We start from the raw sequence: 226,159 nt of genomic DNA, 5'->3' as shown, positions 1-226,159 counted from the left end.
GCTTTCATACGAGCAGCGACACCGAAGTGGTCCTGCGCGGCTACCTCCAGTGGGGAGAAGAGGTAGTCGAGCGGCTGAACGGCATGTACGCCTTCGCGATCTGGGACACCCGCACGGAAGAGCTCTTGCTGGTGCGCGACCGAATGGGCGTCAAACCTCTCTTCTACTGCCAACTACCAGCTGGGGGGCTTCTGTTCGGGTCGGAACCCAAGGCGATCCTCGCGCATCCGCGGGCGCCGCGGGCCATCGACGCCGACGGGCTGCGCGAGATCCTCACCATTGCCCGGACGCCCGAGCACTCCCTCTACAAGGGGCTGCACGAGCTGCGCCCCGGACAGCTCCTGCGCTTCGGGCGCGAGGGGCTGCGCAAGCGGCGGTACTGGACCTTGCGGGCCCGTGACCACACCGACGACCTCGACACCACCATCACGACGGTGCGGGGACTGCTGGAAGACATCGTCGACCGGCAGTTGGTGGCCGACGTCCCGCTGTGCTCCCTGCTCTCGGGCGGCCTCGACTCCAGCGCCATCACCGCCCTGGGGCTGCGCCACGGCGGCCTGCGCTCCTTCGCCGTGGACTTCGCCGGCCTCGCCGACCACTTCGAGGACGACGGGATGCGCGGCTCACCCGACGGACCGTACGTCCACGACGTCGTACGGCATCTGCGCCCCACCCACACCGACATCGTGCTCGACGCCACCCGGCTCGCCGAGCCCGCGCTGCGCGCCGATGTGGTCCGGGCATGGGAATACCCGCAGTTCAGCGGGGACATGAACACCTCCCTGCACCTGCTGTTCCAAGCGATCCGGGAACACTCGACGGTGGCCCTGTCCGGCGAGTCGGCCGACGAGGTGTTCGGCGGGTACGCCTGGTTCCACCTGCCCGAGGCGGTGGCCGCGCCCACCTTCCCCTGGCTGGTGTTCATGATGCGCCGGCAGCGCCCCGACGATCTCTTCGACCCGGCGCTGCGCAAGGAACTCGACGTCGTCTCCTATGAACGCGACCGCTACCGCGAGGCGTTGGCCGAGGTGCCGCACCTCGACGCGGCGGATCCGACGGAGCGCAGGATGCGGGAGATCTCCTATCTGCACCTGACCCGCTTCGTGACGATGCTCCTCGACCGCAAGGACCGCTTGAGCATGGCGCACGGCCTCGAAGTGCGGGTTCCGTTCTGCGACCACCGTCTGGTGGAGTACGTCTTCAACACGCCCTGGTCGATGAAGACGTTCGACGGGCGGGAGAAGAGCCTGCTGCGCGCCGCCTTCCAGGACCTACTGCCGGCCTCGGTCCTCGAACGGCGCAAGAGCCCCTACCCGGCCACCCAGGACCCCGCCTACGGCCTCGCCCTGCGGGCCACCCTCGCCGGGCTGGTCGCCGACGGCACCGCTCCGGTGCTGCCGCTCCTCGACCAGCGGGCCGTCCGGAGCCTGCTCGACTCACCACCCCAGGCGACCACGTCCACCCTGACCCGCATCAGCCTGGAGATGGTTCTGGACCTGAACACCTGGCTCCAGTCCCAGGACCTGCGCATCACCCTGTGACACCGTCCTCCGCTCCCCATTGCCCACCTGCGCGACAGGAGTGAACCACCCATGCGAACCCACGAGTTGAAACCCGGCAGGACCTTCGGAGTCAACTTCGACCACGGCGAGCACTTCCTGCCGTCCCTGGCCCGCTTCTGCAGGGACAACGGGATCCAGCAGGGATACGTCCCCATGTTCCTCGCCGCATTCGCCGAGACCGAGATCGCGGGCACCTGCCAGCGGGTGGAAGACCCCGAAGCGCCCGTGCGCCTTCCGGTCCATCTGGAGAAGGTAGAGGCCATGGGTTGCGGCACCTTCTCCTACGACCCCGCCAAGGACGAGATCGTCCCCCACGTGCACGTCACCGTCGGCCTCAAACAGCACGCGGCACTCGCGTACTCAAGTCACCTGATATCGGCCACCGTTCAGTACCTCACCGAAATGCTCGTGATCGAGGTCCTCGCGCCGGCGATGCGCCGACCGGTCCACGCCGACCTGTGGGACGTCCCCCTGCTCACCTTCGAGGACTGAACACCATGGCACCCGAGGCATTTCCCTTCCTCGACGAGCCGCTGGGCGGGGTACCGCGCAGCTGTGCCCGGCGACGCACCCACGACCCGCTGGGCGACGCCGTGCTGCCCAGCGGTGACGTCGTCCGCGTCGCGGTGCGCTTCGCCGACGTCGAGGCCGTACTCACCGATCCCCGCTTCAGCCGCGACCTCAACCGGCCGGGTTCTCCTCGGCTCCAGCCCGACGCGGACATGTCCGAGGACCGCGACACCCTGATCAACCTGGACCCGCCGCGCCACACCAGGCTGCGCCGGATCCTGTCCCGCCCGTTCTCCGTACGCGGCAGCGAGACATGGCGCCCGCGCATCCGGGCGATCGCGCAGGCGCTCGTCGACGACATGGTGGCGGCCGGCCCACCGGCCGATCTGACGACCGCCCTGGCCCGTCAGCTGCCCATCCGGGTGATCGCTGAGATCCTCGGCGTCGCCGACTGCGACCTCGACCGGTTCCGTGACTGGTCCGAGACGGCCATGACCATCGGGCCCGACCGGGCGGCCGCACGGGCCCAGGGGCGCACCGACTTCTACGCCTACCTGACCGACCTGATAGAGCGCCACCGGCGCGAGCCCGGTACGGACCTGCTGGACGCCATGATCGCGGCACGCGACGGCGAGGACCGGCTCACCGAGGCGGAGCTCATCGACACCGCGCGGTCCCTGCTCCTCGCCGGCCACGAGACCACCATGACCACCCTGGGGCGCGGGGTGTTCAGCCTGCTGCGTCACCGCGACCAGTACGAGGACCTGGTGGCCGACCCCGAGTTGGTGGCGCCGGCCGTCGAGGAGATCCTGCGCCACGACTTCCCCGCCGACGTCGGCTTCCTGCGCGTCGCCCGGGAAGACGTCGACCTGCCTTCGGGGCGGGTGACCCAAGGGCAGGGCGTCATGCCGCTGATCTCCTCGGCGCACCGCGACGAGCGGCACTGCCCGGACCCGGACCGGTTCGACATCCACCGGCCGTCACCCGGCCACCTCGCCTTCGGCAAGGGACCGCACTACTGCATCGGCGCCCATCTGGCGCGCATTCAGCTGCACGAGGCCATCACGATCCTCGTACACGACGTTCCGGGGCTGGCCCTGGCCGTCCCCGCGGACGAAGTGCCGTGGCAGCCCGGCATGGTCACCCATGCCCCGGCCTGTCTGCCCATCACCTGGTGACCTTCCTGACGGGGGCTCCATGAACACGACAGCAGCACCCTTCCTTTACCGCTACGACGAACTGGCCCGCCTCAGCCGCGATCTGCCCGTCATCGAACGCACCGCCGCCTGGTGCGAGGAGTTCCTGTGCCGGCCGCATCCCGGCCTCGGACGCGGCGGCTCGGTCTGTCCCTACATGCCGCGCGCACTGGCGGCGAACCATGTCGCCTTCACCGTGGTCCGCACCCAGGGCCGCACCCGCGGTGACATCGACGAGGCCATCGCCGCCAACCGCACCGCCTTCCTCGCGATGGAACCGACGTCCGGGCCCGGCGCCCTGGACAAGGCGATCGTGGTGATCCTGCCCGACGTCGCCGAGGAGGACGCCGCCGACGTGGTGGACGAGACCCACCGCAGGCTCAAGGCGAGCTTCGTCGCCTCCGGCCTCATGATCGGCAAGTTCCATCCGCGCAGCGCCCAAGGCGGCCTGCACAACCCCGCGTTCAGGCCCCTGCGCAGCCCGGTGCCGCTCCTCGCCATCCGGCACATGGTCGACTCCGACCTGCCCTTCCTCAACCGCCCCGATGATCCCGTGTCCGACCGCATCGGATTCCTCCATGCCTACGAGCGCCGCTTCGAAGGCGCCGAGGGCTCGCCGTGGGCGGCCCGGGGCCAGGCCGCGCTCGGCGAGATAACGGAGGAGGGGCGATGACGGCCTCCACGCGGCGGGTCGCGATCGTGACGGGCGGCACCCGTGGCATCGGCGCGGCCCTCGCACAGCGCCTCGCCGACAGCGGCGTCGACCTCGTCGTCGGCTACGCCCAGGACTCCTCGTCCGCCGATGCGCTGGTGCGCCGGATCGAGAAGGCCACGGCGGTCCGTGCCGTCGCGGTACGCGGTGACATCGCCCGTGCGGAAACCGTCGACGCGCTGTTCGCAAGTGCCGAGAAGGAATTCGGCGGCGTCGACATCGTCATCGGCTGTGCCGGCGCCCACGCCCGCCGACGCGGCCCCCTGGCCGAAACCGACGAGGCGGACCTGCGACACGTGGTCGACGTCAACCTCCTGGGAACCTGCCGTCTCCTGCGGGCCGCGGCCCGGCACGTGCGGCCCGGCGGGCGCGTCCTGGCCTTCTCCAGCTCGTCGATCGCCCTGGGCGTGCCGGGACAGGCCGTCTACAACGCGAGCAAGGCCGCCGTAGAGGTGCTGGTCCGTCACCTCGCGCGGGAGCTGGCCGGGCGCGACGTCACGGTCAACGCCGTTGCTCCGGGCCCGACCGGCACCGAATTGTTCCTGCGCGGCAGAACCCCCGAGGACATCGAGGCTCTCGCCCGGCAGGTGCCGCTCGGCCGCATCGGCCGCCCCGAGGACATCGCCGATCTGGTGAGCTTCCTCGTCGGCCCAGCCGGCGGCTGGATCAACGGACAGGTCGTCCGGTCCAACGGCGGCATCGTCTGACCCGCCCGGCCACCGCATCCCGGCCACCCGTGCCCGCCTGACGACGCACGGACCGCACTCACCCCCGCACACGGAAAGGAGCGCCGTCATGCCCGAATCCGGGACGGCGCAAGCCCATACACCACGCACCGCTCACCCGGCACACGCCGACACGAAGGCTCCGCCGCCCGTGAGCCCCTTCTCCGCCGTCACGGCGATCGTCGCGGACGTGGACGTCTTCACCGAGTTCATCGAGGACGCCGTCGCCCAATACCGGCTCGGCCTGGCCTCCGTGGCCGCGGGCGGCTCACGTCTGCACCGCCCCAACAGCTTCGGCCTGCTGGGCGGCACGCTGGACGGCGACGCCCTCACCGTGCGCCGCGTCGCCTTCGCCGCCAACGTCCGCGCGGTCGACGACGTACCGCTGGAGGAGTTCCGGGACAACATCGTGCCCCGCTTCGGCAAGCAGTACGACGACGGCGAGCGCGGATTCTGGTGCGACTCGCGCCAGCTCCTCAAGGTGGTCCGCGAGTTCGAGGCGGCGGACCTGGAGATGCTCGGCTCGGTCCACATGCACCCGGACTGGCACCGCGTGGGCCCTCCGCACGAACGCAGGGAGCTGCTGAGCGAGAACCCCAGCCGCATGGACGAGTACCTCTTCCGCAGCGCCGGCTGGCCGCTGAACATCATCTGCTATCTGGAGAGCCGCGGCAGCGGTGTCACCCACACCTTCGCCGCCTGGCAGCCGCCGTCGGCCGACGGGGACCGGGCGGCGCGGACGCCCATCAGGTTCTTCGCCCGAGGCCACGAGGACGCCGCCTGATGGGAACGTATCCGGACACCATCGGCACGGTGGTGACACCCGACGACACACGCTACGAAACGGCGCGGCGCCAGTGGAACGAGCGCTTCGACTACCGGCCCAGGGCCGTCCTCCTGCCGGGTGACAGCCACGAGACGGCAGCAGCGCTCCGCTACGTCCGTGAACGCGGCATCCCGTTCCGGATCCGCTCCGGCGGCCACAACAGCGAGGGGTTCAGCGGCCTCGACGACGGCATCGTCATCGACGTGTCGCGCCTGGCGGCGCTGGCGGTCAACGGTGACCGCACCCGCGCCACACTCGGCCCGGGCGTCCTGCTCGGCGAGGCGTACGCGGCGCTGTGGGCGCTCGGCGGCACGATCCCCGCCGGCGTGTGCCCCGACATCCGCATCGGCGGACACGTCCTGGGCGGCGGCATCGGCATGCTGGTGCGCTCCCGCGGCCTGCTCATCGACCACCTGGTCGCACTCACCCTGGTCGACGCCCGCGGCGAGGAGCTGACGGTCGACGCGGACCACCATCCGGACCTGCTCTGGGCCTCACGCGGAGGCGGTGGCGGGAACTTCGGGATCGTCACCTCCTACACGTTCGCGATGCGCCCGATCGGCGACGTGACCCTGTTCGCACTGGAATGGGACGCGCGCGACGGCATCGCCGCACTCGACGCCTGGCAGCACTGGCTCCGCGAGGCGGACCCACGGGTGAACTCCCGCTTCAACCTCTTCCCCGTCTCCACCGACAGGGCCCTGGCCACCGGCCTGTTCGAAGGAGGCGAGCGCGAACTCACCGCCCTGCTCCGGCCGTTGACCACCGCCTGTCGGCCTCGTACGACCTCCGTACGCGCCCTTCCGTACGGGGACAGCATCGGCACCTGGACCGAACAAGTGCCTTCCGTGCGCGCCAAGTTCACTCCAGCGCTGGCCGAAGGCCCACTCGGCACCGAGGCACTGCGCACCCTGGGCCGCCGGCACGAGAAGGCGCCGCCCGGCGTCAAGACGGGTCTGTACGGCCTGGGCGGAGCGGTCCTGGCCGACGTGCCGCCCGATCACTCCGCATTCGCGCACCGGGCAGCCTTCCTGTGCGTGGAGTACCTCGGCCACTGGAGCGATCCGGGCACCGACGCCGAACACCTGGACTGGCTGTCCGGCACCCGCGCGGAGATGCTCCCGTTCATGACCGGCGGCGCCTACGTGAACAGCCCCGACCGCGATCTGGAGAACTGGCTGCACGCCTACTACGGCGACGGTCTGCCGCGCCTCATGGAGGTCAAGCGCCGCTACGACCCCCACGGCCTCTTCTCGTTCGAGCAGAGCATCCCCAGCACGCTCACCCGGGCCCAGACCCGTGCCGCCCGGCTCCCCGGCCCGGTCATCGCCGACCTGCACGCCCGCGGCCTGCTCACCGACTGACCTCCGCCTCCGCATCATCACAGACGAATCAGGACGGCATCCCATGAGCAACCGAACCGACAGCCACCTGGACACCCACGACGACGCCCGCATCAAGAAGGTCGTCATTCTCGGCGGCGGCACCGCCGGCTGGATGACCGCGGCCTACCTCGGCAAGGCGTTGCAGAACACCGTGAAGATCACGGTTCTGGAGGCGCCGGCCATCCCGCGCATCGGCGTCGGCGAAGCCACCATCCCCAACCTGCAGCGCGCCTTCTTCGACTACCTCGGCATCGCCGAAGAGGAGTGGATGCGCGAGTGCAACGCCAGTTACAAGATGGCCGTCAAGTTCATCAACTGGCGCACCCCGGGCGAGGGCAGCCCGAGCCCGCGTACGGTCGACGGGCACGCGGACACCTTCCACCACCCCTTCGGTCTGCTGCCGTCCGCCGATCACGTCCCGCTGTCCCACTACTGGGCCGCCAAGACGCTGCGCGGCGAGACCACGGAGCCCTACGACCACGCCTGTTTCGTCGACACGGCGATCATGGACGCCGGCAAGGCGCCCCGCTGGCTGGACTCGCGCCGCGCAACCAACTACGCCTGGCACTTCGACGCACAGCTCGTCGCCGACTTCCTGCGCAATTTCGCGGTCACCAAGCAGGCCGTCGAGCACGTCGAGGAAGAAATGACCGAAGCCCTCACCGACGAGCGCGGCTACATCACGGCACTGCGCACCAAGTCCGGGCGGCTGCTGGACGGCGACCTCTTCATCGACTGTTCGGGCTTCCGTGGCCTGCTCATCAACCAGGCCATGGGCGAGCCGTTCCTGGACATGAGCGACCACCTGCTGTGCGACAGCGCCGTGGCCACCGCACTGCCCCACGACGACGAGACACACGGCGTCGAGCCCTACACCTCCTCCATAGCCATGCCCGCCGGCTGGACCTGGAAGATCCCCATGCTCGGCCGGTTCGGCAGCGGCTACGTCTTCTCCAGCCACTTCGCCGACCGCGACCGGGCCACCGCCGACTTCGCCCGGCTGTGGGGGCTCGACCCCGAACAGACCCCGTTCAACCACATCCGCTTCCGCGTCGGCCGCAACCGCCGGGCCTGGGTGCGCAACTGCGTCAGCGTCGGCCTGGCGTCCTGCTTCGTCGAACCCCTGGAGTCCAGCGGCATCTACTTCGTCTACGCCGCCATCCACATGCTCGCCAAACACTTCCCCGACCGCACCTTCGACCCGGTGCTCAGCGACCGGTTCAACCGCGAGATCCAGGAAATGTTCGACGACACCCGGGACTTCCTCCAGGCCCACTACTACTTCTCACCGCGTACGGACACACGGTTCTGGCGGGCCAACAAGGAGCTGAAACTCGCTGACGGCATCAAGGACAAGGCAGAGACCTACCGGGCCGGACTGCCGGTGAACCTGCCCATCAGCGACGAGGGCACCTACTACGGGAACTTCGAGGCCGAGTTCCGCAACTTCTGGACCAACGGCAGCTACTACTGCATCTTCGCCGGACTCGGCATGCTCCCCCGCAATCCGCTGCCCTCCCTCGCCCACAAACCGGAATCCGTCGCCCGGGCCGAGCAGTTGTTCGCGGACATCAAACGGAAACAGCACGAGTGGGTGCGCTCCCTGCCCTCCACCCACCAGCTGCTGCGCCGGCTGCACGGCGCCTCATGAGCGGCGCGACCGCACCGCACCGGAAGGTCGCCACCGCTGCGCACGAGCGGCGCTATCGCGATCTGATGAGCTCCTTTCCCACCGGCGTCACAGTGGTGACCAGTCTGGACGCCGAGGGCACGCCGCGCGGCATGACCTGCTCCTCGCTCACCAGCGTCACCGTGGCCCCGCCCACGCTGCTGGTGAGCCTGCGCAGAGGCAGCGCCACGCTGGAGGCGGTGACCGCGCACGGCGGTTTCGCCGTCAACCTCCTGCACAGCGGGGGGCAGCGCACGGCCGAGCTGTTCGCGGGGCCCGAGCCCGATCGGTTCGCGCGGGTGTGCTGGCGCCGCTCGCCCTCCGGTCTGCCGCACCTCGCGGACGACGCGTTCGCCGTGGCCGACTGCCGCGTGACCGGACTGCTCGACGTCCACGACCACACCCTGGTGCTGGGCGAAGTCCGCACGATCGTCCGCAGTGGCGGCGCCCCGCTCCTGTACGGGCTGCGGCGCTTCATGAAATGGCCGCACCAGTGACCCCCGTCCGACACACCCCGTCCCGCTGAGCCGCCGAGGACGTTCATGCCCACGAACCAGGTACCCTCTGTCCCTCTCCGTACCACGGAGATCTCCCGGCTTCCCGCCTACCGCGCGGCGGATCCGCCGGCGAAGGACACCGACGGCCTGCTCGACCTGGCCAACAACGAACTGACTCTGCCTCCGCTCCCGGCGGTCGTCGAGTCGCTGCACCTCAGCGCGCGCAGCGTCCACCTGTATCCCGACCCCACAGCGCGCACACTGCGGCAAGCCGTCGCCCGGCACTTCGCCACCGACCCCGAAGAGGTCGCGGTCGGCCCCGGCAGCGGCGCCGTCCTGCACCAGTTGCTGCTCGCGCTGTGCGGCCCCGGCGACGAAGTCCTCTACCCGTGGCCCGGCTTCGACGCGTACCCCTTCCTCATCACGACGGCGGGCGCCCAGGGCACACCGGTCCCGCTGACACCCTCGGGCGAGCACGACCTGTCGGCCTTCGCGGCGAAGGTCAACACCCGCACCCGCATCGTCATCCTGTGCTCCCCGCACAACCCCACCGGCCGCCGCATCCCACGCACCGACCTGGCCGCCTTCCTCGGATCGCTGCCGCCCCACGTCGTAACCGTCCTCGACCAGGCGTACGTGGAGTTCGACGAGCACGAGGAGACGCACGACCTGGACCTGCTGCGCACTGCTCCCCGGCTCGTGCTCCTGCGCACCTTCTCCAAGGCGTACGGTCTCGCCGGGCTGCGTGCCGGATACGCCCTGGCCGCCCCCGACCTGGCCGGCCCGGCCGGCAAGACACTGCTCCCGTTCTCGGTCACCCGCACCGCCGAACACGCCGCGCAGGTCTCCCTGGAGCAGCACGGACAGCTCGCGGCCCGGCTCGACGCCGTACGGCGTGGGCGCTCACTGCTGTCGGCCGGCCTGCGCGCCGAGGGACTCGATCCGCTGCCGTCGTACGGGAACTTCCTGTGGCTCGCGCTCGGAGCCGCGACGGAACGCTTCGCCCAGGCCGCACTCGCGGCCGGTGTGCGGGTCAGGGCCTATCCGGGGGCCGGCGTACGCATCACGGTGGGCGGCGACGAAGCCCACCGGCGCGTGCTCGGCGCGGCCCGGCTCTTCTGTACGGCGGACAAGTGACCGGAAACGCCCAGGCGGACCTCTTCCTCGTCCTCGCGTTCGTCATCGCCGCCGCGAAGCTCCTCGGCGCCATGCTGAGCCGCCTGGGACAACCACCGGTGGTGGGCGAGATCGTCGCCGGGATCCTGGCCAGCCCCATGGTCCTGTCCCCGGCGGTGAGCGGCCGCGTGCTGCCGGCCGACACGCGCCCGGCCCTCACCGCCCTGGCCGACGTGGGCCTGGCAACGTTCATGTTCCTGGTGGGCCTCGAAACCAAGGACGCCCTCCCGCACGGCAGCAAGGGCCTTTCGTGCGGCATCGCGGCAGGTGGGCTCCTGCTGCCGCTCCTCGGTGGGATGGCGCTCGCCCTGCCCCTGGCATCCGCCCATGCTCCGGGCAGCCATCCGGCCTTCGTCCTGTTCGTCGGGGTGGCGATGTGCGTGACGGCGCTGCCCGTGCTGGCCCGCATCCTGGCCGACCACCACCTGGGCCACGAGCCCATGGGAGCCGTCGTCCTCGTCGCGGCCGCCGTCACGGACGTGGCGGCGTGGGTGTGCCTGGCCGCCGTCATTGCGTACGCCCACGCCGCCGTGCCGGTGCGGCTCGCCCTGCTTCCGGTGTACGCACTGGTCATGGTCGGCGCGGTCCGCCCCCTCCTCGCCGCGCTCATGCGCCGCGCCGCCCGTCGCGGGGCGGGCGGCGCGGACACGGCGTTCCTGATCCTTGCCGTCGGCCTCCTGGGATCGGCCGCCGCAACCGAATGGCTCGGCATCCACTTCATCTTCGGGGCGTTCGCGTTCGGGGCGATGGTGCCGCACTCCGTGCCGTCACTGCTGCGCACGGGCATCGCCACCCGGATGCGGCAGTCCGGCGGCCTGCTGTTGCCGCTGTACTTCTTCGTGGCGGGCAGCAAGGTCGCCATTGCGGGGTTCAGCGGCCAGACCGTCCTCACGCTCGGCCTCCTCATCACCGTGGCCACGGGCACCAAGACGCTGGGCGCCTACGCAGGCGCGCACCTGTCCGGCGCCGAACCGCGGCAGTCCCTGATCGCCGCGGTCCTCATGAACACCCGTGGTCTCACGGAGATCGTCATCCTGTCCACCGGTCTGGAACTGCACCTCATCGACCAGACCCTCTACTCCCTGATGGTCCTGATGACCCTGGTCACCACGGTGATGACGGTGCCGGTCCTGAAAGTACTGGCTCCGGCGGCTCAACCGCCGAAGAGGGGGCTGCGTCCGGAGCAGCGGTCGACTTCGCGGGGGACGCTGCGCGCGTAGTGGGCTGTGAGGGAGTCGCACGGCCCGGCGGCAAGTACCGGAGGCCGGACCGAAGCCGCAGCCTGATGCGGGAACTTGCCGTCGGCCTCTTCTCGTTGTAGGTGCCGGAGAAATTCACCTGGTTGGACGGTGCTGCCGTGCCTGTCCCCCGCCGATGGGTGAACGCTGAGGTGCCATAGGAGGCCCAGCGAAAGCGAGAACGGCATGACGGCAACGGTCCGAAGCGCACTGCGCCGCACGCTGCCCCTCCGCTTCGCGACGGCGGGATGCGCCGTCGCCGCCCTGTGCGCGACGACCACCACCGCCCCTGCCGTGCCGGGTGACGCCGGCGCGAGCGGCGAGAAACCGACCATCGTCCTGGTGCACGGTGCGTTCGCAGACGCCTCCAGCTGGAACGGAGTGATCGAACGACTCGAACGCCGCGGTTACACGGTCATGGCCCCGGCCAATCCGCTGCGCGGCCTGTACAGCGACTCCGCATACATCGCCTCGGTGCTGAAGTCGGTCAAAGGTCCTGTCGTCCTGGTCGGTCACTCCTACCGTCATCAGCACGGCCGCGGCGGGCAACCCGGAGGTGAAGTCCCTGGTCTACATATCCGCGCAGATGCCCGACGTCGGGGAGAGCGGCATGTCCCTGGCCGCCCGGTTCCCCACTGCCCTCGCCACCGCCACCACCTCCGTGCCCTATCGAACGACTCAGGCCAGTGGGACCGATCTGTACCTCAAGCGGGACAAGGTGTACCCGCTCTTCGCCGCCTGCCTGCCCAGGAGCCGGGCGAACCTGCTCGGGGTCACCCAGCGCCCGGCCGCGACGACGGCGTTCTCGCAGACCGCCAAGGTCGCGGCCTGGAAGAACATTCCGTCCTGGGCTCTCGTGAGCCGCCAGGACATGACCATCAACCCGGACCAGGAACGCTTCCAGGCCAGACGCGCCAAGTCCCACACCGTGGAGATCAACTCCTGCCATGTGTCACTCATCGCCCATCCCGACGCCGTCGCCGACTTGATCCTGCAGGGCGCGACCGCTGCCGGCTCGGCGCGGCCCGGCTCGCGGACACCGGTTCCGACGGGTACCCCGAGCGTGCCGCCGCCCTCGGCGGCATCGCGAGTACGTTCCTGGCTGTCTGCGCGGCAGCCGTCCTCCCCGGCCGATGCCTGGGGCACCGCGCGCTGAAGCACGGCAATGGTTCGCGGTCGGTGCTGCGCACCGCGTCGGGTTCTAACGACCTGGGGGACCTGAGGGTCGGGAGGGGCCTGCGGATGATCCGCGAAGAGTGGCCAGTCGGCGGTGGTACTCCTCGTCGTCGATCTCGCCGCGTGCGTACCGTTCGGCGAGGATCTGCTCGGCGCCGTTGCCCGGGTGTGTCGGCTGCCAGGCTCCGTGCTCCACCCCGCGCGGGGTGGGGCGGGCCAGAGCTCGGAAGAGCAGCACACCGACAGTGATGATCAGCGCCCAGAACAGCAGCGTGCCGAGGGACATCACGACCCAGCCCCAACCGTTCATGCCGTGGCCGTACCAGAACATCATCTGTACCTCACCTTCCCAGGTGCTCCCTGGACGAGGATCGCGTCAGCGGATCTCTCCCCGTCCATCGTCGCTCGCCGCCGGGCGCCGGGCTAACGGCCGCGGCGGAGCAGCGACAGATGCCGGCGCTCGTCCAGGCGGGTGTGGCGATCGCCCCTGCCCGCCTCTTCGAGCCGCCGAACGGGCCAGGCCATGCTGCTGACCGGACTCGTCGGCCCGCCCGCCTCCTTCCAACTCGCCGCGGAGAACTGACGGTTGCTCCGCGACCCCGAGCCCACCTACCGGCCGCCGTGCGACATCCTGCACGGCGGCCCCATGGCCACCGTCCTCGTCGCCCGCCTCGAACCGGCGCCCGACGGGGGCAGGCTGCTGCGCTGGTCCAGCGCCGGCCATCCGCCGCTCCTGGCCGTCACTCCCGACCACCAGGCCCGCGACCTGCCCGGAGAAACCGGCCTGCTCCTCGGCGTCGACCCCGGCCTCCCCCGCCCCGACCACGCATGCCCCCTGTCGCAGGGCACCAGCCCGCTGCTGCACGCCGACGGACTGGTCGAACGGCACGGCCGCCCGGATCGATGCCGGCATGCGCGGTGCCGCCGCGGCCGCCGCCGTCAACGCCGCCGCTCCGCCGACCCAGCTGTGCGAGGCCCTCCTCGACGAGCGCCAAGGCAGCTTCCAGGACGACGTCGCTTTCCTCGCCGCCCGCCTGACCCCATGAAGCCATGTCATCGGCCACCCGTTCGTCGCGCCCGGGTCGGCTGTGACCGTGCCGGCGGATGTCAGGCCGTGTCGGGGCCGACCAGCACGTTGTCGCCGGAGCGGCCGGCGAAGTAGTCCTCGACGTTGGCCGCGGTCGTCTGGGCGATCTGCCCGACGGCGTCCCTGGTGAAGTACGCCTGGTGCGAGGTGACCAGGACGTTGCTGAAGGTCATCAGCCTGGCAAGTCGTTCGTCGGTCATCACCTCCGGCGACTTGTCCAGGAAGAACACACCGGCCTCCTCCTCGTACACGTCGAGGCCGACACCGCTCAACCGCCCCGCGCGCGGCGTCTCCAGCAGGGCGTCGGTGTCCACGAGGCCGCCGCGGCTGGAGTTGACCAGGATCGCGTCGTCCTTGGTTCGAGGGTACTTGTCGCGCCACATGTGCAGGACGGCGGACAGGTATCCCCGCCACTCCTCGGCCCGCCGGGGCTCGTCGACCAGTGCGATGTCGCCGGGGCCGAGGCCGATCGCGGACGGCGGCTGCCAGGCGCGCACCACACGGAGCCGGGCCCGCCGCAGCCTGGCCGCCTCGAAGGCGAACTCGATCACTTCGTCGCAGGGGTCGGCGAGGCCGATGCCGAGCACCACGTCCAGGTATCCGGTCCGGGTGGACGGGCTGCCGTTGTCATCCGGTACGTGCTCGTCCCCGGCCTCCTCCCCCGCTCGTACGAGGACGACGGGACACGTGGCCTTCGCGACCACGCCCGGCGCGACCGAGCCGACCAGAAGCCCCGTGAAGCCGGTCAGGCCGCGGGAGCCCAGCACCAGCAGCTCGGCCTCCTCGGCGGATGTCTGCTCCTCGGGCTGGGTCAGTCGTGCGGGACGACGGCGACGGGGGCGGCGGCGTGGTGCAGGACGGCATGGGTGACGGGTCCGACGTGGGCACCCGCGGGGGCCCGGCGGATGCGCCGGCCGACGACCACCAGCGAGGCCTCGCGGGAGGCGTCGATCAGGAGGTTGGACGGGCTGCCGAAGCGCGACTCAGCGACGACCTCGACGTCCGGGAACTTCTGCCGCCAGGGGCCCAGCACTTCGGCCAGGGCGCTGGCGTCGCTGTCCGCCAGCAACTGCCGGACCCCGGGGTCGGGGGCCATGCCGTAGGCGTAGTACGGCGTCGGGTTCCAGCCGTGTACGACACGCAGCGGCGCGTTGCGGCGGACGGCGGCGTCGAGGGCGAACCCGATCACGGTCTCGTCGGGGCTGTCGAGGTCGAGCCCGAGGACGACCGGGCGGAAGGAGGCGGCGGCGGACGGGTCACCGTCCGCGTCCGACTCGTGCTCGTCCGCCGCCTGCTCGCCGGCCCGGACCAGGACGACGGGCCGCTCGGCGTGCGCCACGACCGCGAGTCCGACCGAGCCGACCAGGAAACCGGCGATCCCGCCCAGCCCACGCGAGCCGAGGACCAGCAGTTCGGCGTCCTTCGCCACGCCGACCAGGGCCTCGGCAGGCGAACCGCTGAGCTGCTCCGTGCTCACCTCGGCATCGGGGTGGCACAGCCGCAGGCCCTCGGCGGACTCCCGGGGAATCCGCTCGGTCCAGTGCTGATAGGTCTCGGCGCCCAGGAACGGGGCGTGCGCCGTCGGGGCCGGTGCCGGCTCCCAGACCTGGACGAGTTTCACGGGCAGTCCGCGCAGCTCCGCCTCGCGGGCGGCCCACTCCGCGGCGGCGCGGCTCTCGGGCGAGCCGTCGAGACCCACGGTGATGGTGCGGGGCATGATCTCCACCTCCTGAATCGGGGGACCCGATTCCAGCGTCGTATTCCGGATTGCGCGGACAGGGGCCACTGCCCCTCGTCCCTCACTCACTCTCGTCCGGTGCGCGGCGTCCCGCCGGATGCCGAAGGTCTCCTTCGGATGGGCTGAACGTCCCGGTCCGGCGGGCTGGTTGGCGGGAGCCGGACCTTGCGTCGCACGGCACGGCAAGGCTCCCAGGAGCCGAGCTCGGCCACCGCACCGTGCTCGGCCGGCCGTGAGGTCCGGGCGGATCAGTGTGCCCGAGCAGCCGGGCACGATCTCGTACGCGGCATCCAGGGCGCCGATCGCGGCCAGGCCGCCGACGCGCTCGACGACGCGGGCGGCGGCCTCGGCCTCGGGGCCCATCGAACCGGCGGGGAACCCGCGCCGGCGCAGCTCCTCGGGGGTGGCGTCGCACATCGGTCGTCGGCGCGGTGCGCCGTAGGCCTCGTAGACGTGCGGCACATCGGTGAGGATGAGCAGGAAGTCGGCCTTGAGGTGCTCGGCGAGGAGGGCCGCGGTGAGGTCCTTGCCGATGACGGCGTCGACGCCGGTCAGTGCGCCGGTGTCCCGGTCGGCGGTGACGGGCACGCCTCCCGCGCCGCCGACGATCACCAGTGCACCGCAGGTCAGCAGGTCGTGGATGGTGTCGGTCTCCACGATCCGCTCCGGCTCGGGCGAGGCGACCACCCGACGCCAGCCGGTGGTGTCCCGGGCGATGTGCCAGTGGCACCTGCGGGCGAGCGGACGCGGGCGCCGTGGTCGCGCAGCACCTGGGCGAAGGCGTCGTGCGCCGAGGGTGATGGCCACGAACGCGACGAGGGAGATCGGCCCGTAGGGCGCGAGGGCGGACGGCAGCGCGAAGACTCCGGTGCCGATGATGCTGCCGATGACGAGCGCGGAGGCGGCGGGGAGGCCGAGCGCCGCACGGGGCGCCGTACCCTTTCCGTCTCCTGTGGTTCTGGGCATGCCGGTGCTCCTTGTGCGGATCGCTTGTGGGGTGGGCCGAGCCGCCGACGATCCCTCTGCGCCCCGCAGATCCCGGTCAGCGGCCACACGGTCCGCACGCGGCCCCGATGGTCCCGGCGCCCGAACCCGCTCGGCCCACACCGGCGGCCCCGCGGTCCGGCCGGTGTCACAACGGGGCCTTCGGACCCTGCCCCGAGGGCCGGTCGGCCCACTTCCCGGCAGCCCGTCCCGGTTCCACTCTCGTAGGCAGCAACCGCGGCAGTCCCCTCCGGACGCGACGGCAACCAGGCTGCGGTGCCACGTCCTTGCGACTCCGAAGAGGTGGGGCGGCTCCTTCCCGCGGTCCCCACGAGTGGCAAGGACGTCCGCGCGGGTCTCGTGTCGGGGGAGGCACGACGCTCGCACGACGGCCGTCGCCCTCGTCGGCAAAGGGCGACGGCCGTTGTCGTCGGCGGCGTACGGGCGAGGGCGGTTGTCGTCGGCCGAACTCACCGGCTGGTCCCGGCTGTTCGCACCCCACGTGTGGCATCTGGGCGCCGAGGCGGCGACCCCGGCGGACCGTGGGCCGTGGGCCGTGGGCCGTGGGCCGTGGGCCGAGCGGACCGCGGCGGCGACGAGGTGCGCGCCGCTAGGCGTCCGCCACCGGCACCCGCCAGACGATCGTGGTGCCGCCGCCGGGCGGGCCGGTGAACGTCAGGTCCCCGCCCAGCTGTTCGGCCCGCTCGGCCATGTTGCGCAGGCCGCTGCGGCGGCCCTCGGGCGGGATTCCCACGCCGTTGTCGGAGACGGTGAGGCAGAGTTCGCGGCCGTCGGTCGTCAGGGCGACCTCGGCGCGGTCGGCATGCGCGTGCCGAGCGGTGTTGGTCAGTGCCTCCGAGAGGACGGCCACCACATGATCGGCGGCCTCCTTCGGCACATGGGTGTCCAGCAGGCCCTCCATGCGCAGGCTGGGCGCGAAGCCCAGGACCGGTGCCGCCTCGCCGGCCACGCGTACTGCCCGGGCCCGCAGGCCGGGACCGTCGGCGCCCTCCCGTGTCCGCAGCCCGAAGATCGTCGACCTGATGATCTTGATCGTCTCGTCCAGGTCGTCCACCGCGCGCAGCACCCGCTCCGAGGCCTCGGGGTGCTCGATGAACCGGCCCGCGCTCTGCAGGGTCATGCCGGTGGCGAACAGCCGCTGGATGGCCAGGTCGTGGAGGTCCCGGGCGATACGGTCGCGGTCCTCCAGCAGCCTGATCTGCTCGGCGTCCTGCCGGCGCTGCGCGAGCTCCATCGCGACGGCCGCCTGCGCGGCGAATCCCTGCAGCGGCTGGGTCTCCTTGTCGGTGAACTCTGTCCGGCCCGCCGCACGGACCAGCAGCACCACACCCCGCACACCCTCGCCGGTACCGATCGGGACGGCGACGGCCGGACCGAGTCCGGTGAAGCGTGGCGGGGCGGCCGAGTCTTTGTCGCCGCGGGACACATCGGGGCTGGTGACGGGCGCGGCGGTGGCGAAGGCACGGCCGATCAGGCTGTCGTCGACCGGCAGTACGAGGCCGCTGTGGCCTTCCGCCTCCTGTCCGATCGCGAGTTCCACCGTGAGAGCGCCGGTGCCCTCCATGGGCACCGCGACCACGGCGAGCACCGCGTCGGTGATCTCCAGGGCGCGTTCGGCGATCAGTCCGAGGGCCTCACCGCGGCCGCTGCCGGACATGAGGCCGTGGGTGATCTCCGCGCTCGCCTGCAGCCAGCGTTCCCGCAGCCGGGACTCCTCGTACAGGCGGGCGTTGTCGATGGCCACGCCCGCGGCGACGGCGAGGGTGGACAGGACCGACTCGTCCTCCTCGTCGAACTGTGCCCCGCCACGCTTCTCGGTCAGGTACAGGTTGCCGAACACCTGGTCGCGCACCCGGATCGGTACGCCGAGAAAACTGTTCATGGGCGGATGGCCCGGCGGGAAGCCGTACGAAGCGGAGTGCTCCGAGAGCTTGGCCAGCCGCAGCGGTTCGGGGTGCCGGATCAACTGACCGAGGATGCCGTGACCTTCCGGGTAGGGCCCGATCCGGGTGATCTGCTCCTCGCCGACGCCGACCGTGAGGAATTCCGACAGCCGTTTCCCGTCCGGTCCGATCACACCCAGGGCCGCGTACTCGGCCTCGACCAGAACGGCGGCCGCTTCCACGATGCTGCGCAGTGCCTGCTTGAGGTCCAGCTCCCGGCCGACCGAGAGGACGGCCTCCAGCAGGCTGTGCACCCGGTCCCGAGTGCCGCGGGCCGCGTCCAGGCGCGCCTGCAACTCTGCCAGCAGTTCGTCCAACCGCAACTGCGGCAGTCGCACCTGCGTGCCCTCGGTGCTTCCCACCAGCTGTCCTCCCAGCCCCTCGCTCGCCGTCGGCCCGTCGTTCCGGCCAGGGGCCACGGTAGCGGCCCACGCTGGGAGGCGGTACGAGGCCGGGACCACTGGCCGGCTCGAGGATGCGAGGTGGGACGGCCGGAAAGCGAAACAGGGACAGGCAGGCGGCGGTCCCGGGATTTCAGGAGCCTTCCTGCCGCTGCCGGTCCTGGACCTGGGTGGCGATGACGGCGGCCTGGATACGCCGCTCGACGCCGAGCTTGGCGAGCAGCCGGGAGATGTGGTTCTTGACCGTCTTCTCGGCGAGGTAGAGCCGCTGACCGATCTGGCGGTTGGTCAGCCCCTCCCCGATCAGGGCCAGGATCTCCCGCTCACGTTCCGTCAGACCCTGCAGTTCGTCGGGCTGCTGCTCCTGCTGCTCACCGCCGCGCAGCCGGGCCATCAGCTTGGTGGTGGCGCTCGGGTCGAGCAGAGACTGGCCACTGGCGACGGTGCGGACAGCCGATACCAGGTCGGAGCCCTGGATCTGCTTCAGGACGTAACCGGACGCGCCCGCCATGATCGAGTCGAGCAGCGCCTCCTCGTCGTCGAAGGAGGTCAGCATGAGGCAGGCCAGCTCGGGCATCCGGGAGCGCAGCTCGCGGCACACGGTCACGCCGTCGCCGTCGGGCAGGCGTACGTCGAGCACGGCCACCTGCGGGCGCAGCGCGGGGACGCGCACCAGGGCCTGCTCCACCGTGCCGGCCTCGCCGATCACAGTGATGTCGGGCTCGTCGTTCAGCAGGTCGCGCACGCCGCGCCGCACCACCTCGTGGTCGTCCAGCAGGAAGACCCGGATCGTGCTGTCCTGCTCGCCGTCCGCCATCGAAGACTCCTTGTTCCGCTTGTTCCGCTTGTTCCGCGTTCCGCGCCGATGTCCGCCGGTGGACAGGACCGACCCTGCCCACCGAGATATTTCTTGTTTCCGGACCCAAGGACCAGGGCCGGTCGGCCCTGATTTCACCTTGCCACGACGGACCCACTGGGCGTGGGACGCCCGGCGCCGCCGTCGTGCACCCGCGCGGGGCGGGTCGGCCCGTTTCCTGATACGTCCGGCCCTGCCTGCCGGGGCAGCCGACTGCGAGCCTGAAGAGGCGGCGGAGCAAGGAGGGCGAGACCCATGAAGACACACATCGTCGGCGAGATCATGAACAGCGATGTCGTTTGTGCGAGCCGGGAGACATCGTCGGAGGAGGTGCTGCGGCTGCTGAACCGGCACCGCATCCGTGCGCTTCCGGTCGTCGACCCCGACGACAAGGTGGTCGGCGTGGTCTCCGGTACCGACCTCGCGCATGGACGGCCGGCCCGGACACGAACAGGGCGGGGCCGTCGGTTTCCGTTGCCCGGTCCGAGGCGCTCGACGCGTGGTTCGGCGGCCACGGCCGCGGGAGAGCTCATGACGAGCCCCGCGGTCACGGTTCACCCGGAGCAACGTGTGTCGGACGCCGCACGGATGATGGAGCGTCATCGGGTCGACCGGCTGCCCGTGGTGGACGAGGAGGACCGCATCATCGGCATCGCCACCCGTCGTGACCTGCTGCGGGCCTTCCTCCGTACGGACGAGGAGGTTCGCCGGCAGGTGATCGAGGAGGCGCTGCCCGGCGCACTCGGCCTGGCATGCGCTGGGGTCACCGTCTCCGTCCGGGACGGCATGGTCGTACTGGACGGGTGCCTCCCCCGGCGCAGCGACATCCCGTCGGTGATCCGGTCGACCTGGCGGGTGGACGGGGTCGTCGGTGTGGTGAACCACCTGGAGTTCGCCGGCGACGACTGCCGGCCGTGGCCGCACGGTGAGTCTCCCTGAACCGGACACCGGTCGGCGGCTGAGCCGGGCGGCGGGTCGTGCCGCGGATCCTGCTCACGCGAAGTCCGCCCGGCGGGAAGCAGGGCCGAACGGCCCTGGTGTGCGGAGCCCCGGTGCCGTTCCAATGACCTGATCGATCTGTCCGTGGCCTCGGGCTCGCCGACGCCGCGGACAGGCAGCCGCCGCGACCAGGAGGACAGCGCACATGCCGTACCGGTACACCGCTCGTCTCGACGGCGGCGGGGCGCGTGGAAACCCCTCCGCGTCGGCCGGAGACACACCGCAGTGAGCAGCGAGTCCGTACGGAAGCCCGCCATGACCGTCGACAACGTCGGGACCGTTCCCGCCGGACCGCGTCGCAGCGTCGAGCTCGACAGCGACGAGGCGCTGCGGCTGCTGGGCAGCGTCTCCCTCGGCAGGATCGTCTTCACCCGTCAGGCGCTGCCCACCGTCCGCCCGGTCAACCACGTCCTGGACGACGGCGACATCGTCATCCGCACGCATGAAGGTGCGGCGCTGACCTCACGCGCCCGGCAGGCGGGCGCCCCGGGCGTCGTCGTCGCCTACGAGGCAGACACCATCGACCCGCACACCCATCTGGGTTGGAGCGTGGTCGTCACCGGCTATGCCCACCTCGTGACCGATCCCGAGGAGCTGGCCCGCTACCAGGGGCTGCTCCAGCCGTGGGTGATCCAGACCATGGACTACGCGGTGCGCATCCGCCCCGACCTGATCACCGGTGTCCGGCTCACCACGGCCGAAGAGCCCGGAACCGCCTGACCACGGTCGCCTGCCGTCGCTGCGGCGCCCTGCGGTCAGACGGAGAGGTGCGAGCCGTACATCGTGTGGCCGGCGAGGAGTTCCTGCCCGGTGACCAGTTCCGCGACCGCGTGAGCCCATTCCGAAGCCGCCGCGGTGCGCAGCACCACGGCGCCGTCGCGGTCAGGGCGGAAGTTGACCGGCAGGACGGCGGGCAACGCCACGCGCGTGTGGACGATCCGGCCGACAGGAGCCGTCACGGGCAGGCGCAGGCCCCCGTTCGGCCCCCGCCCCGCGGCCGGTCGGCCCAAGTGACGGTACGGCCCGTGCTGTCACCGTCTTGGAGTGACGACCAGGAGGACGAGGAGGGGCGGGGAAATGCACGACGACAAGCCGACCAGCAGGAAGCCCAAGCGCATGAGGCGGCCACTGTGGCGGTGGCGGAGCAATCCGGTCCGGCGACACGATGACGTCCTGGAGGCATGGCTCCTGCTCGCCATGTGGATGCTCATCGTGGTGGGCGGAACGGTGGCCGGCGCGATGACCGCCTGCGCCGCCGACCGTTCCTTCGCCCAGCAGCGGGCCGAGCGGACCCCTGTCCGCGCCGTGCTCCGCACCGATGTCCCGTACACGGCGGTGTCGGAGGCGGGCGGGGACCTGGTCTCGGCGAAGGTCCGCTGGACGGCCGCCGACGGCTCCACCCACAGCGGCAGGACACTGGTGACCACCAGCACCGGGCGGAGGGCCGGCTCCACGGTCGGGATCTGGATCGATCACCATGGGAGGCTGAGCGCCCAGCCTCCGACACCCGGCAAGGCAGCTGTCGAGGCGAGCCTCCTGGGAGCCGCGGCCGCCCTTGCCCTGAGCGGGCTGGTGTTCGGCCTCGGGAGCACCGGACGGTTGTGGCTCGACCGGCGCCGCATGGAGCAGTGGGACGCGGAGTGGACCCTGGTCGGCCCACGGTGGGGACACATGACGAACTGACCTCATGGGACGCGCTCCGGGACCGAGGGAGCGGACCTGGGACGAAGCTGACGGAGCCCGTCGGCGGCTCGCGTCCTCGTCACCGGTCCTCGGTCAGCCACTCCGCCAGGACAGCGGCCTGGCTGTGGTCCACGTCCTTGGTGGCGGTCAGCAGCATGAGCTTGTCGTGCGCCGCCAGGTCCCGCAGGTGTTCGGCCGCCTCGCGGTGCTCCGTGTCGCGCAGCTCCGACAGGTAGCGGCGGCGGAACTCGGTGAACCGGCTGGGCTCATGGGCGTACCACTTGCGCAGTTCGCTCGACGGGGCGACATCGCGGAGCCACTCGTGCAGATGCGCGTCCTCCTTGCGCATGCCCCGTGGCCAGACCCGGTCGACGAGCACGCGCTTCCCGTCCTTGGGCGGGGTGTCCTCGTAGACCCTGCGACAGGCGATCTGTTTGGCCATCGCGCTGCCCTTTCCGGATCGGCCGCCCGGCCCGGCCTCGAGCGGCTGGACTGCTTCGCCCCCTACTGCTTCGCCTCCTGCCGCGGAGCAGACATTCCCGACACGTCCATTTTATCGAGGACCGGTCAAGTTTATCGAGGACCGGTCAAGCCTCCTCGGCCGCCATCGCCTTGCTGGGACGTTTCCGGTCGGGGGGTTACCGGTGGACCATGGAGGGGGCGAGACACGGCGTGGGGCCGTATGCATCGCTCCGTCGGTGGTGAGATTGGCGATGAACGGTTCGATCAGGATTGGAAGTGTGCGGAGTGTGACGGTGCGCGCACACTGGAGCGTACCGCTGATCATGCTGCTGTTCGCGTACGGTCTGGCCGACCGGACGCTGCCCGCGTACGCGCCCGGTCTGGCGCCCCTTGCATACGCGACGGCCGGGGTGGCCGGCGCTCTCCTGCTGCTCGCCAGCCTGGTGGCGCATGAGACGGCGCACGCGCTCATGGCTCTGCGGGCCGGGGTGCCGGTGCGGGACATGACGCTGTGGGCATTGGGCGGGGTGACCCGGATGGACCGGCCGACCACGGCGCGGACGACGTTCGCGGTCGCCGTCAGCGGACCGCTCGCCAGCCTGCTGCTCGGCGGGGCCGCCGTCGGCGCCGCGGAAGGGGTCCACGCGACGCTCGGCTGGCGACTCCCCGTCGCCGTACTGGGCTGGCTCGGCGGTACCAACCTGCTGCTGGGCGTCTTCAATCTGCTGCCTGCCGCTCCACTCGACGGCGGCCGCGTGCTCCAGGCCGCGCTGTGGTGGCGCTCCGGCGACCGCGAGCGGGCCCAGCGCGCGGCCGGGCGCACCGGACAGATCATCGGCATGGCCCTGGCCGTGGTGGGGTGGCTCGCGTTCGCCAGGGGAATGACGGGCGGACTGTGGCTGATGGTCGTCGCGCTGTTCGTGGCGGGCGCCGCCGCGGCCGAACGCCGGTGGGCCCAGCTGGCCCTGGCCCTGCGCGGGGTGCGGGTCGCGGACGCGATGACCAGTCCGGTGGACACCGGCCCCGACTGGCTGACCGTGGACCGTTTCCTCGCCGACGTGGCCGCCCGGACACGGCATTCGGTGCTGCCGCTGCTGGACTTCGAGGGCCGGCCCAGCGGGGTCGTAGAGCTGCGCCGGCTGACCGTCGCTCCGTCCGGCGAGCAGCAGGCGCGTCCGGTGCGGGAGCTCGCGACACCCGTGTCCCAGTGCACGATCGCCGCACCGGACGAGCAGCTCACCGCGGTCCTCGCACGGCTCGGCACCGGCGGCGGGCTGCCCGTCCTGGTCATGGACAGCTCACGCCTCGACGGCATCATCACCGCACACGACATCCAACGGCTCTACCAGCAGAACACGACGGGCAAGAGCCACGGGACGGCGGCGCCCGGAGGAGGAGCGGGCCGCGAGGGGATCCCCACGTAGCCCGCAGGCACGCAGGCACGCAGGCACGCAGGCACGCAGGCACGCAGGCACGCAGGCACGCAGGCAGATGGTTGGCACACAGCCCACGATCCGACGCGCCAGCCCCGGATGGCTCAGCGCGCCGACACAGACGTACGGCACGCAGTGCCACCGCCTTCCCGCACTCCAGCACCACCAGGACCCAGGCCTTGGGGCCGAGTCCGGGATCCAGCCCGCACTTGCGCCCGCTCCCGTACGCCGGAGCGGAGGATGCGGGAGTGGCCGGTTCGGGGCACGGTGGGGGCGGGGCCGGATTCCGGCCGATTCCTCCCGAGCACCGAGCATCCGAAGGAACCTTGATGTCCGTAGCCACAGACTTGCTCGTTCCGGCGCTGCGCGAGGTCCGTGAGACCAAAGCGGCGCTCGCCGACCGCTTCAAGGCCCACCTCGCGGTCACGCCCCCCGGTGAACACCGGGATGTCCTGGAGCGCCGCCTCGGCGACGCCCGCGGCCACGTCTACCGCATCGACGAACGCCTGGGTACGTTGCAGCCGCGCGGGCTGATGCACAGCGTCCTCGGCGGCGCCTGGCAGCTCACCGGGCATGCGGCCCGGCTGCCCCTCGACATGGCGATGTCGGTTCCGGCCGCCGTGTTCCGCGGCCGGGGAACGGCCACCCAGCTGCGGCTGCTGAAGAACGCCGAGGACGAGTACGCGGTCACCGCGCTGGCCCTGGCCGTCTGCCGGGCCGCCGAACGCATCGCCCAGGAGTCCCGGGACGCCATCACCACCGAGCTGCTCAGCTCCATCCGCCATGACGACGAGGAGGCGCTGGAGGAGCTCGCCGAAGCTCTTGAGCAGCACGCGGAAGCCGCGGTGGCGGCCAGCGAGACCACGGACGGATCGGGTGTCGGCGGTGCGGCCCTGGCGGTGCGCGAGTGGAGCAGCTGGCTGCGGGAGACGGCTGAGCGCATGCCGGGTGCGGACCGGCTCCAGGGCGCCCCGCGGGGAGCCCTCATCAGCGAGGTCGAGCTGCCGATCCCCGACTACCGCAGGCTCAGCACCAGGATGATCATCGACCGGCTGCCGCACCTGACGCAGACGGACCTGGCCATGGTCGGCGCCTACGAGCGTTCCCACGCGGGCCGCCCGGCTGTCCTGAGCCGGATCGCCGCCCTGCTCGGGCCGGTGCCCTGGCCCGGTTACGACGGCATGACCGCGGAGGAGGTCGTCAAGCGGCTCAATGACGCCGAACCCAGGCACTGCCGGCGGGTTCTGGAGTACGAGCGGCGCCATCAGGGACGGTCCACCGTCCTCAAGGCCGCGGAGAAGGCCGCCGAGCGAGTACCCGCCTGACCCGCGGGGGCCCGCCGGACCAGGGCCGCTCGCGGCGGGGACACCCTGGACGGCCCCACGGTCGCGCCGCCGGGTTCACGCGGTCGGCCGCGGGGCTCGGTGGTGCTGCCGCCGGTAGGTCCACAACCGGTCGACAAGAGTGAAGCCGAAGGAGCCGAAGAGCCGGGCGGCGGCTTCGTTCTCCGGGCTACGGGGCGGGACGTCGTCGATGACGAGGGCGACCTCGCTGGCGCCCTGTTCGGCCAGCAGGGCCAGGGCCTGACCGAGAAGCCTGCGGCCAAGGCCCCGGCCACGGTGGGTGGAACGGGTCTCGATCCAGTACACGGTCGCGGTGCGGCCGGGTCCGGCACCGACCACCGCCTCCGCGACCGGCTCGGCCCCGTCACGGATGATCAGCCGGTGTCCCGGGGGGACTTCGCAGGGGAAGACGTCGGCGACCAGCTTGGCGGGCCACGGCTCCCCCGGTAGCGCGCAGTACAGGTAGGCACCCTGGCAACGGCCGGTGAATCCGGCCTCCACCAGAGCGTCATGGGTGGCGGCGCGGCGGACGCGGGGCAGGCCGCCCGGCCCCAGAGGACCCGGCGGGGCGCCCACGAACGCGTCGATCTTCGGGCAGTGGGCGAGTTCGGCGCACGCATGGCCGAGAAGGGTGCGCAGCACGGGCGGATCCTCGCGGCCGTACGCCCAGCAGATCACGCCCGTGCGGACATCCGTCCAGGACACGTACGCGACGACACCGCGGGGGCGCTCATCCGCGTCGGCCAGGACGCCGATGCCCGGCCGGGCCGACGTGGCCCAGCCGGCCAGGGCAGGCGGACCGCGCCGCGCGGCAGCCAGCTGTTCCGGCGTGCAGCGCTGCTGGCCCGGCAGCCGGTCCGCGTCGACCAGCTCTTGCACCCCTGGCTGGTCCTCGGGGCGATACGGACGCATGGTCGCGCCGTTGTCGGGGTTGGGTGAAGAGGCCATGGTGTCGGGTCCGCACAGGTGCTGACGTTCTTACCGCCTACGTTCGTTCCTACCCGCTACATCCCAGCGTCCTCCGATCCGTCGCCGATGTCACGGGCGGGCGGAGTCGATGTCCCGGACGATGCGGAGATCATGCGGCGGCCACGGCCTGGCCGGCGGCGGTCAGCAGTGAGCGCATCTGATCGATGACCGGCTGATGCAGGGGGAGGGTCAGATGTCCGACACCGGGCACGAGTACGTTGCGGGCCTTGAGGTGGGGATGGTCGATGCGGCCCCTGGCGGCCGGCACGACGGCCTCGTCCAGGTCGCTGTAGAAGGCCACGAACCGGGTACGGCATCGGGTGGCGGGGCCGGCGAGCTCTGTCAGCACGTCGCTGCCCGGCCGCAGCTGGCGCAGCAGCGGATGGGGCGGAGCCAGCAGGGCCGTCGCGGTCCCGGAGTGCGGGGTCGCCAGGGTGATGAGCAGGGGCACGCACCGGTCCCCGCCGAGGCGCTGCACGTAGTAGCGGGCGATCAACCCGCCCAGGCTGTATCCGATCAGGACCACGGGCCGGGCAGCACTGCGGGCATGGACCATCTCCACCTGGTCGCCGAGAACCCGGGCCGCCGTGCGGATGTCCGGGCTGAGCGCGTTGTAGCTGACCGTGACGAAGGGGCCTGCGCCGCAGCCGTCCAGGCCGCGTCGCAGAGAGGAGGTGACCCACTCCCGGTCGGCCAGGCCGTGGACCAGCAGTACCGGGATCGTCGCGTCGGCCGCCGATGGCCTGCTCCACTCCGCCGACGGCGCGGGCCGGGTATGACCGATCCATCCGGTCAGCTGGCCCACGCCCTCCACGGCGATGTCGACCGGCAGCCTGACCAGGCGTACCGCCGCCCGGCCGGCCTCGGCACCGAGACCGTGCACCGGCGAGAGCCCCGGCACCGACAGTTGCGTCCTGAAGGGAGTGCCCGTAGCGCTCACCTCCCGATGTACGCCCCCGTTGTGCTCCATCTATTCCCCATGTTCCCCCAAAACGTTGCACGCGCCTCTCTGATTCCCTTCCGCCACCCTGGCTCCACCGTCGATGCCGGTCCGGAGAGCGGGGCCGTGGCGGAGGAGGTCCGCCCGGCTCCGACTCGATCCTCCCGGCGCGGCTGTGCTGGTCGCGGACGGCTGAGGCACCGGATCGGGTCGGCATCGGGTCAGGTCGGCATCGGGTCGGGTCGGCATCGGGTCGGGTCGGCATCGGGTCGGGTCGGCATCGGGTCGGGTCGGCATCGGGTCGGGTCGGCATCGGGTCGGGTCGGCGTGCCACCTCGCCGGGCGCGGAGCTGGGCCGCGTGCGGTTCGACATCGTGCTCCGGTGCCAGTGAGGGCCTCGGTGTCGCAGGAGGTTCCCACCGGCCGCAGAAACAGGGGCCAACCACCGCCGCGTCGCCGACACCTTCGCAGCCGATGACGGCCACGGGTCGTCGGGAGTGACCGAGACGATCGTGATCCCCGATCCGGTACCGGGGGAGGCCTCACCCCCGCACGTGGAAGCCGCCCCGCCCGTCGAACCGCACCTCCCGGACCTCGTCGAATCCGTCCGCCGGCGATGGCTTGCGCAGCCGCTTCAGTGTGGCGAGAACGCCGACGTCCGGGACGCGCTCACGGCCCTCACGTGCGGCGTTGCGTCGCAGCGAGCCGGTCGCGTCCGGCGGGAACCAGTACGCCGTGACCGTCGCCCCGTGCAAGTGGGCCAGCTCCACCAGCGGGCCCCACTCCTGTGGCGACGGGTTGGTGTTGTCGACCGCCACCGGCCGCCCCGCCGCAAGGTGCTCCTCCACCAGTCGCAGCTGCCGCCGCTGCTTGTTCTTGGCGCCCCGCGGAAACAGGTCCTTGCTGACCAGCGCGTACTGGCCGGACAGGCACCGTGTGTAGAAGGTGGACTTTCCGGAAGCCTGCAGCCCGACCAGGACGGCCACGTCTACGTCGATCGCCATGACCGCCACGATGACATGTGAGAACCAGCGCCCGACAGCCCACCCGCAGTGTCGGGGATCTCGCCCGGGGTACGCGTCGTGGTCCGAGCGCACAGCCCGGATTCGTACGAGGGGAGCGAACCGTCATGCCCCGTCCTGCCGGTGATCGGCGCGCGCCCGGCAGACAGCCGGGGACACAGCCGCCGACAGGCCGGTCGCCGTTGCACCTGCCGCACCCGTCGCGGAAGGCGGTCCGGCGTCCGGGCTGGGGAATGGCGATGGGAGCGCTGTCCGTGTCGGCCTCGGCCGTCCTGCTCGGCCTGGCGCACACCGCGCCCGGAACGGCCTCGTTCTACCGGTGTGTCCTGGCACTGCCCGCCCTGGCGGTGCTGGCCGGTGCGGAGCATCGGCGTGAGGGTGCCCCGCCGCGTCGGCGGTACGGGCTCGCGTTCGCGGCGGGCGTGCTGTTCGCCGGGGACATGCTGCTGTGGACGCAGGCCATCGGAGAGGTGGGCGCCGGGCTGTCGACGGTCCTGGTGAACGTGCAGGTGGTTCTGGTGCCGTTGATCGCCTGGGCGGTCGACCGGGAGCCCGTGCCCGCTCGCTTCCTGAAGTGGCTGCCGCTGCTGCTCCTGGGCGTCGTGCTCACCGGCGGCGTGCTGGACCGGCGCGTGTCGGTCGGCACCGACCCGCGCTGGGGCACCGTGCACGCCGTACTGGCGGCCGTGTGCTACTCCGGGTTCCTGTACCTGCTGCGTCGCGGCGGCCACCGCGGGCAGGTGCGGCAGACGTACGCGGTGGTCATCGCCTCGGCCGCGGTGGTGTCGTTCCTCGCCGGACTGGCGTGGTACGGGTTCGACATCGCGCCCGGCCTGCGGGTGCTGGGCTGGCTGCTGGCGGTGGCGGTCTGCAGCCAGGTCGTGGGCTGGCTGCTGGTCGCGACCGCCTCGCCGAAACTGGCCAGTCACGTCGGCGCGGTCCTGCTTCTGCTCACACCGGTGGGCGCGGTGGCGCTGAGCGCCGTGGTCCTGGGCGAACGCCCCGCTCCGCTGCAACTCGCCGGGTGCGGACTGATCGTCATCAGCGCCTACTTCACCACCGCCCGCAGGCCCCCGGCGGCAAACGACCGGGGCGGGAGCGGGAGGGCGACACGGCGGCCGGGCGGCTACCGCTCGGAGGACGCCCACGCCGCCCCGCGCCACCCCGGGCGGCGTACGGACGCAGGGGGCTGAACACCGTATCCGTCCGCCGCTGGTTCCGACACCTCACATGGTCCGGGGCAGGGCGCACCATCCTGCAGTGCTGGGTGACGCGGTGCTGGTCGGACCGCACGCCCATGTCGACGGGGCACGTCCATGCGCACCGTCATGGCCCGCCAGGCCGACTTCCACGGAGCGCACCGGGACGACCCCTCTCCGGCTGACCGGTCCCGCCGCGGCCCCTGGTCCCGCGCGCCGAGTGACCAGGTATCTCGGCGATCGGGGCCCCGGAATGACCGCGTTCCCCAGGGGTACGCAGCCGGGGTGGCCGGTGCCGCTGTGAGTCTGTTGCGGCGTACGGTGCCCCGGGCCGGGAAGGGCGGCTCGCCGCGCACCGTACTGGTCGTGATGTGTGCGGGCTACTTTCTGGTACTGCTCGACGTGACCATCGTGAACGTCGCGCTGCCGCGGATCGGTTCCGGGCTCGGCGCCGACGTGAGCGGCCTGCAGTGGGTGGTCGACGGCTATGCGCTGGCGCTGGCGTCGCTGATGCTGACCGCCGGCACGCTGGGCGATCTGCACGGCCACAAACGGATCGTGCTGATCGGGCTGATCGTCTTCGGGGCGGGCTCGCTCGCCTGCGGTCTGGCCCCCGGCGTCGCGGTGCTGGTCGCCGCCCGCGTCGTGCAGGGAATCGGGGCCGCGCTGCTGCTGCCCGGCACGCTGGCGATCATCAGTGACGCCTTCCCCGAGGGGGCCGGGCAGGCGAAGGCGATCGGTGTGTGGGCGGGCATCGGCAGCCTCGCCCTGCCCGCGGGGCCGCTGCTGGGCGGGGCTCTGGTCGACGGCTTCGGCTGGCGTGCGATCTTCCTCCTCAACGTGCCGATCGTGCTCCTGGCCCTGGCCTGGGCCGGGGCGATCGTCCGGGAGAGCAGGGAGCCGCAGGCCAGGGGTCTGGACCTGCCCGGGTTGCTGCTGGGGAGCCTGCTGTTGCCGGCGACGACGTTCGCGTTCATCCAGGGCGGGCGCTCCGGCGGCGGGTCGGCGCCGGTCGTCGCGACCGCGGTGGTGTCCCTGGCGGCGCTCGTCGCGCTCGTCCCGGTCGAGCGGCGCCGCGGGGACGAGGCCATGCTGCCGCCGGCGCTGTTCCGGCGCGCGGGATTCAGCGTGGCGAACGCGGCGGCCGGGACGATGAACCTGTGCACCCTCGGCACGCTGTTCGTCCTGATGCTGTTCCTGCAGTCGCTCCAGCACCGCCCACCTCTCGAAGCGGGCCTGGCGATCGTCCCGCTGTTCGCGCCGCTGGCCGTGCTGGCACCGTTCGGCGGGCGGCTGACCGGCTGGATCGGGGCCCGCCTGCCGGCCGGTGCCGGGCTGCTCATCGCCGGGGCGGGGCTGGCGCTGCTGACCCGGGTGACGCCGTCGTCGGGCTACGGCGCCCTGCTGCCCGCGTTCCTGCTGTGGGGCATCGGACTGGGCCTGCTGACCCCCGCTGTCGTCGCCGCGGCCATCGCCTCCGTGCCCGGCGAACGCTCCGGACTCGCCTCGGCCATCAACAACACGGCGCGCCAGGCCGGCGGCGCCATCGGCATCGCGGTGGCCGGTGCCGTCGCCGGCCCGCCCGGCAGCGGCGCGCACTTCGTGCACGGCTTCCACACCGTCGTCCTGGGCTCGGCACTGCTCTATGTCGTCGCCGCCGTCCTCGCGTTCCGCCTGCTGCCCGGTCACCTGCCTCCCCGGGCGGGCCACGGCCGGCGGCCCGCTGACCGGCGGACGCGGCGGTCACGCCGTCGACGAACGGGCCGCGGAACGGACAAGTGAAGGAGCGCCATGCCTGACCCGGCCGGATACACCTAAGGCAGCGACGACGTGGCCCCTTTCCCCCGCCTCCCTCGCCGAACTCGACGAACCGCGCGGGGCCGTGGGCCTGGCCCGGGAGGACGAGCGCTACCTGCGCCTGGCGGCCGAGGTCCTCTCCCCCCAGGCCGAAGCGATGGTGGCCGCCTGGCGTGCGCTCATCGCGGCCCGTACGACCGGACCTGGCTGGACCACCAGCACGAGATCGGCCCGCGCCACACGCGCATGGCGACGAACCGCACCGACGGCGCGGACACCCCCGACCACATACCCCTGCGCCATCTGCCGGCCTTCACCGCCCCGGTCATCCTCCACGTCACCCTGTGGGCTCGCGCCTGCACGGGGCCCGATGACTGGTGACCCGCGACGATGGCCGACGGCGGCTCGCCGACTACGGCTCTTTGGTGAACGGCACCACGGTGAGGCCCCGATGGACACGTGATCGCCGAACTCGTCGAGGACAACGGTCATTTCTGGGACGGTGGCGTGGGCGCGGAAGGGACCGACCAGCCGTACGCGTGGCACGTCAACCACGGGCCCGAGGTCTTTGTCGTCCTCGACGGTGCTGTCGACATGTACTACCGCGTGGACGGCGTCGAACGCGTCGAGCGGCTGGTGCCCGGCCGCGTGTGCTGCGTCGAGCCCGGAGACGCCCACGTGGCTCACCCGAGGCCGCAGGCCCGCGTCCTTGTCGTCGAACGCAAGGACAGCCCCTGACCGAACTCAGCCATTCTGTCCGGCCGGTTCACGGACCCTCTGACAGCCGCCGCCGCAATATCCGGCGTCGGCGATCAGCGGCAGCGCACCTCCGGGTCAGGTGGCGTGGTGACTGAGTACCGCGTGGGGGTCGCCGCTGTCGGCAGTGGGGTGCGGGTCAGTGTGTACGGTGGCGGCGGTCAGCCGGGGCACCGCATGGATCAGGGCGTGTTCGGCTTCGACAGCGATGGCGTGGGCCCGGGCGACACTCAGCCGCGGGTCGACGACGATGTCGGTCTCGGCGCGCAGGGAGTGGCCGATCCAGCGCATCCGCACCGAGCCGACATGCTCGACGCCCTCGACGGTGCGCAGAACCCGCTCGGCGCGGTCGACCAGGGCGGGGTCGACGGAGTCCATCAGGCGCCGGTAGACCTCGCGGGCGGCATCCTTGAGCACCATGAGGATCGCGGCCGTGATCAGCAGCCCGACGGCCGGGTCGGCCCAGCGCAGGCCGAGAGCGGCGCCGCCGGCCCCGAGGAGGACGGCGAGGGAGGTGAAGCCGTCGGTACGGGCGTGCAGACCGTCGGCGACCAGCGCGGCGGAGCCGATCTTGCGGCCGGTGCGGATGCGGTAGCGGGCCACCCACTCGTTGCCGACGAAGCCGGCCAGCGCGGCGAGGGCGACGGCCCACAGGTGGCTGACGTCGCGGGGGTGCAGCAGGCGGTCGACGGCCTCGTAGGCGGCCAGCGCCGAAGAGGCCGTGATGGTCAGCACGATGGCGATGCCGGCCAGGTCCTCGGCGCGACCGTATCCGTACGTGTAGCGGCGATTGGCCACCCGCCGCCCGATGACGAACGCGATACCGAGAGGTACGGCGGTGAGCGCGTCGGCGGCGTTGTGGATGGTGTCGCCCAGCAGTGCGACCGACCCGGATACGGCCACGATCATCGCCTGGACCACGGTGGTCGCCCCGAGGATGCCGAGCGACAGCCACAGCGTGCGCATCCCCTCACGGGAGGTCTCCATCGCGGAGTCGACCTTGTCCATGGCCTCGTGGCTGTGCGGAGTGACCAGGTGAGCCAGTTGGTGCCGCACCTTCGGCCACCGCCCGCTTCCGTGCGGGTGTTCATGGCCATGACGATCATGGCCATGGCCACCGTGGTGGTGCCCGTGACCGTGGTGGCTGTCGGCGTGAGCGTGCCGGTGCCCGGGCGGCTCATTGGTGTGGGTCTGCTCGTTCACGGTGCACCTTTCGCGGACGGCGGGCTGGTCGGAGGTGGACGCCGGTACTGCTGCTCCCCCATTATGTGCACATGAACGCACGCATGCATCTATCAGGTGCGCACCCCTCGCAACAAGTGGACGATGGCGAACGCCTCGCCGCAGCCGTGGAGGTCCTCGGCCTGCTGGCCGACCGCACCCGCCTGGCTCTGCTGCGGCGGCTCGGCGAGGGGGAGGCCGACGTCACGACGCTGACCGGGGCGACCGACGCCACACGGACGTCGGTCAGCCAGCATCTGGCCCGGCTGCGCCTGGCCGGACTCGTGACCACCCGCAAGGAGGGGCGCCGGGTCGTGTACGCCCTGCGGCACGGACATCTGCGCCGCCTGGTCGACGAGGCACTGAACATCGCCGACCACCAGATCGGCCATCTCCCGCCTCACGACTGACGCTCCGCACCGCAGGGGGCGTCGCGTGGAATGTCAGGTGTGGACACAAGACGGGCCCCGTATCCTTCGGGCAGGCGAGCAGACTGCTGGGGGGGAGGCGGGTTCCGTGGCGGGTGACCGGACCACCACCGTGAACGTCGCCGGTCAGGCCGATGCCGGGCGCGGGCGCACGGACGCGGTGGCGCGCTCCTTCCGGCCGCTGCCACATCCGATACGGCGACCACCGCACCGCACCCTGGACCAGTGCCGCCGCACACCCGAAGCACCGGGCCGCGCTTCGTGAGCGCGGCAGCGGACGCCGCCCCGGCCGCCGAGCCCACCCGGCGGCTGTTGCTCGAGTACGTGCGGCCGCACCGCGGGATGCTGCTGCTGGGTGCCGTGCTGTCGCTGATCACCGGGGGCACCGGGCTCGCCCTTCCCCTGGTGACCCGCTCCCTCATCGGTGCCCTCGCGGACCACCGCTCCGTCACCGGGGCGCTGCTCGGTATGTCGGTGCTGGTGGTGACCAACGCGGCGCTCGGCGCGCTGGGTTCCTACGTACTGCGGCGCACCGCCGAGTCGGTGGTGCTCGGCGCGCGGCGCACCCTGTCGTCGTATCTGCTGCGGCTGCGCGTCAGCGCGGTGGACCGCACCGAGCCGGGCGACCTGATGGCCCGCGTCACCTCCGACACCACGCTGCTGCGCGAGGTCACCACCGAGTCGCTGGTGGGCCTCGGCACCGGCGGGCTCACCCTGGTCGCCACGCTGGTGATGATGGGTGTCGTCGACCCCGTGCTGCTCGGCGTGACCATCGGCGTGCTGGGCGGGGCGGGCACGGTGATCGGGGTGATCGTGCCCCGCATCAACCGCGCCAGCCGGCAGGCGCAGGACGCGGTCGGGGCGATGGGCGCCTCGCTGGAGCGCGTCCTCGGCGCGCTGCGCACCATCAAGGCGTCCGGTGCCGAGCACCGCGAGGAGCGGGCCGTCCACGACGCGGCGGAGCGGTCCTGGCGGGAGAGCGTGCGGGCGGCCAAGTGGTCGGCCGCGGCGGGCAACACGGCGGGGCTGGCCCTGCAGGTCGCCTTCATCACCGTACTCGCGGTGGGCGGCGCCCGGGTGGCCACCGGCGCCATCGGCGTCGGCACGCTGATCGCCTTCCTGCTGTACATCTTCTATCTGATGTCCCCGATCCAGGAGGTCGTCGGCGCCGTCACGCAGTACCAGGCGGGAGCGGCCGCACTGGCGCGGATCCAGGAGGCGCTGCGCCTGCCCGCCGAGCCTGCGGCCGAGCCCGCGCCGCTGCCCGAACCCGGTGCCCAGCCCGCCGCCGTCGTCTTCGACGACGTCCGCTTCCGCTACGCGGACGACCTGCCCTACGTCCACCACGGTGTGAGCTTCACGGTGCCCGCCCTCGGCATGACGGCCTTCGTGGGCCCGTCCGGCGCGGGCAAGACCACGCTCTTCTCGCTCATCGAGCGGTTCTACGACCCCTCGTCGGGCCGTGTCACCGTCGACGGCCGCGCCCTCGCCGACTGGCCCCTGCCCGAACTGCGGTCGGCCATCGGCTATGTCGAGCAGGACGCCCCGGTGCTGTCCGGTTCTTTGCGCGACAACCTGCTGCTCGGCAATCCGGGCGCGGACGAGGCGGAGCTGACCCGCGTGTTGAAGACCACCCGTCTCGACGGCCTCGTCGCCCGCCTCCCCAAGGGCCTGGACACGCTGGTAGGACACCGGGGCACCAAGCTGTCGGGCGGCGAACGCCAGCGTGTCGCCATCGCCCGTGCCCTGGTGCGCCGCCCCCGCCTGCTCCTCCTGGACGAGGCCACCAGCCAGTTGGACGCGGTCAACGAGGCCGCGCTGCGCGACACGGTCACCGAGGTCGCCCGCGCCACGACCGTGCTGGTGGTCGCGCACCGGCTGTCCACCGTCACGATGGCCGACCGGATCGTGGTCATGGACGCGGGCCGGGTCCGCGCCGTGGGCACCCACCGCGAACTCGTCGCCCACGACCCCCTCTACGCCGAGCTCGCCGCCACGCAGTTCCTCGCCTCCGGCTGAGGCAGAGGCGGGGATGCCGGATGCCCCTGCGGAGGCCGTGCCGTTTCAGGCTCCGGCGGCGGTCACCACGGCGTCCGTGGCGAAGCCGAGGAGCAGACCGAGGAGGACGCACCAGGTGGTGAGCGTCTTCAGATTGGCCTTGCGGGCTACGGCGAGCAGTTCGATGACGACGTAGAGGATGGAGCCGGCGGCCAGCCCCAGGAACGCGATGGAGAGGGTGTCGTTGACGAGGTGCTGGCCGACGAGGGTGCCCAGGAAGGTGGGCCCGCCGCCGATCAGGCCGAGCCAGAACAGGTTGGTCCAGGTGGGGCGTTCGCCCTCGGCGGCGAGCGGCGCGACGATGCCGAAGCCCTCGGTGGCGTTGTGCAGGCCGAAGCCGATGATGAGCAGCACGGCGAGGGAGAGTTCGCCCTTGGCGGCGGAGTTGCCGATGGCCAGGCCCTCGGCGAAGTTGTGCAGGCCGATGCCGGTCGCGATCATCAGGGCGAGGGAGGCCGCCTGGCTGCGGGTCTTCGGCGCCAGCTCCGTCGCCGCGGCGGCACCGGGACCGGCGGGACGCCCGGCGGCGGCTCGACGGCGGGCGGTCCAGGCGTCGTAGTACACCAAACCGGCGAGTCCGACCGTGAGTCCGGCGGCCAGGACGAGTCCGCCGGAGGCGACCGTCGCCCAGCGGTGTTCACTGAGCGCTTCGTCGACCGGTTCCCAGGCGTGGGTGAGCACGTCCCAGACGAGGAAGACGAGGATGCCGATGGCTACGGCGTTCAGCCCGGCCTTCAGGCGAGGCGTCGGGGTGCGCAGCCGGCCGAGCGGGAGGCCGAGGTAGATGGTGAGGCCCGCGATGGCGCCGAGCAGGGCGATGTTGCCGCTGGACATGGGGAGAACTCCGGGTCGTGCTCTGGTGGCGGCCTGTTGGGGGCGGGCTGCCTGGGGACGACCACAGCATAGGATTAGGTGAGCCTTACCTAATAGTTTCCTGTTGGCGCTTGGGTGAATCTTGACGGATCCGTTGTCGGTCGGTGTCCCTTTGCCGCCGGGCCGATGCGGGCGGCGGGTCTTCGTCCCCCCTCGTCCGACGCATCCCGTGAGCCGTCATTCGAGGCATCCCGTGAGCCGCTCGTAGGCGTGATGGGCGTCGCTGATCAGGTGCTCGGCCTCGGCGCGGGTGCCGCAGTCGATGACCTCGCCGACGGCCTGGCGCCGCAGGCGCGCCAGAACGGCGGCCCAGGCGTCGCCTTCGGCGTGCCACCGGGACAGGTCGTCCGTGTCGACGAGGTCGACGAAGGAAGGGTCCTCGGCCACGCACAGGAGCACGGGGGCGGCGGGCACGGCCTGTGCCCCGATGCGGTGCAGGACGCCCAGCGGCCAGGCGGGCACGGTGGTGCCGGCCAGGGCGGGTTCGGGCATCAGGACCAGGGCGTCCAGGGGCAACCCGTCCGCGTCGAGGGTGTCGGGGATTCGTCCGTGTCCGACCGGCCAGCCCGTTGAGGTCAGGCGGCCGGAGGCGCCGTCGTCGGACGTGCGGATCGTGGAGGAAGCGGTGGCGTCGATGTCGACGGTGATCCGGGGCATGGCCCTGACCTCCTCAGACGTGAGCACGGTCAGCGGGTAGAGGCCATCGGCACCGCGTCGGTGCGGTTGGCGGCGAGCCCCATCGCCGGATACGAGCAGTCTCCTGCCGGACGGCCGCCGCGGCAACCAGACGGGGCCCGGGCCCCCGAAGCCCTGCAGCCTGCCCGGCACCGGTGGCCGGCCCGGAACGGCTCGAGGAGCACACTGGAAGGGCACACCCCGTGAGGACGTGCCGATGATGGGGCTCACCGACGCAGACCTGCCGGAGGTCCAGAGGCACCCGGACCAGCTGCCGGTCTACGACCAATGGAGGACGACGTGGAGTTCTTGGTGACCGTGGAGATCCCCCAGGGTTCCCGCAACAAGTACGAGATGGACCACACGCTGCACCGCATCCGTCTGGACCGTCTGCTGTTCACCTCCACCAAGTACCCGGCGGACTACGGCTACATCGACGGCACCCTCGGCCGCGACGGCGACCCGCTCGACGCGCTCGTCCTGACCGGCGATCCCACCTTCCCCGGCTGCACCGTCGAGTGCCGGGCCGTCGGCATGTTCTGCATGACGGACGAACACGGCCCCGACGAGAAGGTGCTGTGCGTCCCCGCGCACGACCCGCGCTACGCGAACCTGCAGGACATCGGTGACATCTCCGAGTTCGACCGGCTGGAGATAACCCACTTCTTCGAGGTCTACAAGGACCTGGAACCCGGCAAGTCCGTCGAAGGCTCCCACTGGGAGGGCCGGGACGCGGCGTACGAGGAGATCGAGGCATCCCGGCAGCGCGCAGTCACGAGCGAACGGGCGTGAGCCGCCCCGGCCATGCACGACAGGGGTTGCCACGGCAACTCCCCCGCTTGTATCAGCGTCGGCTGCTCCTGGTGACCAGCAGCAACACCACCGCCAGGGCCTCGATGGCCACAACCACCGTGATCAGCAAGGGGATCGAGTAGCCGTACAGCCCGCCGGTCAGCGCGCCGCCGGCCAGACTCGCCGCACCGACCACGCCGGCGAACAGGCCGTACGCGGTCGCGCGTCGCCCGCCGGGCACCAGGTCCGCGACCGTGGCGCGCAGGGTGGACTCCTGGATGCCCATGGCCGCGCCCCAGACCAGCGACCCGACCACCGCGACGGCGAGCGTGCCGGTGAACGCCAGAGCCACCACGCCCGCCGTGAGGACGGGCAGGGCGATCAACACACGTGGGCCGTGCCGGTCGTACAGCCATCCGGTGGCCAGCGCGGCGAGCGCGTCCACGGCCATCGCCGCCGCGTACAGCACCGGCACCCACGCGGTGGACAGCAGATGGCGCTGGACCAGGTGGTAGGAGAGCACGCCGAAGGTCGCGAACCCGCTCGTGGTCGCCGCGGTGAACGCGGCGTAGGTCCAGAACGCCCTCGGCAGTCGTCCGTTCTGCCCGTCCGGTGTCGTGGGTGCTGCGCCCGTCACCTCGCGTTCGTAGGCTTCCGGGTCCGGCACCCGGGCCCGCAGCCGGAACAGCAGCAGCAGTACGGCAATGCCGGGCACGGCGAGCACACCGAGCGCGGGTCCGTAGTCGTTCCCGGTCAGCGCGAGCACGCCCGCCACCAGCAACGGGCCGACGAGGGCGCCGACCTGGTCCAACGCCTCATGGACGGCGAAGCCGCGGCCCCGCCCGGTGGCGGCGGTGGCGTGCGACAGCAGGGTGTCCTTCGCCGGTGAGCGCACCGCCTTGCCGACCCGCTCGGCGATCACCAGCGCGCACGCGGCCCACAGCACCCCGGTGACGCCGAGCAGCGGGACGGAGACGACCGTCAGGGCGTACCCGGCGATCGCCAGGCCCCAGAAGCGGCGAGTGCGGTCGGCCAGCGGGCCGGAGACCAGCCGCAGCCCCAGCGCCGCCGCCTCACCTGCGCCGGTGACCACGCCGACGACGAGGGCGGACGCGCCCAGCGAGGCGAGCAGCGGGCCGGTGATCGAACGGGCGCCCTCGTACACGAAATCGGCGAGCAGACTGATCGTGCCGAACCAGACCACGAACCGCCACGGCCCCATCCGCAGCGACGACCGGTCCGCCTCCCGCTCTCCCACAGCGCCTCCGCAACCGACACTCCGACGAACGCCGTCCCCGGGCCGGTCATCACGCCGACGCCGCGTACGTCGCCAACGTACTCAACGCGCCCAGGACTCCGGTACCGGAGAACTGCCGCACGAGCCGACGCGTCGCCCACACACCGGTGATCAGTCCCACGCACACGCGGATGACCGCGCGGCCGACGGCATCGATCCACCACATCGTCCACGGCAATCCACCCGCCGCGACCGACCGGCCGCCTGCGACGGCAACGGCCGTCTCCGCACCATCGACCCGACCACGTTCCGCGTCACCGGAACCGACCAGGTCGGCCAGGACACCGACGTCCTCGCCCACGACACTGCGGCCCGCCGCCTCTTCGTCGCCGCCGAATCCGGCTGGGTCACCGCCGCCGACGACCGCAACCGGCACCCGACCGTCACCGGCCGCGCGCGCCTGGCCGACGGCGCCCACGTCGTCGCCGTCGAGTCCACCACCCACCGCAGCTACTACCCCGCCCCCGGCTCCGACGGCCATCCGGCCCTGCTCGTCCACGGGCCGGCTGCGAGAATGCTCCGATGAGTGCCGAGACCGCCTACCACGGTGAGATGGGCGACCAGTTCGCCTCGCAGGCCACGGACAGCGCGTACAACGCGCATACGGATCGGCCGGCCATGCTGAGGCTTGCCGGTGATGTGACCGGACTTCGGGTCCTGGATCTCGGGTGCGGGGCCGGCCACTACGCCGCGGAACTCCTGGAACGGGGGGCTGCCCGGGTCGTCGGGGTCGACGGGAGCGAGAGCCTTCTGCACGCCGCGCGGGGGCGGCTCGGGGTCGACGCCGTCCTGCACCATCACGATCTGGAGGAGCCGCTGCCCTTTCTGGCGGACGAGTCGTTCGACCTGGTCGTCATGGCTCTCGTCTACCACCACATCGACGCGCGCGGACAACTGCTCGGCGAGATCCGGCGCGTCCTGCGGCCGGGTGGCACCCTGCTCGTGTCCACGACCCATCCGACCGGCGACTGGGGCTACTTCGGCGGCTCCTACTTCGCTCACGAACGCGTCGAGCTGCCCTTCGGCAACGGTTTCTCCCTCAGCTACTGGAGGATGACGCTGGAGCGGTTCCTCGGCGAGCTCTTGGGGGCCGGGCTAGTACTGGAGGCGCTGGAGGAGCCGCGGGCGCAGGAGGCGGCCCGGTCGGCCGATCCGCGTCGCTACGAGAAGACCCACCAACAGCCGCACTTCCTGGCCGTCAGGCTCCGTCGCCCATAAGGGGGCAGGCGGTTCCGAACCGGCTGGCCGGAGCAGGGGGGGAGGTGGGGCTGGGGCAACGGTCATGGCGAAGCCGCCCCGTCGAGGGTCGAAGCCGCCGGTGGCCGCCGCGGCCGTCAGCACCGGCCAGGACCTACGACGGATCGGGCGGCCGTGATCCGCGCTTGACCTTGCCCCCAGGGGCAGGGTTTACGCTGCCACGGGCCGCCGGGGGCGGGGGACGGCGGGCCCGACCATCAGCAACACGCCTGCCGAGCTGCCGATCCTGGAGTAAGTGTGTCCGACATGAACGCCGTAGCCCTGCGCGGCGCCACCCTCCACTACGACGACCTCGGGCCCTCGGCCGGGCTGCCGGTCCTGCTGATCCACGGGCACCCCTTCAACAGCACCCTGTGGGCACCCCAGGCCAAGGCACTGGCCGAAGCCGGGTACCGGGTCGTCACCCCAGATCTGCGTGGGTACGGCCGCAGCAGCGTCACCCCCGGCAAGGTCTTCCTCTCCGACTTCGCCGACGATCTCGCCGCGCTCCTCGACCACCTGGGCATCGGGCGGGCGGTGGTCGGCGGTGTGTCCATGGGCGGTCAGATCACCATGGAGTTCCGGCGCCGTCACCCGCAGCGGGTGCACGCCCTCGTGCTGTCCGACACCTCCGCCCCGGCCGAAACCGATGAGGGCAAGGCGTTCCGCAACCGGCTGGCCGACAGGCTCCTCGCCGAGGGGATGGACGGCTACGCAGGCGAGGTGATCGACAAGATGCTCGCCCCGTACAACGTCACCGCGATGCCGGATGTCGCGGAGCACGTCCTGGGCATGATGCGCGCAACCGACCCCCACGGCGCGGCGGCGGCACTGAGGGGACGCGCTGAACGACCGGACTACCGGGACACGTTGGCCGCCGTACGCGAGCCGGTCCTGATCGTCGTCGGCGCGGACGACGTCTACACGCCGGTCGCGGACGCCGAGACGATCCACCGTCTCGTCCCCCACGCAACCATGGTCGTCATCGAGAAGGCGGGGCATCTGCCCGGCGCCGAGCAGCCCGAGCGCTTCAACTCCGCCCTGCTTGACTTCCTGACCACACAGGTGGCCACCCAGGGGTGACGTGCGCACCGGGCCGACCTACTGCGCTCACGGGCCGAGTTCGAACGCGCCGGACGAGGGCTGCCTCCGCTCCCAGCCGGCCCGGTTCGGCCGGCGCTGCCGACCGGTCCGTCCCCGGGCACCGCGCAAGGGACTGACGCGCCGCCGACGGGCGGCAACGACACGTCCGCCCGAGCAGCGGCCCGACCACGGTCGACCAGCGACTGACCTCGGCCGATTGTGTCGGTGACGAGGAAACCGAGCGTGCCCCGAAAACAGTAGCCATGTACATAGTAGCCATGTACTGTATCCGCCATGAGCGAGGCTCCCGAAGGAGCCACACCCGGTTTCCTGGTGTGGCGGTTGTCCATGAAGTGGCGGGTCGCGGTGGACCGCGCCGTGGCCCCGCTGGGGCTGACCCACGCCCAGTACGCACTGGTCGCGTCGCTGTACGGCATGCACCGTTCCGGCCTGCGGCCCAGCCAGCGGCGCCTCGCCGATCACACCGGCCTGGAGGCGCTCTACGTCTCCAAGCTCGCCCGCGGCCTGGAGTCGGCCGGCCTGGTCGGGCGCACCCGGGATCCCGCCGACCCACGCGCCGTACAGCTCGAGCTCACCGAGCAGGGCCGTGAGGTCACCCGGAAGGCGATCGATGTCGTGCAGGGACTGCTGCGGCAGCTGCTGGCACCGCTCGGCGGTCTCGACGGTCCGCGCGCACGCGAGTTCACCCGGGAGCTGACGGTCCTGCTCGACACGCCCCTTGACCCGTTCGGCACCACCGATCACGAGACGGAGCAGTCATGACCACCACGGCACCCCTTGTCGGCCCTCGGACCATCGCCCTCGCCCACTACGCCGCGCGCGCCGTCCTGGAGCGCGTCCTGGCCCGCCACGGCACCACGTTCCAGCAGAACGTCACCCTGCGGCTCGCCGCCGTGGCGGATGCGCCGGTCGAGCGCGCCGCGCTGGTCGACGGCGTCACCGGCGCGTTGAAGGTCCGCGCGGCGGACGCTCACGGGACGATCGACGAGCTGATCGCCGCCGGGCTGCTCGTCGCGGCGGAGGGGTCCCGTCTCGACATCACCGACGCGGGCCGGGATCTGTACGCCAAGGCCTCGGCCGAGACGGCACCGGTGACAGCGCGGATCTACGCCGGCATCTCCGAGGAGGACCGCGCCGTGACCGGCCGCGTGCTGACCCTGATCAAGGAACGCGCCGACACGGAGCTGGCCGCCCTGGAGGCCCGACAGGGTTAGTGGAATATTGAACAAACGTGTTCCGTTGTGACCGTCGAAGGAGGTCACGAGTGGAGACGCAAGTGGAGACCACGTACTACGACCACGGCACACCGGCCGAGCGCTGGGAGCGTGCGCGGCAGTTCTTCGACGCCAAGGACTACGCAGGCGCGGCGCGGGTGCTGACCGGGCTGGTCGAGGAGGTGCCGGAGCAGACCGGACCCCGGCTGCTGCTGGCCCGCGCCTACTACCACTCGGCCCAACTGAGCCGCGCGGAAGCGCAGTTGCGGATCATCGTCGCGCATGACCCGGTGGAGCACTACGCCCGGCTGATGCTGGGCCGTACGCTCCAGCGGCAGGCCCGGCACGAGGAGGCGGAGCGGCATCTGCGGATCGCCTCGGCGCTCGCGGGCGACTTCCCGCGGGAGTGAGCCGCGGCCGTGGGCCGCAGTGGTGAGCCGCGGGGCGAGGGCCCGGTTCCCGTCGGGGGCCGGGCCCTCGGCATGTCTCAGGCGGACGGCCGTACCGTGCGTGTGACCACCCAGTGGTTCTTGCCCAGCCGCCGGGCACGGGTGAAGCCCCGGCTCTCGAACAGGGCGACCGCGAGGTGGTCCGAGGCGCTGCTGCACCCGGGCCGCGGCCACCCGCCCGTCCCCTCGCACAGCGCGCCCGGAAGCCGGCCCTCCCGCTCGCCCTGGACGCCGGAGTCGGCGCCGGCACGCCGGACCGGGCCACTTCGCGGGGCGTCCTGACCCGGTGTATCCGTGGGCGGCCAGGTGGCGTGGCATGCTGGCGCGATGGCCCCTCTCCATGATCACGCGCCGCTCGCCGAGCGGGTCGAGGAACTCCTCGCCGCCGGCGGCCCCTTGCCCATCGTCGCCGCCGGGCAGCCGGTGCTGCGGCGCGGGACCGCCCCGTACGACGGTCAGCTCGGGCCCGCCCTGCTGGCCCGTTTCGTCGAGGCCCTGCGCGCCACCATGCACGCCGCGCCCGGCGTGGGCCTCGCCGCGCCGCAGGTCGGCGTGCCGCTCAGGATCGCGGTCATCGAGGATCCGGCGCCGGTGCCCGAGGAGGTCGCGGTGGCCCGGGGCCGGGTGCCGCAGCCGTTCCGTGTCCTGGTCAACCCGGTCTACGAGACGCTGGGCACCGCTCGTGCCGCGTTCTTCGAGGGCTGCCTGAGCGTGCCGGGCTGGCAGGCGGTGGTGGCCCGGCACGCCGAGGTACGGCTGCGCGCCGAGGACGAGCACGGGCGCGCGCTGGACGAGGTGTTCACCGGGTGGCCCGCCCGGATCGTCCAGCACGAGACGGACCACCTGGACGGCACCCTCTACCTGGACCGCGCCGAGCCGCGCTCACTGTCCACGAACGAGGCGGTCGCCGCGCTGTGGAACCGGCCGACACCCGAGGCGGCGGCCGAGGCGCTCGGCTTTGAACTGCCGTAACTCCCCTTGATGGGCGGTCACTTGTCCCGGAAGGCCTCCAGCAGTCGCAGCCACACCTCGCTCAGCGTGGGGTACGACGGGACGGCGTGCCACAGGCGGCTGACCGGGACCCGGCCGGCGACGGCGACGGTCGCCGAGTGGATGAGCTCGCCGATGCCGGGGCCGACGAAGGTGACGCCGCGCAGGATCTCGTCCTCCAGGTCGACCACCATGCGGGCGCGGCCCTTGTAGCCGTCGCCGTACAGGCCCGCGCCCGCGACGGCGGAGAACTCGACGTCGACGGCGCGGACGCGGTGGCCGGCCTGTTCGGCCTCGGCCAGGGAGAGGCCGACAGCCGCGGCCTCGGGATCGGTGAACACCACCTGGGGTACGGCGTGGTGGTCGGCGGTGGCCGTGTGCGTGCCCCAGGACTCGTCCTGCACGGCGGCGCCGGCGGCGCGGGCGGCGATGGCGGCGCCGGCGATACGGGCCTGGTACTTGCCCTGGTGGGTGAGGAGGGCGCGGTGGTTGACGTCGCCGACGGCGTACAGCCAGTCGGTGCCGGTGACGCGGAGGGTGTCGTCGACGTCCAGCCAGGAGCCGGGTTCCAGGCCGACGGTGTCGAGGCCGATGTCGCCGGTGTGCGGGATCCGGCCGGTGGCGAAGAGGATCTCGTCGGCCTCGATCCGGTCGCCGGCGGCGGTGACGGCCACGACCGTGCCGTCCTTCCGGGTGACGGACTCCACCGAGGTGCCGGTGCGGACGTCGGCGCCCCCCTCGGTGAGCGCCTCGGCGACCAGTTCCCCGGCGAACGGCTCCATGCGGTTCAGCAGCCCCTTGCCGCGTACCAGCAGGGTGACCCGGGAGCCGAGGGCCTGCCAGGCGGTGGCCATCTCGGTGGCGACGACACCGCCGCCGACGACGATCAGCCGGGCCGGGGCGGCCTTGGCGCTGGTGGCCTCGCGGCTGGTCCACGGTTTCACCTCGGCGAGGCCGGGCAGGTCGGGCAGCTGGGCGCGGGTGCCGGTGGCGACTGCGACGGCGTGCCGGGCGGTGAGGGTGGTGACCGTGCCGTCGGGGGCCGTCACGGTGACCGTGCGGGGGCCGGCGAGCCGCCCGTGGCCGCGGTACAGGTCGGCGCCGATGCCGTCGAGCCAGCCGACCTGGCCGTCGTCCTTCCAGTGGGAGGTGTACTCGTCCCGGCGGGCGAGCACGGCCGGGGTGTCGAGCGGGCCCTGGACCGCCTGGGTGAGACCGGGCAGCCGGCGGGCGTCCGCCTGGGCGATGACCGGCCGGAGCAGGGCCTTGCTGGGCATGCACGCCCAGTACGAGCACTCGCCGCCGACCAGTTCGCTCTCCACGACCGCGGTGGTCAGACCGGCCGCGCGGGTGCGGTCGGCGACGTTCTCCCCCACGGGCCCGGCCCCGAGCACCACGACGTCGTACGCGATGGATTCCGATTCCGTCGTTTCCGTCATGGGGTCAGTCTGGTGGGTGGTGTGCGCGAGGGCCACATGGGTACGTGCGCGGAACACAGACGTGCACGTGTGGAATAGGCGGTCCGACGGCCGTGTTTCCGCCGTCGGCACACCCCACACCAGGAAGAGGGACTGACGCCATGAGCAGCACCGTGGAGCTGACCAAGGACAACTTCGACCAGACGGTCACCGACAACGACTTCGTTCTGATCGACTTCTGGGCTGCCTGGTGCGGGCCGTGCCGTCAGTTCGCACCCGTGTACGAGAAGGCCGCCGTGGACAACCCGGACCTCGTCTTCGGCAAGGTGGACACCGAGGCCCAGCCGGAGCTGGCGCAGGCCTTCGGCATCCAGTCGATCCCGACGCTGATGATCGTGCGGGACAAGGTCGCCGTCTTCGCCCAGCCAGGTGCCCTGCCCGAGGCCGCGCTGACGGACCTCATCGGGCAGGCCCGGAAGCTGGACATGGACGAGGTCCGCAAGAGCATCGCGGCCCAGGAGGCCCAGGGGGGCACCGCCCAGTAGCCCCTGGAGCGGGTACGGCCGCGGCCCTAGAAGGGGTACGGCGCCACGTCGCCCCGTACGGTCGTCCAGCGCAGCTCGGTGAAGGCGTCCAGGTTGGCCTCGCCGCCGAAGCGGGCGCCGGTGCCGGACGCGGCGACGCCGCCGAAGGGGGCCACCGCCTCGTCGTTCACGGTCTGGTCGTTGACGTGGACGATGCCGGTGGGGATCCGCTCGGCCAGGTCGAGGGCCCGCGCGGTGTCCCGGCCGACGATGCCGAGGGAAAGGCCGTACGGGCTGTCCGCGGCGAGCGCGGCCGCCTCGTCGGCGGTGCCGAAGGAGCGGACCGGCGCGACCGGGCCGAAGACCTCCTCGGCGTAGGCCGGGGTGTCGTCGCCCGCGTCGGCCAGCACGGTCGGCCGGTAGAAGAGCTGTTCGTGACTGCCGCCCGCGGCGAGTTTCGCGCCGCGGGCGGTGCTCGTGCGCACCAGGCCGTCGATCTTGGCGAGTTGTCCCGCGTCGATGACCGGGCCGAGGTGGACCTGCTCACGGTGGGGATCGCCGACGGTCAGCGAGTCGGCCTTGGCGGCGAGCCGTTCGACGTACTCGTCGTAGAGCGAGGCGTGCACGAGATGGCGGCCGGTCGTCATGCAGATCTGGCCCTGGTGGAAGAACGAGCCCCAGGCGGCCGTGGAGATCACGGCGTCGAGGTCGGCGTCCTCCAGCACGATCAGGGCCGAGTTCCCGCCGAGTTCGAGGTGGGCCCGCTTCAGATGGCGGCCGGCCGCCTCGCCGACGGCGCGGCCCGCCGCGGTGGATCCGGTGAAGGAGATGACGGGGACGAGCCGGTCCTCGACCAGCGCCCGGCCCGTCTCCGCTCCCCCGGGCAGCACCTGCAGCAGGTCCTCGGGCAGGCCCGCGGCCGTGAAGACGGCGGCGAGGGCGAGGCCGCCGCAGACGGCCGTGCGCGGATCCGGCTTGAGGACCACGGCGTTGCCGAGCGCCAGGGCCGGCGCGACGGAGCGGATGGACAGGATCAGCGGTGCGTTGAACGGGGAGATCACGCCCACCACGCCGACCGGGCCCCGGCGGGTGTACGACAGCCGGGGCGCCTCGCTGGGCAGCACCTGGCCGGTCGGCCGGGAGGCCAGGGCGGCGGCCTCGTAGCACTCCTGGGCGGCCACATGGAGCTCGAAGTCCGCCTTGCCCGGGACGGATCCGGACTCGCGCACGAGCCACTCGCGCAACTCGTCGGCGTGCTCGGTGAACAGGTCCCCCGCCCTGCGCAGCACCCGGGCCCGCTGGAAGTGCGGCGTGCGGGCCCAGGCGGCCTGGGCGGCGCGGGCGACCTGGGCCGCGCGGCCGACGTCCTCGGGGGCGGCGAGGGTGACGGTGCCGAGCGCCTCGCCGGTGGCGGGCTCGGTGACGGTGTGGGCGGGTCCGGCAAGGCTGCGGTCCTGCCAGGTCTTCGGGTCGAGCAGCGGCATACGGCTCTCCGATCGATCGCCGGGCGGTACGGAACTCCCGCCTCGACGCTATTTGGTTGAGCGCGAAACTACATCGCGGTGACACTCCTCCGGAACCCCGTCACCACCGGGAGGTGTACCCCGTAGGCGTCGCCCGCGCTCCGGCTGCCACCGGGGTCCGCCGTCAGGTGGACTCGCGCTGGATCACCGAGGCGCCCAGGACCGTGTGCACCTCCGGCACGCCGCCGGGGTCGCGGACCGCCCGGTCGACCAGCTCGGCGAGGTCGCGGCCCGAGGGCAGTTCGATGTGCACCGTGCTGAGGCGAGGCCGCAGCAGCCGCCCGAGCATCAGGTCGTCGGCACCGATCACGGCCACATCCCCGGGGATGCGCACACCCGTGTCCTGCAGGGCGCGCATCAGGAGCATCGCGTACTCGTCGTTGTAGGCGAACACCGCGTCCAGTTCCGACTCCCGTACACACGCGGCCAGTTGCTCGGCCGACTCCTCCGTGTACGCGAGCGACAGTTCGGTGACGGCGGCGTCCGTGCCGTGCACCGCCTGGCGCACACCGGCGAACCGGGGCCGGGAGTACGCCTCCAGGCCGGACTCCTCGGGCACCACCACACCGATCCGGCGCCGGCCCCGGGCGTACAGATGGGCGCCCGCGCACGCACCGACGGCGTCGTGGTCCATGAGCAGGGCGTGCGCGCCGTCGACGCGTCCGGGGCCGAGGGTGAGCACGGCCCGGGCACCGGAGCGCTTGAGCACCCCGACGCCCTGCGGCCCGAGTCCCGCCCCGGGCACCAGGACGGCGACCGGCCGCAACTCCGCCCAGGCGCGGGCGGCTTCGTCACCCTTGAGGCCGACGGTGCCGTACTGCACGACGGTGTAGTCGAGCCGGCCGAGTTCCCACTGCAGCTCGTTGAGGAACCTGCTGTAGAGCGGGCCCACCGGGATCGCCGGGGCGGGCATGAGGACCATACGGCTGTGTCCGGCGCGCAGGCTGCGGGCGGCGGCGTGCGGGACGTACCCCAGTTCGCGCGCGGCCTCGCGCACGCGGCGGCGCGTCGGTTCGCTGATCCGGACGGCGCTGGTGTTGTTGAGGACGTAGGACACGGTCGCGCGCGAGACGCCCGCCAGGCGGGCCACATCGGCACTCGTGGGCGTGTTCGGTATCTGCACCATGACAGACCGCATCTTGGCAGAGGGGCGGGGGCCGGGAAGAGGCGGGGCGATGTGGTTCACCGTTCGACGAATTCAGCGCGGCGGTCTCCCGGGATCTCTTGGGTGAACCGCAGGCCGTGGCGAACACGTTCGTAACGTACTTGTTCGCGACGAACATGTTCGTTATCGTGGTGGCATGAGCACTGGACCCCGCTCCCGTCGCGAGCGCCCCGCCAAGCCCGCCCTGACCCGGGAGGGCATCGTCGCCGCCGCCGTCGCGATCCTGCGTGCGGAAGGGCTGCGCAAGGTGACCATGCGGCGGCTGGCACAGGAGCTCGACACCGGTCCGGCCTCGCTGTACGTCTACGTCCGCAACACCGACGAACTGCACGCGGCCGTCCTGGACGAGCTGCTCGGCACGGTCGCCCCGGCCCCGGCCGAGGGCGACTGGCGGGAGCGACTGGAGAAGGTGCTCACCGCCTACACCGCGATGCTCCTGCAGCATCCGAGCCTGGCCCGCTCGGCACTGACCGCATGGCCGAGCGGCCCGAACTACCTGCGGCTCATCGAGACCGTGCTGGACCTGCTCCGGTCGGGCGGCGTACCGCGCGAACAGGCCGCGTGGGGCGTCGACCTCCTGTTGCAGCACGCCGCGGCGACCGCCGCCGAGCACGCCGGCGAGGACTCCCAGGGCGACCGGCAGGCGCTGACCCGCGCCCTGCGCGGGGCGCCCGCCGACATCCATCCGCACATCGCCGCGAGCGCCGACGCGCTGCTCTCCGGCACCCCCGAGGCCCGCCTGTCCTGGGCCTTCCAGACCCTGATCAACGGCATCGAGCACACCGCCGTACCCCACTGACCCGCCAGGAGGCCCCATGACCAGCCACCGCCCTCACCACCCGATCGCCGTCGTCGGCGCCGGCCTCGGCGGGCTCACGCTCGCCCGTGTGCTGCACGTGCACGGCATCGAGGCCACCCTCTTCGACCTGGACCCCGCGCCGACCGCCCGGACCCAGGGCGGCATGCTCGACATACACGACGACTCCGGCCAGGAGGCGCTGCGGGCGGCCGGACTGCACGAGGACTTCCTGAAACGGGTCCACACCGGCGGCCAGGCCATGCGTGTCCTGGACCGGCACGCCGCCGTCCGGCTCACCGAGGACGACGACGGCTCCCGCGGCCGGCCCGAGATCGACCGCGGCGACCTGCGCGAGCTGCTGCTCGGCTCACTGCCCGAGGGCACGGTCCGCTGGGACGCCAAGGTCACCGGCGCGCGCCCGCTGGGCAGCGGCCGGCACGAGGTCACGCTCGCGGACGGTACCGGGTTCACCACGGACCTGCTGATCGGCGCGGACGGCGCGTGGTCCCGGATCCGTCCGCTGCTCTCCCCCGCCCGGCCCTCGTACACGGGCGTGTCCTTCGTGGAGGCCGACCTGTCGGAGGCGGATCTGCGCCATCCGGCGAGCGCGGCGGTCGTCGGCGGCGGGATGCTCTTCGCGCTCGGCGCGGGCCGGGGTTTCCTCGCGCACCGCGAGACCGACGGCAGTCTGCATGTGTACACGGCCGTCGAGGCGCCGGAGGACTGGCTGGACGGCATCGACTTCGGCGACACCGAGGCGGCGAAGGCGGCGGTGTTGAAGGAGTTCGACGGCTGGGACGAGAGCCTGCGGGCCCTGGTCGCCGACGCGGACGGGCCGCTGGTGCCCCGGATGATCCACGCGCTGCCGGTCGGTCACCGCTGGGACCGGGTGCCCGGGGTGACCCTGCTCGGGGACGCGGCTCACCTCATGTCGCCGTTCGCGGGCGAGGGCGCGAATCTTGCACTCCTCGACGGCGCCGAACTGGGCCTCGCACTGGCCGCGCACCCCGACGACACCGAGGCCGCGCTCACCACTTACGAAGACCGGATGTTCCGGCGCGCGGAGGTGTCCGCGGCGCAGTCCGCCCAGAACACCACGCTCCTGTTCCGTGCCGACGCGCCACAGGGCCTGCTCGACATGTTCACACCCCGGAGCGCCTGACGGGCGCTGAGCGGGGTGGCAGGCCATGGGCGGTCACGGGGTGGGTGGGCGGAGCCGGGGCTCGGCGAGCGACGGCGCGGCGACCAAGGCCTGCGGTCGGTGGGGAGCCACGGGCATGGGGGGACACCGGGGGCATGGGTGGCCGGTGGCGCCAAGCAGACGACTGACGCCCAGTGGGCGCGATCGCGTGGCGGCCGAGCGGGGGCTCAGCGGACGGCCGGGTGCGGATCACCGGCCGGGGCCCGGCCCCGCCCCGCCCCGCCCCGCCCCGCCCCGGCAGATCGACTGCCCACGGATGGTCGGCCGCAGCGCGGCGAGTGCCCACGCGCCGGCCGAGCCGGTACTCGGCATGGCGGCCCGGCGTTGCTCGGGGCTCGAGGAGTGGCCGCGTGAGGCGCGCGGCCGGGGCTTGGCGATGGATCCGGGTGGGTTGTCGAGAAGGGCTCAGCCGGGGGTTGGGCGCGGGTCCGGCCGAGGGTCCGGTGCGGGTCCAGCCCGAGGCGCGGGTGCGGGCTCAGCCAGGCGCGCGGGTGCCGGTGACTCGGGCGACCAGGTCGATCCAGCCGGACTCCAGCCGCTCCATCGGCATGCCGCACTGCCTGGTCTGGTGGTGGATCAGGGCCGGGTCGAGCGAGTTGAGCAGGGTCTGGGACAGCAGCTCGCAGTCGGCTTCCGGCACGATCTGCCGCAGCAGCATCGCGATGTGCGTGCGCAGCGCGGTGACCGCCGGGTGGGAGAACCGGCGGGTTGGTTCCGTCTGGGCGGCCAGATGCAGGTCGAGCTGCTCGACCCGGCGGTACAGCACCGCCACGCCGAACGCCCGTAGTCGCTCCAGGGGCAGCGCTCCGGGCCCCAGCGGCGCAGGCCCGCCCAGGAAGTCGGCCTGCAGCTTCCGGTCGGAGTGGTCGAGCAGCGCCATCAGCAGCCCCGTGCGGTCGCCGAAGCGGCGGAAGACCGTCCCCTTGCCCACCTGGGCCGCCGCCGCGACGGCCTCCATGGTGACCCCGGCCACCCCGTGTTCCGCGATCAGCCGCGCGGCGGCCTCCAGCAGCCGGGCCCGGTTGCGCGCGGCGTCGGCACGCAGGCACGGTTCCTCCGGCCCCATGCCGACCTCGAGCAACTGAGGGACGTCGAGGGGTTCTTGAGAGGGCGGGAAGGGCGGCAGAGCGCTGGACATGAAGCAAGCGTAAAGCATGGGGAACAAAACTGGACCGCGGTCCGGTTAAGGTGCTAGAAAATAACCGGACCTCGGTCCGGATCGTAACGGCGATGTTTCAGCCTCTTGGAGTTCCCATGTCTGTTCGCATCCTCGCGCTCGTCGGCAGCCTTCGTGCCGGTTCGACCAACCGTCGGCTCGCCGAGGCCGCCGTCAAGCTCGCTCCGGAGGGCGCCGAGGTCGTGCTGTTCGAAGGCCTGGCCGACGTCCCCTTCTACAACGAGGACATCGACGTCGAGGGCAGCGTCCCGGCCGCCGCCGCCAAGCTGCGCGAGGCCGCGCAGGCCGCCGACGCCTTCCTGCTCTTCTCCCCCGAGTACAACGGCACCATTCCGGCCGTCCTGAAGAACGCCATCGACTGGCTGTCCCGCCCGTACGGCGCCGGCGCCTTCGGCGGCAAGCCGGTCGCCGTCATCGGCACGGCCTTCGGCCAGTACGGCGGCGTGTGGGCGCAGGACGAGGCCCGCAAGGCCGTGGGCATCGCCGGCGGCAAGGTCATCGAGGACATCAAGCTGTCCATCCCGGGCTCCCTGACCCGCTTCGCCGAGACCCACCCGGTCGACGACGCCGAGGTCGCCGCCCAGCTGACCGAGGTCGTCGCCCGTCTGCACGGCAACGTGGGCGAGGCCGCGGCCGCCTGAGTCGTAGCACCGGAGCCGTACACACGTACGTACGCGCACGCACCGTGCAGAGGGGCCGGACGGGATCCGGCCCCTTGGCGCGTTCGCTTGCCGCACGGCCCGGCCGGGGAACCGCCACGCACCCGGCTCAGTCCAGGCCGGCCGGCCGCCCCACCGCCGGGGCCGCGAAGCGCTCCATCCACGCGGAGGTCGTGCCGAGCCGCGGGCAGGGGATCACCGTGTCGATGCCCAGCTTGGCGTAGCCCTCCACGTCCCGCGGGAAGGCGTCGAGGTCGCCCGCGATGGCGTGCTCGCCGGTGTGGGCGACGGTCTTGCGGATGGGGTCGTAGTCCCGCCTCACGCTCTCGCAGCGCCCGCGCAGTACCTCCAGCTCGTGGCGCAGTTCCTCGGGCGAGGACGGGATGAGGTTGCAGGCGTCGGCGTACCGGGCCACCAGCCGCAGGGTCTTCTTCTCTCCCCCGCCGCCGACCATGATCTCCGGGTGCGGGGGGCTCACCGGCGCGGGTACGCACAAGGTCGCCGCCAGCCGGTGGTGCCGGCCCTCGAACGGGCCGTTGTCCTCCGGGTCCCGCATCCGCAGCCAGATCCGCAGCGTCTCCTCCAGCCGCGTGGCCCGGCCGCAGGACAGCACGTCGAGGGTGGTGACGATCTTGGAGGGGTGGGCGGCGAGGGGGCCGAGCGTGGTGCAGGCCTCCAGCATGGGGGGCCTCGGCGCCGCCGTTGAACTCCATCTGGAAGTAGTGGCCGACGGTGGGCTCACCCCGGCCGGACAGGAGCCGGACAGAGGCCGGAGGAAACCGGACAGAAGCGGTTTCCCAGATGTGCCATGCCATCCCCGTCAGCGCCCGACCAGGCGTTCCGCCAGTGCGCTGCGCCGGTACAGCACCCGGCGGCCGTCCCGGGTGCGGGTCACCAGACCGGTTGCGTCCAGTACCCGCAGGTGCTGGGAGACGGCGCTCGGGGTCACGCCCAGGCGGCGGGCGAGTTCCACCGTGGGCAGGGGTTCCGCGAGCAGCCGCAGCAGGGTGGTGCGGGGTGCGCCGAGCAGAGCGGTGAGCGCGGAGGCGTCGGGCGGGGGTTCGGGCTCCCACAGGGTGGCGGTGCCCCGGCCCGGGTAGGCGAGCATCGGCGGCGCGCCGGCGCTGATCGGGGGCGCCGGTTTGTGCGCGAACACCGAGGGGACCAGCCGCAGGCCCCGGCCGGCGCCGTCGACCGCGTGCCGGCCGATCATCTTGTCGATGGTCAGGACGCCGTCCCGCCAGCCGAGGTTCGGATGGAGACCGGTGAACAGCGACCGCGCGCCGCCGGTGGCCAGCAGTCCCGCGCGATGTGTGATGTCGGCCTCCAGTACGAGCCGGATCCGGGGCCAGTGGGGCTGCAGGGCCGTCTGCCAGTAGCGGTGCAGCAACGAGCAGACGGCGTCGAGGAGTTCGAGGACTGGATCGTCGCCGGGCGCGGTGGCCCGCCGCAGTGCGCCCGGGAGCGGGTGCGGGGCGTGCGCGGCGCGCAGGTCACGTCGTACGACCTCCGGGTGCGTGGCCCGTACGACGGTCAACTCCTCGTCCAGCGTGGGGGCGTAGCGGGCGGGCCGGGGCGTCAGGAAGTCGGGAAGGGCCAGTGCCGGACCGACCAGGGCCGACAGCAGGGGCAGATCGGCGGGGTCGAGGGCGGCGAGCACGGCGCGGCGCCAGCCGCGGTGCAGGGGGTGCAGGGCGGGGGCCCGCAGGACACGCAGGCTCTCCATCAGCTCGCCCAGCGGGGAGATCGCGAACCGGGTGTCGGCGAGGTCGTCGACCCCGAGCCGGAAGCTGATCATTTAGCCCCCGTCTACATCCTTCGCCAACCGCCCGCACAGGGCGTGGACTTCGGTACATGACGGATCACCACACCGGGCAGCGTACCCCGCGGCTCGTCGCGCTGCTGGCGGTGGCCTGCGGGGTCGCGGTCGGCAATGTCTACTTCCCACAGGCCGTCGCCCCGCTCGTGGCGGCGGGTCTCGGCGTCTCCCCCGGCACGGCGGCCGGGGTGGTGACGGCGACCCAGTTCGGATACGCGGCCGGCATCTTCCTGCTCGTCCCGCTCGGCGACCGGCTGCCGCCGCGCCCGCTACTGGTCACCCTCCTCACCCTGACCGGCCTCGGTCTGTGCGCCGCTGCCGCCGCGCCCGCGCTGCCGCCGCTGCTCGCGGCGAGCGTGCTGGTCGGCGCGAGCACGGTGATCGCTCCGCTGGCCGGCCCACTGGCGGCCGGACTGGTCTCGCCGGAGCGGCGGGGCGTGGTCGGCGGCACACTGCTGAGCGGGGCCCTCGCGGGCATGCTGCTGTCCCGCACGGCCGGCGGCGCCCTCGCCGACCGACTGGGCTGGCGGGCGCCGTACGTCCTGGCGGCCCTGCTCTCCCTCTCGGTGGCGCTGCTCCTGGCCCGCGCGCTCCCGACCACGGCGGCGCCGTCCCGGCAGCGCTACCCGCGGCTGCTGACCGAGCCCGTCCGCCTCCTGTTCGCCGAACCGGCCCTGCGCCGCTCCTCCCTCTACCAGGCGACGGTGTTCGCCGGCTTCTCCGCCGTGTGGACCGCGGTGGCGCTGCTGCTGACGGGCCCGGCGTACGGCCTCGGCGCGGACTCGGTCGGACTGCTCGCGCTGGTCAACGCGGTGACGATGCTCGTCACGCCGGTCGCGGGCCGGCTGGTGGACCGGCGTGGCGCCGACGCGGTGAACCTCGTCTGCTTCCTGCTGGTCCTCGCGTCCGCGGCGATCCTCGCCCTCGGCACCCTCGGCGGCACCCCCGGCCTGCTGTCCCTGGTGGCGGGCACGCTGCTGCTGGACGTCGGCATGCAGTCCGGCATGGTCGCCAACCAGGTGCGCGTCTACGCCCTCGCCGCGAACGTCCGCAGCCGCCTCAACACCGCCTACATGACCTGCGCCTACCTGGGCGGCAGCCTCGGTTCCTGGCTCGGCTCCCGGGCGTACGCGGGGTACGGCTGGTCCGGGGTGTGCGCTGTGGTCGCGCTGCTGACCGGACTGGGCCTGGTACGGCACCTGGGCGCTGGGCGAGGCATCGGGGCGAAACCCGTACGGCAGCCCCGTTGTGACGTTACCGTTCGGTAGACATCGGTCCCGGAGGCTCCCGGAGGTGCCCGCCCATGACGCACGACCGTTCCGCCGGCCTCATGGAGACCCGGCGTGCGCTGGCCGACGGGGAGGTGACCTCCCGCACGCTGGTCGAGCGGGCGCTGGCCCGGATCGAGGCCACGCAGGGGACGCTGAACGCCTTCCGCATCGTACGGGCCGAGGCCGCGCTCGCCGAAGCGGACGCCGCCGACCGGGAGTTGGCCACCGGGGGGCGGCGTCCGCTGCTCGGGGTGCCGTTGGCGGTGAAGGACGACATGGACGTGGCCGGGGAGCCGACCGCGTTCGGCTGCGCCGGCGAGTTCCCCCCGGTCGCCGAGGACGGGGAGGCCGTACGGCGGCTGCGCGCGGCCGGCGCCGTGATCGTCGGCAAGACCAACACGTGCGAGCTGGGGCAGTGGCCGTTCACCGAGGGACCGGCGTTCGGTGACACCCGCAATCCGTGGCACCCCGGGCACACGCCCGGGGGTTCGTCCGGGGGCTCGGCCGCCGCTGTCGCGGCCGGGCTCGTCCCCGCGGCGCTCGGCTCCGACGGCGCCGGCTCGGTGCGCATCCCGGCGGCGTGGACCGGTCTGATCGGCATCAAGCCCCAGCGCGGCCGTATCTCCACCTGGCCCCGCGGTGAGTCCTTCCAGGGCATCACGGTCAACGGCACCCTCGCCCGCACGGTCGCCGACGCGGCCCTGCTGCTGGACGCGGCGAGCGGCAACCACGACCGGGACCCGCACCGGCCGCCCTCGCTGACGGTGGCGGACGCGGTCGGCCGCGACCCGGGCCGGCTGCGCATCGCCCTGTCCCTGAAGCCGCCGTTCACGGCCGTTCCGGTCCGGCTGGACCCGGAGATCCACGCCCGGGTCGTCGAACTGGCCGAGAAATTGGCGCAGTTGGGGCACGACGTCGAGGAAGCCGACCCGCCGTACGGGCAGATAGGGCTGACCTTCGTACCACGCGCCACGGCCGGTATCGCCGAGCACGTCCGCGAGGCGCCCGACCCGGCGCTGCTCGACCCTCGCACCCGGGACGCGGCCCGGCTCGGCCGGCTGCTCGGCGGGGCCCCGCTCAGGGCGGCCCGCCGAGCGGAGGCGGTGCTGCACCGGCGGATAGGCCGGTTCCTCTCCTCGTACGACCTGATCCTCGCGCCGACGACAGCCGCTCCGCCGCCCCGGGTCGGCGCCCTGTACCGGCTGCGCGGGCTGGCCACGGACCGGGCGATGATCGCCGCCTGCCCGTACGCCTGGCCGTGGAACGTGCTGGGCTGGCCGGGCGTGAACGTGCCCGCCGGGTTCGTCGGTGACGGCCTGCCGGTGGGCGCGCAGCTGCTCGGCCCCGCCCACAGCGAACCCGTGCTGGTCTCCCTCGCCGCCCAGTTGGAGGCGGAGCTGCACTGGCACGACCGCTGGCCGCCGGAGCCCGCCCCGGCGACGCGGGCCGCCTGACGGCCGCTTCGCCCGCACCAGGGGTTCCGGACCACCCGACCCTCGCGACCGAGCGACCGAGCGACCGCCTGGACCTCCCCGCCACCCGCCCCTCCTGACCGGCCGACCACCAGCACGTCCCCAGCCGGCCACCCACCTCCGGCAAGGCGACCACCAGGTCCCGACCGCCCAGCCCCATCCGGCCAGGCGGTCACCTGGGTTCCGGCGGGCGCCCCGCCGCTTCCGGTCAGCCGGACGTCAGGAACTCCCAGCCCTGTGTCGCGAGCAGCCGGTCCATCGTGACCCGGGGCAGGGTCGGGTTCGCGGCGGCCGGGTGGGCGAGTTGGTCGTCGGCGAGGAGTTCCGCCAGCCGGGCCCGCGGGAGGTTCGGGTGCCGGGCGAATGCGGAGCGCACCTCCGGGTCGGGGTCTGAGGTGAGGCGTTCCACGGTGGCCGCCGGGATGTGCGGGTCCCGTGCGGCCAGGGCGCGGACCTGAGGGTCGGCGTGTTCGGCACACTCGGCCAGCCCGGCGCGCGGAAAGTCCGGCCTGGTGGTCAGGCGGGCGCGTTCGGGGCCGCTGTACTCCAGGAAGCTGCGCAGCAACAGTGCCGCAGGGGCGTCCGGGTGATTCTGGGCCAGGAGCACGCGGACGCCGAGGTCGTCGTCCTCCGCCAGGAGTGCCACCAGGTCCGGTGGCAGCGTGTGCTCCTGGGCGGCCCGCCTGCGGAGCACCGGGTGCCCGGACAGGGCGTCACAACGGACGGCTTCGGGGTCGCGGGGCGTCCCCTGGCAGTAGGCGCCGAAGGACCTGTCGTCCATGGGGACCATGTAGTCGATGCGGGCCCGCTCCTCCTCGCTGAAGGCCGGGTGGACGGACACGGCCAGCCGTACGCGCGGATCGGGGTCCGTGGCGAGCGTACGGCGTTCGTCCGGATCGAGGTCCGGGTGATGGGCGATGGTCCGGCGGACATCCGGATGCGGGTCGGCGACGAGCGCTTGACGTTCGGCGGGCGGGAGATCGGCGCGTCGGCGCGCGATCTCCTCCCGTACCTTCGGGTCCGGGTCGGCCGCGAGGAGGACGACCGCATCGGGCGGGAGCGTGGGGTTGAAGGCGATCATCGCCCTGTCGTCCGCACCGGCCGGTGCGGTCAGGACGCTGTCCACGACCGCGCGGCTGAGCGCCGAGTGCAGCAACAGGTGGGTACGGGCGTGACAGGGGCGGTCCGGCAGCACGCTCTCCACCCACGCCGGATCCATGTCGCGCGCGTACCTCTGCGCCGCCTCGCGGACACGTTCGTCCGGGTCCGCCAGCAGCGCGGCCCGCTCGGCGTCGGACAGCGCGGTCCAGCCGAAGACTCCCTGGAGACGTGCCTCGGCGACCGGGTGGGAGGGCAGCGAACGGACCAGCCCGGCGGACATCTGCCGGTACAGCGACCAGAGGTGCTCGGCCTCGTACGTCACGAGCATGCGGATCACGGTGGCGTCGGGGAGGGGTCTGGGCCGGTCCGGCTCGGTCGTGCGCGGCCCCTCTGCGAGGTGGGCACGGACGAACCAGTCCGGATCGTCCACCAGCCGTGCCCGCTGGGCCGGGTCGACATGGGGGTTGCGGGCGAAGAAGCCCCGGGTGCGCCGGTCGGGATGCTCGATCACGGCGTCCAGCACGGAAGCGGGCAGGTCACGGTCCCGGCACAGCACCATCCGTGCGGCGAGCGGAGCCTCGGCGAGCAGCCGGAGCAGGACGTCCGGTGGCGCCGACCGATTCAGGGCGAGCCCGGCGAGCCGGCGCGTGGCCAGGTCGGCGTCCTCCCAGATCTGGCCAGGTGTGGGCATGCCCTGTGTCTCTCCCCCGGTGGGTGAACCGCCCTTGCGGGCCCCGGCCGACGACCTTACGTGATCGCCGGCCCCGGCTGCCGCCCTAATGTGTGCGCCGCCCCCGACTGCCGCCCTTATGTGTGCGCCGCCCCCGACTGCCGCCCTTATGTGTGCGCCGGCCCCGGCTGCCGCCCTAATGTGTGCGCCGGCCCCGGCTGCCGCCCTTCGCGGGCCGTCACACCGTGAGCAGGCCGATTCCCAGGGCGATCAGCGCGATGACCTTCAGCAGCTCCAGGCCGACATACCAGAAGTGGCTGCGGGAGCGGGGCAGTTCCTCCCCGGCCAGGATCCGGTCGGACCGGCGGTTGAGGCAGGGCCGGACGGCGGCCAGCTGGGCGAGGAGCAGCACCGCGACGACCGCGGTCAGCGCCGTGATCCCGGCCGGGGCACCGCCGATGGCGATCGCGGCGACGACGACGACGGCCAGCACCGCCTCCACGGCGTTCAGCGCGCGGAAGACCAGCCGGCCTATGCCCAGGCCGACCGGGATGGTCACGCCCGGTGCGCGGAACTTCAGCGGGGCCTCCAGGAAGGAGATCGCCAGCACCATGCCGAGCCAGACGAAGGTGACCGCGCTCGCGGTGGCGGCGGACGTGACGTTCATGTGCGGGCCTTTCTCCGCCGGGGGCCGGCGGTGCAGTGCGTGCAGCGGGGGGTCGGCTAGGCGGCCCTGGTCTCGGCCAAGTGGGCCACACAGGAGTCGGGTTCGGCGAAGGGTTCGAGGCCGGTGGCCGTCAGCGGGGCGTTGAGCCGGGCCAACGCGCCCTGCATCAGACCGAGATGGAGCGGGCACACCAACGACCCGTGCTCCTCGGCGAGTTCCAGGAAGGGGCAGTGCCGCAGCCGGATCCGTCGAGGTGTCCCGCCGGCCCCGTCCGCTCCCTCCGCCCGCGGCGCGAAGCCCAACTCGCCCAGCAGGGCGAGGAGTGCGGCCACCGAGCGGACCGCCGTCGGCTCCTCGAACGGGGACGGCGGCTGCACCAGGTGTCCACCCCACGCCCGGCCCGTCTGCAGGGCCTCCTCGCGCGCCGTCGCCGGGTCGGCGGACGCCCACCGGCTGAGCAGGATGCGTGCGAGGAGGCGGTAGTCGCGCATGCCGCCGCGGTCCATGCCGGGACGCGCGGTGTAGACGGTGCGGGGCCGGCCCGGTCCCGGGGACGGCTCGGCCCGGCGCTCGACCAGGTCCTCGGCCACCAGGGTCTCCAGATGGAACCGCACCGTGTTCGGGTGGACGCCCATCCGCTCGGCCGTCTCGGCGACGCCTAGCGGCGAGGGTGCGGCGCGCAGTACGTCCAGCACCTCTTGACGGCGCGGACTCTTCCGTCCGGTCACCTGTGAAACCCCCTCTCCCACCTGCGATTATTTTTCACGAATCCTACATGTATTAATTGTAGGGTGAGCAGGCGGCCCGGCGGTGGGTACCTGTTCGCAGGAAAGACGGATGAGTCGAGGGGAACACCAGATGACGTCACGCCCCGTGACCGGCACCGGTGCGGCCGACCGCCCCGCGGACGAGGCACGCGTACTGTGCGACGCCCAGGCGCTGGCCGAGTCTCCGCCGCAGCCGGGCGGAGTGCTGTGGAAGCTGGCCGAGAGCGGGCGACAGCTCGACGCCAACGTGGTCCGGCTCGCCCCGGGCGACCGGATCACGGCGCACACCGAGCCGCAGCTGGACGTGATGCTGCTGGTCGTGTCCGGGGACGGCGTGCTCGGCACGGGCCCGGCGGACGAACCGCGGCCACTCGCCGAGGGCGCCCTGGCCTGGCTGCCGCACGGCGCACAGCGCAGCCTCACCGCCGGCGAGGCGGGCCTGACCTATGTGACCGTGCATCAACGCCGCCCGGGCATGCGGATCGGCACCCGCCCCGGCACCTGACGGACCTCACCGGCCCGCCTCCACGACCCCGGCAGCCTCCACCCGTCTCCGTGGCCCGGGTCGGCTTCCTCCACCCGTCCATGTGGCCCGGTCGTCGGTCAGCCTCCACCAATCCCCACGACCCGGGCCGACAATCCGCATCAAACTCCGCGCCTCGGCCACCACCGCTCAACCCGCCCCCCTCTGCGCGCCCGCCCCCACAACGCACGGACGGCAGGCGCCCCTTGCGCCCCGCGAGCCGCCCACTAGGGTGCCCTCGTGACCACGCTTACCGATGAGAACGTCCCCGGCCGCTACGGCCCCCACGCGACCACCGAGGCCGACCCGCGCCAGGTCGGCCGGGTGCGCACCGAGTACTCCCCCGCCCACGACGGCGACCCCGACCCCGGCGAGATCGTGTGGACCTGGGTGCCGTTCGAGGAGAACGACGGCCGGGGCAAGGACCGCCCGGTGCTGGTCGTCGCCCGGGAGGCGGCCGGCACCTTCCTCGCCGTACAGCTGTCGAGCAAGCGGCATGACGGCGACCGGGAGTGGGTCGCGATCGGCAGCGGGCCGTGGGACCGGTCGGGCCGGGACTCGTGGGTGGACGTGGACCGCGTGCTGCGGCTGCACGAGGAGGGCATGCGCCGAGAGGCGTGCGCGCTGGACCGGATGCGCTTCAACCTCGTCCGGCAGCGGCTGCACGAGCGCTACGGCTGGACCTGACCGGCGTACGGCACTCCGGTCCGGGATTCCGGGAACGCCCGGATGAACGCCTCCCGGACCACCGTTCCCGGCGTCCGGTCCAGCACCCCGAACACCACGTGCTCGAATGTGCGGGCGAACCGGCCACCGGGACCGAGCAGGGCCCGGAACGCGCCCGCGACCTGCGCCGGGTCGTTCTGGAACACCCCGCAGCCCCAGGCGCCGAGCACCAGCCGGCCGTAGCCGTGGGCGGCGGCCGTCTCCAGGACCCGCTCGGCCCGCACCGCGAGCGCGCCCGGCAGCTCGGCGGCGCGCTTCGGTTCCGTACGCCGCACGACGCCCGCGTTGGGGGCGGCCGCGGTCAGGAAGCCCGCGAGGTACGGCTCGGCCAGCAGGCGGCCGCGGTCGTCACGGAACACCGGGACGGCGGGGCTGTGGATCACCCGGTCCGTGTACAACGGGTCGCGGTGGGCGCGGTGGTGGTCGTAGAACTCCCGGGCCTCCAGCAGGCAGGTGTACAGCGCGGAGGCTCGGCACAGGGCCTCCTCCTGCGCCTGTGCGCCGTTGAGGTAGCCGCCGCCGGGATTGCGGGCGGAGGCGAAGTTCAGGACGGCGACCGGGGCGCCGGCCAGCCGGCGGGCGGCTTCCAGACTGCTCTCCCCGGTGACCTCGACAACGGTGTCCGCCGCGGACTCCGAGCCGGTCACCGCCTCACCGAAGGCGCCTGTTCCGCCCTGCTGCCGTGCGGAAACCGGTTCCGGGCCGAACATCCGCGTACCGGCCCGCGCGGCCTCGGTCCGCGGCGCGAGGGACACCTCGCGACCGTCCGGCGCGCGATACCGGCCCGCCGCCACGATCTGCTCCGTCTCCGCGGCGATCCCGCGCAGGCGCGCGCTCATGGCGCCACCCCCGTGGGCGCCGTGCCCGCCGCCTGCGCGGTCTCCCCCGTCGTGCTCATGCACGCATCCTGGGCGATGCTGGTGATGCGGTGCAACGGAGTTTCCCGCCCCCGGAACGACCCGCGAACGCCTACGGAAACGGAGATGACCGAATCAGAACGTCCCGAGGGGCACCCTTGTGCGAATCGGCTCGAGGGTCTTGGGTAGAACGCGCGCCTGCCCGGCCCCATGTCCGAACCGGGCCGGTGGCATGGTGGAATCTCAGGAGGATCCCGACATGTCCGATTCACAGAGCGACGGGGGCGACTGTACGGATCACCGTACCGCCGTCACCGAAGCCGAGGTGGAGGCCCTGGTCCGGGGCATCTGCTTCAAGACCGGGCCGCCCCGCGCGCTCGGTGTCGAGCTGGAGTGGCTCGTCCATGAGCTGCGGACGCCGCAGCTCCCCGTGTCACCCGAACGACTCGGAGCGGTGTACTCCGCACTGCGGGCCCTGCCCCTGCGGTCGCCGCTCACCGTGGAACCCGGCGGCCAGCTGGAGCTGAGTTCGCCGCCCGCCGCCTCCCTGATGGAGTGCATCGGCACCGTCTCCGCCGACCTGGAGACCGTCCGCGCCGTCCTCGCCGGGGAGGGGCTCGGTCTGGTCGGCATCGGCCACGATCCCTGGCACGCCCCCCGCCGACTCCTGCACGAGCCGCGCTACGACGCGATGGAGACCTGCATGGACCGCACCGGTCCGGCGGGCCGCCACATGATGTGCGCCTCTGCGTCGGTGCAGGTCTGCGTGGACGCCGGCCACGAGGAGCCGGGCCCGCTCGGCTACCGGCGCCGCTGGTGGCTGGCCCACCTGCTGGGGGCGGTCCTGGTGGCCGCGTTCGCCAACTCCCCGCTGATCGGCCGCGAGCCCACGGGCTGGCGGTCCACCCGGCAGCTGCTGTGGATGGAGATCGGCGCCGGGCGCGCGGGCGCTCCCCCGCTGGACGGCGAGCCGCGCGCCGCCTGGGCCCGGCACGTGCTCGACTCACCGGTGATGTGTGTGCGCCGGGACAGCGGGCCGTGGGAGGTGCCCGAGGGGCTCACCTTCCGGGAGTGGACCCGTTCCCGCTCGCCCCGGCCGCCCACCCGGGCGGACCTGGAGTACCACCTGACCACTCTGTTCCCGCCGGTCCGGCCGCGTGGCCACCTGGAGTTGCGGATGATCGACGCGCAGCCCGGCGACGACGGCTGGATCGTGCCGCTCGCGGTGACGGCGGCGCTGTTCGACGACCCGGCGGCCGCCGAGACGGCGTACCGGAGCGTCAAGCGCCTCGCGGAACGGGCCATGAACCTGCCCGCCCCGCACAACCCGTTGTGGACCGACGCGGCCCGAGTGGGCCTCGCCGACCCGGAGCTGCGCGAGGCCGCCGCCGCCTGTTTCGCGGCGGCCCTGGAGGCCCTGCCCCGGCTCGGCGCCACCGCCGAGGTGACCGGCGCGGTGGCCGCGTACCTGGACCGCTATGTCGCGCGCGGCCGGTGCCCGGCCGACGACCTGCTGGACCGGCCGGCGGGCAGGGATCTGCCCCCGTACCGGCCCGGCCGCACCAACCACGGGAGGAAGGACGTCCGCACATGACCGCGCCCGAGACCGACACCGCGACGACCGAGGTGGACACCGAGACGCTGCGCGCGCGGGTGCTGGCCTCCCTCACCGCAGCCCGGGACCGCACCACGCTGCTGACCAGCTGTGTCGAGGAGCCCGATCTCACCGCCCAGCACTCGCCGCTGATGTCCCCGCTGGTGTGGGACCTCGCGCACATCGGCAACCAGGAGGAGCTGTGGCTGCTCCGGGCGGTCGGCGGACGGGACGCCATGCGGCCCGAGATCGACAGCCTGTACGACGCCTTCGAGCATCCGCGGGCGGAGCGGCCCTCGCTGCCGCTGCTGCCGCCCGCCGAGGCCCGCCACTACGCGGCCGAGGTGCGCGGACGGGTCATGGACCTGCTGGCGGGCGCGGACTTCCACGGCACCCGGCTGACCGAGGCCGGGTTCGCCTTCGGGATGATCGCCCAGCACGAACAGCAGCACGACGAGACGATGCTGATCACCCACCAGCTCAGAAGGGGTCCGCAGGCCCTGACCGCCCCGGACCCGGAGCCCGTTCCCCTGTTCACGGGACCGGCCGAAGTCCTCGTTCCCGGCGGCCCGTTCACGATGGGCACCTCGGCCGAGCCGTGGGCCCTGGACAACGAACGCCCGGCGCACGCCCGGGAGGTGGCACCGTACTGGATCGACACCACTCCGGTGACGAACGCGGCGTACCAGGCGTTCATCGAGGACGGCGGCTACGACACCGAGCGCTGGTGGACCCCGGAGGGCTGGGCCCACATCAGGCAGCACGCGATCACCGCGCCGCTGTTCTGGCGCCGGGACGGCGACCGCTGGCTGCGGCGCCGTTTCGGGGTCACCGAGGCGGTCCCGCCCAACGAGCCCGTGCTGCACGTGTGCTGGTACGAGGCCGACGCCTACGCCCGCTGGGCCGGGCGTAGGCTGCCCACCGAGGCGGAGTGGGAGAAGGCCGCCCGGCACGACCCGGCCACCGGCCGCTCGATGCGCTATCCGTGGGGCGACGCGGACCCGGTACCGGAGCACGCCAACCTGGGCCAGCGGCACCTCAGGCCCGCGCCCGCGGGCAGCTACCCGGCCGGTGAGTCACCCCTCGGCGTACGTCAGTTGATCGGTGACGTGTGGGAGTGGACGGCGAGCGACTTCCTGCCCTACCCGGGCTTCCGGGCCTTCCCGTACAAGGAGTACTCGGAGGTGTTCTTCGGCTCCGACCACAAGGTGCTGCGCGGCGGTTCGTTCGCCGTGGACCCGGTGGCCTGCCGGGGCACGTTCCGCAACTGGGACTACCCGATCCGGCGGCAGATCTTCTCCGGGTTCCGCACCGCGCGCTCGGAGTCCGTCTGATGTGCCGTCACCTGGCCTATGTGGGGCCCGAGGAGCCGCTCGGCCGGCTTCTGATGGAGCCGGAGCACAGCCTGGTGCGCCAGTCGTGGGCGCCCCGGCGGCAGCGCTACGGAACGGTCAACGCCGATGGCTTCGGGGTCGGCTGGTACGCCCAGGACGACCCTCTCCCGGCACGTTACCGGCGGGCCGGGCCCATCTGGGCGGACCTGTCCTTCGCCGACCTGGCCCGGGTGGTGCGCTCCGGCTGCGTACTCGCCGCCGTACGGGACGCGACGCTCGCGGGCGCCGACGCCGAGGCCGCGGCGGCGCCCTTCGCCTGGGGCCGGTGGCTGTTCAGCCACAACGGCGCCCTCGCGGGCTGGCCCGACTCGGTCGCCCCGCTGGTCTCCGCGCTGCCCCCGGTCGAACTGCTGTCGCTGCAGGCCCGCACCGACTCGGCGTTCGTCTGGGCGCTGGTGCTGCACCGGCTGCGCTCGGGCGACGAGCCGGAACAGGCCCTCGGTGAAACGGTTCGTCAGCTGGCCGGGGCGGCCCCGGCCTCGCGGCTCAACCTGCTGCTGACGGACGGCGCGACGATCGCCGCCACCGCCTGGGGCGACACCCTCTGGTACCGCACGGAGCCCGGCCTGAGCACGGTCGTCGCCTCCGAGCCCTACGACGACGACCCGCTCTGGCAGGAGGTCCCCGACCGCACCGTGCTCACCGCGAGCCGCGCCGGCGTGCTGCTCGCACCACTGGAGGATCCCGCGTCCTCCCCCACTCTCGACTCCGTTCGAGCGGGGGGACCCCCATCATCGAAGGAGCCCTGTACGTGAGCCCCCTGCACGTCACCCGCACTCTCCCCGAGGACGCGACGGACGCCGCGCTGCGCGCCGACGTCCTCGACGGCCTCACCGTCCACCCCAAGTGGCTGCCGCCCAAGTGGTTCTACGACGCCCGCGGCAGCGAGCTGTTCGAGCAGATCACCGAACTGCCCGAGTACTACCCCACCCGCGCCGAGCGGGAGATCCTCGCCACCCGGTCCGGCGAGATCGCCGCGGCGAGCGGTGCCCGTACGCTGGTCGAACTCGGCTCGGGCTCCTCGGAGAAGACCCGCTTCCTCCTCGACGCGCTCTCGCCCGCCGCGTACGTCCCGGTCGACGTCAGCGAGAGCGCCCTCACCCAGGCCGGCAAGGCGCTGGTCGTGGAACGCCCGGACCTCGAGGTCCACGCGCTGATCGCCGACTTCACCGCCCCGCTGGCCCTGCCCACGACGCCCGGCCCCCGGCTGCTGGCCTTCCTCGGCGGCACGATCGGCAACCTGCTGCCCGCCGAACGCGCCCGCTTCCTGGCCTCCGTACGCGAACTGCTCGCCCCCGGCGACGGGCTGCTGCTCGGCACGGACCTGGTCAAGGACGAACGGGTGCTGGTCCGGGCGTACGACGACGCGGCCGGGGTGACGGCGGCGTTCAACAAGAACGTGCTGGCCGTGGTCGACCGCGAGCTGGGCGCCGACTTCGATCCGGACACCTTCGACCATGTGGCCCTCTGGGACCCCGAGCGCGAGTGGATCGAGATGCGGCTGCGCTCCCGTACCGCGCAGACCGTGAAGGTGCCCGCACTGGACCTGGCCGTGCACTTCGCGGCCGGCGAGGATCTGCGCACCGAGGTGTCCGCGAAGTTCCGCAGGGAGGGCGTGACCGGCGAACTGGCGGCCGCCGGGCTTGAGTTGACCCACTGGTGGACGGACGCGCAGGACCGCTTCGCGCTGTCGCTGAGCGTGGTGCGGTGAGCGTGGGGGCCGTCTGCCGGTGCGCCGCGCCTGCGGCCACGCGCAGGCGGCCCCCGCCGTGTGTGGTTCTGTGCCTGACCGACCATGGCGGCGGCCCGGACGATGCGGTCGAAAAGGGTGTCCGACAACGAAGTCCGGGTCAGAACCCGTCGACTTCCACGACAGCCGCCGCGAACCCCTGCGGGTCCTCCTGCGGAACGTTGTGACCTACGTCCAGGGTCCGGTGCGCGTACTTGCCTGCGAACTTCTTGCGATAGGCGGATCCGTTCCCCGGAAGGGTGAACGGATCGTGCGCTCCGTCGATGGTGATTGTCGGCACCTTGATGACCGGCGCCGCGGCCAGGCGCTTCTCCAGCCCGTCATACCGCGGCTGACCCTTCGCGAGCCCGAGGCGCCAGCGGTAGTTGTCGATCACGATACCGACGTAATCGGGGTTGCTGAATGCCGCTGCCGTCCGATCGAAGGTCGCATCGTCGAAGTTCCAGGTCGGAGAGTTGAACTTCCAGACAAGCCTGGCCAGATCGCGCCGGTACTCCTGGAGGCCGAGTACTCCTCTCTCGGTGGAGAAGTAGTACTGATACCACCACGCCCATTCGCTCTTCGGCGGCGTCGGCGTCTTGTTGGCTTCGACGTTCACAATGAGATAGCCGGTCACCGAGACCAGCGCTTTGCAGCGCTCCGGCCAGAGGGCCGCAATGATGTCGCCCGTCCGCGATCCCCAGTCGTACCCGGCGAGAATGGCCTTGTCGATCTTCAGGGCGTCCATCAGGGCGACGATGTCGACGGCGAACGCCGACTGTTGTGCGTTCCTGGGCGTTTTGCTCGACAGGAATCGCGTGGTGCCATGGCCGCGCAGATAGGGGACGATCACCCTGTACCCCTTGGTTGCGAGCAACGGCGCGACCACCTCGTAGCTGTGGATGTCGTAGGGCCAGCCATGCATGAGCAGGACCGCCTGCCCATGGGCCGGTCCGGCTTCGACGTACCCCACGTCGAGTTCCCCGGCGTGGATCTGCTTCACCGGGCCAAAGGGCGTCCGCTTCGCAGGATCGACCCCAGGATGAGCCATATGCTCCCGCGATTCCGACTGTGCTTGCGCACTGTCCCCCATGCCGAACTGGGCCGTCGCAGCGGTTGCGGCTGCGGCTGCGGCTCCAAGGATTTGACGACGGCTGTGCATGGGGCCGCGCATTTCCATCGGTGAATCTCCTTGTTCGAGGAGGGCGCGGGCAGGCCACGGACGGCGTGACGCCGAGGGAGGGGCCGGCAGTCGGATGTGTCTGATCTCCGTGGTCGAGGACCTTGATGGCTGGGCCCTCGCGCCGCTTCCCTCCTCTGCCATGGAACACTCGTATGGCTGACGGCGCAACGTGACGGGACATGCACGCATTGCTCCGTCTGGGCGATTACAGCGGTCGCCCGGCATGCATTCGACACAGCGCGTACACGGACGCCGGCCCAGCCACCAGGCTGATCAACTCCTCGGACCAGCGGTCCAGTTCACCGTCGGTGGCGTGGCCCCCGAGCCGCGCGTCGTGGCCCTGGATGCGGACGCGCCCCGGCTGACGGTCGACACCGCGCCCGTGCCCGGCTGCGAGGGCTCACACGTCCGGGGCGAGTTCCTCGGTGATCTTGGCGGAGGCCCGGCGGGCCTCCGTCGCCGGATCCGCCCCGGACAGCACCCGGGTCATGTACCCCTTGATCGGGTTGTCGGCCTCGACGTCGGCCCACTGAGGGGTGCTGGGGGTCGCCCGGCCGTGTGCCGCGCCCGCGGCCATGGCGGCGACCCCCTCCTCCCCCTCGGCCTTGCTCGCCAGCGTGGTCTTGTTGGGCACGTAGTTCATGGTGCGGGCGAGTTCGGTGTCCCACTTGGCGCCGACGAGCGCCCCGACGACGGCGGTCGCCGCGAACTGGTCCTTGGTGCCGGCCGGGACGACGAGGTCGGAACCGCCGGTGAAGACGGTGCCGGGCCGCGCGGCGGTCTTCCCGGGCACCGGGAAGAAGCCCAGCTTGTCCTTCAGGTCCGGGTTCTGCCGCACGATCGCGTGGGCGAGCCCCGGTACGGCGATGATCTGCGCCACCTTGCCGCCGGCGAACACCCCGGCCTGGGGCGGGTGTTCCTCGTCGGCACCGACCGGGCCGCGGCCCAGTGCCTGCAGCCGCCGGTAGAAGTCCATGCCGCGCAGCGCGGCCGGGGTGCCGAGGGCGCCCTCCCACCTGTAGTCCTTCTGCCGGGCGAGGTCTCCGCCCTCGTCCCAGACGAAGCCGGAGAGGGTGTACCAGTCCTGTCCGGCCAGGTAAATGCCCTGGTTGCCACCGGAGTTGAGCCTTTCGGTGTCGGCGAGCCACTCCTCGCGGGTCCTCGGCGGGCGGGTGATTCCGGCGGCCTCGAAGAGGTCCTTGCGGTAGATGACGACGCGGTTGGCCGCGTACCAGGGGATGCCGTACTGCGCGTTGGCGTCCTTGCCGGGCTCGGCGAGGGCGGGCAGCCACTGGTCCTGGCCCCAGTCGCGCATCGACTCCAGCGTGAGGTCGGCGAGCTTGCCGCCGTCGGCGTACAGCGGCACCTGCGTGTTGCCGACCTCGATGACGTCCGGTCCGTGGCCGGAGTCGTCCTTGAGCGCCGTGCGGACCGTGTCGACGATGCCGGTCCATTCCTGGATGCGGATGTCGAGGCGCAGGTCCTTGTGGGTGCGCTCGAAGTCCGCCGTGAAGCGCCGCAGGAAGTCCGCGGAGGCGCTGTCCTTCATCAGCCACACGGTGACCGTCTTGCGCTCGTGGCCGCCCGGGAGCATCCCGCAGGCGCTCACGAGGGAAGCGGTGACACACACCAGGGCGAGCAGATGACGTCTCACGAGGGGTCCTCTTCTGTCTGGCTGGGATGCGGACAGGCGTGGGGGCCCGACGTGGGGGGACGAGCGGTACCGCTCGCACGGGTGTGCTGGATTTTGGTATGGACCAATACGGAGGGTCAAGGGGGCACAAGGGCTGCCCGACCCGCGGTACGCCCGGGACACCGTGCGGTCGGGGCGGGGATGGGGCACGGTGGAGTACGGCGTGACACGAGAGGAGCACCCTCATGTCGAATCACACCTACCGGGTAACCGAGATCGTCGGCACGTCGCACGAGGGCATCGACCAGGCCATCCGCAACGGCATCGCCCGCGCCGACCAGACCCTGCGCAACCTCGACTGGTTCCAGGTCACCGAGGTCCGCGGCCAGATCGAGAACGGACGGATCGAGCACTACCAGGTGGGGCTGAAGGTGGGCTTCCGCATCGAGGACGCGGACTGACCACCTCCCGGCGTCAGGTGCGGCCCTCCCGCTCCTGAGCCTCCTCGAGCGCCGCGGACTTCGCGGCCCAGCGGGCGCGCACGACGGTGAACCCGGCGCGCTCGGCGTCGTCGCAGACCATCTCGTCGTCGTCCACGAGGACACGGACCTCACGGTCCTGGGCGAGCCGGCGCAGGATCTCCAGCTTGGTGAACCGGGCGGGCCTGCGGTCGGCGTTGCCCCGCATGTACACGCGCCCCTCGGGCAGCCCATGGGCCGCGAGCCAGTCCAGCGTGTCGCGCCGGCACCGCTCGGGGCGGCCGGTCAGATACAGCACCTCGCACTCGCGGGCACTGTCCACGGCGAGCGCGATGCCCGCTGCGAGGGGCGGATCCGCGGGCGCTGCGGCGAAGAAGGCGGCCCAGTTCTTCGGCCGTACCTCCAGAAAGTGCTGCCGGTGGGCGGTGTCGGCAAGGGTGTTGTCCAGGTCGAACACGGCGAGCGGGCGCCTGTCGCTGTCGGTCACGGGGACACCTTAGCCAGGCGCCGGCGGGCCAGGAATTCCCGGCTCGCCAGGGCGTTGAACCCTGCGTGAGCAGCACAGTGATCGCCCGGACCCGGTTCTCCGTCCTCGACCGTTCCCGCACCCGCGAGGGGCACCCGCCCGCCGCGGCGCTCCGGGACACCGTCGCGCTGGCGCGGGAGGCGGAGGCGCTCGGCTACCACCGTTTCTGGGTGTCCGAGCACCACGGTGTGCCCGGGGTCGCCGGATCCGCGCCGACCGTGCTGGCCGCCGCGGTCGCCTCGGCCACCGGCGCGATCCGGGTCGGCACCGGCGGGGTGATGCTGCCCAACCACCAACCCCTCGTCGTCGCCGAGCAGTTCGGCGTGCTGGAGTCCCTGTTCCCCGGCCGGATCGACATGGGGCTCGGGCGTTCCGTCGGCTTCACCGACGGTGTGCGCAAGGCCCTCGGCCGGGACCGGGAGGTCGCCGAGGACTTCGCGGCACAGCTCGGCGAGTTGCTGGGCTGGTTCGAGGGCGGCTCGCCGACCGGGGTGCGGGCGCGTCCCGCCGAAGGGCTGCGGGTGCCGCCGTTCGTGCTGGCCATGGGCGAGGGTGCGCGGATCGCGGCCCGCGCCGGACTGCCGATGGTGATCGGCGATCTGCGCGGCCGGGAGAAGATGCTGCGCGGCATCGAGCAGTACCGCTCCCTGTTCCGCCCCTCCCGTTGGGCGTCCGAGCCGTACGTCGTGATCTCCGGGACGGTCGCGGTCGCCGGGACCGAGGAGGAGGCGCGGCGGCTGTTGGTCCCCGAGGCCTGGTCGATGGCGTACTCGCGCACCCACGGCACCTTCCCGCCGCTCGCCCCGGCCGAGGAGGTCGAGGCCCGCCCGATGACCGCGAAGGAGCGCAGCTTCTACGAGGCCTCTCTCGCCGGGCACATCGCGGGCACCGGGGACCAGGTCGCGCAGGAGTTGGAGACGGTGCTGAAGGAGACGGGCGCCGACGAGGTCCTGGTCACCACCAGCACGTACGACCGTACGGCCCTGCTGGACTCCTGCCGGCGGCTCGCCGCGCTGTTCACACCGGGCCGCTGAGGCCGGGCCGCTCCAGGCCCCGGGGCCCCGGGGCCCCGAGATGCGAACCCGGCCGGGCGCGGTGACCCTGGGAGGGCAGACCGCGAGCGACGAGGAGGGCTGCCATGTCCTTCATGGACAAGATCAAGGGCATGCTCAAGGGCCATGAGGGCATGGCCGACAAGGGCATCGACAAGGGCGGCGACTACATCGACCAGCGCACCGGGAACAAGTACCAGTCGCAGGTGGACGCCGGTCAGGACAAGCTGAGGGACGAGTTCGGCACCCGGCCGAACCGGGACAACCCGCCGCAGTCGTAGCGCACGGGGGCGGATAGAGTGTCCCCCCATGCACAGCCCCCACGAGCCGTACGATCCTTACGTCCGCGTCCGGGGCGCCCGTGAGCACAACCTCAAGGGCGTGGACGTGGACATCCCGCGGGACGTGCTGGCCGTGTTCACCGGTGTCTCCGGCTCGGGGAAGTCGTCCCTGGCGTTCGGCACGATCTACGCCGAGGCACAGCGGCGGTACTTCGAGTCGGTCGCGCCGTATGCGCGCAGGCTGATCCACCAGGTCGGGGCGCCCAAGGTCGGCGAGATCACCGGGCTGCCGCCCGCGGTCTCGCTGCAGCAGCGCCGCGCGGCTCCCACCTCGCGCTCCTCGGTGGGCACGGTCACCAATCTGTCCAACTCCCTGCGCATGCTGTTCTCCCGGGCCGGGGAGTATCCGCCGGGCGCGGAGCGGCTCGATTCGGACGCGTTCTCGCCGAACACGGCGACCGGTGCCTGCCCGGCGTGCCACGGCCTCGGCCAAGTGCACGGCACCACCGAGGAGTTGCTGGTCCCGGATCCCTCGCTGTCCATTCGCGAGGGTGCCGTCGCGGCCTGGCCCGGTGCCTGGCAGGGCAAGAACCTGCGGGACATCCTCGACGCGCTCGGCCACGACGTGGACCGGCCCTGGCGCGAGCTGCCCGCGCAGGCGCGGGAGTGGATCCTGTTCACGGACGAGCAGCCGGTGGTCACCGTGCACCCCGTCCGGGACGCGGACCGCATCCAACGGCCTTACCAGGGCACGTACATGAGCGCCCGCCGCTATGTGCTAAAGACCTTCTCGGAGACCAAGTCGGCGTCGCTGCGGGCGAAGGCGGAACGGTTCCTGACCAGCGCGCCCTGCCCGGTGTGCGGGGGCAGCCGGCTACGGCCCGAGGCCCTCGCGGTCACCTTCGACGGCCGGACCATCGCCGAACTGGCCGCGCTGCCGCTGACCGACCTGGCCGCGACTCTGGACGGCCCCGCCGACCGCACCGAGACCGCGCGGGTCCTCACCGAGGACCTGACCTCCCGGATCGCGCCGGTGGTCGAACTGGGCCTCGGCTACCTCAGCCTCGACCGCTCCACCCCCACCCTGTCGGCGGGCGAGCTGCAACGGCTGCGGCTCGCCACACAGTTGCGCTCCGGGCTGTTCGGTGTGGTCTACGTCCTGGACGAGCCGTCCGCCGGACTGCACCCCGCGGACACCGAGGCCCTGCTGACCGTGCTGGACCGGCTGAAGACCGCGGGCAACTCGGTGTTCGTGGTGGAGCATCACCTGGAGGTGGTGCGCGGCGCCGACTGGCTGGTGGATGTGGGCCCCGGCGCGGGTGAACACGGCGGACGCGTGCTGTACAGCGGGCCGCCGGCCGAGCTGGCGTCGGTCGAGGAGTCGGCGACGGCCGCGTTCCTCTTCGACGAGTCACCCGGCCCGGCGCGTGAAGTCCGCTCCCCGCGCGGCTGGTTGAAGGTGGGACCGGTGACCCGGCACAACCTGCGCGCGGTGACGGCCGAGTTCCCGCTCGGCGCGTTCACCGCGGTCACCGGGGTGTCCGGTTCCGGGAAGTCCACGCTCATTGGCGAGTTGACGCAGGAGCTGGAGGGCGTGGACCGGCTGGTCCGGGTCGACCAGAAGCCGATCGGGCGCACCCCGCGCTCCAACCTGGCCACCTACACCGGCCTGTTCGACGTGGTACGCAAGGTGTTCGCCGACACCGAGGAGGCGCGGGCGCGCGGGTACGGCGTCGGCCGCTTCTCCTTCAACGTGGCCGGAGGGCGCTGCGAGACCTGTCAGGGCGAGGGGTTCGTCAGCGTCGAGCTGCTGTTCCTGCCGAGCACCTACGCGCCCTGCCCGGACTGCGGCGGCGCCCGCTACAACCCCGACACCCGCCAAGTGACCTACCGGGAGCGGGACATCGCCGAAGTGCTGGACCTGACGGTGGAGGCCGCGGCGGGGTTCTTCGCCGACATCCCGGCCGCCGCCCGCAGCCTCGGCACGCTGCTCGACGTCGGCCTCGGCTATCTGCGGCTCGGGCAGCCGGCGACCGAGCTGTCCGGCGGTGAGGCGCAGCGGATCAAGCTGGCGAGCGAGCTGCAGCGCGGCCGGCGGGGCCACACCGTCTACCTGCTGGACGAGCCCACCACCGGGCTGCACCCGGCCGATGTGGAGGTGCTGATGGACCGGCTGCACGGGCTGGTCGACGCCGGGCACACGGTCGTGGTGGTCGAGCACGACATGACGGTGGTCGCGGGCGCCGACTGGGTCATCGACCTGGGCCCCGGCGGCGGCGACCGGGGCGGCCGGATCGTGGCGTCGGGTCCGCCGGAGCGGGTGGCCACGGCGGCGGGCAGCGCCACGGCACCGTATCTGGCGCGGGTCGTGCCCTGAGCCGGGCCTGAACCGTCCGCTGCTCCAGTCGGGCCGGACACCCAGGACCGCCGCGAGGTCGCCGGGTGTGCCGGCGCCGTAGGCGACCACCATGGGACGGACCGATGCCCACGTCCGTCGCGTCTGCCCAGCCGGCCCAGGTCAGCCGGGCGCCGAGCCCCGGGAACGAGCGGAACGGGCTGTAGGCCCGCCAGCTGCCCCGCGCCTCGGCGAGGAGTCCGCCGTCGCGGCGCAGCTGTGCCCGGCGCGGCCCGGTGGGCCGGAGCTCGTAGGCCCGGTCCGCCACCAGGGCCTTACGGGTCTGTGCCCTGCGGCGTGGGTTCCAGCCACTGCGATCGGCCTTCTTACATGCGATCGGCCTTCTTGCAGGGGATCACCTGCTTGTCGATGCTCATGGCGCCGGCGTCGCGGTCGGGCAGGACGGTGACGGGCGGCAGCTGCGGAGCCCGCACGGCCACGATGACATCGGGCCACCTCCTGTAGCTGATCCGTATCGGCCCCAAGGGACCGTCCACGGTGCGGTGGTTCGACAGGCGCACTTTCCCGCGTCTGCTGAAGAAGGACACCGCGCAAGACTGGACCGGCGCGCCGACCGGTCGTCCCCCGGGCGCCGGTGCGGGGCCAGGGCCTGTCGTCGCGGGGCAGACGGGCACGTGACGACAGGCTCTAGGGCACCAGCACGGCGTGCGTCCAGTCCGGTTCGCCCACGCGGCCGGGCTGTGCGGCCCGGGCGAGGGACTTGCGGGTGGTGTGGCGGTCGGCCGGGATGACCGGGAGTACGTCCACCTCGGCGACCAGGCCCCGGGTGCGGGCCACCCGCCACAGGGACGCGAGCAGGGTGTCCTCGCCGACGAACGCCGCCGCCGTGCTCGGCCCGCCGCCCTCCTGCCGGTAGCGCAGGCCGACCGGCTGCACGGGTACGCCGGCGTCGAGCGCGGCCTGGAAGACGGCCCTGCGGAAACGGCCGTGGGCCCGCCCGCACCAGGTGCTGCCCTCGGGGAACGCGGCGACGGCCGCCCCCTCGCGCAGCGCCTCGGCGATCCGGGCGACCGTCTCGGGCAGGGCGCGGATCCGGTCCCGCTCGATGAACAGGGCGCCGCCGCGTGCCGCCAGCGGGCCCGCGACCGGCCACTGCCGGATCTCGGTCTTGGCGAGCATCCGGGCGGGGCGTACGGCGGTCAGCAGCGGGATGTCCAGCCACGAGACGTGGTTGGCCACCAGCAGCAGCCCGCCGGCCGGTGCGGTTCCGCCGGTGAAGCGGACCGTGACCCCCATGGCCCGCACGATCGACCGGCACCACCGCCTGACCCACTCGGCGGGGATCCTCCCGCCGAGCGGGGCCAGCGCGATTCCGGCCAGCACCAGGACCGCGGCCGCGGTCAGCCGCAGCACGGCCCGGGGTACGGCCGTGGCGGCCCGGGCCTGCTCCACACAGGCGCCGGGGGTGCAGGGCGCGCTGGGCAGCCAGACGCTCATCAGGCCGGCACGAGGGAGAGGAAGTGCCGCAGATAGCGCGGGTTGACCCGGCGCATCGACAGCAGCACGTACAGGTCGGCGACCCCGAAGTCCGGGTCGTGCGCGGGCTCGCCGCACACCCAGGCGCCCAGGCGCAGGTAGCCGCGCAGCAGGGCGGGCAGCTCGCTGTGCCCGGCCGGGGCCTCGGCGTTCGGGATCCACGGCAGCAGCGGCCGTACCCGGAACTCCTCGGGCGCCAGGTGCTTGGCGCGCACCCGCTCCCAGGTGGCCGTCGCGAGGGCGCCGCCGTCGGCGAGCGGCACCGAGCAGCAGCCCGCCAGCCACTCGTGCCCGCGGTCGACCATGTAGCGGGCTATCCCGGCCCAGATCAGGCCGATGACGGCGCCGTCGCGGTGGTCGGGGTGCACACAGGAGCGGCCGACCTCGACCAGGCCGGGCCGGATCGGGTCGAGCGCGGCCAGTTCGAACTCGCTCTCCGAGTAGAGCCGGCCGGCGACCGAGGCCCGCTCCGGCGGCAGCAGCCGGTAGGTGCCGACGACCTGCCCGGTGGCGGTGTCGCGCACGAGCAGGTGGTCGCAGTAGGCGTCGAAGGCGTCCACGTCCAGTCCGGGCTGCGGCGTGGCCAGCAGGGCCCCCATCTCACCGGCGAAGACGTCGTGCCGCAGCCGCTGGGCGGCCCGCACGTCGTCCTCGTCACGGGCGAGGGTGACGGTGTAGCGGGTCGGTGCCGCGGGCTGCGGGGGGCGGTCGAGGGTGGAAACGCCGGTCATGGCTCTCTCCTGGTCACGGGCCGGGTCGGCGACGGCGGCGAGCGAGTGCGTACGGCTCGTCGCTCCTGTTCTTCCGATGCCGGTTGGCCGGTGTGTGACAGCCGGCCGGAGAGCGGATGTGGGGATGCTGAACGCCGGGGGCGCGGTCGCTCGGCCTTCGTCACGGGACCGGCTGGAGCTCGGGCAGTTCGTCGTCGGCGCCGGGTGTGCGGGTGGGGTGGACGAGCGCGGGGCGGCCGGCCAGCAGTCCGCAGACGGTCTCGGGCAGCACAAGGGCCAGCAGGAGCAGCAGGGACGCCGTCCATCCGCCGGTGAGGCCGTGCAGGACGCCGATGGTCAGCGGTCCCGCCGCGGCTACGAGGTAGCCGCCGGTCTGGGCCATGCCGGACAGCCGGGCCGCGATCTGCGGGGTCGGTGAGCGCAGGCTCAGCAGGGTGAAGGCGAGCGGGAAGGCACTGCCGGTGGCGAGTCCGAGCACACAGATCCACAGCCATGCGGCGTGCGGTGCGAAGAGCATGCCGAGGAGGGCGACGACCTTCGACACGGCGATGGCGGTGACGAGCGGGCGCTGTGAGGTCAGCCGGGCGGCGACGACGGGGACGGCGAAGCCCAGCGGGACGCTGATGAGCTGCACGACGGAAACCATCAGCCCGGCCTCGGCGGGGGCGAACCCTTCGGCGTGCATGATCTCGGGGAGCCACGCCATGAGGGCGTAGAACATCAGGGACACCAGGCCGAGGAATCCGGCGACCGCCCAGGCGAGCGGCGAGCGCAGCAGTGAGCCCGTGTCGTCGGCCGGGGCCGTGCGGGGGGCGGGGTCGTGCCGGCCGCGTGCCGCGAGCGGGGTCCAGGCGAGTGCGGCCAGCAGGGACGGAAGCGCCCAGGCGGCCAGCGCGATGCGCCATCCGACGCAGTAGGTCAGGGGGATGGCGAGGCCCGCGGCGATGGCTCCGCTGGATGCCATGAGCATCATGGCGAGGCCGGTCAGGGAGCCGACCCGGCCGGCGAAGTGGCGTTTGATGACGACGGGCATGAGGACGTTGCCGAAGGCGATTCCGGCGCCGGTCAGGACGGTGCCGGTGAACAGCAGCACCGTCGAGGGCAGGGCGCGCAGCAGGATTCCCGTGGTGAGCAGGACGAGCGACGCGGTGATGGTGGTTTCGGCGCCGATGCGCCGGGCCGTCGGCGGGGCGAGCGAGGCGAAGACGCCGAGGCACAGCACGGGCAGCGTGGTCAGGATGCTGACCTCGGTTCCGGTGAGGTGGAAGGCGTGCTGGAGCCGGCTCAGGACGGGTGAGATGCCGGTGACGGCGGCTCGTAGGTTCAGTGCGAGGAGTACCAGGCCGCAGAGTGCCCAGAGTCTGGCCGCGCGGTGAATGACGGATGAGTTTTTCACTGTTCCCCCTGGACATGCCCGAAGGCTTCCCCCTGGGCGGAGACGGTGTCCGCGTGCGGGGGAAGCCTTCGGTGTGTGGCACCGGGCCGGTGGGTGCTCAGACGAGGGCCGGGGTGGCCGCCGACCTGTTGTGGAACGGGCAGACGAGCTGGTTGGTCTGCCCCTTGGTGAGCGAGGCGGCACCGGAGGCGGTGGCGCCGCTGCCGAGGAGGCGCAGGATCTCGGTGGAGAGGAGGTCCTGCCTGCCCTTGAGGGCGTCGGCGGTGGTCTGGTCGGCGGCGAAGACCATTTCGGCGGCGATGTTGTCCTGGACGATGCGCGCGAGGTTGTCCAGGGCGACGGCCACGGGGTCTGCGGGGGTCTGGGCGGTCATCAGGTCGATCAGATGCGAGCCGGCCATGTCCTGGTTCATGTAGTTCTTGATGATGATGCTGTTCTGGTTCAGCTCGTAGGTGGTCCACAGCGACAGCACCACCACGTACAGGCCGGACCAGGCGTCGTCGCCGACCTGCTTGCGCCAGCGCGTCAGAAGGTTGCCGACGCCCTGGATCTGCACCTTGGACGACCAGTACATGTTGGTGCGGATGCTCGGGTGGACCGCGCTCGAGAAGGTCTCGAAGGACTTCATGTCGAACTCGCGGGTACGGATCGCGTCCGCGATGTAGTCGTGTGCGTGGTCGAGGATGAACGCGCAGGAGTCGTGCAGGTCGGCGGGAAGGCCGGCCTCCTCCAGCGTCGCGCGGGCGGCGTCGAGGGTGTTGGCGAAGGCCTGGAGCGGCACGGTCCAGCTGGTGTCCTTCGGCCCGGTGAAGGCGACCATGGCGAGGTCGTGCGGATCGATGTACTTCGCCTGCGACGCCGGGACGTTCTTGGGGTCCAGGTAGGGCGCGCAGATCGAGTAGATGCCGAGCGGGGTGTGGGCGATGGACTTGGCCAGCTCGAAGACCTCGTCCACGGGCCGGATCCGCTCCAGCACGGTGCCGTTGTCGACGAGGTGGTAGGTGCCGCCCACCATGTCGTTGTTGACGATGATGACGGGACCCAGGTGCTTGGCCAGGTTGGCGCGCAGGGTGTCGTAGTTGCCGCGCATGCCCGTGTCGACGGCACGGATGTTGTCACGAGCGGCGGTCTTCCGGTCGGCGTCCGTGCCGGCGTGCGCGGTGCCGGCCGTGGTCAGGTTGGTGAGAGCGGCGGCGGCGCCGGCAGCGGTGGCGGCGCCGAGGACGGTTCTTCGGGTGGGCACTTTCGGTCATCCCCCTCTGGAATGGCGCGCGGCATCCCCATCCACGCGCGCTGTGTCCGGCGCTTGTCCCGCGGGCACGGGGGACAAGCGCCGTTCTCCGCAACGGAGTTCACATGGTCCGGCGTCAGCCGAGGGACGCGGCGGACGGTACGACGACGCCGTACAGGTCGGCGATCGTCGCCAGGGCGCTGTGGTGGAGCTGCTCCGCGGACACCTCGGCCACGTCCGTCCGCAGGGCACGGGTGGCGGTGGCGTCGGCCACCACCGTGGGCCGGTTGCCCCGCAGGAACGCCCCCTGGGCCGTGAACGCGATGCACATGTGCGTCATGAAGCCGGCCAGCACCACATCGGTGTTCCCGGCCCCGTCCACCAGCTCGCCCAGGCCGGTGCCGTGAAATGCGTTGGGCGCCTGCTTCGTGACGACCGGCTCACCGCCGACCGGCGCGACCTTCTTGTGGATCCGGCCCACCTCGGCGTCCAGGTCGTACGGGCTGTCCGGCCCGCCGTCGTGCTGGACGTGAATGACCTTGGCACCCGCCGCGCGGGCCTGCTCCAGCAGCTCGGCCGCCCGGTCCAGGGCGGGCTCCCAGCCCTCCAGCTCCATGACGCCCTGGGTGTACGTGTTCTGGATGTCGATCAGGATCAGCGTCGAGTTCGCGAGCGACGCCGGGGCCTGGTCGAGGGCGCTGAGGTCGCGCAGGGTCTTCGAAGGCACAACTATCCCTTCTTACAAAGGCACATCGGAAGTTTCTGGCCATCTGTGGTGGCCGAGTAGACGCTACGATCCGGCACAGTTGGCGGCAATGTCGTACTACTTGCAGAAAATGACGTGCTGCCCGGACGTCCGCGGGGGAACCGAATGAGCCTGATCCGAAGATTCATCGTCATCGTGCTGTTCGAGGGCGTCGACCTGCTCGACGTCACCGGGCCGCCCGAGGTCTTCGCGCTGCTGCGCCGTGAGTTGGACGGTGACACCGGCTACCACGTCGTCCTGGTGGCCGAGACCCTGGCACCCGTCACCACGGCGGCCGGCGTACGGGTCTTGCCCGACATGACCTTCGATGAGGCGGCCACTCGTCGCATCGACACCCTGATGGTTCCGGGCTCCGTCGAGGTCGACGACCGGCGTCAGGTGCACGCCCTGGTGGACCCTGCCGTGGTCGTCCGGGTGAAGGAACTCGCCGGCCGGTCGCGGCGTATCGCCTCCGTCTGTGTCGGTGCGCATCTCCTCGCCGCAGCCGGCCTGCTGGACGGCAAGCGGGCCACCACCCACTGGTCGACCGCGCAGCAGCTCGCCGCGGATCATCCGTCGGTCCAGGTCGACGCCGACCCGATCTTCATCCGGCAGGGCAACGTCTGGACCGGCGCCGGGCTGACGGCCTGCCTCGACCTGTCCCTCGCCCTGGTCGCCGAGGACTTCGGCGAGCCCGCGGCCATGCGCGTCGCCCGCCAGCTCGTGATGTACCTCAAACGCCCCAGCGGCCAGAGTCAGTTCAGCGTGCCCATCGAAGCCGGCTCCACCTCCCGCCGCATGGACGACCTGCGCCTGCACATCGCCCGGAACATCGCGGGATCGCTCTCCGTCACCGATCTCGCCGCCCACGCCAGCATCGGCGAACGACAGCTCAGCCGGCTGTTCCGCGACGAGCTCGGCACCACACCGGGTGCCTACGTCGAATCCGCCCGCCTGGAGGCGGCGCGCAACCGGCTGGAGACGACGGACGACACCCTTGACCGCGTGGCGGCACTCTGCGGCTTCAACACCATCGACACCCTGATACGCGCCTTCCGCCGCCGCCTGGACACCACCCCGACCGAGTACCGGAACCGGTTCCGCCGCCCGGAGACCGCCCGCTGAGCGAGAAGGGGGCCCGCCGGGGGAAAACCAGACGGGGCCGGGAGAGCACCGTCCCGACCCCGCCCGCCCGCCACTCGGCGAACGTCCGTTCCCCCGACGGGGCTACCTCTTGACCGCCTTCCGGGTGGCCCTCAGCCACTCCTTGTTCATGCTCGTGATCGACACCAGCGGGATGCCCTTCGGGCAGGCGGTGGCGCACTCCCCCGTCAGCGTGCACCCGCCGAAGCCCTCGGCGTCCATCTGCGCCACCATGTCCAGTACCCGGGTCTCCCGCTCGGGCGCGCCCTGGGGCAGCACGTTGAGGTGGTTGACCTTGGCGGAGGTGAACAGCATCGCCGCGCCGTTGGGACACGCGGCCACACACGCACCGCAGCCGATGCACTCCGCGTGCTCGAAGGCGAAGTCCGCGTCGGCCTTCGGCACCGGTGTGGCATGCGCCTCCGGCGCGGACCCGGTGGGCGCGGTGACGTAGCCGCCGGCCTGGATGATCCGGTCGAACGCGGACCGGTCCACCACCAGGTCCTTGATCACGGGGAAGGCGGCCGCCCGCCACGGCTCGATGTCGATCGTGTCGCCGTCCTCGAAGGACCGCATGTGCAGCTGGCAGGTGGTGGTGCGCTCCGGCCCGTGTGCGTCGCCGTTGATCACGAGGGAGCACGCGCCGCAGATGCCCTCGCGGCAGTCGTGGTCGAAGGCGACCGGCTCCTCACCGGCCAGGATGAGCTGTTCGTTGAGGACGTCCAGCATCTCCAGGAAGGACATGTCGGACGAGATGCCGTCCACCTCGTATGTGGACATGGCGCCTTCTGCGTCGGCGTTCTTCTGGCGCCAGACGCGCAGGGTGAGCTTCATGCGTAGCTCCGCTGGGTGGGGTGGACGTACTCGAAGACCAGGTCTTCCTTGTGCAGGACGGGCGCCGCACCGGTGCCGGTGAACTCCCAGGCCGCCGCGTAGCCGAACGCGTCGTCCCTGCGGGCGGCTTCGCCGTCCGGGGTCTGGGACTCCTCGCGGAAGTGGCCGCCGCAGGACTCGTCGCGGTGCAGCGCGTCGAGGCACATCAGCTCGGCGAGCTCCAGGTAGTCGACGATCCGGTTGGCCTTCTCCAGCGACTGGTTGAACTCCTCTCCGGTGCCGGGCACCTTGATGCGCCGCCAGAACTCCTCGCGGATCTGCGGGATCCGCTCCAGGGCCTTGCGCAGCCCGGCGTCGGTGCGGGCCATGCCGCAGAACTCCCACATGAGTTCGCCGACTTCGCGGTGGAAGGAGTCGGGGGTACGGTCGCCGTCGACGGACAGCAGCCGGTTCAGCCGCTCCTCCGTCTCGGCCAACACCTCCCGGACCACCGGGTGTTCGGCGGTGACAGCGTCTTCATCGGCCCGGTGGGGGTTGCGGGCCAGGTAGTCGTTGATAGTGGCCGGGAGCACGAAGTAGCCGTCGGCCAGGCCCTGCATCAGCGCGGAGGCGCCGAGCCGGTTGGCGCCGTGGTCGGAGAAGTTGGCCTCACCGATCGCGAACAGGCCCGGGACGGTGGTCTGCAGGTCGTAGTCGACCCACAGGCCGCCCATCGTGTAGTGCACGGCCGGGTAGATGCGCATCGGCACCTCGTACGGATCCTCGTCGGTGATCCGCTGGTACATGTCGAAGAGGTTGCCGTACTTGGCCTCGACCGCCGTGCGGCCCGTCCGCCGGATCGCGTCGGCGAAGTCCAGGTAGACGCCCTGGCCGCCGGGCCCCACTCCCCTGCCCTCGTCGCAGACGTTCTTCGCGGCGCGGGAGGCGATGTCTCGTGGGACCAGGTTGCCGAACGACGGGTAGATGCGCTCCAGGTAGTAGTCGCGCTCGTCCTCGGGGACCTGGTTCGGCGGGCGGGTGTCGCCCTTGGCCTTGGGCACCCAGATCCGGCCGTCGTTGCGCAGCGACTCGCTCATCAGGGTCAGCTTGGACTGGTGGTCGCCGGTGCGCGGGATGCACGTCGGGTGGATCTGCGTGAAACAGGGGTTGGCGAAGTACGCGCCGCGCCGGTGCGCCCGCCAGATCGCGGTCGCGTTGGAGTTCATGGCGTTGGTCGACAGGTAGAAGACGTTTCCGTAACCGCCGCTGGCCAGTACGACGGCGTCGGCGAAGTACGTGTCGATCCTGCCGGTGACCAGATCCCGGGCCACGATGCCGCGGGCCCGGCCGTCGATCACGATCAGATCCAGCATCTCGGTGCGCGGGTGCATCTCCACGTTGCCTGCGGCGATCTGCCGGCTCAGGGCCTGGTAGGCGCCCAGCAGCAGCTGCTGGCCCGTCTGCCCGCGGGCGTAGAAGGTGCGGGAGACCTGGACGCCGCCGAAGGAGCGGGTGTCGAGCAGGCCGCCGTACTCACGGGCGAAGGGCACGCCCTGGGCCACGCACTGGTCGATGATCTCCACCGAGATCTGCGCGAGCCGGTGGACGTTGGACTCGCGGGCCCGGAAGTCGCCGCCCTTGACGGTGTCGTAGAACAGCCGGTGGATCGAGTCGCCGTCGTTGCGGTAGTTCTTCGCCGCGTTGATGCCTCCTTGCGCGGCGATGGAGTGGGCGCGGCGCGGGGAGTCCTGGTAGCAGAACTGGACGACGTGGTAGCCCTGTTCGGCCAGGGTGGCGCCCGCCGAGCCGCCGGCGAGTCCGGTGCCGACGACGATGATGGTGTGCTTGCGCCGGTTGGCGGGGTTGACCAGCTTGGCCTCGAAGCGGCGCTTGTCCCAGCGCTCGTTGATCGGGCCGGACGGGGCCTTGGAGTCGGTGACCGCCTCGCCCGTCGCGTGGTTCACGTATTCGGTCATGTCAGCTCACCACTCCGGTCATGACGCCCACGGGTACGGCGATGAAGCCGGCCGTGAGCAGCAGCGCGAGGACGTTGGCGATGGTCTTCAGGGCGCGGTCGCGGGCGCGGCTGCCGACGCCGAGGGTCTGTGCCGCGCTCCAGAAGCCGTGCCGGATGTGCAGGCCGAGCGCGAGCATCGCGACGATGTAGATGACGTCGCCGTACCAGGTGGAGAAGGTGTCGACCACGTTCTGGTACGGGTGGCCCTCCTGGAAGCCGCCGGAGTGCACGGTGCCGGTGGTCAGGTCCAGGATGTGCCAGACGATGAACAGGCCGAGGATGATCCCGCCCCAGCGCATCGTGCGCGTGGCGTAGCTCGCCCGGGGCCTGCTGTGGACGTACTTGCTGGGCCGCGCCTTGATGTCGCGGCGGCTGAGCTGGTACGCGGAGGTGGCGTGGGCGACCACGGCGACGATCAGGACGATCCGGATGAGCCAGAGCGTCCACTCGTAGTGCATGAAGGGTTCGCCGATGGTGCGCAGCCAGTGGGCGTAGTGGTTGAACTCGCCCGCCCCGAAGTAGATCTTCAGGTTGCCGATCACGTGCGCGACCAGGTAGAGCAGCATGATCAGGCCGCTGACGGCCATCACGGTCTTCTTGCCGACGGTGGAGTCCCACATCGTGCGCGCCATGGACGGCCGTCGGTCCGTCCGCGTTGCCAGAGCCATGGCCAGAACGCTAGGGCCGATGGTCCTGATCAGTCCAAGACATGGTCCAGCTCGTTTCCATAGGCGGGAGCTATCCTTGCAGGATGCAGTTCCAGCAGCTCCAGTACTTCGTGGCCGTCGCCGAGACCCGGCACTTCACCCGCGCCGCCGAGCTGGTGCACGTCGCCCAGCCGTCGCTGTCGCAGCAGATCAAGGCACTGGAGCGGGAGCTGGGCGCGGATCTGTTCCTGCGCGCCCGGGGCAACATCACGCTCACCGACGCCGGTGAGGCGCTGCTTCCGCTGGCCCGGCGGATCCTGGCCGACGCCGACACGGCCCGGTACGAGGTGCAGGAGCTGGTGCAGCTGCGCCGGGGCCGGGTACGGCTGGGGGCGACCCCGAGTCTGTGCACGGGCCTGCTGCCGGACGTGCTGCGCGCCTTCCACGACCGCTACCCCGGCATCCAGCTGTTGATCGAGGAGGGCGGCTCGCACGACCTGGTGCGGGAGCTGGCGCGCGGCGCCCTCGATCTTGCGCTGGTCGTCCTGCCGCTGCCGACGCCCGCGCCCGCGCTGTCGACGGTGGAGCTGCTGCGGGAGGAGTTGGTGGTGGTGTCCTCGCCCGAGGCGCGGGCTCCCGGGCGGGGCGGGCGGCTCGTGCACATCGCCGATCTGGAGGGCGAGCGGATGGTGATGTTCCGGCACGGGTACGACCTGCGGGAGCTGACCGTGGCGGCGTGTCGCTCCGCCGGGTTCGAGCCGGAGTTCGCCGTCGAGGGCGGTGAGATGGATGCGGTGTTGGGGTTTGTCCGGGCGGGGCTGGGGATCGCCGTGGTGCCGCGGATGGTGGCCACGCGGTCCGGGCAGGGGCTCAGGGTGACTCCGCTGGCCCGGCCCGGGCTGCAGCGGACCATCGCGTTGGCGCACCGCAGTGACGTGGCGCCACCGAGGGCCGCGCGGGAGCTGCAGCGGATGCTTCTCGAGCGGTGACGGTTACAGCCCCGCGCCCTGTCGGGGCTGCGTCCCGCGCCCTGTGGGGGGCTGCGCCCCCCACACCCTCCGATATCAGCCCGTTGCGTCCACCAGGGCCAGGTCGTGCAGGCGGTCCGGTGGGCCCGGCCGGGCGTAGTACCAGCCCTGGGCCGTGTCGCAGCCCAGTATCCGCAACTGTTCGGCCTGGGCGCCGGTTTCCACGCCCTCGACCGTGACCGCCAGGTCGAGGCTGTGGGCGAGCGAGACGATCCCTTCGACGATCTTCAGGTCGACGGGGTCGGCGGGGAACTGCTGCATGCCCCGGGTGAAGGAGCGGTCCAGTTTGAGGATGCGCACCGGCAGGCGGCGCAGGTTGGCGAGGTTGGAGTAGCCGGTGCCGAAGTCGTCCAGGGCGATGTCGACGCCCATCTCGGCCAGCCGGTGCAGGGGCTTGAGCAGGTCGTCGTCGGCGCCGATGAGCGCGGACTCGGTCACCTCCAGGCACAGGGCGTCCGGGGCGACACCCGCGCGTTCCAGGATGTCCACGGTGTCCTGTACCAGACCCGGATGGCTGAGCTGGCACGGCGACAGGTTGACGTTGATGCGCAGGGGCCCGGCGGTGGTCTCCTCACCGTGGCGTTCTCGCCAGGCGCGGGCCTGGCGGATGGACTCCTCCAGGACCCAGCGGCCGAGCGGGACGATCAGGCCGGTGTGCTCGGCGAGCGGGATGAAGCGGTCGGGGCCGAGGACGCCGTGCTGCGGGTGCAGCCAGCGCACCAGGGCCTCGGCGCCGCGCACGCTGCCGTCGCCGAGGTGGACGAGCGGCTGGTACTCGATGAAGAACTCGCCGCGTTCCAGGGCCGTGGGCAGGGCCGTCGTCAGGCCGTGCCGGGTGATCGCGCGGGCGTCCGCCTCCGGGTCGGCGAGTTCGGAGCGGTTGCCGCCCGCGGACTTGGCCCGGTACATGGTGATGTCGGCGCTCCGCAGGACCTCCGCGGCCGTACGCTCGCCCGCCGGGCCCTCGACGATGCCCAGGCTGCCGCGCACCAGCAGGTCACGGCCGTCGATGCTGACCGGCGTGACGAGGGCGTTCATGATGCGCTCGGCGAGCTCGTCGACCTTGCGCTCGGTGCCCGGTCCGGTGGTCAGGGCCACGAACTCGTCGCCGCCGAGCCGGGCGACCATCTCCCCGGGCGCGGTCGCACAGGACTGCAGCCGGTCGGCGACCTCCACCAGCAGCCGGTCGCCGGCCGCGTGCCCGAGGCTGTCGTTGACGGTCTTGAAGCCGTCCAGGTCGAGGTAGCACAGGCCGAAGCGCTGGCCCTCGCCCGCGTTCAGCGCCTTCTCCAGGCGCTCGAAGAACAGCGAGCGGTTGGGCAGGCCGGTGAGCGCGTCGTGAGTGGCCTCGTAGCGCAACCGGAGGTTGAGCAGGCGGCGCTCGGTGGTGTCCTCCATGAGGGCGAGCTGGTACTGCGGGTTGCCGTCGGCGTCGCGCAGCAGGGAGACCGTCAGGTTGGTCCACAGCACCGTGCCGTCGGGGCGGTTGAATGCCTTTTCGAGGTGGTAGTGCTCGCGCTCGCCGCGGACGAGTTCGTCGTAGAGCTTCCAGGTCTGCGGCGCGTCCTCGGGGTGCACCCAGTCCTGGACGCGGCGACCGCGCAGGGCGTTGCCGGACTGCCCGAACATGCGCAGCAGCGCCTCGTTGACCTGCAGGACGTTGCCGTCGAGGTCGGCGATGCCGATCCCTATGGCGGCGCCCTCGAAGACCGCGCGGAAGCGGGCCTCGCTGGTGTGCAGCGCCTGCGCGACCACGCCCTGGGCCCTGAGCGCGGCCTGGGCGATGGACTCCTGCTCGGCGAGGGTGCGTTCGCGCAGCGCCCCGGCGTAGCCGGCGGCCATCGCGTGCTGCAGCCGCGAGGAGCGCAGGCGTGCGTCGTCCTGGGGGCCGTCCCCGGCGCAGTACAGCACCAGGTAGGCGTCCACGCAGTCCAGGGTCCGGGTGAGCGCCTCGGGATCGGTGCAGTGCGCGCCGACCAGGGCGGCGCCGACCGCCTTCGCACCGTTCGCGTCGAAGCCGTGCGCCCGCAGCAGCGCGCTCAACCGGCGTGCGAGCGGAAGGAGTTGTTCCTCGAACTCGGCGCGGGTCAGCGACGTGGAGGTCACCGGATAGACCGCCCGGCTCCAGATCGTCGTGAACCGGCGCAGTCTGTCCTCCGGCCCGTCCGGCTCGGCGCTCACGCCGTACGCCCCACGCCGGCGAATCCGGAGAAGGCGAACGGATCCTCGTCCTCCGGCGCCGACTCCGGCCGCCAGTGCGGCATCGGCACCAGTCCCGGTTCCACCATGTCGTACCCCTCGAAGAACCGCGCGATCTCGTCGCGCGAGCGCATGATGAGCGGATTGCGAATGTCCTTGTATACGTCCACCGCGCCCTCCGCCCGCTCGGCGGGCAGCGGGATTCCCTCGTACGAGGCATGGGTCAGGATCAGCAGGCTGCCGGGCGCGAGCGCGTCGCGCAGTTCGGCCACCGCACCGTAGGGGTCGTCCGCGTCTTCCACGAAGTGCAGTATGGCAACGAGAAGGAGGGCGACTGGGCGGTTCAGGTCGATCAGTCGCTCCACCTGGGGGCTGGAGAGGATCTCCTGGGGCTTGCGCAGGTCCGCGGCGACGACGTCCGCGGTGTCGTTCCCGGCCAGGACCGCCTGGCTGTGCGCGACGGCGACCGGGTCGTGGTCGACGTAGACCACGCGGGCGCCCGGTACGGCCGCCTGGGCCACCTCGTGGACGTTGCCGAAGGTCGGGATGCCGGAGCCTATGTCGAGGAACTGGGTGATGCCCTCCCCGGCCGCGAACCGCACGGCACGCCGCATGAACGCCCGGTTGGCCTGCATGATCTTCGGCAGGCCCGGCATGAACTCCATCGCCCTGCGGGCCGCTTCCCGGTCCACCTCGAAGTTGTGCGAGCCGCCCAGGTAGTAGTCGTAGATCCGCGAGACGCTCGGCACCGTGATGTCGATGCTCCGTGGGGCCCAGGCGGGGCGCTCCATGTATCTCTCCAAGGGTAGGCGACAGGGACAGGCGATCCGGTGTTCGAGCAGAGGCTACTGATCGCCCGGCGAAGGAGCGACCCGAACCGGAAATTGACCGTCCGTTCCCCGCCACTGCCTGCGGCAAGTGCCCGTATGGCACCGCTGTGTGACCGGATTCCCGTACACACAACGGTCCGCCCCCTCCGTGCGGTGCGGAGGGGGCGGACCTTCGGTGGCGCTCCGGGCCGGGCGGGGCGATCGACCCTGGGGAGGTGATCTAGTTGCCCGGCGCGCCGACCGGCTTGCCGTCGGGCGAGACGGCGTACCAGGTGCCGCCCACGCCCTGACCGTTGGTGTCGCCGGGGGCCTTGTCCCCGGAGAAGGTGTAGATCGGCCAGCAGTTGACCGTCATCTGCTGCACACCGTCGGGACGGGTGAAGCCCATCAGGCCCTTCTTCTTGACGCCCTGGGTGTCCCCGGGCTTGACGATGCCGACGGCCGGCCACTTCTGCAGGCAGGCCCCGGTGCAGTTGGAGACGGACTTCGGCCAGGCCTTGTCCTTGAGGAAGCGGTAGACCGTCATGCCGTTCTTGTCGACGACGACGTCGCCCAGCTTGGGGTCCTTGCGGACGGAGAGACCGGGCAGGGCGGCCAGGGAGGCCTTCTTGCCGTTCGGGGCCAGCGCGAACCACTTGCCGCCCACGCCCTGGCCGTTGACGTCTCCGGCGTTGACGTCCTTGGCGTAGCGGTAGGCGGGCCAGCCGCCGATGGTGAGCTGCTTGCTGCCGTCGGCGCGGGTGACCTCGCCGAGCAGCGCCTTGTCGATGCCGGCTCCGGCCGTGGCGTCGTCGGCGGGCACGGGCGGCCAGGTGGTGGCGCAGTCGCCGGCGCAGTTCGACTTGGGCGGGTTGGCGGTGTCCTTGTCGAACCGGTAGAGGGTGAGGCCGGAGCCATCGGTCAGTACGCTGCCCAGGTCGGGGTTGGTGGCCACGGTGAGCTTGCCCGCGGGGGCGGCCGGGGTCGGCGAGCTGGAACTCTGGTTGCCGTCGGCGCCGTAGCCGTTGCCCGATCCGGTACCGACCCCCGCACCGGTGGTCGGGCTGCCCGCGGGCGCGGTGGCCCCGACGTTCTGGGCCGCCGATGCCGGGGTGGTGCTGTTGTCCTGACCGCACGCCGTCGTCAGCGCCAGCACCGCGCCGGCTGTGGCCACCAGTGAGGCGGTCCGCCAGGAGGTCTTCATTTCCAACTCCCCATATTCGCCTGGATGTTGCAGCGCCCTGCCGCGCCGTCGCACGGTCATGGGTACGCACCGAGGGGGCCGGAGCGTTCAACGGGGAGCGGAAGTTCTTCGGGAAATTCTTTCCGCGTCCTGTGACCGGTGCCGCGCGCGCCGGGGCGCGGGGCGCGCACGGGCGTACGCATCGCACCGATCGCGCTCTTCTCCGCGTCAAACCATTGATCGCGCCATGTCCTCCCTTCGGAGCAATCCGGGGGCACTACGGCATACCAACGGTTTCCGCACCCCATGATCTTGGCGTGCATGGACCCGAAGTGACCCGATGCGCGCCCGCCGCACGGGTGTTGGCGCTGGTGACGCTGACCTGGACCCTGGTGGGCTGCCCGGTCGGCAGCGCGTCGGCCGACGCCTGCGCGTACGCCTCCACGGGCCCGGACGGCACGGTGGCGGTCGCCCACGCCGGCGGCCACTGGCCGATCCCGCTGCCCTGTGCGACGCCCGCCCCGCCCACGCCCACGCCGACTCCCAGCCCGACGCCGCCTGCGTCGCCGGAGCCGGCACCGCCGAAGCCGAAGCCGGCTCCGCGCCCGGTGCCGAAGCCGACGCCGAGACCGAAGCCGCCGGCCCGGCCCGCCCCGGATCCGCCGCGGCCGACACCCCCTCCCGCCCCCACACCGGCGCCGACGCCGCCACCCGACCCGAAGCCGAAGCCGAAGGCCACCCCGCTGCCCTCGGCGACGCCGGTGAGCTATCCGGCGTACCACCCGCACCCCACCGCGCACCTCGCGCCCGGCCACACCACGCCGGTCACCTATGTCCTGCTCATCACCGTTCCGGCGATCGTCGCCGTCGCGGCCCTGCGCCCGCGCTGACGCGCCGGCCCGCTCACCTTCTGGAGGTATCCGTTGCCGGATTGGCTTGTTCTCGTCCTCGCCATGCTGGCGGCCTGCGCCGTGGTGGTGGTCGTCACCGTCGTACGGCACAAGCGTGCCCCCGAGGACGAGGATCCCAACGAGACCCCGGACGTCATCGAGTACATGACGATGTGGATCGGCGTCGTGTACGCCATCGTCCTGGGCCTTGCCATCGCGGGCGTGTGGGAGGCCCGCAGCTCCGCGCAGGACCATGTGCAGTCCGAGGCCCAGGCGCTGCACGAGATCTCGGAGCGGGTGCGGGTCTATCCGCCGGACGTCCGCGACAAGGTCCGCGACGATGTCAACACCTATGTCGGCTATGTCGTGCACCACGAGTGGCGGGCCATGTCGCACGACGAGCGCGTCACCGACCGCGGCGCGCAGCTGCTGCAGAAGGTCCGCCAGGACGTCACCGACTACCAGCCGAAGAACGACTTCGAGGCGCAGGCCTACCAGCCCCTGCTGGACCAGATGACCGCCGCCGACCAGGCGCGCAACGCCCGCGCCGACTCCACCGGGGCCACCATGCCGTCGGTGGTGTGGTGGGGCCTGCTCACCGGTGCGCTGGTCACCGTCGGCATGGTGTTCGCGCTGCAGATCCGGCGCACCAGACGCGAACTGGTCCTGGCGGGGCTGTTCTCCGCGACCATCGCGTTCATGCTGTTCCTCATCTGGGACTTCGACGCCCCCTACAGCCGGGGCATCGCGGTGACCGCGGAACCGTTCATGAACATGTTCCCGGGGGTCACCGGCTAGCGCCCACCGTACGATCGCCGGCAGGCCTTCGCCCCGGATCCCCCGAGGGACCGGGGCGACTGCCGTGTCGGCGACCGCCGGGCGACCGGGGCGTCAGGTCCGCTTCTCGTGCCGGCGGCGCAGCCAGAACGCGCCGCCCCCGACGACCGCCAAGGTCACGAGTCCGGCGCCGATGGCCATGTCGGCCGGCGTGGCGCCGGTGGATCTGCTGCCGCCCACACCGCCCTGGACGCCGCCGAGCACGGTGAACGCGGCCGGGCGGACCAGGGTCCGGCCGTCGCAGTGGATGGTGACGTCGTACCGGCCGGGCGGGGCGTCGCGGTCGATCTCGGTGGTGCCGCGCGCGGTGTCGTCGTTGAAGTCGCTGAAGTCGGTGGTGGGGAAGGCGCGGGAGGACATGGTGCCGCCGTGGCAGCCGTCCACGCTGACGGCGAGCCGGCCGCCGGCCGGGAGCACGCCGGGCGTGGAGACGATGTTCCGGAGGCCGTCGCCACGGTCGGCGGAGTTGTCATCGCTGCCGCCGGAGTCGTCGCCCCGGCCGGTGTCGCCGGCTCGGCTGGTGTCGCCGGCCCGGCCGTCGTTCCCGTTGTCCTCGCCCGGACCGGAGTCCTCCATCCGGCCGGCCTCGCTGCCTTGCTCCCCGTTGTCGTCGAAGTCGCCGTGCCTGCCGAAGTTTCTGCGGTTGACGTTTTCGTGGTTGTTGACGTTTCCGTGGTTGTCGAGGTTTCGGTGACTGCTCAGGTTGCCGCCGTTGCCCGTGCCGTCCGCGACGGCCACGGGGGCGGCGAACCCGAGCACGGCGGCCGCGGCGCACGCGGCCACCAGGGCGCTTTGGTTTCGCATGGTGATCCTCCGCGGGAGGTGCCCAGGGCATGTCCCCGGTCGATCGGCGAGAAATCACCTCCCGGAAAGACCCTCGGGCGCGCGGAACACGCCCGCATGTCGAGAATGGTCCGTCCTGGTGAGCCAACAGGCCGCACGAAAAGCACATAATCGGATATTGCTGCAGGTCACGGAGCGTCAGAAATTTTCTGTGACCGGCAACTCGGATGGCGCACCTCAAAGGCCCTTCGGCCACCCGTTCGCCACTCGTCCCGTCGCCCTCCGCACGCGCGGGACTTAGCGTTTTCCCATGCCCGATGGCCGTGGCGAGGCCGCGTCGAGAGGGGATGGCGAATGTCTGCGTACGGGCTGTCCGAGCTCGCCGAAGAGGAGGAGCGGCGGAGGAGGCGCGCTCCGTGGGGCGTCATAGCGCTTGTTCTGCTGACCGGTCTGGCGCTCATCCGGAATGGTTCGGGTGAGTTCGACGTCGGTCCGCCGCAGCCCGCCTCGGCGGCGGCCCCGGACAGCCACGTCGGCGCCGGCACCTTCTCCACGGTTCCGATGCCGCTCGGGTTCTCGGCCGCCAACCGGGTCCGCATCCCCGCGATCCGGGTGAACGCGCCGGTCATGCCCGTCGGTCTGGACGCGGCCGGCTGGGTCGCCGCGCCGCCGCCGGAGGATCCCGACCTGGCGGGCTGGTTCACCGGTGCCGTCTCCCCCGGTGAGAAGGGGACCGCCGTCGTCGTCGGGCACGTCGACAACCAACGGGGCCCCGCCGTGTTCTACGGGCTCGGGGCCCTGAAGAAGGGAAACCGGATCGAGGTCCTGCGCAAGGACGGAAAGACCGCGGTGTTCGAGACCTATGGGGTCGAGGTCTTCTCCAAGAGCGCATTTCCGGGCGACCGCGTGTACGGCTCGAAGGGAACACCGGAACTGCGGGTCATCACCTGCGGCGGCGGTTTTTCCAGGAAGAACGGTTACGACGGGAACGTCGTCGTCTTCGCCCGTCTGGTCGCGGTGAACTGAAACCACCGCGGCCGGGCGGGCGAAGAACCGGGAAACGGTCATACGCGGCGGCGCGGCGGCACGGTCATGTGGTATCCGGAGTCGAGGAGATGGGGCAGCCATTCACGGATCGCGCGGACGGTCTGCGACCGGTCGCCCCCGGCGTCGTGGGAGAGCACCACGACGCCCGGCGCGGCGCCGCTCTCCACCCGGTCGACGATGGTGCCGGTGCCGGGCTCCGTCCAGTCGGTGGTGTCGACCGTCCAGGCCATCGGCTCCATGCCCATCTCGGCGCCCAGCTGGAACGCGGCCCGGTTCCAGGCGCCGTAGGGCGCGCGGAACCACTGCGGGCGCTCGCCGTAGGTGTTCTCGATGACGTCGCTTGTGCGCTTCATCTCGGAGCGGATCTGCTTGCGGTTGAGGGTCGTCAGCAGCGGATGCGTCCAGGTGTGGTTGCCGACGACATGGCCTTCGTCGGCCATCCGGGCCACCAGCTCCTTGTTGTCGACGACGCACTCGCCGCACACGAAGAACATGGCCCGTACGTCGTACTTGGCGAGGGTGTTGAGGATGTGCGGGGTGTAGTCCGGGTTGGGGCCGTCGTCGAAGGTCAGCATCATGCTCCGGCCGCGCCCGGAGATCTGGAGGATGGGCTCCTTGCGGACCTTCAGTTTGTGCGGCGCGGCACGCGGCGGTCCGTAGCCGGTGAGCGGCTGGAGCCGGAAGGCGGAGGACTTGGGCACCTGACGGGCCTGTGGTCCGGGAGCGGGGGCGGCGCTCCCGGCGCCGTCCTCGGCGCCAGTCGCGAGTACGGCCCCGGCGGCACCCGCCGCCCCCAGCGCGGCGGCACCGCCCAGGAGCATCCGGCGTCGTGTGAGCAACTGATCCTTCTGCATGACTCATCAGTCGCCCCACCGGACTTCGGCGCACCACAACGACACCGGTGCGGCGGCGGGAATACACCCGGACGGACCAGTGCCGGGGCCGGCGCGGAACCTGCCACGGGCTTCTGATAGTCATTCAGTCCGCGACAATGGTCCGACAACGGGTATGGGGGAGAGCCGTGTTGACGCATGGGGGAGCGAGCGGGCTGCGGCGCGGGGGGCCGGCGGTGGTGCTGCTGGCGGCCGCCCAGGTGCTGGTCGTCTTCGACACCACCGTCTTCACGGTGGGGCTCCCGTGGATCGCGGTCCGGTCGCAGATGTCCTTCCAGGGGCTGACCTGGCTGCTGAGCGTGTACAGCGTGTGTTTCGCCGCGCTGCCGGTGCTCGCGGGGGCGCTGGGTGAAGCGATCGGGCAGCGACGCGTACTGATGGGCGGCCTCGCCCTGTCGAGCCTCGCCGCCGTGGCGGCCGCCGTGACGGCGGACTCCGAGGTGCTGCTCGCCTCGCGGGCGGTGCAGGGCGTCGCGGCGGCGGTGATCACGGCCGGCGCGCTGGCGCTGATCGACTCCACGCATCCTGAGGGACCCGGCCGCGACCGGGCGCTGAGCGTGCACTTCGCCGTCGTCGCCTGTGCCGGACCGGCCATGTTGCTGCCCACCGCCATGCTGCTGGATGCCTCGATGCGGGGCGAAACGGTGTTCTGGGTGCAGGCCGCCGCCGGGGCCGTGCTGCTGGTGCTGACCCCGGTGGTGCTCACCGAGTCCGTGCCCCTGCCCGCCGCCGGGGCACGGGTGGGCCGTGCGGCGCTGGGCGTCGTCCCGCTGGGCTTCCTGGCATGGTTCGCCGACTGGCTGGGCGGCCACAGCGTGTCCGCGACGACGGTCGTCGTCATCGCGGTGGCGGGCGCGCTGGTGCCCTCCGCGCTGGGCCTGCTCGGCCGGGGCGAGCGGATGCCGGAGCTGTTGGCCCGGCTGGACCGGGAGCGAGCGGCGTTCGGCGGGTACACGGTGGTGGCGTTGCTGGCGTCCGGTCTCGCCGGTTGCCTGTACACCCTCACGCTCGCCCTGCAGGTGATCGGCGGGCTGTCCGTGATGCAGGTCGGCTGGGCCCTGCTGTCCACCGTCGCCGGGGTGCTGCTGGGCTGCCTGGTCCTGCCCCGGCTGGCCGCGCGCACCGGGCTCGGTGCGGCGGTGGCCGGGGCCTGCGGGGTCGCGGCCGTCGGCTTCGTCCTGCTGAGCCGGGAGGACACCTTCCGCTTCGCCGATGTGCTGCTGCCGCTGCTGCTGGTCGCCTTCGGCTGCGCGGTGCTCGCCCTGCCCGCCGGCTTCGCCCGCTCCGGGAGCGGTGCGCTGCCCCGGGGCCTGAACTCCTCCCGGCAGCTGGGCGCCGGCCTGGGCGTGTCACTGTTCGCCGGGATCGTCTCCGTCGCCATGCAGCGGCTACCGGCGTCCGCCCCCTACGGGGACTACTACAAGCACTACAAGGCGTTCATGGCAGGGGCGGTCCGGGACTGCTTCGAGCTGGGCGTGGCGCTGTGTTCGGCCGGCGCCGTGGTCGCGCTGCTGACCCTGCCCCGGCACCGCTTCCCGGCCCCCGCCGCGGACCCGACGCTCAGCGGCGGCGCACCAGCGGGAACGGCAGGGTCTCCCGGATCGTCAGGCCGGTGAGGAACATCACCAGCCGGTCGACGCCCAGGCCGAGGCCGCCGGTAGGGGGCATCGCGTACTCGAGGGCCTCCAGGAAGTCCTCGTCCAGCTCCATGGCCTCCGGGTCGCCGCCGGCGGCCAGCAGCGACTGCTCGGTGAGTCGCCGGCGCTGCTCGACGGGATCGGTCAACTCGGAGTAGGCGGTGCCGAGTTCGGTGCCGAAGGCGACGAGGTCCCAGCGCTCGGCGAGCCGTGGGTCGGTGCGGTGCTGCCGGGTCAGCGGAGAGACGTCGGTCGGGAAGTCCTTGTAGAAGGTGGGGAGTTGGGTGCGCTCCTCGACGAGCCGCTCGTACATCTCCAGGACGATGTCACCGGGCCCGTCGTCGGCGGTGTACGGCACTCCGGCCCGGTCGCACAGCCGGTGCAGCCGCAGCAGTTCGGTGCCGGGGCCGATCTCCTCCCCCAGCACCTCGGAGATCGCACCGTAGACGGTTCTGACCGGCCACTTCCCGGAGATGTCGTACTCCTGCCCGTCCTTGCGGGCCACCGGGGAGCCGAAGGCGGCGGTCGCCGCGCCCTGGATCAGCTCGCGGGTCAGGTCGAGCATGACGTCGTAGTCGGCGTACGCCTGGTAGGCCTCCAGCATGGTGAACTCGGGGTTGTGCTTGTAGGAGACGCCCTCGTTGCGGAAGGTGCGGCCCAGTTCGAAGACCCTCTCCAGGCCGCCGACGCACAGGCGCTTCAGGTACAGCTCGGGGGCGATGCGCAGATAGAGATCGAGGTCGTAGGCGTTGATGTGGGTGGTGAAGGGGCGGGCGTTGGCGCCGCCGTGGATCTGCTGCAGCATCGGGGTCTCGACCTCGACATAGCCGCGGTCCAGCAGGCCCTGGCGCAGCGCCTGTACGGCGGCGGAGCGGGACCGGATCACCGTGCGGGCGGCGGGGCTGGTCGCGAGGTCGAGATAGCGGCGGCGGACTTTCCCCTCGGGGTCGGTGAGGCCGCGGCGTTTGTCGGGCAGCGGGCGCAGGCACTTGCCGGTGAGCTGCCAGGAGGTGACGAAGACGGTGGGTTCGCCCCGGTCGCTGAGGCCGGTGCGTCCGGTGGCGGTGATGTGGTCGCCGATGTCCGTACCGGCGGTGAAGCGGTCGAGGGCGGCGCCGGAGCGGTCGCGGGTGAGGGCGATCTGGTGGTCGCCGGACCAGTCGCGCAGCACGGCGAAGACGACGCCGCCGAAGTCGCGGACCAGCATGAGCCGTCCGGCGACGGTGACGTCCTCCTCGGGGGGCACGTCGGCGAGGGCGTGGGTGGGGGCGGGGACGCCGACCGGGTAGGGATCGGTGCCGCCGGCGCGCAGCCGGTCGAGCTTGTGGTGCCGTACGCGGACCTGGTCGGGCAGCCCGGCGGCCGGTGCGGCGGTCCCGGGCTCGCCCCCTCCGTCGAGGCCGAGCGCCGTCAGGGACGGCAGCCCTGCCGTCGTCGCGGGCCGCTGCCCGGCCTTCGGGTGCCCCTTTCCCCAGAGTTTGCGCAACGACGGTACGGAGACGAAGCCTTCGGCGATGCCGGAGGCCAGGCCGATGCGGGCGAGGGCGGCGGTGTCGCCGTAGCAGATGAACCGCGGGTACCACTCCGGGTGGTACTTGGCGTTGGAGCGGTACAGGGCCTCCAGCTGCCACCAGCGGGAGAAGAACAGCAGCAGGCGCCGCCAGAGCCGGAGGACGGGCCCGGCGCCGATGCGGGCGCCCTCCTCGAAGACGGACCGGAAGACGGCGAAGTTCAGCGAGATCCTGCGGATGCCCAGCTTGAGGGCGGCGGCGCACAGTTCGGCGACCATGAACTCCATGACCCCGTTGGGTGCGGCGCGGTCACGGCGCATCAGGTCCAGGGAGATGCCGTCGCGGCCCCAGGGCACGAAGGAGAGCAGGGCGAGGAGCCGGCCGTCCTCGCCGAGGGCCTCCACGAGCAGGCAGTCGCCGTCGGCGGGGTCGCCGAGCCGGTCCAGGGCCATGGAGAAGCCGCGCTCGGTCTCGGTGTCGCGCCAGGCGTCGGCCTTGTCGACGACCTCCTCCATCTCCCTTTCGGTGAGGGTGGCGTGCCGGCGGATGCGGCAGGTGGCGCCGGTACGGCGGACGCGGTGCACGGCCTGCCGGGTCACCCGCATGTCCCGGCCGTCCAGGTCGAAGGAGGCCACGCACACGATCGCCTCGTCGCCGAGCTGGAGGGCGCCGAGTCCGGCTCGGGCGTACGCGCGGGCACCGTCCTCGGAGGCGCCCATCACGGCGGGCGCCCAGGCGTGACGGCGGGCCACGTCCAGCCAGGCGGCGATGGCGTGCGGCCAGGCCTCGGGATCGCCTACGGGATCGCCGCTGGCCAGGCAGACGCCGGCCTCGACACGGTAGGTGACGGCGGCCTTGGCGCTGGGCGAGAAGACGACGGCCTTGTCGCGGCGGGTGGCGAAGTAGCCGAGGGAGTCGCGATCGCCGTAGGCCGCGAGGAGGGCGCGGATACGGGCCTCCTCGTCGCCGTGCAGGGCGGCTTCCAGGCGCTGGGAACGGAACAGCGTGGCGGCGGCGTTCAGCAGGGCCAGGGCGCCGAGCAGGCCGAGCACGAAGGTGACGTGGCGGGGCGGGCGGCCGGAGAAGGAGCGGCTCGAGACCAGTCCGCCGCACACCCGGTCGGCCGCCCAGGCCAGGTGCTCGTTCGCCGGGAGCGTGCCCGGGAACAGCATGACGAGCCCCCAGCCCAGCAGAATCGCCACCACCAGACCACCCACCAGCACGGCGAGCGCCCGCCAGACGGCGCCGTGGCGGGAGGCGGCGTAGAACTCGCCGCGGGCCACCACGAGCAGGAGCAGCAGCAGGCCGCACAGCACCAGGGACGGCAGCGACTCGGCGTACAGACCGAGGCCCACACCGACCGCGTCGGTGAGGACGACCAGGCCGAGATAGACGACGACCAGCCACCAGGCGACCTTCTTGCGGGCGGCGGTGGCGCCGGCCAGCAGGAACAGGAAGACGGCGTAGGCCAGGTTGGCGCTGATGGGGAGGAGCAGCAGGTCGAGGGCGTGCGCGACCGGGCGGAGCAGGCGGCGCAGCGGTTCGATGAGCGCGAGCAGGGCGCACAGCAGGCCGAGCGCGGCGAAGAGCGTCGCAAAGGCCTCGGGCACCCAGCCGAGCCGCCCGCCGGCGGGCGGGCGTATCGGGGCCGTGGGGTCCCTCCGTGCGGCGGGCTCCGCGCTGGCGGTCATGGTTCCGACTGTAGGAAGGGCTCGCGCGGCTCGCCCGTCGAGGGGTCCCGGGGGCGGCCCCGGTGACCGGCGTCCCCGTGCGCTGGGACGCAGGGGATGCCGGGGGCGACTTTGGGTGACCGCCGTCCCGTGCGCCGGAACGGCCCGGGAGATCCGCATCCCACACGCCGGTGCGGTGGCGGGGGCCTGCCGTCAGCCCGGCATCCACCCGTCGAGCCGGTACCGCACGGCCGCCGGCCCCGCCCGCCGAGACCACGCCCGCGCCCTACCACCCGCCCCCCAGCACCGCCCACCACCACCCGACACCCGCCGGGCGCCCCACGGCTCCGCAGGAACAGCGGATTCCGATAGCCTCGCGATCGTGACGGAACAGCACTCGCACACGCCCTCGCACCAGTTCGAGCGAGGTACGGACGGGCCGAAGGTCATCCTGGTCGGGGTGGACGGCTCCGACTCCTCGCTGCGTGCCGCGGCGTACGCGGGCGGGCTCGCCCGGCGGCAGCACGCGCTGCTGGCCGTGGTGTACGTGCAGCCGGTGCTGGCCGCCGGGGCGGCGCTCGGGGCGCCGGTGGCGGAGACGACCGACGAGATCGCCGAGGACCTGGTCACCTACATCCGGGAGGCGGCCGAGCGGGTCAAGGGGATATTCGAGGTGCGCTGGGAGTTCCACACCTTCCGCGGCGACCCGTACAGCGGGCTGGTGAAGGCGGCCGACGAGCTCAAGGCGGACGCGGTGATCGTGGGCGCCTCGGAGCAGGCCGGTCACCGGATCATCGGCTCGGTGGCGATCCGGCTGGTCAAGGCAGGGCGCTGGCCGGTGACGGTCGTCCCGTAGGGTGCCACAGCAGCAGTGGGGGCGCGGGCAGCAGCATTCCGGCGAGGGTGGCCGACAGGCCCCACGGCGCGGTCGCGGCTGCGGTCACGGCTCCGGTGACGGCCTTGCCGGTGACCGACCAGGGCGGGAGGGTACGGGCCACCCGGTCGCCCGGGGTCCGCTTCCAGCCGCTCGGCGGAGCCGAGCAGTCCGCCGAGCCAGGGCGCGGTGGAGGCGAGGCCGTACTGCCGGGACTCGTCGCGCTGCCCGCCCGTCCCACCGCCCGGCCGCCGGCCCGGCCCGATCCGGCCCCGCGGCCCCCGCCTGGACGCCCGCCCGGGCCATGCGTGGCGTCTTCCCTGTGCGACGCCCCTGAGCCATCATGATCCGCCGTCAGCCGTTGCCGTCGGCGAAGAGGTGAGGCGCATGGCCAGGCTCCGCGCGGGTGAGGGAATTCTCCGGCGCAAACCCATCGAACACATCGAGGAGACCGAGGTCGGCGAGGGCACCCGGCTGGACCGCTCGCTCGGACTGTGGCAGCTCACCGCGATCGGGGTGGGCGGCATCATCGGCGCCGGCATCTTCACGCTCGCGGGCACGGTCGCCAACGGCACGGCGGGCCCGGCGGTGACGGTGTCGTTCCTGATCGCCGGTGTGGCGAGCGCCTGTGCGGCGCTGTCGTACGCCGAGTTCGCCGGACTGATCCCGAAGGCGGGATCGGCGTACACCTACGGCTATGCGGTGCTCGGCGAGTTCGCGGGCTGGTTCATCGGCTGGGACCTGCTGCTGGAGTACACCGCGATCGTGGCGGTGGTGGCGATCGGCATCTCGGGCTACTTCGGCTTCCTGGTCGAGGAGATGGGCGCGAAACTGCCGCAGTGGATGCTGGGGGCGCCGGGCACAGGGGCCGGGCACCGGGTGGACCTGTTCGCGGCGATTCTGTGCCTGCTGATCGCCTGGCTGCTGAACCTGGGGATGCGCAGCGCGGCCCGCTTCGAGACGTTCGTGGTGGTGCTGAAGGTCCTGGTGGTGCTGCTGGTGATCGCGGTGGGCGTGTTCCACATCGACTCGGCGAACTACCACCCGTTCTTCCCGTTCGGCATCGGCGGCGCCTTCACCGGTGCGGCGACCGTGTTCTTCGCGGTGTTCGGCTACGACGCCATGTCGACGGCCGCCGAGGAGTCCAAGGACGCCCAGCGGCACATGCCGAAGGCGATCATCTACTCGCTGGTGATCTCGATGGTGCTGTACGTGGCTGCCTGCCTGGTGCTGACGGGCATGCAGGACTACAAGCACATCGACCCGGAGAGCGGCTTCTCGAGCGCGTTCAAGGCGGTGGGTCTGAACGCGCTGGCTGACGTGATCGCGGTGGGTGCGATCATCGGCATCCTCACCGTGATGTTCACGTTCATGCTGGGCGTGACGCGGGTGTGGTTCTCGATGTCCCGGGACGGGCTGCTGCCCCGGTGGTTCGCCAAGACGCACCCGACGCGGCACGTGCCGACCCGGGTGACCTGGATCGTCGGTGCGGCGTCGGCGGTCATCGCCGGGTTCGTCCCGATCGGCGAGGCGGCCGAGCTGACCAACATCGGCATCCTGCTGGCGTTCGTGGTGGTGTGCACGGCGGTGATCGTGCTGCGCTACCGGCAGCCGGATCTGCCGCGCACCTTCCGTACGCCGTGGATGCCGGTCGTGCCGGCGCTGGGTGTCGTCTTCTCGGTCTGGCTGATCACGTTCCTGATGTGGCAGACGTGGGTGCGGTTCGCCGTGTGGTTCGTGATCGGCTGCGTGATCTACTTCGGCTACTCCTACAGGCGTTCGGTGCTGGCCGAGGTACGGCCCGCCGAGTGACCGGCCGGGTGGTCGTACCGGTGCGGGACGAACCCGGCCCCGGTGGCCTGCGGGCGGGCGGCCGCTCCGGGCGGGGCCGGGTGCCGGGACTGCTGTCGCTCGTGGTTCTGGCACGCGGCCGCGGCCGCGAGGACGGCGGTGAGGGCCAGTGCCACCTGTTGTCTGCGTCCGATCATCAGCTCACCCCAGGGATGTCGCATGACCGACAAAGCCGTTGACTCATATATGGGTATGAATCCGACTCATCGGATAAACGGCCCGAGGGCTGTCATTAGCCCGTCCGGTGCCGCACCGGACCGTCGACCCGACCGTTCGCCGACCGGATCGACCGTCCGCCGCAGAGCCGTGCGCGCACTCTGTCCCCCGGCCGCGCCCTGCGCTGCCATACGGCCATGACGGTCGGAACCTCACTGATCCACAAGGCGGCGGCACGGGCCCACGGGACGACGACCGCCGAGCACGAACTGGCCGCGCTCCAGCGCGAGCACGGCGGACCGCTCTTCGCCCTGCTGCTCAGGCTCTGCGACGGCGACCGGCAGCGCGCCGAGGACCTGCTCCAGGAGACCCTGGTGCGGGCCTGGCAGCATCCCGAGGCGCTGCACGCGCAGGACTTCGACTCCGTACGGCCCTGGCTGCTGACGGTCGCCCGGCGGCTCGCGATCGACGCCCGGCGGGCCCGGCAGGCCCGGCCCCGGGAGACCGGCGCCGAGATCCCGGAGAGCGCGCGGGTGACCGCCGATCACGCCGAACGGGCCGCCGCGATGCTCGATGTCCGGGAGGCTGTGAAGACACTCACGCCGGAACACCGTGACGTCCTCGTACTCGTGTACTTCCTCGGGGCCAGTGTGGCGGAAGCGGCGCAGACCCTGGGCGTTCCACCCGGTACCGTGAAGTCCCGCGCGTACTACGCGCTGCGCGCGCTGCGCCGGGTCCTTCCGGATTATGCGGCCGACCTGCACTGAAACCGGAGGCCGGGTCAAACCTCGGCAAAGCGCCTTGCTGTGGCCCCCCTTCGGGCAATGGGCTGTCCTCATCCGCGTTCCGGGCGGGCGGCCGGACCCAGGGGCCGGGCGACGCGCACGTACCGGAGGAAGGGCAGGAAGGGATGCTGCACAGAGGGCACGAGAGCACGGACGGCACCGACGGCGGTGAACTGGTCGTCCCCATGGCCTGGTTGTACGCCGAGTACATCGCCGACGAGCTGCTGCGCACCGGCGACCTGATGCCGCCGACGTCCTTCGAGTTCCGGGCCGGCCGGGACGCGCTGGCGCTGACCGTCTTCCTGTCCGACACCGACGGGGAGCTGTCCGGTATCCGGGTGATCTCCCAGCTGGAGAACTGGCTCTCCCTGACCGCCTACGACCAGCCGTGGCGGGACTGGGTGCGCGAGCGCATGGCCGAGCTGGCCGAAGGGGCCGACCGGTCCGGTACCCGCTCGCCCGACCTGGCCCTCGCCGCGGACGCCTGGCGCTGGCTGGAGGAGACCGAGCTGCTCGCCCCGGACCTGGACGCGGTGCCGGGCGGCGGAGGGCCGGCCGGCGAGGACGACGGGCCGAAGGTGTGGACCCCGGCCTGGCGGCTCGGGCTGCCCCTCGGGCACCTTGCGATCCACCTGTTCTGACCCCCGCTCCGGGGCTTTCCGAAGTTTTCCGGAATCGGACCAATCCGCGGGGCGCGCCGCTCCGAATCTCTGGTCCGGGATTCTGCGGTGGCTTGAGTGATTCGGCTGTCGGCTGCGTACGGGTGGGTGCACGGAGTAACCCCACCCGCACCCATCGGCACGAGGATTCGGCATGAGGTCCCTGGAAAGGCATCGCGACGTCGGCGCTTACGCGCTCGGCGTGCTGGACGAGGCGGAGGCCTTCCGCTTCGAGGACCACCTCATGGAGTGCCCTCAGTGCGCGGCACAGGTGACCGAATTCGGTCCCGCCACACGGCAGTTGATGCTGTACCGCCGGGCCACGCCGCGCTTTGTGCACCCCATGGCACAGCCCGGTCCCCCGCTGCTGGACCGGCTGCTCGGCGAGGTCGCGCAACGGCACCGGGCGCGCCGCCGGCGCTTTCTGTACGGACTGGCCGCCTCCGTGGTGCTGGCCGTGGCCGGTCCCGGGATCATGGCCTTCGCCGGCCATGAACCGCCGGCCGCGCACGTCACCGCGGCCACCGATCCGAGGACCGGGGTGTGGGCCGAGGTCACCGCCGACGACGGGGACACGGGCAGCCGGCTGATGCTGAAGGTGAAGGACGGCACCGGCCCGCACGCCTGCCGGCTCGTCGTCGTGGGCCGCGACGGCACCGAAGAGGTCGCCGGCACCTGGATGGAGCCCGGCCACGCCACCGGCACCTTCACCACGCTCGGCTCCTCCACGATGCACCCCGACGAGATCGCCCACTACGACGTGCGCACGACGGACGGGCAGCACCTGGTGTCCGTCGACGCGCCCTAGTCACGCCGGATCGCGGTCGCCGGGCCTCATTTCAGCAGCCGGGACAGTCTGCGGTCCGCCAGGGGCTTGCCGCCCGTCTGGCAGGTGGGGCAGTACTGCAGCGAGGAGTCGCTGAAGGAGACCTCACGAATGGTGTCGCCGCACACCGGGCAGGGCTCGCCGGTCCGGCCGTGGACGCGCAGGCCGCTCTTCTTCTCGGCCTTCAGCCGTCCGGCGGCCAGGCCGCGGGAGCGGTCGACCGCCTCGGTGAGCGTCGAGCGCAGCGCCTCGTAGAGCCGGTGGGTCTCCTCCGGGGTCAGGGAGGCGGCGAGCTTGAACGGGGACATCTTCGCGGCGTGCAGGATCTCGTCGCTGTAGGCGTTGCCGACGCCGGCGATCAGGGACTGGTCGCGCAGGGCGCCCTTCAGCCGGCGTCTCTCGTCCTTCAGCAGGGTGGCGAGGCGTTCCTCGTCGAAGTCGGCGGCGAGCGGATCGGGGCCGAGCCGGGCGATGCCCTCGACCTGCTGCGGATCGCGGACGACATACACCGCGAGGCGTTTCTGGGTGCCGGCCTCGGTGAGGTCGAAGCCCTCGCCGGTCTCCAGCGCCACGCGCAGCGCGAGCGGGCCCTTGCCCGGCTTGGGCGGGCCGTCCGGCAGCCGGTCCTTCCACTGCAGCCAGCCGGCGCGGGCCAGGTGGGTCACCAGGTGCAGCCCGCTGTCCGCCGCCAGGTCCAGGAACTTGCCGTGCCGGTGCACGGCCGTGACCTCGCCGCCCTCGAAGGCGGTGACGGGAGGGTCGTACGTCTTCAGGACGCTGACGGCGACCGGCAGCATCCGCACCACCCGGCGGCCGACCAGGTGCTCGGTGAGGAAGTCCTTCAGCGCTTCTACCTCGGGCAGTTCCGGCATGGGTCCAGAGTGCCATCCGGCACCGACAAGGCCGGGTGAGGCGCTTCAGTCGCCCCGGCGGAACTCGCACCACACCGCCTTGCCGCTGCCGCGCGCCTCCACACCCCACTCGTCGGCGAGCCCGTCCACCAGCAGCAGACCCCGGCCGGAGACGCCGTCCTCGCCCGCCTCGCGGCGGCGCGGCAGGGCGCTGGAGGAGTCCTCGACCTCGATGCGCAGTCTGCGGTGACCGCCGTCGAGGGCCCGCAGGGTCACGACCGTGGAGCCCTCGGTGTGCATCAGCGCGTTGGTCATCAGCTCGTCGGCGACCAGCTCGATCTCGTCGGCGCGGTCGCGGTAGCCCCAGGAGCGGACCGCGGCGCGGATCAGGTGCCGGGCCTGGCTGAGCGCCGCCGGGTCGCCGGGTGCCACGTGCTGCTGGAGCCGGCCGCCGGCGGGCGGGGCCTCCGGGGCGCGCCGGCGCAGCAGGAGCAGCGCCACGTCGTCGTCGCCGCCCCGCTCCTCGGCCAGCAGGATCAGCCGGTCGGCGAGCGCGCGCACGTCCTCGGGGCCGGCCGCGACGAGCTCCGAGAGACGTCGCATGCCGTCGTCGAGGTCGGCGCCGGGCTTTTCGACGAGCCCGTCGGTGCACAGCAGCAGGGTGTGGCCGGGGTCGAGTTCGAGGGTGGAGACGGGGTACTCCAGCCGGCCGAACTCGGCGGACAGCCCGAGCGGCAGCCCGCCCTCGACCGGCACCCGGCAGCAGCTGCCGTCGCCGTGCCGGATCAGCGGGTCGATGTGCCCGGCGCGGACCGCCTGCACGACTCCGGTGGACAGGTCGGCCTCGGCGTACAGGCAGGTGGCGAAGCGGTCGGTGTCGAGTTCGTGCAGGAAGACGGAGGCGCGGGCCATCACGGCGGCCGGGGTGTGTCCCTCCGCGGCGTAGGCGCGCAGCACGATCCGCAGCTGGCCCATGACGGCCGCCGCGTGGGTGTCGTGGCCCTGGACGTCGCCGATGACCGCGCCGACCCGGCCGCCGGGCAGCGGGATCAGGTCGTACCAGTCGCCGCCGATGTCCCGGCCGAGGGCGCCCAAGGCGGTGCCGGCGCGGTAGCGGACGGCGACGTCGGCGCCGCGGACGCTGGGGATGGTGCGGGGCAGCATGGCCTGCTGCAGGCCCTGGGCGAGGTCCTTCTCCTGCTCGTAGAGCATGGCGCGCTGCAGGCTCTGTGCGACGGTGCTGCCGAGCGCGACCAGGACGGCGCGCTCCTCGGTGGAGAAGCCGCGCCGGTCGCTGTAGAGCAGTCCCATCGCGCCGACCGGGCGGGCCTGGGCGATCAGCGGCAGATAGGCGGCCGAGGTGATGTGCAGGTCGGTGATGTGCGGCCAGAGGATCGGGTACCCCTCGGCGAACTCCTCCGGGGACTCGATGAACCGTGGCAGGAGCGTGCGGACGACCTCGCTCATCGGGTACGGCTCGTCGATCCGGGTGACCTGGGTGCCGGGGACGGAGGCGTCGATGGGTCCCTCCGCGACCAGCCGGATCCGTCCGGCCTCCACCAGCCCCATGACCAGGCTGGCCGCGCCGAGATGCCGGATGCCGCGGGTGTCCTTGAGGGCGTCGATGACGTCCTGGACGCTGCGGGCGTGGGCGAGGGCGGCGGAGACGGCCTGGACGACGTTGGTCTGCTGGCGGAACGCCTCGTCCTGGGCGGCCCGCAGGCTGCGCACCTCGCTCTCGGCGAGTTCCTCGGTGGCGTCGCGGACGATGCCGACGACCCGGCGCGGGCGGCCGGTGCCGTCCCGGCGGATGTAGCCCTGGGTGTGGGTCCAGCGGAGCCTGCCGTCACGGCAGCGGATGCGGAAGTAGCCCCCGTAGTTCTCGCTGCCGTCCTTGATGGCCTGGGCCACCATGGCGTCCATCCGGGCCACCTCGGGCTGCGGCACCCGGGCGTACAGGGACTCGGGGTGTCCGTCGTACTCCCCGGGCAGCAGGTCGAACACCTCGTAGGCCTGGGCGTCCATGTGGAACAGGCCCGTGTCCAGGTCCCAGTCGAAGCTGCCCATGCGGTTGAGCGCCAGGATCGGATCCGGGTGGGCGGGCCAGTCCTCCGGGAGTGACACGGCACTCGCTCCCCGAACTGCCATGGGCCCACCTTGCCAGGATTCATCCAAATCTTCGACCTGTTTCTGTTGCCTGCTCCCGGGCGTGGGCGGCCGGTGTCGGAGGGGCTCAGCCGCCGGGGAGGTCCGTCCGCCGCCGTCGGGCGAGCCGGGGGTGTCGGGCCCGCCGGGTGGTCCGATCCCGTCCGGCGAGCCCGAGGCGTCGGGCACGCCCGGTGGGCCGATCCCGTCCGGCGGGCCGGTCCCGTAGGGCGGGTCGAGGCTGCCGGGGGCTCGCGGAACGGGATCGCCCGAGGGCGAGGTCCACGGGCCGGCCGTACCGGGGGCCGGGCTGCTCTGTCCGGTGGGCGTGTCCGGTGCCGTCGGGGTGGCGGCCGTGGGCGGGCCGCCGGTCGTGCCCGGAGGGGTTCCCGGCCGGCTCTGCCGTGGACCGGGCGCGGTGGGGTACGGCGGTGCGGTGCCCGGGGAGACGGTGTCCGCCGGGTCGCGGCCGCCGTCGGGCGTCGCGGTGGCCCGGGCGGGCGGGGGTACGACCTGGTCGTGGCGTACGTCGGGACCGACGCGGCGTTTGATCCAGGTGTGGGTCTCGGCGCTGACGATCGTGATGCTGGTGACCGCCCGGGGTGCCGGGGTCACCGCGATCACCTGCCCCGGACGGTACCGAACCCAGGCGCTGCCACGCGCCCCGAAGCCGCCGCCGTGGGCCGGAGCAGGTGACCCCAGCGGGTTGCCGCAGGCGCAGCGCAGGCGGGGCACCCCTCGGTTGTCGATGAGGATCGGGCTGCCGGCCTGGAGGACGGCCTGGTAGCCGACGACGTTTCCATGGCGGTAGCCGCGGTCGGTGACCCGGGTGTCGGCACGCAGCACGACGGGGGTCAGGCCGCGCAGATAGCCGGGCAGGCCGCTCACGGAGACTCCGGCCGCGTGGGCGAAGGCGTCGGCCTTGGCCCGGTCCGCCGTCAGATACCGGATCTGCCGTTCGACGTCGCAGCCGGCGACGCGAGCGGTACCGCCGTAGAGGCCGGGGGTCTCGCCGGACAGGACGCGCATGGCGCCCAGGGGCACGACGACCAGCCCGGCGGGCAGTGCGGGCGGGGAGGACCCGGCGACGCGCGGTCCGGTGGCGGGGGAATTGGCGCTTCCCCCGCCGGACGTCGCCCGCGCGGCGACCGTGGACCCGGTGAACGGGTCGGGTCCCTGGACCGCGGCGGGCAGCAGATAGACCTCCTCGGCCATCCGGGCCTCCTTGACGCCGGGGCGGGCGCAGCCGGCGACGAGGAGCGCCATCGAGAGGGCGCAGGCCATGGCGATGGATCCGAGGGGTATCCGCACCGTACACTCCGCATCACTGTGGGTGATTTCTCCCTATTGTTTGCATCGCGCCCGTTTGGCTGGCAACTCGGGGGCAGGTCATGATGAAGACGACACGGCGGCTCAGCCGCGACGAAAGGCGCGCACGGCCGTGAACTGGTTCACCGCTGCCGACTACTGGCTGACCCGCCTGGTCTTCCAGCGGGCGCTGGCCGCCCTGTACCTGGTGGCGTTCCTGACCGCGGCGCTGCAGTTCCGGGCGTTGCTGGGCGAGCGCGGCATGCTGCCGATCCCCCGCTTCGTGGCGCGGATCCCTTTCAAACGGGCGCCGAGCCTGTTCCATCTGCACTACTCCGACCGCTTCTTCGGCGGCTGTGCCTGGGCCGGCTGCGCGGTGGCGGCGGCGCTGCTGGCCGGCGCGGACTCCCTGCTGCCGTTGTGGGCCGGGATCCTGCTGTGGCTGGTTCCGTGGGCGCTGTATCTGTCGATCGTGAACGTGGGCCAGACGTGGTACGCGTTCGGCTGGGAGTCGCTGCTGCTGGAGACGGGCTTCCTGGCCGCGTTCCTCGGCAACGACGAGGTGGCGCCGCCGCTCGTCGTGCTGTTCCTGCTGCGCTGGATCCTGTTCCGGGTGGAATTCGGCGCCGGGCTGATCAAGCTGCGGGGCGACGCGTGCTGGCGGAAGCTGACCTGCCTGTACTACCACCACGAGACCCAGCCCATGCCGGGCCCGCTGAGCTGGTTCTTCCACCATCTGCCGAAGCCGCTGCACCGGGTGGAGGTGGCCGCCAACCACGTGACGCAACTGGTCGTGCCGGTGCTGCTGTTCACACCGCAGCCGATCGCCTCGGCCGCCGCCGCGCTGATGATCGTCACCCAGCTGTGGCTGGTGCTGTCCGGCAACTTCTCCTGGCTGAACTGGATCACCATCGTGCTGGCCGTGTCCGCGCTGCGGCTCCCCGGTTCCGCGCCGTCCGTGCCGGCGGCGCCGCTGTGGTACGAGGTCCTGGTGCTCGCGGTCGGCGCGCTGCTGCTCTTCCTGAGCTACCGCCCGGTGGTCAACATGACCTCCCGCCGCCAGGTCATGAACCGCTCCTTCGACCCGCTGCACCTGGTGAACACCTACGGCGCGTTCGGCAGCGTCAGCCGGGTCCGCTACGAGGTGGTCGTCGAGGGCACGCTGGACGACGTACCGCGCGAGGACTCGGAGTGGCGGGAGTACGAGTTCCGCGGCAAGCCGGGTGACACCCGGTACTGGCCCCGCCAGTTCGCCCCCTACCATCTGCGCCTGGACTGGCTGATGTGGTTCGCGGCGCTGTCCCCCGCCTATGCCGGCGACTGGTTCGGCGGTCTGGTGGAGCGGCTGCTGGAGAACGACCGCGACACCCTGCGCCTGCTGCGCCGCTCCCCCTTTCCGCCGGACACCCCGCCCCGGTACGTCCGCGCCCGCCTGTTCCAGTACCGGTACACCACCTGGCGGGAGCTGCGGGACAGCGGGGCGTGCTGGGAGCGGACGTACGTCCGGGAGTACATGCCACCGGCGCGGCTGACGGCGGTGGCCGGGCGGTCGTGAGTGGCCGGGCCTCCGACACGCGGCTTCGACCCACGGGATCGGCCCGAGGGCTCGGCCTACGACTCCTTTCGGCTCTCCGGGGCAGCCGGGTATGACCGGGTCCGGTAGCGGCTGCGGAACTCGGCCAGCAACGCCTCGGTCGCCTCGGCCCCGGCGCTCACGGCGGCGTGCACGTCACGGAAGTAGTTTTCGTAACCGGCCGGAGTGAAGAGGCACAGTGCGCGTGCCGGGACCGGGCCGGCGTTGCGGAAACCGTGCGGGGTGCCACGGGTGGCTGCGAGCAGGTGCCCGGGGCCGGCCGTCACCTCGCCGTCGCCGGTGTGGAGCGTCAACTCGCCCTCGAGAACGTAGAAGTACTCGTCGTGTCCGTCGTGCACATGGGGCCTGGCACCGATGGTGCCGGGGGCGAGGCTGAACTCCTCGAAGGCGAGGCGTCCGCCCGTGTGCTCGCCGGTGAGCCGGAAGAAGTGCGCGACGCCGGCGGCGTCGATGCGTTCGCCGTCCTCGGGGGCGCGGAGCAGCGGAGCGACGGGAATGCGCGGCTGGTCATCGGTCATGCGCGGCTGGTCATCGGTCATGTCGGCAATTGTGGGACAGACGTTCCCGAGACGCCCGTCGCCCACGCCGTGCGTCACAGACCGTAGACGGCTGTGGCGGTGCCCTCGAAGAGGGCATGGCGGTCCGCATCGCCGAGGTCCGAGGTCAACTCGGCCATGGCGGTGCGCACGTCGCCGTAGGCGGCCGCCAGCGTGCACACCGGCCAGTCGGAGCCGAACATCAGGCGGTCGGGGCCGAAGACCTCCAGCGCCGTGTCCGAGAACGGCCGTAGGTCGGCCGTCGTCCAGGAGGCGGGGTCGGCCTCGGTGACCAGGCCGGAGAGTTTGGCGACGGTGTTGGGAAGGGCGGCGAGTGCGCACAGGGCGGACGCCCAGGGTTCGCGCTCTCCCGCGGCGATCGGAGGTTTGCCCAAGTGGTCGAGGACGAACGTCAGTTGTGGCAGGGCGTCGGCGACCTCGGCGCAGGCCGGGAGCTGGTGGGGCAGTACGACCAGGTCGTACACGAGCCCGGCCGTCGCCACGGCCGCGAGGCCACGCTGTACGTCCTTCCGCACCAGCCACTGCGGGTCAGGCTCGCCCTGGACCTGGTGGCGGATGCCCTTCAGGAAGGACCCGCCGGGCAGTTCGCGCAGCCGGGAGAGTTCGTCGGCGATGTCGGGGCGGGTGAGGTCGGCCCAGCCCACGACCCCGGCGACGAGATCGTGTCCGGCCGCGAGCGCGAGGAGCTCGGGCGTCTCCTCGGCGACGGTGACCGTCTGGACGAGGACCGTACGGTCCACTCCGGCCGCGCGGGCCTCCGGCTCCAGATCGGCGAGGGTGAAGTTCCGGCGCAGCGGCCGGAGTCCTGGCCCTTTGATCCAGTCCTGGTCGCGGATGGACAGGTCCCAGACATGGTGGTGGGCGTCGACGGTCACGGCAGCTCCCGGACGTGGGGGGCGCCGGCACATGGCAGCTCCCAGACGACGGGCAGCCCGGCGTCCGCACCGTCCCGGGAGTAGTCGTGCACGACGTCGAGCAGCTCGGCCATGCGGGCCTGCCAGGCCACGTTGACCGGCAGGTGCTCCAGTTCGGCGAGCAGACGGGTGTAGTCCGCGCACTCCAGCAGGTGGAACAGGTCGGTGCCGCTGCGCCAGATGGTCCAGGAGGTGGCACCGGCGGCACGGATGGCGTCGGTGAGCTCCTTCGGGACCTGGCGGTGGGCCGCCTCGTACGCGGCGATCCTGTCGGAGCGGACCTTGGTGTGCAGGGCGACCCTCATGACGGGCCCTCCTCTCGGGGCAGCAGGCCGGACTCCCGTAGCTCCTGCCAGAACTCCGCCGGGACGGCGGACGCGAACTGGTCGGCGCAGTCGTGGACTTCGGGCGCGGAACGGGGCCCGGGCAGGACACTGGCGACGGCCGGGTGGGCGGAGGCGAAGGCCAGCGCGGCGGCGCGCAGGGTGGTGCCGTGCCGCTCGGCGGCCGCCTTCATGCGCAGGACCCGGTCCAGCAACCGTGGTGGGACACGGCTGTAGTCGTACGTCGACTCGGGCGTCGGGTCCGCCAGCAGGCCCGAGTTGAAGACGCCGCCGAGGACCACCGACACTCCGTGCTCGGCGGCCGCGGGCAGCAGTTCGGCGCCGGCGCTCTGGTCGAGCAGGGTGTAGCGGCCCGCGCACAGGACCACGTCCACGTCGGTGTCGCGGACGAACCGGGTGAGCATCCCGGACTGGTTCATGCCCGCGCCGACCGCGCCGACGACGCCTTCGGCGCGCAGCTTCTCCAGGGCCGGGTAGGCCTCGCGGAAGGCCTGCTCGGCGTGGTCGTCGGGGTCGTGCAGATAGACGATGTCGACGCGGTCCAGGCCGAGGCGCTCCAGGCTCGCCTCCAGGGTGCGGCGGACGCCGTCGGCGCTGAAGTCCCACACCCTGCGGTGGGCGGCGGGTACGGCGAAGCCGTGTGCCAGGTCGTCGCCCGTGCCGTCGGCGGGTTCGAGACGGCGGCCGACCTTGGTGGAGACGGTGAACAGTGCGCGGTCGTGGGCGCGCAGGGCGGCGCCGAGCCGGCGTTCGGACAGGCCGAGCCCGTAGTGCGGGGCGGTGTCGAAGTACCGGATGCCGCGCTGCCAGGCGGCCTGTACGGCCCCCCGCGCCTGCTCGTCGTCCACCGGGCGGTACAGGTTGCCTAGCGTCGCGGCGCCGAAGCCGAGCGGGGTGACCTCGACGCGGCTGCGGCCGAGCCTCGTCACCGGCCCACCGGCCGCAGCCTGAGGCCCTGCATGCCGCCGTCGACGGCGAGGGCGGTGCCGGTGGTGGCGCCGGACAGCGGACTGGCCAAGTAGACGATGGCGCCGGCGACTTCGGCGGCGCAGACCAGTCGGCCGGCGGGCTGGCGGGCCTCCAGGGCGGCGCGTTCGGCGGCCGGATCCGGGGCCGCGTCCAGCAGCCGTCCGATCCACGGGGTGTCCGTCGTACCGGGGTTGACGCAGTTGACCCGGATGCCCTCACGGACGTGGTCGGCGGCCATGGCGAGGGTCAGGGAGTACACGGCGCCCTTGGTGGCGCTGTACAGGGCGCGCTCGGGCAGTCCGGCGGTGGCCGCGATGGAGCAGGTGTTGACGATCGCGGCGCGGTCCGAGCGGCGCAGGTGCGGGAGGGCGGCGCGGGTGGTGCGGACCATGCCGAGGACGTTGACGTCGAAGACGCGTTGCCACTCGGCGTCGTCGTTGTCCTCGACCGTGCCCTGGGCGCCGATCCCGGCGTTGTTGACCAGCACGTCCAGCCCGCCGAGGTCCTCGGTGGCCCGCTCGACGGCCGCGCGGACCGAGGCGTCGTCGGTGACGTCGGCGCGGTGGGCGAGGAGCGGTTTGTCGACGTCCGCCGGGTCCCGGTCGAGGACGGCGACCCGGGCGCCGCGGGCGGCGAGGAGGTCGGCGGTGGCCCGGCCGATGCCGGACGCGCCGCCGGTGACCAGGGCTCTCAGACCCTCGAAGTCGCTCATGCGGCCTCTCCCTTCTGGGTGTCGGGGTCGGCGGCCCAGTAGGTGCCGCCGGGAAAGGTGTACCGCGCGACGGACTCCGGGCGCAGGGCGGCGGAGAAGCCGGGCGCGGTGGGGGCGGTGTAGTGGCCGTCGCGGATGACGACCGGGGTGACGAAGTGCTCGTGGAGGTGGTCGACGTATTCGATGACCCGGTCCTCGGTGGTGCCGGAGACGGCCAGGTAGTCGAACATCGACAGGTGCTGGACGAGTTCGCACAGGCCGACCCCGCCCGCGTGCGGGCAGACCGGGACGCCGAACTTGGCGGCGAGCAGCAGAATGGCGAGGTTCTCGTTGACGCCGGCGACCCGGGCGGCGTCGATCTGGACGATGTCGAGGGCGCCCGCCTGGAGGAGCTGCTTGAACATGATCCGGTTGTGCACGTGTTCGCCGGTGGCGACCTTCACCGGGGCCACGGCGCGGCGGATGGCGGCGTGGCCGAGAACGTCGTCGGGGCTGGTGGGCTCCTCGATCCAGTAGGGGGCGAACTCCGCGAGGGCCTTGGTCCAGCGGATCGCCTCGTCCACGTTCCAGCGCTGGTTGGCGTCGACGGCGAGCCGGATGTCCGGTCCGACGACCGCGCGGGCGACGCGACAGCGCCGGATGTCGTCGTCGAGGTCGGCGCCGACCTTCAGCTTGATCTGCGTGAAGCCGTCGGCGACGGCCTGCGCGGCGAGCCGGCCGAGCTTGTCGTCGTCGTAGCCGAGCCAGCCCGGGGAGGTGGTGTAGGCGGGGTAGCCGCGCTCCAGCAGCCGTGCCCGGCGCTCCCCAGCGCCCTCTCTCCCCCGCCGCAGCAGGTCGAGGGCCTCGGCGGGGGTGAGCGCGTCCGCGATGTAGCGGAAGTCGATCTGCCCGACCAGCCACTCGGGTTCGGCGTCGGCGAGCAGCTGCCACAGCGGCTTGCCGGCCCGGCGGGCGGAGAGGTCCCAGACGGCGTTGACGACGGCCCCGACCGCCATGTGCATCACGCCCTTCTCGGGACCGAGCCAGCGCAGCTGGCTGTCTCCGATCAGGTCTCGGAAGAGCGAGCCCGGGTCGGCGCACAGCTCGGCCACGTCCCGGCCGAGCACATGGTCCCGCAGCGCGTCGATCGCGGCGACCTGGACGTCGTTGCCCCGCCCGATGGTGAAGACGAACCCGTGTCCCTCGTGCCCGTCGGAGGCGTCGGTGCGCAGCACGACGCAGGCCGCCGAGTAGTCGGGGTCCGGGTTCATCGCGTCGGAGCCGTCCAGCTCGCGCGAGGTGGGGAAACGGATGTCGTGGGTGTCGACCGCGGTGACGCGGGCGGGGGCCTGGGACACTGAAGTCCTTTCGTTCGTCGGGCACTTGGCGGCGGGTCAGTCCTGGGCGCGGCCCGTCGTCACGCGCGCGATCACGAGGGCGACGAGGATGATCCCGCCGTAGATGGCCTGGATCCAGAACGACGGCACCTGGGCGAGGGTGAGCAGGTTCTGTACTACGCCCAGCAGGAGGACACCGGTCAGCGCGCCGAACATGGTGCCCTTGCCGCCGTCCAGGCTGATGCCGCCGATCACCGCGGCCGCGAACACCGTGAAGATCATGTTCTGGCCCTGGTTGGCGCTGATCGCGCCGACGTAACCGGTCTGCAGCAGGCCACCGAGCGAGGCGAGGACGCCCGCGACGACGTACACCCCGAGCATCACCCGGTCCACGCGCACGCCGGCCGCGCGGGCGGCGTCCGCGTTGCCGCCGATCGCGTACAGGGCGCGGCCGGCGCGGTGGTACTTCAGCACGAACCCGGCGACGGCGAAGGCGACGGCGGCGAGCCACACCGACAGCGGCACGTTGAGGAAGGTGGTGGTGGCCAGGGAGTAGAAGCTGTCGGGCATGCCGAACAGGGTCTTGCCCTTGGTGGCGCCGACCAGCAGGCCGCGCAGCACGATGAGCATCGCGAGCGTGACGATGAACGCGTTGAGCCGGAACTTGACGACGAGGACACCGTTGAAGGCGCCGATGACCGCGCCGACCACCGGGATCGCGAGCAGGGCGAGCCCGGCCGGGAGTTCGGTGCCCCAGCCGGACTGGCTCGCGGGCAGCACCAGCAGGGCGCCCACGGCCGGTGCGATGCCGACCACCGACTCCAGGGACAGGTCGAACCTGCCGGTGATCAGCACGAGCGACTCGGCGAGCACGACCATCGCGAGCGCGGCGGAGGCACCGAGGATCGAGATCAGGTTCCGCTCGGTCAGGAACGAGTCGTTGACCGCCGCGCCGAGCACCATGAGCAGCAACAGCGCGGGAACCAGGGCGAGTTCACGGGCCCGGCGCAGCAGTACGGTCCTGGCCGACCGGGCGTCCGGGGTCTTCGGGGGTGCGAGCGGCGGGGCGGCCCGGGTGTCAGCCATGGTCAACTCCTTCGATGGAGGCGATCAGCTCGTGGTCGCGCCAGCCGGCCGGGTGCTCGGCGACGACACGGCCGTGGAAGAGGACGAGGACGCGGTCGCAGCGGCGCAGGTCGTCGAGTTCGTCGGAGACGACGAGGACCGCGGTGCCGTCCTCGCGGGCACTGTCCATGCGGGCGAGCAGCGACTCCTTGGACTTCACGTCGACGCCGGCGGTGGGGTTGATCAGGACCAGCAGGCGCGGGTCGGAGGCGAGGGCCCGGGCCATGACGACCTTCTGGGCGTTGCCGCCGGACAGGTCGGACACGGGCTGGTCGGGGCCCTCGGCGTGGATGTCGAGGCGTTCGATCAGCTCGGCGGCGAAGCGGCGCCGTGCGTCGGTTGCGACGAATCCGGCCCGGCCCAGCCGGTCCAGCACGCTCAGCGTGGCGTTGTCGCCGATGCTCATGCCGGACACCAGTCCCTGCTCGTGCCGGTCGCGCGGCACACAGCCGACCCCGGCCCGCAGGGCGGCCCGTACGTCCCCGAACGGCAGCTTCTCGCCGCCCAGTCGGGCGGTGCCGCCGGTCGGGGTGTGCAGCCCGGCGAAGGACTCGGCGAGCTCGGTCTTGCCGCTGCCGCTGGAGCCGGCGAGCCCGACGACCTCGCCACGGCGGACGGTGAGGTCGACGCCCTCGTACGCCGGTGAGGTGAGCCCTTGTGCCTCCAGCAGGACGGGGGCGCCGGTCTCGGTTCCCCCGCCGTGTACGGCCTGCTCGGCGACGGACTCCCCGGCCATGGCCTCGACCAGCGCCGCCTTCGGCAGGTCGGCGACGGGTGCGGTGGTGATCCAGCGGGCGTCGCGCAGCACGGTGACCGTCTGGCAGACCTCGTACACCTCCTGGAGATGGTGGGAGATGAACAGGAAGGTGACACCGGAGTCCTGCAGGGAGCGCATGCGGGTGAACAGCCGCTCGATCTCCCGGTTGTCGAGCTGGGCGGTGGGTTCGTCCAGCACGATGAACCGGGCGCCGAAGCTCAACGCCCTTGCGATCTCGACCATTTGCCGGTCCTCGACCCTGAGGTCGGCGGTGCGCGCCTCGGGATCGACGCGCACGTCCCAGGTGTCGAGGAGTTCGGCGGCCTGCCGGCGCAGCCGGCGCCAGCTGATGACGCCGCGGCCGGTCGGCTGCCGGTTGAGGAACAGGTTCTCGGCGACCGTCAGCTCCGGGACGACGGTGGGCTTCTGGTAGACGCAGGCGACCCTGCGGCGCCAGGCGTCCCGGTCGGCGAGCGAGGGCGCCGGCTCGCCGTCGAAGCGGACCGTGCCCGCGTCCGGGGCCTGCAGGCCGGTGAGGACGTTCACCAGGGTCGACTTGCCGGCGCCGTTGCGGCCGACCAGGGCGTGGGACTCGCCGGACAGGACGGTGAGCCGGCCGTCGACGAGGGCGACGGTGGGGCCGTACCGTTTGACGATGCCCTCGGCTGCTACAAGCGGTGTGCTCATTTGACCGTGTTGCCCCACAGCTTGGGGTCGTCGACGTTGGCCTTGGTGACCAGCGGCGCGGGCAGCTGGTCCTCCAGGATCCCGCTGGGCAGCCTGACGATCACGGAGCCGTGGTCGGTGGGCCCGGGCTTGAAGGTCTTCCCGGCCATCGCCGCCTTGATGTAGTACAGGCCGTACTTGGCGTAGGCGTCGGCGGGCTGGGAGACCGTGGCGTCTATCTGGCCCTTGCGGATGGCGTCGTACTCCTGCGGGATGCCGTCGTTGGAGACGATCGCGATGTGGCCCTTCTGCCCGGCCGGTTTCAGCATGCCCTTGGACTTCAGGGTCTGCAGAGTGGGCGCGAGGTACACACCGCCCGCCTGCAGGTAGATGCCCTTGATGTCCGGGTTGGCGCCCAGCAGCGTGTCCAGCTTGGCGGCGGCGGTGTCGGACTCCCACTTGGCGGGGATCTCCAGCACCTTGAGCTTCGGGTACTTCTTCTTCACGCAGGAGCGGAAGGCCTCGGAGCGGTCGCGGCCGTTGACCGAGGCCAGGTCGCCCATGACCTGTACGACCTTGCCGGTGCTGACGTGCTGTCCGAGGTAGTCGCAGGCCTTCTCGCCGTAGGCCACGTTGTCGGCGCGCACCACCATGGCGACCTTGCCCTTGTCGGGCGCGACGTCCACGGCGACCACGGGCACGCCCTTGCGCTCGGCCTGGTCGAGTCCGGCCTGGATGGCGGCGCTGTCCAGCGGCGCGACCACCAGCCCCTTGACGCCCTGGGTGAGTTCGTTGTCGATGTCGGTGATCTGCTGCGACGGGTCGCTGTTGGAGTTGACCGTCTTCAGCACCTGGACGCCCTCGGACCTGGCCATCTTGGGCACGTAGTCGTTGTACGACTGCCAGAACGGCGAGGTCAGCAGTGGCAGGATGACGCCGACCTCGCCGGTGCCGCCGCTGCCCGCGCTCGCGGTGTCCTTGGTGCTGCCGCAGGCGGCGAGCATGAGCGAGGCGCCGGCGGCCAGAGCCACCGCGCCGATGATCCGGGACCTGCTGCGCTTCCTGACAGTGCTGGCGGGCATCTCGCGGCTCCTCGTCGAGGGTGTTCGAGCAGACGACGCATACTTATCAGACCAATAAGCCGCGTCAACACCCTCGTGCAGGGAAAATTCGGCAAGGTAAGCAGTAGTGGTCGGACCACTCGGCTGGCTAGACTGCGGCACAACGGGGGGAAGGAGGAGTGGCGTGGACGAGGAGGCCCCACAGAAGGGCACGGTGACGCAGCGCGCCATCGAGGAGATCAAGGCGATGATCGCCGAGGGCCGGCTGGAGCCCGGCGAGCGGCTGCCCACCGAGCGGGATCTGGCGGCCCGGCTGGGCATCTCCCGCAGTTCGATGCGGGAGGCGATCCGCGCCCTGACCGTGATGGGCGTCCTGGAGGCCCGGCACGGCTCCGGGATCTACGTCACCGCGCTGGAGGCCGGCGACCTGCTGGAGACCTTCGGGGTGGTCGCGGACCTGTCCCGGGGGCCGCGCCTGGTGGAACTCCTCGAGGTCCGCCGGATCCTGGAGTCGACGGCGACCGCGCTGGCCGCCGCGCGCATCACCGAGGACCAACTGGCCGCCGTGGGGAAGCACTTGGCGGCGATGAACGCCACCGACGACCCCGAGGAGATCCTCGCCCACGACCTCGCCTTCCACCGCGAGATCGCCGCGGCCGCGGGCAACGAGACCATGGCCGCCATCCTGGAGGGCCTGTCCTCCCGCACCTTCCGCGCCCGCGTCTGGCGCGGCTACCAGGAGGAGGGCGCCTTCGCCCGCACCCGCCGCGAACACGCCGCCATCCATCGCGCTCTCACCGCCCGCGACCCGGAGGCGGCACGCGCGGCGGCAGCGGCCCATGTCGGCGAGGTGGAGGAGTGGCTGCGGGCACAGCTCGGGGGGCAGAGCGGGGAGTGAGCTGGGGCGCCCGGCCCCCCGGCAGGGCCCCTCGACCGCCTGGAGCACCTCGCCGGGGATCGGGCACCGGTCCGGCGTCCGCCCGACGGACGCGGGCGCCGGTGCCCGTCTCCGGCGCCCGTCAGCCCCGCCGCAGCCTGAGCGTCGTCAGTTCGAACGGCCGCAGCCGTACGGTGATCCGCTCGCCGTCGCGCTCCGGCGGCTCGGTGCCCCCGCCCGGTCGTTCCAGCAGGTCCGTCACCGTGACGTCCGCGACCTCGAAACCGGCCGTGAGGGTCGCCCGGGCCCGGCCGCCGTGGGCCTCGTGGAAGCGGACCACCACGTCTCCGCTGGCGTCGTCGGCGAGTTTGACCGCCGTGATCACGACGGCGTCGTTGTCCACCGTGACCAGCGGCGCGACCTCGTGGGCGCCGGTCAGGTGCCGTTCCGGCAGGTTGACCCGCCAGCCCTCGCGGACCGCGTCGGCGATCGAGGCGCCCGGGATCAGAGCGTGGCGGAAGCGGTGGACGCCCTGATCGGTCTCGGGGTCGGGGAAGCGCGGGGCGCGCAGGAGGGAGACGCGCACCGTGGTCGTCGTACCGCGGTCGCCGTCGGTGCGCACGGTGCGGGTCACGTCGTGGCCGTACGTCGAGTCGTTGACGACCGCCACGCCCCAGCCGGGTTCCTCCAGGTGGACGAAGCGGTGGTTGCACGCCTCGAACTTGGCGGCCTCCCAGGAGGTGTTGGTGTGCGTGGGGCGGAAGGCGTGCCCGAACTGGGTCTCGGACGCGTACCGTTCGGCGTGCAGGTCGAGCGGGAAGGCCAGCTTGAGGAACTTCTCCGTCTCGTGCCAGTCGACCTCGGTGTCGATGACCAGCCTCCGCTCGTCCGGCGGCAGTGTCAGCACCTGGGTGACCCGGGAGGCGCTGAAGCTCCGTACGATCCGCACCGACGCGCCGTCCTCGCCGGTCTCGACCGACTCGGCGTCCGTGAGGTCGGTGACGGTGTTGCGGTAGAAGGAGTCGACGTCCCAGGCGTCCCACATGTTCGGGAAGTCCGGGTGGAGTTGGAGCAGGTTGGCGGCCCGGCCGGGCGCGACGGTCTCGCGGTCGGCGTCGAGGTCGTACGCGGAGACGACGAGGCCGTGGGCGTCGATCTCGATGCGGAGCAGGCCGTTGTCCAGGACGTGACCGCCCGCGGTGCGGGGGGTCACATGCGTTCCCCGCGGCAGGCTCGGCGCCCCGGCACCTCCGGCGGGAACACCGTGCCGGCTGTGCGGTGCCGGGTTGAAGACCAGGTGCCGGGTCCCCTCCCCCGCCAGGGCCCGCTGCGCCGCACCGGTGATCGCCTCCAGCTCTCCGGCGATCCGCTCGTACGTCGCCCGTGCCTCCCGGTGCACCCAGGCGATGGACGAGCCGGGCAGGATGTCGTGGAACTGGTGCAGCAGGACCGTCTTCCAGATCCGGTCCAACTCCTCGTAGGGATAGGGAGATCCGGTGCGTACGGCCGCGGTGGCCGCCCAGAGCTCGGCCTCACGCAGCAGGTGTTCGCTGCGCCGGTTGCCCTGCTTGGTCTTCGCCTGGCTGGTGAGGGTGGCGCGGTGCAGTTCGAGGTACAGCTCGCCGACCCAGACGGGCGGCTCGGGGTACTCGGCCTCGGCTTTCTCGAAGAAGGCGCGGGGTGTCTCCCAGACCACGGTGGCCGAGCCCTCGAGGTCGCGCAGCCGGGCCGCCTTGGCGACCATCTCGCGGGTGGTGCCGCCGCCTCCGTCGCCCCAGCCGGTGGGCGCGAGGGAGTGGCGGGCGCGGCCCTTGTCCTTGAAGTTGCGTGCCGCGTGGGCGAGTTCGCTGCCCTTCATGGAGCAGTTGTAGGTGTCGACGGGCGGGAAGTGGGTGAAGATCCGGGTGCCGTCGATGCCCTCCCACTGGAAGGTGTGGTGCGGGAACTTGTTCGTCTGGGACCAGGAGATCTTCTGCGTGAGCAGCCACTTGGCACCGGCCGCCTTGATGATCTGCGGGAGCCCGGCGGCGAAGCCGAAGGTGTCGGGCAGCCAGGCCTCCTCGTTCTCGATGCCGAACTCGTCCAGGAAGAACCGCTTGCCGTGCACGAACTGACGGGCCATCGCCTCCGAGCCCGGCATGTTGGTGTCCGACTCCACCCACATCCCGCCGGCCGGCACGAACCGCCCCTCCGCCACGGCCTTCTTCACCCGCGCCCACACCTCGGGCCGGTGCTCCTTCACCCAGGCCCACTGCTGTGCCTGGGACATGGCGAAGACGAACTCCGGCTCGTCCTCGATCAGCGCGGTCATGTTGGAGGTCGTACGGGCCACCTTGCGCACCGTCTCGCGCAGCGGCCACAGCCAGGCCGAGTCGATGTGCGCGTGCCCGACGGCGCTGATCCGGTGCGCGGACGGTACGGCGGGGGCCGACAGCACACCGGTGAGCTCGGCGCGGGCCCGGCCGGCCGTGCCGGTCACGTCCTGGAGGTCGACGGCGTCCAGGGCCCGCTCGACGGCGCGCAGGATGTCGTGCCGGCGCGCGGAGTCCACGGGCAGCTCGGCCATCAGCTCGCCGAGCACCTCCAGGTCCATGACCAGCTGCCACACCGGCTCGTCGAAGACGGCGAGGTCCATGCGGGTGAGTGTGTACTGCGGCTCGTGGCCGGCGGTTTCCCTGTCGCCGAGCTGGGTGGGCAGGAAGGGGTGGTAGTCGAGGATGACCGGGTTGGAGGCGGCCTCGATGTGCAGGACCACCTCCTCGCCGCCCGCCACCGGGGTGCCGATGCGCACCCACTGGTTGCGGGGGTTGAGGCCCTTCACCGGGGTGCCGTCGGGCCGGTAGACCAGGCCCTCGCACTGGAAGCCGGGCATGTTCTCGTCGAAGCCCAGGTCGAGCAGGGCCTCGACGGTCCTCCCGGCCCACGCCTCGGGCACGGTCCCGGTCACCCGGAACCAGCTGGTGCCCCAGGGAGCACCCCACCGGGCGCCGACCTGGATGGGCTCCGGCTCGGCGGCGAGTCCCTCCTCGACCGGCACGGGCTCGCCGGGCGCGTGCCACACCGCGACCTGCAGCGGCACGGACTCGGGGTACACGGCGGGGCGGATGCGTTCGTCGAGGACGCGCCTGAGGCGGGCTTCCACCAGAGTGCGGTCGTCATGCATGCGGGGTGCTCCCTGCGGGTTCCGGGTGACTGCGGTCGTTACCAGGGGTGGGTGACGGTGACGGGGGTCGAGGTGGTGTAGAGCTCCCCCACGGCACGCAGTTCGAATCGTGCGGCGGTCTCTCCTTGCTCGGGCTGCAGCCCGGTGAGGGAGCAGGCGCGCTGGCAGGTGCCGCCGAGGAAGCGGCGGGTGCCGTCGGGCAGGAGGCGGTGCAGCTCGTAGTGGCGGACGGCGCCGGGGGCGGCGTTCCAGGCGAGCCGGAGGTCGCCGCCGGTCGCGGCGGTGACGCGGGCGCCCGTGGGGGCCTGGGGGGCGGTGACGGTGTCCCGGACGGCGAGGCCGCCGAGGCGCCAGCGCACCGGGCCCTCGGTGGCGGTGAGCCGGACACCGAGGGCGTGGACAGTGCCGGTGCCGGTGCCGGTGCCGGTGCCGGTGTCGGTGCCGGTGTCGGTGTCGGTGTCGGTCAGCCCGGTGAGCGGAAGTGCCACGGTGTACCAGCCGTTGACCGACTTCACGCGCCTGCCCGTGTTGATCGAGTTCACAGCCAGATAGGTGTACGGAGGTGTCGCCCCGGCCCCGCTCGGCTCGGCCGTCGCCACCGCCAGCTCGACGTTCACAGCGCCGGCGTCGGTCCGGGAGGTGAGCTCGACAACCGAGTTCACACCGATCGGCAGCCGGGTCGCGTACAGATCCACCACGACCGGTTGATCGAGCTCACCGTCCACCAACACGCTGCTGCCGCCCCGCCAGGCATCGGCGAAGTCGAAGGAGACCGCCGGCCGCTCCCCCGCCGTGCGCACCACCCATCGCCGCGCCGGCAGCCGGTCCTGGACCCCGAGATGGTTCCAGGCGGCGTCCGAGGTGACCGCCCCGTCCTCGTACCAGCGCAGCCCGTGCCCGGTGTTGAACACGCTCGCGAACGGCACCGAGGTCACGGTCGACCGGTCGGCGACCGACACCGCCGGCGCCCGCCACGGATCACTCGCGTCCGGCCGGGACGGGTCCAGCGAACGTCCCGTCCAGAACCGGTCGTCCGCGGCGTGGAAATCCTCCGGGGCGCGTTGGTCGGCGGGCAGGTGGTTGCGGGTCCACTCCGGCCGGTAGAAGCCGATCGAGGTGACGTGCGGCCTGCCGGACGGCACGATCGCGTCCCAGTCCACCGACGTACCGGACCCGTTCGACTCGACGTCGACACCTGCCCACAACTCGTATCGGCTGCGGCCCATTTGATCCGCCTTCGTCCCCGAGGAGGCGAGCGTGGCCGCGCTCCACCGGAAGTCCACGAACATGTCGTCGGCGGCCTGGAAGAAGGCCCGGTTCTGGCTGTTCAGTGCGCCCTGCCAGCTGACCGTGCCGTTCACCGTCATCGCGTCGTACCAGGTCACCCGCTGTCCGCGCGCCGCCCCGAGCGTCCGCAGCTCCTTGACGAACCCGAGCATGGCCTGGCCGAGTGCCGTGTTCCCACCGCCCGTCTCGGCGTTCACGAACCAGCCGTCGAAGCCGTGGGCCGCCGCGACCGCGACGAGTTGCCCGGCGAGGGGACAGTGCCCGGAGCCGTCCTTCTGCACGAGGTCCCGGGTCCACTGGAGCTGTCCGCCGTACGCCACCGGTGGCAGGAAGATGTTCCCGAGCACCGGGACGCCGTGCCGGTGGGCCGCGTCCACGATCGGCGCGTTCGGCGCAAGGATCAGGCCCTCCCCGGCCGAGCCGCCCCAGAAGACCAGTTCGTCCAGGTAGGCCCAGTGGGTGAGGGCGTAGTAGTCGGCGGTGGCCGAGCCCTGGGAGGGGTTGCCGGAGGTGGGCCCGAAGGAGACCAGGGCCTGGATGCGGGCCTGGCCGGTCCGGGCGGTGGTGTTCGCCGGGGTCGGGGTGAAGCGGGCGGCGAGCGGCACGGACGCGGCGTTGAAGGCGAGGTCGGGGTCGTCGGCCGCGCGCCAGCTCTTCAGACTGCGCCAGGTGATGCCGGGGCCCGGGCTGCCGGCGGGCAGCGAGTCCGGGTACCAGTAGGAGGCGTACGGCGGGGTCGCCGCGGCTTTGGGGCGGGCGGCCGCGAAGGCGGGCTGCGGGAAGAGGCCGGCGGCAGTGCCGGCGATCAGGACGGTGCGTCTGCTGGGGTTCACGAGCGGGTGCCTCCATGTGGGGCGGGGAGTACCTGATCGGGTGTGACGACCTCGGTGATGCCGCGTGCGGCGAGGTGTTCCTTGTCGTCCGCACGGGTGTCGAGGACGGTGGTGGGGCGGGCGCCGTCGGCGACGAGCCGGAAGAAGGCGTCGAAGACGACTCCGCCGGGGGCGCAGCGGGAGCGGCGGCCCGGGTCGTCGGGTACGACGAGGGCCGTGGTGCGCGGGGCGGGGGCCGCGTGCCGCCGGTGTGCCGCCTCGGCCAGCACGCGGGCGGTGTCCTTGGGCCGGCGCTCGTCGGTGAACAGGCCGAGTCCGTATTCGAGTTCGGGGAAGTCGGCGAGCTCGCGCGAGACGTCGTAGGAGCACCACCAGGTGATGCCCCACAGGTCGGGGCAGTCCAGGGCACGGGCGACGGTCGCCTCGGTGAAGGCGGCGGCGTGCTCGGCGGGCACGAGCGGCGCCGGCGCCCCGACCTCCTGGAGCCATACGGGCCGGTGCGGCTCCCCGGCCCAGGCCTTGCTCAGCTCCACCAGGTAGGCGGCGTGGTGCTCGGCCGGCACGGAGGTACGGCCGTGGCGCTGGGCGGTGCCGTTGAACACCCAGGAGTGCACGGCGGTGAGGTCGCCGAGCCGGGCGGAGTGGCCGGGGGTGAAGGGCTGGTCGTCCTGGTACCAGGCGGCGTCGTAGGAGGCGTGCAGATGGAGCCGGTCGGGGGCGCCGTCGGCACAGGCGGCCAGCATCCGCGACAGCCATCGCTCGGCCTCGTCCGCCGTGATGCGGTCGGGGTCGGGGTGGGGGCCGGCGGCGAACTGGTTGACCTCGTTGCCGACGGTCATGCCGAGGAAGTTCGGCCGGTCGGCGAGGGCGGCGGCGAGGGTGCGCAGATAGGCGGCCTGGCCCTCGACCACGTCCGGGTCGGTGAAGAGGTTGCGCCGGTGCCAGGTGCGGGTCCACGCGGGCAGGAAGTCGAAGCTGCTCAAGTGCCCCTGCAGGCCGTCGACGTTGACGTCCAGGCCGCGTTCGGCGGCCGCGTCGGCGAGGGCCACGAGCTGCTCGACGGCGCGCGGGCGGATCAGGGTCCGGTTGGGCTGGAAGTAGGGCCACAACGGGAAGACCCGGATGTGGTCGAGGCCGAGCGCGGCGATCGCGTCGAGGTCGGCGCGCACGGAGTCGAGGTCGAAGTCGAGCCAGTGGTGGAACCACCCGTTGGTCGGTGTGTAGTTGACGCCGAAGCGCACGGCAGGAGGCATGGAGTGTCCTAGTGACGTACGGGTGTTCAGCCCTTGACGGCGCCCTCGCCGACCCCGCGGAAGAAGTACCGCTGCAGGCAGGCGAACAGCGCGATGAGCGGGGCCACGGCGATCACGGTGCCGGCGGCGACGAGGCGTTCGTCGTTGGCGAAGGTGCCGTGCAGGTAGTTCAGGCCGATGGTCAGGGTGAACTTGGACGGGTCGCTGAGCACGATCAGGGGCCACAGGAAGTCGTCCCAGGCGCCCATGAAGGCGAAGATCGCGACGACGGCCAGCGTCCCCTTCACCGAGGGCAGGGCGACCCGCAGGAACCGCTGCCGGACGTCGGCGCCGTCGACATAGGCCGCCTCCTCGATCTCGTAGGGCAGGTTGCGGAAGGCGTTGCGCATCAGCAGCACGTTCATCGCGCCGATCGCGCCGGGCAGCACGACCCCGACGAGCGTGTTGTTCAGGCCGAGTTCGCGCATGGTGGTGAACTGTGCGATGACGATGCCCTCGACCGGCACGAGCATGGCCAGTACGAACACCAGCGTGGTCACGCGCCGGCCGCGGAAGCGCAGCCGGGCCAGGGCATACCCGGCGAGCGCCGAGCCGACGCAGTTGGTGACGACGTTGGCGGTGGCGACCTTCAGCGAGTTCAGGGCGTAGTCCCAGACGGGGATGGTGTCGGCGACCCGCGTGTAGTTGTGCAGGGTGGGACGGGCGGGCAGGAAGCTCGGCGGCGAGCTGTAGATGTCCTCGGTGGGGCCCTTGAGGGAGGTGGACAGCTGCCACAGGAACGGGCCCACCGTCAGCGCGAGGACGACGAGGAGCAGCAGATAGCGCCAGACCAGCTCGCCGACGCGGATACGGCGGCCGTGTTCGTCGGTGACGCGCGGCTCCTTGCGCACGGTGACCGGTGGCTCGGGCCGTACCGTCTCCAGGACGCTCATGACTCCTCCCTCCGGTCGGCGCGCAGCACCAGCAGCATGAGCGCGACGGTGACGACGAACACGACGACCGAGAGCGCGGAGGCGTAGCCGACGCGGCCGGTCAGGCCGGTGCCGGTGCGCTGGACGAGCATGACGAGGGTGGTGTCCTCGCCGGCCGGGCCGCCGCTCGGGCCGGCCATCAGGTAGACCTCGGAGAACACCTTGAAGGCGGCGACCGAGGAGAGGGCGGCGACCAGCACCATGGTCGAGCGGACGGCGGGCACGGTGACCGAGAGGAAGCGGCGCACCGGGCCCGCGCCGTCCACGGCGGCGGCCTCGTGCAGTTCGCGCGGTACGTTCGCCAGCGCCGCCAGATAGATGATCATGTAGTAGCCGAGGCCCTTCCACACCGTGACGGCCATGGCGCTCAGCAGGAGCAGCCACTGGTCGCTGAGGAACCCGACCCGGCCGATCCCGACCGTCTCCAACAGGGAGTTGACCAGGCCGCGTTCGTCCAGCAGCCACACCCAGATCAGCCCGACCACCACGATCGAGGCGACGACCGGGGTGTAGAAGGCGGAGCGGAAGAAGGTGATGCCGGGGATGTTCTTCTGCACCAGCAGCGCCAGCAGCAACGGCAGGATCACCAGGGCGGGTACGACCCCGAGGATGTACAGGGTGCTGTTGCGCAGGCCCGTCCAGAACATGTCGTCGTGGAGCAGCTCGCGGAAGTTGGCGAGGCCCACGAAGTGGCCCGGCAGCAGGGTGCGGCGGTCGGTGAAGGAGTTCACCAGGGTGGAGACGAACGGGTAGAGCACGAAGGCGCCGGTGACGAGCAGCCCGGGAGCGGCGAACAGCCACGGGCTGAGCGGGAGTTGGCGCCTGATGCGGACGGGCGTGGCCATGGGCGTCAGCCCTGCTGGAGGAGGCGGTCGGCGGCGTTGACAGCGTTGTCGAGAGCCTGCTCGGGGCTCTCCTTGCCCTGGAGCGCCTTGGCCACCTCGTTGCGCAGCGCGGTCTTCATCTGGTCGCTGAACAGCACGGGCGTGTAGTTGACCGCGCTCTTCAGGGACTTGGCGGCGGCGATGCGCACCCTGGTCTCGTCGGTGCCGTCCTCCTTGGTGAAGTAGGGGTCGTCCAGGGAGCCGGCGGTGCTCGGGAAGATGGCGACCTTCTTGGCGAAGGACATCTGGTTCTGCGCGTCGGTGACGAAGTGCGCGAAGGCGACGGCCGCCGGGGTGTGCCTGGTGCGGGAGTTGACCATGACGCCCATCACGTACATGTTGACGTGCCCGGTGCTGGTGATCTGGTCGGTGATGCCGATGTTCCTGTAGAGGGTCGGCGCGTTCTTCTTGAAGTTGTCGAGGTCGAGGGCGCTGCCGGGGTTCATGGCGACGGCGCCGGTGAGGAACTTCTTGCCGGAGGACTCCGGGGTCGCGGTCAGGGCCTGCGGGTCGAGGGCCTTGGCGTCGTACAGCTCCTTGTATTTGGTGAGGAGTGCGACTCCCCTGGCGTCGTTGAAGGCGAAGGCGGTGCCCTGTTTGTTCATCAGGGTGACGCCGTAACGGCCGAAGTCCTCGATGGTGGGCACGTTGGCGAGGGTGGCGACCTTGCCGCCGCTCTTCCTCGCCATCTGCAGGGCGTCGGCGAAGAGTTCGTCGTACGTCTTCGGCGGCTGGTCGGGATCGATCCCGGCCTTCCGGAAGAGGGCCTTGTTGTAGAACAGCGGGCCGGTGTTCAGGTACCAGGGGAAGGCGTACGTACCGCTCATGCCCGGCACCTGGTGGCCGGCCCAGGCCCCGTCCAGGTACTCGGACCTGTACTTGCCGGCCGCCTTGTCGAGGTCGAGCGCCAGGCCGGCCCTGGCGAGCGGGGCGACCAGGTCCGGGGAGACGTTGACGACGTCGGGCAGGGTGCCGCCGCCGGCGTCTGCGCTGAGCTTGTCGGGATAGCCCTCGGCGGGCTGGTCGATCCACTTCACGTGCGTGCCGGGGTACTTCTTCTCGAAGTCGGCTATGAGGCCGTCGAAGTACGACTTGAAGTTCGCGCGCAGATTCCAGGTCTGGAAGGTGATGTCGCCCTCGACCTTGCCGGAGGCGTCGGTCGAGCCGCCGCCGTCGCCGCCCGAGCCGCAGGCGCTCAGCGGCAGGACGAGGGCGACGGCAGCGGCGGCGAGGGCTCTGCGAGACATGGGCACGGGACACGGCTCCCTTGCGGTGTCGGGCGGTGGGGTGGCGCGAGAGACCTTGCCCGCGCCATTCGAGGAAAGTCAATGCATTCCGCCCAACTAATGAAATCAGCCGTTCATCAGTGCAGGTCAGGGACGTTTGGCCGAGAGCTTGCGGTCAATTGCTAATGCGCTTTAGGCTCTTGACACTCAAGCGCATTAGCGAGCATCGTCACGAAGGGGGGAACGTGCCGACCAAACGGTCACCCGCACGCCGGCCCACGATGAAGGACATCGCCCGGCGGGCCGGCGTCTCCGAGAGCGCCGTCTCCTTCGCGCTCAACGACCGCCCCGGCGTCTCGGAGGCCACCCGGGCGCGGGTCCGCCGGGTCGCCGAGCAGCTCGGCTGGCGCCCCAGCACGGCCGCCCGCGCGCTGTCCGGCGAGGGCGCGGCCACGGTCGGCTTCGTCCTGGCCCGCCCCGCGCACACCCTGGGCGTCGACTCCTTCTTCCTCCAGCTCGTCTCCGGCATCCAGGAGGTACTGGCCGAGCGGCACCTGGGCCTGCTCTTCCAGGTCGCGAAGGACGTGAGTGAGGAGTGCGCGGTGTACCGGCGCTGGTGGGCGGAGCACCGGGTGGACGGCGTGCTGGTGGCCGACCCCCGCGCCGACGACCCGCGCCCCGGCCTGCTGGACGAACTCGGCCTGCCCGCCGTGGTGATCGGCGGCGCACCCGACGTACGGCACCCCGGCCTGTCCACGGTCTGGGCGGACGACGCCGGGGCGATGGCCTCCGTGGTGGACGAGCTGACGGCGCTCGGCCATCGCCGGATCGTGCACATCGCGGGACTGCCCGAACTGGCCCACACCCAGCGCCGTATCGCCACGCTGCGCGCGGAGGCGGAGCGGCGCCGGCCCACCGAGGTCCGCTCGGTCACCACCGACTACTCCGACGTGCAGGGCGCCGCCGTCACCCGCCGCGTCCTCGGCGACTCACCCGTTCCGACGGCCCTCATCTACGACAACGACGTGATGGCCGTGGCCGGCCTGGCCGCCGCCGCCGAACTCGGCTTCCGGGTACCGCAGGACGTGTCGGTGGTCTCCTGGGAGGACTCGGCCCTGTGCCGCATGGTCACCCCCCGGCTGTCCGCCCTCTCCCGGGACAGCGTGGAGTTCGGCCGCACGGCGGCACGCGAGCTGCTGGCCCTGCTGGACGGTGACTCCGCCCGCTCGGTGGGGGTGCCGGTGCCACGGCTGACGGGGCGGGGAAGTACGGGGCCGGTGCCGGGCAACGTGCCGACGGAACAGGCTTCTTGAGCCACCGGCCCGTCACTGCGATGGGCCGTCCGGCTGACGCTGTCACGGGGAGGGGGGCGGGGACGGGCGGCTTGGACGAGGAACGGGGACGCGGGCGGCTGTGGGTCATGGACATCACGGATCCCGTCGCGGCCGACCGCATCCCCTTCACCCGCGCCCCGGCCGCCGACCCGGGCGTCCCGCCGGCGGTCAGGGCCAAGGCCGCCGCCCTGCTCACCGAAGACCTCGGCGAGGAGGGCCGGAACATCCTGCGCGACCTCTCCGGCTCGCACACCGCCGGCCCCGGGGCCCACCTCGCCGCCGCCTCCGCCGGGGACGGACTGGACGTGGACAACGAGGCGGTGGCCGCGTACCGCAGGGTCCTGGAGTCCGAATCGGCGAAGCCCCCGCACCGCGTCCGGGCGGCACAGGGACGCGCGGCGTACCGCCCGGTCCACGACCTGACCAGGGAAGTCCTGAGGGCGGTGCCGGCCGTCACCTCCGCCCCCGTCCCCGCCCGCGTCGAGGCCGCCCGGGCGCTGCTCGGGCCCGCCTGCTCAAGCCCGCCAGCTCACCTTGAACACCCACACGTACCGTCCCGCGTTCCGCGCGGCCTCCGGTACGTCGATGACCAGTGAACCGTTCGTGACGGTCCAGGTCAGAGGCCGGTCGTAGCCGAGCATGGTCACCTTGTCCCCCGCCCGCACCGGCACCGGCGCCTCGACGATCAGCCTCGCGCCCGGGCGGGCCAGCGAGTGGACGTAGAACGCCTCGTCCGGGCGGACCGTGAAGCGCAGGTCCTCCCCGAGCTGGGCCGTACGGGACCAGTACGTGGTGTCGTACACCGCCTCCCCGTTGACCTTGAGCCACTCCCCCGTCTCCCGCAGCCGGGTCTGCATGATCTCCGGAATGGTGCCGTCGGCGCGCGGGCCGATGTCGAGGAGGAAGTTGCCGTTCTTGGAGACGATGTCGACGAGGCTGTGCACGACCTCCTCGGCCGTCATGTAGGCGTCGTCCGGGGTGGCCCGGTTGTAGCCGTAGGAGCGGGGGTCGAGGCCCCGGCTCGCCTCCCACTTGGCGACGACCGTGTTGGCGTACGTCGTGTACTCGGGCGTCGTGAAGTCGTGGAAGGCGATGCCGGAGCGGTCGTTGACGGTCACGTCGACCGGCCGGGCGCGGTTCTTCGCGTGGTTGAAGTACTCGGCGAGGACGTTGGCGCTGTCGTTGTCGCCGCCGATGTCGCACCAGATGATCTCCGGGTCGTAGCCGTGGATCAGTTCGAGCATCTGCGGGGCCTGGTAGTCCCTCACATAGTCCTTGCCCGCGGTGTATCCGGTGTACGGGACCGGCTGCAGGGTGTACGGATTGCGCGGAGGGTGGCCCATCCAGGGGTGGTCGGGGTTGAACCACTCGGGCATCGAGAAGTACAGGCCGCGGTGGAGTTCGGGGGTGTGGCGGCGGCTCGCGTCGAAGAGTTCCCTCACCAGGTCCCGTTTCGGGCCCATCTTCGCCGCGTTGCGGTCGGAGACCTTGGTGTCCCACAGGGCGAAGCCCTCGTGGTGCTTGGAGGTCAGGACGTGGTACTGGGCTCCGGCGTCGCGGAACAGTTCCACCCAGGCGCGCGGGTCGAAACGCTCGGCGGTGAAGCGGGGGATGAAGTCGTCGTAGGCGAAGTCCTCGCCGTAGGTGGTGCGGTGGTAGGCGTACGTGGGGTTGGCCGGGTCCTGCATCTGGTCCCAGTACCACTCGGCGTACTGCACGCCGACCGGCGCCCACGCGGGCACCGAGTAGACGCCCCAGTGGATGAAGATGCCGAACTTGGCGCCCTGGAACCAGTACGGCGCCCGGTGGCCGGAGAGGGAGGCCCCGGTCGGCTGGTAGTCGGCGACCCCGAGCACCAACTCCGCCTGGTGCGAGGCGGCTTGGGCGCCACCGCCGCGGACGGTCACCGTGCCGCCCTGCCGGGTCCCGGGTGCGGTGCCCGTGCGGTTGCGGATGCCGACCCGGACGCGGGCCTGTTCACCGGGGTCGAGACGGCGGACGCGGGCGGGCTCGACGGTGCGGGCGCCGGCGACCTCGACGCGTACGGACACGTCGTCGCCGGGCAGGATCGGGACGGTGCCCGCGTTGACCACGGTGGCCTCGACGCTCTGGGCACCGGTCGCGTCCATGAGGGAGTTGGTGGAGTGCGCCTCACGCAGGGCCAACGCCCGCCCCTGGGCGACGGGTTGCAGGGAGAGCGCGAAGACGTGCAGGGAGGTCTTGTTCGCCGCGGCCGGGTTGGTGACGGGCAGGGTGACGGCGACCGCCTCGCGCCGCGGATCGGTCCACACCTCAGACGTCCCGATCCCGACACCGTGCTCGTCCTTGGTGCCGTCCGGCTCGTAGCGGTACGGCGCCGAGAGCGGGCCGCCGGCCGAGTACCAGTCGGCACCGCTCAGGCCGGCGGTGGTGGTGGAGCCGTCGGCGTAGTGGACGGTGGCCGTGCCGGTGGCGTTGCCGTAGCTGCCGGCGGTCAGGAAGACGGCCGACAGGTAGCGGCCCCGGGGCAGTTCGATGCGCTGGCCGAGTGCGACGACGTTGTTGTGGGCGCCTGCCGCCGCCCCGGGGAAGTCGAAGGGGACGCCGTCGACCTCGACGCGGCCCGCGGGCAGTTCCTCGCCCGGGAACGTGTAGCCGGAGCCGTCGAAGTCGCCGCCGCGCGCGGAGGCCGTGTCGATGCCGTCGTTGTCGAAGAAGGCGTCGAGCGGGACGGGTACCGGGTCGGGGACGGTGGCCCAGGGGCCCTGCTGCCCGGCGGCCCGAGCCGGTGTCGTGAGGGTGAGCGGCAGGGCGGCAGCGGCGGTCACACCGACTGCCGCGCCCAGGACCGTACGTCTGGGACACGTGCTCATGAGCGGCTCCCACAAACTCCGATTCATCGGACGTCTTGATGATTGTGTGGCGCCAACAAGCCTGTCAACGGGCCTGCACGATACGGAACTTGACCCATTGATCGGATGACAAGCGCGTCGCCGGGAACGAGCTCTCGACGTACCGCCCCCGACCAGGCACAGTTCTCCCTGCGCCGTGATTCGTACCAGCGAGTAGCCGACGACCGAGCGAGACCGAGCGAGGAGTGCCCGTGGGTGACTGGGCCGGGCGGAGTGCCGCCGAGATTGCCGCCGCCGTACGCGAGAAGCGGGTGACACCCCGGGAGGTGGCGGCCGGGCATCTCGCCCGGATCGAACGGCTCGACGGCCGGATCGGGGCGTTCCGGAAGGTGCGGGCCGCGGCGGCGCTCGCCGAGGCCGACGAGGTGGCCTCCCGCGCCGATCTGCCCGAACTGCCGCTCGCGGGCGTACCGGTGGCCGTGAAGGACAACCTGGCGGTGCGCGGCGAGTCCCACCGTGACGGCTCCGCCGCCACCCCCGACACCCCGGCCGCCGAGGATCATGTCACGGTGGCCCGGCTGCGGGCGGCCGGCGCGGTGGTCGTGGGCCTGACGAACGTGCCGGAGCTGTGCGTGTTCGGCACGACGGAGGGCGCGTTCGGCACCGCCCGCAATCCCTGGGACACCTCCCGCACGGCGGGCGGCTCCTCCGGCGGCAGCGCGGCCGCGGTGGCCGCGGGCCTGGTCCCGATCGCGCTCGGCAACGACGGAATGGGGTCGCTGCGCATCCCGGCCGCGAACTGCGGCCTGGTCACACTGAAGCCGGGGCACGGCGTGGTGCCGGCGGGGATCGGCAACGGCGACTGGTTCGGCATGGCGGAGAACGGCCCGCTGGCCACGACGGTCGAGGATCTGCGGCTGATGCTGGGCGTCCTGGCGGGCGCCGAGGTCCCGGGTGCGGCGGAGCCCCCGCGCCGGCGGATCGCCGCGGCCGTGCGCAGTCCGCTCGCCGGTGTGAGCGTGAGCAAGCCGTATACGACCGCGGCCCGCGAGGCCGCCGGGGTGCTCACGCGGGCCGGGCACCAGGTGCGGCGGGCCGAGCCGCCGTATCCCCTGTCGCTGGGCGTGACCGCGCTGCGGCACTGGACGGCCGGGACCGCGGTCGACGCCGAGGGCCTGGACCGGGCGCTGCTGGCCCGGCGGACCCGGGTGCACGCGGCGATCGGCCGGCGGTTCGTCGGCCCGGTGGGCACCGGGGACAGTCGTGAGCGCCTGCGCGCCCGGCTGACCCCCTTCTTCACCGAGTACGACGTCCTGCTCACCCCGGCCCTGGCCCGGCGCTCCCCCGAGGCCGGCCCGTGGCACGAGCGCGGCTGGCTGCGCAACGTCCTGGCCAACACCGCGTACTCCCCGTTCACCCCGCCCTGGAACCTGACCGGCTGGCCCGCGATGTCGGTTCCGTTCGGCACCCTTCCCTCGGGCGCCCCCTGTGCCGTGCAGCTCGTGGGCCGCCCGGGTTCGGAGGCCGTGCTGCTGGAGCTGGCGGAGGAACTGGAGACGCTGCGCCCGTGGCGGCGGACGGCGCCGGTGGCCGGTTCCTGAGTCCCGGCCGCGCCGGTTCGAGGCCTATGCGAGCGACCGGTACATGATGTGCAGGCCCACCCTGCCGTGCCGGGGATGGTCGTACGCCCCCGGGACCGTGCCGAGGACGGTGAAGCCCAGGGAGGTCCACAGGGCGACGGCGGGGTTCGTCTCGACCACGGCGTTGAAGACCATCGCGCGGTAGCCCTGGGCCCTGGCCTCGGCCAGGACGTGTTCGGCGAGGGCGCGGCCGATGCCCTCGCCCGTGCGGTCGGGGTCGACCATGAAGCCGGCGTTGGCGACGCGGGCGGCGGGACCGCCGTAGTTGGGGGTGAGGTAGGCCGAGCCGACCACGGCTCCGGTCGCGTCCTCGGCGACGTAGACCCGCTTGGCGGGGTTCATCCAGAGTGCGCGGGCGTCGTCCTCGGAGGTCTCGGGATCCCAGGCGTAGGTTTCGGCGGCGGCGACGATCCGGTGCCAGAAAGGCCAGATCCGCGGCCAGTCGTCAGCCACGGCTTCTCTGATCAGCATGGGCGTGAGTCTGTCAGGTCACGCCCATGTGTGCGGCGGTCGTGAGGGGTCCGGCCCGAGGGTCAGTCCACGCTGGGCAGGATGTGGGGTTCGGCGAGGTCGTCCTCGTAGCCCGCCAGGCGGATCGGGGCGGACCGGGCCCACACGTCGAGGCTGCCGAGCTCTCCAGGCCGCCGGCCCACGCGTTCCGTGCGTTCCTTGGGACGCTGATCGCGATTCGTCTTCTCCGGTGTCACCGCGCACTCCTTATGTGTCGGTTCACCCTCGGGGGGCCTGCCGGACAGCTTGCGCTCCGGCACTCGGCGCCCGCTCGGGTCTGGTTGGAAGGCCAGTTCGGACGCGGTGGCGCCGGTACGGACGTGTGGGTCTGGGTGGGACCCGGTACTGCTGTCCGTCCCCTCCAGATTACCCAAATGAGCGGGCTTGCGCTCGATCGGGAGTGCAAACAAGGTGTAACTATCAGAAGTCGTTTCGCCCCCCAATACCTCCTAATATGCGGCCATTTACCTTGCGGCGCATCACCCGGCCGTCGGGCGAATCACCCACTCGGGCTACTTGCGGCTCAGTTCAGGTGCCGTTGGCCGGGGCGCAAGGTCGCAATGATCTGCTGATGAGCGGGAACGGCTGTCTCGCGGAAGGACTGACGCATGGAGCTGCGCAGCGTCGAGGAGCTGATGGATCTGCTGTACGCCGGCCGGCACCAGCACGCGCTGAGAACCGCCGCGCTGCTGCGCCGCAGCCGCCCCGCCGACAAGGAGCTCCAGGTGGCGGGGCTGGTGCACGGCATCGGGCCGGTGCTGTGCCCGGGTGACGAGAGGGGCCGGGCGCTCGGCGCGGCCGAGGCGGTGCGCTCCCTGCTCGGGGATCGGGTGTTCCGGTTGGTCCGCGGGGACGCGGGCCCGGCCGACGACGATGTGCTGCGATTGCGCCAGGCCGACGAGGAGAGCCGTACGGCGGGGTTCGACGCGGGCGTCCTGGAGGACTGGCGCACGGTGCTGGAGCTGGTGGCGGCCCGCCACTCCCGGCTCGGCGCCGTGGACTGACACCCGAGGCGCTCGTCTCGCGGGTGACTGACCGCCCGTCGCGGAAGTGCCGGCGCGAAGTGCCCGAGAACAGGACGGCTACGCGTCGGCCCGACGGCCCCGCAGTCCCGCTGGGGTCGGCCGATGGATCACCACCAGGAAGAACACGTCACCTGCGCACCGTCACCACTTGCCCGGCGCGTAGTCCTTCAGGAAGACGCCGTACAGGTCCTCGCCCGCCTCGCCGCGCACGATCGGGTCGTAGACACGGGCGGCGCCGTCGACCAGGTCGAGGGGGGCGTGGAAACCGGCCTCGGCGAGGCGCAGCTTGTCGTAGTGCGGGCGCTCGTCGGTGATCCAGCCGGTGTCGACGGAGGTCATGAGGATGCCGTCCGCCTCGAACATCTCCTCGGCGCTGGTCCGCGTCACCATGTTCATGGCCGCCTTCGCGGCGTTGGTGTTCGGGTGTCCGGCGCCCTTGTAGCCGCGACTGAAGACGCCTTCCATCGCCGAGACGTTCACGACGTACGCACGCCCGCTGGCCGCCTTCTTCGCGGCGTCGGCCATGGCCGGGCGCAGGGCGCTGATCAGGATGAACGGCGACGTGTAGTTGCACAGCTGGGTCTCGAGCAGCTCGACCGGCGAGATCTGGTCGATGGTCTGCACCCAGGTGTTGGTGTCGACGACGTCCGGGACGAGGCCGCCGGCGTCGATGGCGGTGCCGTCGAGGTGCCGGGCGACACTGGCGTTGCCCGCGACCAGGGCGAGGTCGGCGACCTTCTGGGCGTCCAGGCCGCTGGTGCCGACGGGCAGCGCGGCGATGCCGTCGACGGCACCGGAGTTGAAGGCGCCGATGACGTGGTGGGCGGGGAGTTCGCCGGCGGGCAGCGGGGCGCTCTCGCCCTCGACCAGGGCCGCGTACGCGGAGGGCAGGCGGCGTACGGTCTGGGTCGCGTTGTTGATCAGGATGTCGAGCGGGCCCGCCTCGGCGACCTGCTCGGCGAGGGCCACGGCCTGGGCGGGGTCGCGCAGGTCGATGCCGACGACCTCCAGGCGATGGATCCAGTCCGCGGAGTCCTCCATGGCCTTGAAACGGCGGATGGCGTCCTTCGGGAACCGGGTGGTGATCGTCGTGTGCGCGCCGTCGCGCAGCAGCCGCAGGGCGATGTACATGCCGATCTTGGCGCGGCCGCCGGTGAGCAGGGCGCGCTTGCCGGTGAGGTCGGCGCGGGCGTCCCGCTTGGCGCGGTTCGTGCGGGCGCAGTCCGGACAGAGCTGGTGGTAGAAGTAGTCGACCTCGACGTAGCGGGCCTTGCAGGTGTAGCAGGAGCGGGGGCGCTGGAGTATGCCCGCGATCCTGCCGGCCTCGACCTTGGAGGAGGGCAGGATGCCCTCGGTCTCGTCGTCGATGCGCTCCGCGGAGCCGGTGGCGGTGGCCTCGGTGACGGCGCGGTCGTGTGCGGTCTTGGCGGCGCGGCGTTCCTGGCGGCGGCGCTGCTTGACCGTACGGTAGATGTGCGAGGTGGCCCGGCGGACCTTGATCGCGTCCGGGTGGTCGACCTCGATCTTGTCGAGTTCCTCCAGCACGCTGAGGCAGACGGCCAGCCGCTCCGGGTCGATACCGGGGCCGTAGACCCCTTCCTCCAGGGCCATGGAGGCCATGGAGCCGTCCTCTGTCACCGTCATCGCGCTGCCGTTTCCCTGATCACCCGCGCGGCGCTCCGACTCGCGCCCGCTTTCGAACGGGGAATTTTACGGAGCTCACCGGCCTACCGCCAAACCCGCACGGACCAGCAGCGAAACCCACCCGCTCGCCCTGCCCCTCCGCCGCACCGGCGCCGTCCCCCTCACCTACACCGCAACGCCCTCCCCGCCCCCGACCAGCCGCGGCCGCCGACGGCGCACCCGCACCGCGGGGGCCACCCGCACCCGGCGACGAGAGCCGCACGGGTGCGGACGGGAACCCCGTCCCGGCCGGAGGCCGTATCAGACGTCGCACGCCGCCAGCAGCGTCGACACCTCGGCCGACACCGCGTGAGCGAACCGGTCGAGGTCCGGCACGGCCTGCGCATCGGCGACCAGCCCGTAGTGGACACGGCCGCGATACGTGGAGATGGCCACCGCCAGCGACTGCCCCGGTGCGAGCGGCGCCAGCGGGTACACCTCGCTCAGTTCGTGCCCGCCCAGCCGCAGCCCCAGCCCCGGCAGCGGCACGCTGGTGACGAGGATGTCGAACCACAGCCGGGCCGCCTGCCCGACGAGCGGCCCGCCGAGCCGGTGGCCGAGGGCCGGGACGTGATCGGCGAGCAGCGCCACCGCACCCGCGCCCCGGTTCGGCCCCGCGTCCTTGTTGCGGAGCATCGCGGTGCGCACGGTCCCGAGCCGGCCGAGCGGATCCGACTCGTCCACCGGGAGCCGTATCAGATAGCCGGAGAGCCGGTTGCCCTGTGGGTGCGCGGTGCGCGGGCGCCGCCGGGAGACGGGGATGAGCGCGCGGGGCGCCACGCCCTTCGTGCAGTCGCCGCGTTCCTCCAGCCAGCGGCGCAGGGCCCCGGCGACGACGGCGATCAGCACGTCGTTGACGGTGCCGCCGGCGGTCTTGCGCACACGGTGCACGTCGTCGATGTCGAAGACGACCCCGGCGGTGCGACGGGTGCCGGTCGAGGCGGAGGTGAGCGCGGAGACGGGCCGCATGCCGAGGGTGGACCGGGCGAGGGAGGCGCCGATGTCCAGGGCCCGGCCCACGTCGGACAGCGCGCCCTTGACCAGCCCGGGGACGAGCCCCGGCAGCTTGCGCACGTCGGACAGCAGCCCGCGCGGCGGCTCGATGGCGCGCGGCGCCCGCTCGGGCAGGTCCACCGGGTCGAGGACGCCGGCGGCGAGCTTCAGCGCGCGCAGCCCGTCGGCGAGGGCGTGGTGGAACTTGAACAGCACGGCGAAGGACATCCCGTCCTCGCCGGGCAGCACATGCGCCTCCCACGGCGGCCGGCCCCGCTCCAGCGGGCGCTCCATGAGCCGGCCGGCGACGGCGTGGAAGTCGGGGGTCGGGGCGTGCAGCCGGACGTGGTTCAGCGGGTCGAAGTCCGGGTCGGGCTCACGGGTGGCGCTGCCGAAGGCGAGCGGCTGCCACACGTCGCGGATGCGCAGGCGAAGCCCGGGCACGGCGGCGGCGCGGGCGGCGAGCAGGTCGGCGGCATGGGCACCGGCGGTGGGCGAGTGCGCGCCGAAGATGCCGAGCGCGCCGAGGTGCATCGGATGCCGGTCGGACTCGATGTTCCAGAACGCCAGGTCCAGGGGAGCGAGCAGGTCGGAAGTCAAGGGCTTGCCTCACGCGTCGACGACGGGCGGATCTGAAGTCACTCGCAGTCAATCTCTGCCGCCCGATTACGGTCAAGTACGATCAGGCTACGCTCAGTTAACAGCAGATTAAGTCCCGCCTCCTCCGAAAGAGACGGGACGCAGGTGGAACGTGAGGTCACTTCAGCACGGGTTGCGCCGAGCCGGGTGACGTACCCCACTCAGACGGGCGCGGGCCGACCGTGAACGCGAGCGAGCGCAGGGAGCGCAGCGCACCCGTCGTCAGATAGGTCTGGCCGTGCGGTGTTCCGTCGGTGCGGACGGTCTGGATGTAGCGGTCGGTGGCGGAGGTGCCGGGCGCGGCGACGGTCAGCCGGCCGCCCGGCCAGTAGCGGCGGTCCAGGGCGAGGTCGACGCGGTCGAAGACCGGTGTGGACAGGCCCCAGGTGCCGTAGCCGGGCTGGATCGGGAACAGGCCGATGGACGACAGCACGTTCCAGGCGGACATGGTGCCCAGGTCGTCGTTGCCGGTGATGCCGGTGGGCCCGTCGGTGAAGAGGGTCAGGGCGGCGTGCACCACGTCGGTGGTCTTCCACGGCTGACCGGTGGCCAGGTAGGTGTACGGCGCGATGAGGTCGGGCTCGTTCATCGGGTTGTACTTGTCGGCGTTGTAGTACGCGTACGCGTCGCCGTGCACCCACACCTCGCGGGCCGTCTTCGCCGGGTCGGCGAGCAGCCGGTCGTAGGCGAAGAAGGCGTCCAGCCGGTCGTTGGCCGCGCGCTCGCCGCCGATGAGCCGCACCATGCCGGGCACGTCCTGCGGCACGAGCCACTGGTACTGCCAGGCGGTGCCCTCGTGGAAGCCGGTGCCGAGCGCCGGGTCGGCCGAGCCGGTGAAGGCGCCGGAGGTGTCGCGGGCCCGGAAGAAGCGGGTCGTGGGGTCGAAGATGTTCCGGTAGTTCTGCGCCCGTGCCGCGTAGCGGGCGGCGTCGGCGTCGTGGCCGAGGCCGCGCGCCATCTGGGCCAGCATGGCGTCGGCGAGGGCGTACTCCAGCGTGACGGAGGCACCGTGGTGGTAGTCGGAGTCGCCCATCTTGGCGTACGGCCGGTCCTTGTCGAACGGGGCGAAGCCGTGCGCGAGGTACTCGGCGTTGGCCTCCCGGCCGATGCCCGGATACACGACCGGAGGAACGCCGTCGGCGTTCTTCTTCAGCGCGCGGTAGACCCGCTCCTCGAAGCCCTTGAGCAGCCCCGTCTGGTAGGCCGTGGTCAGGAACGGGGTGACCGGGTCGCCGCTCATGATGTTCGTCTCGACCGGGCCGTAGCCCCACTTGGGCAGCCAGCCGCCGTCCTCGTCGACCGCGAGGACCGAGCGGGCCATGTCCCGCGCCTCGCGCGGGGCGAGGAGCGCGAGGAGCTGGGCCTGGGTGCGGTAGGTGTCCCACAGCGACCAGTTCTGGTAGTACGTGAAGCCCTGGGCCCGGTGGACACGGCGGTCCCAGCCGAAGTAGCGGCCGTCGGCGTCGCTGCCGGCGTTCGGCGCGAGGAAGGACCGGTACAGCGAGGAGTAGAAGGTCCGCCGCAGCGCACTCGTGCCGCCCTGGACGCGGACGGCGGCCAGCCGCCTCTCCCACGCCTCGCGGGCCCGCTCGCGCACCGCCTCGAAGGACCGTGCGCCCTCGGCGGCCAGGTTGCCGGCCGCGCCGCGCGCGTCGACGTACGACAGGGCGGTGGTCGCCTCGACCGTGCGGTCCTTGGTGGTGTCGAAGCGGACGTAGGCGCCGCCGGGTCCGCTGCGGGAGCCCGGGGTGAGCGTCCCGCCGTCCCAGGTGCCGTATGCGGTGAAGGGCCGGCTGAAGCGGGTGATCGTGTGGACCGTGTAGGGGCCGGTGTCCCGGCAGAAGCCGTGCCCGGTGATCTCGGTGCGCACGGTGTGGTCGTCGAGGATCTCGACGGAGCTGGAGACCCCCTTGTGCAGCGACTGGGCCGCGTTCAGCAGGACGTTGGCCTTGTCGGTGGCGGGGAAGGTGTAGCGCTGCACGCCGGTGCGCTCGGTCGCGGTCAGCTCGGCACGGATGCCCGAGGAGAGGCCGACCCGGTAGTAGCCGGGGCTCGCCGTTTCGTCCTGGTGCGAGAAGCCGGCCGCGTACCGGGTGTAGTCCGTCTGCGTGACCTCGCCGGTGGTGGGCAGCACGGGCAGGTCGCCGCCGATGCGGCAGCCGACGCCCGAGAGGTGGACCAGGGAGAAGCCGCGGATGCGGTTCTGTGTGTAGTCGTAGCCGGTGTTGTGCCCGGTGTCCGGGGAGAACTGCACCATGCCGAAGGGCACGGCCGCACCGGGGAAGGTGTTGCCCTCGTCCTGGCTCCCGATGAACGGGTTGACCAGGTCGGTGAGGTGGCCGTCGGTCCGCTGGGCGGCCCGTGCGGCGGGGGTGGCGATCAGCGTGGACGCTGCCATCACCCCGGCCAGGCACAGCCGCGTGCGCCGGGTCCCTCTCATGTCGCATGACCTCCGCAGGTTCGACATCGATGTCTGAATCCTGAAGGTCGAACGACTCAGATCCGGGCAAGGTACGGCGATCGGATCAAACGCGTCGCGCCCGGCACGGGCCGGATGATGACAGTCCGTCAGAGAGCCTGCGTGAACCCCTCGTGGCTGCGGGCGAAGCCCGGTGCGGCGTGGAAGCGGTGCGCGTCCGCACGGCTCTTGTCGCTGGTGAGCTGGACGAGTCGGCAGCCTCGCGCGCGTGGCCGTGCCACGGCCCGCTCCATCAGGCTCCGGCCGAGCCGCCGCCGCGCCGGTCCGCGCGGATGCGCACCACCTCGATCAGCGCCCGCTCGGCACCGCCCTTGCCGAGGCCCGGGACGTACGTCGCCTGCAGACAGCCCACGACCGTGCCGGTGCCGGCCTCGGCGGGGACCGGCACCTCGTTGCGCGGGTCCTGCTCGATCGCCGCGAAGGCGCGTTCGCAGGCCTCCGTCACCTCGATGGCCGCCGGGCCCACGACCCTCTCCTCGTCGGCCGGCAGCGCGAGAACGGCGGACAGGCCGGCTCGGGTCGCGGGCCGGAACACCAGCGCGGCCGCATCGGACACGGGGCCGCCCCTAACCCGCGCTGCCGGGCGGGTCCCAGGGGTGTGGTTCCGGGACGACGTCCTCGAGCTCGATCAGATCCTCGGCCGCGGCGTCCAGTTCCCGCCGGTCGTACTCCGTGAGGAAGGGGAACAGGGCTCCGCAGTCGCGGCAGGCGCGCCCGAGGGAGGCCACGAACTCCGGCCGGGGCTTGAACATTCCCGGTCGGCGGAACCTCAGCCGCAGCCGCTCGAACCGCCTCTCCCCCGAGAAGAGCTCGCCGACCGGGCTCAGCCGGTCGGAACCGCATATGGCGCATCGCATGCCGCGGACTCTATCCCTAGGGCACCCGCTGCCCCTTCCCGAGGGCGATCACCCCGCCCTTGGACACGGTGTACAGCTCGGTGTCCCGTTCCGGGTTGACGCCGATGGTCGCGCCGGGCGGGACCTCGACGTTCTTGTCCAGGACGGCACCGCGCACCACCGCGCCCCGGCCTATGCGCACGTTGTCGTGCAGCACCGAGCCCTGGACCACCGCGCCCGGGTCGACCCGTACGCCCGGGGAGAGCACCGACCGGGTGACCTGACCGCGGATCAGGCACCCCGCGCTGACGATGGACTCGCTCGCGATGCCACCCGCGCTGAAGCGGGCCGGCGAGAGCTGGCCCGAGTGGGTGTAGATGGGCCACTGGCGGTTGTACAGGTTGAACGCGGGCCGCTCGGCGATGAGGTCCATGTGCGCCTCGTAGTAGGCGTCCAGGGTGCCCACGTCCCGCCAGTAGCCCTGGTCACGGGTGGTCTCGCCGGGCACGTGGTTCTCGCCGAAGTCGTACAGCTGGGCCTCGCCGCGCAGGGTGAGCTGGGGCAGGATCGAACCGCCCATGTCGTGCACCGACTGCTCGTCCTCGGCGTCCCGGTGCAGCGCCTCGATCAGGGCCTTGGTGGTGAAGACGTAGTTGCCCATCGATGCGAAGACGGTCTCCGGGTCGTCCGCCAGGCCCGGCGGATCGGCGGGCTTCTCCAGGAAGCGCTGCACCGTACGGCCGTCCGAACCCGGCGTGATCACCCCGAAGGACGAGGACTCCACGCGCGGCACCCGGATGCCGGCCACCGTCACGCCGGCCCCGCCGTCGATGTGCTGCGCGAGCATCTGCCGCGGATCCATGCGGTAGACGTGGTCGGCGCCGAACACGGCCACGTACTCGGGCTGTTCGTCATGGATCAGGTTCAGCGACTGCAGGATCGCGTCGGCGCTGCCCAGGTACCAGCGCGGGCCGAGCCGCTGCTGGGCCGGGACCGGTGTGACGTAGTTGCCGAGCAGGCTGGACATCCGCCAGGTGGTGGTGATGTGCCTGTCCAGCGAGTGCGACTTGTACTGGGTCAGCACACAGATGCGCAGCACGTCGGCGTTGACGAGGTTGGACAGGACGAAGTCGACGAGGCGGTAGGTGCCGCCGAAGGTGACGGCTGGCTTGGCGCGGTCGGCGGTCAGCGGCATCAGCCGCTTTCCCTCACCGCCCGCCAGTACGATCCCGAGTACGGAAGGCCCTCCACGACGCATGGCCGCTCCCCTCACCCTGGTTGAACCATGGCTGCCCCGAGCGGACGGGACTAAGCCTGCTTGAGGATCTCCTCGTACAGCGCGGTCGTGCGCCGGGCCACCGCGTCCCAGCCGAACTCCCCCACCGCGCGCTCCCGTCCGGCCTCCCCCATCCGCGTGGCCGCCTCCGGGTCGCCGAGGACGGCGTCCAGGGCACCCGCGAGACGCGTCTCGAACTCCTCGTCCACGTCGACCAGCACACCGGTGCGGCCGTCGTCCACGACCTCCGGGATCCCCCCGACCCGGGAGGCCACGACCGGGGTGCCGCAGGCCATCGCCTCCAGGTTGACGATGCCGAGGGGTTCGTACACCGACGGGCAGACGAACACGGCCGCCCGGGTGAGGAGTTGGATCACCTCGGGGCGCGGCAGCATCTGCGGGATCCAGAACACGCCCGCGCGGATGCGGCACAGCTCCTCGAACAGCTCGCGGAACTCGCGGTCGATCTCGGGGGTGTCGGGGGCGCCCGCGCACAGCACGACCTGGACGCCCGGGTCGATGTCCCGTACCGCGCACAGCAGATGGGGCACGCCCTTCTGGCGGGTGATGCGGCCGACGAACAGGACGTACGGGCGGGCGGGGTCGATGCCGTGCCGGGTGAGGGCGTCGGTGCCGCGGTCGGGCCGGTAGAGGTGGGTGTCGATGCCGTTGTGCACGACGTGGACGCGGGCCGGGTCGAGCGCCGGGTAGCAGGCGAGGATGTCCTCGCGCATGGCGCCGGACACGGCGATCACCGCGTCGGCGGCCTCGACGGCGGTGCGTTCGGCCCAGCTCGACAGCGCGTATCCGCCGCCCAGTTGCTCGGCCTTCCAGGGCCGCAGCGGCTCCAGCGAGTGGGCGGTGAGCACGTGCGGGACGCCGTACAGGAGCTTGGCGAAGTGGCCGGCGAGATTCGCGTACCAGGTGTGGGAGTGGACGAGTTCGCGGCCTTCGAGGGCGGCGGCGATGGACAGGTCCACGGAGAAGGTGCGCAACGCGTCGTTGGAGCCGTCGAGCGCGGACCAGGAGCGGTGGCGTACGACGCCGACGCCGCGGCCCTCGCCCCAGCAGTGCACCTCCAGGTCCACCAGGGAGGCCAGCTCCCGGGCCAGGAACTCCACATGGACACCGGCGCCGCCGTACACGTCCGGGGGGTACTCCCGGGTCAGCAGTCCCACACGCACCTGACAACCCCCTTGTACCTGCGGCAGGTTCCCTTCATGGTCACCCAGAAGCGGCCCCTGGGGAAGAGCGCGGCGGCCGGGTGAAGCAACAGTCGCCGCAGACCCCGCCGCCGGGCACCCGGTAGTACAGGCAGCAGCTGCGGCGGCGGAAGGCGGTGCCGGCGCGGGTGCCGGTGGTGCGCAGGAGGGGGTGCGCGAACAGCGCGTCCGTCAGGGCGCGGACCCGTCCGGCCACGTCCGTACGGTCGTGCGCGCGGGCCCAGTGGTCCAGTTGCCGGGCCGCTCCGGCGAGCGCTGAGCCCGCGTTGCCCCACAGCAGTCCGGGAGCGCTGCCGTAGCCGGCGCTCAGGGCCTCCGCCAGGGGTTCCAGGTGTCCGTGCAGCACGGCGGCGGCCAGGCCGGCGGCGTCGCCGGGCCGCGGGCGCAGCTCGGACAGGTACAGGTCCTCGGGGGCGGGGGCGAGCGGATCCCAGCGCAGCAGGCGCGGGTCGAGGTCGGGCAGCCGGCCGTACAGGGCGGCGCAGCCGAGGGCCGCCGACCACAATCGGGCGGCCAGGCCCTGCTGGGCGATGGAGGCTGCCACGCGTGGCTCGCGGGTGCCGAGCCGGTCCGCGACCACCGCCACCCGCACCGCCAACGGATCCGACGTCACCCGTTCGTAGGTCTCGGCGAGGGTCGGCAGTTGCCCGGGATCCGGTCCGCCGGCGGGTCCGGCCGGGCCCGGGACCGTCCGCAGGACGAAGAAGCCGCCGAGCGGGCGGAGGGCGGCGAGAGCAGGGTCGAGGTCCACAACGAGTACTGCTACCAGGCGCGTTCCCCGGGCCCTGCACGGGGTGTCCGTCTCGCGTCACCCGCCGCGAGGATGATCGCGCGACGGGTGTACTCCATCGGCAGTAGGACGCATTGCGTGCTCAGGGACGACGACGGGAAGAGGGCGGCCGGGCAGAGTGTTGGCCATGGAAGCCGACCGTACGTCGCGCCGGGCTCAGGGCCCTCGCCGCCCGCAGAGGAGACGCCGATGAGCGCCCTCGCCTTGTCCGTGCTGCTCTCGTTCGTGTCCGCCCTCGCCTACGCGGCCGGCGCGATCGTGCAGGAGCAGGTGGCGCTCTCCTCCCCCGGCAGCGCGTACCTGCCGCTGCGGCGGCCCGGCTGGTGGGGATCCCTGGCGCTGAACGGTCTCGGCGGCGTGCTGCACGTGGTGGCGCTGGCCTACGGCCCGCTCAGCCTCGTACAGCCGCTCGGCGCGCTGACCATCGTGTTCGCCCTGCCCATGGCGGCGCTGTGCGTCGGCCGCGCGGCCGGGACGACCGCCTGGCGCGGCGCGGTCATGGCCACCGTGGGCCTCGCCGGGCTGCTGGCCCTGGTCGGCTCCTCCGACAGCCACTCCCTCGACGCGGCCCAGCGGGTGGCGGTGGCCCTGGTCACGGGCGGCGCGGTCGTGGCGCTGATGTGTGCGGGCAGGGCCGCGCACCGGCACCCGGCGGTGCGCAGCGTGCTGCTCGCCACCGCCTCCGGCATAGCGTTCGGCATGTCGTCGGTGTTCACCAAGACCGTCGCCGTCGACTGGACGCACGGCATCGACCTGGGCGACCTGCCGTCCCTCGCGGTGATCGCCCTGTTCGCCGTCGCCGGTGTCCTGGTGTCGCAGGCCTCCTACCGGGGCGGTGGCCTCGCCGCGCCGCTGGCCACGCTCACCGTCGTCAATCCGGTGCTGGCGGCCGCCGTCGGCATCCTGATGTTCGGCGAGACGTTCCGCTACGGCGGCGCGGGCACCGCGCTCGCCGTGAGCTGCGGGGTGGTCGCGGCCGGCGGCCTGATCATGCTGACGACCGAGCGGATCGAGCGGGCCGAGCCGCCCGCCCTGTTGGACGGCGGCCCGGAACCGGTCTCCGCCGCGGAAGCGCTCCCGGACCTGCCCCAGCAGCGACGGGCGGCGGCACAGGCCGAGCCGGGACGGCGCGTTCCCGGGGCCGACGGCGCGTCCGACGCGCCGGTGCCGCGGGAGATGCTCGTGCCGGGTCCGGGCGCCGGCCTGGTCCCAGGACCGCGCGGCGGCCTGGTTCCGGGCCCGGGCGGCTGCGGCGAAGCGCCGGACGCCCGCTCGCTCCCCGCGTCGTACCTCGCGCTGCCCGCGTGCGTCGGGGCACCGCTGCCGGTCCTCGACGCGCACGGCACGTGCCTCAGATCCTGACGCCGCCGGCCCGCAGATAGGCGAGCGGGTCGATGTCCGTACCGAAGCCGGGTCCGGTCCGCACCTCGAAGTGCAGGTGCGGGCCGGTGACGTTCCCGGTGGCTCCGGAGCGGCCGATGCGCTGGCCCGCGGCGACGTTCTGCCCGATCCGTGCCGAGATGGCCGACAGGTGGCCGTACTGGGTGTAGCGGCCGTCGGCGTGCCGGATCACCACCTGGTAGCCGTAGGCGCCGCCCCAGCCCGCGGCCACCACCTGCCCGGCCTCCGCGGCCTGCACGGAGGTGCCGGTCGGCACGAGGAAGTCGACGCCGGTGTGGTAGCCCTTCGACCAGTGCGAGCCGGCCACGCGGTAGCCGGTGCCGATGGGCGCGTCGACCGGGGGGACGAGCGTACGGCCGGTGCTCTTGGTGGTCTTGGTCCGGTGCGGTGCGGTCCGGTGCTCCGAAGGGTCCTTCTTCTCCGGGGACTTGGTGCCGGCGGCGGTACCGCGCAGGCTGAGCCGCTGGCCCGGCAGGATCAGATCGGGATCGGCGCCGACCGTCGTGCGGTTGCGGGCGTACAGCCCGCGCCAGCCGCCGCGGACGTGGTGCTCGTCGGCGATGCCGGAGAGGGTGTCGCCATGCACCACGGTGTACATCTCGGCCCGGCCCGCGCGGGACTGCGGGGTGGTGTGCGCCTGTACGTCCTTCAGTGCGGCGCTCTTCGCGGGGCGCACGGTGGTGCTGTCGGTGTGCACGCCTGGGTCCGCGTCCCCCCGGGTCAGCCCGGCCCGCACCGAGCAGACCGGCCAGGCGCCCGGCCCCTGCCCGTCGAGGACCTTCTCGGCGACGGCGATCTGCTGGTCCCCGGTCGCGAGGTCGGCGCGCGGGGCGTACCGGGTGCCGCCGTACGCCTCCCAGGTGGACTGGGTGAACTGCAGGCCGCCGTAGTAGCCGTTGCCCGTGTTGATGCTCCAGTTACCACTGGACTCGCAGGCGGCGACCTTGTTCCAGGTGGAGGCGTCGGCCGCGTCGGCCGTGCCGGCGGCGACCAGCGGGATCGCGAGGCCGGCGCCGCCCGCCGTGACCGTGAGTGAGGCGCGGTTGATCCTGTTCGGCTGGTACCGGCGATGCCGGCCGCGTACGGCCATGTCCGAATTCCCCTCGGCATGCGTCAGGAGGGGGCAAAAGTAAGCGCCGCGAACAGGCCATGACAAGACGGAAAACCGGCCTCCCGCACCGCCCAAGTGGCCGGGAACGGCCCCCGCTTGGCCCGGATCGCCGGAGACTGAGGCCGAGGGCGGCGTGCGTGCGTACAAAGGCATGGCGGGTCGGATGTGCGCTCGCCGTGGCGGCACGTAAGGATGGGCGAGGACCCGTACTGACGGAGCCGTAGTCACGAGGCAGCTAGGGAGCAGGCGGTATGAGCACTTCAGCGCAGATCGGTGTCACGGGCCTCGCGGTCATGGGCCGCAACCTCGCCCGGAACTTCGCCCGCAACGGCTACACGGTCGCCGTGCACAACCGTACGGCGACGCGGATGAAGGCGCTGGTGGAGGAGTTCGGGAACGAGGGTGACTTCATCGGGGCCGAGACCGCAGAGGAGTTCGTGGCGGCGCTGGAGCGCCCGCGCCGCCTGGTGATCATGGTGAAGGCGGGCGAGCCGACGGACGCGGTGATCCAGGAGTTCGCGCCGCTCCTGGAACCCGGCGACATGATCATCGACGGCGGCAACGCGCACTTCGCGGACACCCGGCGCCGGGAGCGGGAGCTGCGCGAGCGGGGCATCCACTTCGTCGGCACGGGCATCTCCGGCGGCGAGGAGGGCGCGCTGCACGGGCCGAGCATCATGCCGGGCGGCTCGACGGAATCGTACGCGTCGCTGGGCCCGATGCTGGAGAAGATCTCCGCGAAGGCGAAGGACGGCGCGCCCTGCGTCACGCACTGCGGTCCCGACGGCGCCGGACACTTCGTGAAGATGGTCCACAACGGCATCGAGTACGCCGACATGCAGCTGATCGGCGAGGCCTACCAGCTGCTGCGCGATGTCGCCGGGTACTCCCCCGCCGAGATCGCGGAGATCTTCCGTACGTGGAACACGGGCCGCCTCGACTCGTACCTGATCGAGATCACGGCCGAGGTCCTGTCCCACGTGGACGCGGCGACGGGCAAGCCGTTCGTGGACGTGGTGGTCGACCAGGCCGAGCAGAAGGGCACCGGCCGCTGGACCGTCCAGATCGCGCTGGACCTGGGCGTTCCGGTGTCCGGCATCGCCGAGGCCGTCTTCGCGCGCTCGCTGTCCGGTCACGCGAAGCTCCGCGAGGCCTCGCAGGGGCTGGCGGGCCCGAACGCCGTACCGCTGGGCAAGGAGGAGGCGGCCGCCTTCGCGGACCGGGTGGAGCAGGCGCTGTACGCGTCCAAGATCGTGTCGTACACGCAGGGCTTCCACGAGATCGCCGCGGGCAGCGAGGAGTACGGCTGGGACATCGACCTCGGCGCGGTGGCCTCGATCTGGCGGGGCGGCTGCATCATCCGGGCCGCGTTCCTGGACCGGATCCGCGCCGCGTACGACGCCCGCGCCGATCTGCCGAGCCTGCTGTCGGACGAGACCTTCGCGCGCGAGATCGCCGAGGCGCAGGACGACTGGCGCGAGGTGCTGATCGCCGCGACACAGCAGGGGGTGCCGACGCCCGGCTTCGCGGCGGCGCTGGCGTACTACGACGCGCTGCGGGCACGGCGCCTGCCGGCGGCTTTGACGCAGGGGCAGCGGGACTTCTTCGGGGCGCACACGTACCGGAGGATGGACCGGGAGGGTTCGTTCCACACCTTGTGGGGTGGGGATCGGTCGGAGGTGTCCGCCTGAGGCGTTCGCCTGGGGGCGGGGGGACCCTCGGCCGGCGTGTGCGGATGCGTCGCTGGTCGCGCCCACGCGGCGGAGCCGCATATCGACAGGGCCCCGCGCCCCTTCCGGGCGCATGCGTGCCCGGCGTTGTCAGGTGAGGGGTGGGCCCGGCTCGGGGTTCGGTACGGGTTCCGGGCCGGGCGGGATCGGAGACGGTGACGGCTCCGGCGGGCCGGGTGCCGGGGGTGCCGGGGGCGGAGTCGGGTCGGGGCCCGGTGGCGGTGGTGTGGGCTGGGGGCCCGGTGGGGGTGGGGTCGGCTGGGGGCCCGGCTCGGGCGGAGGCACGGGGCTCGGGTAGGGGTCCGGTGTGGTGGGACCCGGACCCGGTGTCTGTCCCGGGGAGACCGGGGAGGGATGCGGGTTCGTCATGGCGTCCTCCGGGCAGTCGCTGAACGTCGCCTCTGGACTACTCCCCCGCCTACCCGACCCCCGCGCGGCCACTCACCCGACAGGACGAGCCGCCGCCCGCCCAGAGCCACGGGCCGCCCTCGCACCCGGCGAGGGCGGCCGGCTCGCGGCTCAGGCCCGGACGGCCTGCGGGCTGCGCTCCTGGTCCGTGCCGGGCACCGGCTCGGAGGGGTCGGCGCCGAGGGAGACGATCCGGTTGCCGGCGTCGACATGCACGACGCGCGGCTTCAGCTCCCGTGCCTCGGCGTCGGTGACCTGGGCGTAGCTGATGATGATCACCAGGTCCCCGGGATGCACGAGATGGGCGGCCGCCCCGTTGATCCCGATCACCCCGGACCCGCGCTCGCCCTCGATGACGTACGTCTCCAGCCGGGCGCCGTTGGCGATGTCGACGATGTGCACCAGCTCACCCGGCAGCAGGTCGGCGGCGTCCAGCAGGTCGGCGTCGATGGTCACCGATCCCACGTAGTGCAGGTCGGCCTGGGTGACGGTGGCGCGGTGGATCTTGGATTTGAACATTGTACGAAGCACGGAGAAACTCCCGGTTTGTCTGCTCCCTGCCCGCTTGTTGCAGGTCAAGGGCGATGCTCGGAGGCTACAACGTTTCGCGTGTGCGGTCAGCTGTCGCCGGGTGTTCGAGGACTCACGCTGACCCGTTGCTGACTTTTCTGACGGCGCGCCAGTGGCATGAGAAGGTCGTCCGCCACAACGTTGGTGGCCTTCACCGGCCCCACCATTGCGCATCGACCAGGAAGCGCTCGACCACATTCGGCATGCCGGACTTCAACACTCGCGATCCGAGGCGGGCGATGGTGCGCGCGTCGACGGAGCCATCCACGCGCTCGCAAGAGAAGTCCAAAGCGCCGCTGCGGATCGTCCCCTTGTCGGCCGTCGTCCTTCACCGGGTACCGGCCTGCGCTGGTGGCGCTGCGGCGCGGAGGCCGACGTCTGCGTCCTCGGCATCGTGTCCGAGGACGGGGTGGGAATGATCGCTGTCGGTCGAGTCGGCCTCGCCGTTGGTCCGACGCCCGGGGCAAGTTCGACCCGCGCGTAACCAGGCCGTCGGCGCGCGACAAGGCGCTCGGTCCGCTGCCCGGTGCCTCAGGCGGGCGGGCCCGGCCCGAGGAACGTCTCGCTCATGGAGAGCCCGCCGCTGCGCCACCCTGCCCAGCGGTACGTCTCCTACTCGCCAAGGCCCCGCAGGCATGCGGGCACGCTCCATCGCAAACGCTACGACCGCGCAAGCAGACGGCTCTTGTCCTGCGACGTGACCAGCCGCTGGTCAGGTCCGCTCGGTGCCTGCGCGCTTGCGGGCACGATAGTTGCGCAGGTTGGCCGCGTTGCCACAGATGCGGACGTCATGCCAGACGCCACTGTTGTTGCGGGAGCGGTCGTAGAACGACGTCGCGCAACGTGGGTTCCGGCACGTCTTCAGGCGGCGCAGAGTGTCGGTGCACTGGGCCTGGTAGGCCTCGATGAGGGCGAGCGACGCGACCTGGCGCCACCCTGTGCCGCGCGGTTCGGCTTGGATGCGGCCGTGCTCGTCGAGCCGTAGAGCCGTGGGCAGCGTCATGAGCGAAGCCGCAGGGCCGGTCTCAGGTGACGACTCACTCGTCGGCGCCTGCACGAGCCGGTTCAGGTCATGGCGCAAGTCACGCAGCCCCTGTACGTCCTCGGCTGTCAGGTCGATGCCGGGTGCGGGCCGGTGGGTCGCGCCGCTCCAGCTCTCCAGCGCCTGGTCGAGCCACGCGCCGGCGTCCTCGACGGACTCCAGCAGGTCGGGCCGGCGCGGTCGGCCGGCGGACAGCGTGTTGAGCAGGTCCTGTACGAAGGCCAGCCCGCCTGGGGCGGGCTCCAGGTCGTACCGGACCGTCGCAGTCCAGGACATTCTCTGCTCTTTCCTCATGGTGTGGCCCACTACGCCGACATTTCCATAATCATTTCACTTATTACTTCTTAAGTCTAAAGCGACCGAGCCATTCGCGTCATCCCGCTCGGTCCAGGCGCATGTCATAGCCTGCTCTTCCGGGGCTGTGCCACCGCAAACCCGTCCGGTGAACAGAAGCGTCGCCTGGTCGGCTATCGCTTCGTCGGACTGATACAGCTCCGCTATGAGGTGGGTGAGAGATGACGGCGGAACCAGTCGGCTGCCGAGAACGGAGTGGCGGCGGCCCACGCCGCCGTACTCGCCGCCGTACTCCCTCTCCTCGAACGGGAGCCCGCGCCGCGGCCGGCGGCGGTCTGCGTGGGCGCGGCGGGGGCGGCCGCCGCGCCGGAGGCGGCCCGCGCCCTGGCCAGCCTGCTCCTCGCGGACCTGCCCACGGACGAGGTGGCCGTCACCAGCGACGCCGTCACCGCCCACGCGGGCGCCCTCGGCGGCCGCACCGGCGTGGTTCTCGCGATCGGCACCGGCTCCGTCGCCATCGGCATCGGGGACGACGGGTCGTACGCCCGGGTCGACGGATGGGGTCCCTGGCTCGGCGACGAGGGCAGCGGCGCCTGGATCGGCGCCGCCGGCCTGCGGGCCGCGCTGCGGGCCCACGACGGACGCGGCCCGGACACCGCGCTGCTCGCCGCTGCCGTCGAACGCTTCGGCGAGCCGGACCGGCTGCCTGTGGCCATCGGCCGCGACGGCAACCCCGCCCGCATCGCCGCGTCCTTCGCCCCGGACGTCGCGCACCTGGCCGCAGCGGGCGACACCGCCGCCTCGGCGCTCATCCGTGACGCCGCCGGCGCACTCGGCGAGGCCGTGCTCGCCGCCGCCCGCCGGATCGGCGGCGAAGCCCGCTCCGTCGCCATCACCGGCGGGCTCACCGGCCTGGGCGAACCGCTCCTCGGGCCGCTGCGCTCGGCACTGGCCGGCTTCCCGCGCCCCCTGCGTCTACGGTCCCCGCTCGGGCCACCGCTGGACGGTGCGCGCCTGCTGGCTGTGGACGCCCGCGCGCCGCACGAGCCACACGTCGTCCGCGTAAGGCGGGCGGCGCCCCTCCCCCCTGTCCCCACCCCGCCGGTACCCCCGCCGGCCGTTGCTTAGGAGTGACCGTGCGTCAACTCGACCTCGTGGTGATCGTCGTCTATTTGGTGGCGATCGCCGTGATCGGACTGCGCCTGGCCGGCCGGCAGAGCACCTCGAAGGACTACTTCGTCGGCGAAGGCAGCATGCCGTGGTGGACGGTCTCGTTCTCCGTGGTGGCCACCGAGACCAGCGTGCTCACCGTCATCAGCGTGCCCGGCGGCGCGTACAGCGGACAGGGCTTCGGGAACGTCGAACTGGCCCTCGGCTACGTCATCGGCCGCGTCGTCGTGGCCACCGTGCTGATCCCCCTGTACAAGCGCGGCGGCTTCGTCAGCGCCTACCAGTACCTGGGCAGCAGATTCGGGCTGAAGCTGCAGGGGCTCGCCTCGGTGACGTTCGTCTTCACCCGGCTCCTCGCGGAGGGCGTCCGGCTGTTCGCCTCCGCCATCCCGATCAAGCTGCTGCTCGACGAGTTCGGTGTGCACGCGAGCTACCGGCTGATCATCATCGTGCTCACGTTGATCACCGTCGTCTACACCTACCTCGGCGGCATCAAGGCCGTCATCTGGACGGACGCCATCCAGATGGGCCTGTACCTGGGCGGTGCGATCCTCGCCATCGCCGTGCTGTCCGGCCACGTCGGCGGCTCCGGTTTCTCGCAGGCGCTGCACAGTGGCCACTTCAAGCTGTTCGACACCAACTTCGACCCGGCGCACATCCTGACCAGCCCCTTCGCCATGCCGACCGCGATCATCGGCGGCGCCATCTTCGCCATGGCCAGCCACGGATCCGACCAGCTGATCGTCCAGCGCGTCCTGGCCACCCGCTCGCTGCGCGACGGCCAGAAGGCCATCATCGCCTCCGGCGTCTTCGTCACCCTCCAGTTCGCCGCCTTCTCCTTCGTCGGCGCCCTCCTGTGGTCGTACAACCAGGGCAAGGACTTCAAGGCGCTCGGCCTGGCCAGCTCTGACAACCTCTACCCGCAGTTCATCCTGCACGGGCTGCCCGTGGTGATCTCCGGTCTGCTCGTGGCGGGCATTCTCGGCGCCGCGATGGGCTCGCTGTCCTCGGCCCTGAACTCCATGTCGAACTCGACGGTCGCCGACATCATCCACAGCTTCTTCCGCAGCATGCCGTCCGAGGAGTCGCTGCTGAAGCTCGCGCGGGTGATGACGCTGGCGTGGGCGGTGCTGATGGCGGTCTTCGCCTGTGCCTTCAGCACCAGCACCGGCAACGTCTATCTGACGGGTCTGACGATCGCGGGCTACACCTACGGCGCTCTGCTCGGCGCGTTCCTGCTCGGGCGCCTCGTCCGGCGCGCCAACGAGATCGACTCCGTCGTGGCCTTCCTGGTGACGGTCGGCGTGATGACCTACATCGTGCGCAACGTCAAGATCGACGTCACGGTGGCCGGTGCCACCGTGCCGACCGCGATCGCCGCCCAGTGGCTCGTACCGCTCGGCGTGGTCATCACCCTGGTCGTCGGCGGCCTGATGAGCCTGTTCCACCGCGCCCCCGAGATCGCGGCGATCCCGGTGAACGACGGCGAGACGGGCCCCGGCACCGACCCCGTCGCCGCGGCCGTCGGCCTCGACTGACGGCGCACGCGCCATTCGGTGCGGGGTCGCCTCGGCGGCCCCGCACCCGTCCCGCCCGACACCCCCGGGAGAAGCCATGCCGCAGCGCCGTCCGACCCCGACCACGCGCCGGAAGAGGCACCGGGAGGCGCTGTGCGTGTCATCGGCCTGATGTCGGGCACCTCCTACGACGCCATCGAGGCGGCCGCCGCAGACCTCGCCCTGGACGGCGACACCCTGCTCCTGCGGCCCCTCGGACACCTCTCCGTGCCCTACCCGGACGACCTGAGGAACCTGATCAGCGCCACCCTGCCGCCGGCCGCGACGACCACGCAGGCCGTCTGCGCCCTGGACACCGGCGTCGGCCAGGCCTTCGCCGACGCCGCCGGACGCGCGCTGCGCGAGCTGTGCGACGGCACCGCCGACCTCGTGGTCTCGCACGGGCAGACCATGCACCACTGGGTCGAGCACGGCACGGTCCGCGGCACCCTCCAACTCGGCCAGCCCGCCTGGATCGCCGAGGCCACCGGGCTCCCGGTCGTCTCCGACCTGCGCAGCCGGGACGTGGCCGCCGGCGGGCAGGGCGCCCCGCTGGTCGGCATGACCGACACCCTGCTGCTGCGCGCCCTGCCCGGCACGCCCGCCGCGCTGAACCTCGGCGGCATCGCCAACGTCACCGTCCTCGCACCCGGCGCCGAACCGCTGGCCTTCGACACCGGCCCCGCCAACGCCCTGCTGGACGCGGCCGTACGGCACTTCACCGCCGGCGCCGCCACCTATGACGAGGGCGGACGCAGGGCCGCCGCCGGCCGGACCAGCCCGCACCTGCTGAGCGCCCTCCTGGACGACCCCTACTACCGCAGGCCGGCCCCGAAGAGCACCGGCAAGGAGCACTTCCACCTGCCCTACCTGCAGCGGGCGCTGCAGTCGGTGCCCACCCCGGACCCCGACGACGTCGTGGCCACCCTGACCCGGCTCACCGCCGTCACCGTCGCAGACGCCTGCCGCGCCCACGGGGTCACCGAGCTCGTCGTCTCCGGCGGCGGCACCCGCAACCCGGTGCTCATGCGCATGATCGCGGAGGAAATGCCCGGCGTGCGGCTGCGCCCCAGTGACGACCTGGGCCTGCCCTCCGACGCCAAGGAGGCCCTGGCCTTCGCCGTCCTCGGCTTCCTCACGATGCACGGACTGCCCGGCACCCTGCCCTCGGGCACCGGCGCCCGCCGGGCCACGCTGCTCGGCAGCATCACCCCCGGTTCGGCGCCGTTGCGCCTGCCCGAACCCGCCGTACAGCCGCCGCGCCTGCTGCGCGTCGCCCCTCTACCCACGGAATCGCCCAGCAGCGAGGACTCATGAGCCGCACCGCCCCCACACCCCCTGCCGCACCGGCCCTCCCGGAGCGGGCCGCCGGCCTGGCCGAGCTGCTGGCCGCGTGCGTCGGCGACCCGGCCCGGGTGACCACCGACATGCCCCGCAGGGTCGCCGCCGCGCACGACGCCTCGCCGTACCTCTTCACGCCGCACGCCGTCGTGCGCGCCGCCTCCGCTGCCGAGGTGGGCGCGCTGATGGCCGGGGCCCGTGCGGCCGGTGTGCCGCTGACGCTGCGCTCGGGCGGCACCAGCCTGGCGGGGCAGGCGGGCGGCGACGGCATCCTCGTGGACGTCCGCAGCCACTGGCGCAGCGCCGAGGTCCTCGACGACGGCCTGCGCGTTCGCCTGCAACCGGGGCTGACGGTGCGTCAGGCGAACACGCGGCTCGCCCGGTACGGACGCAGGCTCGGCCCCGACCCGGCCAGCGAGTCCGCGTGCACCATCGGCGGCCTGGTCGCCAACAACTCCAGCGGCATGAACTGCGGCACCCGGGACAACGCCTACCGGACCATGGAGTCCCTGCAGTTCGTGCTGCCCTCGGGCACCGTCGTCGACACCGCGACGCCCGACGCGGACCAGGCGCTGCGCGCCCGCGAGTCCGAACTGCACGCGGGATTGCTCCGGTTGCGCGACCGCGTGCGCCCCTCGGCGGGCTCGCGCGCCACCATCGAGCGGCTGTTCTCGATGAAGAACACCATGGGCTACGGCCTCAACTCGTTCCTGGACCACGACGATCCCGCCGACATCCTCGCCCATCTCATGATCGGCAGCGAGGGCACCCTCGGCTTCGTCGGGGAGGCCGCCTTCCGCACCGTACCCGTCCTGCCGCACACCGCCACCGCCCTGCTGGTGCTGCCCGGCCTCGCCGAGGCCACCGACGCGCTGCCCGCGCTGCTGGCCGTCGGCGCCCGCACCGCCGAACTCCTCGACGCGGCCTCGCTGCGCGTGCCGCAGCAGTCCCCGGACCCCGTGGACGAGCTGCGCGGTCTGCGCGTGGAGCAGCACGCGGCGCTGCTGGTGGAGTTCGCCGAGGACAGCGCCGAGGAGCTGGCGGCGAGGGTGGCCACGGCCCAGCCGGTCCTGGACCGCCTGCCCGCCGTCACCGGGACCGGGCTCGTCCGCGACCCGCACGTCAGGGCCCGCCTCTGGCACCTGCGCATGGGCCTGTACACGGCGGTCGCGGGAGCGCGCCGTCCCGGCACCACCGCGCTACTGGAGGACATCGCGGTGCCGATGGACCGGCTGACCCGCACCTGCGAGGGCCTGATCGGCCTCTTCGACCGGCACGGCTACCAGCACGCGGTGATCTTCGGCCACGCCCGCGACGGCAACCTGCACTTCATGCTCACCCAGGACTTCGACTCCGCCCCGGAGATCGAGCGCTACGCCCGGTTCACCGACGCCATGGTCGACCTCGTCCTGGACGCCGGCGGCACACTGAAGGCCGAGGACGGCACCGGCCGGGCGATGGCCCCCTTCGTCCGCCGTCAGTATGGCGACGAACTGCACGACGTCATGCGCGAGTTGAAGCGGCTGTGCGACCCGCACGGCGTGCTCAACCCGGGTGTGCTCCTGGAGGACGACCCGGCCGCGCACCTGCGCAGACTCAAGAGCGTTCCCGAGGTCGACCCCGCCGTCGACGCGTGCGTCGAGTGCGGTTACTGCGAACCCGTCCGCCCCACGGCGGACGCCACCACGACGCCCCGTCAGCGCATCGTCCTGCAGCGCGAGATCGCGCTCGCCACCGCCGCCGGCGACGACGAACGCCGCCGCGCCCTGGAAGCCGACTACGCCTACGCGGCCGTCGACAGCTGCGCGGCCGAGAGCCTCTGCGTCACCGCGTGCCCGGTCACCATCGACACCGGCGCGGTGATGAAGCGCCTGCGCGCCGAACGCCATGGCGCCACCGCTCAGCGCGCCGGCAGCGCGACGGCCCGGCACTGGGCGGCCACGGTCAAGGGTGCGCGTGCCGCACTCAACACGGCGCACGCCGCGCCCGCCCCGGCCGTACGCGCCGCCACCGGCGCCGTGCGCCGGCTCGGGGCGGGGGAACTGGTGCCCGCCTGGGCCGACGACATCCCGCGCGGCGGCCCGGCCCGGCCCACTCCCCGGCGGCCCGCCGCGGCGCGGGCGGTGTTCTTCGCCGCCTGCATCGGCAGCGTCTTCGCCGCGGAGGGCACCTCCGACGGGGCGGCGGCAGCCTTCCTGCGCCTGTGCGACCGGGCGGGCGTCCCCGTCGTCGTGCCCGAGGGTCTGACCGGCCTGTGCTGCGGCACCCCCTGGCAGTCCAAGGGCTAACACCGCCGGGCACCGCACCATGGCCGCCCGCACGCCGGCGGCGCTGTGGGATGCGAGCGACCACGGCCGGTTGCCCGTGGTCTGCGACGCGTCCTCCTGCACCCACGGCCTGGAGCAACTGCCCAGTGCCCTGCCGGAATCGGACCGCGTCCGCTTCGCCGCCCTGCGCTTCGTCGACAGCGTCGCCTTCACGGCCGAGCACCTGCTCCCCGCGCTGCCCGAGCCCCGCCGCCTGGGCAGCCTCGCCCTGCACCCCACCTGCTCCACCGTTCACCTGGGCATCGACGGCGCCCTGCGCACCGTGGCCGCGGCAGTGAGCGACGAGATCACCGTGCCCGACAACTGGGGCTGCTGTGCGTTCGCCGGCGACCGCGGCCTGCTGCACCCGGAGATCACCGCGAGCGCCACCGCCGCCCAGGCCGCCGGGATCACCGCGGGCACATACGACGCGTACGCCTCCTGCAACCGCACCTGCGAGATGGGCATGACCCGCGCCACCGGCCGCCCCTGCCGGCACGTGCTGGAACTCCTCGACGAGACGGCCGCCTGAGCCGATTCCGCCGGGCGTCCTTCGCACCCTCGGTGCCGCGAACGGTGCGTCCGCCGGACGGCGCGTGGTGAGGCGAGAGGGGCCCGGCGCATCTCGGCCTCTGGCCGCGCGCAGTGAAACAGCCCTGCTGCCGTCAGTCCGCACGACACGACGACGACATCACGGATTCAAGGCCGCCAAATGCCGTGCGACATCACCGTTCCAGTGGCGAGTTCCCGCCGGTTGGCAGAAGTCCGCCACCCGGCTCACCTTGTGCCGGCTTTTCCAGGTTGAAAGATTCCCCGCAGCTCAGGCGCTGTTTGGGGGCGGCGCCTTGTCGTTGCTTCCTCGAATTGCCTTGTACGAAGTGGAGTGCCCATGAAACGGCGGAGACGGGCGATCGCTCGCGGCCTCGCCACCATAGCCAGTGCGGCCGTAGTGCTCGCCGCACCCGTGCATTACGCCGTGGCCACCGGAGCGCAGACCACTGCGGCCGAGTCCCCTGCGGAAGGCATGCCTTCGGGGGGCGCACTGCCCAGCACACCCTCTTCCTCAGCGCTCGGTCCCTGGCGCTCGTTCCTGAAGCCCACGCCCGCGCAGCCGGTGAAGAACAGTCCGCACCAGGTCCTTGTGGTACTCGGCTCGGCCACCCACGTGACGGGCAAGTCGCTGGGAAAGCAGCGCAATCTGCAGGCCCGTACCGCGCTGACCTCCAACACCGCGGTCAACACCGCGCTCCACCGGGCCCACGCGGTCTCCATGCGGCCCCTGATGCCGGGGCTGACCGGCACCCAGGTGCGGCAGTTGCGCTCAGCCGCACGGACAAAGCTGGGCTCAGGGGCGATCGACCTGTCCGAGGTCCAGGTCGTCCAGCTCGCCGGCGGCGACCCCTCGGCGGCTGCCCGGGCGCTGGCCGCCGCACCCGGTGTCGTCTACGCCGAGCCCGACCAGACCGTCTCCCCCATGAACACCGGCGCCGTGCCGCTGCCCTCCTCGGTCAACGCCACGACGCGGAAGTCCGCTTCGTCGGTGAAGGGGCAGGACAGCGGTGCGACCGGCTCCGACGGTGTGCCCGGCAACGCGGCCCTCGGCGCCTCGCTGCAGAGCTTCCTCAATGCCGGCGGCGTGGACGCGACCGGCGCGTACAGCCTGTTGAAGCAGAAGTTCGACCAGCTGCCCGGCGCGGGTGAGAGGATCACCAACGTCTCGGTCGGCGATCTCACCGACGCGTCGACGCCGCACCTGGGCGCGGCGGGGCCGACGACCGTGGTCCAGAACGGCCAGCGGTACCTGGACATCCCCACGATGCCCTTGATCCCCACCTACACCGCGGACGCGACCGGCGCCCTCGACCCGACCGGCTCCACCCAGGGGGAGGACCCCGCGCTGGGTGAGGTGCTGCTGGACTTCTCCGTGATGGCGCCGCTTCCGCACGAACTGCAGCGCCCGGGCATGGAGGGCAGCGGGAACTCCGACCTGCTGGGCATCGCCCCGGGGGCCGACTACCGGCTCGTCGTCCCGCAGCAGCCGACGTTCAGCCAGATCGCGATGGCCCTGCTGGCCGCGGCCCGGCAGACCCCGCGTCCCGATGTGATCACCGCAAGCCTGGGCTATGGCACCGACGCCTACGGGCTTCCCAGCCGCTACCTGGAGGACGACCCCGTCCAGCAGGCCGTGATCGCCTCGATCGTGCAGCAGTACGGCATCACCATGGTGGTCTCGTCCAACGACGGGACCCGGCTGTACACCAACGCGGCCGTCGGACCCGACGGCGGCAGCACCGCCACCGACGTGACGCGCAAGGCCGCCGACGCCACCCGGATCGACGACGACCAGGGGTCGACCACACCCAGCAAGGTGCTGGACTCCGGCGCGATCGCCGCGGGCGGCACCACGACCGACGACACACTGTCCGTTCCGCCGCAGAACGGCTCAGCCGCGTCGGACAACGGGACTTGGGCGACCACACGGCTCAACGGCTCAGGGATCTTCTCCTCGGGCTTCGGCACCCGCGTGGACGTCTCGGCGCCCAGTGACGGCATCCCCGCCTTCGAGCACCAGGGTCGGACCGCGCAGTCGGTCAAGGAGGTTCTCAGCGGAGGCACGTCGGCGTCCGCGCCCGAGATCGCGGCGGCCGCAGCGGTCGTACTGCAGGCCTCCCGGCTGACCGGGCAGCACCCGTCGCCCGATGACGTCCGTTCCCTGCTGGAGCACACCGGCCGCGCCGTGCCCACTCCGCCGCAGATCGACCAGCCCCTGCACGTGGGTCCGCAGCTCGACGTCACGGCAGCTGTGCAGGCGGTCCTGGCCAAGGCGCACGGCGGCCACGCCGACACGGACACACCCCGGATCGTCCGGCTCTCGGTGGCGCATCGCCAGACCATCGGCGGGCTCGGCGGCTCGTACCTGGAGGCCACCGACCCCGGACGCATCGACCTGACCGGACCGAGCACCGGCGCCGCCGCCACCGGCGAGGGCCTGGTGGGACCGGTGACCATCGGCGCCGACGTGACCGGCCTGTCCGACCGGGAAGGCGTGAGCTACGCGCTGCGCATCGGGGATCACGCATTCACCTCCGATCTGCCGGCGATCCGGCTGACACCCAGCCAGATGCTGACCGCCGCCGGACTTCCCGTCGTCTCGACGACGGACCGGCAGATATCACTCACCTTCGAGGTGCGCCACGGCCACCAGGTGCTGGCCTCGGCCACCCACGACCTGGCCTTCGGCCCCACCGACGGCACATACGTCGAAGCACTCGCCCCGGTGGCCCGGCCCGTCGTCGAGACGGGGCACCCCGTGCAGGTGAGCTACGACCTCACCGGGGTGCGGAACGTCAACTCGCCCCAGCTCGTCGTGTCGGGAGTCGGCCACTGGAACCCCGGGCTGGCGCCCATCTTCTCCGCCTCCTACACCACCCCGCTGACGGGACTTCGCGGCACGGTCACCGTCCCGGCCGAGGCCTTCTCCGCCGGCGGCGGCATCTACGGGCTCGGGATCGTCCAGAACCCCACCGGCAGCTCCAAGCGCGGCCCCGTCTACGGCGAATTCGCCTCGATCCGGGTCGACGGCGGTGACCCCTCACAGCGCCCCGCGGCACCGACCCTGGCCGCGAAGGCAACGGCGGCCTTCGGGCACCTCCTGGAGATCGATCGAGCCGCACCGCGGTTCTCGGTGCACTACGACGTGTCGCACGTCGATGGCGCCACCGGCACGCTGCTGGAACTCTCCGCGCCCGGACCGAACATGTACAACTCGTACGACATGGTCAGCAACCAGAACGGCACCGCCCGCGACCACAACGGGGTGGACAGCCCGGCCACGCTCGACCGCCCGCTGAACGGCACGCGGGGCACAGTGGAACTGGACGCCCGCACGCTCAGGTTGCCCTCTTCGGTCGCTTATGACCTGCGGGTGTTCGCCGTCGACGAGCACGGCAGGACACTCGGGCAGGCTTCGCCGACGTCCCTGCTGGCGTACGACGACGGAGTGGCCCCCGACGGTACGAACCTGACCGACTTCGCCATCGTCCCCGGCGGCACCTCCGTCGCGTCGGTCGAAAGCCCCACCGGTGAAGGCTCGGTGTACGACTACGACGCCGCCACGGGAAGCTATGGGCGCAAGCTCACGGGCGACCCTGCGCGCGGCTCCCTCTACGAGGTGTTCGGCATCGACTCGGCACACCACACGCTGATCCTGCACAAGCGGACGAGCACCGGCGAGCAGTGGCTCGAGACCTATGACACGAGCACCGGCACCGCAGTGGGCAGCCCCGTCCGGGTCGACGACCAGTACGTCGTCACGGGCGGCCGGGTGGACGCCAAGCGCCACCGTGCGGCGGTGCTCGCCTACCGTTCGAGCGACCACGCGGGCTTCGTGCTCCCCGTGGACACGGCGACCGGCACTGGGGCGACACCGCTCCAGCTCGACCCCACCCCGGACGGCTGGTCCACGTACGGCCTGCTGGACGTGGACGAGTCGAGCGGCGTCTTCTCCGCGCAGAGGACCGGGAGCACCGTCAACTGCCTGGCCGGGACCGGGTCCGGGACCATGGCAGCGGTCGACCTGGACGACGGAACCGTGACCCACAGCCAGGGAGGACTCCCCTGTGCCGGAGACCTCGCCTCCGACCAGAAGGGCAATCTCTACGAAACGTGGTACCACTCGTACAGCGTCAACTTCCCCGGCACCGCGTATGTCGCGCAGTTGCCCGGCGGGGACCCGGTGAACCTCGGAACGGGTCAGGTGCCCCTCGCGCTCGCCGTCGACGGTGAGCATCAACTGGCACTGTGCGCCTTCCGGTACCCGGACCTGAAGCCGACAGGCGGCTACCAGCAGTACGGCTTCGGAGACAACAACGCCACCGGCCGGATCGCCGTCGTCGACCTGAAGACGGGCAGGACGGTGGGCACCGTGACCGGCGTCGAGTACCCGCTGTACGGTGCCTGGAACGGCCGGCTCGACAGCCATCACGAGCGCGTGATCCAGCTCGACCCGGCAACCCGGACAGGCTGGACGTATTCGGGCGACGGCCTACAGATCGAGCAGTTCACCTACTGACCCCGATTCGCTCGCTCAATCACGCGGGTCCGCGGGCACACAACGTCCGCGGACCCGCTGCGTACCGGATCATGACACTTTGCGCCGGCGGGCAGGCGACATGAAGGCGGGGAAATCATGGCCTTTGACGTGCTTGGACTGACAGCGGAAACGGAACTCGTCTACGCCGTGCTGGTCCAGATGCCCAACGCCACGGCCTCGGAACTCGCCGACGCCTGCGAACTGTCCGTTCCCGCCACCGCGCGGCAGCCGGCCGGTCTGGTCAAGGAGCGACTGGCGACGCAAGTGCATCGCTTGATGGACGCACACCGGGAGGCGTCCCGGATCAGCAGCCCGGACCTCGCGGTGGAGCTCCTCACCGAGCGCGCCGACGTCAGCGCCGCGGTGCAGCGCCTGGCCACCCAGGCGCAGCGTGAGATCCGGGCCTTCGACCGGCCGCCCTACGTCGACCGGCCGGGCAGCAACCTGGACGAGCAGATCAAGCGGCAGCGCCGCGGCGTCGCCCACCGGGTGATCTACGACCGGGCCGCCGTCGCCTGGCCGGGCCGCCTCGCTGACGACATCCTGCCCAGTCTCCAGGCCGGCGAACAGGCGCGCGTCCGTACCGAACTACCGCTCAAACTCGTGATCTGCGACAGCAGGGCCGCGATCATCCCCGTCAGTTCGGCGCCGGGCGGCCGGCTCGCGGCGTACCTGGTGAAAAGCTCGCCGATGCTGGTGGCCCTGGAGTCGCTGTTCGAGGCGGAGTGGGAGCGGGCGGTGCCACTGCCCCTGACGGTTTCCACAGCGGCCGTGGAGGCGGACGTCGAGAATGTCGCCGACGAACCCGACCAAGAGACCCGGTCGCTGGTGTCGCTGGTCGCTTCAGGGCTCACCGACGCCGCGATCGCCCGCGCCCAGGGCTGGAGCGAGCGCACAACCCAGCGTCGTATTCAGCGCCTGATGAGTCGACTTGGGGTGGACACCCGCTTTCAGGCTGGGCTGATCGCCGCCCGCCGCGGCTGGTTGTGAGGCGTGCCTCCGGCGAGGACCCTCGTGCACCGACCGATTGCGCTCGGTCCGCAGGATCGGTCGGCAGGACGATCCGGAGATTCCCCTCCCGACGTCCGTCTGGGCCCCTTGCTGGTGATCGCGCCGGCCCTCACCGCGTACCTGGCCGGGGCACTGGCTGTGGCCGCCCGGGTTCTTGTCGCCGTGTTCCACGGCTGACCGACCACGCCCGATCACCTCGCGCAGATCACCGCTCTGACCGTGCTGTCCGCTCTGGTCGTCTTCGTCTGCCATGTGCGCGAGCGGCGCAGCAGGGAGCTGAAGCGGGCACGGTCGGTGGCCGAGATGGCTCAACTCGTACTGCTGCGGCCACCACGCCGCCGGATCGGGCGGCTGCGGGTGACCCGGCTGTACCTGACGGCCGAGGACGAGACCCGCATCGGCGACGTCCGGGGCAAGGACTGGCCGCCGTCGGTGAGGCGGCCATGGGGCTGGGCGTATTCCGCGAGGGCGCGCACCGATACGAGACCCTGCCCGAAGTTGCCGCGGGCCTGGAGGTGAGCGTCTGCAGAAGTCTGGAGGACGTCGCAGACACGTACCCCCCTTGGGCATGTGCGAACTGCCCGCCCCCAGCCACCGCGCCGACCCTTTCACCTTCGAGGACGGCGACATGCTGCTGCTCCACACCGACGGTGTCATCGAAGCCCGCTCACCCAAGGGAGCCTTCTACCCCCTCACCGAGCGCGCCGCCTCCGCCACTTCCACCGCGACCTGCTGGATCACGTGGGCCACGAACCCGGAGACGACGCCGCTCTCCTGGCCCTCGAACGCTACGGCGCCCGCCACCGACCGCACACGTAAGCCCTCGAGCCATGCTCTCGTGATCGTCTTGCCGACGCTTTACAGGGCGACAAAGCTGTTTATGCGAGGAATCCGAACAACATCCGAACGGAGAAGGAGCCCGCAGACCGGCCAAGAGACGATCAAGGGAGAGGGAGTCATGACGACGCACAGAGCGGAGACGTCGGCGACTGCGACGGATGCCGCGCCGAGCGTATTCAGGCAGCCTGACGGTGTCGGGAAGCGGGTCGGGGAGGTCGCGGAGATCACCGTTCTCTGGGATGTCGAGCCCGGCGGCGCGGCGAGGTTCCGCCAGCATGCCGACAAGATCCAGCAAGACGCCTTCCACTATGAAAAGCTCGTCGGCACTGTTCACGACTTCCGTGTCACGTTCATCAACAACGACACCCAGGCCATAGGCGCAGTCACCTATGACGGGGACTTCAAGCCATACATCGCAGACATCTTCGCCAACGCCGCGCCATGGTTCGACGAGATGTTCGATGGTGTCCTCGAGGGCTATCCCGGGGCGACCAATCCTGGCATCGTCGATTGGCTGACGCCGAAGATCGTGGAGGCCGACATGTGGTACGCCTCCAATCCGACCATGACGGTCGAGGACACCGCCAAGGCGCAGAAGGTCACGGAGGCGTTCAACGCGTTGCTGGATGCAGCGGCCGACTAGCGGCACGGCTTCCGGCGGTCAGGGCCGCTTCGGCGGGTTGTCCGTCGGAAGGGTGTCCCCGTAATGGTTTTCCCGTCCCAGGTGCTGTGGCTGCAGCCAAGACACCTGGAACATCATCCAGGCGGCCCGGCAACGGCGCACGGCGCCGTACCGGGCCCCTTCAGCGAAGGCCGCACCGTCATGTCCGACCACCTCTCCGGCCCCCGCGCCGAGGTCGATCCAGCCATCGACCTCGCCGACCTTTACGCCTTTCCCAGCCCTTCCCGGACGGGTCGGCTCGTCCTCGTCATGGACGTCTTTCCCAATGCCCGCCCAGGGGCTCTGTTCTCCGACGCGGCCAGCTACCGGTTGCGTGTCCGTCCCGCGGCCATTGCGGCGGATCATTCGGGTCCGCTCTTCGAGCTCGGTGTCGATGAGTATGCGTTCACCTGCACGTTCTCGGGCCCGGTCGAGTCCGAGGCCGGCGGGGAGACGACGCAGTGGGGAACGTGCGTGCTCCCGGACGGGGAGGCGGTCGCGTTCCAGGTGAACGACGAGCGGGGCGGCGAGGGCCATGGCGTGCGCGTCTACGCCGGGCTGCGGCTGGATCCCTTCTTCATGGATGTCGGCAAGGAGGTGCAGACGCGGGCGGAGCGACGGCTCGCCTTCCTCCCGGAGGGCACCAACACACTGGAAGGCGTCGATGTCCTGACCATCGTCGTCGAGTTCGACGTTGCCGGGCTGCCCGGGCCGGCCCCGGGCACGATGTTCGCCGTTGCCGCGGAAACCGTCACGTCCGGCCCCTATCCCGTACGACTGGAGCGGCTCGGCCGCCCGGAGGTGAAGAACGTTCTGATGTCCGAGAACGGGGTCGACACCGCGAACACGATCGTGGATCTGCGCGATCTCTACAACGAGGAAGACCCGTTCCGGCCGGGGTCGCACTACATGGGTGCCTACCGCTCGCGGCTGAACGCCAACCTGGCCTTCTTCGACGGTCTGGACGGCAGGCTCGACTGGCAGACGGACCGGGACGGGACGCATCCGCTGACCGACCTGCTGCTCGCCGACTTCCTGGTCGTGGACGTGGCAAAGCCTTACGCCGAAGACAGCTACTTCGAGATCGAGCGAGCCCTGCTGGAGGGGCGGTCGCCCGCGACCTGCGGCGGCCGCACGCTCAACGACGATGTCATCGACACGCTGTACACGCTGATCGTCAACGGCTTCCACGGCCCGCGGGTCAGCGACGGCGTCGACCGGGCGACCGCACCGGCCTCCCGGGAGTTTCCGTATCTGGCACCTCCCAACCCCGACCCGCCTGTGCCCGTGTCCGTCCCGGGGGCCGCCGCAAGCCGATGAGGAGCAGTTCCGCAACGGCCGGCCGTGTGAGCGACGGGTCACGACTCGATCTTGCCGACGGTCCGGCAACGACGGCAGGACTGATCGCCATGGGCAACCTCGACGCGCGCATCGAGGGCCTCACAGGCCAGGCGAACCGCGGAAGCTTGACCGGTGACGGGTGGAGCGAGTTGGTGGAGCTGACCGCGCTGCGCGGACACGTACTGGGCCGTGTCGACGAGGCGGAGCACGCCGCGTCGCTGGCCGAGGCGTTCGCCGACCAGGTACCGAGCGATCCCCGGTCCCGCGTGGCCCGGGCCAGGCCGGCCGCCGTCTTCCATCGGTTCCAGGCGGCGCTGACCGATCTCGACGCGGCGGCTGCGCTGGGACTCGACCGACAAATCCTGGACGAGGAGCGGGCTGCCATCCATCAGGCGGTCGGGCGGTACGACGAGGCGCTCGCCGTGTATCGGCACGCGCTGCTGGGACGGCACGACTTCAGCGCCCTGGCCGCCCTGGCTCGCTGGCACGCCGAGCGGGGGGAGGTGGCCGAGGCCGAGAGGTGGTTTCCGGCGGCGCGACGTGGCTACCGCGGGGTCAGTCCTTTCCCGGTCGCGGTGCTCGAATTCCACTGCGCACAGACGTGGTTGTCCCAGGACGACTTCGCACGCGCGCGCATCTGGCTGGAGTGCGCCACCCGCCGACTGCCGGGTAACGTGCCGGCGCAGGGCCACCTCGCGGTTGTCGATGCCGCCGAGGGCAGGGGTGCCGCGGCGGTCAGGCACCTGCGCCGGCTGGCGCTCGGCAGTGACGATCCGCACTACGCGGCCCAACTCGCCCGCCTCCTGGCCATGCGGCAGGCGGGGGGCGAGGCAAAGTTCTGGCGCGCCCATGCCGCGGCTCGCTACGAGAGGCTGATAGCGCGCCACCCCGAAGCGTACGCCGATCACGCGGCGGAGTTCTGGCTGACAACCGGCGGCGATCCTCAGCGGGCCCTTGACCTTGCGCGGCAGAACCTCGCGCTTCGACCGACCCCGCGCGTCCGCACGCTCGTCGATCGCGCGAGATGCCGTGTCGGACAGCCTCGATAGAACCAGTCATTGGTACAAATCGGCCGACGCTGACCGAGGGGACGACATGACGACGATTGAAGGCCCACCTCTGCAACTGGACGAGATCCAGGGCATCGTGCTGCGCACCCGGCCGTCACCGTACGTCGGCACCTACATCCTGCTGCGGGTGGACGACCCCCGCGCCGGCCGTGAGCTGATGGGGCGCCTGGCCGGGCTGGTCGACTCCGCCGCCAACTGGTGGCAGCCGCCCCTGCCGGCGCTCCTCAACGTCGCGGTGACGTACCGGGGGCTCGAAGCCCTCCAGGTGCCGCAGGCCTCCCTGAACAGCTTCCCCGAGGAGTTCCGGCAGGGTATGGCGGCACGGGCGGAGTTCCTGGGCGACACCGGTGACAGCGCACCCGCGCGCTGGGAGCCGCCCTTCGGCACCGGCCAGGTGCACGTCGTGCTGTCCCTCGTCGCCGCCGACCAGGAGTCGCTGGCGGTCGTCCTCGAACGGGCGCGTCAGGCGCGCTCACAGCTTCCCGGCCTTCAAGTGGTGTACCGGCAAGACCTCTACCAACTGGCCTCCGGGCGCACCAGCTTCGGCTACAAGGACGGCATCAGCAACCCCGCGGTGGAAGGCAGCGGCGCGCAGAACCCGCCGGGTGGCGGACCCACCGTCAAGGCGGGCGAGTTCGTGCTGGGCCATCCCGACCAGACGGGAAACCTGGCGCCGATGCCGGAGCCGGACGTGCTGGGCCGCAACGGTACGTACGTCGTCTGGCGGAAGCTGCACACGCGCGTCGCCGCCTTCCGGCGGTATCTCCACGACAACGCCGGTGGCCCGCAAGAGGAGTCGCTGCTGGCCGCGAAGATCGTGGGCCGCTGGCCGAGCGGTGCCCCCCTGATCCTGGCGCCCGAGCACGACGACCCGGACCTGGGGGCGGACGAGCAGCGCAACAACGACTTCCTCTACGCGTCCGATCCGCACGGCGCGGTCTGCCCCCATGGTGCCCACGCCAGGCGTGCCAATCCACGTGACTCGGAGATCATCGGTGACGTGGACCTCCACCGCCTGATCCGGCGGAGCACCAGCTACGGGCCGCCGCTGCCGGCCGGCACCCTGGACGACGACGGCGCCGACCGAGGCATCGTGTTCATCGCCGTCAACGCACACCTCGACCGCCAGTTCGAGTTCGTGAAGTCGCAATGGTTCAACGACGGCAACTTCACCGGCCTTGGCGTGGAGAAGGACCTGCTCACCGGCGACAACGACGGTTCGGGCGTCTTCACGATCCCGCAGCACCCCGTGCGGCGTCGCCTGCACGGCGTCGAGCGCTTTGTCACCACGCGTGGCGGCGAGTACTTCTTCCTGCCGAGCCTCAGCGCCTTGCGCTGGCTGGCCGACCTCGGCTCCTGAGCCGGCGGTTGAAACGGTGCGAGGCCCGCAGCCGTCGGTCCTGCCCAGCACGCGCCGCGTACGGGCCCGATGTCAGGTGAACCGAGCGTTGCCGACATCGATGGAGACCATCGTCTGGTCCAGGATCGGGCGGTTGTCCGCAGCGCTTCGGCAGGCCCGGCGTTCGGTGGGCAGGCGGATCCCGTCTGCTTCCACCATGTCGTGGACGAATTGCGCTGCGGCGAAACCGCCTGCGAAGTCGACATGACGGTCATGCCGACGCAGAAGGTGGCCGGGGCCGAAGTAGCAGTCCTGCTGGGTGCTGTGGCTGGCGATGCCGGGCGGAAACCCAGGTCAGCGCCCTGGAAACCGTCCGCTGACCGACCTGGTGGTCAACCCGCCCGGTGACATCTCCCAGGAGTGCGTGGGCGTCGCGGTCGATCCCGTGCGCGGACACCTCTACTGGACGCAGAAGGGCCCCGCCAAGGGCGGCAGGGGCCGGATCTTCCGCGCCGGCCTGGACCTCCCGGCCGGGGAGGTCCCGGAGCGGAGCACGGACGTCGAACTGCTCTGGTCCGGCCTGCCCGAGCCGATCGACCTGCACCTCGAGGGCGACTGGCTCTACTGGGCCGACCGCCGGCCCACCGCCGGACGGCAACACGCTCAACCGGGCCGCGATCCCGGCAGCGGGGGTGCCGGGCGAGCCTCCGCGGATCCTGGCGCGTGGCTTCGCCGAGGCGATCGGGCTGGCCGTCGACCCCGCCGCCGGCGTCGCCTGCGTCGCCGGCCTGGGCGGACACATCCGTGCCGTGCCGTTGCCCGGCGGCCCGGCCGAAGAACCGGGGGAACATGTCATCGCGTCCCTCCACCATCCACTGACGGGGATCGCAGGTCTCAGCAGCCGCTGAACAGGGCGCGGCGATACCTCGTTCCGAGACCTTCTGCCGCGTTCACGCTGTGAGGCCCTCGATCGCGACGGGAAGGTGCCGGGGGCCGCGCAGCACGGCGTTGGCGCGGTACGGCGGCGGGTCCTCGAGCAGCCGGGAGAACTTGACCCGGCGGAAGAGTTCGGGCACGGCCAGATGCAGTTCTATGCGGGCGAGCGGGGCGCCGAAGCAGTAGTGGATGCCGGTGTAGAAACCCAGGTGCTCGTTGTCCTTGCGGTCGGGATCGAACCGGTCGGGGTCCTTGAAGCGTCTGGGGTCGCGGTTGGCCGCGGCCAGCATGAGCCAGACCGGCGAGCCCTCGGGGATCGTGGTGCCGGCGACGTCGATGTCGGCCAGGGCGGTGGTCCACGGGACGAATTGGACCGGGGGCTCGTACCGCAGCACCTCCTCGATGAGCGGGACGGCCAGCTCCGGCTCCTTCTGGAACCGGTCGAGGATGTCGGGGTGGCGCAGCAGGGTGAGGGTCGTGTTGGTGATCGCGTTGACGGTGGTCTCGTGGCCGGCGACCAGGAGCAGCACCGCGGTGGCCTCCAGGTCCGCCGGTGTCATGTCGGGTGCGAGCGCGCTGAGGATCCCGGGGCCGGGGTGGCGGCGTTTGGTCTGGATCAGGTCGGCCAGGTAGGCGCCCATGTCCTGGCGTGCCCGCTGTCCCTTGTCCCGGCCGTCCTCGCCGACTTGGGGATCGAGCGACGAGGCCAGCGCGTCGGCCCAGACGTGGAAGCGCGGTTCGTCCTCGCGTGGCACGCCGAGGACCTTGCAGATGGCGGTGACGGGAAGCGGGTAGGAGAAGTCCTCGACGATGTCGACCTGGTCCTTGCCTTCGAAGGCGTCGAGCAGCTCGGTGACGACCTTGGCCAGCTCTCCGCGCAGGCCGTCGAGGAATCTGGGGCTGTGCGGGGGGCCGAAGGGCCGGTTGATGGTGTCGCGCAGCCGGTCGTGCACGGGTGGGTCGGTGAAGATGAAGCTCGGCGGCAGACCCGTGTCGTTCGTCTCCGCGGTGCGGCCGTAGCCGGACGGACGGTTGCGGGTGTCGTTGCTCAGCCGCGGGTCGTTGGCCAGGTTCCGCACCTCGTAGTAGGTGCTGACCAGGTAGGAGCCGTCGTCCTCCCGCCTGACCGGTTGCTTGCGCAGCTCCGCGTAGAGCGGGTACGGATCGGCTCGATTGGCGTAGTCGGTGATCTGCGCGGCGATGGTGCCGGACGTCATGGTGACTCCTCGGGGCTCCGGGCGGTACAGGGCCGGTGATCAGGCATGCGCCGGAACGAACTGGACACGCCGTTCGCTCGGCGAGTGACCCGTCAGCGTGACCGTGGCCCCGTGGGTGGGCAGATGGGGGTCGGGGAAGGCCGGGTCGACCGGCTGCAGCGTCTCGGTCCGGCGGTCGACCGTGCGGTACTCCGGCGGGAACGGCGCGCCGGAGGCGATCTGCTGCTCGTAGAACCCCAGCCACTTGGCCCCGTCGAAGGACGCCGCGGCGATGACGCGGCCCCGGTACCCGTACACCGCTACGAACCGATCCTCGGCGAGCGTCCCCTGGGCGACGACCAGTTGGTCGCCCAGCGAGGGAACACCCACCGACTTGATGTTGACACCGAACTGGGAGGACCAGAACATCGGCAGCCACAGGTGCGGACGGCGATCCGGACCGGCACAGATCATGTTGTGGGCGGCGATCTCGGCCTGCTCGACCGCATTGCCCCAGTGCTCCAGCGCCAGGAACTGGTAGTCGAACAGCGGGTGGGGGCTGCGGGCGACGTCACCGGCGGCGTAGATGTCGTCGGTGACGATGCCGTTGACGTCGAACACCCGGCACCCGGCGTCGCACGCGACCCCCCGGGGCCCCGCGGCCACCCCCGAGCCGGCGAGCCATTCCGTGTTCCGCATGGCACCGAGCGAGACGACCGCCACCTCCACGTCGATCGCCGAACCGTCGGACAGATGGGCGCGCCTGAGCCGTCCCACGTCGTCGCCCTCGAGGGCGGTGACGCTGACGCCGCAGCGCAGGTCGACTCCGTGCCCCCGCTGCAGCCGGTCCGCGACCGCGCCGATCACTCCGCCGAGTGCACCCACCAGCGGTGCCGGGCCGCGTTCGGCGACCGTGACCTGGAGGCCCAGCTCCCGGCAGGCGGAGGCGACCTCGGAGCCGGTGAATCCGGCGCCGATCACCAGCACCCGGGACACGCCGCCGGTCAGCTTGCGGTGCAGGCGTGCGGAGTCGTCGCGGGTACGCAGCACGAACACCCCGTCCAGTTCGGCCTCTTCCGGGTGGATCCAGGGCCGTGCTCTGGTCCCGGTGGTGATCAGCAGGCGGTCGTAGGGGACGGTGTCGCCGCTCGTCAGCCGTACCTGCTTCGCGCCCCTGTCGAGGCTTTCGGCGGCGACGCCCAGCCGCCATTCGGCGTCGATGTCGCGCCGCCGCGGCAGCGCGGTGTCCTCGGGCCGTGCCCGCCCGAGCAGTGCCTGCTTGGACAGCGGCGGCCGGTCGTAGGGTTCGTACGGCTCGTCGCCGATCATCGTCAGCACTCCGGTGAAGCCCTGCTCGCGCAGGGTCTCCGCCGCCCGCAGACCGGCCAGCGAGGCACCGACGACGACGACGCGGCCCTGGCGCCGCAGGACCTCGACGTCCGTGTCAGCCGACATGGGGCTCCACACCCTTCGTCGGCTCGTCGGAGTAGTCGACGAGGATGGCCTGGACCGGGCAGGCGGCAGCGGCCTTCTCCACCCGGTCACGGTGCGCCTCGTCGAAGCGAGGGGAGAACAGCAGCGCTTCCTCGCCGTGGAGGGAGAAGACGTCCGGGGCGAGAAAGACGCACTGCGCGAATCCCTGGCACCGGTTGAGATCGACGACAAGCCTCATCTGGAACACGCTCCCTGCTCAGGGCCGCGGTCCTCCCCGGCGCGTCGGCGGCCTACGCCGCAAGCTCCGCAGCCCTTGCGCTCGGTCCACACGATCGGTCGGCATGCCTCTTCCTCAGGATCGGCCCCTTCACAACGGCCCGCAAACCGGCGCGGGGGCCCTGAGAAGCCGTCTGTCAAGCGAAGGGGACGGGTTGATTCTCGCTGTTCAGGCACGGTTTCACTCGGGGTGAGGGAGCAATGCGGCGTCTTGTACCCGCTTCGTGATCAAGGGCCGTGCAGTGGTGTCGGCGCTGGGAATGCTTCAGGAGCGGGAGACGGCTGCCCGGGTTCGCAGGGAGGGTCATCGAGCTGGACCGGCGGGCGTTCGGGCGCCGTCCATGGGCGCCGAGGCCGTCACGGGCGAGTCGCCTGCCTTCTCGTGTCGGTGCTGGAGCTGCCGCCCTGAACCGGAGCAAGCCGGACCGCCGCGCGGCACCGCGAGCTTGCGAAAAACCCCAGGTCTGTCCTTTGAGTGCTGCCACGCCTTGTACGTGAACTCGAGGCTGTACCCCTCAGGATCGAAGACGCCGGCCGCGTAGTACCCAGGAGCGTAGTAGGGGCGGTCCGCGGGTGCGCCATCGTCGGTCGCGCCCCCGCCATGGCCGCCGCATACACAGCGTCGACCGCCTCCTTCGATGGCGCGGTGAAGCCGATGCGCGCGGCACGTCCCTCACTGCGAGCGGTTTCCGGTCGTGCACGGGCACTGGTTGTTATCCTGCCGAGGGCAGCTTCGAACCACACGTGGTGCAACCGACCTCGAGGACGATCAAGCTGGACGACTGCTCACTCGGGCCGTTCATCATTCCTGATCGCTCGCCCACTGGCCGAGGCGTGCCACGCCTTGCAGCCGCCACCAGCCAGGCCCTCCGGCGAGTCCAAGGGCTCTCGCATTCGATTCGGCTTGCCTCGGAAATCGGCGCGGGAGCAAAAGGCCGCCCCTTTCTCTCACGTCTGTCATGCGGGGTGCTCTGCGTGTTTCATAGAGGTGTGGTCTCCGATGCACGACCATACGGACGTGGCACAGCACATTTTCCAGCCGGTGGGTGCCAAGGCGCGCTGATTGTGTGGGTCGACGTGCTCGACACCAGCAAAGCCAATGACGTCAAGAGCGACAGCCGACAGAAGGAACACCGAGACAGGAAGAAGGACAGGCATGTCCGGCAGTGAAAGCGAGAATCCCGCAATCCCTTCACCGACGCCCACGCCGACTCGGCGGCCCAGGACGAACCGGGACTGGTGGCCGAATCAGCTGGACCTTCAGGTTCTCCAGCAGCACTCGCCTCGATCCAACCCGATGGACGAGGACTTCGACTACGCGGAAGAGTTCGCGACCCTCGACGTCGATGCGCTGAAGCGTGACATCTTCGAGGTGATGACGACATCCCAGGACTGGTGGCCTGCCGACTACGGTCACTACGGGCCGCTCTTCATCCGGATGAGCTGGCATGCCGCCGGAACGTACCGCATCGCGGACGGCCGCGGCGGTGGCGGCAGGGGCGCACAGCGCTTCGCCCCCCTCAACAGCTGGCCGGACAACGCGAGCCTGGACAAGGCGCGCCGTCTGCTCTGGCCAGTCAAACAGAAGTACGGCCGGAAAATCTCCTGGGCGGATCTTCTGGTCTTCGCGGGAAACTGTGCCATGGAATCCATGGGGTTCAAGACGTTCGGGTTCGGTTTCGGGCGAGAAGACATCTGGGAACCCGAGGAGATCTTCTGGGGGCCCGAGGACACATGGCTCGGAGATGAGCGCTACAGCGGCGACAGGGAACTCACCGGTCCTTTCGCCGCCGTACAGATGGGACTGATCTACGTCAATCCGGAGGGGCCCAACGGAAACCCGGACCCGATGGCGGCCGCCGGGGACATTCGGGAGACGTTCGGGCGCATGGCGATGAATGACGAGGAGACGGTCGCGCTCATCATCGGCGGGCACACCTTCGGCAAGTGTCATGGCGCGGTCGAAGCCAGTTATATCGGCCCGGAACCGGAGGCCGCCTCCATCGAGCAGCAGGGCCTCGGCTGGCGGAACACATACGGCAGCGGCACGGGCCCCCACGCGCTCACCAGTGGTCTGGAGGGCGCATGGACCACCGAGCCGACCAAGTGGGACAACGGGTACCTGGACAATCTTTACGGGTACGAGTGGGAGCTGACGAGCAGCCCCGCCGGCGCCCACCAGTGGACTCCCTCGGATCCCGCGGCCAGGAACACCGTACGCGACGCCCATGATCCGTCGAAGCGGCACGCCCCCATGATGCTGACGACGGATCTCGCGCTGAAGGTGGACCCGGTCTACGGCCCGATCACGAAGAGGTTCCACGAGAACCCGGACGAGCTCGCGGTGGCGTTCGCCAAGGCGTGGTACAAACTGCTGCACCGCGACATGGGACCCCTCTCGCGTTACCTCGGCCCGTGGATTCCCGAGCCGCAGCTGTGGCAGGACCCCGTTCCCGACGTCGACCACGAACTGGTCGGGGACGAGGACGTCGCCGCCCTCAAGGGCAGGGTCCTCGCCTCGGGCCTTTCCATCTCCCAGCTGGTCACCACCGCCTGGGCGTCGGCGGCAAGCTTCCGCGGCACCGACAAGCGCGGCGGGGCGAACGGAGCACGAATCCGGCTCGCGCCGCAGAAGGACTGGGAGCTCAACGACCTCCCCGAGGTGACCGAGGTACTGCGCACGCTCGAGCGGATCCAGCAGGACTTCAACCTCTCCCAGGCCGGCGGCACGCGGGTCTCCCTCGCCGACCTCATCGTCCTCGCCGGGTGCGCGGCCGTCGAGCAGGCCGCGAGGGACGCCGGGTACGACGTCACGGTTCCGTTCGCACCAGGGCGTACGGACGCCTCGCAGGAGCAGACCGACGCGGCGTCATTCGCCGTGCTGGAGCCCAAGGCGGATGCCTTCCGCAACTACCTCCCGGCGGGCGAGAAGCTGTCGCCGGAGACCCTCATGCTGGACCGCGCCAACCTGCTGATGCTGACCACTCCCGAGATGACGGTGCTGATCGGCGGCATGCGGGCCTTGAACACCGGCTTCAAGGGATCCGGCCACGGTGTCTTCACCCACCGGCCGGGAATCTTGACCAACGACTTCTTCGTCAACCTGCTCGACATGGGCACGGAGTGGAAGGCGTCGGCTACGGACGAGAACGTGTTCGAGGGCCGGGATCGCGCCACCGGCGAGGTCAAGTGGACCGCCACCGCCGTCGACCTGATCTTCGGTGCGCACTCCCAGCTCCGAGCCGTCTCGGAGGTCTACGCGGCCCAGGATGCGGGAGAGAAGTTCGTACGTGACTTCGTGGCAGCGTGGAACAAGGTGATGAATCTCGACCGGTTCGACCTGGCCTGAGCCCGACGTCCCGGTCCGCCGTCATACCCACGATCCACCGCGTACCGTCGGGCCGGGACTCGTCCTCGGTGAGGGCATCGAGGAAGAGTGGCCGGCACACGAGCCCGCCGTGCGCGTCGGGGCACCGCACGGCGGCGTTCAACTCGTCGAGCACACCGACGCGTTCCCCTTGGGTGAGCGGGGTCCGGCGGCGAACAGTGCGGGGGATGCTCCGAAGAGACCGCGTGCCGACCGCCTTGAGCCGTTGCCGTCCGGCTGTCCACTCCGTTCTTCATTTTCGCTGTTCTTCATTTTCGCTCAAACCGCTGATGCCCCGGTCTGTTCAGCGGTGATCGCCAGGGGCGGGTTCGGGACTCTCGCCGAGGTCCACGAGGAGGCTCCGGATGCGGTCGGCCACCGCGGTGTGGCGTTCGACCTCGCGGGGCCAGCCGCGTTCGATGGCGTCCTGGGCGAGCTGCTGCTCTCGGGAGAGTCGGGTTCGCACGCGCACCGCGGCCGCCACGGTCATCCAGGCGACGCCGGCAGTACCGCCGTGTGAGCCGTCCGGGGACTCAGCCTGCCAGGGTGTGGACGAGCTCCGCCGTGGTGACGATGGCGTGGGCGTATGTGGGGCCGTTCAGCTCATGTGCGGCGTGCATCATGTCGGCGCTGAACGCTGCGGTCGCGTCGGTGACGAGGGTGACGTGGTGGCCGAGCTCCATCGCGAAGCGGCCCGTGGACTCGATGCAGGTGTTGGCGAGCAGGCCGATCAGGACGACGTGCGTAATGCCGTGCTGCTTGAGCTGGAAGTCCAGGTCGGTGTTGGCAAAGCCGCTCTGAGCCCAGTGCTCCTTGATCAGCAGGTCTCCCAGCCGCGGCTGGAAGTCCGGGTGGAACTCACCTCCCCAGCTACCGCGGGCGAAGGTCTGCCGACGCTGCACCTGACGCTGGCTGGGACTGGGATGGTCCCAGCCGACGTAGTCGCCCTCCTCCCAACGCCGGTGCGGGACGAACGCCACCGTCAGGCCGGCTGTGCGCGCGGCATCGATGACCGTGCGCAGGTTGTGCAGCAGACCCACGTCCTTGGCCACAGGCTCCACACGCGGCCACAGCTTGCCGCCCTCGGAGAGGAAGTCGTTGTAGGGGTCCACCAGCAGTACCGCTGTGCGACTGGGGTCGTAACGGTCCGTCATGATGGCCGCCTCCCAGGTGGATGGTGTGCGTGATCCACTATGCGTCCTCGTCCACATCACTGAGCTGCGGCTCGCCGACCACCAGATCACCGTCGAGTGGCCCGGTGCCCATGGGCGGGGCGAGCGGTTCCTGTGCCGCGGCGCGCGTGCTCGGCCCTCGCGAGCGACGTTCGCCGGAACCGTGGACACTCGAATCAGCATCCGTCCGCGCAGACCCAAGTGTGAAGCCGGGAGACAACCGGTCCACGTGCCTGACAGCCGCCTCCGGGAACGAGGCGCTACGTCGTGAGCGGCCCCTGGTGCCGACCCGAATGACCCGCCGGAGCCGCTCCCCCATCACCGGATGCGACACCCCTCGACAAACCCCGGCCGTCATCGACGGCGAATCCTCTTGAGCACACCACCAGGAGGCGCACCATGGGCAAGATCATTTTCCGTCCCCTCATCCTGGTCGGCGTGGCCGCAGCAGCGTTCAACGGCGTTCCGTCGGCATCGGCCGACACCGGCAGCGCACACGGTGCGTATCAGCACGCGGAGACCACCGAGCTGGTCGCCAGGCAGACCCAGTCCCGACTCGTCGACGTGGGCAGCAAAGGGCACAGCCTCGGCGATCAGCTCGTCATCGCCGAAGACCTGTACCAGAACGGCAAGAAGATCGGCGACCATGCTGTGGTGTGCAGCTACGTGCACATCCGCCCGGACGAGCTGCAGTGCCTGGGCACCTTCGCGCTGCCTCAGGGACAGATCACCGGACAGGCGCTTCTCCACCTGCCGTCCAACTCCGCTGTCGACGTTTCCCTCACCGGCGGCTCGGGTGCCTACAGCGGCGCAGGAGGGTACGTCCACACCGTGCCCGCCGGCACGACGGAGCGGGCCCTCACCTTCCATGTCACCCGTTGACCACCCGGCCAAGCCGCCACGTCGCTGACCACGGTGCACGGATTGTCGTACGGCGTACGGCGTGACGCAGGATCTGCCGGCATGGGAGGCCCCCAGGGCTGGGGACGCGTTCATCCACCCGAGCGCGAGGCGCCCGTCTTCACGGAGGATGCGGTCCCGTGGAGACCTCACCGACTTTCGACGTGGGCGAGCGTGTACGCGCCAGGAACGTGTCCGTGCCCGGGCACACTCGACTGCCGCGCTACGTCCGGGGACACAGTGGAGTCGTCGAGATCATCCAGCCTGCCCATGTGCTGCCGGACCCGGTGTGACTCCCTACCGGCAAGGGCCGCGCACACTCGAAGTGGTCACGCCTGATCCCGCAGAGACGTTGAACTCGGCCTCGGAGAAGACCTCCGTGCACATCGAGGTATTTCAGGTCCGAATCACACCTCGGCGCCGACTCGCCGTGTCGGATCACGCAAGGCGTTGACCTGCATGATCACGATGTGCAGCACGGTCGAGTGGCAGGGGGTGCCGCGGCGGGCCAGGATTGGCGGCAATTGGAGGTCGCCGTCGGCGTCACCGGGGCCGGGCTCAGAGCAAGGAAGGGTTACCGTCACAGTGATCGACACGGACGAGCTGGCCAAGCGGAACGCCGGGTTCGCCGACGGCGGATCATTCGCCGGCCTCAGGCTCATGCCCAGTGGCAGTCTGACGGTCATCGGATGCGTCGACCCTCGTGTCGACCCGTCCGACGTGCTCGGGCTCAAGCTCGGCGAGGCGGCGGTGATCCGCAACGTCGGAGGGCGGGTCACGCCCGCGACACTCCGGACGCTGGGGATGCTCTCGAAGGTCGTGCAGGCCCGCACGGGCGGCCCTGGCCCGGGCGACGTCCACTATGCGGTCCTGCACCACACCGACTGCGGGATCACGGACCTGGCCGCGTTCCCCGAACTGCTGGCCGATTACTTCGAGGTTCCGGCCGGGGACCTGGACGCCAAGGCGGTCACCGACCCGGTCGCCGCCGTCCGTGTCGACGTCGCAATCCTCAAGCAGAAGGTTCGGGCCGGAGCGTGCGTCTCAGGGCTCGTGTACGACGTGACCACCGGGCTCATCGACGTCGTCGTCCCGCCTGCTCGAGTGGAAGCATGACACCGCGCGGCGCCTGCGGCCGGGCCGCCCGGCGCGACCGCCGTGGGCCTGCGGCTTGTACCGGGATCCGTTTCCCTGGCCGGTCGTATCGGCGGGGAGGCGCTTTCTAGCATGTGCGACGATCACGGGCATTCGGCGGCCGAGGCGGCGTGGTCGGCGCCTCGCGTCGCGGAGGGACCGGCTGTCGACCCGGTGACGCTGCCCGAGGTCGACGAGGTCAGGGTCACGACGATGGTCGACAACACCTTCGACGCCCTGCTGGCCTCTGCCGAAGGCGTCACCCGGGCGTCCATGGACGCCGGGCGGACCGCCGCGCGGCAGTTCGCCGGCGGCGAGGCCGTCGCGGGGCTGCGTGCCGAGCACGGCTTCTCCGCCCTGGTCACCGTCCAAAGCGGGAACGCGAGCAGCACGCTGCTGTTCGATACCGGCGCGTCGCCGGACGGGCTGGCGGTGAACGCCGAGCGTCTTGGCATCGATGTCGGCACCCTGCAGGGCGTCGTGCTCAGCCACGGACACTTCGACCACGCGGGCGGCTTCGACGGCCTGGCCCGGCTGCGCGGCCGCTCCGGCCTGCCGCTGACCGTCCACCCCGCGGTCTGGACCCGCCGCCGCCTGGAACTACCCGCCGGCCAGGGTCTGGAGATGCCCACGCTGTCACGGGGTGCCCTGGAACGCGAAGGGTTCGAGGTGATCGAGCGGCGGCAGCCGTCGCTGCTGGCCGGCGGCATCCTGATCACCGGCGAGGTGGACCGCGTCACCGAGTTCGAGCACGGCATGCCGCAGGCACACCAAGCCTGGGACGGGAACGGCTGGCGACACGACCCCGTCGTCATCGACGACCAGGCACTCGTCATCAACGTGCGCGGCCGGGGACTTGTCATCATCACCGGGTGCGGCCACGCCGGAGTGGTCAACATCATCCGGCACGCCATGAGGCTGACCGGCGTCAGCACACTGCTGGCTCTCCTCGGCGGCTTCCACCTGAGCGGCCCCGCCTTCGAGCCGGTCATCGGCCCGACGGTGGCCGCCCTCACCGAACTCGCACCCGAGCTGATCGTCCCCGGTCACTGCACCGGCTGGCGCGCCCAGCACACCCTCGCCGCAGCCCTCCCGGACGCATGGGTGCAGACCAGCGTCGGAACCACCTGCACGCTCAGCGCCCCCCAGACGGGTGACGCCTGATCCCGGCTCAGCAGTCCCGGCTCAAACGGTGCAACAGGTACTGCGGCGTCGGCGGTACGCGAACGGCCTGCCGGGGTACCTCGGATGGTACCCGGGTGGGAGCCGGGCGGCTCCCGGGTTCGCGGAGTATCGGAATCATGGACGAGGCCGGCAGGCTCTCGTCCGGGTGAGACCGGGCTGACGAGTGAACGGTCGGGCTGGATGTGAAGAACCATCAGCGGTGCAGATCCGTGGACGCGCGTCGGTGGCCTGGGCCAGGCGTCGTTCGGCGAAGTCCAGCCGGGCGCCCGCGCACCACCGGGCGCCCCGCCTGGTGGCGGCGCCCCGCCCCGCGGCGGATTGGGTGACGGGGTCCCCTAGGGAGTACTCCCACCACTCCCACCAGGAGACCCCCCGCTGGGTTGCTGTCGGGGGGCGGGGCGGGGGGGGCCGGGGCTGGGGGTGTTGCGCCGATGACCAGCCGGGCGCCGCCCAACCGGGGGGCCCCCGGCATGGTGGCGTCGCCCAGCACCTCGTCGTATGCGGTGACGGCGTCCAGTCCGTAGTACTCCCACACCTCCGACCAGAAGCCCGCCAGATCGGTGGAGCTCCACCGCCACAGCTCGGCGTAGTCGGCGAAGCCGAGGCCGCGGGTCTCTTCCAGCCGTTCCATGAACACCGCGACGTCGGCGCCCTCCAGTTCGCGGCGCCCCGTGTCCACAGCAGTTCCGGGTCCTTAACTCATGGGTGTCCTCCGGTGGGCGTCACCCCGAGCGGTGCGCTGCAGGAGTCGGACTCCAGCATGCGGATCAGTTCTTCGGCCTGGGGCCATTCGCCGTATCCCGAGGCCGGGTTGAGGTGGCCGACTGCGCCCAGTTGCACAAGTCGGCTGCCCCAGCTGCGTGCCAGTGCGGCGACGCGTTCGGGTGCGCCCAGCGGGTCGTCGGCGCCGGCGGCGAGGATGCTGGGGAAGGGCAGCCGCGCGCGGGGCACGGGGGTCCAGCCGTGCCCCGCCAGTTCGGCAGGGGTGGGGTAGCCGTCCGGCAGCGGTGTATCGAGGTCCGCCGGCGTGGCGAGCAGCGCGCCGCGTACATCAGCGCGGTGGCGGGCGGCCCAGTGCACCGTGGTGATGGCTCCGGCGCTGTGGGCGACCGGCACCGGCCGGTCCAGGGGCGCCAAGGTCGCGGCCAGGCCGGCGACTTGGGCGTCCAGGCCGAGTCGTTTCCCGGCCAACGGTGGGACGGTACGGACGACTCGTCCGGCCTCGGCGAGACGTTTGGCCAGCACGGTCTGCCAGTGGTCCGCAAGATGGTCGCGCAGTCCGGGGACGATGACCACGGCGGGTTCCACGGTGGCGCTCATGAGGGGACCTCCGAGGGGTGCTTGGGTTCCGTCTTCGTGGTGAGGTCGGCCAGGCGGAGGAGGTCGCGTTCGTACCAGTGCCTGCCGACCAGGAAGGCCAGTGTGGCCACGACCGCGACGAGGGGCACGATGCGCAGGGCGCCCAGCAGGCCGAAGCGGTCCGCGAGCGCGCCCGTGATCGCGGGGCCGGGCGCCAGTCCGAGCAGGCTGTTGGCCAGGGTGAGGGTGGCGAACGCGGTGGCCGCGATGGAGGCGGGGGTCAGGTTCGCCACCATGGCCGCCGCGGGTCCGGCGGAGCCGGCCGACAGCAGGCAGCCGACGGCCAGAGTCAGCAATTGGGCAGGGCCGGTGGGCAGTTGGAAGGCGAGGGTCAGCAGGAGGAGCGCGCCGAAGCTGCAGCCTGCCGCGACGGCCCATTTGCGGATGGGGGCGGTGGAGCTGATGCGGTCGGAGGCCACGCCTCCGAAGATCATCCCCAAGCCGATGACCATGGCGAAGGCGCCGGCGCCTCCACCCGCCTTGGCCGGGGCCATGTGGTAGTAGCGGTTGAAGAAGCTGGGCAGCCAGGACAACAGCGCGCCGGCGATGAACAGTTGCAGTCCGCTGCCGACATAGGCGCTGATCACGGAGACGGACGAGAAGAGGCGGGGCAGGTGAGTGCGCAGCCGCCCGCGTGCTTCCCGGCCATCGCCGCCGCCGGAGGGCCGTCCGCGGGGGGCCAGTCTGCTCTCCTTGACCACGACCGCGTACACGGCGGCGAGTATCAGGCCGAAGATCCCCATCGCGGCGAACGCCCAGCGCCAGCCGGCCGCCTGGGCCACGGCGCCGCCGACGGCCACGCCCAGCACCGAGCCGAAGGCACCGCCGGCGATGAAAGCACCGGAGAGTGTGGCCCGCAGGGTGACCGGGAAGATGCTGAGGACCACGGCGATGCCCACACTGCCGTACGCCGCCTCGCCGATGCCGACGAAGAGCCGGCCGACGAACATCTCGCCGTAACTCGCCGATACGGCGCACCCCAGGGTGGCCAGGCTCCACAGCGTGGCGGCCAGCAGCAGACTCCGGACCCTTCCCCACCGGTCGGCCATGAGGGACATGGGGAAGGTGAGCACGCCGACCGCCAGGGCGACGATGCCACTGAGCGAGCCCAGGGCGGCGTCGGACAGCAGCCATGCAGCCTTCAGCATCGGGAAGACGGCGTTGAGGACCTGGCGGGACATGTAGTCGGACAGCAGCAGGCCGAAGCCGAGTGCGAAGACCGTCCAGGCATAGCCTTTGGACACGGGCCATTGCGACGCGGACGATGTCGGGGCCGTGGACCGCGCAGTGGTGTGAAACTCCATTGTCATCACCTCGACTGCTTGAAAGGGAAGGTCAGAACGGTCTGTCGCCGACGATTCCGGCGCGCTCCATCTTCCGGACGGCGGGCCAGTAGTCCTGGACGGCGTAGTGCTGGGTGGAGCGGTTGTCCCAGATGGCCACGCTGCCCGGGCTCCACCGCCAGCGCACCTGGTACTCGGGGATCGCTGCCTGGCTGATCAGATAGGTGAGCAGGTGGCTCGCGCCGGGCGCGTAGTCCTGGCCGAAACGCACGTTCTCGGGCGTGTGGTAGTTGACGAAGTGCGTCGCGAACGCGTTGACGAAAAGGATCTTCTCGCCCGTCTCGGGGTGGGTCCGCACGACGGGGTGTTCGGCGTCCGGGAACCGTTCCTTCAGCGCGTGGCGCTGTTCGTCGGGCATGACGGCACCGAAGGTGGCCTCGATGCTGTGCCGGGCGCGCAGCCCGTCGATCCGGGTCTTGATGTGCTCGGGGAGCCGGCGGTAAGCCTCGACCATGTTCACCCAGATCGTGTCGCCGCCGACCGGGGGCGATTCGACGCAGCGCAGTACGGCGCCCATCGACGGGTTCACTCGCCAGGTGCCGTCCGTGTGCAGGGCGTTCTCGTAGTGCTCCGGCGGGCTGTCCAGCTCCTTGTAGATCCGGACCAGTCCGGGGTGGTCCGGGTCGCTGCCGGCGACGGGGTGGTCCTCCAGTGCGCCGAAGCGCGAGGCGAACGCCACGTGGTCGGCACGCGAGATGTCCTGGTCCCGCAGGAAGAGGACCTTGTGCTCCAGCAGCAGGCTCTTGATCTCGGCGAAGAGGTCGTCGTCACGGGCCGCGTCGGCCAGGCTCACACCGCTGAGCTCGGCTCCGATGGTGCAGGTCAGCGGCTCGGCCGTGAGAGAGATGCGGCGTGCGCTCGCGCGCACCGGGGCCGGGGCCCGCCGCGAGGACGAGAGGGTGTCTGGCATGGGTGCTCACTCCCTGGGGTGGAACGAGGTGCGCCCTCTCACAGGACGAAGACGGAGGACCCGGTGGTCCGGCCGGCTTCCAGGTCGCGGTGCGCCTGCTCCGCGTCCTCGAGGGCGTGGCGCTGATTGATTTCGATCTTGATGCGCTCGGCGGCGACGTGCTCGAAGAGCTCGCCGGCCAGCGCGGCGCGCTCGGCGGGGTCGGCGATGTAGTCGGCCAGGGCAGGACGGGTGACGAACACCGAGCCCTGCAGGGCGAGTTGCATCGCGTCGATCGGCGGCACGGGGCCGGAGGCGGTGCCGAAGCACACGAGGAGCCCGCGGCGGGCCAGTGAGGCCAGAGAGCCCTCGAAGGTGTCCCTGCCCACGCTGTCGAAGGCGACCGGGACGCCCACGCAGCCGGTCAGCTCACGGACCCGGTCGGCCACGTCCTCGTGCCGGTAGCGGATGACGTGCTCGCATCCGTGTGCTCGGGCGATGTCGGCCTTCTCCTCGCTGGACGCCGTTCCGATCACACGGATGCCGAGCAGCGCGGCCCACTGGCTGACGATCAGGCCCACTCCGCCCGCCGCGGCGTGCAGCAGCACGGTGTCGCCGGGCTTCAGCGGATGGATCCTGCGCAGCAGACAGGCCGCGGTCAGGCCGCGCATGGTCATCGCGGCCGCCGTCTCGCAGCTGATCCCGGGGGGCAGCTTGATCAGGTGCGAGGCGGCCATGACCCGCTGCGTGCTGTAGGCACCGAGCGGACTTCCGGTGTACGTCACCCGGTCGCCCTCGGCGACATCGGTGACGCCTTCGCCGACCGCCTCCACCACACCGGCGCCCTCGACGCCGATGCCGTCGGGCAGCCGGACCGGGTAGAGCCCGCTGCGGAAGTAGGTGTCGGCGAAGTTGAGTCCGACGGCCTCGTGCCGGATACGCACCTCGCCGGCGCCGGGATCGCCGACGGCGACCTCCTCCCACTTCAGGACGTCGGGACCACCGGTTTCGTAGAAGCGGACGGCGTGTGCCACAGGTTGCTCCGAAGGATTCGCGCGGGTGGGTGGTGCCTGCGTGCGGGACCGGCCCTGCACGCCGGGCGTGGATCATGCCGTGGCGTCGCGCAGCATGAAGCCGCGCTGTCCCGGGCGGCGGTTGGGCACCATGCCGAGCCGGGCGAGGGTTTCGTCGGCGTCGGAGTAGTACTCGCCGATCTTGTAGATCCGCTTGGCGTCGGCACCGGTGGCGATCTCACGGCCGAACGCCTCGGAGATCTTCACCATCTGCTCGACCTGGGCCACGGAGGACATCCGCTCGCCCTTGGCGTGCCAGAGGTTGTCCTCGTTGCCGACGCGCACGTGCTGGCCGAGGGCGACGGCGACAGCGTTCATCGGGGCCACGGCGCGCATGGAGCTCTCGATGGTCAGGACGGCGCCGTCCGGCACGCGGCGGATGAACTCGATCAGGTCGGCGGGGTGCCGACCGGCGAAACCACCGCCGATGGTCACGTAGTTGAGGATCAGGGGGCCGGTGTGGACGCCCGCGCGGATCAGCCGCTCGACGGTCTCCAGCTGGGCCAGGTGGGCGAGCTGGAAGTGCGGCTGGATGCCGCCTGCGTGCAGGCGCTTGAGGTGCTCCACGTTTTCCTTTAAGAGCGTCACTCAGCCAGAACCCGGCGCAACCTGTCGGGCCTTACGCGCGGGCCGGCCGTTCGCCGGCGACCGCCCGGCGGGCCACCGTGACCAGTTCCGCCGCCGGGCCCACCAGGCGCCGCCCCGTCGGCCAGACCGCGCGCAGGTCCCGCGTGAGGTCGACGCCCTCCACGTCGACGCCGATCAGTCGGCCCTCGACGATGTCCCCGCGGACGGCCAGCTCGCTCAGTACGGACGGGCCGGTGCCGGCGATCACCGCGCCGCGGACGGCGGCCGTCGAGCCGAGCTCCACCAGGGGCCGGACGCGTTCACAGCCGGCCAGGTGCAGGGCGCGGTCCAGGGTCTGCCGCGTACCGGAGCCGCTCTCCCGCAGCACCAGCGGCGCACGGGAGAGCTCCAGCGCCGACAGCGGCTCCTGGCGCCGTGCCCACGGATGAGCGGGGTCGACCACGACGACGAGCCGGTCCTCGGCCACCTGCCGCGTGGACATCACGCGGGACAGGCGCGGCCCCTCGATGAACCCGATGTCGGCCTCGCCGGACTCGACCAGCTCGGGCACGTGCTCGCTGTTGGTCACCTGCAGCCCGATGTACAGCTCCGGCCGGCGAGCGCGCAGCTCGCTGATCCAGGCGGGCAGCAGGTACTCCGCGATGGTCAGGCTCGCCGCGACGCGCAGTTCGGCCTCCCTCCGGTCGCGCAGCCTGACAGCCCCGGCGAGCAGGTCGTCCAGCTCGTCCAGGACCCGCCGGGCATGTGTGGCGACGGTCTGCCCGGCAAACGTCAGCCGGGATCCGCGACGGGTCCGGTCGACCAGCACCAGTCCCAGCCCGCGTTCCAGTGTGGACAGTCGGCGGCTGGCGGACGGCTGGGAGATCCGCAGCCGCTCGGCCGCCCGGCCAAGGCTGCCCAGGTCGGCCACGAGGACGAGGAGCCGCAGCGACTCCAGGTCGGGTGTGCGCAAGGGGAGGGAAACGGTACGGGGATCCGGCACGGAGGACTCTGTCACAGCTCCAGCGTATGAGTCGTTCATACGCTGGAGCTATGACCTCTTGCTCGATCAGGGGCTACAGGGCCGGCAGGGCGCCGACCAAAGTGGTGATCATGAAGGACGCCGGCCTCTCCCCGTCAGGGAACACTCGCCTCGCCGCCTCTCGAAGGCCCGGCGCCGCCGTCGCCGCCCGGTTCCCCGGCTTCGCCGCCCGGCTGCCCGGGCTGGCCCTCGCCGTAGGTGTCGCCTTCGTCGCGACTGCGCTCGGCCGGCTCGTCCCCGTCGTCGGCGGACCGGTGTGCGCAATCGTGCTCGGGGTACTGGTGGCGGTCGCGGTACGACCGGGCGGACGGACGCGGCCCGGCATCGCCTTCGCCGGGCGCGGAGTCCTCCGGTCCGCGGTGGTGGTACTGGGCGCGCAGCTGTCCCTGGGGCAGGTGCTTCGGGTCGGTATCGGCTCGTTGCCGGTGATGATCGTGACCCTCACCGTCTGCCTGGCTGCGGCGTACGGAATCGGACGCCGCCTGGGTGTCGTCCGCGACCTGCGCACCCTGATCGGTGTGGGGACCGGCATCTGCGGCGCCTCCGCGATCGCCGCCGTCACCCCGGTCATCGGCGCGGCCGAGGCGGAGGTGGCCTACGCCGTCTCCACGATCTTCGTCTTCAACATTGCCGCGGTGCTGACCTTCCCTGCCTTCGGGCACCTGCTGGGCATGGGCCAGCACGCCTTCGGCCTGTTCGCCGGCACCGCGGTCAACGACATGTCGTCCGTGGTCGCCGCCGCCACCACCTACGGCGGCCCCGCGGCCGACTACGCGGTGGTGGTCAAGCTGGCCCGCACGCTGCTGATCATCCCGGTCTGCCTGGGCCTCGCCGCCCTCGCCCGCCGCCGAGCGCGGACCGCGGACGTGTCGGCCGACGCCGGCGCACCGGGCGGCCGGCCCGGCCCGGTGCAGGTCGGCCGGCTGGTGCCGTGGTTCCTCGCCGGCTTCCTCGTCCTGGCGGCGGTGAACACGGCCGGCCTCGTCCCGCCCGGCGCCCACGGCCCGCTCAGCACGCTCGCCGTTTTCCTGATCACCGTTGCCCTGTCCGCGATCGGCCTCTCCACCGAACCCTCCAGGCTGCGCCGGACCGGCCCCGCACCCCTGCTGCTCGGGGGCTGCCTGTGGCTGGTGGTGTCCGCCACCAGCTTGGCCGTCCAGTTCCTGGCCCGGTACCTGTGACCGTCACCCTCGCAAGGAAGCACGGCCCCGGCGGGGACGCAACGCTTCGACCGGCGGTACCAGCCGGCCGGCCGCAGGCTCAGACCCGGGAGCCTCACCCCGGGCCGCAGGACCTGAACGCTGACGGCATCGGCCGGGGCGGACGGACCGGCTACCGGGTTCCGACGCCGGAAGCCCTCGACGCCGAGGACGCCGATCCCACCGACGCGCCCGTGAGGGTGTGCTGAGTCGGAAGCCAGTACGCCCCGGGGGCAGGGTGCACATGGCAGGGCCGCATCATGTCGGCCGACCGTAACGGCGACCACATGCTCGCTGCGGCAGCCCTTGCCGACCACGGAGCCTGCTGCATCGGCCGAGGACCTGTCAGGTTGACCGGTCGTCAGGGGCCGGGACGGGCACCCGGAGTCCTGATCGAGGTGTGTGGGAACACCGTCACCGGCGCCGGTTGACCGACGCCTCTCGGGTCTGCGCGACACCGGCCGCTCAGCACGGTGTACTGCTTGATGTGCACCTTTGGAGGAGATCGCCCGGGCAGGGCTGCGGCACGACCCACTCTTGGACTCGGCTGGGCCACGCATGGCAGGCGGCGGGCAGGCGCTTCGAGGCAAGTGCGGCGGGACGTTTGTGGGGACGCCTCAGCGCGGCGGACTTCTTCGGCCATTCGTTCCAGCTGGCGTCGCTCGCCTTCCTCTGCTTCTTCCCGTTCCTGATCCTTGTCACCGCTGCGTTCGGCCAGGACGCAGCGAAGATCATGGCGGGATGGCTCGGGCTGAACGAGCAGGCGGCCCAGGCCGTGGCCGGTCTTTTCAAACCCAATCCTGGTTCGGTCACCCTCACGTTGACGAGCGCCCTGTTGTTGATCGCGGGGGCGGTCGCCGTGGCCGGCACCCTGCAAGGCTGGTACCAGTTCCTCTTCGGCGTGCCACCACGTTGGTGGCGGGATCTGGGGGCTCAGCTCACGTGGCTGGCGACGCTGGTCGTCTACAGCGCGTCCCGGGCCGGGATCGGCGCAGTACTCGGATCGCTGCTGAGCAGCCTGTCCGGTATCGTCCTGGCGCTGTTCTTCTGGTGGGGGACCATGCGACTGCTGCTCACCGGAGCGGTCACCTGGCGCTTCCTCCTGCCCGCGGCTGTGGCCACCGGTGTCGCCTGGACCGGCCTCGGGTGGTTCTCCTCCCGCTTCTTCTCCGAAACCATCGTGGCCAACAACCAGAAATACGGCCCTGTGGGCGTCGTCATGGTCATCCTCTCCTGGCTGGTGGCGGTAGGTGTGGTCATCCATCTCGGTGCCGTCGTCGGACACGAGTTCGCCAAGCACCGCGCCACGCGTTCACAGCGCTGACATCGAGCTTTCAAGTCGCCTCGGTGTGCTCCGCGCGGTGAGGAGAAGCAACCCCCAGCGGGGGCACGCTGGACGTGCCGCAACCGTACGGGCAGCCCATACTTGTGGTGACCCGGATGGACGGCAACCGTGGTACCCGCGTCAGGTCGAGCCGCCCGGCATCCTGGGACTCGTCATCGGCGCAGCGGCGGGGACGACCCTCACACCCGGACTCCACAGGCGGCAGCACCCTCATCCGACCACAGCGTCTCCTGCGCCCCGCGCAACACAGCGGACCCCGTCCACCGCCGGAGGGAGGTGGGTTCGGAATGTGCCGCTGGATCGTCTACTCGGGCACTCCTGTCCTGCTCAGCCAGGTCCTGTTCCAGCCGGAACACAACCTGATCGATCAGAGCCTGCACTCCCGCCTGGGCGTGGAGACCACCAACGGTGACGGCTTCGGGGTCGGCTGGTACAGCCAGGACCTGGATACGCCTGCGGTTCTGCGGGATGTCGGCCCGGCTTGGAACAACCGGAACCTTCAGGAGGTCGCCCACCACGTCCGCTCGGGTCTGTTCTTCGCCCATATCCGGGCCACGACCGGGACGGCCGTACAACAGACCAACTGCCACCCCTTTCGGAGGGACCGCTGGCTGTGGATGCACAACGGCATGATCAACGAGTTCCACCGGCTCAGACGTGACCTCGCGCTGGCCGTCGACCCCGGCCTCTACCCCGACATCGAAGGGTCCACGGACTCCGAGCTCATGTTCTTCCTCGCGCTGACGTTCGGCCTCGCGGACGATCCGCCGGGCGCCGTGGCGCGCATGGCCGGTCTGGTCGAGAGCACGGGGCACCGGCACGGCGTGGAACACCCCCTGCAGATGACGGTCGCCGTGGCCGACGGTGAGACTCTGTGGGCCTTCCGCTACTCCAGCGAGGGCGCGTCGCGGTCGTTGTACTTCAGCACCCTGGTGGATGCCCTGCGCTCACGGCACCCGGACACCTCGTTCCTGCGGGAAATCTCGGACGAGACCCGTCTCGTCGTCTCCGAGCCGCTGGGCGACCTCCCGGGAGCCTGGAACGAAGTTCCGGAGAGCAACTACGGCATCGTCCAGCCGGGCAGGGACGTGCTCCACGCCTTCACGCCCCGGCAGTGAACCGCATACGGCGCACGGCCTGAAGGTGGCCAAGACCGACGGACGAATGGTGCGCCGCGAGCGCGGCTCGTCCCGTGGGAGCCCCGCCAGCTTCTCCTCCGGTGGTGCGGCGGGCCGGCCGTGTGGAGATGCCCCTTCCAGCGCACCGGTCAGAGGGAGAAGACAGCCCATGGCAAGCGGTCACCTGCGCGCACACCGGGCGGCGTCCCCACTCCGGGTCGTTCTCGGACTGCGCGCGCTGTCCTCGTATCGGCGCGAGTGGCTGATGAAGGACGTGATCGCCGGAGTCGTCCTGACGACACTGCTCGTCCCGCAGGGTATGGCGTACGCGGAACTCGCGGGCCTGCCGCCGATCACCGGCCTCTACACCTCGATTCTGTGTCTGCTCGGCTATGCGGTGTTCGGCCCGTCGAGGATCCTGGTCCTGGGCCCCGACTCCTCGCTCGGCCCCATGATCGCGGCCGCCGAGCTGCGCTGCCGTGTCGGACGGGCCAGGGCCAGACGGAGCACTTGTCTCCAGTCGGCCGGGGGCCGGTTCGGCGGCGTTCCCGGACGGTGACGCGGGACACGCACCCGCAAGGCCCCGGGGGCCATCCGGCAGACCACCGGAGCGGGCAGTACGACGGAGTCGCCGTCGATGCCGGCCGGGACGGTGTCCGTGTCGGCCTCGACGACCACTTCGCAGGCCGTCAGCCGGATCACGCCCGGCGACCGCCGGCCGCCCAGGAGCCGGGTCGGCACCCGGGCCGCCCGGCCCGCGGTGTCGACGCGCACGCACAACACCCCCAGCCGTCCGGAGTCCAGGCCTTCCCGGAGTCCGGGATGCACCGAGTCGACGACGGCGGCCAGTAGGGGTTGTTGCTGACGAGCAGGGCCTGCAGTCCCTCGATCCGCGTGTCTCCGGCACGCATGCGCAGCCGTGGCGCCTGGGGGCCGGTGAGCAGGACGGGCAGCGCCTCCAGTGCCGTGCGCAGTTTGGCGTCCCGGTAGGGGGGTTCGCGCACCACAGCCGCGTACGTTCCGAAGGACGCGTTGTTGACGAACACCCGGTCGGCGGCGAATCCGAGGTCGACACGGAACTCGACGGCATCGGTGAACGCCTCCAGGGCGGCCGCCGGGTCGTCGCGGTCGAGACCGAGATCGAGCGCGAAGTGGTTGCGCGTTCCGGCCGGGATCACCATGAAGGGCACGTCATGCCGGGCCGCGACCTCGGCGACCAGAGCCTGGGTACCGTCCCCGCCGGCCACGGCCAGCAGATCGGCCCCCTCGGCCACCGCACGCCGGGCCAGCGTCGCCACGTCCTGGTGTCGCCCCGGATCCAGGACGACGACGCTCGCGCCCGCCACCCTCGCCTTCTCGACCAGGTGGAAGCGCTCCACCTTGCCACTGCCGGAACGCGGGTTCATCACGACCCAGGGATGCAGCGCCGCCGGCGAGGGCCTGGGTTCGCGGCGGTGTCCGCCGGCGTGCCTGATCGGGGTGATCGCGATCCGGGCGACTGCGAGTGCCAGGATCCACAGGCCCAAGGACAGGACGACCGGCCACAGCATGCCGTGCGTGGCGAACAGCACCAGCGTCGCGACGGGAACCAGCACGGCAACGAGGGCTCCCGCGGCCCGGACGACTCCGGAGTGGGCGAGGACCCACCACAGGCCGACGGCCGTAAGGGCCACACCCGCCACGGCGATGAGCAGCCAGAGCAGGCCTTTCAGTCCAGCGGTGACGACCAGCACGAGCACGCTGCCCACGAGGGCGAAGAGGGCCAGCCGCGCCCACGCCACGGGCGTTCCGCGGCCGGCTGCCGAGGCGGCAGCACGCGCGTCCCGGTGCCGTACCTGTCGCACGTCGAGCGCCTCCCCGTACTTTCACGCTGCGGGAGGGTGCCGCACAACGGGCGCGTCGCCTATCGGAAACCGGCCGAGGGGCGCTCGGTCCGCACGACGCACAGTGCCCAGATCACGAATCCGGAGATCGCGATCGCCACGATCGACCACAGCGGGTAGTACGGCATGGAGAGGAAGTTGGCGAGGATGAGGAATCCGGCGATGACCACGCCCCCGACCCGAGCCCACGTCGCCGCCTGGAACAGGCCCAGGCTGACCACGAAGGCGACCGCCCCGAGAACGACGTGGATCCAGCCCCAGCCGGTGAGGTCGTATTGGAAGACGTATCCGTGCGAGGTGATGAACACGTTGTCCTGGACGATGCCCATGATGCCGCGGAAGATGTCGAGCACTCCGCAGATCATCAGCATGACGGCGCCGAACAGCATCAGACCGCCGGCCCACTGCTGCTTCGCCGATTCCGGGCGGGCTGCATGTGTCGCACTCATGACCCAGCTCCTTGCGTGTGTCGTCGGACCAGCGCGATCCAACGGTGTCGAAAGGTCCGTGCCGCGGTCAGACACCACCACGGCCACCACTGAGGACCAGCTCCTTCGCGCGGACGAACTCCTCCTCCGTGATGTCGCCGTGTGCCCGCATCTGGGACAGCTTCGTCAGCTCGTCAGCGCTGCTGGGCCGGGCACCGCTCGCCGTCTCGCGGACGTAGGTGTCGAACTCCTTCTGCCGCGCCTGCGCGTACGCCGCCTCGCGTTGGCCCATGCCCTTCCCACGAGCGATGGCATAGACAAGAACGCCGAGGAACGGCAGCACGATGACGAAGGTGAGCCAGCCGGCCTTCCCCCAGCCGCCCAGGTCGTCATCGCGGAAGATGTCGAGGACGATCCTGAACAGCACGAAGAACCACAGGACCCACAGACCGATCCAGAAGACCGTCCAGAAGGCACTCAGCAGCGGGTAGTCGTACGCCAGGTACAGGTGCGAACTCATGGTCGTTTCTCCCATACGGTCCTCGGACATCGGATCCGCCACGTTTAGATTGCGCACGTCAAGAGCCCATGCCGCCTCACCCGGAACGGGTGAGGCGGCATGCAGCCGATGAGCGAACAGCAGACCTGCTGGATCGGCAGTCAGGGTTGGTGGTGCAGTGAATGCGTCGCGGTCGGGCCTGCGCCTGTTCCCCGCGGGAGGAGCGCTGCTGCGGCGAGGCCGCCGAGCCCCATGACGGCCAGTGCGATCATCGCCGCGGCGTAGGCGCCCCCGGTCAGCCCGGAGACCAGGATGGTGCCTGCTATGGCCGTACCGAAGGACGAGCCGAGGTTCGACACGCTGCGGTGGGGAAGGCGGAGAACACCAGGCCGCCCAGCGCCCCAGCACTCACGCGGCCGGTGCGATGGTGACCAGGGCCGATGCTGCGACGGTCACCGCGCTGCCCAGGACCCGGTCGAGCTTGGGAGCGAGAGCGGCGACCGCGGCGAGCCCCATGGCGAGGCGGACGGCGCACAGCAGGCGGCGGGGACGCAGATGCCGGCCACCCGGCCGGGCGGCATCAGCGCCGCCTCCCCGGCGGCGGCGAAACCGAGGCCGGCCAGGACCGGAACGTGCCGTGTGCCGGTCCAGCGCCACGGGTGTACGGCGAACACGGACGCCGGCAGGGGTTTGACGACCCGCTCCAGGGGCGGCATGTCACCCGTCCGCCCTGGGTGCCCAGCCGGGGGGCCCGAACAGGTACCCGACACGGTCGCGCCAGCGCCGCGCCGCGCGGACGTCGCGCCATGCGGCCGCGAACTCGTGGAAGGCCACCCGCACCGGGTTGTAGGTGTCGATGTTCTTCGTCAGGCCGTACACCACGCGTACGCCCTCCGGTTCGAACGTGCCGAAGAGCCGGTCCCAGACGATGAGGATGCCGCCGTAGTTGCGGTCCAGGTAGTTGTCGTTCGAGCCGTGGTGGACGCGGTGGTGGGAGGGCGTGTTGAAGAACCACTCCACCGGCCGCCACAGCTTGTTCACCCGCTCGGTGTGCAGGAAGAACTGGTAGACGAGGCTGAAGGCCTGCTGCAGCAGGATCATCCACGGCGGAATGCCGAGCAGCGCCAGCGGCAGCCAGAAGGGCAGGCCGGTCATCGGTGTCCAGCTCTGGCGCAGGGCGGTCGAGAGGTTGAAGCTGAGGCTGGAGTGGTGGACCACATGACTCGCCCACAGCACCCGTACCCGGTGGTGGGCGCGGTGGAAGGCGTAGTACGCCAGGTCGTCGCCGAAGAACAGCAGCACCCACGTCCACGCGGAGGACGGCGACAGGTGCCACGGGGCGACGGCGAAGAGAACCGCGTACCCCACGATCGTCACCGCCTTCCACGGCACCGCGACGACCTGGCTCCCGGCGCCCATGGACATGCTGGTGACGGTGTCCCGCAGCTCGTAGCCGCGCTCGTCGTCGTCCGGGAGGAAGCGGTAGGACAGCGCCTCGACGACGACCAGGAGCACGAACGCGGGTATCGCGTAGACCACGGCCGGGATCATGTCAGCGCACCGCCTTCCGCGGCCTGGCGGGCACACTGCGGGACAGCAGCTCGCGCGCCAGCCGTTCGGCGGCCTCGGCCTCGCGTGCCGCGATGTGCGCTGCCAGCCGCTTGTGTGCGTCGACGTCGAGGAGTTCCGCGGTCCGCAGGTCGTCCGGCACGTCGGCGACCGGGAGTGCGCCGCCCAGCAGGCTGTTGAAGGCCAGCAGGTAGGCGATGTTCCCGGAACCCTCCACAATCAGCCGCCACCAGGCGACGTCCGCATCGCCCAGCTCGGTCAGATCGGGCCCGGTGCGCGCGTACCGGCCCGCGGCCTCGACGATCTCCCCGGCGGTGTGCTCGGAGCACCGGATCGCGCACAGCCGGGCAGCGTCGGCGCCGATGCACGCCCGCATCTCCAAGGCGTCGCGGGCGAGGTCCGCCACCGAGGGCCCGGCGTCGGCCGCCGCGATACCCATGGCGAGGTCGAGGCCGGCGGTGTGCCGCCAGTCCAGGACGAGCGTGCGACCGCCGTGGCTGAGCTCGACCAGCCGTGCCTGTTGGAGCCGTTTGACGGCCTCACGGACGGCATGCCGGTTCACCCCGAACTCGGCTGCCAGATCCCGTTCGGCGGTGAGCGCGGCGCCTGCCGGCAGCTCCCCGCCGAGGATCCTGTCGCGCAGGAGTGCGAAGAGCTGGTCGGAGACTGCCTCACGCCGGATGAGTCCCTGATTCATGGCGATCAGGGTGAAGGCGAACGGCTTACTGGTCAACTGGTTGGACCAGTTTTTCCGCGGCGTTCGGCGCGCGCAGGTAGCCGCCGACGGACCGACCCGATGCTCGCGTACGGCGCAGCTACACCTGATCCACACTGCGCCCCAGGTGTGGCGCCCTGCCCGAGCGGAGGGCGGCGGACGAGGAGCGCCGCGTGCCGCTGCCGGGGGTGCGGTGCAGCCCGGGGCGGCCCGTGTCCGGGACGCCGGCAAGCGGTGCCGCCGTACGGGCTGGACGCCCGTTCAGGGTGAGGCGATGGCGTAGCGCGGCTTCGTCCCGGGAGGCGCGGTCAGCAGGTCGGCGATGCTTTCGAGCGGTAGGGGTTCTGCCACCAGGTCCTGCCAGGGGTACCGGTCGCGGGTCTCCTCCAGGAAGCTGAGCGCTGCGGTCAGGTGCCGTGGTTCGTAGTTGTGCACGCCGACGATCGACAGATGGCGGCGCACCACGGACTCCGGCTCGAGATCGACGGGGGCGCCGGGCAGGACGGCACCGGCAAGGACGGCGACACCCTGGACGTCAAGGGCGCGCAGTCCCTCGTGCAGTGCCGCGGACGAGCCGGAGAACTCGAGCAGCACGTCGAAGGGCTCTGTGCCGGGCACCGTCGGCTGGACGTCGGTGGCACCGAACCGCCGTGCCAGCTCGCGTCTGCCGGCAGCGGTATCGACCGCTGTCACCGAGGAGGCTCCGGCCGAGGCGGCGGCCGCGACCGCGGTGAGTCCGAGCATGCCGGCCCCCACAACCACCACTCGCCTGCCCGCCATGCGCGGCGCGCGGTCGATCACCGCCATGACCGTCGCCGTGGCGCATGCGGCCGGTGCGGCGAGGCCGTCCGTCAGGGCGTCGGCGACGACGGCGATCGGCATTCCGTGAGGGAGCAGCACGTGCTGGGCGTAGCCGCCGGACAGTCGCCAGTCGGAGTCCCAAGCCTCATGACCCGCCTTGCGTACGGTGCGGCACTTGGCCGTGACGCCGGTCAGGCAGCGGTCGCACGTGCCGCACGGCAGTGTCACCGACCAGATGACGCGCTGGCCGAGGCGGAGCTCCCGTCCGTCCACCGCGCGCGCCCCGCCCGCACCGAACGCGACGATCTCGCCGACGGTCTCGTGGCCGAGGACCGAGGGGCAGGGCTGCACGCGTCGTCCGCTCACCGTGTGGCGGTCGCTTCCGCATACAGTGGCGAAGCGAACCCGTACGAGGACGTCGCCCGGCCCGAGTGGTGGCACGGGCACCGATTCCAGGGCGATGTCGTCGCCGCCGCGCCAGACGGCTGCCAGGGTCCGGTCGAGCCGGTCCGTACTCCGCGCAGGCTGTCCTGTCCGGTTCGTCATGCGGCGCTCATCTCCGCGCCGCGCAGGCCGAACAGCAAGGGAAGCGTGGCCACGGACGGCAGGAGATGGGTGTGCCGGTGCCCGCCGAGCTCGATCGCGTCGCCGGCCCCGGACAGCACGCCGACGACGTACGCGGCACCGGAACGGGTACCGGCTTCGAGATCGCGCGGGGTGTCACCCGCGACCAGGACTCGCCGCACGTCGGTGACGCCCAGGCGCTGCATGGCGGTGAAGATCATGTACGGTGCCGGGCGTCCTGTCGGTACGTCGCTGCCGCAGACGACGGTGTCCACGACCGAATCGCCCTCCCAGCCCAGCGCGGAAAGCAGCGTGTCCACGATGTCACGGTCGAAGCCGGTGTTGAGTGCGACCTTGATGCCGGCGGCACGCAGGTCGGCAAGGGCCTCGGGCACTCCGGGCAGTGGCTGCGGCGGGCGGGCGGCGTACGCGGCGGTGAGCCGGGCCCGGAAGCCGGCGACGATCGGAGCCAGAACCTCGTCGCTGAGGGGAGTTCCGCCGCTGGGGGTCAGCAGCGCGCGGAGCGCCTCGTGCTTGGCGGAGCCGTGCCACCGGGCGATGTCGGCTGCCGAGGGCGTCCCTCCATGGGCGATCACCGTCTCCTCGAGGACGCGGTAGACCTGCAGGCCCTCGTCGATGGTGGTGCCGGCCATGTCGAGCACGACGAGTTCGGGCGGGGATGCGAACATGCGTGGACCTTCCGGTTTCAGGGTTTGGCGTCGTTCAGGGGTTCGGCGTTGTTCAGGGTTTGGCGTTGCGCATCAGGGCGGTGCGCACGTCAATGGTGTTTTCCAGGGAGAAACTGACCATCCCGGGCAGATACCGGTCGTCGTGGTATTCGACGACTTCACCGTCCGCGGTGCGCGCCGTCCGCTGCTGCCTGAGCAGCGGAGAGCCCTCGGTCACTTCGAGATGCTCGGAGTCGAGCGCGTCGGCGGCGACCGCGTCGATGATGTGCGAGGCGGTGGAGAAGCCCACTCCTCTGGACTGCAGGTACGCCCAGATCGACCCCGAGTCGCAGTCGAAGTCGAACAGGAGACGGCCGACGTGCTCGACGAACGTTGCGCGCTCCAGCATCGCGCGTTCACCGTCGAGGTAGCGCAGCCGCAGCACCTGCACGACGCGCGTTCCCTCCTGGATGCCCAGCTTTGACGCGGCGAGCGGGTCGGCCGGACGCAGCGCCAGCTCCAACGTCCGCTGCCCGGCCGTACGGCCCATAGCCTTGGCCCACGCCGAGTAGGACAACAGCGTGTCGAAGGGCTGGGGGACCGAGGTTGTACATACAACTGGGGGCTTACCGGAGCTGCCCGTAATGACTCCTTCGGCGCGGAGTGTAGCGAGTGCTTGACGTACCGGCCCGCGCGAGGACTTCCACTGCTCACAGAGCTGGGCTTCCGACGGCAGAGCCGCACCCAGGGTCAGTTCACCGACACGGATCTGCTCGCGGATGCTCTCGGCGATGGCTTCGTGCAATGCCATGGACATGAGCCTGACTATACAGGTATCGACGAGGCCCTTGTCACCCTCCCGGCCCATGCCCAGTTTCGGCGCTACCGGCCACCTTCGTCGCCCCAAATGCGCTGACGCCCCCACGGCGGTAAACGGGCAGCGAACTCTGAGAGAAGCGGCGCTCAGGCTGTTGACTGACGACAGGCACCCGCTGACGATACCTGTCATGACAGGTCGGGGTCGGTGTCCTGCCGGGGATCACCCTCGACCCGCCGGACAGTAACGCCGCCTTCGCGGCATGCCCTCACCTCCGGGCCGACTTCCAGGTTCCCGACCAGCCGGCGCCGACTCGCCCTTCGCCCTGTTCGTCCCTCGCCCTGTTCGTCCCTCGCCCTGTTCGTCCCTCGCCCTGTTCGTCCCTCGCCCTGTTCGTCCCTCGCCCTGTTTCACCCCAAGCCCTGTTCACCCCAAGCCCTCTTCGTCCCTCGCCCTGTTCGTCCCAAGCCCTCTTCGTCCTTCACCCAGTTCGACGAAAGCGCCCTTCGTGACCACCACCACTGTCAACAACCGCACGTACCGCGTCCCCGCGATGCCTGTCGTGGCGAACCTCGCCGCCATCCTGTGCACGACAGGTGAGTTCAGGCTCGGCGCCTCCGACATGCCCAGCCCGACGAACCCGGACAACATCTCGGCTTCCCGGACGGAGCACCGAAGGTGCACTGCGTCGGCGACGTTCTCCGCGACGCCGGCGTGCCCGTCGACTCGATCGTCCTTCCCGTCACCGACCCCTGCACGAAGCACCGTGGTGCACTCGGGTCATTCGCCTGGCTCTGCCTCCCCGAGCACCAACGGGCGACGGCTCACAGCACCCTCCGTCGGCTCGACGGCATCGAGGAAATCCGGGACCGTGCGGACGCCGTCACGATCTTCGAGCGCCCTGCGGACCGCATCGGTGACATCACCGTGACGTCGGCCGCCGACACCGCGCGCGACACCCACACCGACGAGCACGACCTCACCGGTCCGAGGGCGCAGTCCGCTCGCACGGCGGGCGACACGAGCAGCCGGTCCCGCTCATCACGAACCGGCCCGTAGCCGGCCCGCTCCCCGACCGCCGCCACGCCAACACCCGCCGAAACCGCGACCTTCACGGTCTCCTCCTCAGCAACGTCACCCTCTGGCAACGCGGTTGTGGCGTCCATCGCTCCCCCTCCCCCCGACCCAACCACTCACCTTCCCCTCGCCGATACGGCCCCGCCTGTCGGCAGAACCAGTTCGGAGGCCGACGGGTGACCGTCAATTCCTCGCGCGCGACAGTCGCGAAATCCCTGGACGACGCGAACCTCAGCGTCTTCCACCTCAAGGCGGCCGTGACCGCAGGGGCCGGATTCTTCACCGACTCCTACGACCTCAACGTCATCGGAACCGTGACCCTCCTGATCACACCGCAGTTCCATCTCGGCAGCGGCCAGGTCGCCATGCTGACGAGTTCGACCCTCCTGGCGGTCGCCGTGGGCGCCATGTCGTTCGGGCGCCTCGGCGACCTCCTCGGCCGCCGACGCGTCTACGGACTCGAAGCCATACTGATGATCATCGGTGCCCTCGTCTCGGCGCTCGCACCGAACTTCGCCGTGCTTCTCGTGGGCCGGCTCGTCCTGGGCATCGGTATCGGCGGAGACTACCCGGCCAGCGGCGTCATCATGACCGAATACGCCAACAGGCGAAACCGCGGAAAGCTCGTCGGATACACCTTCGTCTTCTACGTCTTCGGGCAGGTCTCGGCCTACCTCGTCAGCCTTCTCGTGCTGGCGGTCGGGGTCCCCGACGACATCGCCTGGCGCCTGATCCTCGGCTTCGGTGTCATCCCCTCCCTCCTGGTACTCCACCAGCGACGGCACATGCCGGAATCCCCGCGCTGGACGGCCCACCGCGGCGATCCCGCGCAAGCCGTCAAGGACCTCGAGTCCTTCGCGCGGCGGCCGGTCACGGCAGTCGCGACGGCGGAGCCGGTGGAGGAGACCCGCGTGGCGGGCGGAGCCCTGTCGAAGCGGAGGGTTCTGGTCACCCTGGCCGGCACCGCGGGCAGCTGGTTCTTCTACAACGTCGCGGTCTACGGCATCAACGTCAGCCAGCCACTGCTCATCAAGAACATCGTGCCCAACGCCACCACGGTGTCCAACATCGCCCTGAACGCCGTACTCGTCGTCTGCTTCAGCCTCGTCGGTGGCATCTTTGGTGTCGTCGCCCTCGACCGGATGAGGCGACGGACGCAGCAGGCCGTCGGTTTCGGGCTCTGCGCTCTTGCGATGGCGCTGATCACCGTCTTGCCCGGCCTCAGCGCGACCGTCGTCCCGTTCGCCGTCACCTTCGGCATGTCCCTGTTCGGGAGCATGTTCGGACCGAGCTACACGACCATGCTCCTCGGGGCGGAGTCCTACCCGACCCGGATACGCAGCACCTTCCACGGCCTTTCCTCCGGGATCGCAAAGGTCGGTGCCTTCGCCGGAGCGCTCGTCGTACCGCTCGTCCTGGCCGACGGAGGACTCCGGGTCGTGACGCTGATCGCCTCGTGCTGCTTCACGGCCGGGATCGCGACCACCTTCCTGGTCCGTGAGCCGAACGGGCTCGCCCTCGAGGACATCGGCGACAGCCTCGTCGCCGAGCCGATGACAACGCCCACTGCGGCACAGCTCTCGGCGGTCGGGGAAGCCCGAGCGTGACCCCGGCCGGGACCGCCCTGCGGCCGCCGCTCGAAGGACGAGGCGGTGATCCCCTCGTGAACTCCTTCGGCGCCCCTGTCACCGGCCTCGGGACCGGGGGCCGTCACCGCGCGCGAGTACGGCGGTGACATCGCAGACAAGAAGGTTGCGGAGCCCGGGCGGCGTCGGTCGACCGGGCTCCGTCCCGCCGTGCCAGATCGGGCCACCGCCCGTGCCGTGCTGCCGACCGGGTCGAGAGCCCTTGTGACGTCTGTCGGTCGACTCGGCGAATCCGTGGCGATCCGGACCGTCGTGAAGGCGACTTCCGACATGTGGCCAGTCAATCTGGCGTGCGGCCGGTAAGTCGCCTTCGGGACAGTCCTTGGCGCCTAGTCCCCCAGACGGTCTTCGGCCCGCAGCTCGAACCACATGGTCTTGCCGGTGCCTGTCCTGGTGCTGCCCCAGGCATCCGCGAGCAGGTCGAGGAGCTCGATGCCACGGCCGCCCTCCGCGTCCGCGTCGGCGACGCTGCGTGCGGGGCCGGCGGACTCGGTGTCCTCGACCTCGCACAGCAGGCGGGAGTGGCGCAGCCGCAGGTTGAGCCTGAGCGGGCCGCGTGTGTGCCGCAGGGCGTTGGTGACCAGCTCGCTGACCAGCAGCTCGGCGGTGTCGGCCAGGTCGCCCAGGTCCCATTCGCTCAGCTGCCCGGTCACCAGGTGCCGGGCCCGGCCCGCGGAGGTCAGCTCCCGCCGCAGGGGCCAGGAGGCGTCCCAGACGGTGGCGCGGCCGCGCGGCGCGTCCAGCGGGCGCAGTGGCGCGAGCATGCGGGACCACAGAGCCCACTGCCTGGCGAACCACGAGGGCACAGCGTTACGTGTGGACCGCCCTGCCCGGCGAAAGGCTGTGGGGCAGCCGACGGCCTGGACGGCCATGGGGATCAGTCCCTTCTGGGGCCGGCGGCCGGACGGTCCGCCGGGTGGCGTGCCCGGCATGTGCCAGGCCCTTACATGTAGCAGTCGCTACACCTCAAACATAGACGTAGCGGACGCTACAGTAAAGGGAGGACCAAAGGTAAATGAAAGGAATAAAGGACAGTCGGCAGTCCGCACCCTCGCGTACTTGGGAGCCCCCATGCCTCGCCCGCCCGATCCAGCCAAGCGCCGCGACCTTCTCGACCGGGTCCGCGAGTACGTGCTGCGCAACGGCCTCGCGGATCTCTCCCTGCGCCCCCTGGCCCGGGCCCTCGGAACCAGCGACCGCATGCTCCTGTACTACTTCGGCACCAAGGAACGGATGGTCGCCGAGGCGCTCGCCCTCTACGAGCGCCGTCCCCTGCTGCGCACGCGCGACCTGCTGGAGACCGTCGGCCCGCCCACGGACCCCGCAGGGCTGCGCCGCTTCCTGGAGGAGGTGTGGCGCCAGTTCGCCAACCCGGACGTACGCGCCTCGCTCCCGCTGTACGTCGAGATCATGAGTGCCAGTGTGCTTCACCCGGACCGCTACGGGCCCGTCATGCGCGACATCGTCACCGGATGGACGGGCCTGCTCGTCTCCGTCTTCCGTGACCTCGGCATGAGCCAGGACCGAGCCCGCACACAGGCCACCGTCCTGGCAGACGCCTCACTCGGTCTCCTGATCGCCCCTCTGGCGGACGGTCACTGGGACCGGGCCGACAAGGCCTTCCACGCCCTCCTCGACAGCCTGGAACCGGGATGGAGCCGATGAGCCCGCCTCGTCACTCGGGGGCGAAGGAGAAACTGCGCCACAGGCCGGTGGCACTGACGACCTGGTCCGCCGCTCCGATGTCCAGGTAGATGCTCTGCCCACCCTGCGACACGGTGCAGTCCGGTGTCGTATACAGGAGCAAGCTGCTCTGCGTCTGGTTGTTGACGTGGGTCACGCCCTCGGGGAAACGGTGACATCCGTGGATCGACGGGTTGGAGACCGTCTCCACGAGCCTGAGTCCGTTGCGCGCCACCACCTGACCGGACGCCTGGTCCTGGCAGGCGCTGAGCGCGAGGCCGGACAACATGATGCCGACGAGCGCGGCCAGCGAGCGTGAAGAAGGCATGAGGCCTCCCGGGATACGGGTGTTGCCGGGGACGTCGCCCTTCCTTCACTATTCGCCAGGTCCGATGGACCCGCACGGTGGGGACGTCCGTCGCGGTCCGTGGACGGTCCGTGCACCGCACTGAGCGGACGGCCGGGTCCGCGACCGGCGCACAGCGCGCGCATCCCGGTCGACGAGCCCGGGCAGGACCCGCGGCCTACGCTGAACGAGGGGGGTGCGTCCGGGTGAATCGCACACCGAAAGGGGCGCTCCTGATGGAGGACTACCCACTGATCGAGAACCACGGTCTCATCGGCGATCTGCAGACCGCGGCGCTGGTGACGACCGAAGGCGTGGTCGACTGGTTCTGCTCCCCGCGGTTCGACTCGCCGAGTGTCTTCGGGGCGCTGCTGGACAAGGAGAAGGGCGGGCACTGCACGGTCCGGCCGGCGCACCGGACCCATGCGACCAAGCAGTTGTACCTGCCCGACACGGCGATCCTGGTGACCCGGTTCATGACCGAGGCGGGCGCCGGTGAGGTGCTCGACTTCATGCCCGTGACCGGTACGACGACCACCTCCCGCCACCGGCTGGTCCGTCTGGTCCGCTGTGTGCGCGGCAGCATGACGTTCCAGGTGGAGATCGCCCCGCGGTTCGACTACGGGCGCAGGAAGCACGAGTTGCACATCACCCGGCACGGAGCGGTCTTCGCCGCGGAGGACGGCACGGAACTCACCGTACACCCCATCCGTGAACCGGGGGACGACCGGCTCGTGGACGTACTCACTGACCAGGGTGCCGACCTGCACCTCTCGCTGACGCTGCAGGCCGGTCAGCATCGCGGGCTGATGCTGGAGATGGGCGCCGAGGGGCCGCCCGCCGAGATCCGCCTGGACGCATACCAACGGCTCTTCGACGAGACCGTGGCGTTCTGGCGCTCCTGGCTGGCGCAGTCGCGCTACACCGGGCGCTGGCGGGAAGTGGTGGAGCGTTCCGCGATCACACTGAAGCTCATGACCTTCGCACCCAGCGGTGCCGTGGTGGCCGCCCCGACGGCGGCTCTCCCGGAGCAACTGGGCGGCGAACGCAACTGGGACTACCGCTTCACGTGGATCCGTGACGCCTCCTTCTCCGTGTACGCCCTGCTGGGGCTGGGCTTCACGGAGGAGGCCCGGGCGTTCATCGTCTGGCTGAGCGACCGGGTCAAGGAGCGGGCCGGCAGCGGCGGGACCACGGGCCCGCTCAACATCATGTACAAGGTCGACGGCTCGGCCGACCTGGACGAGCAGATCCTCGACCACTGGGAGGGCTATGCGGGCTCCGCGCCGGTGCGGATCGGCAACGGCGCCGCGACGCAGCTCCAACTGGACATCTACGGCGAGGCGCTGGACAGCATCTACTTCGCGCACCAACACGGTTTCCAGGTCGGGCACGGAGGATGGACCTCGATACGGGCGGACCTGGACTGGCTGGCCGACCACTGGGACCAGGCGGAGGAGGGCATCTGGGAGACCCGCGGCGGGCGCCAGGACTTCACCTACGGCCGGGTCATGTCATGGGTGGCGTTCGACCGCGCTCTGCGCCTCGCCGAGTCGAAGGGCTGGCCGTCGGCGGCCGGACGGTGGCGGACCGAGCGGGACGCCGTCTACGAACAGGTCATGGCCAAGGGGTGGAGCGAGGAACGGCAGGCCTACGTCCAGCACTACGGCAGTGACGTACTGGACTCCTCGCTGCTGCGCATGGCGACGGTCGGGTTCCTCACCCCTGGGGATCCGATGTGGGAATCGACGCTGGACGCCATGGAGCGCGAACTGGTCAGCGACAGCCTGGTCTACCGCTACAACCCCGAGGCCTCGCCCGACGGGCTGCACGGCTCGGAGGGCACCTTCTCCCTGTGCACGTTCATGTACGTCGACGCCCTCGCCCGCGCGGGGCGGACGAACAGGGCACGGCTGGTGTTCGAGAAGATGATGGGGTACGCCAACCATCTGGGCCTGTTCTCGGAGGAGATCGACCCGACAGGCCGTCAACTGGGCAACTTCCCACAGGCGTTCACGCATCTCGCCCTCATCGACGCGGCCCTCACCCTCGACAGGGCGCTCGACGAGCGGTAGCCCGGGCCCGGTTCACCCGGCCGACGACGCGGACCCGAGGAGCACGAGCGTGTCCTCCCGCCCGGCGGCGGCCGGCAGCGCATCGCTGACCGGTTCCGGCGGGCCGTCGCGCCGAGGTCAGCCCTGGTCACCGGCGCCGCCGCGGCGCAGGTCCGCGTCGGTGAGGCCCTCCAGCTCGCCATGGGTGTCCAGCCAGTACAGGAGGGCGACCGCGGGGATGACGAGCACGACGGCGACGAGCGTGACGAACGCCAGCCAGCGCAGTGTGGTGTGCGCGCCCGCGCCCTCGGCGACGGTCAGCGAGGTCGGGATGAGGTAGGGGCGCTGTGCCATGCCCCAGGCGAGGACGGCCGAGGCGACCACGCCGACCACCGAGACCCGGGACCAGGCACCGGAGGGACGTGTCAGCAGCCATGCGGTGGCGAGCGTGGCCAGCACCGCCACGACGACGAAGACGAGACCCACTCCGTGGGTGAGCCCGTGCCACACATGAGGCGCGTCCCCGTGGGTGACGAACAGCGTGATGACGGCGAGCACGGCGACGGCCGCGAGGGCGCACAGGGCTCGCCGGCGGAAGTACCGGTCCAGGTCCGGCGCGGCGAAGCGCCGGGCGTCCGCGGCGAGGAAGACCGCGCCGAGCGTCGCCATGGCGGCGATGGCGAGCAGACCGAACAGCAGCGACGTGGGGTTGGCCCACACATCCGTCGACGCCGTCGTGGTGGCGGTCACCCGGCCCGAGGCCACTCCCCCGACGGCCGCGCCGAGGAAGAACGGCGTCAGCAGCGAGGCCACGGCGAAGACGGCTCCGTACAGACGCCGGCCGGCCAGCCGCCGGACGGGCCTGCGCAGGGCGAAGCCGGCGCCGCGCAGCACGATGCCGACGGCGGCCAGCGCCAGGGGCAGCCACATCGTGGTGAACACCCGCTGGAAGAGGACGGGGAAGCCCGTCCACGTGATGACCAGTACGAAGATCAGCCAGACGTTGTTGACCTCCCAGACCGGCTCCATCGCGTGGTCGATCAGCCGGCGCGGGCGCTTGCCGCGCTCCGCCCCGCCCGCGGCCAGGTCCCAGAAGCCGGCTCCGTAGTCCGTGCCTCCGCCGCAGGCGTAGGCGGCGATCGCGAGCAGCAGGACGACGGCGATGACACCGGCGATCACAGCCGGCTCCCGGCGGAGCGCGGCCCGTACGGCGTTTCCGTCTCCGGCGTGTCCGGCTCCGGGGTCTCCTTCGGCGGCCGCGGTCCGCCCGTCTCGTCGGCGAGCCGCCAGCGGGCGCGCATCTTCAGCAGCACCACGAGGAACGAACCGAAGACGAAGACGTACACGAGCACGACCAGACCGAACATGGTCCACAGACTGGCGGAACGCGTGGCCGTCACCGCCTCGGCGACCCGCATGTTCTGGTACACGATCCAGGGCTGGCGGCCCACTTCGGTGGTGATCCAGCCGCACTCGACGGCGACGAGGGAGGCGAGGCCGGCCACGGCCGCGCCTCGGAAGAACCAGGGTGAGGCGGGCGGCCTGCGGCGCAGCAGCCACATCGCCGCGTACCAGAGCGCGAGCAGCACCAGCAGGGAACCGATCCCGACCATGGTGTCGAAGGCCCAGTGGGCGATGGTGGCCTCAGTGGCGTTCGGCCGGTCGTCGGCGGACACGGAGGTCAGCCCGGTCACCTTGGTGTACGCGTGGAACCCGGCGAGGACGGAGTCGAGTTGGGGGATCCGGATGCCGCCGGAGATGGTGCCGTCCGGATGCAGCCGGCCGTAGAGGTACTCCGGCTGGTGGGTGTCGGTCCTCCAGACGATCTCCATGGCGGCGAACTTCACCGGCTGCTTGTGGAAGACCTGCCGGGCGATGGAGTCGCCGAGCACGAACTGCACGGGCGTGAGGACCGCGGCGAGGGTGAAGGGGATCGTGAAGCCGAGCCGGTGGTAGCGGTCCCGGCGGCCGCGCAGCCATCCGACGGCGTAGACACCGGCCACGACGTAGCCCGCCGTCACGAACATCGCCACGACGAAGTGCCAGTACTGCGGGCCGAACATGGGGGTGAAGATCGCCTTCCAGATCTTCACGTCGACCGGGTTGCCGGCGGAGTCGAGGGTGAAGCCCCGCGGGGTGTTCATCCACGAGTTGGCGGCCAGGATGCCGAAGGCGCCGAGCAGGGCCGCGAAAGGCAGGGGCAGTCCGAGCAGGAAGTGGGTCCGGGAGGGGAGCCTCCGCCAGCCGTAGAGGTAGATCGCGATGAGGACGGCCTCCAGGAAGAACGCCCACGCCTCGACACCGAACCCGATGCCGAAGACATCGCCCCACCGGCCCATCATGCCGGGCCACAACAGCCCGAACTCGAAGGACAGCACGGTGCCGGTGACCACGCCGATCGCGAACTGGACCGCCATGACGGCCGACCACCGCCGGGCCAGCAGCAGGGCGGTGGCGTCGGCACGGCGCAGACCGTAGCCGTGCATGACGAGCGTGATCAGCGGCAGCGCCACGCCCAGGGGCACGAGGACGATGTGGGAGGCCAGGGTGAAGGCCATCATCGATCTGGCCGGCAGCGTTTGCGGAGGTACGTCCGCCGGCAGCAGGACCGTGTGCATGTGATGTCTCTCCCGGGGCCGGCACGGTGGGGTGGGTCAGCCGCCGGTGGCGAAGCCGGGGAAGAGGGTCATCCCGCCGTCGACGTACAGGGTGGTGCCGACGACGTAGTCCATGAGGTCGGAAGCGAGGGCGACGACGGCGTGGGCGATGTCCTGGGGGTCACCGATGCGCTTGTACGGGATCAGCCGCAGGAGATCCTGCTGCGCCTCGGGCGTCTCCCAGGCGTTGCGGTTGATGGGCGTCTTGATGGCTCCGGGGGCGACCGCGTTCACACGGATGCGCTTGGGGGCGAGTTCCTGGGCGAGCGTCGCCATCATCATCTGCACGCCGCCCTTGGACGAGGCGTAGTTGACGTGACCGGACCAGGGGATGATCTGGTGGACCGAGCTCATGCAGATGATCTTCCCGGCGGCGCAGGACACCTCGGGGACGATCCCACGGCGCAGGAACTCCTTGGTCGCCTCACGGGCGCAGAGGAACTGCCCGGTGAGGTTGACGTCCAGGACCTTCTGCCACTGGGCGAGGGTCATGTCCGTGACCGCCGCGTCCCGCTGCAGTCCCGCGTTGGCGACCAGGATGTCGATCGTGCCGAACTCCTGGACCATCCGGTCCGTCATGGCGACGACCTGGTCCTCCTGGGACACGTCCGCCTCGTAGGCGGCCGCCCGGACCCCGAAGCCGGTGATCTCCTCGACCACCTTCTCGGCGTCCTCGCGGCCGGCCACATAGTTCACCACGACATCGGCCCCCGCCCGGCCCAGGGCGACGGCCGTCGCCCTGCCGATTCCGGAGTTCGCGCCGGTCACCAGTGCCTTCTGCCCCTTCAGCAGGTGGGCGGGGATCGCGCCCTGGGGTGCCCCCTCGGTGGAACTCACGATGTCCTGCTCCTCCACTGCGCGCCCGTTCCCGCCGAGCCCGTCGCCCGGTGGTCCGGCCATCAGGCAAGCACGGGTGCGGAACGGCGGCATCCCGGAGCGGACCGCGTTGCGCTGCGCGGCTGAGCATCTTCGCCCGGTCGTCGGAGTCCGGGCGGCGAAGGTCAGCCCAGCCGTTCCTTCAGGTGGTCGCCCACGCGGAGGGCGTTGGCGATGGCCGTCAGGGACGGGTTGACCGCGCCGATGCTCGGGAAGAAGCTGGTGTCGACGACGTAGAGGTTGTCCAGGTCGTGGGCCTTGCAGTTGACGTCCAGGGCCGAGGACGCCGGGTCGGTGCCGAAGCGCACGGTGCCGGCCTGGTGCGCGGTCGCGCCGATCGGCATGCCCTTGTGCAGGTAGATGCTGCGGGACAGCAGCCGGTGCTCGTGCATGCCCAGATGGCCGAGCATGTGCTGCAGTTTGTGCCGCAGGCGCGTCAGGCCGGCGATGTTGTTGCCCTCGTCGAGCGTGAGCCGGATCCTGCCGTCGGCTTCCAGGGTCACCCGGTTGTCCGGCTGCGGCAGGTCCTCTCCGCACAGCCAGAAGTCGACGGCGTGATGGGCCAGGACCTCGAACGGCATGTCCGGCGCCACAGCTCCGGCCCAGCGCGGGGCCTCGCCGTGGATCTGCTCGGCGTCCGACTTGCCGAGCATCTGGATCCCGCCGAGCGGGTAGTCCCAGTCGTCCGCGCCCAGGTACCAGTCGTGCAGGGCGAGGGTCTTCTGGAACTGGGTGTCGTTGGGTTCCTTCGAAACGGCCATCAGCGCAAGGTTGTTGTGGCGCATGTAGTACCGGCCCACGACGTCCGAGCTGTTCGCCAGCCCACGCGGATGCCGGTCGTTGGCCGAAGCGAGCAGCAGGACGGCGGAGTTGACGGCCCCGCAGGCCACGACCACGACGTCCGCCGAGAACCGGGCCTCGTCCTCGTCGGGGAGCTGGGCGACGACGCCGGTGACGCTGCGCCCGGTGGCGTCCGTCTCCAGCCGCGTCACCCGCGCGTTGGTGATCATGTCCACGTTGGGGTGCTCCAGTGCCGGCTCGACACAGATCACCTGGGCGTCGGACTTGGCGCGCACCAGACACGGGAAACCGTCCACCCGGTTGCAGCGGATGCAGACGCTGGAGTGGGTGGCCCGGCCCAGCGCGTCCTGGGTCAGGTTGACCCCGATCGGCAGGTGGAAGGGGTGCAGCCCCTGCTTCTCCAGGTCGTGGCTCAACTGCTCGATGCGCGGCTCGTGTTCGACCGGCGGGTAGGCGTACTGCGCACTGCACGGCCCTTCCCAGGGATCCTCGCCGTGCCTGCCGTGCACCAGGTAGAGGTGCTCCGCCTGGGTGTAGTACGGCTCCAGGTCGTCGTAACCGAGGGGCCAGGCGGCAGAGATGCCGTCGTGGTGGCGCAGTTCCCCGAAGTCCTCGGGGCGCAGCCGGAACAGGGCCGCGCCGTAGAACTTGGTGTTTCCGCCGACGTAGTAGTTCACCTCGGGCGGGAACTCGTTGCCGTGACTGTCGAGCCAGAACTCCGGGGCCCGGTACTTGGCCTTGACGAACACGGCCGTGGAGTCCCAGTTGTCGCGTTCGCGCCGCAGGTAGTCGCCGCGTTCGAGGATGAGCACGCGTTTGCCCGACGGAGCGAGGCGGTGGGCCAGCGTGCCGCCGCCGGCTCCGGTGCCGATCACGATGACGTCGTACGAAGGCAGGGCGTCCACGGCAACCACCGTCCTTGCTCGTGCTCGCGTTGTCTGCGGGGCCGTTGCGGCTCCTACCTCTTCGAACGTACGCGTCGTGCGGGGGTACGGCACCTGGAGCGTGCCGCACACCGGCAGGTCACAGAACGGCGATCGGGTTCACCGGGGAGCCGGTCGCCGCCGGGAGCCGCAGCGGGGCGACCACACACAGGAAGTGCCAGCGCCCCTGCTCCTCGCACACCCCCGCCAGCTCCTCGAGGTCCAGGTAGTCCAGCAGGTGCAGCCCCATGGCGTTGACCGCCAGCACGTGCACGGGAAACGCGACCTCGGCGACCGCACTCGGTGCGGCGTCGCTGTTGCCGTCCGATCCCAGCACGGACACACGCCGCTCGGCCAGGAAGCCCATCGCCGTCGGATGCAGGCCCGCCCGGGCCCGCGTCACGTCCCATGGCCCGAGGTCCCGGCGCCGCAGGCGGTGTCCCACGCGTACGAACAGCAGGTCACCCGGACCGACCGTGGTCCGCTGGGCGGTCTCGGCCGCGACGAGGTCCCCGGCGGTCACCTGGGCGCCGGGTTCGAGCCACGGCACACCGCGCAGCCGCGGGACGTCCAGGAGGACGCCGCGGCCGACGATGCCGTCACGCACCAGATCGAGGGTGAGCGCTCCGGCCCCGTCGGGTGTCACGGTGCTCGACGGGACGCCGCCGTACAGTTCGCCGTCGAAGATCACGTGGCACAGCGCGTCGAGGTGGCTGTCGACATCACCGTGCACGTTCATGGCGAACCGGTCACGGGCGAAGGTGAGCCCGGGTCCGGCGGTCTCCCGGTGCGTGGGAGCCGTCATCCGATGGGAGGCGGGCTCCGGGCTGTCCGGACCGGGCTGCGTCTCGACGGGCGCGGCCAACGACACGGTACGCCCGCACCGGACCTCGGCGGCGGCCGCCACCACGAGCTCGGGCGTCAGGCGGTCCAGCGCGCCGCGCCGCTCCTCGCCACCGTCCAGGGCCGGGTCCCGCAACCGGCGATACAGCGCGCGGAACGCCGCTTCGGACAGGGACTGGGGTGCGGCGGGCGGCGCGGGCGGCGCGGGTACGGGCTGCTGGTGCGAGGTCATCGGGAACTCCTCCTCGTCCGCCTCGGCCCACAGCACGTGTTCCCGACGCGGGAGATGGATGTCGTCCGGCCGGCCGTGCACCGCCACCAGAGGGCGGCCGTCCGCCGGGCCGCTGTCGTCGTAGGCGATCCGCGGGACCGCCGTGTCCACGTGACCGGTCACGAGCGGCCGGGTAGCCCTCGCCCGGAGCCCGAAACGCCTCTTTGCGAGCCTGCGGGCCTGCGGGCCTGCGGGCGATGGGGAGCCGGCGCGCCGCGTACCGGCCCGGTTCGGCGCGCTCCGCTACCGGAAGGACTCTGTCGGGCGCCTGCTGGTTTGCCCGACGACGGGTCAGGCTACCCATGGCGCATGATTCCCTCCCGGGTCGAGGAGACCCTGCCGGAGCTGGCTCCCTTCGTCCACGCCGTACAGGGGCGTCGGCCCGACGACGGCACCTGGTGCGAGGCGTGGACGGTGCGCGACGTCCTGATCCACCAGACGGGCAACGCCGAGGAACTGGCCCGGGTGCTCCAGGCGTTCCTCGACGGATCGCCCGTGGAGACCAGGGGCTTCGACCGTGAGGAACCGTTCCGGCGCCTGTCCGACGCCGAGCTCTGGGCGACGTTCCTGAACCGCTGCGAACGGCTCACCGAGGTGGCCGCGGCCGCCGCACAGGACCTGTCCCCGGACACGGAGGTGATGTGGACGGGCCGGTCCGTGAAGTCCCCGTTCTTCGCGGAGCACATGCGTGAGGAGCTGATCCTGCATCGCTGGGACCTCACCGGCGACGACCGGACGGCCGTACAGGCGCTCAACGAGTCGTGGATGACGGAACACAGCGTGGTGTCCGTCGGCCGCCCGCTGCTGAAGAAGGGCCGCGCCGGGCTGGACCTGGGACCCGACGACCGGGTCGAAGGCCGCCTGCGCACGCCGGGCACCGACGACATCGTCGTGACCGCCGACGCCGACGGCAGCAGCATCCGGCTCGCCGCCCCCGAGGGCCCCGCCACGATCGAGAGCGACGCGGCCGTACGAGTCCTGCTGCTGTGGGGACGCCGCCCCGCCGATCCGAACCGCTGGCACAGCGACGCAGGCCCGGAGGCCCTGCGCAGGGTGCGGAGCCTGCTGGGCGGCTACTGACGCCGCCCCGCTCGCCCCGCCGCCCGTCGTGCGCGCCCGAGAAGGTGTGGGCTCAATTCGAGGGATGAAAACCTTTTCAGCCGCAGGGTAGGGTGGTCCTACACACGGCCGAAAGGATGCGCACTCAGGTGGTGACGATCCATGACGTGGCACGAGCCGCCGGGGTGTCCCCGGCGACGGTCTCGCGTGTCTTCAACGGCGGCAAGGTCACGCCGGAACGCGCCCTGTCCGTCCAGCAGGCCGCCGCTGCTCTCGGCTTCGCGCCCAACCGGGTGGCCCGGTCGCTGCGCAAGCAGCGCTCCAGCGTGATCGCCCTGATCATCCCGGACATCGAGAACCCCTTCTTCACCTCGCTCGCCCGCGGGGTCGAGGACGCCGCGCAGCGCACCAGCCTCTCGGTCGTCCTGTGCAACTCCGACGAGGACACCGACAAGGAACGCCGCTACCTCGAGGTCGCCCTTGGCGAGCAGATGGCCGGTGTGATCGTGGCCGCGGCCTCACAGGACGAGACGGACCTGGCGCCGCTGATCGCCCGGAGCGTGCCCGTGGTCGCCGTGGACCGCCGGCCGCACGCGGCCGAGGTGGACGCGGTGCAGGTGGACAACCAGCACGGCGGTGAGGTGGCCACCCGCCATCTGCTGCGGGCCGGTTACCGCCGGATCGCCTGCATCACCGGCCCCCGGGGCGCCTCCACCTCCGAGGAGCGCCTCGCCGGGTACCGCACGGCACTGTACTCCGCGGGCGACGCCGCCCCGGCCGGCGACGCCTATGTACGGCACGCGGACTTCCGGGTGGAGGGCGGCCGGGCCGCGATGCGTGAGCTGCTGGCGCTGCCCGAGCCGCCGGACGCCGTGTTCGTCGCCAACAACCTCATGACGATCGGCGTCCTGGACGCGCTGCGCGAGGTCGGGCGCACTCCCCCGGGCATCGGTGTGCTGTCCTTCGGCGACGTGCCGTGGGCGTCGCTGCTGCGGCCGTCCCTGACCACCGTGGAGCTGCCCTCGTACGAGCTGGGCCGTACCGCCGCCGATCTGCTGCTGCAGCGCATCGAGGGCAAACCGTCGCCGTTGCAGACCGTGGTGCTGCGCACCAAGCTGCAGGTGCGGGAGAGCACCGCCGGGCCGTGAGCCGGCCGGGCACGCCAAGGGCGCGGTACCGGTCGGGTGACCGGTACCGCGCCCTTTTCGTGGGCCCTGCGCCGCCGCACGCCCGGGCCCACGGCAGGTCCGGAGCTACTTCAGCCCGGACGTCTTGATCGACTCCACGATCTGCCGCTGGAAGACGAAGAACAGCACCAGCATCGGCAGTGCCGCGACGGTGGCCGCCGCGAGGATGTAGTTCCAGTTGGAGGTGTACTGGTTCTGGAACGAGGCGATGCCGAGCTGGACCACCGTCAGGGACTGGTCGTTGGTGGCGACCAGCGGCCAGACGAAGGCGTTCCAGTTGGCGAGGAAGAAGAAGATCGCCAGGGCCGAGAGGATGGGCCGGGACATCGGCAGGACGATGTTCCAGTACACCCGCCAGTGGCCACAGCCGTCGACGATCGCCGCCTCCTCCAGTTCCTTGGGCAGTCCCAGGTAGAACTGGCGCAGCAGGAAGATGCCGAAGGCGTTGAAGATGGCCGGGACGATCAGGCCGGCGTAGCTGTTGAGCAGGCCCAGTTCACGGGCGACCAGGAACAGCGGGATCAGGACCACCGGCGCCGTGACCAGCAGGGTCGCGAAGATCGCGCCGAAGAGCTTCTCGCGGCCCGGGAAGCGCAGCCGGGCGAGCGCGTAGGCGGCCATGGAGTGGAAGAACAGCGCCACGATGGTGATCACCGCGGAGATGAAGAAGCTGTTCCAGAGGTAGCGTCCGAAGGGGACCTCGGTGAAGACGTAGACGAAGTTGTCGAAGGTGAAGTCCTTCGGGATCAGGTTGCCGTCGGTGACGGTGGCCCGGGACTTGAAGGACGAGGTGACCATCCACAGCACCGGGAAGATGCTGATCAGGGACAGGACCACGGCCAGGGCCGTGAGTCCCGTGCGTGAAGAGCGAAGCCGACGCCGGCCCGCCCGGGTCGTCAGGGCGTCACTCGCCATCGTCGAACCTCCCGCCTCTCGTGAACTTGAAGATCACGGCGGAGATCACGACCATGATCAGCACCAGGAACGAACCCATGGCCGACGCGTAGCCGAACTCGCCGAATCCGAACGCCTGCTGGTAGATGTAGAAGATCGCCAGGGACGTGCCGTCGGCGGGGCCGCCGTTGGTCAGAACGAAGATCAGGTCGAGGCCTCCGGTGATGGCGGCGACCGTCGACATCAGCAGGACGAAGAAGCTGGTGGGGCGCAGCAGCGGCCAGGTGATGGTGCGGAAGGTGGTCCACGGGCCCGCGCCGTCCAGCTTGGCGGCCTCGTAGAACTCCTTGGGGATCTCCTGGAGCCCCGCCAGGAAGATGATCATGTAGTAACCCATCATCACCCAGACCATGACCGCGATGAGGCAGCCGAGGGCCAGGGAGGGGCTGCCGAGCCAGGACTCGCCGTCGAAACCGGCGGCCCGCATGGCCCGGTTGACCGCGCCCGTCTGCTCGTCGAGCAGGAACTTCCACAGCACGCCGACCACCACGAGGCTGATCACGTACGGCAGGAAGAGTGCGGTGCGGTAGACGCCGACGCCGGGCAGCTTCTGCTTGACCAGCAGGCCGAGGCCGAGGCTCACGCAGAACAGGACGGGGACGAGGATCACGACGTACTCACCGGTGATCTTCATCGAGTCCCAGAACAGCGGGTCGTGCATCATCCGCTGGTAGTTGCCGAGCCCGATCCACTTGTACGAGCCGAAGCCGCTGACCTGGAAGAAGCTCAGGGCGATGGAGAGCACCATCGGGACGGCGACGAAGATGAGGAGCCCGAGCACGTCGGGCGCGAGGAAGAGGCCCGCGGCCAGCCACTCGCGGTGCTTGCGGCTGAGTCTCGGTGTGCCCGCGGAGACGGGCGCCTGTGCCGGGGCCGCGGCCCGTCGGCGCTGTTGTGCGGCGACGCTGCTCATATCAGGCTCGCCCCCTTGTAGCTCTCGGTGTACGCGGCGATGGACTGGGCGGCTCTCTCCGCCTCACCGGCCACACCGCGGCCGGCGAGCATGGTGCCCTGGATGGCGTCGGAGATCGCCTTGTAGACGACCGGGGGGTAACGCGGCTCGGCGCGCCCGCCGGGGAAGATCTCGTCCTTGAACTTCTTCATGATCCCGGAGTCGTAGCCACCCTTGGCGGCGCCCCGCTCCAGGGCGCTGGCGCGGGGCGCCACGTCGGACTTGGCGCCGACGCACCAGTCGACCATCCGGTTGATCGAGTCGTCCTTCATGGAGCCGAGCGCCCAGACGCAGAACTCGGCCGCAGCCTCGGGGTTGCGGCCCTGGGCGTTGGCGCAGAAGGACCAGCCGCCGAGCGTGGTGACGTACTTGCCGCCCGGCGGGACGGGCAGTTTGAAGACGCCGTAGCGGTACTTGGGGGCGAACGCCTTGAAACTGGAGACGTTCCAGATGCCCTGCTGCCACATGGCGACGTTGCCGCCCTTGAAGCCGCCGATCACATCGTCGGCGGCGGGCACGGTGCGCGGGGCGATGCCGTGGCGCACGGCGTCCTGCCACAGCGCGAGGGCCTGCCGGGTGGCCGGGGAGTCGAAGACGACCTTGCCCTGGTGGTCCAGGACATCGCCGCCGCCCTGCCACATCCACGGGTACCAGGTGAAGTTCTGGTAGTAGCCGGGCTGGGTCTCGAAGACGAGGCCCGCCCTGGTCTTCGTACGCAGCTTGTCGCCGATGTCGAGCATCTGGTCCCAGGTGGTGGGGATGTCGGCCTCGGACAGGCCGGCCTTCTCCCACACGTCCTGGGCGTAGAACATGGCGAGCGGCTCGATCTCCATGGGGAGGGCGTAGACCTTGCCGCCGACCTTGCGGCTGTCGAGTGCGGAGCCGTAGTCGTCGATGGCGGCCTTGTCCATGTGCGGGGTGAGGTCCGCGAGGACACCGCCGTTGTAGTAGCGCAGGAAGTCGCCGGGCGAGAGCAGGAAGATGTCCGGGCCCTCGCCGGTGGCGAAGGCGGACGGCAGCTTGAAGCCGTTGAGGTAGGTGGGCTGGGGCAGATAGACGAGGTCGATCTGGGTCTTGTGGGTGCGGTTCCACGCGTTGACCATGTCCACGAACCACTTGGACTGGGCGTTGATCGCGGGGTCGGGCGAGCGCTGGGGGCCGTAGAAGTTCCAGAACTGGAGGTTGCCCCCCTTCGCCTGTGCCGTGCCGCAACCGGTGAGCAGGGCCGGGGAGGCGAGGGCCGCGCCGGCGCCCGCCGCCGCGGTGAGGAAACGCCGGCGTGACGTGGTGGCCGGGCGCCCGGCGTCGTTGCCGTGCTGGAGCATGCGTGCGCTCCTGTCGGAGTGGGATGGGGCCGGATGGAGGAAGAACAAAGGGGGTGGCGGAGAACGGGGGTGGCGGTCAGTCGACTTCGAGGGTCAGCAGGTCGGGCGTGGCCGGACGGGAGGCCGAGCTGGGGGCGTCCAGGTAGAAGAGCGAGGTGCTGGCGATGTCGTCGCTGGTGTGCCGGTAGCGGTGCGGCAGGCCGTTGCCCTGGCCGGGGCCGATGCCGAGGCTCTGCACGGTGACGCGCAGGTCCCGGGAGAAGCGGACGGGGTCGAGGACGTGCCAGCGGTACATCCCGAACCGCTGCTGGCTGCGGTAGAGCCCGTCGGGGCGCAGGATCTGGTTCAGGCCCAGGTAGGGCGTGGTGTAGGCGGTGTAGCCCTGGCCGGGGACGTCGAAGTTCCAGGCGCCGCCGAAGTAGTCCTCGGTGCCGGTGCCGCAGATCGTCGGGAACTCGTCGTCGCCGTCGAGGTGGAACTTGAACTCGCCCTCGCCCCACCAGCCGGGGCTGTTGACGCCCCAGGCGAGGTAGGTGCCGACATAGCTGCCGGCGCCGGTGACCCCGTCGAGCAGGGTGTGCACCTCGCCGTACGGCACCGGGTGGCTGCGCCGCCACTGCGCGTGGAAGTAGGAGGCGTCCTCGCCGACCTCGTCCAGTTCGTAGTCGACCTGGTAGTAGAGGGTGACCTTCTCGGCGGTCAGGTTCTCCAGGGTGATGCGGGCGCCTCGGCGGAACGGCATGGGCCAGTACGCGTTGAAACCGCCGTTGGGGTTGGCGGCGACGGGCACGGACGAGACCTGGCTGAATGTGTTCCAGCCGTTGCAGAAGAAGTCGCCGAGCGGGACCTCTACGGCCGGGCTCTCCTCCCCCTCCCAGTACATCCGCAGCAGCGTGCCCCGCCAGGCCGTGTGCGGGTCGGTGGTGCACCACAGGTGCCGGATGGTGCCCGGCCCCTCGATGTCGGCTAGCACCGCGGTCCCGCCTGCGGCGATGTCGATGCTCGGGGAGATCTTCCAGCCCGGCCCCAGCCTGTTCGCCGCGACCGCTCCGGTGCCCTCGGTGGCCCGGCCGCCGCCGGACTTGGCACCGGTGAAGTTCTCGGCGCTGATGGAACGGCTCACGGCACGGGTCCTGCGGGAGATGCCGTCGAGTCCAAAGGTCGTCATCGTGTTCTGTGCCTTCATGGGTGGGGTGCGGGGCGGGCCCGGAGCCGGGCCGCGCAACCCTGTGAAATCCATTTCAGCGAAAAGTAGGGCGGACATCAGAGGGTGTCAAGGGGTGAGATCGGAGCGCACGCCGACCACCTCGCGGTGCCTGAATTGCGCAAATTACTCAGTTTGTTACGGCTCTTCTCGGCCACAAAGCCCGACTCTGCGCGGCCTCTTGACGCTGAAATCGATTTCTGTCAGCGTGCACCTCATGCCTCGCAAGTCTCCCAACGCAGTCATCGGTGTGGACATCGGCACATCGAGCAGCAAGGGCGTCCTCGTCGGCCTCGACGGCACCCTGATCCGCTCGGCCGTGCGGGAGCACACCCCCTCAAGGCCGGGTCCGGGCCGCTTCGAGATGGATGCCTCCGTGTGGTGGCACGAGTTCGCCGGCATCGCCCGCGAGCTGACCGGCCCGGACGACTCCACCGTGCTCGCCGTCGGGGTCAGCGGCATGGGGCCCTGCGTCCTGCTCACCGACGAGCACGACACCCCGGTGCGCCCGGCGATCCTCTACGGCGTCGACACCCGCTCGGTCCGGCAGATCCGCCGTATCGAGGAACGGCTCGGCGCCGACGAGATCATCCGCCGGTGCGGCTCCGCGCTCACCACCCAGGCCGCCGGACCGAAGATGGCCTGGGTCGCCGAGGAGGAACCCGAGCGGTACGCCCGCGCCCGCCGCCTGTACATGCCCAGCTCCTGGCTGGTCCGCAAGCTCACCGGTACCTATGTGCTGGACCACCACTCGGCCAGCCAGTGCACCCCGCTGTACGACACGCTCGCGGGCCAGTGGTACGGCCCCTGGGCCGCCGAAGTGGCCCCCGGCATCGAGCTGCCGCCGCTGCGCTGGTCCGGCGAGGCGGCCGGCACCGTCACCGCCGAGGCCGCCGAGGCGACGGGCCTGCCGGCCGGGATCCCCGTCACCACCGGCACCATCGACGCCTGGGCCGAGGCCCTCAGCGTGGGTGCACAGCACACCGGTGACCTGATGCTCATGTATGGCACGACCATGTTCCTGATCCACACCGTGCCGAAGCCGCTCACCAGCCCGTCGCTGTGGGGCACGGTCGGCGCCCTGCCCGGCACCCGGAACCTCGCCGGCGGCATGGCCACCTCGGGCGCGGTCACCAACTGGCTGCGCGATCTGTTCGCCGCCGGCGACCACGCCGAACTGACCCGCCTGGCCGCCGAGTCGGGGACGGGCGCGGGCGGGCTGCTGATGCTCCCGTACTTCTCCGGCGAGCGCACTCCGATCATGGACCCGGACGCCCGCGGTGTGATCGCCGGACTCACCCTGTCCCACACCCGCGGCGACCTGTACCGGGCCGCGCTGGAGGCCACCGGATTCGGGGTACGCCACAACATCGAGGTCATCGAGGAGGCGGGCGGCGACATCCGCCGCGTGGTCGCTGTCGGCGGCGGCACCCAGGGCGCCCTGTGGACCCAGATCGTCTCGGACATCACCGAACGGCCGCAGGAGCTGCGCACCACCACGATCGGCGCGAGTTACGGCGGCGCGCTGCTCGCTGCTCAGCTCGTCGGGGACGCCGGTATCGACGACTGGAACCCGGTGCGGGAGACGGTGACGCCGCGCGCGGAGCATCGACGGCGGTACGACGAGCTGTACGGCCTCTATCGGCGGCTGTACCGGGAGACTTCGGCGACCGTGCATGCCCTTGCCCCACTGCAGGAGCGCTGAGCCCTTCCGAGTCCGGGCAAGGGGCTCCGCCCCCTGAACCCCGCCAGGGGGCCCCGCCCCCTGGCCCCGACCTATGCCCACCCACCACCCGACTCGGTCGGCCGGAACGGCGCCGGACCCCTGCCCGCCCCAGTCGGTCGGCCGGGGGGTGGCCCCCATACGCACACCCAACGGAGATCGCATGACCACGTACACCCTGCCCGTGCCCGGCCGGCCCGCCGCCGCCGAGCCGCACACCGTCTGCACCGTGGCGAGCGGTGACCTGCGCCCCGCCGCCAACGTCACCTGCTGGCCGACCCAGGAGAAGCTGGAGAAGGACCTCGCCGCGGCGCTGACCGACCTCGGATGGCAGGTCCGCCGCGGCCACCCCTTCGACACGGCCAAGGGGCACGGCTTCATCGACAGCCAGCGCGCCGGCATCGAGGTGTTCAAGACCCTGCCGAAGGACGCGCCGCTGATCGTCGTGGAAGGTGTCTGGCAGTACAGCCACCACGTCCTGGCCGGGCTGCGCGACCACCGGGGACCGATCCTCGTCGTCGCCAACTGGAGCGGTGAATTCCCGGGCCTGGTGGGCCTGTTGAACCTCGCGGGCAGCCTCACCAAGGCCGGACGCGCGTACTCCGTGCTGTGGAGCGCCGACTTCACCGACGACTGGGCCCGCGACGGGCTGCGCACCTGGCTGGAGACCGGCACCCTCACCCACGACACCGGCCACGTCCGGCCGTTGCCGGCCCTGCCCGAGGACCCCGAGACCGCACTCGGCGTGGCCCTGGCCCGGCAGCTGCGGGAGGAGAAGGCGATCATCGGCGTCTTCGACGAGGGCTGCATGGGCATGTACAACGCCATCATCGACGACGAGTTCCTCAACCCGCTCGGCATCTACAAGGAGCGGCTGTCGCAGAGCGCCCTCGTCGCCGAGATGAACAAGGTCTCCGACGAGGAGGCGCACGCGGTCCGCGCCTGGCTCGACCACGCCGGCATGACCTTCCACACCGGTACCGACGAGGCGACCGAGCTCACCGACGCCCAGCTGCTCAGCCAGTTCAAGATGTACATAGCCGCACTGCGCATCGCCGACGACTTCGGGCTCGACGCGGTCGGCATCCAGTACCAGCAGGGCCTGAAGGACACCGTCCCGGCCAGCGACCTCGCCGAGGGCCTGCTCAACAACGTCCAGCGCCCGCCGGTGTTCAGCCGTGACGGGGAGCGAGAGCTGTACGCGGGTGCGCCGCTGCCGCACTTCAACGAGGTGGACGAGGGTGTCGCCGTCGACTCCCTGGTGACCAACCGCATCTGGACGGCGATGGGGCTGGACCCGGCCACCACGCTGCACGACATCCGCTGGGGAGAGGAGTACGACGGCCGGTTCGTGTGGGTCTTCGAGATCTCCGGCTCGGTACCCGCCTCCCACAACGGCGGCTACCACAAGTCGTACAGCATGCGGCAGCCCCCGATGTACTTCCCGCTCGGCGGCGGCACGCTCAGCGGGGTCTCCCGGCCGGGCGAGATCGTCTGGTCGCGGGTGTTCCTGATGGACGGCCGGCTGCATGTCGACCTCGGCCGGGCCACCGTCCTCGAACTGCCGGAGGAGGAGACCCGGCGCCGCCTCGAGGCCACCACCCCGCAGTGGCCGATCATGCACGCGGTGCTGCACGGCGTCAGCCGCGACCAGTTCATGGCCCGCCACCGCGCCAACCACCTGAACGTGGCCTACGCCCCCGGCGCGGAGACGGCCGACAAGGCGCTGCGCGCCAAGGCCGCCCTCTTCGCCGAGTTGGGTGTCGAGGTGCACCTGTGCGGTGACGTGGCGCTGTAGCCGAACCCGCGGCCCCGCCGGTGCTGCACATGCGCGAGCGAACCGACAACCCTTCGAGGAGTGAGGAGTTCGGCATGGCCGGTGCACGACGTTCCACCCCCACCGACGGGGCCGGAGGCCCCAGTCGCCGCCAGGTGCTCGCCGCCGGTGCGGGCATGGCGGCGGCAGCCGCGTCCCTCGCGGGCGCGCCACCGGCGGCCGCCGCCACCGCCCGGGCCACCGCCATCACCGGCACCAAGGTCAGAAACCTCACCGGCCCCGCCGAGACGGGCCGGTTCGCCGCGCCCTGGACGGATCTCGGCATCCCCGTCAGCTGCCCCGACGGCACGATGCTGTTCGTCTGCGGCGACACCTTCGACGGTGCCGGGGTCGGCTCCTCGGGCTGGCGGGCCCCCGTCGGCCTGCGATCCCGACACCCCGACCTGGACGGTCTCGTCATCGACGACAGCGTGGGCGGTGCGCACGCGGTGGGCCTGGTCCCGGAGGGCCACCGGAACAACACGACCGCCATCCCGTCGGACGTGTTCACCGTCGGCGACACGATGTACATGCACCTGATGCGAGGTGTCCTGTACCGGACCGACCACTCGGACTTCTGGCGCTCCACGGACAACGGCGCGACCTGGGAGTACCTGTGCCTGTGGCCGGGCGACCAGTACGGCGGCCAGTTCCAGCAGAAGACGTACGCGGTCGCTGACGACGGCTACTGCTACGTCCTGTCGACCGTGTTCAACCGTGACGTCGACTCCGACCTCCTGCTGCACCGGGTGCGCCAGGACCGGCTGGGCGACCCGGCGGCCTACGAGCCGTGGGGCTACGCGAACGGCGCCTGGGCGTTGGGCAATTACCCGACCACGATCACCGCGCGCCGCCGCTGGGGCGAGATCTGCTTCCGCGCCATGGGCGGCAGGTACGCCCTGACCTGGCTGAACATGGATCCGCTCGGTATCCGCGCGCAGGTCTTCGCGCTGCCGACCAGCAACCTGTTCACCACGCCGGAGCAGACGATCATCGTCCCCACCACCCCCGGCAACGAGTCCGGCAACGCGGTGGCCAGCCCCTACGGCGGCTTCATCGTGCCCGGGTCGACGTTCAGCGACCTCAACATCAACGTCAGCCAGTGGTACGACGACCAGAACTACCGGGTGATGCAGTACCGGATCAGCGGACTGGCCGTCTGAGCCCGTCCCCGGATTGTGCGAGCGATGCGGATGCTGGTACTTCTGGATCACATGACCAGCCGAGTCCTTCTCGTCTCCCCCGCCACGAGCGCTTCGCTGCGGCAGGCCCGCTTCGACGACGGCGGCTCCATCGACGAGGGCGGCGCGGCGCGGGCCCGCTCGGCGGCCGGTGCGCTGCCGTCCGCGGTCCGTGTCCTCTCCTCCCCCGGCGTGCGCTGCCGGGAGACGGCCGCGGCGCTGGGCCTCGACGGTGTGCCGGTACCGGAGTTGGCGGGTCTCGACGTGGGTCGCTGGCGCGGGCGCACGCTGGAAGAGGTGGGGGGCGCCGAGCCGGAGGCGGTGGGCCGCTGGCTCACCGACCCGGAATGCGCACCCCATGGGGGTGAGTCCGTGCGGGACCTGTGCGGACGGGTCGCGCGCTGGCTTGCCGAGGCGCAGGAGTGGGAGGGCCGTACGGTCGCCGTGGTCGAGCCGGAGGTGGTGCGGGCGGCCGTCGTCGACGCACTCGGCATGCCCGCGGCACTCTTCTGGCGCCTCGACGTGCCGCCGCTGACCGTGACCGAACTCAGCGGCCGGGCCGGGCGCTGGAATCTGCGGCTGGGGCGTCCGCTTGCCGCGCCGGAGGCCGACTAGGCAGGGAGAGGGGGCAGAGGGCCCGAC

The 226,159-nt window shown here is 71.6% G+C and carries 204 protein-coding genes, 6 pseudogenes and 1 riboswitch (1 of these 211 cut by a window edge); of the genes and pseudogenes, 99 read left to right on the top strand and 111 right to left on the bottom strand.

All coding sequences use genetic code 11. From position 1 onward, the window contains the following. From asnB to ACWGJ5_RS00995, 12 genes are all read left to right on the top strand, one after another. A protein-coding gene (gene asnB / locus ACWGJ5_RS01050) for an asparagine synthase (glutamine-hydrolyzing) (protein WP_453307685.1) crosses the window boundary here: on the top strand, positions 1-1,541 show its 3' portion. 280 nt of this gene lie to the left of the window's left edge; 1,541 of the gene's 1,821 nt are visible here — the last part of the coding sequence; its start codon lies beyond the left edge, outside the window; it ends in the stop codon at positions 1,539-1,541. Between the two features lie 51 nt (positions 1,542-1,592). Beyond that, the gene (locus tag ACWGJ5_RS01045; protein WP_453307684.1) at positions 1,593-2,054 is read left to right on the top strand and encodes a PPC domain-containing DNA-binding protein; all 462 of its coding nucleotides are present in this window, start codon (positions 1,593-1,595) and stop codon (positions 2,052-2,054) included. Positions 2,055-2,059: 5 nt separating this feature from the next. Then, positions 2,060-3,250, top strand: coding sequence for a cytochrome P450 (locus tag ACWGJ5_RS01040; RefSeq protein ID WP_453307683.1), 1,191 nt, complete (start codon positions 2,060-2,062; stop codon positions 3,248-3,250). Positions 3,251-3,269: 19 nt separating this feature from the next. Next, positions 3,270-3,941 (top strand): DUF6875 domain-containing protein, encoded by a 672-nt coding sequence (locus ACWGJ5_RS01035; RefSeq protein ID WP_453307682.1) that lies wholly within the window; start codon positions 3,270-3,272, stop codon positions 3,939-3,941. After that, on the top strand, positions 3,938-4,687 hold the full coding sequence (locus tag ACWGJ5_RS01030) for an SDR family oxidoreductase (protein ID WP_453307681.1): 750 nt from the start codon (positions 3,938-3,940) through the stop codon (positions 4,685-4,687). The genes ACWGJ5_RS01035 and ACWGJ5_RS01030 overlap by 4 nt, the downstream gene beginning before the upstream one ends. Before the next feature lie 88 nt (positions 4,688-4,775). Continuing rightward, on the top strand, positions 4,776-5,489 hold the full coding sequence (locus tag ACWGJ5_RS01025; RefSeq protein WP_453307680.1) for a hypothetical protein: 714 nt from the start codon (positions 4,776-4,778) through the stop codon (positions 5,487-5,489). Continuing rightward, positions 5,489-6,895 (top strand): FAD-binding oxidoreductase, encoded by a 1,407-nt coding sequence (locus ACWGJ5_RS01020; RefSeq protein ID WP_453307679.1) that lies wholly within the window; start codon positions 5,489-5,491, stop codon positions 6,893-6,895. The genes ACWGJ5_RS01025 and ACWGJ5_RS01020 overlap by 1 nt, the downstream gene beginning before the upstream one ends. Before the next feature lie 43 nt (positions 6,896-6,938). Beyond that, a complete protein-coding gene (locus ACWGJ5_RS01015; protein ID WP_453307678.1) occupies positions 6,939-8,567 on the top strand; it encodes a tryptophan halogenase family protein in 1,629 nt (542 codons plus the stop codon). Continuing rightward, positions 8,564-9,082, top strand: a complete 519-nt coding sequence (locus ACWGJ5_RS01010; protein WP_453307677.1) for a flavin reductase family protein — start codon at positions 8,564-8,566, stop codon at positions 9,080-9,082. Before ACWGJ5_RS01015 ends, ACWGJ5_RS01010 begins: the two co-directional genes overlap by 4 nt. A gap of 45 nt (positions 9,083-9,127) precedes the next feature. After that, complete coding sequence (locus tag ACWGJ5_RS01005) at positions 9,128-10,219, top strand: aminotransferase class I/II-fold pyridoxal phosphate-dependent enzyme (protein WP_453307676.1); 1,092 nt, start codon at positions 9,128-9,130, stop codon at positions 10,217-10,219. Continuing rightward, positions 10,216-11,478 carry a cation:proton antiporter gene (locus tag ACWGJ5_RS01000; RefSeq protein ID WP_453307675.1) on the top strand — a complete coding sequence of 421 codons (1,263 nt, stop codon included), beginning with the start codon at positions 10,216-10,218 and terminating at the stop codon, positions 11,476-11,478. Before ACWGJ5_RS01005 ends, ACWGJ5_RS01000 begins: the two co-directional genes overlap by 4 nt. Positions 11,479-12,052: 574 nt before the next feature. Then, complete coding sequence (locus ACWGJ5_RS00995; protein ID WP_453307674.1) at positions 12,053-12,652, top strand: alpha/beta hydrolase; 600 nt, start codon at positions 12,053-12,055, stop codon at positions 12,650-12,652. Positions 12,653-12,697: 45 nt separating this feature from the next. Here ACWGJ5_RS00995 and ACWGJ5_RS00990 read toward each other — a convergent pair whose 3' ends face one another. Then, a complete protein-coding gene (locus ACWGJ5_RS00990; protein WP_453307673.1) occupies positions 12,698-13,006 on the bottom strand; it encodes an SHOCT domain-containing protein in 309 nt (102 codons plus the stop codon). Between the two features lie 312 nt (positions 13,007-13,318). Here ACWGJ5_RS00990 and ACWGJ5_RS00985 point away from each other — a divergent pair. Together ACWGJ5_RS00985 and ACWGJ5_RS00980 are read left to right on the top strand one after the other, a co-directional pair. Beyond that, positions 13,319-13,516 (top strand): annotated as a pseudogene (locus ACWGJ5_RS00985) (SpoIIE family protein phosphatase); the annotation flags it as partial. Between the two features lie 67 nt (positions 13,517-13,583). Continuing rightward, the gene (locus ACWGJ5_RS00980; protein WP_453308286.1) at positions 13,584-13,718 is read left to right on the top strand and encodes a hypothetical protein; all 135 of its coding nucleotides are present in this window, start codon (positions 13,584-13,586) and stop codon (positions 13,716-13,718) included. Positions 13,719-13,779: 61 nt separating this feature from the next. Here the strand turns inward: ACWGJ5_RS00980 and ACWGJ5_RS00975 are convergent, their stop codons facing one another. From ACWGJ5_RS00975 to ACWGJ5_RS00955, 5 genes and pseudogenes are all read right to left on the bottom strand, one after another. After that, on the bottom strand, positions 13,780-14,574 hold the full coding sequence (locus ACWGJ5_RS00975) for a universal stress protein (protein ID WP_453308246.1): 795 nt from the start codon (positions 14,572-14,574) through the stop codon (positions 13,780-13,782). After that, positions 14,571-15,476, bottom strand: coding sequence for a universal stress protein (locus ACWGJ5_RS00970; protein ID WP_453308245.1), 906 nt, complete (start codon positions 15,474-15,476; stop codon positions 14,571-14,573). Before ACWGJ5_RS00970 ends, ACWGJ5_RS00975 begins: the two co-directional genes overlap by 4 nt. A gap of 354 nt (positions 15,477-15,830) precedes the next feature. After that, positions 15,831-16,463 (bottom strand): annotated as a pseudogene (locus ACWGJ5_RS00965) (amino acid kinase family protein); the annotation flags it as partial. 628 nt (positions 16,464-17,091) lie between these two features. Beyond that, positions 17,092-18,807, bottom strand: coding sequence for a sensor histidine kinase (locus ACWGJ5_RS00960; RefSeq protein WP_453307672.1), 1,716 nt, complete (start codon positions 18,805-18,807; stop codon positions 17,092-17,094). A 172-nt stretch (positions 18,808-18,979) separates the two neighbouring features. Further along, positions 18,980-19,663 (bottom strand): response regulator, encoded by a 684-nt coding sequence (locus ACWGJ5_RS00955; protein WP_453307671.1) that lies wholly within the window; start codon positions 19,661-19,663, stop codon positions 18,980-18,982. Between the two features lie 294 nt (positions 19,664-19,957). Between ACWGJ5_RS00955 and ACWGJ5_RS00950 the strand changes: the two genes are divergently transcribed. Next, a complete protein-coding gene (locus ACWGJ5_RS00950) occupies positions 19,958-20,641 on the top strand; it encodes a CBS domain-containing protein (RefSeq protein ID WP_453307670.1) in 684 nt (227 codons plus the stop codon). A gap of 315 nt (positions 20,642-20,956) precedes the next feature. Beyond that, positions 20,957-21,421 (top strand): pyridoxamine 5'-phosphate oxidase family protein, encoded by a 465-nt coding sequence (locus ACWGJ5_RS00945; protein ID WP_453307669.1) that lies wholly within the window; start codon positions 20,957-20,959, stop codon positions 21,419-21,421. Between the two features lie 35 nt (positions 21,422-21,456). On the opposite strand, the gene ACWGJ5_RS00940 is transcribed toward ACWGJ5_RS00945, so the two are convergent. Beyond that, entirely contained in the window at positions 21,457-21,660 is a 204-nt protein-coding gene (locus ACWGJ5_RS00940; RefSeq protein WP_453307668.1) for a pyridoxamine 5'-phosphate oxidase family protein, read from the bottom strand. A gap of 118 nt (positions 21,661-21,778) precedes the next feature. Between ACWGJ5_RS00940 and ACWGJ5_RS00935 the strand changes: the two genes are divergently transcribed. Continuing rightward, complete coding sequence (locus tag ACWGJ5_RS00935; protein WP_453307667.1) at positions 21,779-22,384, top strand: Rv1733c family protein; 606 nt, start codon at positions 21,779-21,781, stop codon at positions 22,382-22,384. A 79-nt stretch (positions 22,385-22,463) separates the two neighbouring features. Here the strand turns inward: ACWGJ5_RS00935 and ACWGJ5_RS00930 are convergent, their stop codons facing one another. Further along, positions 22,464-22,826: a DUF488 domain-containing protein gene (locus ACWGJ5_RS00930; protein ID WP_453307666.1), complete on the bottom strand. Its 363-nt coding sequence runs from the start codon at positions 22,824-22,826 to the stop codon at positions 22,464-22,466. A gap of 271 nt (positions 22,827-23,097) precedes the next feature. Between ACWGJ5_RS00930 and ACWGJ5_RS00925 the strand changes: the two genes are divergently transcribed. Together ACWGJ5_RS00925 and ACWGJ5_RS00920 are read left to right on the top strand one after the other, a co-directional pair. Then, a complete protein-coding gene (locus tag ACWGJ5_RS00925) occupies positions 23,098-24,270 on the top strand; it encodes a site-2 protease family protein (protein ID WP_453307665.1) in 1,173 nt (390 codons plus the stop codon). Between the two features lie 338 nt (positions 24,271-24,608). Continuing rightward, on the top strand, positions 24,609-25,604 hold the full coding sequence (locus tag ACWGJ5_RS00920; RefSeq protein ID WP_453307664.1) for a hypothetical protein: 996 nt from the start codon (positions 24,609-24,611) through the stop codon (positions 25,602-25,604). A 75-nt stretch (positions 25,605-25,679) separates the two neighbouring features. On the opposite strand, the gene ACWGJ5_RS00915 is transcribed toward ACWGJ5_RS00920, so the two are convergent. The 3 genes from ACWGJ5_RS00915 to ACWGJ5_RS00905 form a co-directional block, all read right to left on the bottom strand. Beyond that, the gene (locus ACWGJ5_RS00915; RefSeq protein WP_453307663.1) at positions 25,680-26,570 is read right to left on the bottom strand and encodes a GNAT family N-acetyltransferase; all 891 of its coding nucleotides are present in this window, start codon (positions 26,568-26,570) and stop codon (positions 25,680-25,682) included. Positions 26,571-26,700: 130 nt separating this feature from the next. Next, positions 26,701-27,492, bottom strand: a complete 792-nt coding sequence (locus ACWGJ5_RS00910) for an esterase/lipase family protein (RefSeq protein WP_453307662.1) — start codon at positions 27,490-27,492, stop codon at positions 26,701-26,703. Positions 27,493-28,073: 581 nt separating this feature from the next. After that, positions 28,074-28,535, bottom strand: coding sequence for an AAA family ATPase (locus ACWGJ5_RS00905; RefSeq protein ID WP_453307661.1), 462 nt, complete (start codon positions 28,533-28,535; stop codon positions 28,074-28,076). Between the two features lie 257 nt (positions 28,536-28,792). On the opposite strand from ACWGJ5_RS00905, the gene ACWGJ5_RS00900 reads away from it, so the two are divergent. The 4 genes from ACWGJ5_RS00900 to ACWGJ5_RS00885 all read left to right on the top strand — a co-directional run bounded on the left by ACWGJ5_RS00900 (position 28,793) and on the right by ACWGJ5_RS00885 (position 32,287). Further along, positions 28,793-29,746, top strand: coding sequence for a DMT family transporter (locus tag ACWGJ5_RS00900; RefSeq protein WP_453307660.1), 954 nt, complete (start codon positions 28,793-28,795; stop codon positions 29,744-29,746). A 291-nt stretch (positions 29,747-30,037) separates the two neighbouring features. Beyond that, positions 30,038-31,534, top strand: a complete 1,497-nt coding sequence (locus tag ACWGJ5_RS00895) for an MFS transporter (RefSeq protein ID WP_453307659.1) — start codon at positions 30,038-30,040, stop codon at positions 31,532-31,534. Between the two features lie 261 nt (positions 31,535-31,795). After that, positions 31,796-31,930 (top strand): hypothetical protein, encoded by a 135-nt coding sequence (locus ACWGJ5_RS00890; protein WP_453307658.1) that lies wholly within the window; start codon positions 31,796-31,798, stop codon positions 31,928-31,930. Between the two features lie 78 nt (positions 31,931-32,008). Next, complete coding sequence (locus ACWGJ5_RS00885; protein WP_453307657.1) at positions 32,009-32,287, top strand: hypothetical protein; 279 nt, start codon at positions 32,009-32,011, stop codon at positions 32,285-32,287. A 96-nt stretch (positions 32,288-32,383) separates the two neighbouring features. Here ACWGJ5_RS00885 and ACWGJ5_RS00880 read toward each other — a convergent pair whose 3' ends face one another. Continuing rightward, positions 32,384-33,361, bottom strand: coding sequence for a cation diffusion facilitator family transporter (locus ACWGJ5_RS00880; RefSeq protein WP_453308244.1), 978 nt, complete (start codon positions 33,359-33,361; stop codon positions 32,384-32,386). Between the two features lie 218 nt (positions 33,362-33,579). On the opposite strand from ACWGJ5_RS00880, the gene ACWGJ5_RS00875 reads away from it, so the two are divergent. Together ACWGJ5_RS00875 and ACWGJ5_RS00870 are read left to right on the top strand one after the other, a co-directional pair. Beyond that, positions 33,580-33,936 carry an ArsR/SmtB family transcription factor gene (locus tag ACWGJ5_RS00875; protein ID WP_453307656.1) on the top strand — a complete coding sequence of 119 codons (357 nt, stop codon included), beginning with the start codon at positions 33,580-33,582 and terminating at the stop codon, positions 33,934-33,936. A 279-nt stretch (positions 33,937-34,215) separates the two neighbouring features. Then, positions 34,216-35,973: an ABC transporter ATP-binding protein gene (locus tag ACWGJ5_RS00870; RefSeq protein WP_453307655.1), complete on the top strand. Its 1,758-nt coding sequence runs from the start codon at positions 34,216-34,218 to the stop codon at positions 35,971-35,973. Positions 35,974-36,018: 45 nt separating this feature from the next. Here ACWGJ5_RS00870 and ACWGJ5_RS00865 read toward each other — a convergent pair whose 3' ends face one another. Then, positions 36,019-36,846 carry a ZIP family metal transporter gene (locus ACWGJ5_RS00865; protein WP_453307654.1) on the bottom strand — a complete coding sequence of 276 codons (828 nt, stop codon included), beginning with the start codon at positions 36,844-36,846 and terminating at the stop codon, positions 36,019-36,021. Positions 36,847-37,062: 216 nt separating this feature from the next. Then, entirely contained in the window at positions 37,063-37,542 is a 480-nt protein-coding gene (locus ACWGJ5_RS00860; protein ID WP_453307653.1) for an inorganic diphosphatase, read from the bottom strand. Positions 37,543-37,572: 30 nt separating this feature from the next. Next, a riboswitch (Fluoride riboswitch) is annotated at positions 37,573-37,638 on the bottom strand. Positions 37,639-37,860: 222 nt separating this feature from the next. On the opposite strand from ACWGJ5_RS00860, the gene ACWGJ5_RS00855 reads away from it, so the two are divergent. Beyond that, a complete protein-coding gene (locus ACWGJ5_RS00855) occupies positions 37,861-38,352 on the top strand; it encodes an inorganic diphosphatase (protein ID WP_453307652.1) in 492 nt (163 codons plus the stop codon). Positions 38,353-38,404: 52 nt separating this feature from the next. On the opposite strand, the gene ACWGJ5_RS00850 is transcribed toward ACWGJ5_RS00855, so the two are convergent. Continuing rightward, positions 38,405-39,610, bottom strand: coding sequence for an MFS transporter (locus ACWGJ5_RS00850; protein ID WP_453307651.1), 1,206 nt, complete (start codon positions 39,608-39,610; stop codon positions 38,405-38,407). Positions 39,611-39,659: 49 nt separating this feature from the next. Continuing rightward, positions 39,660-40,130: a hypothetical protein gene (locus ACWGJ5_RS00845; RefSeq protein WP_453307650.1), complete on the bottom strand. Its 471-nt coding sequence runs from the start codon at positions 40,128-40,130 to the stop codon at positions 39,660-39,662. A gap of 41 nt (positions 40,131-40,171) precedes the next feature. On the opposite strand from ACWGJ5_RS00845, the gene ACWGJ5_RS00840 reads away from it, so the two are divergent. From ACWGJ5_RS00840 to ACWGJ5_RS00815, 6 genes are all read left to right on the top strand, one after another. After that, positions 40,172-40,867: a class I SAM-dependent methyltransferase gene (locus ACWGJ5_RS00840; protein ID WP_453307649.1), complete on the top strand. Its 696-nt coding sequence runs from the start codon at positions 40,172-40,174 to the stop codon at positions 40,865-40,867. Between the two features lie 285 nt (positions 40,868-41,152). After that, positions 41,153-41,968, top strand: coding sequence for an alpha/beta fold hydrolase (locus tag ACWGJ5_RS00835; RefSeq protein WP_453307648.1), 816 nt, complete (start codon positions 41,153-41,155; stop codon positions 41,966-41,968). A 294-nt stretch (positions 41,969-42,262) separates the two neighbouring features. After that, on the top strand, positions 42,263-42,751 hold the full coding sequence (locus ACWGJ5_RS00830; protein ID WP_453307647.1) for a MarR family winged helix-turn-helix transcriptional regulator: 489 nt from the start codon (positions 42,263-42,265) through the stop codon (positions 42,749-42,751). Beyond that, positions 42,748-43,203 (top strand): MarR family transcriptional regulator, encoded by a 456-nt coding sequence (locus tag ACWGJ5_RS00825; protein ID WP_453307646.1) that lies wholly within the window; start codon positions 42,748-42,750, stop codon positions 43,201-43,203. The genes ACWGJ5_RS00830 and ACWGJ5_RS00825 overlap by 4 nt, the downstream gene beginning before the upstream one ends. Before the next feature lie 62 nt (positions 43,204-43,265). Continuing rightward, complete coding sequence (locus ACWGJ5_RS00820) at positions 43,266-43,613, top strand: tetratricopeptide repeat protein (RefSeq protein WP_453308243.1); 348 nt, start codon at positions 43,266-43,268, stop codon at positions 43,611-43,613. A gap of 366 nt (positions 43,614-43,979) precedes the next feature. Continuing rightward, on the top strand, positions 43,980-44,624 hold the full coding sequence (locus tag ACWGJ5_RS00815; RefSeq protein WP_453307645.1) for a peptide deformylase: 645 nt from the start codon (positions 43,980-43,982) through the stop codon (positions 44,622-44,624). A gap of 17 nt (positions 44,625-44,641) precedes the next feature. On the opposite strand, the gene ACWGJ5_RS00810 is transcribed toward ACWGJ5_RS00815, so the two are convergent. Beyond that, positions 44,642-46,081 carry a dihydrolipoyl dehydrogenase family protein gene (locus ACWGJ5_RS00810; RefSeq protein ID WP_453307644.1) on the bottom strand — a complete coding sequence of 480 codons (1,440 nt, stop codon included), beginning with the start codon at positions 46,079-46,081 and terminating at the stop codon, positions 44,642-44,644. 140 nt (positions 46,082-46,221) lie between these two features. On the opposite strand from ACWGJ5_RS00810, the gene trxA reads away from it, so the two are divergent. Further along, positions 46,222-46,605 (top strand): thioredoxin, encoded by a 384-nt coding sequence (trxA, locus tag ACWGJ5_RS00805; protein ID WP_228619675.1) that lies wholly within the window; start codon positions 46,222-46,224, stop codon positions 46,603-46,605. 26 nt (positions 46,606-46,631) lie between these two features. Here trxA and ACWGJ5_RS00800 read toward each other — a convergent pair whose 3' ends face one another. Together ACWGJ5_RS00800 and ACWGJ5_RS00795 are read right to left on the bottom strand one after the other, a co-directional pair. Continuing rightward, positions 46,632-48,068 (bottom strand): benzaldehyde dehydrogenase, encoded by a 1,437-nt coding sequence (locus ACWGJ5_RS00800; protein ID WP_453307643.1) that lies wholly within the window; start codon positions 48,066-48,068, stop codon positions 46,632-46,634. 163 nt (positions 48,069-48,231) lie between these two features. Further along, positions 48,232-49,233 (bottom strand): LacI family DNA-binding transcriptional regulator, encoded by a 1,002-nt coding sequence (locus ACWGJ5_RS00795; protein WP_453307642.1) that lies wholly within the window; start codon positions 49,231-49,233, stop codon positions 48,232-48,234. Positions 49,234-49,408: 175 nt separating this feature from the next. Between ACWGJ5_RS00795 and ACWGJ5_RS00790 the strand changes: the two genes are divergently transcribed. Together ACWGJ5_RS00790 and ACWGJ5_RS00785 are read left to right on the top strand one after the other, a co-directional pair. Continuing rightward, positions 49,409-50,071 carry a TetR/AcrR family transcriptional regulator gene (locus tag ACWGJ5_RS00790; protein WP_453307641.1) on the top strand — a complete coding sequence of 221 codons (663 nt, stop codon included), beginning with the start codon at positions 49,409-49,411 and terminating at the stop codon, positions 50,069-50,071. Positions 50,072-50,087: 16 nt separating this feature from the next. Further along, positions 50,088-51,233 (top strand): FAD-dependent oxidoreductase, encoded by a 1,146-nt coding sequence (locus ACWGJ5_RS00785; RefSeq protein ID WP_453307640.1) that lies wholly within the window; start codon positions 50,088-50,090, stop codon positions 51,231-51,233. Positions 51,234-51,747: 514 nt separating this feature from the next. Here the strand turns inward: ACWGJ5_RS00785 and ACWGJ5_RS00780 are convergent. Beyond that, on the bottom strand, positions 51,748-52,428 hold the full coding sequence (locus ACWGJ5_RS00780) for a TetR/AcrR family transcriptional regulator (RefSeq protein ID WP_453307639.1): 681 nt from the start codon (positions 52,426-52,428) through the stop codon (positions 51,748-51,750). A 98-nt stretch (positions 52,429-52,526) separates the two neighbouring features. On the opposite strand from ACWGJ5_RS00780, the gene ACWGJ5_RS00775 reads away from it, so the two are divergent. Next, a complete protein-coding gene (locus ACWGJ5_RS00775) occupies positions 52,527-53,090 on the top strand; it encodes an NAD(P)H-dependent oxidoreductase (protein WP_453307638.1) in 564 nt (187 codons plus the stop codon). A gap of 127 nt (positions 53,091-53,217) precedes the next feature. Here the strand turns inward: ACWGJ5_RS00775 and ACWGJ5_RS00770 are convergent. Beyond that, positions 53,218-53,923 (bottom strand): annotated as a pseudogene (locus ACWGJ5_RS00770) (LLM class flavin-dependent oxidoreductase). A gap of 5 nt (positions 53,924-53,928) precedes the next feature. Then, positions 53,929-54,906, bottom strand: a complete 978-nt coding sequence (locus tag ACWGJ5_RS00765) for a metalloregulator ArsR/SmtB family transcription factor (RefSeq protein WP_453307637.1) — start codon at positions 54,904-54,906, stop codon at positions 53,929-53,931. A gap of 56 nt (positions 54,907-54,962) precedes the next feature. Between ACWGJ5_RS00765 and ACWGJ5_RS00760 the strand changes: the two genes are divergently transcribed. Together ACWGJ5_RS00760 and ACWGJ5_RS00755 are read left to right on the top strand one after the other, a co-directional pair. Further along, complete coding sequence (locus tag ACWGJ5_RS00760; RefSeq protein ID WP_453307636.1) at positions 54,963-56,195, top strand: MFS transporter; 1,233 nt, start codon at positions 54,963-54,965, stop codon at positions 56,193-56,195. A 35-nt stretch (positions 56,196-56,230) separates the two neighbouring features. Then, on the top strand, positions 56,231-57,652 hold the full coding sequence (locus ACWGJ5_RS00755) for an amidase (protein WP_453307635.1): 1,422 nt from the start codon (positions 56,231-56,233) through the stop codon (positions 57,650-57,652). 226 nt (positions 57,653-57,878) lie between these two features. On the opposite strand, the gene ACWGJ5_RS00750 is transcribed toward ACWGJ5_RS00755, so the two are convergent. From ACWGJ5_RS00750 to ACWGJ5_RS00740, 3 genes are all read right to left on the bottom strand, one after another. Then, positions 57,879-59,462, bottom strand: a complete 1,584-nt coding sequence (locus ACWGJ5_RS00750) for a hypothetical protein (RefSeq protein WP_453307634.1) — start codon at positions 59,460-59,462, stop codon at positions 57,879-57,881. Between the two features lie 217 nt (positions 59,463-59,679). Then, positions 59,680-60,108 (bottom strand): hypothetical protein, encoded by a 429-nt coding sequence (locus ACWGJ5_RS00745; RefSeq protein WP_453307633.1) that lies wholly within the window; start codon positions 60,106-60,108, stop codon positions 59,680-59,682. A gap of 56 nt (positions 60,109-60,164) precedes the next feature. Then, the gene (locus ACWGJ5_RS00740) at positions 60,165-60,836 is read right to left on the bottom strand and encodes a helix-turn-helix transcriptional regulator (protein ID WP_453307632.1); all 672 of its coding nucleotides are present in this window, start codon (positions 60,834-60,836) and stop codon (positions 60,165-60,167) included. A 130-nt stretch (positions 60,837-60,966) separates the two neighbouring features. Here ACWGJ5_RS00740 and ACWGJ5_RS00735 point away from each other — a divergent pair, with 130 nt between their 5' ends. Further along, positions 60,967-61,380, top strand: coding sequence for a cupin domain-containing protein (locus tag ACWGJ5_RS00735; RefSeq protein WP_453307631.1), 414 nt, complete (start codon positions 60,967-60,969; stop codon positions 61,378-61,380). A gap of 258 nt (positions 61,381-61,638) precedes the next feature. Continuing rightward, positions 61,639-62,085 carry a type II toxin-antitoxin system PemK/MazF family toxin gene (locus ACWGJ5_RS00730; RefSeq protein WP_453307630.1) on the top strand — a complete coding sequence of 149 codons (447 nt, stop codon included), beginning with the start codon at positions 61,639-61,641 and terminating at the stop codon, positions 62,083-62,085. Here ACWGJ5_RS00730 and ACWGJ5_RS00725 read toward each other — a convergent pair. Next, positions 62,070-62,963, bottom strand: coding sequence for a TIGR02452 family protein (locus ACWGJ5_RS00725; protein ID WP_453307629.1), 894 nt, complete (start codon positions 62,961-62,963; stop codon positions 62,070-62,072). The two genes, ACWGJ5_RS00730 and ACWGJ5_RS00725, sit on opposite strands and share 16 nt — an antisense overlap. Before the next feature lie 277 nt (positions 62,964-63,240). Between ACWGJ5_RS00725 and egtA the strand changes: the two genes are divergently transcribed. The 4 genes from egtA to egtD are packed head-to-tail and all read left to right on the top strand — an operon-like array spanning position 63,241 to position 67,680. After that, positions 63,241-64,575: an ergothioneine biosynthesis glutamate--cysteine ligase EgtA gene (gene egtA, locus ACWGJ5_RS00720; RefSeq protein WP_453307628.1), complete on the top strand. Its 1,335-nt coding sequence runs from the start codon at positions 63,241-63,243 to the stop codon at positions 64,573-64,575. Continuing rightward, positions 64,572-65,909 carry an ergothioneine biosynthesis protein EgtB gene (gene egtB, locus ACWGJ5_RS00715; protein WP_453307627.1) on the top strand — a complete coding sequence of 446 codons (1,338 nt, stop codon included), beginning with the start codon at positions 64,572-64,574 and terminating at the stop codon, positions 65,907-65,909. Before egtA ends, egtB begins: the two co-directional genes overlap by 4 nt. After that, positions 65,909-66,724: an ergothioneine biosynthesis protein EgtC gene (gene egtC, locus ACWGJ5_RS00710; RefSeq protein WP_453307626.1), complete on the top strand. Its 816-nt coding sequence runs from the start codon at positions 65,909-65,911 to the stop codon at positions 66,722-66,724. Before egtB ends, egtC begins: the two co-directional genes overlap by 1 nt. Beyond that, positions 66,721-67,680, top strand: a complete 960-nt coding sequence (egtD, locus tag ACWGJ5_RS00705) for an L-histidine N(alpha)-methyltransferase (protein WP_453307625.1) — start codon at positions 66,721-66,723, stop codon at positions 67,678-67,680. The genes egtC and egtD overlap by 4 nt, the downstream gene beginning before the upstream one ends. A 139-nt stretch (positions 67,681-67,819) precedes the next feature. Here egtD and ACWGJ5_RS00700 read toward each other — a convergent pair whose 3' ends face one another. Beyond that, positions 67,820-68,878 (bottom strand): alpha/beta fold hydrolase, encoded by a 1,059-nt coding sequence (locus ACWGJ5_RS00700; RefSeq protein ID WP_453307624.1) that lies wholly within the window; start codon positions 68,876-68,878, stop codon positions 67,820-67,822. Positions 68,879-69,281: 403 nt separating this feature from the next. After that, a complete protein-coding gene (locus ACWGJ5_RS00695) occupies positions 69,282-70,535 on the bottom strand; it encodes an extracellular solute-binding protein (RefSeq protein WP_453307623.1) in 1,254 nt (417 codons plus the stop codon). Between the two features lie 224 nt (positions 70,536-70,759). On the opposite strand from ACWGJ5_RS00695, the gene ACWGJ5_RS00690 reads away from it, so the two are divergent. Beyond that, entirely contained in the window at positions 70,760-70,975 is a 216-nt protein-coding gene (locus ACWGJ5_RS00690; protein WP_228619641.1) for a dodecin, read from the top strand. Positions 70,976-70,988: 13 nt separating this feature from the next. Here ACWGJ5_RS00690 and ACWGJ5_RS00685 read toward each other — a convergent pair whose 3' ends face one another. Then, positions 70,989-71,480 carry a phosphatase domain-containing protein gene (locus ACWGJ5_RS00685; protein WP_453307622.1) on the bottom strand — a complete coding sequence of 164 codons (492 nt, stop codon included), beginning with the start codon at positions 71,478-71,480 and terminating at the stop codon, positions 70,989-70,991. A 65-nt stretch (positions 71,481-71,545) separates the two neighbouring features. Between ACWGJ5_RS00685 and ACWGJ5_RS00680 the strand changes: the two genes are divergently transcribed. From ACWGJ5_RS00680 to ACWGJ5_RS00670, 3 genes are all read left to right on the top strand, one after another. Then, a complete protein-coding gene (locus ACWGJ5_RS00680; protein WP_453307621.1) occupies positions 71,546-72,553 on the top strand; it encodes an LLM class flavin-dependent oxidoreductase in 1,008 nt (335 codons plus the stop codon). Between the two features lie 104 nt (positions 72,554-72,657). Further along, on the top strand, positions 72,658-72,852 hold the full coding sequence (locus tag ACWGJ5_RS00675) for an antitoxin (RefSeq protein ID WP_453307620.1): 195 nt from the start codon (positions 72,658-72,660) through the stop codon (positions 72,850-72,852). Between the two features lie 28 nt (positions 72,853-72,880). Further along, positions 72,881-75,229, top strand: a complete 2,349-nt coding sequence (locus ACWGJ5_RS00670) for an ATP-binding cassette domain-containing protein (RefSeq protein WP_453307619.1) — start codon at positions 72,881-72,883, stop codon at positions 75,227-75,229. A gap of 666 nt (positions 75,230-75,895) precedes the next feature. Here ACWGJ5_RS00670 and ACWGJ5_RS00665 read toward each other — a convergent pair. From ACWGJ5_RS00665 to ACWGJ5_RS00645, 5 genes are all read right to left on the bottom strand, one after another. Continuing rightward, positions 75,896-76,705, bottom strand: coding sequence for a lysophospholipid acyltransferase family protein (locus ACWGJ5_RS00665; protein WP_453307618.1), 810 nt, complete (start codon positions 76,703-76,705; stop codon positions 75,896-75,898). Further along, a complete protein-coding gene (locus tag ACWGJ5_RS00660; protein WP_453307617.1) occupies positions 76,705-77,475 on the bottom strand; it encodes a GNAT family N-acetyltransferase in 771 nt (256 codons plus the stop codon). Before ACWGJ5_RS00660 ends, ACWGJ5_RS00665 begins: the two co-directional genes overlap by 1 nt. A gap of 160 nt (positions 77,476-77,635) precedes the next feature. Beyond that, positions 77,636-78,871 (bottom strand): CynX/NimT family MFS transporter, encoded by a 1,236-nt coding sequence (locus tag ACWGJ5_RS00655; RefSeq protein WP_453307616.1) that lies wholly within the window; start codon positions 78,869-78,871, stop codon positions 77,636-77,638. A gap of 97 nt (positions 78,872-78,968) precedes the next feature. Further along, entirely contained in the window at positions 78,969-80,114 is a 1,146-nt protein-coding gene (locus tag ACWGJ5_RS00650) for a hypothetical protein (RefSeq protein WP_453307615.1), read from the bottom strand. Positions 80,115-80,238: 124 nt separating this feature from the next. Further along, positions 80,239-80,829: a cysteine hydrolase family protein gene (locus ACWGJ5_RS00645; RefSeq protein ID WP_453307614.1), complete on the bottom strand. Its 591-nt coding sequence runs from the start codon at positions 80,827-80,829 to the stop codon at positions 80,239-80,241. A 144-nt stretch (positions 80,830-80,973) separates the two neighbouring features. On the opposite strand from ACWGJ5_RS00645, the gene ACWGJ5_RS00640 reads away from it, so the two are divergent. Then, a complete protein-coding gene (locus tag ACWGJ5_RS00640; protein WP_453307613.1) occupies positions 80,974-81,972 on the top strand; it encodes a GlxA family transcriptional regulator in 999 nt (332 codons plus the stop codon). Between the two features lie 102 nt (positions 81,973-82,074). Here the strand turns inward: ACWGJ5_RS00640 and ACWGJ5_RS00635 are convergent, their stop codons facing one another. Genes ACWGJ5_RS00635 through ACWGJ5_RS00625 form a run of 3 tightly spaced genes read right to left on the bottom strand, consistent with a single transcriptional unit; the run spans position 82,075 to position 85,452 of the window. After that, entirely contained in the window at positions 82,075-82,824 is a 750-nt protein-coding gene (locus ACWGJ5_RS00635) for a succinate dehydrogenase/fumarate reductase iron-sulfur subunit (protein WP_453307612.1), read from the bottom strand. After that, positions 82,821-84,779 (bottom strand): fumarate reductase/succinate dehydrogenase flavoprotein subunit, encoded by a 1,959-nt coding sequence (locus ACWGJ5_RS00630; protein ID WP_453307611.1) that lies wholly within the window; start codon positions 84,777-84,779, stop codon positions 82,821-82,823. The genes ACWGJ5_RS00635 and ACWGJ5_RS00630 overlap by 4 nt, the downstream gene beginning before the upstream one ends. A gap of 1 nt (position 84,780) precedes the next feature. Then, on the bottom strand, positions 84,781-85,452 hold the full coding sequence (locus ACWGJ5_RS00625) for a succinate dehydrogenase (RefSeq protein ID WP_453308242.1): 672 nt from the start codon (positions 85,450-85,452) through the stop codon (positions 84,781-84,783). 119 nt (positions 85,453-85,571) lie between these two features. Here ACWGJ5_RS00625 and ACWGJ5_RS00620 point away from each other — a divergent pair, with 119 nt between their 5' ends. After that, on the top strand, positions 85,572-86,456 hold the full coding sequence (locus ACWGJ5_RS00620) for a LysR family transcriptional regulator (protein ID WP_453307610.1): 885 nt from the start codon (positions 85,572-85,574) through the stop codon (positions 86,454-86,456). 75 nt (positions 86,457-86,531) lie between these two features. On the opposite strand, the gene ACWGJ5_RS00615 is transcribed toward ACWGJ5_RS00620, so the two are convergent. The 3 genes from ACWGJ5_RS00615 to ACWGJ5_RS00605 all read right to left on the bottom strand — a co-directional run bounded on the left by ACWGJ5_RS00615 (position 86,532) and on the right by ACWGJ5_RS00605 (position 90,707). After that, positions 86,532-88,676, bottom strand: coding sequence for a putative bifunctional diguanylate cyclase/phosphodiesterase (locus ACWGJ5_RS00615; protein ID WP_453307609.1), 2,145 nt, complete (start codon positions 88,674-88,676; stop codon positions 86,532-86,534). Beyond that, positions 88,673-89,485: an SAM-dependent methyltransferase gene (locus ACWGJ5_RS00610; RefSeq protein WP_453307608.1), complete on the bottom strand. Its 813-nt coding sequence runs from the start codon at positions 89,483-89,485 to the stop codon at positions 88,673-88,675. The genes ACWGJ5_RS00615 and ACWGJ5_RS00610 overlap by 4 nt, the downstream gene beginning before the upstream one ends. 259 nt (positions 89,486-89,744) lie before the next feature. Further along, complete coding sequence (locus ACWGJ5_RS00605) at positions 89,745-90,707, bottom strand: SCO0930 family lipoprotein (RefSeq protein ID WP_453307607.1); 963 nt, start codon at positions 90,705-90,707, stop codon at positions 89,745-89,747. 296 nt (positions 90,708-91,003) lie between these two features. Here ACWGJ5_RS00605 and ACWGJ5_RS00600 point away from each other — a divergent pair, with 296 nt between their 5' ends. Next, complete coding sequence (locus tag ACWGJ5_RS00600) at positions 91,004-91,576, top strand: hypothetical protein (protein ID WP_453307606.1); 573 nt, start codon at positions 91,004-91,006, stop codon at positions 91,574-91,576. 33 nt (positions 91,577-91,609) lie between these two features. After that, the gene (locus tag ACWGJ5_RS00595) at positions 91,610-92,374 is read left to right on the top strand and encodes a bestrophin-like domain (RefSeq protein ID WP_453307605.1); all 765 of its coding nucleotides are present in this window, start codon (positions 91,610-91,612) and stop codon (positions 92,372-92,374) included. A gap of 93 nt (positions 92,375-92,467) precedes the next feature. Here the strand turns inward: ACWGJ5_RS00595 and ACWGJ5_RS00590 are convergent, their stop codons facing one another. After that, positions 92,468-93,217 (bottom strand): hypothetical protein, encoded by a 750-nt coding sequence (locus ACWGJ5_RS00590; RefSeq protein WP_453307604.1) that lies wholly within the window; start codon positions 93,215-93,217, stop codon positions 92,468-92,470. Positions 93,218-93,550: 333 nt separating this feature from the next. Between ACWGJ5_RS00590 and ACWGJ5_RS00585 the strand changes: the two genes are divergently transcribed. Continuing rightward, positions 93,551-94,222, top strand: a complete 672-nt coding sequence (locus ACWGJ5_RS00585; RefSeq protein ID WP_453307603.1) for a class F sortase — start codon at positions 93,551-93,553, stop codon at positions 94,220-94,222. A 38-nt stretch (positions 94,223-94,260) separates the two neighbouring features. On the opposite strand, the gene ACWGJ5_RS00580 is transcribed toward ACWGJ5_RS00585, so the two are convergent. Then, positions 94,261-95,097 (bottom strand): polysaccharide deacetylase family protein, encoded by an 837-nt coding sequence (locus ACWGJ5_RS00580; protein WP_453307602.1) that lies wholly within the window; start codon positions 95,095-95,097, stop codon positions 94,261-94,263. Between the two features lie 167 nt (positions 95,098-95,264). On the opposite strand from ACWGJ5_RS00580, the gene ACWGJ5_RS00575 reads away from it, so the two are divergent. Next, a complete protein-coding gene (locus tag ACWGJ5_RS00575; protein WP_453307601.1) occupies positions 95,265-96,752 on the top strand; it encodes an MFS transporter in 1,488 nt (495 codons plus the stop codon). On the opposite strand, the gene lysX is transcribed toward ACWGJ5_RS00575, so the two are convergent. After that, on the bottom strand, positions 96,697-99,975 hold the full coding sequence (lysX, locus tag ACWGJ5_RS00570; RefSeq protein WP_453307600.1) for a bifunctional lysylphosphatidylglycerol synthetase/lysine--tRNA ligase LysX: 3,279 nt from the start codon (positions 99,973-99,975) through the stop codon (positions 96,697-96,699). The genes ACWGJ5_RS00575 and lysX overlap by 56 nt on opposite strands. A gap of 361 nt (positions 99,976-100,336) precedes the next feature. Here lysX and ACWGJ5_RS00565 point away from each other — a divergent pair, with 361 nt between their 5' ends. Further along, on the top strand, positions 100,337-100,810 hold the full coding sequence (locus ACWGJ5_RS00565; RefSeq protein WP_228619601.1) for a universal stress protein: 474 nt from the start codon (positions 100,337-100,339) through the stop codon (positions 100,808-100,810). Positions 100,811-101,215: 405 nt separating this feature from the next. Beyond that, positions 101,216-102,640 carry an amino acid permease gene (locus ACWGJ5_RS00560; RefSeq protein WP_453307599.1) on the top strand — a complete coding sequence of 475 codons (1,425 nt, stop codon included), beginning with the start codon at positions 101,216-101,218 and terminating at the stop codon, positions 102,638-102,640. On the opposite strand, the gene ACWGJ5_RS00555 is transcribed toward ACWGJ5_RS00560, so the two are convergent. Continuing rightward, a complete protein-coding gene (locus ACWGJ5_RS00555) occupies positions 102,598-102,816 on the bottom strand; it encodes a hypothetical protein (protein WP_453307598.1) in 219 nt (72 codons plus the stop codon). The genes ACWGJ5_RS00560 and ACWGJ5_RS00555 overlap by 43 nt on opposite strands. Before the next feature lie 216 nt (positions 102,817-103,032). Here ACWGJ5_RS00555 and ACWGJ5_RS00550 point away from each other — a divergent pair, with 216 nt between their 5' ends. The 3 genes from ACWGJ5_RS00550 to ACWGJ5_RS00540 all read left to right on the top strand — a co-directional run bounded on the left by ACWGJ5_RS00550 (position 103,033) and on the right by ACWGJ5_RS00540 (position 105,087). Continuing rightward, positions 103,033-103,602 (top strand): sigma-70 family RNA polymerase sigma factor, encoded by a 570-nt coding sequence (locus ACWGJ5_RS00550; RefSeq protein WP_453307597.1) that lies wholly within the window; start codon positions 103,033-103,035, stop codon positions 103,600-103,602. Positions 103,603-103,745: 143 nt separating this feature from the next. Continuing rightward, positions 103,746-104,261: a hypothetical protein gene (locus ACWGJ5_RS00545; protein ID WP_453307596.1), complete on the top strand. Its 516-nt coding sequence runs from the start codon at positions 103,746-103,748 to the stop codon at positions 104,259-104,261. 172 nt (positions 104,262-104,433) lie between these two features. Then, positions 104,434-105,087 carry a zf-HC2 domain-containing protein gene (locus ACWGJ5_RS00540; protein WP_453307595.1) on the top strand — a complete coding sequence of 218 codons (654 nt, stop codon included), beginning with the start codon at positions 104,434-104,436 and terminating at the stop codon, positions 105,085-105,087. A gap of 26 nt (positions 105,088-105,113) precedes the next feature. Here ACWGJ5_RS00540 and ACWGJ5_RS00535 read toward each other — a convergent pair whose 3' ends face one another. The 3 genes and pseudogenes from ACWGJ5_RS00535 to ACWGJ5_RS00525 form a co-directional block, all read right to left on the bottom strand. Beyond that, positions 105,114-105,977: an Fpg/Nei family DNA glycosylase gene (locus tag ACWGJ5_RS00535; RefSeq protein ID WP_453307594.1), complete on the bottom strand. Its 864-nt coding sequence runs from the start codon at positions 105,975-105,977 to the stop codon at positions 105,114-105,116. 45 nt (positions 105,978-106,022) lie between these two features. After that, on the bottom strand, positions 106,023-108,104 hold the full coding sequence (locus tag ACWGJ5_RS00530; protein WP_453308241.1) for a SpoIIE family protein phosphatase: 2,082 nt from the start codon (positions 108,102-108,104) through the stop codon (positions 106,023-106,025). A 543-nt stretch (positions 108,105-108,647) separates the two neighbouring features. Continuing rightward, positions 108,648-109,130, bottom strand: a pseudogene (locus ACWGJ5_RS00525) (DUF6777 domain-containing protein); the annotation flags it as partial. Positions 109,131-109,542: 412 nt separating this feature from the next. Here ACWGJ5_RS00525 and ACWGJ5_RS00520 point away from each other — a divergent pair. Beyond that, complete coding sequence (locus ACWGJ5_RS00520) at positions 109,543-110,964, top strand: lipase maturation factor family protein (protein WP_453307593.1); 1,422 nt, start codon at positions 109,543-109,545, stop codon at positions 110,962-110,964. Positions 110,965-111,020: 56 nt separating this feature from the next. Here ACWGJ5_RS00520 and ACWGJ5_RS00515 read toward each other — a convergent pair whose 3' ends face one another. The 9 genes from ACWGJ5_RS00515 to ACWGJ5_RS00475 are packed head-to-tail and all read right to left on the bottom strand — an operon-like array spanning position 111,021 to position 119,445. Beyond that, positions 111,021-111,542, bottom strand: a complete 522-nt coding sequence (locus ACWGJ5_RS00515) for a cupin domain-containing protein (RefSeq protein ID WP_453307592.1) — start codon at positions 111,540-111,542, stop codon at positions 111,021-111,023. A 53-nt stretch (positions 111,543-111,595) separates the two neighbouring features. Beyond that, the gene (locus ACWGJ5_RS00510; protein WP_453307591.1) at positions 111,596-112,435 is read right to left on the bottom strand and encodes an amidohydrolase family protein; all 840 of its coding nucleotides are present in this window, start codon (positions 112,433-112,435) and stop codon (positions 111,596-111,598) included. Continuing rightward, positions 112,432-112,779: an L-rhamnose mutarotase gene (locus ACWGJ5_RS00505; RefSeq protein WP_453307590.1), complete on the bottom strand. Its 348-nt coding sequence runs from the start codon at positions 112,777-112,779 to the stop codon at positions 112,432-112,434. Before ACWGJ5_RS00505 ends, ACWGJ5_RS00510 begins: the two co-directional genes overlap by 4 nt. After that, positions 112,776-113,747, bottom strand: coding sequence for an aldo/keto reductase (locus tag ACWGJ5_RS00500; RefSeq protein ID WP_453307589.1), 972 nt, complete (start codon positions 113,745-113,747; stop codon positions 112,776-112,778). Before ACWGJ5_RS00500 ends, ACWGJ5_RS00505 begins: the two co-directional genes overlap by 4 nt. Continuing rightward, entirely contained in the window at positions 113,744-114,499 is a 756-nt protein-coding gene (locus ACWGJ5_RS00495; protein WP_453307588.1) for an SDR family NAD(P)-dependent oxidoreductase, read from the bottom strand. The genes ACWGJ5_RS00500 and ACWGJ5_RS00495 overlap by 4 nt, the downstream gene beginning before the upstream one ends. Further along, entirely contained in the window at positions 114,496-115,836 is a 1,341-nt protein-coding gene (locus ACWGJ5_RS00490; protein ID WP_453307587.1) for an L-fuconate dehydratase, read from the bottom strand. Before ACWGJ5_RS00490 ends, ACWGJ5_RS00495 begins: the two co-directional genes overlap by 4 nt. 36 nt (positions 115,837-115,872) lie before the next feature. After that, entirely contained in the window at positions 115,873-116,901 is a 1,029-nt protein-coding gene (locus tag ACWGJ5_RS00485) for an ABC transporter permease (protein ID WP_453307586.1), read from the bottom strand. Then, entirely contained in the window at positions 116,894-118,384 is a 1,491-nt protein-coding gene (locus tag ACWGJ5_RS00480; protein WP_453307585.1) for a sugar ABC transporter ATP-binding protein, read from the bottom strand. The genes ACWGJ5_RS00485 and ACWGJ5_RS00480 overlap by 8 nt, the downstream gene beginning before the upstream one ends. Further along, positions 118,381-119,445 (bottom strand): sugar ABC transporter substrate-binding protein, encoded by a 1,065-nt coding sequence (locus ACWGJ5_RS00475; protein WP_453307584.1) that lies wholly within the window; start codon positions 119,443-119,445, stop codon positions 118,381-118,383. The genes ACWGJ5_RS00480 and ACWGJ5_RS00475 overlap by 4 nt, the downstream gene beginning before the upstream one ends. A 163-nt stretch (positions 119,446-119,608) precedes the next feature. On the opposite strand from ACWGJ5_RS00475, the gene ACWGJ5_RS00470 reads away from it, so the two are divergent. Beyond that, entirely contained in the window at positions 119,609-120,322 is a 714-nt protein-coding gene (locus tag ACWGJ5_RS00470) for a FadR/GntR family transcriptional regulator (protein WP_453307583.1), read from the top strand. A 121-nt stretch (positions 120,323-120,443) separates the two neighbouring features. On the opposite strand, the gene ACWGJ5_RS00465 is transcribed toward ACWGJ5_RS00470, so the two are convergent. Genes ACWGJ5_RS00465 through ACWGJ5_RS00440 form a run of 6 tightly spaced genes read right to left on the bottom strand, consistent with a single transcriptional unit; the run spans position 120,444 to position 129,945 of the window. Beyond that, the gene (locus ACWGJ5_RS00465; RefSeq protein ID WP_453307582.1) at positions 120,444-123,464 is read right to left on the bottom strand and encodes an alpha-mannosidase; all 3,021 of its coding nucleotides are present in this window, start codon (positions 123,462-123,464) and stop codon (positions 120,444-120,446) included. A gap of 38 nt (positions 123,465-123,502) precedes the next feature. Next, a complete protein-coding gene (locus tag ACWGJ5_RS00460) occupies positions 123,503-125,584 on the bottom strand; it encodes an endo-beta-N-acetylglucosaminidase (RefSeq protein WP_453307581.1) in 2,082 nt (693 codons plus the stop codon). Next, complete coding sequence (locus ACWGJ5_RS00455) at positions 125,581-126,837, bottom strand: glycoside hydrolase 5 family protein (RefSeq protein ID WP_453307580.1); 1,257 nt, start codon at positions 126,835-126,837, stop codon at positions 125,581-125,583. The genes ACWGJ5_RS00460 and ACWGJ5_RS00455 overlap by 4 nt, the downstream gene beginning before the upstream one ends. Positions 126,838-126,863: 26 nt before the next feature. Then, on the bottom strand, positions 126,864-127,769 hold the full coding sequence (locus ACWGJ5_RS00450; RefSeq protein ID WP_453307579.1) for a carbohydrate ABC transporter permease: 906 nt from the start codon (positions 127,767-127,769) through the stop codon (positions 126,864-126,866). Beyond that, positions 127,766-128,653: a carbohydrate ABC transporter permease gene (locus ACWGJ5_RS00445; protein ID WP_453307578.1), complete on the bottom strand. Its 888-nt coding sequence runs from the start codon at positions 128,651-128,653 to the stop codon at positions 127,766-127,768. Before ACWGJ5_RS00445 ends, ACWGJ5_RS00450 begins: the two co-directional genes overlap by 4 nt. 5 nt (positions 128,654-128,658) lie before the next feature. Then, positions 128,659-129,945, bottom strand: a complete 1,287-nt coding sequence (locus ACWGJ5_RS00440; protein ID WP_453307577.1) for an ABC transporter substrate-binding protein — start codon at positions 129,943-129,945, stop codon at positions 128,659-128,661. 218 nt (positions 129,946-130,163) lie between these two features. On the opposite strand from ACWGJ5_RS00440, the gene ACWGJ5_RS00435 reads away from it, so the two are divergent. Beyond that, positions 130,164-131,231, top strand: coding sequence for a LacI family DNA-binding transcriptional regulator (locus ACWGJ5_RS00435; protein WP_453307576.1), 1,068 nt, complete (start codon positions 130,164-130,166; stop codon positions 131,229-131,231). Between the two features lie 71 nt (positions 131,232-131,302). Then, positions 131,303-131,848 (top strand): hypothetical protein, encoded by a 546-nt coding sequence (locus tag ACWGJ5_RS00430; protein ID WP_453307575.1) that lies wholly within the window; start codon positions 131,303-131,305, stop codon positions 131,846-131,848. Here ACWGJ5_RS00430 and ACWGJ5_RS00425 read toward each other — a convergent pair. After that, a complete protein-coding gene (locus ACWGJ5_RS00425) occupies positions 131,768-134,104 on the bottom strand; it encodes an alpha-L-fucosidase (protein ID WP_453307574.1) in 2,337 nt (778 codons plus the stop codon). The two genes, ACWGJ5_RS00430 and ACWGJ5_RS00425, sit on opposite strands and share 81 nt — an antisense overlap. Before the next feature lie 230 nt (positions 134,105-134,334). On the opposite strand from ACWGJ5_RS00425, the gene ACWGJ5_RS00420 reads away from it, so the two are divergent. Continuing rightward, positions 134,335-135,684: an amidase gene (locus ACWGJ5_RS00420; RefSeq protein ID WP_453307573.1), complete on the top strand. Its 1,350-nt coding sequence runs from the start codon at positions 134,335-134,337 to the stop codon at positions 135,682-135,684. 24 nt (positions 135,685-135,708) lie between these two features. Here ACWGJ5_RS00420 and ACWGJ5_RS00415 read toward each other — a convergent pair whose 3' ends face one another. Together ACWGJ5_RS00415 and ACWGJ5_RS00410 are read right to left on the bottom strand one after the other, a co-directional pair. Further along, the gene (locus tag ACWGJ5_RS00415) at positions 135,709-136,194 is read right to left on the bottom strand and encodes an N-acetyltransferase family protein (RefSeq protein WP_453307572.1); all 486 of its coding nucleotides are present in this window, start codon (positions 136,192-136,194) and stop codon (positions 135,709-135,711) included. Positions 136,195-136,256: 62 nt separating this feature from the next. Continuing rightward, positions 136,257-136,430: a hypothetical protein gene (locus ACWGJ5_RS00410; protein ID WP_184966741.1), complete on the bottom strand. Its 174-nt coding sequence runs from the start codon at positions 136,428-136,430 to the stop codon at positions 136,257-136,259. Positions 136,431-136,841: 411 nt separating this feature from the next. Here ACWGJ5_RS00410 and ACWGJ5_RS00405 point away from each other — a divergent pair, with 411 nt between their 5' ends. Further along, positions 136,842-137,237, top strand: a complete 396-nt coding sequence (locus ACWGJ5_RS00405; protein WP_453307571.1) for a hypothetical protein — start codon at positions 136,842-136,844, stop codon at positions 137,235-137,237. Positions 137,238-137,399: 162 nt separating this feature from the next. Here ACWGJ5_RS00405 and ACWGJ5_RS00400 read toward each other — a convergent pair whose 3' ends face one another. The 9 genes from ACWGJ5_RS00400 to ACWGJ5_RS00360 all read right to left on the bottom strand — a co-directional run bounded on the left by ACWGJ5_RS00400 (position 137,400) and on the right by ACWGJ5_RS00360 (position 147,138). Next, on the bottom strand, positions 137,400-138,902 hold the full coding sequence (locus ACWGJ5_RS00400; protein ID WP_453307570.1) for an SDR family NAD(P)-dependent oxidoreductase: 1,503 nt from the start codon (positions 138,900-138,902) through the stop codon (positions 137,400-137,402). Between the two features lie 300 nt (positions 138,903-139,202). Next, positions 139,203-140,534, bottom strand: a complete 1,332-nt coding sequence (locus ACWGJ5_RS00395) for a wax ester/triacylglycerol synthase family O-acyltransferase (protein ID WP_453307569.1) — start codon at positions 140,532-140,534, stop codon at positions 139,203-139,205. 157 nt (positions 140,535-140,691) lie between these two features. Beyond that, complete coding sequence (locus tag ACWGJ5_RS00390; protein WP_453307568.1) at positions 140,692-143,013, bottom strand: GH92 family glycosyl hydrolase; 2,322 nt, start codon at positions 143,011-143,013, stop codon at positions 140,692-140,694. A gap of 128 nt (positions 143,014-143,141) precedes the next feature. Continuing rightward, positions 143,142-143,273 carry a hypothetical protein gene (locus ACWGJ5_RS00385; RefSeq protein ID WP_453307567.1) on the bottom strand — a complete coding sequence of 44 codons (132 nt, stop codon included), beginning with the start codon at positions 143,271-143,273 and terminating at the stop codon, positions 143,142-143,144. 11 nt (positions 143,274-143,284) lie between these two features. Beyond that, entirely contained in the window at positions 143,285-143,608 is a 324-nt protein-coding gene (locus ACWGJ5_RS00380; RefSeq protein ID WP_453307566.1) for a hypothetical protein, read from the bottom strand. 10 nt (positions 143,609-143,618) lie between these two features. Next, a complete protein-coding gene (locus tag ACWGJ5_RS00375; protein WP_453307565.1) occupies positions 143,619-143,909 on the bottom strand; it encodes a hypothetical protein in 291 nt (96 codons plus the stop codon). A gap of 16 nt (positions 143,910-143,925) precedes the next feature. Further along, positions 143,926-145,146 carry a glucose-1-phosphate adenylyltransferase gene (gene glgC / locus ACWGJ5_RS00370; RefSeq protein ID WP_453307564.1) on the bottom strand — a complete coding sequence of 407 codons (1,221 nt, stop codon included), beginning with the start codon at positions 145,144-145,146 and terminating at the stop codon, positions 143,926-143,928. Positions 145,147-145,196: 50 nt separating this feature from the next. Beyond that, positions 145,197-146,348 (bottom strand): glycogen synthase, encoded by a 1,152-nt coding sequence (glgA, locus tag ACWGJ5_RS00365; RefSeq protein ID WP_453307563.1) that lies wholly within the window; start codon positions 146,346-146,348, stop codon positions 145,197-145,199. A gap of 40 nt (positions 146,349-146,388) precedes the next feature. Continuing rightward, positions 146,389-147,138 carry a (2Fe-2S)-binding protein gene (locus tag ACWGJ5_RS00360; protein WP_453307562.1) on the bottom strand — a complete coding sequence of 250 codons (750 nt, stop codon included), beginning with the start codon at positions 147,136-147,138 and terminating at the stop codon, positions 146,389-146,391. Between the two features lie 228 nt (positions 147,139-147,366). Between ACWGJ5_RS00360 and ACWGJ5_RS00355 the strand changes: the two genes are divergently transcribed. Next, entirely contained in the window at positions 147,367-148,539 is a 1,173-nt protein-coding gene (locus ACWGJ5_RS00355) for a DMT family transporter (protein ID WP_453307561.1), read from the top strand. On the opposite strand, the gene ACWGJ5_RS00350 is transcribed toward ACWGJ5_RS00355, so the two are convergent. Further along, complete coding sequence (locus tag ACWGJ5_RS00350; RefSeq protein WP_453307560.1) at positions 148,529-149,668, bottom strand: transglycosylase family protein; 1,140 nt, start codon at positions 149,666-149,668, stop codon at positions 148,529-148,531. The two genes, ACWGJ5_RS00355 and ACWGJ5_RS00350, sit on opposite strands and share 11 nt — an antisense overlap. Before the next feature lie 272 nt (positions 149,669-149,940). On the opposite strand from ACWGJ5_RS00350, the gene gndA reads away from it, so the two are divergent. Next, positions 149,941-151,380: an NADP-dependent phosphogluconate dehydrogenase gene (gene gndA / locus ACWGJ5_RS00345; RefSeq protein WP_453307559.1), complete on the top strand. Its 1,440-nt coding sequence runs from the start codon at positions 149,941-149,943 to the stop codon at positions 151,378-151,380. 558 nt (positions 151,381-151,938) lie between these two features. Here the strand turns inward: gndA and panD are convergent. Both panD and ACWGJ5_RS00335 read right to left on the bottom strand, forming a co-directional pair. Then, positions 151,939-152,358 carry an aspartate 1-decarboxylase gene (gene panD / locus ACWGJ5_RS00340; RefSeq protein WP_228619529.1) on the bottom strand — a complete coding sequence of 140 codons (420 nt, stop codon included), beginning with the start codon at positions 152,356-152,358 and terminating at the stop codon, positions 151,939-151,941. A 751-nt stretch (positions 152,359-153,109) separates the two neighbouring features. After that, positions 153,110-153,715: a CGNR zinc finger domain-containing protein gene (locus tag ACWGJ5_RS00335; protein WP_453307558.1), complete on the bottom strand. Its 606-nt coding sequence runs from the start codon at positions 153,713-153,715 to the stop codon at positions 153,110-153,112. 273 nt (positions 153,716-153,988) lie between these two features. On the opposite strand from ACWGJ5_RS00335, the gene ACWGJ5_RS00330 reads away from it, so the two are divergent. The 12 genes from ACWGJ5_RS00330 (at position 153,989) to ACWGJ5_RS00275 (ending at position 171,481) form a co-directional block, all read left to right on the top strand. Next, positions 153,989-154,861 carry an N-acetylglucosamine kinase gene (locus ACWGJ5_RS00330; protein WP_453307557.1) on the top strand — a complete coding sequence of 291 codons (873 nt, stop codon included), beginning with the start codon at positions 153,989-153,991 and terminating at the stop codon, positions 154,859-154,861. An 8-nt stretch (positions 154,862-154,869) separates the two neighbouring features. Then, positions 154,870-156,441, top strand: coding sequence for a sodium:solute symporter (locus tag ACWGJ5_RS00325; protein ID WP_453307556.1), 1,572 nt, complete (start codon positions 154,870-154,872; stop codon positions 156,439-156,441). Positions 156,442-156,573: 132 nt separating this feature from the next. Beyond that, the gene (locus ACWGJ5_RS00320; RefSeq protein WP_453307555.1) at positions 156,574-157,776 is read left to right on the top strand and encodes an anhydro-N-acetylmuramic acid kinase; all 1,203 of its coding nucleotides are present in this window, start codon (positions 156,574-156,576) and stop codon (positions 157,774-157,776) included. Next, the gene (locus ACWGJ5_RS00315) at positions 157,773-160,088 is read left to right on the top strand and encodes an FAD-binding and (Fe-S)-binding domain-containing protein (protein ID WP_453307554.1); all 2,316 of its coding nucleotides are present in this window, start codon (positions 157,773-157,775) and stop codon (positions 160,086-160,088) included. Before ACWGJ5_RS00320 ends, ACWGJ5_RS00315 begins: the two co-directional genes overlap by 4 nt. 19 nt (positions 160,089-160,107) lie before the next feature. Continuing rightward, the gene (locus ACWGJ5_RS00310; RefSeq protein WP_453307553.1) at positions 160,108-160,638 is read left to right on the top strand and encodes a hypothetical protein; all 531 of its coding nucleotides are present in this window, start codon (positions 160,108-160,110) and stop codon (positions 160,636-160,638) included. 357 nt (positions 160,639-160,995) lie between these two features. Further along, positions 160,996-165,177: a S8 family serine peptidase gene (locus tag ACWGJ5_RS00305; RefSeq protein WP_453307552.1), complete on the top strand. Its 4,182-nt coding sequence runs from the start codon at positions 160,996-160,998 to the stop codon at positions 165,175-165,177. Positions 165,178-165,294: 117 nt separating this feature from the next. After that, positions 165,295-166,188, top strand: coding sequence for a helix-turn-helix domain-containing protein (locus ACWGJ5_RS00300; RefSeq protein WP_453307551.1), 894 nt, complete (start codon positions 165,295-165,297; stop codon positions 166,186-166,188). Positions 166,189-166,428: 240 nt separating this feature from the next. Next, positions 166,429-166,728 (top strand): hypothetical protein, encoded by a 300-nt coding sequence (locus ACWGJ5_RS00295; RefSeq protein ID WP_453307550.1) that lies wholly within the window; start codon positions 166,429-166,431, stop codon positions 166,726-166,728. Between the two features lie 49 nt (positions 166,729-166,777). Further along, positions 166,778-167,692 carry a SpoIIE family protein phosphatase gene (locus tag ACWGJ5_RS00290; protein WP_453307549.1) on the top strand — a complete coding sequence of 305 codons (915 nt, stop codon included), beginning with the start codon at positions 166,778-166,780 and terminating at the stop codon, positions 167,690-167,692. Positions 167,693-167,755: 63 nt separating this feature from the next. Then, positions 167,756-169,030: a DUF4331 family protein gene (locus tag ACWGJ5_RS00285; RefSeq protein ID WP_453307548.1), complete on the top strand. Its 1,275-nt coding sequence runs from the start codon at positions 167,756-167,758 to the stop codon at positions 169,028-169,030. Positions 169,031-169,119: 89 nt separating this feature from the next. After that, positions 169,120-170,100, top strand: coding sequence for a tetratricopeptide repeat protein (locus ACWGJ5_RS00280; RefSeq protein WP_453307547.1), 981 nt, complete (start codon positions 169,120-169,122; stop codon positions 170,098-170,100). Between the two features lie 46 nt (positions 170,101-170,146). After that, positions 170,147-171,481, top strand: a complete 1,335-nt coding sequence (locus ACWGJ5_RS00275) for a Dyp-type peroxidase (protein ID WP_453307546.1) — start codon at positions 170,147-170,149, stop codon at positions 171,479-171,481. A 72-nt stretch (positions 171,482-171,553) separates the two neighbouring features. Here the strand turns inward: ACWGJ5_RS00275 and ACWGJ5_RS00270 are convergent, their stop codons facing one another. Then, positions 171,554-171,679, bottom strand: coding sequence for a hypothetical protein (locus tag ACWGJ5_RS00270; protein WP_453307545.1), 126 nt, complete (start codon positions 171,677-171,679; stop codon positions 171,554-171,556). A 473-nt stretch (positions 171,680-172,152) separates the two neighbouring features. Here ACWGJ5_RS00270 and ACWGJ5_RS00265 point away from each other — a divergent pair, with 473 nt between their 5' ends. Then, positions 172,153-172,368 carry a hypothetical protein gene (locus tag ACWGJ5_RS00265; protein ID WP_453307544.1) on the top strand — a complete coding sequence of 72 codons (216 nt, stop codon included), beginning with the start codon at positions 172,153-172,155 and terminating at the stop codon, positions 172,366-172,368. A 42-nt stretch (positions 172,369-172,410) separates the two neighbouring features. On the opposite strand, the gene ACWGJ5_RS00260 is transcribed toward ACWGJ5_RS00265, so the two are convergent. The 3 genes from ACWGJ5_RS00260 to ACWGJ5_RS00250 are packed head-to-tail and all read right to left on the bottom strand — an operon-like array spanning position 172,411 to position 175,264. Continuing rightward, positions 172,411-173,613 (bottom strand): cytochrome P450, encoded by a 1,203-nt coding sequence (locus tag ACWGJ5_RS00260; protein WP_453307543.1) that lies wholly within the window; start codon positions 173,611-173,613, stop codon positions 172,411-172,413. Between the two features lie 39 nt (positions 173,614-173,652). Further along, positions 173,653-175,047 carry an NAD(P)/FAD-dependent oxidoreductase gene (locus ACWGJ5_RS00255; RefSeq protein ID WP_453307542.1) on the bottom strand — a complete coding sequence of 465 codons (1,395 nt, stop codon included), beginning with the start codon at positions 175,045-175,047 and terminating at the stop codon, positions 173,653-173,655. Further along, the gene (locus ACWGJ5_RS00250) at positions 175,037-175,264 is read right to left on the bottom strand and encodes a ferredoxin (protein WP_453307541.1); all 228 of its coding nucleotides are present in this window, start codon (positions 175,262-175,264) and stop codon (positions 175,037-175,039) included. The genes ACWGJ5_RS00255 and ACWGJ5_RS00250 overlap by 11 nt, the downstream gene beginning before the upstream one ends. Positions 175,265-176,458: 1,194 nt before the next feature. Between ACWGJ5_RS00250 and katG the strand changes: the two genes are divergently transcribed. Then, positions 176,459-178,651 (top strand): catalase/peroxidase HPI, encoded by a 2,193-nt coding sequence (katG, locus tag ACWGJ5_RS00245; RefSeq protein ID WP_453307540.1) that lies wholly within the window; start codon positions 176,459-176,461, stop codon positions 178,649-178,651. Positions 178,652-178,973: 322 nt separating this feature from the next. Here katG and ACWGJ5_RS00240 read toward each other — a convergent pair whose 3' ends face one another. Together ACWGJ5_RS00240 and ACWGJ5_RS00235 are read right to left on the bottom strand one after the other, a co-directional pair. Further along, positions 178,974-179,159: a hypothetical protein gene (locus tag ACWGJ5_RS00240; protein WP_453307539.1), complete on the bottom strand. Its 186-nt coding sequence runs from the start codon at positions 179,157-179,159 to the stop codon at positions 178,974-178,976. A 43-nt stretch (positions 179,160-179,202) separates the two neighbouring features. Next, positions 179,203-179,823 (bottom strand): isochorismatase family cysteine hydrolase, encoded by a 621-nt coding sequence (locus tag ACWGJ5_RS00235; protein WP_453307538.1) that lies wholly within the window; start codon positions 179,821-179,823, stop codon positions 179,203-179,205. 417 nt (positions 179,824-180,240) lie between these two features. Between ACWGJ5_RS00235 and ACWGJ5_RS00230 the strand changes: the two genes are divergently transcribed. Continuing rightward, positions 180,241-180,723 carry an allene oxide cyclase barrel-like domain-containing protein gene (locus ACWGJ5_RS00230; protein WP_453307537.1) on the top strand — a complete coding sequence of 161 codons (483 nt, stop codon included), beginning with the start codon at positions 180,241-180,243 and terminating at the stop codon, positions 180,721-180,723. A 158-nt stretch (positions 180,724-180,881) separates the two neighbouring features. Further along, entirely contained in the window at positions 180,882-181,034 is a 153-nt protein-coding gene (locus tag ACWGJ5_RS00225; protein ID WP_453307536.1) for an SH3-like domain-containing protein, read from the top strand. Between the two features lie 114 nt (positions 181,035-181,148). Here the strand turns inward: ACWGJ5_RS00225 and ACWGJ5_RS00220 are convergent, their stop codons facing one another. Further along, positions 181,149-181,403, bottom strand: coding sequence for a hypothetical protein (locus ACWGJ5_RS00220; RefSeq protein ID WP_453307535.1), 255 nt, complete (start codon positions 181,401-181,403; stop codon positions 181,149-181,151). Between ACWGJ5_RS00220 and ACWGJ5_RS00215 the strand changes: the two genes are divergently transcribed. After that, the gene (locus tag ACWGJ5_RS00215; RefSeq protein ID WP_453307534.1) at positions 181,402-181,857 is read left to right on the top strand and encodes a carbonic anhydrase; all 456 of its coding nucleotides are present in this window, start codon (positions 181,402-181,404) and stop codon (positions 181,855-181,857) included. The genes ACWGJ5_RS00220 and ACWGJ5_RS00215 overlap by 2 nt on opposite strands. 111 nt (positions 181,858-181,968) lie before the next feature. Beyond that, positions 181,969-183,039 (top strand): MBL fold metallo-hydrolase, encoded by a 1,071-nt coding sequence (locus ACWGJ5_RS00210; RefSeq protein WP_453307533.1) that lies wholly within the window; start codon positions 181,969-181,971, stop codon positions 183,037-183,039. 214 nt (positions 183,040-183,253) lie between these two features. Here the strand turns inward: ACWGJ5_RS00210 and ACWGJ5_RS00205 are convergent, their stop codons facing one another. The 7 genes from ACWGJ5_RS00205 to ACWGJ5_RS00175 all read right to left on the bottom strand — a co-directional run bounded on the left by ACWGJ5_RS00205 (position 183,254) and on the right by ACWGJ5_RS00175 (position 189,333). Next, on the bottom strand, positions 183,254-183,739 hold the full coding sequence (locus tag ACWGJ5_RS00205) for an acetyl-coenzyme A synthetase N-terminal domain-containing protein (RefSeq protein WP_453307532.1): 486 nt from the start codon (positions 183,737-183,739) through the stop codon (positions 183,254-183,256). A gap of 20 nt (positions 183,740-183,759) precedes the next feature. Next, positions 183,760-184,380, bottom strand: coding sequence for an RBBP9/YdeN family alpha/beta hydrolase (locus ACWGJ5_RS00200; protein WP_453307531.1), 621 nt, complete (start codon positions 184,378-184,380; stop codon positions 183,760-183,762). Then, on the bottom strand, positions 184,377-185,663 hold the full coding sequence (locus tag ACWGJ5_RS00195) for an MFS transporter (protein WP_453307530.1): 1,287 nt from the start codon (positions 185,661-185,663) through the stop codon (positions 184,377-184,379). Before ACWGJ5_RS00195 ends, ACWGJ5_RS00200 begins: the two co-directional genes overlap by 4 nt. 91 nt (positions 185,664-185,754) lie before the next feature. Beyond that, on the bottom strand, positions 185,755-186,672 hold the full coding sequence (locus tag ACWGJ5_RS00190) for a TauD/TfdA dioxygenase family protein (protein ID WP_453307529.1): 918 nt from the start codon (positions 186,670-186,672) through the stop codon (positions 185,755-185,757). A gap of 38 nt (positions 186,673-186,710) precedes the next feature. Further along, positions 186,711-187,685 carry a quinone oxidoreductase family protein gene (locus ACWGJ5_RS00185; RefSeq protein WP_453307528.1) on the bottom strand — a complete coding sequence of 325 codons (975 nt, stop codon included), beginning with the start codon at positions 187,683-187,685 and terminating at the stop codon, positions 186,711-186,713. Positions 187,686-187,757: 72 nt separating this feature from the next. Further along, positions 187,758-188,291, bottom strand: coding sequence for a 3-keto-5-aminohexanoate cleavage protein (locus ACWGJ5_RS00180; RefSeq protein ID WP_453307527.1), 534 nt, complete (start codon positions 188,289-188,291; stop codon positions 187,758-187,760). Positions 188,292-188,343: 52 nt separating this feature from the next. Continuing rightward, entirely contained in the window at positions 188,344-189,333 is a 990-nt protein-coding gene (locus ACWGJ5_RS00175) for a LysR family transcriptional regulator (protein WP_453307526.1), read from the bottom strand. Between the two features lie 71 nt (positions 189,334-189,404). Here ACWGJ5_RS00175 and ACWGJ5_RS00170 point away from each other — a divergent pair, with 71 nt between their 5' ends. The 4 genes and pseudogenes from ACWGJ5_RS00170 to ACWGJ5_RS00155 all read left to right on the top strand — a co-directional run. Beyond that, positions 189,405-190,514 (top strand): YeiH family protein, encoded by a 1,110-nt coding sequence (locus ACWGJ5_RS00170; protein ID WP_453307525.1) that lies wholly within the window; start codon positions 189,405-189,407, stop codon positions 190,512-190,514. Between the two features lie 445 nt (positions 190,515-190,959). Then, complete coding sequence (locus ACWGJ5_RS00165) at positions 190,960-191,856, top strand: ribonuclease BN (protein WP_453307524.1); 897 nt, start codon at positions 190,960-190,962, stop codon at positions 191,854-191,856. Between the two features lie 308 nt (positions 191,857-192,164). Continuing rightward, positions 192,165-192,995, top strand: coding sequence for a class II glutamine amidotransferase (locus tag ACWGJ5_RS00160; protein WP_453307523.1), 831 nt, complete (start codon positions 192,165-192,167; stop codon positions 192,993-192,995). A gap of 169 nt (positions 192,996-193,164) precedes the next feature. Then, positions 193,165-193,518 (top strand): annotated as a pseudogene (locus tag ACWGJ5_RS00155) (SulP family inorganic anion transporter); the annotation flags it as partial. On the opposite strand, the pseudogene ACWGJ5_RS00150 reads toward ACWGJ5_RS00155, so the two are convergent. The 9 genes and pseudogenes from ACWGJ5_RS00150 to ACWGJ5_RS00110 all read right to left on the bottom strand — a co-directional run. Next, positions 193,479-194,776: pseudogene (locus tag ACWGJ5_RS00150) on the bottom strand (diacylglycerol/lipid kinase family protein); the annotation flags it as partial. The pseudogenes ACWGJ5_RS00155 and ACWGJ5_RS00150 overlap by 40 nt on opposite strands. Positions 194,777-194,898: 122 nt before the next feature. Continuing rightward, positions 194,899-195,327: a DUF7144 family membrane protein gene (locus tag ACWGJ5_RS00145; RefSeq protein ID WP_453307522.1), complete on the bottom strand. Its 429-nt coding sequence runs from the start codon at positions 195,325-195,327 to the stop codon at positions 194,899-194,901. Between the two features lie 67 nt (positions 195,328-195,394). Beyond that, a complete protein-coding gene (locus ACWGJ5_RS00140; RefSeq protein WP_453307521.1) occupies positions 195,395-195,826 on the bottom strand; it encodes an SHOCT domain-containing protein in 432 nt (143 codons plus the stop codon). A 140-nt stretch (positions 195,827-195,966) separates the two neighbouring features. Continuing rightward, positions 195,967-196,164, bottom strand: coding sequence for a hypothetical protein (locus ACWGJ5_RS00135; protein WP_453307520.1), 198 nt, complete (start codon positions 196,162-196,164; stop codon positions 195,967-195,969). Between the two features lie 358 nt (positions 196,165-196,522). Beyond that, a complete protein-coding gene (locus tag ACWGJ5_RS00130) occupies positions 196,523-197,356 on the bottom strand; it encodes a sterol desaturase family protein (RefSeq protein WP_453307519.1) in 834 nt (277 codons plus the stop codon). A gap of 1 nt (position 197,357) precedes the next feature. Beyond that, positions 197,358-198,071 (bottom strand): FadR/GntR family transcriptional regulator, encoded by a 714-nt coding sequence (locus ACWGJ5_RS00125; RefSeq protein ID WP_453307518.1) that lies wholly within the window; start codon positions 198,069-198,071, stop codon positions 197,358-197,360. A 279-nt stretch (positions 198,072-198,350) separates the two neighbouring features. Next, positions 198,351-199,436 carry a zinc-binding dehydrogenase gene (locus tag ACWGJ5_RS00120; RefSeq protein WP_453307517.1) on the bottom strand — a complete coding sequence of 362 codons (1,086 nt, stop codon included), beginning with the start codon at positions 199,434-199,436 and terminating at the stop codon, positions 198,351-198,353. Further along, positions 199,433-200,143: a phosphonatase-like hydrolase gene (locus ACWGJ5_RS00115; RefSeq protein ID WP_453307516.1), complete on the bottom strand. Its 711-nt coding sequence runs from the start codon at positions 200,141-200,143 to the stop codon at positions 199,433-199,435. Before ACWGJ5_RS00115 ends, ACWGJ5_RS00120 begins: the two co-directional genes overlap by 4 nt. Before the next feature lie 52 nt (positions 200,144-200,195). Further along, positions 200,196-200,933 carry a GntR family transcriptional regulator gene (locus ACWGJ5_RS00110; RefSeq protein ID WP_453307515.1) on the bottom strand — a complete coding sequence of 246 codons (738 nt, stop codon included), beginning with the start codon at positions 200,931-200,933 and terminating at the stop codon, positions 200,196-200,198. Between the two features lie 684 nt (positions 200,934-201,617). On the opposite strand from ACWGJ5_RS00110, the gene ACWGJ5_RS00105 reads away from it, so the two are divergent. Both ACWGJ5_RS00105 and ACWGJ5_RS00100 read left to right on the top strand, forming a co-directional pair. After that, positions 201,618-201,998 (top strand): hypothetical protein, encoded by a 381-nt coding sequence (locus ACWGJ5_RS00105; RefSeq protein ID WP_453307514.1) that lies wholly within the window; start codon positions 201,618-201,620, stop codon positions 201,996-201,998. Positions 201,999-202,192: 194 nt separating this feature from the next. Next, positions 202,193-203,623: an MFS transporter gene (locus tag ACWGJ5_RS00100; RefSeq protein WP_453307513.1), complete on the top strand. Its 1,431-nt coding sequence runs from the start codon at positions 202,193-202,195 to the stop codon at positions 203,621-203,623. A 368-nt stretch (positions 203,624-203,991) separates the two neighbouring features. On the opposite strand, the gene ACWGJ5_RS00095 is transcribed toward ACWGJ5_RS00100, so the two are convergent. Next, a complete protein-coding gene (locus ACWGJ5_RS00095) occupies positions 203,992-204,534 on the bottom strand; it encodes an ATP-binding protein (protein WP_453308240.1) in 543 nt (180 codons plus the stop codon). 199 nt (positions 204,535-204,733) lie between these two features. Between ACWGJ5_RS00095 and ACWGJ5_RS00090 the strand changes: the two genes are divergently transcribed. Then, complete coding sequence (locus ACWGJ5_RS00090) at positions 204,734-205,327, top strand: TetR/AcrR family transcriptional regulator (protein ID WP_453307512.1); 594 nt, start codon at positions 204,734-204,736, stop codon at positions 205,325-205,327. A 10-nt stretch (positions 205,328-205,337) separates the two neighbouring features. Here ACWGJ5_RS00090 and ACWGJ5_RS00085 read toward each other — a convergent pair whose 3' ends face one another. Beyond that, positions 205,338-205,673 carry a hypothetical protein gene (locus tag ACWGJ5_RS00085; protein WP_453307511.1) on the bottom strand — a complete coding sequence of 112 codons (336 nt, stop codon included), beginning with the start codon at positions 205,671-205,673 and terminating at the stop codon, positions 205,338-205,340. Positions 205,674-205,927: 254 nt separating this feature from the next. On the opposite strand from ACWGJ5_RS00085, the gene ACWGJ5_RS00080 reads away from it, so the two are divergent. Beyond that, a complete protein-coding gene (locus tag ACWGJ5_RS00080) occupies positions 205,928-207,766 on the top strand; it encodes a glycoside hydrolase family 15 protein (protein ID WP_453307510.1) in 1,839 nt (612 codons plus the stop codon). 117 nt (positions 207,767-207,883) lie between these two features. Here ACWGJ5_RS00080 and ACWGJ5_RS00075 read toward each other — a convergent pair whose 3' ends face one another. From ACWGJ5_RS00075 to ACWGJ5_RS00055, 5 genes are all read right to left on the bottom strand, one after another. Continuing rightward, entirely contained in the window at positions 207,884-208,924 is a 1,041-nt protein-coding gene (locus ACWGJ5_RS00075; RefSeq protein WP_453307509.1) for a cytochrome d ubiquinol oxidase subunit II, read from the bottom strand. Then, positions 208,921-210,363 carry a cytochrome ubiquinol oxidase subunit I gene (locus ACWGJ5_RS00070; protein ID WP_453307508.1) on the bottom strand — a complete coding sequence of 481 codons (1,443 nt, stop codon included), beginning with the start codon at positions 210,361-210,363 and terminating at the stop codon, positions 208,921-208,923. Before ACWGJ5_RS00070 ends, ACWGJ5_RS00075 begins: the two co-directional genes overlap by 4 nt. A gap of 36 nt (positions 210,364-210,399) precedes the next feature. After that, complete coding sequence (locus ACWGJ5_RS00065) at positions 210,400-211,239, bottom strand: SDR family oxidoreductase (RefSeq protein WP_453307507.1); 840 nt, start codon at positions 211,237-211,239, stop codon at positions 210,400-210,402. Between the two features lie 164 nt (positions 211,240-211,403). Continuing rightward, entirely contained in the window at positions 211,404-212,993 is a 1,590-nt protein-coding gene (locus ACWGJ5_RS00060) for a GMC oxidoreductase (protein ID WP_453307506.1), read from the bottom strand. Positions 212,994-213,102: 109 nt separating this feature from the next. Then, a complete protein-coding gene (locus ACWGJ5_RS00055; protein ID WP_453308239.1) occupies positions 213,103-214,077 on the bottom strand; it encodes a cyclase family protein in 975 nt (324 codons plus the stop codon). A gap of 348 nt (positions 214,078-214,425) precedes the next feature. On the opposite strand from ACWGJ5_RS00055, the gene ACWGJ5_RS00050 reads away from it, so the two are divergent. Beyond that, positions 214,426-215,196, top strand: coding sequence for a maleylpyruvate isomerase N-terminal domain-containing protein (locus ACWGJ5_RS00050; RefSeq protein ID WP_453307505.1), 771 nt, complete (start codon positions 214,426-214,428; stop codon positions 215,194-215,196). A 116-nt stretch (positions 215,197-215,312) separates the two neighbouring features. Beyond that, entirely contained in the window at positions 215,313-216,323 is a 1,011-nt protein-coding gene (locus ACWGJ5_RS00045; RefSeq protein ID WP_453307504.1) for a LacI family DNA-binding transcriptional regulator, read from the top strand. Between the two features lie 105 nt (positions 216,324-216,428). On the opposite strand, the gene ACWGJ5_RS00040 is transcribed toward ACWGJ5_RS00045, so the two are convergent. The 4 genes from ACWGJ5_RS00040 to ACWGJ5_RS00025 all read right to left on the bottom strand — a co-directional run bounded on the left by ACWGJ5_RS00040 (position 216,429) and on the right by ACWGJ5_RS00025 (position 220,761). Beyond that, positions 216,429-217,277 (bottom strand): carbohydrate ABC transporter permease, encoded by an 849-nt coding sequence (locus tag ACWGJ5_RS00040; RefSeq protein ID WP_453307503.1) that lies wholly within the window; start codon positions 217,275-217,277, stop codon positions 216,429-216,431. Beyond that, positions 217,267-218,229, bottom strand: coding sequence for a carbohydrate ABC transporter permease (locus tag ACWGJ5_RS00035; protein WP_453307502.1), 963 nt, complete (start codon positions 218,227-218,229; stop codon positions 217,267-217,269). The genes ACWGJ5_RS00040 and ACWGJ5_RS00035 overlap by 11 nt, the downstream gene beginning before the upstream one ends. Continuing rightward, on the bottom strand, positions 218,226-219,593 hold the full coding sequence (locus tag ACWGJ5_RS00030; RefSeq protein ID WP_453307501.1) for an ABC transporter substrate-binding protein: 1,368 nt from the start codon (positions 219,591-219,593) through the stop codon (positions 218,226-218,228). Before ACWGJ5_RS00030 ends, ACWGJ5_RS00035 begins: the two co-directional genes overlap by 4 nt. Positions 219,594-219,669: 76 nt before the next feature. After that, positions 219,670-220,761 (bottom strand): glycoside hydrolase family 172 protein, encoded by a 1,092-nt coding sequence (locus ACWGJ5_RS00025; protein ID WP_453307500.1) that lies wholly within the window; start codon positions 220,759-220,761, stop codon positions 219,670-219,672. A 253-nt stretch (positions 220,762-221,014) separates the two neighbouring features. Between ACWGJ5_RS00025 and ACWGJ5_RS00020 the strand changes: the two genes are divergently transcribed. The 4 genes from ACWGJ5_RS00020 to ACWGJ5_RS00005 all read left to right on the top strand — a co-directional run bounded on the left by ACWGJ5_RS00020 (position 221,015) and on the right by ACWGJ5_RS00005 (position 226,132). Beyond that, positions 221,015-222,502, top strand: coding sequence for an FGGY-family carbohydrate kinase (locus ACWGJ5_RS00020; RefSeq protein ID WP_453307499.1), 1,488 nt, complete (start codon positions 221,015-221,017; stop codon positions 222,500-222,502). 181 nt (positions 222,503-222,683) lie between these two features. Next, positions 222,684-224,318, top strand: a complete 1,635-nt coding sequence (locus ACWGJ5_RS00015; RefSeq protein WP_453307498.1) for a fucose isomerase — start codon at positions 222,684-222,686, stop codon at positions 224,316-224,318. Between the two features lie 74 nt (positions 224,319-224,392). After that, positions 224,393-225,499, top strand: coding sequence for a DUF4185 domain-containing protein (locus ACWGJ5_RS00010; protein WP_453307497.1), 1,107 nt, complete (start codon positions 224,393-224,395; stop codon positions 225,497-225,499). A 51-nt stretch (positions 225,500-225,550) separates the two neighbouring features. Then, positions 225,551-226,132, top strand: a complete 582-nt coding sequence (locus ACWGJ5_RS00005) for a histidine phosphatase family protein (RefSeq protein WP_453307496.1) — start codon at positions 225,551-225,553, stop codon at positions 226,130-226,132. Positions 226,133-226,159 lie beyond the last annotated feature (27 nt).

The sequence above is a fragment of the Streptomyces sp. NPDC054783 genome (assembly GCF_053611725.1).
Note: the sequence above shows the minus strand (reverse complement) of the source record. Positions and strands in the feature narration are given on the sequence as shown.

Excerpts from the sequence above, each read along its gene's own strand:
- ACWGJ5_RS00640 (WP_453307613.1), top strand. The coding sequence starts at position 80,974 with ATGAGCCTGATCCGAAGATTCATCGTCATCGTGCTGTTCGAGGGCGTC.
- ACWGJ5_RS00110 (WP_453307515.1), bottom strand. The coding sequence starts at position 200,933 with ATGGCATTGCACGAAGCCATCGCCGAGAGCATCCGCGAGCAGATCCGT.
- ACWGJ5_RS00400 (WP_453307570.1), bottom strand. The coding sequence starts at position 138,902 with ATGACGGTGACAGAGGACGGCTCCATGGCCTCCATGGCCCTGGAGGAA.
- ACWGJ5_RS01010 (WP_453307677.1), top strand. The coding sequence starts at position 8,564 with ATGAGCGGCGCGACCGCACCGCACCGGAAGGTCGCCACCGCTGCGCAC.
- ACWGJ5_RS00540 (WP_453307595.1), top strand. The coding sequence starts at position 104,434 with ATGAGGTCCCTGGAAAGGCATCGCGACGTCGGCGCTTACGCGCTCGGC.
- ACWGJ5_RS00040 (WP_453307503.1), bottom strand. The coding sequence starts at position 217,277 with ATGGCGAGTGACGCCCTGACGACCCGGGCGGGCCGGCGTCGGCTTCGC.
- ACWGJ5_RS00735 (WP_453307631.1), top strand. The coding sequence starts at position 60,967 with ATGACGTCACGCCCCGTGACCGGCACCGGTGCGGCCGACCGCCCCGCG.
- ACWGJ5_RS00765 (WP_453307637.1), bottom strand. The coding sequence starts at position 54,906 with ATGATCAGCTTCCGGCTCGGGGTCGACGACCTCGCCGACACCCGGTTC.
- ACWGJ5_RS00080 (WP_453307510.1), top strand. The coding sequence starts at position 205,928 with ATGGAGGACTACCCACTGATCGAGAACCACGGTCTCATCGGCGATCTG.
- ACWGJ5_RS00530 (WP_453308241.1), bottom strand. The coding sequence starts at position 108,104 with ATGGCAGTTCGGGGAGCGAGTGCCGTGTCACTCCCGGAGGACTGGCCC.
- ACWGJ5_RS00930 (WP_453307666.1), bottom strand. The coding sequence starts at position 22,826 with ATGGCCAAACAGATCGCCTGTCGCAGGGTCTACGAGGACACCCCGCCC.
- ACWGJ5_RS00900 (WP_453307660.1), top strand. The coding sequence starts at position 28,793 with ATGGGAGCGCTGTCCGTGTCGGCCTCGGCCGTCCTGCTCGGCCTGGCG.
- ACWGJ5_RS00480 (WP_453307585.1), bottom strand. The coding sequence starts at position 118,384 with ATGAGCACACCGCTTGTAGCAGCCGAGGGCATCGTCAAACGGTACGGC.
- ACWGJ5_RS01025 (WP_453307680.1), top strand. The coding sequence starts at position 4,776 with ATGCCCGAATCCGGGACGGCGCAAGCCCATACACCACGCACCGCTCAC.
- ACWGJ5_RS00660 (WP_453307617.1), bottom strand. The coding sequence starts at position 77,475 with ATGACCGGCGTTTCCACCCTCGACCGCCCCCCGCAGCCCGCGGCACCG.
- ACWGJ5_RS00665 (WP_453307618.1), bottom strand. The coding sequence starts at position 76,705 with ATGAGCGTCTGGCTGCCCAGCGCGCCCTGCACCCCCGGCGCCTGTGTG.
- ACWGJ5_RS00070 (WP_453307508.1), bottom strand. The coding sequence starts at position 210,363 with ATGCACACGGTCCTGCTGCCGGCGGACGTACCTCCGCAAACGCTGCCG.
- egtA (WP_453307628.1), top strand. The coding sequence starts at position 63,241 with ATGTCCGATTCACAGAGCGACGGGGGCGACTGTACGGATCACCGTACC.
- ACWGJ5_RS00630 (WP_453307611.1), bottom strand. The coding sequence starts at position 84,779 with ATGACCGAATACGTGAACCACGCGACGGGCGAGGCGGTCACCGACTCC.
- ACWGJ5_RS00605 (WP_453307607.1), bottom strand. The coding sequence starts at position 90,707 with ATGAAGACCTCCTGGCGGACCGCCTCACTGGTGGCCACAGCCGGCGCG.
- ACWGJ5_RS00905 (WP_453307661.1), bottom strand. The coding sequence starts at position 28,535 with ATGGCGATCGACGTAGACGTGGCCGTCCTGGTCGGGCTGCAGGCTTCC.
- ACWGJ5_RS00580 (WP_453307602.1), bottom strand. The coding sequence starts at position 95,097 with ATGCAGAAGGATCAGTTGCTCACACGACGCCGGATGCTCCTGGGCGGT.
- ACWGJ5_RS00275 (WP_453307546.1), top strand. The coding sequence starts at position 170,147 with ATGACGACGATTGAAGGCCCACCTCTGCAACTGGACGAGATCCAGGGC.
- ACWGJ5_RS01020 (WP_453307679.1), top strand. The coding sequence starts at position 5,489 with ATGGGAACGTATCCGGACACCATCGGCACGGTGGTGACACCCGACGAC.
- ACWGJ5_RS00795 (WP_453307642.1), bottom strand. The coding sequence starts at position 49,233 with ATGGTGCAGATACCGAACACGCCCACGAGTGCCGATGTGGCCCGCCTG.
- ACWGJ5_RS00840 (WP_453307649.1), top strand. The coding sequence starts at position 40,172 with ATGAGTGCCGAGACCGCCTACCACGGTGAGATGGGCGACCAGTTCGCC.
- ACWGJ5_RS00890 (WP_453307658.1), top strand. The coding sequence starts at position 31,796 with ATGGCGACGAACCGCACCGACGGCGCGGACACCCCCGACCACATACCC.
- ACWGJ5_RS00675 (WP_453307620.1), top strand. The coding sequence starts at position 72,658 with ATGTCCTTCATGGACAAGATCAAGGGCATGCTCAAGGGCCATGAGGGC.
- ACWGJ5_RS01005 (WP_453307676.1), top strand. The coding sequence starts at position 9,128 with ATGCCCACGAACCAGGTACCCTCTGTCCCTCTCCGTACCACGGAGATC.
- ACWGJ5_RS00970 (WP_453308245.1), bottom strand. The coding sequence starts at position 15,476 with ATGCCCCGCACCATCACCGTGGGTCTCGACGGCTCGCCCGAGAGCCGC.
- ACWGJ5_RS00200 (WP_453307531.1), bottom strand. The coding sequence starts at position 184,380 with ATGAGCGCCACCGTGGAACCCGCCGTGGTCATCGTCCCCGGACTGCGC.
- ACWGJ5_RS00800 (WP_453307643.1), bottom strand. The coding sequence starts at position 48,068 with ATGCCGCTGCTCGACCCGAAGACCTGGCAGGACCGCAGCCTTGCCGGA.
- ACWGJ5_RS00750 (WP_453307634.1), bottom strand. The coding sequence starts at position 59,462 with ATGCCCACACCTGGCCAGATCTGGGAGGACGCCGACCTGGCCACGCGC.
- ACWGJ5_RS00300 (WP_453307551.1), top strand. The coding sequence starts at position 165,295 with ATGGCCTTTGACGTGCTTGGACTGACAGCGGAAACGGAACTCGTCTAC.
- glgC (WP_453307564.1), bottom strand. The coding sequence starts at position 145,146 with ATGCGTCGTGGAGGGCCTTCCGTACTCGGGATCGTACTGGCGGGCGGT.
- ACWGJ5_RS00055 (WP_453308239.1), bottom strand. The coding sequence starts at position 214,077 with ATGACCTCGCACCAGCAGCCCGTACCCGCGCCGCCCGCGCCGCCCGCC.
- ACWGJ5_RS00160 (WP_453307523.1), top strand. The coding sequence starts at position 192,165 with ATGTGCCGCTGGATCGTCTACTCGGGCACTCCTGTCCTGCTCAGCCAG.
- ACWGJ5_RS00085 (WP_453307511.1), bottom strand. The coding sequence starts at position 205,673 with ATGCCTTCTTCACGCTCGCTGGCCGCGCTCGTCGGCATCATGTTGTCC.
- ACWGJ5_RS00610 (WP_453307608.1), bottom strand. The coding sequence starts at position 89,485 with ATGGAGCGCCCCGCCTGGGCCCCACGGAGCATCGACATCACGGTGCCG.
- ACWGJ5_RS00915 (WP_453307663.1), bottom strand. The coding sequence starts at position 26,570 with ATGGCCTCTTCACCCAACCCCGACAACGGCGCGACCATGCGTCCGTAT.
- ACWGJ5_RS00425 (WP_453307574.1), bottom strand. The coding sequence starts at position 134,104 with ATGAGCACGTGTCCCAGACGTACGGTCCTGGGCGCGGCAGTCGGTGTG.
- ACWGJ5_RS00980 (WP_453308286.1), top strand. The coding sequence starts at position 13,584 with ATGCGCGGTGCCGCCGCGGCCGCCGCCGTCAACGCCGCCGCTCCGCCG.
- ACWGJ5_RS00140 (WP_453307521.1), bottom strand. The coding sequence starts at position 195,826 with ATGAGTTCGCACCTGTACCTGGCGTACGACTACCCGCTGCTGAGTGCC.
- ACWGJ5_RS00130 (WP_453307519.1), bottom strand. The coding sequence starts at position 197,356 with ATGATCCCGGCCGTGGTCTACGCGATACCCGCGTTCGTGCTCCTGGTC.
- ACWGJ5_RS00485 (WP_453307586.1), bottom strand. The coding sequence starts at position 116,901 with ATGGCTGACACCCGGGCCGCCCCGCCGCTCGCACCCCCGAAGACCCCG.
- ACWGJ5_RS00010 (WP_453307497.1), top strand. The coding sequence starts at position 224,393 with ATGGCCGGTGCACGACGTTCCACCCCCACCGACGGGGCCGGAGGCCCC.
- ACWGJ5_RS00515 (WP_453307592.1), bottom strand. The coding sequence starts at position 111,542 with ATGACCGATGACCAGCCGCGCATGACCGATGACCAGCCGCGCATTCCC.
- ACWGJ5_RS00505 (WP_453307590.1), bottom strand. The coding sequence starts at position 112,779 with ATGAGGGTCGCCCTGCACACCAAGGTCCGCTCCGACAGGATCGCCGCG.
- ACWGJ5_RS00670 (WP_453307619.1), top strand. The coding sequence starts at position 72,881 with ATGCACAGCCCCCACGAGCCGTACGATCCTTACGTCCGCGTCCGGGGC.
- ACWGJ5_RS00535 (WP_453307594.1), bottom strand. The coding sequence starts at position 105,977 with ATGCCGGAACTGCCCGAGGTAGAAGCGCTGAAGGACTTCCTCACCGAG.
- ACWGJ5_RS00920 (WP_453307664.1), top strand. The coding sequence starts at position 24,609 with ATGTCCGTAGCCACAGACTTGCTCGTTCCGGCGCTGCGCGAGGTCCGT.
- ACWGJ5_RS00095 (WP_453308240.1), bottom strand. The coding sequence starts at position 204,534 with ATGGCCGTCCAGGCCGTCGGCTGCCCCACAGCCTTTCGCCGGGCAGGG.
- ACWGJ5_RS00050 (WP_453307505.1), top strand. The coding sequence starts at position 214,426 with ATGATTCCCTCCCGGGTCGAGGAGACCCTGCCGGAGCTGGCTCCCTTC.
- ACWGJ5_RS00810 (WP_453307644.1), bottom strand. The coding sequence starts at position 46,081 with ATGACGGAAACGACGGAATCGGAATCCATCGCGTACGACGTCGTGGTG.
- ACWGJ5_RS00835 (WP_453307648.1), top strand. The coding sequence starts at position 41,153 with ATGAACGCCGTAGCCCTGCGCGGCGCCACCCTCCACTACGACGACCTC.
- ACWGJ5_RS00045 (WP_453307504.1), top strand. The coding sequence starts at position 215,313 with ATGCGCACTCAGGTGGTGACGATCCATGACGTGGCACGAGCCGCCGGG.
- ACWGJ5_RS01030 (WP_453307681.1), top strand. The coding sequence starts at position 3,938 with ATGACGGCCTCCACGCGGCGGGTCGCGATCGTGACGGGCGGCACCCGT.
- gndA (WP_453307559.1), top strand. The coding sequence starts at position 149,941 with ATGAGCACTTCAGCGCAGATCGGTGTCACGGGCCTCGCGGTCATGGGC.
- egtB (WP_453307627.1), top strand. The coding sequence starts at position 64,572 with ATGACCGCGCCCGAGACCGACACCGCGACGACCGAGGTGGACACCGAG.
- ACWGJ5_RS01035 (WP_453307682.1), top strand. The coding sequence starts at position 3,270 with ATGAACACGACAGCAGCACCCTTCCTTTACCGCTACGACGAACTGGCC.
- ACWGJ5_RS00025 (WP_453307500.1), bottom strand. The coding sequence starts at position 220,761 with ATGACGACCTTTGGACTCGACGGCATCTCCCGCAGGACCCGTGCCGTG.
- trxA (WP_228619675.1), top strand. The coding sequence starts at position 46,222 with ATGAGCAGCACCGTGGAGCTGACCAAGGACAACTTCGACCAGACGGTC.
- ACWGJ5_RS00700 (WP_453307624.1), bottom strand. The coding sequence starts at position 68,878 with ATGGAAATGCGCGGCCCCATGCACAGCCGTCGTCAAATCCTTGGAGCC.
- ACWGJ5_RS00495 (WP_453307588.1), bottom strand. The coding sequence starts at position 114,499 with ATGAGCGACTTCGAGGGTCTGAGAGCCCTGGTCACCGGCGGCGCGTCC.
- ACWGJ5_RS00925 (WP_453307665.1), top strand. The coding sequence starts at position 23,098 with ATGAACGGTTCGATCAGGATTGGAAGTGTGCGGAGTGTGACGGTGCGC.
- ACWGJ5_RS00830 (WP_453307647.1), top strand. The coding sequence starts at position 42,263 with ATGAGCGAGGCTCCCGAAGGAGCCACACCCGGTTTCCTGGTGTGGCGG.
- ACWGJ5_RS00355 (WP_453307561.1), top strand. The coding sequence starts at position 147,367 with ATGAGCGCCCTCGCCTTGTCCGTGCTGCTCTCGTTCGTGTCCGCCCTC.
- ACWGJ5_RS00815 (WP_453307645.1), top strand. The coding sequence starts at position 43,980 with ATGGCCCCTCTCCATGATCACGCGCCGCTCGCCGAGCGGGTCGAGGAA.
- ACWGJ5_RS00145 (WP_453307522.1), bottom strand. The coding sequence starts at position 195,327 with ATGAGTGCGACACATGCAGCCCGCCCGGAATCGGCGAAGCAGCAGTGG.
- ACWGJ5_RS01045 (WP_453307684.1), top strand. The coding sequence starts at position 1,593 with ATGCGAACCCACGAGTTGAAACCCGGCAGGACCTTCGGAGTCAACTTC.
- ACWGJ5_RS00290 (WP_453307549.1), top strand. The coding sequence starts at position 166,778 with ATGTGCGAACTGCCCGCCCCCAGCCACCGCGCCGACCCTTTCACCTTC.
- ACWGJ5_RS00350 (WP_453307560.1), bottom strand. The coding sequence starts at position 149,668 with ATGGCCGTACGCGGCCGGCATCGCCGGTACCAGCCGAACAGGATCAAC.
- ACWGJ5_RS00625 (WP_453308242.1), bottom strand. The coding sequence starts at position 85,452 with ATGGCGCGCACGATGTGGGACTCCACCGTCGGCAAGAAGACCGTGATG.
- ACWGJ5_RS00860 (WP_453307653.1), bottom strand. The coding sequence starts at position 37,542 with ATGCCCCGGATCACCGTCGACATCGACGCCACCGCTTCCTCCACGATC.
- ACWGJ5_RS00465 (WP_453307582.1), bottom strand. The coding sequence starts at position 123,464 with ATGCATGACGACCGCACTCTGGTGGAAGCCCGCCTCAGGCGCGTCCTC.
- ACWGJ5_RS00635 (WP_453307612.1), bottom strand. The coding sequence starts at position 82,824 with ATGAAGCTCACCCTGCGCGTCTGGCGCCAGAAGAACGCCGACGCAGAA.
- ACWGJ5_RS00310 (WP_453307553.1), top strand. The coding sequence starts at position 160,108 with ATGGCCGCCCGCACGCCGGCGGCGCTGTGGGATGCGAGCGACCACGGC.
- ACWGJ5_RS00945 (WP_453307669.1), top strand. The coding sequence starts at position 20,957 with ATGACCGTCGACAACGTCGGGACCGTTCCCGCCGGACCGCGTCGCAGC.
- ACWGJ5_RS00950 (WP_453307670.1), top strand. The coding sequence starts at position 19,958 with ATGAAGACACACATCGTCGGCGAGATCATGAACAGCGATGTCGTTTGT.
- ACWGJ5_RS00210 (WP_453307533.1), top strand. The coding sequence starts at position 181,969 with ATGTGCGACGATCACGGGCATTCGGCGGCCGAGGCGGCGTGGTCGGCG.
- katG (WP_453307540.1), top strand. The coding sequence starts at position 176,459 with ATGTCCGGCAGTGAAAGCGAGAATCCCGCAATCCCTTCACCGACGCCC.
- ACWGJ5_RS00405 (WP_453307571.1), top strand. The coding sequence starts at position 136,842 with ATGGAGCTGCGCAGCGTCGAGGAGCTGATGGATCTGCTGTACGCCGGC.
- ACWGJ5_RS00955 (WP_453307671.1), bottom strand. The coding sequence starts at position 19,663 with ATGGCGGACGGCGAGCAGGACAGCACGATCCGGGTCTTCCTGCTGGAC.
- ACWGJ5_RS00215 (WP_453307534.1), top strand. The coding sequence starts at position 181,402 with ATGCCCAGTGGCAGTCTGACGGTCATCGGATGCGTCGACCCTCGTGTC.
- ACWGJ5_RS00690 (WP_228619641.1), top strand. The coding sequence starts at position 70,760 with ATGTCGAATCACACCTACCGGGTAACCGAGATCGTCGGCACGTCGCAC.
- ACWGJ5_RS00390 (WP_453307568.1), bottom strand. The coding sequence starts at position 143,013 with ATGAGAGGGACCCGGCGCACGCGGCTGTGCCTGGCCGGGGTGATGGCA.
- ACWGJ5_RS00725 (WP_453307629.1), bottom strand. The coding sequence starts at position 62,963 with ATGAGCGCGCGCCTGCGCGGGATCGCCGCGGAGACGGAGCAGATCGTG.
- ACWGJ5_RS00415 (WP_453307572.1), bottom strand. The coding sequence starts at position 136,194 with ATGCTGATCAGAGAAGCCGTGGCTGACGACTGGCCGCGGATCTGGCCT.
- ACWGJ5_RS00450 (WP_453307579.1), bottom strand. The coding sequence starts at position 127,769 with ATGAGCGTCCTGGAGACGGTACGGCCCGAGCCACCGGTCACCGTGCGC.
- ACWGJ5_RS00255 (WP_453307542.1), bottom strand. The coding sequence starts at position 175,047 with ATGTCGGCTGACACGGACGTCGAGGTCCTGCGGCGCCAGGGCCGCGTC.
- ACWGJ5_RS00220 (WP_453307535.1), bottom strand. The coding sequence starts at position 181,403 with ATGAGCCTGAGGCCGGCGAATGATCCGCCGTCGGCGAACCCGGCGTTC.
- ACWGJ5_RS00780 (WP_453307639.1), bottom strand. The coding sequence starts at position 52,428 with ATGCTTTACGCTTGCTTCATGTCCAGCGCTCTGCCGCCCTTCCCGCCC.
- ACWGJ5_RS00455 (WP_453307580.1), bottom strand. The coding sequence starts at position 126,837 with ATGCCTCCTGCCGTGCGCTTCGGCGTCAACTACACACCGACCAACGGG.
- ACWGJ5_RS00865 (WP_453307654.1), bottom strand. The coding sequence starts at position 36,846 with ATGTCCAGCGGCAACATCGCCCTGCTCGGCGCCATCGCGGGCCTCACC.
- ACWGJ5_RS00125 (WP_453307518.1), bottom strand. The coding sequence starts at position 198,071 with ATGAATCAGGGACTCATCCGGCGTGAGGCAGTCTCCGACCAGCTCTTC.
- ACWGJ5_RS01040 (WP_453307683.1), top strand. The coding sequence starts at position 2,060 with ATGGCACCCGAGGCATTTCCCTTCCTCGACGAGCCGCTGGGCGGGGTA.
- ACWGJ5_RS00745 (WP_453307633.1), bottom strand. The coding sequence starts at position 60,108 with ATGAACGTCACGTCCGCCGCCACCGCGAGCGCGGTCACCTTCGTCTGG.
- ACWGJ5_RS00175 (WP_453307526.1), bottom strand. The coding sequence starts at position 189,333 with ATGAACGACTCATACGCTGGAGCTGTGACAGAGTCCTCCGTGCCGGAT.
- ACWGJ5_RS00335 (WP_453307558.1), bottom strand. The coding sequence starts at position 153,715 with ATGTCCTGGACTGCGACGGTCCGGTACGACCTGGAGCCCGCCCCAGGC.
- ACWGJ5_RS00760 (WP_453307636.1), top strand. The coding sequence starts at position 54,963 with ATGACGGATCACCACACCGGGCAGCGTACCCCGCGGCTCGTCGCGCTG.
- ACWGJ5_RS00445 (WP_453307578.1), bottom strand. The coding sequence starts at position 128,653 with ATGGCCACGCCCGTCCGCATCAGGCGCCAACTCCCGCTCAGCCCGTGG.
- ACWGJ5_RS00240 (WP_453307539.1), bottom strand. The coding sequence starts at position 179,159 with ATGACCGTGGCGGCCGCGGTGCGCGTGCGAACCCGACTCTCCCGAGAG.
- ACWGJ5_RS00875 (WP_453307656.1), top strand. The coding sequence starts at position 33,580 with ATGAACGCACGCATGCATCTATCAGGTGCGCACCCCTCGCAACAAGTG.
- ACWGJ5_RS00120 (WP_453307517.1), bottom strand. The coding sequence starts at position 199,436 with ATGACGAACCGGACAGGACAGCCTGCGCGGAGTACGGACCGGCTCGAC.
- ACWGJ5_RS00475 (WP_453307584.1), bottom strand. The coding sequence starts at position 119,445 with ATGCCCGCCAGCACTGTCAGGAAGCGCAGCAGGTCCCGGATCATCGGC.
- ACWGJ5_RS00090 (WP_453307512.1), top strand. The coding sequence starts at position 204,734 with ATGCCTCGCCCGCCCGATCCAGCCAAGCGCCGCGACCTTCTCGACCGG.
- ACWGJ5_RS00035 (WP_453307502.1), bottom strand. The coding sequence starts at position 218,229 with ATGAGCAGCGTCGCCGCACAACAGCGCCGACGGGCCGCGGCCCCGGCA.
- ACWGJ5_RS00250 (WP_453307541.1), bottom strand. The coding sequence starts at position 175,264 with ATGAGGCTTGTCGTCGATCTCAACCGGTGCCAGGGATTCGCGCAGTGC.
- ACWGJ5_RS00845 (WP_453307650.1), bottom strand. The coding sequence starts at position 40,130 with ATGGCCGTCGGAGCCGGGGGCGGGGTAGTAGCTGCGGTGGGTGGTGGA.
- ACWGJ5_RS00230 (WP_453307537.1), top strand. The coding sequence starts at position 180,241 with ATGGGCAAGATCATTTTCCGTCCCCTCATCCTGGTCGGCGTGGCCGCA.
- ACWGJ5_RS00755 (WP_453307635.1), top strand. The coding sequence starts at position 56,231 with ATGACGCACGACCGTTCCGCCGGCCTCATGGAGACCCGGCGTGCGCTG.
- ACWGJ5_RS00560 (WP_453307599.1), top strand. The coding sequence starts at position 101,216 with ATGGCCAGGCTCCGCGCGGGTGAGGGAATTCTCCGGCGCAAACCCATC.
- ACWGJ5_RS00825 (WP_453307646.1), top strand. The coding sequence starts at position 42,748 with ATGACCACCACGGCACCCCTTGTCGGCCCTCGGACCATCGCCCTCGCC.
- ACWGJ5_RS00550 (WP_453307597.1), top strand. The coding sequence starts at position 103,033 with ATGACGGTCGGAACCTCACTGATCCACAAGGCGGCGGCACGGGCCCAC.
- ACWGJ5_RS00315 (WP_453307554.1), top strand. The coding sequence starts at position 157,773 with ATGAGCCGCACCGCCCCCACACCCCCTGCCGCACCGGCCCTCCCGGAG.
- ACWGJ5_RS00785 (WP_453307640.1), top strand. The coding sequence starts at position 50,088 with ATGACCAGCCACCGCCCTCACCACCCGATCGCCGTCGTCGGCGCCGGC.
- ACWGJ5_RS00005 (WP_453307496.1), top strand. The coding sequence starts at position 225,551 with ATGACCAGCCGAGTCCTTCTCGTCTCCCCCGCCACGAGCGCTTCGCTG.
- ACWGJ5_RS00375 (WP_453307565.1), bottom strand. The coding sequence starts at position 143,909 with ATGCGATGCGCCATATGCGGTTCCGACCGGCTGAGCCCGGTCGGCGAG.
- ACWGJ5_RS00280 (WP_453307547.1), top strand. The coding sequence starts at position 169,120 with ATGGGCAACCTCGACGCGCGCATCGAGGGCCTCACAGGCCAGGCGAAC.
- ACWGJ5_RS00190 (WP_453307529.1), bottom strand. The coding sequence starts at position 186,672 with ATGCCAGACACCCTCTCGTCCTCGCGGCGGGCCCCGGCCCCGGTGCGC.
- ACWGJ5_RS00555 (WP_453307598.1), bottom strand. The coding sequence starts at position 102,816 with ATGATCGGACGCAGACAACAGGTGGCACTGGCCCTCACCGCCGTCCTC.
- ACWGJ5_RS00285 (WP_453307548.1), top strand. The coding sequence starts at position 167,756 with ATGGTTTTCCCGTCCCAGGTGCTGTGGCTGCAGCCAAGACACCTGGAA.
- ACWGJ5_RS00935 (WP_453307667.1), top strand. The coding sequence starts at position 21,779 with ATGCACGACGACAAGCCGACCAGCAGGAAGCCCAAGCGCATGAGGCGG.
- ACWGJ5_RS00030 (WP_453307501.1), bottom strand. The coding sequence starts at position 219,593 with ATGCTCCAGCACGGCAACGACGCCGGGCGCCCGGCCACCACGTCACGC.
- ACWGJ5_RS00115 (WP_453307516.1), bottom strand. The coding sequence starts at position 200,143 with ATGTTCGCATCCCCGCCCGAACTCGTCGTGCTCGACATGGCCGGCACC.
- ACWGJ5_RS00620 (WP_453307610.1), top strand. The coding sequence starts at position 85,572 with ATGCAGTTCCAGCAGCTCCAGTACTTCGTGGCCGTCGCCGAGACCCGG.
- ACWGJ5_RS00270 (WP_453307545.1), bottom strand. The coding sequence starts at position 171,679 with ATGGTGGAAGCAGACGGGATCCGCCTGCCCACCGAACGCCGGGCCTGC.
- ACWGJ5_RS00790 (WP_453307641.1), top strand. The coding sequence starts at position 49,409 with ATGAGCACTGGACCCCGCTCCCGTCGCGAGCGCCCCGCCAAGCCCGCC.
- ACWGJ5_RS00170 (WP_453307525.1), top strand. The coding sequence starts at position 189,405 with ATGAAGGACGCCGGCCTCTCCCCGTCAGGGAACACTCGCCTCGCCGCC.
- ACWGJ5_RS00020 (WP_453307499.1), top strand. The coding sequence starts at position 221,015 with ATGCCTCGCAAGTCTCCCAACGCAGTCATCGGTGTGGACATCGGCACA.
- lysX (WP_453307600.1), bottom strand. The coding sequence starts at position 99,975 with ATGACCGCCAGCGCGGAGCCCGCCGCACGGAGGGACCCCACGGCCCCG.
- ACWGJ5_RS00545 (WP_453307596.1), top strand. The coding sequence starts at position 103,746 with ATGCTGCACAGAGGGCACGAGAGCACGGACGGCACCGACGGCGGTGAA.
- ACWGJ5_RS00590 (WP_453307604.1), bottom strand. The coding sequence starts at position 93,217 with ATGCGAAACCAAAGCGCCCTGGTGGCCGCGTGCGCCGCGGCCGCCGTG.
- ACWGJ5_RS00235 (WP_453307538.1), bottom strand. The coding sequence starts at position 179,823 with ATGACGGACCGTTACGACCCCAGTCGCACAGCGGTACTGCTGGTGGAC.
- ACWGJ5_RS00260 (WP_453307543.1), bottom strand. The coding sequence starts at position 173,613 with ATGACGTCCGGCACCATCGCCGCGCAGATCACCGACTACGCCAATCGA.
- egtC (WP_453307626.1), top strand. The coding sequence starts at position 65,909 with ATGTGCCGTCACCTGGCCTATGTGGGGCCCGAGGAGCCGCTCGGCCGG.
- ACWGJ5_RS00775 (WP_453307638.1), top strand. The coding sequence starts at position 52,527 with ATGTCTGTTCGCATCCTCGCGCTCGTCGGCAGCCTTCGTGCCGGTTCG.
- ACWGJ5_RS00990 (WP_453307673.1), bottom strand. The coding sequence starts at position 13,006 with ATGATGTTCTGGTACGGCCACGGCATGAACGGTTGGGGCTGGGTCGTG.
- ACWGJ5_RS00585 (WP_453307603.1), top strand. The coding sequence starts at position 93,551 with ATGTCTGCGTACGGGCTGTCCGAGCTCGCCGAAGAGGAGGAGCGGCGG.
- ACWGJ5_RS01015 (WP_453307678.1), top strand. The coding sequence starts at position 6,939 with ATGAGCAACCGAACCGACAGCCACCTGGACACCCACGACGACGCCCGC.
- ACWGJ5_RS00305 (WP_453307552.1), top strand. The coding sequence starts at position 160,996 with ATGAAACGGCGGAGACGGGCGATCGCTCGCGGCCTCGCCACCATAGCC.
- ACWGJ5_RS00015 (WP_453307498.1), top strand. The coding sequence starts at position 222,684 with ATGACCACGTACACCCTGCCCGTGCCCGGCCGGCCCGCCGCCGCCGAG.